The sequence below is a fragment of the Variovorax raffinosi genome (assembly GCF_051216615.1).
Classification (GTDB): Bacteria; Pseudomonadota; Gammaproteobacteria; order Burkholderiales; family Burkholderiaceae_C; genus Variovorax.
Genome location: NZ_JBPJZR010000005.1, coordinates 1 through 221,846, shown reverse-complemented (window position 1 = coordinate 221,846; position 221,846 = coordinate 1). Strand labels below are relative to the sequence as shown.

The window sequence follows — 221,846 nt, the reverse complement described above, 5'->3', positions numbered from 1 at the left end:
CGTGAGCCTGGCGATGCTGCTCGACGCGTGGCTGCTTTACCGCATGTTCGACACGCCGGCCTTTCCGGCGAAGAACCCGTGGCCGCTGGGCATTGCCGCGGCCGAAGCCATCAAGGCGGGCGACGGCGGTGGCAAGCAGGCCTGGCTGCTGCTGGGTGGGTTGGCGACGGGTGTGGCGGGCGCGGTGTTCAAGCTGCCGATGTCGGCCTTTGGCGTGGCGCTGATCGGCGGCCTCGGCGCGATGATCGCCTTCGGCATCGGGCTGCTGGTGCGTGGCTATTCGACGCCGCTGTTCGGCATGGACATCGGCACGCTGTACGTGCCGCACGGCATGATGATCGGCGCCGGCATCGTCGCGCTGGTGCAGGTGGCGCGCGTGGTGCTGAAGAAGCGCGACGGCGGTTCGCGCAATGCGGCAGCAGCCGACACGCAGGAGGCACGCGGCGCCACCGCGCTGGGACGCTCGCTGCGGCTGGGCAGCGTCGGTTACCTCGCGATCATGGTGCTGCTGGCCGTCGGCACCGGCGTGTACACCGGCATGTCGCCCACGATGCTCGTGTGCTTCGTCATCTACGGCACCTTCGCGGCCTTCGTGCATGAGCTGATCGTCGGCATCGCGGCCATGCACTCGGGCTGGTTCCCCGCATTCGCGGTGGCGCTGATCTCGCTGCTCATCGGCATCCTGATCGGCTTTCCGCCCGAGGCGCTGGTGGTGCTGGCCGGCTTCTCCGCCGCCACCGGCCCGGCCTTCGCCGACATGGGCTACGACCTGAAGGCCGGCCACATCCTGCGTGGCGAAACCTCGGGCACCGCCTTCGAGCTGGACGGCCGGCGCGAACAGATGATCGCGGGCATGGTGGGCTTTGCGGTGGCCATCGTCGTGGTCGCCTGCACCTACAAGATGTTCTTCGCCAACCACCAGACGGCGCCGATCAACGCGGCCTACGTGGCCGCCATCAAGGCCGGCATCTCGGGCGACACAGCGCGCAACCTGGCGCTGTGGGCGATTCCCGGCGCCATCCTGCAAGTGCTGGGCGGCTCGCGCCAGCAACTGGGCGTGCTGTTCGCCACCGGCCTGCTCATCGCGAGCCCGATGGCCGGCTGGATGGTCGCGGCCGGCATCGCATGCCGCCTTGTCGTGCATCGCGTGGTCGGTGTGTCCGCACGCGAAAAGCTCGAAGTGTTTGCAGGCGGCGTGATCGCGGGCGATGCGCTCTACAGCTTCTTCTCGGGCGCCGTGAAGAGCCTGCGCAAGTAGCGCTGTGCGCCTTTCCTTTTCTTCTTCCCTTCATCACACAGGAACAACGAATCCATGAAACGCAATCTGACAAGCGACGACGTTCGCGCGGCCATCTGGGGCGGCGCCATCCTCGGTGGGGGCGGCGGCGGGCTGATCGAAGCCGGCGAGCGCGCCGCGAAGCTCGCGCTGCAGGTCGGCACGCCGCAGCTGTGGAGCATCGACGAGTTCGACCCCACCGCGCTCACCGCCACGATGGCGCTGGTCGGCGCGCCGGCCGCGCCCGATCCGCATGTGCAGCCCGCGCACCTGCTGCGCACCATCGAGCTGCTGCGGCGCGAACTGCCGGCGGGCCAGAAGCTGGTCGGCCTGCATGCCAACGAGAACGGCGCCGAGACCACGGTCAACGGCTGGTTCCACGCGGCCATGACCGGCCTGCCCGTCATCGACCTGGCCTGCAACGGTCGCGCGCATCCGTCGAGCGTGATGGGCGCGCTGGGCCTGCACACCGAGCCGGACTACCTGTCGGTGCAGGCCTATTCGGGCGGCGAACCACACCGCTATGTCGAAGGCGTGGTGTCGGGCCGGCTCGAACAGACTTCCGCCGTGGTGCGCCGCGCCTCGGTGGAGGCGGGCGGTCTCGTGGCCGTGGCGCGCAATCCGGTGAGCGTGGGCTATGCCCGCCAGCACGGTGCGCCGGGCGCGATCAGCCATGCGATTGCGCTGGGCCAAACTTATCTCGATGGCGGTGTCGACGCCGTGGCCCGTTCGCTCGATGGCCGGATCGTGGCCGAGGGCACGGTGCGCACCTACCGCTGCGAACAGCAGGAAGGGCTGGATGTGGGCGTGGTCGAACTCGACGACGCGGCCGGCACCAGGCTGCGCTTCATCAACGAATACATGCTGCTGGAACAAGGCGGCAAGCGCATCGCCCGCTTCCCCGATCTGGTGATGACCTTCTCGGATGACGGCCAGCCGGTGGTGTCGGCGCACGTGCGTCAGGGCGCGAAGCTGCGCGTGATGGTCGCGCCGCGCGCACGCTTGCTGCTCTCGCGCACGATGTTCATGCCCGAGCTGTACCGGCCGCTGGAAAAGTCGCTGGGCGAGGCCTTCGCGCCTGAAGAAGAAGCGCTGGCCTGATCCGTTCAAACCCACACAGGGAGAAATCACCATGACATTGCGCGTGCGATGGATACGGACCGTCGGCAACGACACTTACAACGAACGCTTTGCCCGTGAGTTCGCCGAGGTGAAGAACCAAGGCACCGAAGTCGAAGTGGTGTCGCTGCGAAACCCCTCGGTGCAGCACCACGTCGAATACCAGAGCTACGAGGCGCTGCTGGGCGCCGACATCGTGCGTGTGGTGCGCGATGCCGCCGTGAAGCAGTTCGACGCCGTGGTGGTCGGCTGCTTCTACGACCCGGTGCTGGTCGAGGCGCGCGAGATCTCGGGCGAAACGGTGGTGGTCGCGCCATGCCAGGCGTCGTTCGAGATCGCATCGAACCTGGCGCAGAAGGTGTCGATCATCGTCGGGCGCCGCAAGTGGGTGCCGCGCATCGAGTCGCGCGTGCGCGAGTACGGCCACGGCCATCTGCTGGCCTCGTGCCGCGCGCTGCAACTGGGCGTGGAAGACTTCCAGCGCGACCGCAACGAGACCGTGCGCCGCATGGTCGAGCAGGGCCGCCGCGCCATCGACGAAGACGGCGCCGAGGCGCTGATCCTCGGTTGCACGCTGGAGTTCGGCTTCTACAAGCAACTGCAGGACGTGCTGGGCGTGCCCGTCATCGATTCGGCGCTGGCGGCCTTCAAGCGCGCCGAGGCGCTGGCCGATACCAAGCAGCGCTTCGGCTGGAAGCCCAGCCGCGTCGGCGGCTGCGAGCCGCCGCCTGAAGCCGAAGAGCTGCTGGCCTGGAATGTCTTCGACCCGGCGCAGGTGCCCATCGCATCGCCTTTCCACGCCTGAGCGACGCAAAGAAAAAACGCCCCGCTGCGATGACCGCAGCGGGGCGTTTTCAATGGCACAAAAACAGGCTTACTTCAGCGCAGTCGTCGCATTCGCCACCGCCAGCGCCGTCATGTTGACGATGCGCCGCACGGTCGACGTAGGCGTCAGCACGTGCGCCGAGCCCGCTGCACCCAGCAGGATCGGGCCGACCGTGATGCCGTTCGCGCCGGTCATCTTCAGCACGTTGTAGAGGATGTGCGCCGAATCGAGGTTCGGGCACACCAGCAGGTTGGCTTCGCCGGTGAGCGTGGTCTCGGGCAGGGCGGTGCGGCGCACTTCTTCGGACAGGGCCGAGTCGCCGTGCATTTCGCCATCGCACTCGATGTCCGGTGCCATCTGCGAGAACAGGTCGCGCGCCAGCCGCATCTTGCGCGCCGAAGCGCGGCTCGACGTGCCGTAGTTCGAGTGCGAGAGAAACGCCACCTTGGGCGGCAGGCCGAAGCGGCGCACTTCCTCGGCGGCCATCATCGCGATGCTGGCCAGCAACTCGGCGCTCGGGTCTTCGTTCACGTTGGTGTCGGTGATGAAGACCGTGCGCTTTTCGAGCGTGAGCGCATTCAGCGTCGCGAAGCCCGGCGCGCCGCGCTTCAGGCCGATCAGGTTGCGGATGTGCTCCAGGTGCACGTCGAAGCGCCCGACCAGGCCGCAGATCATCGCGTCGGCGTCGCCCAGGTGCAGCATCAGCGCGGCAATGGTGGTGTTGGAGCGGCGCACCATCGTCTTGGCGGCCTCGGGCGTGACGCCGCGGCGGCCCATGAGCTTGTGGAAGCTTTCCCAGTAGATGCGGAAACGCGGGTCGTCTTCAGGGTTGACGATCTCGAAGTCGGTGCCCACGCGGATGTGCAGGCCGGCCTTCTTGATGCGCGCCTCGATCACGGCGGGGCGACCGACCAGGATCGGCTGTGCCAGGCCTTCATCGACGGCCAGTTGCACGGCGCGCAGCACGCGCTCGTCTTCGCCTTCTGCGTACGCCACGCGCTTGGCCGTGGCCAGCTTGGCGGCGGTGAACACCGGGCGCATGAACATGCCGGTCTGGTAGACGAAGCGTGTCAGGTGCTGGCGGTAGGCCTCCATGTCCTCGATCGGGCGCGTGGCCACGCCGGAGGCGGCGGCAGCCTTGGCCACGGCCGGCGCGATGCGCAGGATCAGGCGCGAATCGAAGGGCTTGGGAATGATGTAGTCGGGGCCGAAGGCCAGCTCTTGCCCGGCGTATGCGGTGGCCACTTCTTCGCTGATGTCGGCCTTGGTGAGGTCGGCGATCTCGCGCACGCAGGCCAGCTTCATTTCTTCCGTGATCTTGGTGGCGCCGCAATCGAGCGCGCCGCGGAAGATGTACGGGAAGCACAGCACGTTGTTGACCTGGTTCGGGTAGTCCGAACGGCCGGTGGCGATGATGCAGTCGGGCCGCACGGCCTTGGCCAGCTCGGGCCGGATCTCGGGCTCGGGGTTGGCCAGCGCCAGGATGATCGGCTGCGTGCCCATGGTCTTGACCATCTCGGCCGACATCACGCCGGGGGCCGAGCAGCCCAGGAACACATCGGCGTCCTTCACCACGTCGGCCAGGGTGCGGGCGCCGGTGTCTTTCTGGGCGTAGCGCGTCTTGGATTCGTCGAAGCCACCGGCACGGCCGGCGTAGATCAGGCCCTTGGAGTCGCAGGCGTAGATGTTGGCGGGCTTGGCGCCCAGGCCCACCATCACGTCGAGGCAGGCAATGGCGGCGGCGCCGGCGCCCGACACCGCGATCTTCACGTCCTCGATCTTCTTGCCGACCAGCTCCAGGCCGTTGAGCAGCGCTGCGGCCGAGATGATGGCCGTGCCGTGCTGGTCGTCATGGAACACCGGGATGTTCATGCGCTCGCGCAGCTTCTTCTCGATGTAGAAGCACTCGGGCGCCTTGATGTCTTCCAGGTTGATGCCGCCCAGCGTGGGCTCCAGCGCCGCGATGATGTCGACCAGCTTGTCGGGGTCGTTCTCGGCCAGCTCGATGTCGAACACGTCGATGCCGGCGAATTTCTTGAACAGGCACCCCTTGCCTTCCATCACCGGCTTGGCGGCCAGCGGGCCGATGTTGCCCAGGCCCAGCACGGCGGTGCCATTGGTGATGACGCCCACGAGGTTGCCGCGCGCCGTGTATTCGTTGGCCAGCGACGGGTCGGCCTCGATGTCGAGACAGGGATAGGCCACGCCTGGCGAATAGGCCAGCGACAGGTCGCGCTGGTTCAGCAGGGGCTTGGTCGGGGTGACCGAAATCTTGCCCTTGACGGGCGACCGGTGGTACTCGCGCGCTGCTTCGCGAAGTGCTTCTTCTGCCGGGGAAAGGGGTGCAGCCATGAATGTCTCCTTGTTTCTGACGGGCAATGAGGCTACCGCAAAAGCGCGGCTTGTTCTGAGAGGGGGAATGCCGAAAAGGCCTGGATCGATAACGCCTGGATGTATATCTTCCGCCGGATCGGCCCGGCTGGCCGGTTCGCTAAACTGCGGCACTGTTACCCAAAGTTAATTGGGGCATCGTCAACCACGATACAAAACGACAACAGAGGGGCAGCGCATGACGACACCCGGACCTTTCACCGGCACCGACCCGGACGTCGTGGTCATCGGCGGCGGCCCTTCGGGCTCCACGGTGGCCGCACTGCTGGCCGACAAGGGCCATGACGTGGTGTTGATCGAGAAGGCGCAGCATCCGCGCTTTCATATCGGCGAATCGCTGTTGCCGATGAACATGCCGCTGTTCGACCGGCTGGGCGTGCGCACCGAGGTCGAGGCCATCGGCCTGCGCAAGCACGGCGCCGAGTTCGTCTCGCCCTGGCACGACCACAGCAGCCACTTCGACTTCGGCCAGGCGATGGACAAGAGTTTTCCCTATGCGGTGCATGTGCGCCGTTCGGAATTCGATGAACTGCTGTTTCGCCACGCCGGCAACCGGGGCGCGCGCACCTTCGAGGGCCAGCGCGTCACCGGCGTGGACATGGACGCCGGCAAGGGCACGCCTGACAACCGCCCGTTGTTGAAGGTCAAGGCCGACGACGGCACCGAGACCAGTTGGCGCCCGCGCTTCGTGATCGACGCGAGCGGGCGCGACACGCTGCTGTCGAACCAGTTCGACGCCAAGCAGCGCAACCGCAAGCATGCAAGCGCCGCGCTCTATGGCCACTTCGCCAACGCCGAGCGCCGGCCGGGTCGCTTCGAGGGCAACATTTCGCTGTTCTGGTTCGACCATGGCTGGTTCTGGTACATCCCGCTGAAAGACGGCACGGTCAGCGTGGGCGCGGTGGCATCGCCGGCCTACTTCAAGCGCCGCAAGGGTTCGCTCGAAGAGTTCCTGATGGAAACCATCGCACTCGCGCCCAAACTGGCCGCGCGCCTGAAGAACGCCACGCTGATGGAGGGCGCGACCTCCACTGGCAACTACGCCTACGACTCGAAGTTCTGCCGGGGCGACCGTTTCATGATGGTCGGCGACGCCTATGCGTTCGTCGATCCGATGTTCTCGTCGGGCGTGTACCTGGCAATGAACAGCGGCTTCGAGGCCGCCACCGCGGCCGACTTCTGGCTCAAGGGCGAGGCGAAGGAGGCCGAGAAGGCCTTCCGGCACTACGAGAAGGTCATGAAGCGCGGGCCGAAGATGTTCTCGTGGTTCATCTACCGCATCACCTCGCCGGCCATTCGCCGCCTGTTCATGGCGCCGCGCAACATCTGGCGGATGCAGGAGGCGTTGCTGTCCATCCTGGCCGGCGACCTGTTCCGCGACACGCCGATCGGGCCGCGTTTCTGGGGCTTCAAGGTGACGTACTACGTGTCGTGCATCGGCATCCTGCCGCAGGCTGTGAAGACCTGGGCATGGCGTCGACGCAACCTGAAGGAATCGCTGGAGACGGCGAAGAGCTGATCTCTTGTTGGGCACTGTTCGGATTTTTTGCGCTGCTATTCAGGGCGACGCTCACGCCGACACGGTGCTCTTTTTCGCGAATGTCCCCCGCTTCGCTCCTCCTTTATTTCGCGAAAAAGAGCCCCGTATCGACGCGAGCGTTGGACAGAGCAGTCGTTGATCGCGAGATCACTAGCAGCGTGTCCATGTGCGAATGGCACCAGGTGCTCCCCGCAGCGAAATAAAGGAGGAGGGGCGCGCAGCGCCCCGGGGGACATTCGCGGAGGGGAGCACCTGGTGTCATTCGCACCCGCCCTGAATGAACCCGCCCCCGCCCCCGGTAACTCAACGGAAGTTCAGTCCGGCGCAACAGTGTGCTGAGCCAGCGCTTCCAGCGACTTGACCAGCGCCGAGTGGTCCAACTGGCCATATCCCAGTGCCGCACAAGCATTCATGAGCTGCGCCGCATTGGCGGTCTGCGGCAACGACACGCCCAAAGAACGCGCACTCTGCAACGCCAGGTTCAGGTCCTTCTGGTGCAACGAGATGCGGAACCCCGGCGCAAAGGTGCGCTTGATCATCCGCTCGCCATGCACTTCCAGAATGCGCGAGCTGGCAAAGCCGCCCATCAGCGCCTGCCGCACCTTGGCGGGATCGGCTCCGGCCTTCGAGGCGAACACCAGCGCCTCGCCCACGGCTGCAATGTTCAGCGCCACGATGATCTGGTTGGCCACCTTGCACACCTGGCCGTCGCCCGCACCGCCCACCAGCGTCACGTTCTTGCCCATCTTGTCGAGCAGCGGCTTCACGCGGCCGAAGGTGCCTTCGTCACCGCCGCACATGATCGTCAGGCTCGCGGCCTTGGCGCCCACTTCGCCACCCGAGACCGGTGCGTCGATGTAACCCGCACCCAGCGCTGTGATGCGGCGCGCGAAGTCCTTGGTGGCAATCGGGTCGATGGAGCTGCAGTCGACCACGATCTTGCTGTGCGAGTCCTTCAGGCCCGCGGCCACGCCTTCTTTGCCCGGTTCGCCGAACAGCACCTTCTCCACGTCGGGCGTGTCCGGCACCATGATGAAGATGACGTCGGCCTTGCGCGCCACCTCCGCGCCCGAGGCGCAGATCGTGGCCTTCGAGACGAAGGGCTCCGGCGTGTTGCCGTGCGTGTTCACGAACAGCTCGAAGCCCGCATTGAGCAGGTGCTCCGCCATGGGCGCGCCCATGATGCCGAGGCCGATGAATCCGATTTTTTGTTGTGTTGCCATGTCTTCTTTTCCTGTGTTGTTCATTGCGGTTGCGTGAGGGCTTCGCGCCAGCCCAGGCCGTTGACCGTGTCGGTGCGGGGCTTGTATTCGCAGCCGATCCAGCCGTCGTAGCCCAGTGCGTCGATGTGCCTGAAGAGCCACGGGTAGTTGATTTCGCCAGTGCCCGGCTCGCCGCGTCCGGGGTTGTCGGCCAGCTGGATGTGGCCGATCTGCGCGAGGTGCTTCGTCAGCGTGTTGCCCAGTTCGCCTTCCATGCGCTGCGCGTGATAGATGTCGTACTGCACGCGCAGGTTCGACGAGCCCACGGCTTCGATCAGCGCCAGCGCCTTGTCGGTGCGTGTGAGGAAGAAGCCCGGAATGTCGAAGCTGTTGATCGGCTCGATCAGCAGGCGCAGGCCCGCGGCTTCCAGCTCGCGCGCTGCCAGGCGCAGGTTGTCGATTACCGTGCGGTTGACCACGTTGATGTCGGCGCCGGGCGGAATCTTGCCGATCAGGCAGTTGACCTGCGGGCAGCCGAGCGCGGTCGCGTAGTCGATGGCCATGGCAATGCCCTCGGCGAATTCGCCGGTGCGGTCCGGGTGGCAGGCGATGCCGCGCTCGCCCTTGTCCCAATCGCCGGCCGGCAGGTTGTGCAGCACCTGCTGCAGGCCGTTGTCGCGCAGCGCGGCGGCCAGCTCCTTCTTCTCGAAGGCGTAGGGGAAGAGGTACTCGACCCCCTTGAAGCCGGCCTTGGCGGCGGCCTCGAAGCGTTGCATGAAAGGCAGCTCGGTGAAGAGCATCGTGAGGTTGGCTGCGAACTTGGGCATGTGGCGGGTCTCCTTAATCCAGCATCGCCACGGCAAGGGCCGTGGGTGCATCGGCCGTGCTCTCGGCCAGCGGTTCGAATTCGTTGATGGCGTCGATCTCGGTGCCCATCGCGATGTTGGTCACGCGCTCCAGCATCACCTCGATGACCACGGGCACGCTGAACTCGGCCATCAGCGCTTCGGCGCGGGCGATGGCGGGCGCCATTTCTTCCTGCTTGCTCACGCGGATCGCCTTGCAGCCCAGGCCCTCGACCACCTTCATGTGGTCCACGCCGTAGCTGCTCTCGACACCGGCGTCGGGCGCGGCGTTGATGTTGTCGAACGCGAGCTGCACGCAGTAGTCCATCTCGAAGCCGCGCTGCGCCTGGCGGATCAGGCCGAGGTAGGAGTTGTTGACCACGATGTGGATGTACGGCAGCTTGAACTGCGCGCCCACGGCCAGCTCTTCGATCATGAACTGGAAGTCGTAGTCGCCGGAGAGCGCGACGATCTTGCGCGTCGGGTCGGCGGCGCGCACGCCCAGCGCGGCGGGAATGGTCCAGCCCAGCGGGCCGGCCTGGCCGCAGTTGATCCAGTGGCGCGGGTTGTACACGTGCAGGAACTGCGCCGCTGCAATCTGCGACAGGCCGATGGTGCTCACGTAGCAGGTGTCGCGGTCCAGGTTGTTGTTCATGCACTGGTACACGCGCTGCGGCTTCATCGGCACGTCGGCGAAGTTGGTCTTGCGCAGCATCGTCTTCTTGCGGTCGCGGCATTCACCGGCCCAGGTGCTGCGGCTCGGCAGCTTGCCCGCGGCCTTCATTTCCTCGGCCACCTGCACGAAGAGTTCGAGCGCGGCCTTGGCATCGGACACGATGCCGAAGTCGGGCGTGAACACGCGGCCGATCTGCGTGGGCTCGATGTCCACGTGCACGAAGGTGCGGCCCTTGGTGTAGACCTCGACCGAACCGGTGTGGCGATTGGCCCAGCGGTTGCCGATTCCGAGCACGAAGTCGCTCGCCAGCATGGTCGCGTTGCCATAGCGGTGGCTGGTCTGCAGGCCGCACATGCCGGCCATCAGCGGATGGTCGTCGGGAATCGCGCCCCAGGCCATCAGCGTGGGGATCACCGGCACGCCGGTGGCTTCGGCAAAGCGCACCAGCAGGTCGGCCGCATCGGCGTTGATGACACCGCCGCCGGCCACGATCAGCGGGCGTTCGGCGGCGTTCAGCATGCCGATGGCCTTTTCAATCTGGGCGCGGCTGGCGGCCGGCTTGTACGGCACGAGCGGCTGGTAGCTGTCGATGTCGAATTCGATCTGCGCCATCTGCACGTCGAAGGGCAGGTCGATCAGCACCGGGCCCGGGCGGCCCGAGCGCATCAGGTGAAAGGCCTGTTGAAAGACCTGTGGCACCTGGCCGGGCTCGCGCACCGTGACCGACCACTTGGTGACGGGCTTGGAGATCGATTCGATGTCCACTGCCTGGAAGTCTTCCTTGTACAGCCGGGCGCGCGGCGCCTGGCCGGTGATGCAAAGAATGGGAATGGAGTCGGCCCAGGCCGAATACAGGCCGGTGATCATGTCGGTGCCCGCCGGCCCCGAGGTGCCGATGCACACGCCGATGTTGCCGGCGATGGCGCGGGTGTAGCCCTCGGCCATGTGCGAGGCGCCCTCGACGTGGCGCGCGAGGATGTGCGAGATCGTGCCGCGCTGGCGCAGCGCCGAATACAGCGGGTTGATTGCCGCGCCGGGCACGCCGAAGGCTTGGGTCACGCCTTCCTTTTCCATCACCAGAACCGCAGCCTGGATCGCTGTCATCTTTGCCATTGAATGTCTCCTTGAGGTGGCCCGACTGTAGGAAGCGCGGCGCATTCGAAGAAGACGGCTGCAGGCCATAAAACCTATTCCGCCATGGAATAAGTGACTAACATTCGGCCATGGACCGTCTCTTGGCAATGGAAATGTTCGTGCGCGTGGTCGAGACCGGCAGCTTCTCGAAGGCGGCGCGTGAGTTCAACACCACGCAACCCACCGTGACCAAGCAGGTCGCGGCCACCGAGGCGCGGCTGAAAGTGCGGTTGCTCAACCGCAATACGCGCGGCGTGAGCCTCACGGAGCCGGGCGCGCTGTACTACGAGAAGTGCAAGACCATCGTGCGCGAGGCCGAAGAAGCCGACAGCATCGTGCAACTGCGGCAGAACCAGGCGCAGGGGTTGTTGCGCGTGGGCACTTCGGTGGCATTCGGTCGCCGCGTGGTGGTGCCGCTGGCGCTGGAGTACATGCGCCGGCATCCGCAGGTGCAGCTCGACCTGAGCTTCGAGGACCGTTATGTCGACCTCATCGCGCAGGGCATCGACGTGGCCATCCGCATGGGCAAGCTGGCCGATTCGTCACTGGGCGCGCGCTACCTCGGCGCGAACCCATGGGTCATGGTCGCGTCGCCGGGCTACCTGAAGAAGCACGGCACGCCCAAGCGCGCGCAAGACCTGAGCGCGCACGTGGCGCTGATCTACAGCAGCGTGGTGGGCGATGAGTTCTGGCGCATGCACACGCCCAAGGGCGAACCGGTGACGGTGCCGGTGTCGGGGCGCTTTCGCTCGAACAACCTGTCGGCTGTGCTGGCTGCCGCGCGTGACGGGCTGGGCATTGCGTTGATGCCGCGTTACGTGGCGAGCGAGTCATTGGCGGCGGGCAAGGTGGTTGCGGTGCTCGGTGACCATGCGCTGCCGGAGCAGGAGATTCATGCTGTCTTTCCTTCTCCCAAGTTGGTGCCGGGGAAGGTGTCGGGCTTCGTGGCGTTTCTGCAGGGGCAGTTCGATGAAGGCTGGTGGGCTGGCTGACGGCTGCGGGGTTCGGGTTCATTCGGGGCGAGTGCAAATGACACCAGGAGCTCCCCTCCGCGAATGTCCCCCGCTTCGCTCCTCCTTTATTTCGCTGCGGGGAGCACCTGGTGTCATTCGCACAGGGCACGCTGCTGGTGATCCCGCGATAAACGACCGCTCTGTCCAACGCTCGCGCCGATACGGGGCTCTTTTTCGCGAAATAAAGGAGGAGCGAAGCGGGGGACATTCGCGAAAAAGAGCACCGTGTCGGCGGGAGCGTCGCCCTGAACAGCAGCGCCCCTTTCAGGCCCGCACAAAGGCCCCATGCAGCCCCAACGGAATCGCATAAGGCAGCGTCGCCTGCGCCACCGGCCCAGCCCCAAGATGATCGGCAGCAAAGCAAGACAGCACCGTCTTCTGCCGCCCGAAGTCGAACACCGTGCCCAGCACCCAGCCCGGCTTCTTGCCATCCGGTACGAAGACGTGCTCTTCCACGATGGCCTGCGCGCCGTAGCTGAAGCGCTGGCTGCGGCCAGTCTCGACATCCGTTCGTGCGACCGCGCCGAAGCCCGGCAGGTCGGGCCGGATCTGCGTGGCGTGCACCACCTGGCGATGACGCAGGCCGACACGGCGCGGATCGATGCGCGGAAACTCGGCCTCCTGCGCCAGCGCCGCCTGCGTGGCCTTGCCGGTGCCGAGATTCAGGGTTGCCACGGTCAATTGCGGGTGGACGCTTCTCACGAGGCGCGCACGCATCACCTCGCGGTTGCTGGTGAACACCGAGTCGGCGTTGTCCGAGCGCACATAGTCGACGTGGATCAGCGTGCCGCGCGGCGTGTCTTCTTCCCAGGCATTGCCCACGTGGAAGAGAAAGCCGGCCGGCAGTTCGAGCATCTGCCGCCGCTCCCAGTCGTGCTTGTCGACGACCAGCGCGCGCATGCCCAGTTCGGGCCGCCACACATGGGCATCGAGAAAGCTCGCGCCGACTTCCTTGCGCTTGCTGTCGTACACCAGCGGCGGCATGAGAAAGACGAGGTGACGATCGGTCACCGCGAAGTCGTGGACCATCGGCATGTCGGCCACCGGCACCACGGCCGCGCGGCGCAGCGTGCCTTCTGGCGCGATCTCGTACAGCGCCAGCAGGCCCTGTCCGGAGCTGACGCCGAAGTTCCACACCGTGCCGTCCGGGTCCACCTTCGGATGCGCCGAGAACGGCATGCCCGCAAGATCGGCGCGCCAGGTCTTCACACCCAGCGTGTCGAGCGTGCGCGCATCGATGCGCGTGGCCGAGCCGCCTTCCCACAGCGCCAGCACCTCGCCCTGCATCGGCAGCACGCTGGTGTTGGCGACGTTGATGCTGTCGGCCGATGTCGGCGACTCACCGCCCGGCGGCACGGTGCCGAAGGCCTCGTACAGGCGGCGGCCGGCCTTTACCTCGGCCACGCGCTTGGGCGTGGCGACATAGCGGCCCTGGTGCCGCACATCGGCGCCGTCGATCACGAAGCGATGCACCATGCCGTCGCCGTCGAACCAGTGGTGATAGCGCTCACCGCCCATGTCGTGGCCGGCCGGGCCGACGCGAAAGAGCGTGCCGGCGACGGCGTCGGGAAAGCGTCCGCGCACCGTGGCGCGGGTCAGCGGCAGGTCGTTGGCGGGCGTGGCAAAGCCGCTCTTCCAGGGCGCGCTGGCGGCCTCGAACTGGGCTTGCCAGTTGTCACCGCCGGTGGTGCCAGCGGCGCGCGCCAGTGGCGCAAAAAGGGGCAGGGCGCCGGCCGATGCCAGCAGGCGCAGGAGTTCGCGTCGTTCCATGGTGGCCACCTCTCAGCGCAGGTGAATGACGGTCTGCAGATCGGCGTCGAGGCTGAACGCGGCGGCCTCGAAGTCGGGTGCGGCGAGCTTGCCCTTGGCATCGTTCGAGAAACCATAGCGTTCGATCGGCATGCCCATGAGGTTGGTGTCGAGCTTGCCGTTGCCGTTCTCGTCGGCGAACACCTTCAGCGCGTAGCGCCCCGGCGCCAGCCCCGTGAACACGAGCCGGGCCTTGCCGTCGCGCATGGGCGCGGTCTGCGATGCGACGGCCTTGCTGGCGGTATAGCTCACGGCGTCGTTGTAGAGCGCGACGTAGAGCGTGGCTTCGGCGGCGGGGCCATCGGCAACGCTCAGGCTCAGGTCGGCGGCAAGGGCGCTTGTGGGCGCGAGAACCGCGGCGGTGCACAGGGCGCGCACGGCCGGGCGGGACAGGAGAGCGGGAAGATGCATGGCAGGCCTCGTCTGGAGTTGGAGGCCCGACGATCTCGCAGGCGCCTTGCGGTGCCCAGCGCCATGCGACGGAATGCGCAAATGCGCGCGCGAAATGCACGCAAAGGGAGCGAGGCGATCAGGCCGGAGCGGGGCGGCCCATCGCCAGTCTGTTGCGTTTCAGGCCTTCTCCTGGCCCTTCTTCTTGGCTTCGGCGCTTTCGGTGCCTTGCGCGCCCGTCGCGTCTTCCGCCACCGGGTCATGCCCCGTGCCCACATGGCCCGAATCCGCGAACAGGCCCCACGCCGCCATGAACAGCGCCGCGATCACCGGCCCGATCACGAAGCCGTTGATGCCGAAGATCGCCATGCCGCCGATGGTCGACATCAGCACGATGTAGTCGGGCATCTGCGTGTCCTTGCCCACCAGCAGCGGGCGCAGGATGTTGTCGACCAGGCCGATCACGAACACGCCCACGAAGATCAGCACGCCGCCTTGCCAGAAGTGCCCCGTGGCCAGGAAGTAGATGGCCACCGGCCCCCAGATCAGCGCCGCGCCCACGGCCGGCAGCAGCGACAAAAAGGCCATCAGCACCGCCCACAGCAGCGCGCCCTGCACGCCCAGGAACCAGAAGGCCAGCCCGCCGATGGTGCCCTGCGCGATGGCCACGGCCACGTTGCCCTTCACGGTGGCGCGGATCACGGTGGTGAACTTGTTCAGCAGGTAGTGCGTGTGCGGCTTGGCCAGCGGCACGGCGTCGCGCATGGTCTTGGACAGCGTGGCGCCGTCGCGCACCAGGAAGTACAGCAGGTACAGCATCACGAAGAAGCTGACGACGAAGTCGAAGGTGTTCTGCCCGATGGCCAGCGCCTGGCTCGCGATGATCTGGCTCGCCTGCCCGGCGGCCGCCGAGATGCGTGCCTGCCAGGCCGCCATGTCGCCCAGGTTGAAGCGCTCGACAATGTTCAGCAGCCACTGCGGCGCCGCGTCGAGGATCTGCTGGAAGTAGGCCGCGAAGTTGATCTGGCCCGAGCGGATGCTCTGCGTGACCAGCGCCACCTCTTGCACCAGCGACACGCCCACCATGGCCAGCGGCAGGATCACGATGAACAGGCAGATGGTCAGCGTGGAGAGGGCGGCGATGTTGCTCCTGCCGGGCATCTTCTTCAGCAGCCACTTGAACAGCGGCGTGAACAGGATCGCCAGCGCCACGCCCCAGAGCACCGCGCCGAAGAACGGCAGCAGCACCCAGATGAAGGCGGCGGTCACGGCGGCGAGAAGGGCGAGAAACACGCCGCGCTGGAGTTGGGGTGAATTCATAAGTGTCTCGGACTGTAGCCGAGCCGCAACCCGTGGCCGTGTCAGCCGGAGCCCCCTTGTGCGGCGGAATCGGGTTGCCGGACGAATTCGCCCGAAACGGAGGCTGGGTCTTCGATGCCTGCTATGGAATCAGTAGCGGACGCCGGCACTAATGCACAGCTTCAACGCTTGCCGCGCGGCAGGGCGACGGGCGCCAGCGTGGCACGCAGCCGGCTCGGCGCGTCGGGCTCGGTGGTGGCATCGACCTCCAGCGCCCGTTCGACATTGCCGATGTGGTCGAGCATCAACTGGCGCGCCTTGTCCGTGTCGCCCGCTTCGAGCGCGGCGACGATGGCGCCATGCTCGGCGCACGACTGCCCGGCCTCGTGCTTCGACTGGTAGAGCGTGGCGGCCAGCGTGGTGCGGGCCGTGAGGTCGCGCAGCACGTCGACCAGCAACTGGTGCCCCATCTGCTCGGCTAGGCACACATGGAAGTCGGCCAGCAGAAAGGCGCGCGTGGCGGCGTCGGCACCTTCGATGGCGCGCCGCTCGTCGGCGATGTGGTCGCGCAGCTTGCGGATCACTTTGGCCAGCGGCCGGCCTTCGCTCGCGGCCAGGATGCCGGCCTCGACGATGCGGCGGGCCGAGAAGGCATCGCGCGCTTCTTCGGCCGAGGGCTCCACCACGTACCAGCCGCGGCGCGACTGCACTTCAACGAAACCGCGCGCCTGCAACTGCATGAGCGCCTCGCGCACCATCGTGCGGCTCACCGAGAAGTTCTCGGCCAGCGCCTGCTCGCCCAGCCGTTCGCCCGGCGCGAGCTTCTGCGCGAGGATGGCCTCGACCACGCGCTCGGCGATGGCGGTGGGGCTGACGTCGGTGGCCATTGATTTTTCAGTGCGCGGTGGATGCGGTGGCGGTGCCGGTGTTTACCACGGGCTCGGCCGTGCCCAGTGGTTCGTCGTCGGGTGCGTAGGTGCCGTCTAGCACCGCATGCGCGCGCTCGCGGTCGATGTCGCCCTCCCATGCGGCAATGGCGACGGTGGCCACGCAGTTGCCGATCAGGTTGCCCAGTGCGCGGGCGATGCCCATGAACCAGTCCACCGACAGCACCAGCACCAGCCCGATGGCGGGAATCGCCGGAATGGCGTGCAGCGTGGCCGCCAGCACCACGATGGCCGAGCCCGGCACGCCATGCGCGCCCTTGGAGGTGACCAGCGCAATCGCAAGAATGGTCAGCAGGTCCGCCATCGAGATCGGCGTGTTGGTGGCCTGCGCGATGAACACCGCGGCCAGCGTGATGTAGATCGAGAAGGCATCGAGGTTGAACGAATAGCCCGTCGGAATCACCAGGCCCACCGTCGAATCGCGAATGCCCATGCGGCGCAGCTTGGCCATGATCTGCGGCAGCACGCTGTCCGACGAGGTGGTGGCGAACACGATGGTGAGTTCTTCGCGCAGGTAACGCAGCAGCTTCCACAGGCTGAAGCCCGAGAAGCGCATCACCAGCCCCAGCACCACGAACACGAAGATCAGCACCGCGCCGTAGAAGAGCGCGACCAGCATGCCCAGTTGCTTGAGCGAGCCCACGCCGTACTGCCCGACCGTGAACGCAATGGCGCCCAGCACGCCCAGCGGCGCCAGCTTGATGAGGATGCCCATGATCTTGAACAGCACCAGCGAGAGCGCATCGACGACAACAGCGACCGGCTTGCCGCGCTCGCCCAGCAGCGTGAGCGCGCAGCCGAACAGCACCGCGAACAGCAGCACCTGCAGCACGTCGCCGGTGGCGAAGGCGTTGACCACCGTGGTCGGGATCAGCTTCATCAGAAACTCGACCGTGCCGCCGCTCGTGAGCTTGTCGGCGTTCGACGCATAGGCGCTCATCGCGGCCGGATCGAGCTTGGCGGGGTCGACATTCATGCCCGCGCCGGGCTGGAACACGAAGGCCAGCACCAGGCCCATTGCCAGCGCGATGGTGGTCAGCACCTCGAAGTAGATGAGCGCCTTCACGCCCACCCGGCCCACGCGCTTGAGGTCGCCCGCGCCGGCAATGCCATGCACCACCACGCAGAACACCAGCAGCGGAATGATCATCTTGATCAGCTTGATGAACCCGTCACCCAGCGGCTTGAGCTTGACGGCGTACTCGGGCGCGAACAGCCCCGCGAGCACGCCGAGCACCAGCGCGATGACCACCTGACCGAAAAGCGATTTGGCGAAGCGAGGCATGGGAGTCTCCTGTCTGTTGCCAGACTGTTTTGTCGAGTTTTTGCATGCAAGCAATGCCTTGTCTTGCATGCAAGAAATGTAGGCAAGAAGACTTCGGAGGGGGCAGAGGGTATTCCCGGGCGGGAAGGCGCAGCCAGGAAGCGCTGAGCACTGCCAAGCTAGGGAAAGCACTTAATTCAATCAGCACGAATCGGTTCGTCATAGACGAATATCGCGCGCATACTGCCGACGCGTTTGCAGAGTCTCTCGACGGATGAAAGCCACGCCTTGAATGCACGGTGGGTGCCTCTCCCGGCCAACCGCATCGGATCGATGCCGGTGCTGCACGAGGCATTCGCCGCTGAAGGACTCAGCCGAATTTCCAATCAAAACCAAACCGAGGCATTCCCATGATTCGTCCTTTCCTGATCGGCCTGGCCATGGCCGCAGCAACCGCTCAGTGCGCCATGGCACAAGAAGGCAAGCCCATTGAATGGGTGGTCGGCTATGCCGCAGGCGGCGGCTCCGATTCCGTGGCGCGCGCCACGGCCGAAACGATGTCCAGGGGCCTGGGCAGGCCGATCGTCATCGGCAACAAGCCCGGCGCCGCGACCAACATCGCCGCTGACTATGTGGCCCGCTCGAAGGACTACGGCAACGTCATGTTGACGGCCGACTTCGCCACGCTCGCAGCCAACCCGTTCCTGTTTTCCAAGCTCAGCTACAACGCCGAGAAGGATCTCGCGCCGGTCGGCATGCTGGCCCGCTTTCCGCTCGTTCTGGTCGTGGGGCCCCAGGTGCCGGCGCGCAACTTCAAGGAGTTCGTCGCCTGGGCCAAAGCCCAACCGGGCGGCGTGAACTATGCGTCCGCCGGGGCGGGAAGCCCCCACCATCTGGCGACCGAATTGCTGCGCGAAAGAACCGGTGTCGCCATGACGCACGTCGCATACCGGGGCGCTGCGCCGGCCATGCAGGACATCCTTGGCGGACAGGTGCCGTTCATGATGGTCGACACGGCCAGCGGCAACCAGTTCGTGCTGGCCGGCAAGGTCAAGGCCATCGGCGTTGCGAGCGCCAAGCGCATCGCCACGCTGCCCGATGTGCCCACCCTGGCCGAGCAAGGGCTGACGGACTTCGAGGCCTACGCGTGGCAAGGACTCGCGGTGCCCAGTGCGACACCCGCGGAAACGGTTGAAAAACTCAACAAGGCACTTGTAGACGCGCTCAACTCCACATCCGTCAAGGCACGTTTTCTGGCGCTCGGCGTCGAAGGAATGCCAGGCACACCGAGCGACATGGCCAGGTATGTGAAGGGCGAGCGGGAACGTTGGGGGCGCCTCATCAAGGCGAACGACATCAGGATCGACTGATCTCTGCGGCCTTGCGGCGTCTTGCGCAGGGTCCGTGGCGTTGCTGAATGAATGACGCCGAAGGAGTACGGAACCGCCGCCTGAGGTGTCATGCCACTGACGCCGTTCGTCGATCCAATGAATTGCGTCGCGCGTTTCACCTGAACCACGCGCCTTCGCAAGGGGACCGCCATGAACGAGGACGCGATCAGCGCTTTTCAGGACTGCGTGGAGCGCACCGCCCAGGCGCGTGAGCAAGTGCGCAAGCTGGTGGCCACGGGCCGCTGGCGCGAGGCCGAGCCGGACGTCGACAGGTCGCGCGCCTATGCCGCGCGGCATCGCACGCTCATGTCGCCCAGCGGCGCGGAATCCATCACCGGCAGCACCGAAGATTTCCAGCGGGTCAGCTTCCTGTCGCAGGGCGCGCTCAGTGCCAGGGCCGTCGGCTATGTCGAGGTCAACTACGGCACCAAGGCGGAGATCGGCACTGGCTTCATGGTCAGCCCGAATCTGTTGATCACCAATCGCCACGTCATCGAAGACGCGAACGCCGCGCGGGGCGCCCAGGTGACCTTCTTTCGCGAACTCGACGAGCGCGGCGTTCCGAAGCCGACCACCACCTTCCTGCTCGACCCCGACCGCTTTGCGCTGTTCTCGCCGGACGACCAGCTCGACTACGCCCTGGTCGCGCTGGGCCGCAGGCAATCGGGCCTGGCCGAGGCGGCCGACCTGGGTTTCTGCGCGCTGTCGGACCAGCCCGACAAGCACGTGCTCGGGATGAACACGAACATCGTCCAGCACCCCTCGGGCTGGCCGAAGATGATCACGGTGCGCAACAACATCCTGACCGCGCGCACCGACCGCACGCTGCTCTACGAGACCGACACCGAGCAGGGTTCGTCGGGCTCGCCGGTGTTCAACGACGACTGGCAACTGGTGGCCCTTCACCACTGGGGCGAGCCCTTCATCGACCGCGACACCTTCGGCGGCGAGGTGCCGAGAAACGTGAACGAAGGCGTGCGCATTAGCGCCATCTACCGCGACCTTGCGAGCCGCATGAGCGGCCTGCCTGCAGATTGGAAAACCCTGCTGCGCGAGGCGCTCGCCGTCGGCTCAAGCACGCCGCCCGCAGAAGGCGACCGCAGGCTTTCGCCGCCCCGGCCCTCGGCGCAGGAGGCCAAGGTCATCGACATCACGAACCCCACCACGGAGCACACCATGGCCACTTCGAGCGCGTCGCCTTCCCCACAATCGATCCGATTGACCGTGCCCGTCGAATTGACGATCAGCATCGGGCAGGCGGTGCAATCGCAGCTGCAGCCGGGTGTTGCCGTGGCATCGTCGTCTTCCACTCTGGCTTCATCGCCCGCCGCCTTGCAGCCGAAGTTGCTGACCCGTGGGGCAGAGGCGGTGCAGGTCGACCAGGACTACGGCAATCGCAACGGCTACGACTCGGGCTTCATTCCCGGCCTGGAGCTGCCATTGCCGCAACCCTCGCCCGCGCTGGCCAGGCAGATTGCTTCGCTGCGCGCCGACGAGCCGGGCGCGGCGGAAGGCGAGTTGAAGTACGAGCACTTCAGCCTGAAGGTGAACAAGTCGAAGCGGATCGCCGCGTTCACGGCGACGAACATCGACGGCGAGACCTACCTCGACGTCGACCGCAAGACCGGGCAGGCCAACGCATCGGAAGGCGAGGTCTGGTTCAAGGACCCGCGCATCAGCGCGAGCTTTCTGCTGGACCAGACTTTCTATTCGGCGTGGTCGACCTACTTCGATCGCGGCCACCTGACGCGCCGCACCGATCCGACCTGGGGCACGCCCGAGGAAGCCGCGCGGGCCAATGCCGACACCTTTCACTTCACCAATTGCTCGCCCCAGCATTTCAGGTTCAACCAGAGCGCCAAGTATTGGCAGGGGCTCGAGCGCTATGTGCTCGAAAACGGCACGCTCGCGGGAGATACCAAACGCAAGCTGGTCGTCTTCCAGGGGCCGATCTTCGACGACAAGATCGATCTCTGGGCCGACGACGTGCAGATCCCTTCGTCGTTCTTCAAGGTCGTGGTCTGGAAGGGGCAGGCCGGGCCCAAGGCCGTGGGGCTGGTGGTCGATCAGTCGAAGCTGCTGTCCGAGGCCCGGCACAGCCTGGGTGCGCCGCAGCCTCTGCCTTCGGTGGACGTGAACCACTGGCGCGTGCCGATCGCGAAGATCGAAGCCCAGGCCGGGCTCGACTTCGGTGACCTGGTCCGTGCGGCCGACACCATCGCCAATGCCGCGCAACCCAGGGTGGGCGAAGGGCTGGTGCTGATCACCAGCTTCGAAGGGATCCAGCTCTAGCTCCAGATCCGCGCAACGCGGCAACGAGGCCTACCGGCCGTCGCGCAATTCCAGGACGTACCCCTTGCGATGCACCGTGTGAATCAGCTTCAGGTCGAACGGATCGTCCAGCCGCTGTCGAAGCCTCAGGATGGCGACCGTGACCATGTTGTCGTGCTGACGACTGCCGCGTGACCCCCAGACGGCGTGGATGAGCCTTGTGCGTGACATCACATGGCCTCTGCTGGCCATCAGCACATCGAGAAGCTCGAACTGCGTGACGCTGAGGCGCAGCTCCGTGCCTTGACGAATCGCCTTGCCGCGCTTGCGGTCGATGGCCAGGTCCGCCAGCCGGAGCAGGGCGGCGTCAGCGCCGCCATGAGGGGATGCCAGCGCCCAGGCGCGCGCCAGCACATGGTCCATGGCGCAGGGCTGGGGAAGGTACTCGGTGGTGCCCGGTGCGAGTCCCTCGAAACCGTTTGCCGACAGGCCTCGTTCGGTCAACACCAGCAACGGGGTGCTGGTCATGCGCCGAACGGACGCTATCGCTGCCTGGGTTGCTGCCGGTGGCGCAAGGTCGAGCAGAACCAATGCATACGGCTTGCCGGCAGACAGCCGCGCATCGGCATCGTCTGGGTCGGCGACGTCGACCGCGAAACCGGATCGCCAGAGCGCGCTGCCGAGCGTGGCGCGCGTTCGGCTTTCAGCGCCGAGAAGCAGGATGTTCATGGGCAGGTGACCTTGCCGCTGTGTTGAGCGGTCGAGTCAGTCCACGCGCGCAATCAGGCCGTTGGACGCTTGTTCGCTGTCGGCCTTGGCGTTCCAGGCACCGGGGTGCGTCACCAGGCTGAATCTCGCGTCGAGCCTGTCGCTGAGCCGGGCATTCATGTACTGCGTCAGCGCTTCACGGTCTTCTTCGGCCGTGTCCGGGCACGACTGCGCCGACGGCCGGGCCCCCGATGGGGCAAGGGGCTGAACTCCCGCGCAGCCTGCCAGCGCGAGGGCTGCGGCGTGGATCATGTGGTGTATCGATGGGCGCATTCCTGTTTCCTTTGCGTGTCGATCAGTCGATCAGTCGGCCAGTCAGTCGAGCGGCACGACACGGTCGCCGTCGCCTGGGCTGCAGCCTTCGGGGATGGGTGTCCAGCCGCGGTGCACCACGACTTGCTTGCCGTCATGGCACAGCTCGATGCGCTCGCTTTCGGGCCACTGCTCGTGCACGAAGGTCTCGACGGTCGAAGGCAGGCTGACCCGCAGCTTCAGCGCGTAGCGGTCTTCCTCCGGGTGGTCATCGAGATGCAGGAGCGGGACGAAGTTCGACGCGAATATCAGCGCATGCGAACCGACGTCGACCGGCTCGGGCGCGTAGGGCGCCTGGCGCAGCCAGCTCTGGGCGCGTGCGCGCAGATCGTCCCCGTCGGCCAGGTTGCCCCATGCGACGGCGAGCAGTTCCACCACCCACTGGTTGCAGTTCTGGTAGCGCAGGCTGAACGGGTAAGCATTGGCGCTGTAGCTGGCGGCCAGCAAGTGCAGCGCGCGCGGTGTGTCGAGCGCCGCGCGCCGCAGCGTTCGGGCCGCGTCGGCGGGGAGCCGCACGATCGAGATGTAGCTCAGCGCCGGATCGTCGATGCCCATCACGAAGCCCGTCAGGCCCTGGTCGTAGATTCGCGGACGGCCTTCGTCGCAGGCGTAGTAGAGCTGGCGGGCGGACCAGGTGTCGTTCTCGTCCCGCCAGGCCACGGCGGCGTGGGAATAGCGAATGCGAAATCGCGAGAGATCGAGCCCGGAGCGGCTGATCAGCACGGCGCCGTCGCCGCTGGCGGACAGCTCGTCGCGCACGACGACCGCAAGGCGCAACAGGCGATCCTGCTGATCGGCAGTCAACGGCTTCGTGCGATCGCAAAATTGCGAAGAGGCCATCGGACCGGCTCCACCAGGCACTGCTTGCGCAACACCCGTGCTGAACACGAGCACTGCAGCAAGGCCCGGCGCGAGCCAGCGAGCGACGTTCAAAGACGCACGGGGCGGGCGGCCAGCTCCCCGTACCAGTCATCGGCGAGCACCAGATAGAACGCTTCGCGCGTATCGGCGCGCGCGAATGCGGTCCCGTAGGCGCGCTGCTGTGCATGCACGAGGTCGCCGGGGCCCAGGCGCTCTTTCGCGAACGTGGCTTGCGGCAGTTCAAGCACGATGCTTTGCTGCGCGTCGTCGCTTTGCATCGCGATGCGCGTGAAGCCGGTGCGGCCGGTGGCCTCGGCAACCTCGGTGATGCGGTAGTCGCCATCGGCCACCTTGTTGCCATCGGGCGAACTCTTGCTCGAACTGTGCATGGACGCGGACACGCTGCCGCTGGACGCTGAACCGGCACTGGAAGCCAACGAGGTGAAAAGCTCGGCATTCGCACTGAGGGACGTCGCAAGGACAACGCCCAGGCATGCAAAGCGGAAAAGGCGGGTGGAAGTCATCGGGTGCTCCTGGTGTTGGCGCTGTGTCATTGCAGGTACGCGACCAGTTGGTCGGCACCTTTCTCGATGCCCGCAACCGACGCACTTCGCGCGCCGATGCCGGCCTTGAGGTTCCATGCATTGGGGTATTGCTTGGCGACGTACGCGCCGAGCAGCTCGTTGGTCGAGGCGTCGTAGATCTCGACGGCGAAGCTGACGGAGCCCGTCATTGCGCCTTCCCGGCCACGGATTGCCTGCACGGCGTTGTACGGGCCGCCCATCAGGTCGAAGCGCGAGAAGGTGCTGAGCACGGCGGTGTTCGTCTTGGCCCCGGTGAGCGTGAGCCTGATCCGCACGGCGTTCGCGTTTGCGTTTGCGGCCGGGGCACCTCTGAAGCGCGCGCTCAGCTTCTCGGTGAACTGCGTCTGCATGTAGCGGGCCATGAACGCCTTGTCGTCTTCCGACACGTCTTCGAACTGGGCGTCGCTGCCCCGGTAGATGGCCACCGGGTCGAGAACGAAGCCCGAATATCTGCGCCAGTCGATGCGGGTCCTGTATTCGAAGGGAACGCGTCCGGAGTCATCGTTCTGACTGGGGCGCAACTGGCTCGACGACGTGATGCCGGCGTAGGGAATGGGCTGCGTGCTGCTGCACGCAGCCAGCGCCAGGCAAGCCACGAAGCTTGCGGCGGTTGATTTCCTGAGGAGAACGGGCATGGGTTCCTTGATCGGTGGTCTGCTGAAAAATTGATCACAACTGTACAGTTGGGTTCATTATTGATCCGTGCCTTTTGCGCTGTCAATAAAAATGTACAGTTGGGTATTCTTTTGAAGGAGACGTGATGAAAACAAGAACGGAGATGCGGCGCAACGCCATCCTTGAGGCCGCGCTGGCACTGTTCAGGGAGCAGGGGTACGAACGGGCTTCGATGAACGAACTCGCCAAGCGCCTGGGCGGATCGAAGGCCACGCTGTACGGGTACTTCCCGTCGAAGGAAGAGCTTTTCGTGGCGGTGGTGCAAAGCGTCGCCACATCGCACCTGGCGCAGACACCGACGCAGTTGCTCGAAGCAAGCGGCGACGTTTCGCTCGAATCGATGCTGGAGAGCTTCGGCAAGCGAATGCTCTCCGTGCTGAGCAACGACGCCGATGCGCTCGCGGTCTACCGGATGGTCATTGCCGAAGCCGGGCACTCCAACGTGGGGCAGTTGTTCTACGAATCAGGGCCGACCGAGTTCATCCAGACGCTGGCCGGGCTCATGGCATCGGCCATGGAATATGGGGAGTTGCGGCGCGCGGACCCCGTGGTCACTGCAATGCAGTTTTCTGCCTTGGTGACGGCAGAGACCCAGGTGCGGCTGTATCAATCCACACCCCCGCCGTTGTCGCAAGACCAGATCGAGGCGATGGTCCAGCGCGCCGTGCAGATGTTTCTTGCCGGTGCCGCGGCGCGGTAGTGCCAGTGCGGGTCGCCATCCGCGCTTTACTTGACCTCTGACAAGGCACGGTCGCATCCGGCCTTGAGCTGGACCAGCGCGGTCGACAAGCTCAGCGACGGATTCCGCGTGCGCAAGGCCTCGACCGCGCTTTGAACGTCGGTCTCGAAGCGCTTGATGAATTCAGGCGAGTCGTTCTCGGGCAGGCCCGCCATGTAGGCGCAGTGCTCGGGGTGGCGATAGAAGGCGCTCACGGCCGGTGGATCGGCCGGCGTCGCAGAAGCATCGGCGAGTGCCGCGAAGGGCAGGAGTGTGAAGGCCACGATGGCCAGCTTGAGGGTCATCCGACGATGCTAGGTCGGCAGCACTATTTAGACTATGGCATGCGCTAAATAGGCGGAAGCAGGAATCTAAATAATGGATCTCAAATTGCTGAGCATCTTCGACGAGGTCTACAAGACGCGCAGCGTCTCGCGGGCCGGCGAGCACCTTGGCATGCCGCAGTCGTCCATCAGCATTGCATTGGCGCGGCTGCGGCGGCACTTCGGCGACCCGCTCTTCGTTCGCACATCGGACGGCATGCAGCCGACGCCGCATGCCACCTCGCTGATTGACCCGATCCGGCAGGCGCTGGAGTTGCTGCGCACGGTGACGCGGCAACAGGCGGTCTTCGATCCCGCAAAAGTCGAGCGCACTTTTCGCGTGTGCATGACCGGCATCACCCACCTTGTGCTGCTGCCCGACCTCATGAACCGCCTGAGCGAGGTCGCGCCTTCGATCCGCGTCGAGATCACGCACATCTCGACCCGCACGCCCAAGATGCTCGAGTCTGGAGACGCAGACTTGGCCGTGGGCTTCATGCCCGAGCTGGAGGCCGGCTTCTATCAACAGAAGCTGTTCGACCAACGCTTCAAATGCGTGGTGCGCAACGACCACCCGCGCGTGCACGCACGGCTGACGCCGGGCATGTTCAAGCGCGAGCATCACGTGGTGGTGTCGGCGGCGGGTGCGGGGAACGAACTGGTCGAACGCGAACTCGACCGCCTCGGCGTGCAACGCAACATCAGCCTGCACCTGCCTGATTTTCTGGGCATCGGTGCGCCGGTGGCGCAGACGGACTTGATGATCACCGTGCCCGCGCGCGTGGCCGAAACGCTGGTGCGAATCGCCGACGTGAAGGTGTTCGATCCGCCTTTCAGGCTCCCGGGCTTTGCCATCAAGCAGCATTGGCACGAGCGGTATCAGCACGACCCTTCCAACAAGTGGCTGAGGTCGGTCATCTCCGACCTTTTCCTGGAGCACTAGCGCAAGCAGGCGAAGGACTCGTGCCGGTCACGAACGGGCCCTATGATTTCGGCCAACTCGTAATCCCCGGTTCAGCTTGAGAGGTTGTCGGCATGTCCCATGACCGACCTCTCCGCATGGCTGCAAGGCTTTCTTCTTGGACTGGGCATGTTCATCTGCCCCGGACCGAAGGACGTGCTGATCCTTCGTGAAGCACTCGCGGGGCGCTCGCCCCTCGTGCTGGTCGGCATCGGAGTGGCCAGCGACATCGTGTTGATCGCGCTCGGCATCCTGGGCCTGTCGGCGGCGCTACAGCAGGCGCCGGCCTTGCAACAGGGCGCGCAACTGCTGGGCATCGGCCTGCTGGTGCTGCACGGTGTGCTGGCCGCCCGGAATGCAGTGCGCGGGGCGCATCCCCGTGCCGAGCCATCCGCGCCGCCCGATGGCCGGGGCTTGCGGTCGCTGCTGTTCGTGTCGCTCTTCAACCCCGCCGCGTGGCTCGACACCGTGCTGGTCATCGGTGCCGTCGGCGTGACCCTGCCCGAAGGCTTTCGCATGAGCTACGCCACGGGCGCCGTGTGCGCGTCGCTGGTCTGGTTCTCTGCGTGGGTGATCGGTGCGCGGCGGGCGCGCCGCTGGATGGGCGCGGCGCACACCTGGCGCCTGCTCGATGCAGGCATTGCGCTGGCCATGCTGGCGATGGCCGGGTGGATGGCTGCGGGGATGCTCAGCGCCTGAGTCCCCGCGGCCGATCGGTCTTTTCTCGCGCTTACTTGTCGTTGTGCAGGTACGTCGCCTGCTTCGGCAGCAGCAGGCTCACCACGAAGGCCACCGCCATCATCGCCGTCACGTACCAGTAGAAGTACGACTCGTGGCCGATGGACTTGAGCCCCAGCGCCACGTACTCGGCGCTGCCGCCGAAGATCGCATTGCCCACCGCATACGACAGGCCCACGCCCAGCGCGCGCACTTCCGGCGGAAACATCTCGGCCTTCACGATGCCGCTGATCGAGGTGTAGAAGCTCACCACGGCCAACGCCAGGGTGATCAGCACGCCGGCCATCAGCGGGCTGGTCACGCTTTGCAGGGTGGTCAGCACAGGCACCGTCATCAGCACGCCCAGCGCGCCGAACAGCAGCATGTTGCTGCGCCGGCCGATGCGGTCCGACAGCGCGCCGAACAGCGGCTGCATGCACATGTAGATGAACAGGCAGGCTGTCATGACGTTGCTGGCCGTCTTGATCGACATGCCGGCCGAGTTCACCAGGTACTTCTGCATGTAGGTGGTGAAGGTGTAGAAGATCAGCGAGCCGCCGGCCGTGTAGCCCAGCACCACGAGGAAGGCGCGCTTGTGGTGCTTGAACAGTTCGGCCACGCTGCCCGCGCCCTTGGCGGCGCGGGTCTTGGTGCTGGCGGTCTCGGTCAGCGTGCGGCGCAGCAACAGCGCCACGATGGCGGCCACGGCACCCAGTACGAAGGGAATGCGCCAACCCCAGCTCTTGAGTTCTGCGTCGTCCAGGAACTGCTGCAGCACCACCACCACGACCACGGCCAGCAACTGGCCGCCGATCAGGGTCACGTACTGGAAGGACGAGAAGAAGCCGCGCTGTCCGCGCATGGCCACTTCGCTCATGTAGGTGGCGGTGGTGCCGTACTCGCCACCGACCGACAGGCCCTGCAGCAGGCGCGCGGCCAGCAGCAGCGCGGGTGCGGCGGCGCCGATCTGCGCGTAGGTCGGCAGGCAGGCGATGACCAGCGAGCCCACGCACATCATGACAACCGAGGTCACCATCGATGTCTTGCGGCCCTTGCGGTCGGCCAGCCGGCCGAACAGCCAGCCGCCGATCGGGCGCATCAGGAAGCCGGCGGCGAACACGCCGGCCGTGTTCAGCAACTGCGCCGTGGGGTCGGACTTGGGAAAGAACGCGGGCGCGAAGTAAACGGCGCAGAACGCGTAGACATAAAAGTCGAACCACTCCACCAGGTTGCCGGACGACGCGGCAAAGATCGCGAAGATGCGCTTGCGCTTTTCTTCGAAGGTGTAGGGCGTGGAATCGCTCGGGCTGGCAGCACCGGCGTTGGCAATGGCGGTCATGGGGGAAGGGTCCTTGTCTCTGGCCGCGACCCGCCGCGGGGCCGCCTGAAGCCGTGCCGGTGAGTCTGGCCCGCCGTGCCCGCGCCGTCGTCCGTAGCCTCCAGCCGCTCGCCTGCGTAGGTGTACGCAAGGGTAAATACCTAGACCTTTCTAGTGACAAACCCGCGAATCCGCTCGCCCGGTCAGCGCGTAATAGGCATGGGGAATCTTCAATCGGGGCATTTCCCGGCCTTCTCTCCCACTGGCGCAAGGAGAAACCATGGCGACCTACGAGCAAGTCATCCGCGAGACGGACCGCATCGAAGTGATCGATGCCTTCGACCACCGGAACACGGTGATCGAATGCCGTGCCTACTTCGAGCGCGTGAGCATCACCAAGCACTACCAGCCGGTCTGCAGGCAGGTCAGCTACAGGCTGGCCGACGGGCGGCCCGTGCGCCGCACGCACAAGGCCTACTTCGATACGGAGGACGGCAGGGACCGGTTCTTCGTGGCCTGATGACGGCCACAGCGCCGGTCAGAGCCCGTGCTCGCGCAGGAAGCGGTCGAGTTCGTGGCTGTTCGACAGGCTCAGCTTGGCGAACACATGGGCGCGGTGGGTTTCCACGGTGCGTAGCTCCAGCGGTGCGAGTTCGAGCGCGATGCGCTTGTTGGGCAAACCCTCGGCGACCAGCCGCGCCACCTGAATCTCGCGCGGCGTGAGCTTGGCCCACAGCGCCTGCGCGGCCTGGCGGGCCTGCCGGCGCACGGCGATCTCACCGGCCTGCTGCAGCGCACGGGCGATGCTGTCGAGCAGGCGCTCGTCGTTGCAGGGCTTTTCGAGCCAGCCGAAGGCGCCGTTCTGCACCGCCTCCACCGCCATCGGAATGTCGCCGTGGCCCGAGAGAAACAACACCACCAGCGGGCTGTCTTGCGCGCGCAGCGCATCGAACACCTGCAGCCCGCTCATGCCGCTCATGCGCAGGTCCAGCACGGCGCAGCCCGCGCGCTGCAGGTCGGCACCGGCCAGGAAATCTTCGCCCGAGGCAAAGGTCTGCACCGCGTAGCCGCGCGACAGCAGCAGCAGGCCGAGGGAGCGGCGCACGGCTTCGTCGTCGTCCACCACGCACAGGTTGTTGGCAAGCGCATTCACGATGAAATCTCCAGTTCCAGGGTGAAGACCGTACCGCCTTCGGCACGGTTGGCAAAAGACAGGCGGCCGCGATGGGCCTCCACGATGGTGCGGCAGATGTTCAGGCCCAGCCCCAGCCCGCCGGCCTTGGTGGTGAAGAAGGGCGCGAACACCTGCTCGGCCAGCGCGGCATCGATGCCCGGCCCGTGGTCGGCCACGCGGATGTGCATGCGGCCTTCGCGCACCTCGGCCTCGACTTCGACCACGCGCTGTTCCGCAGGCGTGGCCTGCATGGCCTGCAGGCTGTTCGACAGCAGGTTCAGCAGCACCTGTTCGAGCAGCACGCGGTCGCCGCGCACGGCGGGCAGCGCGGGCGGAATGCGCACCTCGGCGCGGGCCTGCCGCAGCCGCATCTCGCCCTGCAGCAACGCCAGCGCGTTCGTTACCAGCGCGGCCACCGCGCAGTCTTCGGCGCCCATGGTCCGCTGGCGCACGAAGCCGCGAATGCGCCGCACGATCTCGGCGCTGCGCTGGGCCTGCGCCACCGTTTCGTCCAGGCTGCTGACCAGCAGCGACTGGTTGCCCTGCTCCGCAAAAGCCTTGGCGGCGCTGGCGAAGTTGCTCAACGCCATCAGCGGCTGGTTCAGCTCGTGCGCCAGCGTGGACGCCATCTCGCCCAGGCTGGCCAGCCGCTGCGCGTGCTGCAGTTGCTCGTCGTTCTGGCGCTGGCGCAGCTCGGCGCGTTTTTGCTCGGTGATGTCGACCACCGAACTCATCCAGCCGCTGTGGCGCCCCTCGACATCGATCAGCCGCGCCGTGTAGACCATGGTGATGACCTCGTGCCCGTCGCGGTGCCGCACGCTCGACTCGAAACCCGAGAGCGCCGATTGCCCGCTCATCATGGTTTCGTACTCGCGCCAGTGCTGCGCGGTGTCTTCGGGGCGCCAGTAGGGGTAGGGCGGCAGCTTGCCGAGCAGCTCGTCGGCGCTGTAGCCGGTCATCTCGCAGAAGGCCGGGTTGACGTAGATGATGCGGCCTTCCAAGTCGCGTGCGCGCATGCCGACCAGCAGCGAGTCTTCCATCGCCTTGCGGAAGGCATGGGCCTCGTCCAGCGCGTGCGTGCGCTCGCGCACCCGCAGTTCGAGGTCGCGCCGCGCATCGCGCTGCTCGGCGAAGCGGCGTTCGCGCAGTTGCCAGTACAGGCCGCCCAGCAGCAGCACGCCGGCGCACAGCAGGCCCAGCATCCAGGTGCGCTCGCGCGCCTGAGTGACTTCGGAATGGTCGGCCATCACCGTCAGCGTCCAGCCCAGGTCGGGCAGCGGCTCGTCCACCGCGAGAAAGCGGCGCGGCTTGCCGCCGATGTCGGTGCGCACCAGGTAGCCCGGCTGCCCTTCGTCGCGCGCCACCTTCCATGGCAGCAGCGGGAAGCTGGTGCGCGGGCCGTACTGCTGGTGGCGCTGCACCCAGTTCAGGTCCGTCTCATCCAGCGAGCGGTTGGCCCGGTACAGCCACGCCGGCACCGAACTCAGGAACACGATGCCGCGCGCATCGGTCAGCAGGATCGGCTCGCGCGCGAAGCCCCAGGCTTCTTGCAACTGGCGCAGGCTGACCTTGACCGTCACCACGCCCAGCACCGGACCGCCCTCGGGCTGCACCGGCGCGGAGATGAACAGCCCCGGCTCGCCCGTGGTCTGGCCCACGCCGTAGAACAGCCCGCTGCGGCCCGCGCGGGCGTCGATGAAGTAGGGCCGGTTGGCGTAAGACTGCCCGACGAAACTGTGCGACGTCGCCCAGTTGCTCGCCGCCAGCGTGAGGCCTTGAAGGTCGCTCAGGTACAGGTCGTCGGAGCCGGCCAGGCGGTTCACTTCTTCGATGTATTTGTTGGCGCGCTGCCGCGTGGCCGGGTCTTGCGGATGGGCCAGCACGGCCAGCACGTCGGGGTGCATGCCCGCGGTGAACGGCAGGTAGCTGTACTTGCCGGCGGCATCGCGCAGGCCGAGCACGTGGACTTCCATCGCGCGGCGGATCGAGTCGGCCTGGAAGCTCGCTTCGCGGCTTGCGGTCCATTGGGCTGCGATGGCGATCAGGAGGAGAGCGGCCAGGACGGCTGCTGCCCAGGCGTACAGCGTGCGCTGGGCGGGGCGGGGTCTGGGAATCGTGGGTTCGGGGGTGAGGGGCGGCATGGGGGCGGGGCCGACCGGCGCGGCGGCTGGAATTCTGCCTTGATCGCGGTGGAGCCCTCGTGAGTAGCGGCTGCGGAGGGGCAAAGAGGGTGGATGCCGCGCGTGCTGTGCGGTGCCGACAAGGCAGGCGCCCGGCTGCTTCATCTTGACTGGCGACCCAACGCGAAGCCCGTCATCCATCGTGCGAATTCAATCGAAATCGGATGTCCACAAACGACCAGACACGAAGCGCCCCAGCAAACATGCTGCGCGCTCATCAACTCAATCTGTGGGCCAGAGAAATATGGATGTGCTTGCAAACAAGGTCGCGATCGTGACTGGCGCCAGCTCAGGAATCGGGCGTGCCACGGCGCGGCTGTTTGCGCGCGAGGGCGCGGCAGTGGTCGTCGCCGGTCGCCGCAGGGCTGAACTGGAAAGCCTCGTGGAAGAGATCACCGGCAAGGGCGGAAGGGCCGTTTGCGTCACGGGCGATGTCCGCGAAGAAGGCCATGCGCAGGCTCTCGTCCAGACGGCCATCGACCGTTTCGGCGGCCTGGACATCGCGTTCAACAACGCGGGGACACTCGGCGAAATGGGCCCTACATCGACCATATCGGCGGCGGGCTGGAGCGACACCATCGCCACCAATCTCACCAGCGCATTTTTTGGGGCGAAGCATCAGATACCGGCGATGCTGGCTCGTGGCGCCGGAAGCATCATCTTCACCTCGACCTTCGTCGGGTACACAGTCGGCTTTCCAGGTGTCGCGGCCTACGCCGCCAGCAAGGCGGGGCTGATCGGATTGACCCAATCGCTCGCTGCTGAATTGGGCCCGAGGGCAGTTCGGGTCAACGCGATCCTTCCTGGTGGCGTCGACACGCCGATGGGCCGGGAGATGGGCAACTCGCCTGAAGCGATGGCGCATGTGGCAGGGCTGCATGCGCTCAAGCGCATTGCTACGCCGGAAGAGTTGGCGCAGTCGGTTCTGTACATGGCGTCTGATGCTGCGTCGTTTATGACTGGGGCGGCGCTGCTTGTTGATGGGGGTGTGTCGATCAATCGCACTTGATGACGAGGTCGTCAATCCGTTGGACCACATTGACGGTCAAACATGAAGTCAGCCGCCCGTTGTGTGGAGCGCGCGTACGGGCTGTCAGGTGCGGAGACGCGACTCGTCGATGCGATATATGCGTGGGCAGGCGCTGTAGCACGGCCTTGAGGTGCGCATGCGGGTCGTGGCCGGTGCCGATGGAGAGGAGCGGGGCTTGCCGCAGACCGCCCAATGCAAATCGATCTGGATGGCTGCTTCAGACTGCGCTGAGTCATTCGTGTCCAGCGGCCCAAGCGACGGCTGCGATGCGATCATCACCGAACTTTCGGCGGGCAGCGGCTCGTGTGCCCCAGACCGGGTGCTTAAGATGGCCCGGTCGTGATTGACAGGAAGCGGGGCCAAGGGCGCTGCCGACCCGGCGCGGACTTCTAGACCAGCGGTTTCACAGCCCTAAAGCAACCGGTCAACACTGGAGTTGACCGACACACAGCGGCATTGTGCGGGAGGCATCAGCGCCTAGAAGTTCTTGCCAATCATCACCAGACAGGCTTCGCGAGAAGTGTTGATTGACGGATCGGAATGTCGACGTCCAACGCCCGCACGATCTTCTCGACCGCATTAGCGACATAGGCTTCAACCGTTGGAGCCACAACTATCTCGACGATATCAGCGTTGAAATTGAGCGGGGCGCGTTTTCCAGGACTTGGCGGAGGATATTCGCTCCAGTCGTCGCGATGCTCTTGAATCAGAAACCTCACTTCTTGCTCATGATGGAATGCCATCCGCTTAAAGAAATAAGGAAGGTAGCTGGCTTCGACGTTCACAGGTTTCACGCTGTAGTCAATGTAGTTGACGCGCCCCGCTGTCTTCACTTCCGTCTTGGACCAGGTCAAGAGCTTGTTGATGCTACCGAACGTTGACTTGACGGCGATCGAGCGTCCGTAGAGCTTCCACATCGCGTCCGACTCATGATCACTCTCGTGCCAGCACGAGATGTAGGTGTGCGACTGTAGGAATTCAGACGTATTGAAGTCGCGCAAGTACTGGCTGTCACCAAAACGGTCGCGGATCGCTTCCTTTGCCGCAACACCGTAATCACCCTCGTAGGGGTCTTCGAAGCTGGTCGCCGGGGCGAAAAATAGCTCGCGAGCAGAGATGAGTGCAAGGAATCGGTCTAGCGGGTAATACCTCCAGATGGTGGTCTCCGCGGATGGCTGCCTGAGCACTTCCATTCGGCGCGCTGCCATGTCTTTGAGATGCTCGATTGATAGCAACACTATGGTCTTCCTATGAGCAACGTGAGGGCAGCCGGCGGCCTGCGCCAAGAGCGCACAGCGCGCGAACGCCGCAAGGCGCCAGTGTTTACCGACATGTTGAGTCGCACGCTACGCTCCTGCAAGAGCAGGTTCTACCATGAAGCGCGTCCGCTGTCCCTCTAACAGGCGCTGAGCCTCTGCACGAAGATGATCAATCTGTTGGTCGAGGATTTTCATATACGCTTCGAACGTTGCTTGAAAGTTCGGATTGACGTCCAACTCCGGGCCTGGGTTCACTAGAAGATCAATTTCCCGAGCCACTCTCTGGGCGCTAAGGATCGCTTCGAAGGCGATATCGGCGCCAAGTGCCTCGAGCGGGTATTGTGTTATGGCGCGCGCAAGTTGCGCATAGCGCGTATGCGGCTCGGCCGGATGCCCCGCCGGCCAACGTTGGAGCTTTCTCTTCTCCAGTCGTGCTTCAACTGCGTAGTCTCGAAGGTGGACCAATAACCGAGCAAGGCCATCAAGGGCAAATGCTTCGCGCTCCAGGCGCTCCATACGTCCCCGCTTCACCTGCCACCAGACAAAATATGCACCCACTACGATCGCAATCGAGCTGACGACTGCCTGCGCCCATGCCGCAACGTCCGAGCTTGAAAGATTCGTCAGAAGGCATAGATTGTTCACGGCTCGTTCCTTTGTGGGGTCCAACGTTTGATGCGAGAGTCGGCGTCCGGCTTGTCGGGCGACGTCGAGGGAAGGGGTTAGACCGCAATGCACTCGGCGAGAAATAACTTCTTCATACGGCCAATATGCCCCTTCTTTCCCATCTCGAGATGCTTGTAGAACTTCCCGCTGCCGATAAGCCAAAGCACTTTGTCGACGTTGTACGAAGAAACCTTCTCGGCCTTGGCAACTTGTGAGATCACTTTCTGAATCTGATAAGGCGTAGCGTTGGGGAGGCACAGCCCGAGACCGGTAAGTATCTCTTTTACATGCACATCTGGTTTGCCGTAGTTCGTGTAGCCCAGCTCTTTTAAGAAATCGCAGGCGAGCGCATAGCCCACGCCTTCAATTTCGGCTGCAACGATCAATGGGAGTGCCGCCATAGTACGTTGATCTGAATACAGATGATTGGCCCAGGCTCGAAAGTCATCACCGCTCTTGAACTGCGAAAGAAAGGCGGCAGCTGAAAGCACCGTCTTGCAGTACTTCGGCCAAATGCTTTTGCTGGAGGTACGCATCTGTCCACGTGGTTGAAGTGTCTTCTGGATGTGAGAGAAAAGAGATGTCGGGTCGCCTGCGAATTTTCGGCTTACCCTTGAAGGACTGAACTCGAACAATGCCTTTCCGAGATTAGAGAACCCGCCAATCGAACCCCCAATAACGCCAGCCTTCATGTTCGCGTTCTGAGCGGAACTAAGGATTCGCATGAACAACTCGGACAGCGACAGAGACGCATCGATAACGCGTGCTTCACTGAGATAAGCGTTGAGGACTGCTTGGGGGTTAGGGTGTGGAATTCTTTCCAACAGAAAGTCGACAGCGGAGCGATAGAGCTTTTTCATGTTCGGTTTAGCTTACCCGCGATGAGACAGCCGCCGCCCTCAATGCAGCCCCATGGTCGAATGCAGCCGGCGGCCCAGCGTAACGGGCATCACCTTCCTGCAGCCCTCTGCTCTAGTGTCGTGGCGAAAAGCTCGCCTACCTTGCGGACGTCCTGTAGCGTTTTGTGAATGTTCGCTCATGGCTCGGTTTGAGCCGTAGGCCGTCGCATCGCGTATGACGGCTTCCGCGGCGAAGCAGACATGCGAGACAAAGGCCTGTGCGCCAGTAGCGCACTTCATTGCGCTGATAGGTGACAGCGCCGCCACGTCGCGCTCTTTACATGGCTGACAAGGGCTGCTTGTCTCGGACGCCGTGGCGAAGTCGCATTGACTTAACCCGAGGCCTGCGTCTTTGGCCTCATCGGCATCGCAGCACGCCACCCTCGGTAAACTCCCGCACCGCTGCCCCAACGGCAAACAACCCCCCGGATGCCCAGCACCCCCACCCTAGCCGCCTTCGACTTCGACGGCACCATCTCCACTTCCGACAGCTTGCGCGCGTTCGTGCATGGGCTGGTCGGCCAAGGGCGATTCACCACCGGCGCGCTGCGTTCCTCACCCTGGCTGGCAGGCGCATGGGCAGGTGTCTGCGACCGAGGCATCGCCAAGGCGCAGTTCCTCTCCGCCACCATCGGCGGCATGGCGCGGCGCGAACTGGAAGACGCCGCGCGGCATTTCGCGACGCATGAACTGCCGAAGATGATCCGCCCCGAGATGCTCGAAAGAGTCCGCGAGCACAAGCGCCGTGCACACAGGCTGGTGCTGGTCAGCGCGTCCCCATCGCTCTACCTGAACGTGTGGGCCGCGCAAGCAGGCTTCGACGCAGTGCTCGCAACCGAACTCGAATTCATCGACGACAGATTCACCGGCCGCCTGGCTTCCCCGAACTGCTGGGGCCCGCAGAAGGTCGCACGCCTGAAGCAATGGCTGGGCGATGGCGAACGCCCCGCCACGGTCTACGCCTACGGCGACAGCCGGGGCGACCGCGAGATGCTCGCGTGGGCCGACCGGCCGTGGCTGCGGGGCGACGACAACGCATTGCCGCCGCTCCCGCCCCACGGCGCGGACAACTGACTCACAAGACGGCGCTGACCTTGCCGCGCTGCGGCACTGCTGCCGCATCCAGCTTCTTCACCAGCGCCTGCCACCGCACCCGCGCCGACACCACGCTCTCTTCCTTCACATGCCCGAAGCCGCGGATCTGCTCTGGCAGCCGCGCGAGCGACAGCGCGGTGTCGAAGTCGATGGCATCGAAGCGCGCCAGCAGGTCTTCGACCATCGCGCGGTAGTCGTCGATCAACTGGCGTTCCATGCGCCGTTCAGCGGTGCGGCCGAAGGGGTCGAGCGCCGTGCCGCGCAGACCGCGGAATTTCGCGAGCAGGCCGAATGCGCCCAGCATCCACGGCCCGAAGCTGGTCTTTAGCGCATGGCCTTCGGCATCGCGGCGGCCCAGCACCGGCGGCGCAAGGTGAAAGCGCAGCGTGGGCTTGCCCTCGAACTGCTCATTCAACTTTTCCATGAAGCGCTTGTCGGTGTACAGGCGCGCGACCTCGTACTCGTCCTTGTAGGCCATGAGCTTGTAGAGGCCCGAGGCCACGGCCTTGGCCAGCACGTTGCTGCCGCGCTCGCGTTGCTCGACCACGCGCACGCGCTCGACCAGTTCCGAATAGCGCTGCGCATAGGCCGCGTTCTGGTACACGGTCAGCAGTTCGATGCGATGTGCCACCAGCGCCTCGAAGCTTTGCGGCCGCTGCAGCGCGACGACCTTCGACGGCGTGGCTTCGCGCGTCACGCCCGCGAGATCGAGCGCGGCCTTGCGCCCCCAGCGGAACGCCGCCTGGTTCGCCTTCACCGCCACGCCGTTGATCTCGATGGCCTTGTTCAAGGCATCGGCCGACAGCGGCACAAAGCCCTTCTGGAACGCAAAGCCCAGCAGGAACAGGTTGGCCGCAATCGCATCGCCCATGAGGCGCGTGGCCAGTTGCGTGGCATCGATGAAGTCGGCGCGGCCCTCGACCGACTCCTCGATCAGCGCGCGCACCTGCGTGGCCGGAAACTCCCAGTCGGGCTGTTGCGCGAAGTGCCCGGTCGGTTGCTCGAAGGTATTGACCAGCGCGTAGGTGCGACCCGGCCGCATGCGCGCGATGGCGTCGGGCGCGCCGGCCGTGAGCATGTCGCAGCCCAGGATCAAATCGGCCTCGCCGGTGGGAATGCGTTGCGCCTTCAGTTGTGCCGCGTCGCGCGCGATGCGCACGTGCGAGGTGACGGAGCCATTCTTCTGCGACATGCCCGTCATGTCGAGCACGCTGATGCCCTTGCCTTCGAGGTGCGCCGCCATGCCGATCAGCGCGCCGATGGTGATGACGCCCGTGCCACCGATGCCGGTGATGAGGATGTTGTGCATGCCATCGAGCGCGAGCGGTGCGGGCTCGGGCAGCGGTGGTTCTGCCGATGCTGCCTTCGCCACCACCGGCGCCTGCTTGCGCGGCTTCACGCCTTCCACGGTCACGAAGCTCGGGCAGAAGCCCTTGATGCATGACTCGTCGGCATTGCACGCGCTCTGGTCGACGCGGCGCTTAAGGCCCAGGTCGGTAGGCTGCGGCAGCAGGGCGGTGCAGTTCGATTGCTCGCCACAGTCGCCACAGCCTTCGCACACGGCCTCGTTGATGAACACGCGCCGGGCGGCCTGCGGAAACTCGCCCTTCTTGCGGCGGCGGCGCTTCTCGGCCGCGCACACCTGGTCGTAGATGAGCACCGACACGCCCTCGAACTCGCGCAGCTCTCGCTGCACCGCGTCCATGTCATCGCGGTGGTGCACGGTGAGCACGAAGCCTTCGCGGTCGGCCGGCAGCACGCTGCGGTCGGCCCAGCGCGTCGGGTCTTCGGCCACCAGTGCAAGGCGCTTCACGCCCTCGGCCGCCATCTGGTGCGCGATGCGCGGCACGTTGATCGGCCCGTCCACCGGCTGGCCACCGGTCATGGCCACCGCGTCGTTGTAGAGGATCTTGTAGGTGATGCTCACACCGGCCGCCACCGCCGCGCGGATCGCCATCGAGCCCGAGTGGTAGTAGGTGCCGTCGCCCAGGTTGGCAAACACGTGCTTGCGCTTGGAGAACCACGCCTGCCCCAGCCATGGCGCGCCTTCGCCGCCCATGTGCGTGGTGGTCTTGTTGTGCTCGGGGTAGATCGCGGTCGCCATCACGTGGCAGCCGATGCCCGCGAGCGCGAGGCTGCCTTCGGGCACCTTGGTCGAGGTGTTGTGCGGGCAGCCCGCGCAGTACCAGGCCGGTCGCGGCGGCGTGGCCACGGCCTTGCCGAGTACCACGTCTTTCGCGTCGAGAATCGCGAGCCGCATGCGGATGCGGTCGCTGGTGTGAAAGCGCGCCACGCGCCCGGCAATGACGCGCGCGATCTGCGCCACCGAAAAGTCGGCCGTGGCCGGCAGCAGCCAGTGGCCACGCGGATGCGCGCCCCATTCGCCCTGTTCGTCGAACTTGCCGATGACGCGCGGGCGCACGTTCTCGCGCCAGTTGTACAGGTGTTCCTTGAGCTGGTATTCGACGATCTGGCGCTTTTCTTCGACCACCAGAATTTCTTCGAGCCCGTCGGCAAACTCGCGGATCGAGTCGGGCTCCAGCGGCCACGGCATCGACACCTTGAACAGGCGGATGCCGATGCGCGCGGCCTCGTCGGCATCGATGCCCAGTTCTTCGAGCGCTTCGAGCACGTCGCGGTACGACTTGCCTGATGCAACGATGCCCAGCCGCGCATTCGGCGAATCGATGGTCACGCGGTTCAGGCGGTTCTCGCGCGCATAGGCGATGGCGGCGTAGATCTTGTAGTCCTGCATCAGCGCCTCTTGCTTGCGCGCCTGCACGCCGAGCGTGTCGGTCGACAGCCGCGCATGCACGCCGCCCGGCGGAAACACGAAGCCTTCGGGCAGCCGCGTGTGCACGTCGAGCGCGCCGGCCGCGATGGAGCCCGAAGACTCGACCGTGTCCGCCAGCGCCTTGAAGCCCACCGGCAGCCCCGCAAAGCGCGACATCGCAAAACCGTGCAGGCCCAGTTCGATGTATTCCTCCACGCTCTGCGGATAGAGCATCGGAATCATCGAGGCCGCGAACAGGTGATCGCTCTGGTTCGGCAGCGTGGAAGACGACGCGCCGTGGTCGTCGCCCGCCACCAGCAGGATGCCGCCATGGGGCGAGGTGCCCGCATGGCTCATGTGCTTGAACACGTCGCCGCAGCGGTCCACGCCGGGCGCCTTGCCGTACCACATGGCAAAGACGCCATCGACCGCGGCCTCGCCGGTCAGGTGCACCTGCTGCGTGCCCCAGACGGCGGTGGCGGCCAGCTCTTCGTTCACGCCCGGCAAGAACTTGACGGCGTTGGCTTCGAGCTGCGGCTGGGCTTTCCACAGCGCTTCGTCCAGGCCACCGAGCGGCGAGCCGCGGTAGCCCGAGACAAAACCCGCTGTGTTCAGGCCGGCCGACTGGTCGCGCCATTTCTGCACGAGCATGAGGCGCACCAGCGCCTGGATGCCGCTGAGGTAGATCCGGCCTTCGGTGGCCGTGTATTTGTCGTCCAGCGCAACGCTGGCCAGTTCGTGGGATGCCATGACTGAAAAAGACTCCGGATAGGACTCGTGGAATGCGCGCGTGGCCCCGGTAGAGGGCCGGCCCGCGAAATGCCTCGCCGGGGTAGACGGCGGGGCACCAACGATTCTTGCGCTTGGCCCGCGGAAAGTGCTTCTTCGTTGAGGCAGGGCGGAGCGATTTCCGGAAGATCTGTCTTTGGCGACGGCCTTTCACCGAAAGGAATTCGGAAGCCTTGCAAACCCCCGCAGGCCCGACAATGTCCGCCCGCGGGCCCGGTGCCCGTCCCCACAACGAGAACGCGATGAGACCCGACCTGGATTCGCTGGCGCTTTTCCTGCGCGCGATTGAGCACGGCAGCCTGTCGAAGGCCGCCGCCGAAAGCCACATGGTGCTGTCGGCCGCGAGCCGTCGCCTGGCGATCCTCGAAAGCCAGCTCGGCGTTGGCCTGCTCAACCGCAGCTCGCGGGGCGTGACGCCCACCGGCGCCGGCGAATCGCTCGCCATGCATGCGCGCCAGATATTGCGCGACGTCGACCGCATGCGCGCCGATCTGTCGGACTACGCGCAGGGCGCCACCGGCCGCGTGCGCCTTCATGCCAATGCATCGGCCATGGGTCAGTTTCTGCCCGACGACGTGGCGAGCTTTCGGCAGCGCTACCCAGAGATTCGCGTGAGCGTGGAAGAGCACCGCAGCGTCTACATCGTGCAGGCCATTCGCGACCGGCAGGCCGACGTCGGCGTGATCACCAGCGAGGCGGCCGACCCGGCGCTGCACTTCATTCCCTACCGCACCGACCGGCTCGTGGCCATCGCGCCCCAGAAGCATCCGTTGCGCGGGCGCGAGGTGTCGTTCGAGGAACTGCTCGACTTCGATTTCGTGGGGCTCGAAGACGACTCCGCCATCTCGCGCACGATGGAAGACGCGGCGATGAGCGCGCGCAAGGTGCTGCGTCTGCGGGTTCGGGTGAAGAGCTTCGAGGCCGTGTGCCGGATGATCGAAGCGGGCATGGGCGTGGGCATCTTGCCCGAGGGGGCGGCGGCGACTTACCGCAAGGAGATGAAGTTGCGCTTCATCAATCTCACCGATGCGTGGGCTTCACGTCGCATGTACCTGTGTACGCGACAGGAGGCGTTGAGTTTTCCGCAGCGTCGGTTGGTGGATCACCTGCTGGCGCGGGGAATGGCCTAGGTTTTTTTCGCGTTGCGATGAGCGCTGCTGTTCAGGGCGGCGCCCACGCCGACGGCGTGCTCCCCTCCGCGAATGTCCCCCGCTTCGCTCCTCCTTTATTTCGCTGCGGGGAGCACACCATCGACGTGAGCGTTCAGCGCAGTCAGTGAACTGGCACGGCACGACATGGCGCCCGTGAAGCCAGTGCGCGGCGCATTGCGGAAGCTGCATTTGTTGGCGCTCGTCGAGACTTCGTGCCGCGCGAAATCGCCACTGCGCCGCGCTCTTCTCTAAAGTGATTGCCCCTGTCACTCAAAACCCCACCAAGGGGACACGGAAGGCGCGACACACACAAAGCACTGAATGTTTGAAGGCTGCTTGCCTCGCGGCAGGTTGTCGGTGCGAAAGCAGCGATGCAAATGCGAGGTATCAAAAGGCGACGGCCGGGGCGTTATCAGCGCCCCGACCGTCTAACCAAGTTCGTGCACACACCTTGGAAGGAACGCACAAAAATGGCTACCAAGACTATAGCCCGGCCTCGCACGCCGGTAGCTTCCGAAGAAAACGCCCAAGACCCGGCGGATCTTCTCGAAAACACCCTCTCTCAACTCGAAGCTCTTCTGTGGGTCTGCCACGGGGAAGACATCGACTGGTGCAGCGGTGAAGGGCCTCGACAACTGGACAACCTGCTTTGGCTCGCGGCAGAACTCGCGCGCAAGGCCAGGGAGCTGTTTCAGATGAGCGAGAAGGCGCGACGCGCAGCGCCTGAGACCGGCGGTTAGTGGCTGGTCTGCGGGTCGCGTGCTTCGCGGCCCGCTCTGGTGAACGGGTTCTTTGGGGTGCGACGGCCGAAGCCTCTGTGATGGAGGGAGTTCGGTTCGATTGAGGTTGCCTGTGGGGTAGGCCTCGGTGGCAGCCATGCGCTCCATGCTGATCGTCGACAGACGATGCGAGCATCGGCTTTGCAGCGGAAACGGACTGTCGCTGCTCAGGGCTAGACTTGCGATTTCGGCCAGTAGCCGACCTTCGGCACCGGCTTGCAGTTGCGACAGAAATAAGAAGATTGGAACAGCATGACGGCTCGCAAAGACGAGGTGACGGTAAACCTACGCGACGTGAGCAGTTCGCTCGAGCTTCAAAATCGGCTCATGGCATCGCTCGACTTCCCAGGGTGGTACGGCCGCAACTGGAACGCCTTCTGGGACGCAATCACGGGTTTGGTGGAAATGCCGCACCAGCTGCGATTTGTCGGCTGGGCTGACTTCGAGAACCGCCAGCCACTTGATGCCAAACAGCTCCGCGAGTGCCTTGCCCAAATGCGAGCCGAACTGCCAACGCTTGCCGCCGCTGTGACCTATGACTAGGGGCAGAACTCGACCATAACCAGACGTTGCTCAGCACAATGCTTTCACTTCGTATCGATCAATTCGAGTTCGACGATCCCGGCAGCGAAGAGTCGCTCGAGATCGATGTATCAAGTCAGTCGAGATTTCCACATCCAGATGTGAAGGCGTTCGTCAGATCAACCGTCGACGTCTCGCATGCGTCGGCGCTTGATGAGCCGATGCCTTTTTATCGAGTGGCAGACAGGGCGTGTGTTAGCGACTACCTTAAGCGCTTTGCCAAGGTCGACGTACCGCCGCATTGCGACTGGCCCACTTACTTGCTATCGAAAGATTCGTGGGACGAGACGCATCTTGTCATTTGCGGGCCGACGACGTTTATTCGCTACCACTGGTCTTCAAGTGCGTAGCCGAGTGCAATCTATGCGGAGCATTTCTGAGCTCATTGAGTGCTATGAGCGGGGCATGTACACCTTCCCATCGTGGTCGAAGGCGCGTCCGGGGAGCCAGGTGTGCTGGCTCAGGAACTGCCCACGCGATTTCTAGACGGCGTTGCTGAGTCAGTTCTTGCACTTCCAGCGAATGCAACGGCTGATGACGCGTTTGTTTTCAAATCAAGTCGCTCTCATGCGGAGGCGTGGTTCAACGGGGCATTGAACTGGAAGCGCTATATCGGTTGCCATCGGTCAAACCACCCTGGCACCTCTCCCTGAAAGCACTGTTTTCGAGTCTCTCGAGCACCACTTGGTCCTCACTCAGCCGGCGCTGTTCGTCTACGGTCGGCCAACACCGGACGTTCGCATGTGGGGCAGAATCTGCGCAACATCCGTCAGTAAGCTCAGCTCTTGGTCTGATCAATTCGAGGGAGAGGCATGAATGTCGAACGAAAGAATCGCCGATAGGCTCCAGGCATTGGCAGCGGCCTTTGATTTGGGAGAGTTGTCTATCCAGTCCTTGGCTACGCAACTGGCTGGGCATGCTGCTGCGCTTGAAGCAATGGACTATCGAAAGATCAAAGAGGCTCAGCAGGTACAGGGCCAGTTGCTACTTGCCGTCGAAACGGGCCGAGAAGGAGAAATTGATCGGCAGACACTGTTGGCATGGCTACGCAACTGGATCTCGGCGATCCCGCACACAAATCCTTGATCTAGGAATCGCGTCGAATCTATTGATGACGGACAGCCCTCGGCCACGAGCCGACGTTTGAAACAATGGCTCCGCTCGGGTCGTCATGCGGCCGAAGAGTGGTACTGACTGACCAGCCGAATGAATTCCCGACACAAGCACTTTATTTCTCGAGTGGAGCTCCACTTGCTTGAAAGCCGTACCCTTGAGGAACTCACTCAAGCCGAGTTCTTGAGCCTGCTTCGAAGTTACAACGCAGTTGGAGCAAGCGAAGAGGCATTCACGACAGCGTTGGTAGCAACTCGAAAATTTCCGGACGATGCGCATCTGCTGCGTTGGCACCGTGACGCAGCGCTTGGGTGGCTGGCCGGACCGGGCAGCATAGCTGCCGAATTTCTGCGCTGTATCGATGAGAACGTTGGACCAATCAGTTTTTGGCGCTTGGCCCTGGCTGACCACTACGTTGGTACAGCCTGGGCAGATGACGAACAAATGTTGGGTTCACTTCCGCCGTGCCCAGAGTGGCTTTCACTCGCAGCAGAGCAGCTTGAATCAGCACAGGCTACGGCTTTTGACTTCGAGCAGTATTGGGGTCCTGGGGCAGACAACATCCAAGCGACATATGAGGCAGTTTTCGATGGCTTGCTACGGTACGAAGAGTTCACTCAGTTACGCCGGTTGCGGTAATAAATCATAGAAATCACCTGCCACAAGCTTGAGGCGCTGTTCATGGTCATGCGTGTGCCCACGCACCTCTTTGCGTCTGCTTCAGAGAATCCTGTATAGCCGCTTCGGGCCCGAAGCGGTCCTTTGATGCGAGAGGTCGACCGACTGCTTTGCAGCGATCGCGGTCTGTCGTCCGTCTGCAATTGAAGTCCGCTTCTTGCTAGCGAACTGCCCTTCAACGCGGCTGCTTCGACTACCAGCGGGAAGAAAAGCTAGCCACAAAAGCCGGGGCGATTCAGTTCGCCCTGTGCTGTTAGCCTTGCATGGTCGGCAGCGCCTCTGCCACGCCAACTCCGGCCATCGCGCCCAATTTTAGAAGTGAACTCACTATGACCAGCCCGCTGTACAACGCCTCCGCTCCCGTCATGCAGCAGATGCTGCGCGCCCTGTCCGACGTGCTCAAGAAGGCCGAAGACCACGCGACGCAAAAAAATATCGATCCAAATGCGCTGCTGCAGGCGCGGCTGTTCCCTGACATGTTTCCGCTGGTACGTCAGGTACAGATCGCCGCAGACTTCTCCAAGGGCATTGCCTCCCGCCTGGCTGGTGCCGAGGTGCCGTCCTGGCCCGACACTGAGGTCAGCTTCGCCGACCTGCAAGCGTTGATCGCCAAAGCTTTGGCCCATATCGGCTCCTTCAAGTCTGAGCAATTTGATTCAAGCGAGAGCCGCGAGATCGTATTGCGCCCCGGCACCCCCAAGGAAAAGAAGCTGACCGCAGGCGCATATCTTCTGCACTATGGACTGCCGCAGTTTTTCTTCCACGTGACCACCACCTATGCCATCTTGCGCCACAACGGTATTGAGATCGGTAAGCGCGACTACATGGGTGCCTACTGACCCAAGACAGACAGGAGTTCAGCCACTCTGGTCACTGCCGCTCGATAGCAACTAGAGCCTCCGTCGCTGCGCGATTTCAGCTAACTGTGGATGGAGGCTTTATCTACCCTGATTTGCCTGGCGCCTGGTCAAAGCTGACCAAATGTCTGCTGCGTTGGTCTGTGAATTACACAGTCGACCCGTTGCGAGCGTTCGACGTTGGTCTGCTGATGGCGGCTATGCAGCGGTAGCCGACATCCCTCGGCTTCGCGCGAGTGGGTACTATCGGCCACTACCAGCCAGTCACCAACTTCGGCTTGCGCGCAGGCCAGCGACTGCTCGGCCACCACTCAAACCCATGCAACGCAAAGACAGCATTCCACGAGAGGCATTGACCCAGGTATTGGGCGCGGTTTACCAAGGCTCACCCGTGGTGATGGAGGCCTATGCCGTGCCCGGCTGCGAACTGATGCAATTCGACGACCAGCCGGCGCTCGAGCAGTTCATCGCCGCCGAACTGGCAGCCGGCCGCCCCACAGCTAATCTGACGCTGCACTATCCCGAGACGGGCGGCCTTGCAGTGCAGGAACGCATCGATCTGAACAATCCCGCCGCCAATGGTGCTACTTGGCGCTACACCCTCGGTGGATGGGGCCTCATACAACTGCAACTCGAATTCCGCCAGCCCGGCTTGGTCGGCTGCCGCATCGCGGTTAACAGCGCTGAACGCGCGCGTGCCTGGGCCAAAACCTACCCCCGCTTGGGCGAACCCGACCTGTGGGATTGGCCGGCGATTGAGAAGCACGCACGACGGCTGATCCGAGTGCTGCGTAAGTACGCATGATTAGCTGGGGCGACGGGTGAAAGACAGCTTTGTGCCGCCGAGGTCGGCCTCCTGAGTTCACGGCCTTGGCCATGCAGCGGTCATTCATGCGCCAGTGTCATCTCGACCCAGTGACCGGTTTCAAGTACCGCTGACCTTGCTGGTCAGCCGGTACGTTCACGATGCCTGCACGTCTGCTGGCCTCGGCCAATTCGGCGCGAACTTGCTTGCGGCTTAAAGAACCCGCAGCACCTCAAACTGCTGTCGGATTGGAGCGACCTGTATCGACACCTCATCACCCTCGCATTTGCCCAGCATTGCCCTAGCCAAAGGCGCTTCGCTGCTGATGACCTGAACAAGCTGAGTGCCGCTGACCAACTTCATGCTGCCCCCATCCGGGCCGAGAAAGAGCTGTTGCTGCTTGTCGTCGGAATCGACCAGGCAGACCAGCGAGCCGAGCTGTATGCCTTTGATGGCGTCGTAGGGAAGCGGGCGGAATCGGCGCCAATTGGCCATCGCCTGGCGTATGGCTTCGGCGCGCCGAGCTTGGCCGGTGGCCAGGTAGGCGGCTTCGAGTCCCAATGTGTCGTATTTGTTTTCGGCGATGTTTTCTTCGTGAGTCGCCGTCTCATGGGCTGCCCGCACTGCCTGCTCGGCTTGCAGCAGGTCTTCGGCGAGCCGTTCCAGCACCTGCTGTTGCAGCAAGAATTTATCCATGACGAAAGGTCGGCATCTCGAACAAGCGGGGGGTAGGTTTTGATTATGAAGGGCGCCAGAACCCTTCGACGCTTCTGTTGGCTGCAGGTTAACTTCAGCCATGGGCCCTGTGCCGCCATAAACCCAGCCGCAGCGGATGTCTGCTTTGCAGCCTGAAGCGGGCATTGAATGCAGTCAGGCCAATGTCGACCGTCGCCCACGCCAGCCTTCGGAGTTCTGTTTGTCCAATGCCCGTCGCTCGCGAATCCGCCGCAGCGGTCGAACCGCCAACGCCACAGCCGCGCTCATCGTGCGAATGACGCCGGGTGCTCCCCGCAGCGAAATAAAGGAGGAGCGAAGCGGGGGACATTCGCGGAGGGGAGCACCCGGTGTCATTCGCATGCACCCCGAATGAACCCCGAATGAACCCACCCCCTAAAGAAAACTAGAAGCGTACTTAGCGCAGCGCTTCAACCAGATCGAGAACCATCCGGTCGCCACCGAACTTCTCGACCCCATGCGTCAGCAGCGCATCGACAGCCTGCGCAATGCCATGGCTCGACGACGACTGCTCCGCCATGTCGTTGTAGTACCCCAGGTCCTTCTTCGCATTCGCCATCGAGAACTTCAGCGAGTCGGTGCTGCCCGTCAGCAGCTTGGGCTTGACGCGTTCCAGCGCCACGCCATTGCCGCCGCCCTTGGCGAGCACATCGACAAACACATCGGGCTTCACGCCGGCGCGCTCTGCGCAGGCCGCAGCCTCGCACAGCAGCGCGACGGTGCCCAGCGACACGAAGTTGTGCAGCAGCTTCATCGCATGGCCCGCACCAATGCCGCCCACATGCGTGATGTTCTCGGCAAAGCAGCGCAGCAGCGGCAGGCACGAAGCCAGCACTTCGGCATCGCCACCCACCAGCAGGTTCAGCCGGCCTTCGGCGGCTTCCTTCGCGGTGCGCGTCATCGGCGCATCGAGAAACTTGCCGCCCTTGGCGCTCACAGCCTCGGCCACCTTGGCGGTGGAGGCCGGCACGGCCGTCGAGCAGTCGATCACTACCGTGCCGGGGCGCAGGGTGCTCAGCGCGCCCTTGTCGCCCAGCATCACGGCCTCGACCTGCGGCGTGCCGGTGACGCAAAGAATCAGCACATCGACCTGCGCGGCCAGCGTGGCGACATCGGCCACCGAGGTGGCGCCCGCCTTCAGCAGCGCGTCGAGCGGCTGGTTGCCCGCGTGTTCCAGCACCGTCAGCTGGTGGCCGTGCTTGACGATGTTGCTGGCGATGCCGTGGCCCATCAGGCCGACGCCGACGAGGCCGACTTTGCGTGGGGTTTGTTGTTCAGTAGTGGTCATGGGTTTGTCTTCATCCGTGTTTGATGGCGATGGTCTTGAGCGTGGTGAATCCGAGCAGGGCCTCGAAGCCCTTCTCGCGGCCGAAGCCGCTGGATTTCACGCCGCCGAAGGGCAGTTCTACACCACCCGCCGCGCCGTAATTGTTGATGAAGACCTGACCGCAGTGCAGCTTGTGGGCCATTCGCAGTTGCCGGCCGCCGTCGCGGGTCCACACGCCGGCGACCAGGCCGAAGTCCGTGCCGTTGGCCAGGCGCACCGCTTCGGCCTCGTCGGCGAAGGGCATCACGGCCAGCACGGGGCCGAAGACCTCGCGCTGCGCGAGGTCGCTGTCGTGCGGCACGTCGCGGAACAGCACGGCTTCCTGGTAGTAGCCGGTGGCCGATGCATTGGGCGACACCGTGCCGCGCGCCGCCACCTTCATGCCGCTCGCCTCGGCGGTCGCGACCATGTCGCGCACCTGGCGGAACTGCTTTTCGTTGATGAGCGGGCCCATGTCCAGGTCTTCCGCCGGCGTGCCCGCGCGCACGGCGGTGAAGCGCTTGGCGAGGCGTTGCACGACCTCTTCATAGATCGACTGCTCCACCAGCACGCGGCTGCCCGCCGAGCAGGTCTGGCCGGCGTTCTGGATGATGGCGTTCACCAGCACCGGCTCGGCCGCGTCCAGGTCGGCATCGGCAAACACGATCTGCGGCGACTTGCCGCCCAGCTCCAGCGTCACCGGGCAGTGGCGCTCGGCGGCGGCCAGGCCCACGCTGCGGCCGGTCATGGTCGAGCCGGTGAACGAGATGTGGTCGATGCCCTTGTGCGCGCACAGCGCGGCGCCGGCTTCCTTGCCGTAGCCGGTCACCACGTTGAGCGCGCCAGCGGGAAAGCCCACCTCGGTCGCGATCTCGGCCAGCCGCAGCAGCGAGAGGCTGGCGTCTTCCGCCGGCTTGACCACGCAGGCGTTGCCCGCTGCGAGCGATGCACCCACGCTGCGGCCCGCGATCTGCATCGGGTAGTTCCAGGGAATGATGTGGCCCGTCACGCCGTGCGGAATGCGCACGGTGAGCACGGTGTAGCCGCGCTCGTAGGGCAGGGTGTCGCCGTGCAGCTTGTCGCAGGCGCCGGCGTAGTACTCCATGTAGCGCGCGAGCGCGGTCGCGTCGTTGCGTGCCACGCGCAGCGCCTTGCCGGTGTCGCGGGCTTCGAGCTGCGCGAGTTCTTCGTGGTGCTGCATGACGGCGGCGCCGAGCTTGGCGAGCAGGCGTCCGCGTTCCAGTGCGGTCGTCGCGCCCCAGGGGCCGTCGAAGTTCTCGCCCATGGCTTTGCGCGCGGCGCGCACGGCCGTGTCCACGTCGCCAGCGGTGCCGCGCGCGATTTCGCCGAATTTCTGGCCGTCGCTCGGGTCGATCACGTCGATGGTGGCGTTGCCTTCGGACGCCACGCGGCGGCCGTCGATGTAGTGGGTGGCTGCGTTGTTGTTGCTCATTGAATCTGTCTCCTTGCGCGCGGCGCCGTGTGGATGCGCCGCGATGTCATTCGTCATTGGGGTTCGGGCCAGGGGCGCTGTGCGTCGCGGATCTGCTCGAAGGCGCGGCTGAACTGCAGCACGCCCAGGTCGTCGAAGCGGCGGCCCGCAATCTGCAGGCCGATGGGCAGGCCCTCGGCCGAGTAGCCGCAGTTGATCGACGCGGCCGGCTGCTCCGACATGTTGTAGGGCACGGTAAAGCCGATGTGCTCCAGCGGCAGCATCGGGTCGTTGGTGGGCGAGGCATGGTCCGCGGGCGCGGGCATGTTCGGCGACACCGGCGAGATCACGAAGTCGTAGCCCTTGGTGGCGGCAACCGTGGCTGCGCGCGTCGCGATGAACTGGCTGTAGGCGTCGAAGATGTGCGCGCCCGAAAAGCCCGCCGCGCTCTCGGCCCACTCGCGGATGTACGGCAGGATCTTCGCGCGCTTGTCGGCCGGCATGGCCTGGATGTCGATGCACGAGCGCATGCGCCAGAAGTGGTCCATGCCCTGCAGCATCTTCGGCGTCATGAAGGCCGAAATTTCTTCGATGTGCGCGCCGGCAGCCTCGATGCGCCTGGCGGCGCGGCGGATGGCCTCGGCAATCTGCGGATCGAGCGGCAGGCCGCAGCCCGCGTCCATGTGCAGCGCCACGCGCTTGCCCTTGAGGAACGACGGATCGACCTCGAAGGCGTTCCAGTCGATGGTGGGTGCGGGCAGTTCCGAGTAGTCGCGGTCGTCGGGTTGCGCGACCGACGCCATCATCAGCGCCGAGTCGGCCACGGTGCGCGTCATCGGGCCGGCGCAGCGGCCCATGTAGGGCGTGCTCAGCGGAATGCGGCCGAAGCTGGGCTTGAGCGTGTAGATGCCGCACCAGCTCGCCGGCAGGCGCAGCGAGCCGCCGATGTCGGTGCCCACGTGCAGCGGGCCGTAGCCTGCGGCAGCCGCCGCACCGGCACCCGCGCTGGAGCCGCCCGGCGTGCGTGACAAGTCCCACGGATTGCGCGAGAGTTCATGAAAACTCGACAGGCCCGACGACAGCATGCCCAGGTCGGGCATCGTGGTCTTGGCCACCAGCACTGTGTCGTCTTCCTTCAGGCGTGCGGCGGGTGGCGAGTCTTGCGCCATCGGTACGAGGTCGTAGGCGGCGGTGCCCAGCGGCATCGGGTCGCCTTCAGTCGCGAGGTTGTCCTTGATGGTCACGGGCACGCCGTCGAGCGTGCCGCGTGGCGTGCCGGCCAGCCAGCGCGCCTCGGAGGCGCGGGCCTGTTCGAGCGCGAGTTCGGGGCGGAAGAGCCATGTCGCATGCAGCTCGGGCTCGTACGCCGCGATGCGCTCATTGACCGAGCGCGTCACTTCCACCGGCGAGAGTTCTTTGCTGCGGTAGGCCGCGTGCAGCTCCTGCACGCCCAGTGCGTAAAGAGGTTTCGTCGTCATCGCATCAACCCCACGAGATCGCGGCCAGGTCGTTCACCACGATCGGCATGCTGGGCCACAGGCCCTTCACTTCCTTGCGCGCGATGGTCGGGAACACCGCCTGGTACAGGAAGCCGTTGACCGCATCGGTGGCCAGCTGGCGCTGCGCCTCGGCCAGCAGGTCGGCGCGGCGCTTCTTGTTCTCTTCGTTCTGGATGGTGACGAACAGGTCGCGAAACTTCTTCGAGTCGTAGCCCCAGTAGTAGTCGGGCTCGGTGTACTTCACCAGGTCGAAGGGCTCCACGTGCGCCACCATCGTCAGGTCGAAGTCGTGTGCGCCGCCGAAGGTGCCGCTGAGCCACTGGGCCCATTCGACGTTCTGAATCTTCACGTTGATGCCGATCTGCGCCAGTTGCGCCGCGATCATCTCGCCGCCCTGGCGTGCGTACGAAGGTGGGGGCAGTTGCAGGCGCAACTCGAGCGGCGTCTTCACGCCGGCCTCGGCCAGCAGCTTCTTCGCCTTCTCGATGTCGAAGGGGTTCATCGAAGTCGTGTCGATGAAGCCCGGCGCACCCATCGCATAGTGGCTGCCGATGGGCTTGCCGAAGCCGTCCGCCGCGCCCTGGATGATCGCGTTGCGGTCGATGGCCGCCAGGATCGCGCGGCGCACGCGCACGTCGTCCAGCGGTTTCTTGCGGTTGTTGATGGTCAGGATCACCTTGCCGCGCGTGCCCACCTCGATCACCTGAAAGCGCGGGTTGCCCTTGAACTGCGCCACCGAACGCGTGCCAGCGCGCGGGAAGATGTCGATGTCGTTCGCCATCAGCGCGGCGGTCTGCGCGGCGGTGTCCGACATGAAGCGGAAGATGAAGCGCTCGGTCTTCGCGAAGTTCGGGTCGCGATACGTCGGCGACTTCACCAGCGTGCACGAGGCGCCGCGCTGCCACGCACTGAGCTTGTACGGTCCGGTGCCCACGGGCGCGGTGACGTTGGTGTCGGCGCTCTTGGGCTCGACCAGGCAGGCGGTCGACTGGCCCAGCATGAACGGCAGGTCGGGGTTGGGCAGCGTGCTGTTGACGCCAACGGTGTGCTCGTCGAGCACCACGGTGCCGATCTCGCTGAAGAAGCGCTTGTCCTTGTTCGTGCTCTTGGCGCCGCCCGCGCGGTCGAACGAGAACTTCACGACGGCGGCGTTGAAGGGCTGCCCGTTCTCGAAGCGCACGCCACGGCGCAGCTTGAAGACGAAGGTCTTCATGTCCGGCGACGACGACCAGCTCTCGGCCAGCATCGGCGTGACCGAGCCGTCGGCGTTGACCTTGGTGAGCGTCTCGAAGATGTTGTATTGCGTGATCTCGGCAATGGCCGACGCGGCGCCCGTCGTCGGGTCCATGCCCGGCGGTTCGAGCGGCATGCCGATGGTCAGCGTGTTCTTGCCGGCCTGCGCGCGGGCCTGCGGCAGGAAGACGCCCGGGATGGCCGCGGCCATGGCGGAGGTCATGACGGTGCGTCGCTTCAACATTCGATAGCTCCTGGAAGTGAGAGAGAAAGAAAGACCGCCGCGCGCCTAGCGCGACGGCGTGTGCAGAACGGCCGACAGCAGGGTGCGCGTGTAGGGGTGCTGGGCGTGCGCGAACAGGTCGGCGGGCTTGCCGCGCTCCACGATGCGGCCCTTGAAGACCACGCAGACTTCGTCGCACAGGTGGTTGACCACCGCGAGGTCGTGGCTGATCAGCAGGTAGCTGATGCCGAACTGCTGCTGCAGGTCCTGCATCAGATTGAGCACCTGGGCCTGCACCGACACATCGAGCGCGCTCACGGGTTCGTCGGCCACGATGAGTTTGGGTCGAGTGATCAGTGCACGTGCGATCGCGATGCGCTGACGTTGGCCGCCCGAGAACTCGTGCGGGTACTTGTCCATGTCGGTGGTGCGAAGGCCGACGGCGGCGAGTGTTTCGGCGGCGCGTTCGCGTTGAACCGCGCGGCTGGTTTCGGCCAGCGCTTCGAGCGGCTCGGCGACGATGCGTGCGACGGTCTGGCGCGGATCGAGCGAGCCGTACGGGTCTTGAAACACCATCTGGAAGTCGCGCCGCGCAGTGCGCAGCTCGGCCTTCGACAACGCATGCAGGTTGCGGCCTTCGAGCGAGACAGTGCCCGAAGTGGGCGTGTCCAGCGCCATCACGAGGCGCGCGATGGTCGACTTGCCGGAGCCCGATTCGCCGACGATGCCGACACTCTTGCCGGCTTGTACATCGAAGCTCACGCCGTTGAGCGCCTTCACTGTCGGCGGCGGGCCGAAGAGTTTTTCGCGCGGCAGCGCGTAGTGGCGGTAGAGGTTGTTCACGGACAGCAGCGGCTGGCCGGGTGTGGCGCGCGTCGTCGGCTGGCTCATGCGGTGGCCGCCTTCGCATTCAGTGCCGCGATCTCCGCAAGCCGCAGGCAGCGCACCGCGTGACCATTCGGCAGCATCGTGGCGGGCGGTCGCGTGCTCTGGCACAGGTCGATGGTGTGGGCGCAGCGGCCCGCGAAGCCGCAACCACGGGGCAGGTCGACCAGTTCGGGCACGCTGCCGCGGATCGTCGGCAGCCGGCCGGCACGCAGCGCGCCGATGGCGGGCCGTGCCGCGAACAGGCCGCGCGTGTAGGGGTGGGCGCGACCGGCAAAGACCACGTCGGTCGGGCCGCTCTCGACCGCGCTGCCGCCGTACATCACGAGCATGCGATTGACGCTGTTGGCGATCACGCCGAGGTCGTGCGAGATCAGGATCATCGCCATGCCCATCTCCTTGACCAGCCCCTGGATCAGGTCGAGCACCTGCTTCTGGATGGTCACGTCGAGGGCAGTGGTCGGCTCGTCGGCAATCAGCAGGTCGGGACCGCAGGCGAGCGCCATCGCGATACCGATGCGCTGGCGCTGGCCGCCCGAGAACTGATGCGGGTACGCGTCCAGACGCGAAGCCGCATCGGGAATGCCCACGCGGTCGAGCAGGCCCAGGGCTTCCTTGCGGGCCTGCGCTTTCGTCAGGCCGCGATGCAACTGCAGCGGCTCGCCGACCTGGCGCGCGATGGTGTGCACCGGGTTCAGTGCCGTCATCGGCTCCTGGAAGATCATGCCGATGCGGTTGCCGCGAATCTGGCACATCTGCTTTTCAGGCAGGCCGACCAGTTCCTGGCCGTCGAGCTTGATGCTGCCGGTGACGTCCGCCGTCGAGGGCAGCAGGCCCATCAGCGACATCACGGTGATCGACTTGCCGCAGCCCGATTCGCCGACGATGCCCAGCGTTTCGCCGCGCTCCAGCGAAAACGAAATGCCGCGCACGGCAAGCGCGGGCCCGCGCTGCGTCTGCAGGCCGATCTGGAGGTTGTTGACTTCGAGGAGGGGCATAGGGCTTAGCGGGCGCGGGCGAGGCGGGGGTCGAGCAGGTCGCGCAAGCCATCGCCCAGCAGGTTCAGGCCCAGCACCGCCAACGCGATGGCCATGCCGGGGAAGACCGCCAGCAGCGGCTGCTGGAACATGAGGGTCTGTGCCTCGCTGAGCATGCGGCCCCACGAAGGTTGTGGTGGCTGCGTGCCCAGGCCGAGGTAGGAGAGGGCGGCTTCGGCCAGGATGGCAATGGCGAAGCGGATCGTGATCTGCACGATCAGCACCGCCGAGATGTTCGGCAGCACGTGCTGCATCGTGATCGAGAACGGTCCCTTGCCGCAGGCACGTGCGGCGGCCACGTACTCGCGCGACCAGATGGCATTCGCCGAAGCGCGCGTAATGCGCGCAAACGTCGGGATGTTGTAGATGCCGATCGCGACGATGGCATTCACGATGCCTGCGCCGAACACGGCCGTCATCATGATGGCCGAGAGGATCGCGGGAAAGGCCAGCGTGAAGTCCGAAAGCCGCATGACCGCTTCCTCGACCCAGCCGCGTCTGGCGGCGGCCAGCAAGCCGAGGGCGGTGCCGACGACAAGGCCGATGCCCACGGCGATCACGCCCACGAGGATGGAGGCGCGCGCGCCGACCAGCAGCAACGAAGCCACGTCGCGGCCGAATGCATCGGTGCCGAGCCAGTGCGAAGCCGAAGGCGCCTGCATCTTGTTCGCCATGTCCATCGCATAGGGCGACCACGGCGTCCAGACGAAGGACACGAGCGCCGCAAGCAGAAGAAGGGCGGCGAGCACGCCGCCGATGACGAAGCTGCGGTGCTGCGAGGCGCGGCGCCAGAAGCCCGGCACCTTGAGCGCGGCGGCGCTCGGAGCTGTGATGGTGCTCATATGTCGCTGGCCTTGATGCGCGGGTCAATGACGGCGTAGAGCACGTCGACTACGAAGTTCACGATGACCACGAGCGCCGCAAGCAGCATCACGCAGTTGCGCACCACGATCAGGTCGCGGTTGCTGATGGCTTGGAAGATGAGCCGGCCCAGGCCCGGCAGGTAGAACACGTTCTCCACCACGATGGTGCCGGCGAGCAGTTCGGAGAACTGCATGCCCATCACGGTGATGACGGGGATCATCGCGTTGCGCAGTACGTGCGTCCACAGCACCATGCGTTGCGACACGCCTTTGGCACGCGCGGTACGCACGAAGTCTTCGCGCATCACTTCGAGCACCGCTGAGCGCGTGATGCGCGCAAGGATCGCGGCCTGCACCACGGCCAGCGACAGGGCCGGCAGCAGCAGCGACTTGATGCCCGCGAAGAAGCCTTCGCCCCAGCCCTCGAAGCCGCCTGCGGAGAACCACTGCAGCTGCACCGAGAACACGAGGATCAGAAGAATCGCGAACCAGAAATTGGGAATGGCGATGCCCACCTGCGCCATGCTCATCAGGCCGACGTCGCCGAGTTTGTTATGACGTGCGGCGGCAGTCACACCCACCAACAGCGCAATCACGATGGTGATGGCCATTGCAAGCAGCGCAAGCGGCACGGTCAGTGCGAGTCGTTCGAGGATCAGGTCGAGCACGGGCGAGCTGTAGGCGTAGCTGTCGCCCAGGTTGCCGGTAAGCAGGCCGCCGATCCAGTGCCAGTAGCGTGTCCATGCCGGCAGGTCGAGACCGAGCTTCGTTGCCAGTGCCGCGACGGCTTCAGGCGACGCGTCCGGGCCCATGAGCATCTGTGCCGCATTGCCCGGGAGAATTTCCAGCACCAGGAACACGATGATCGACGCACCGATCAATGTGCCGATGAGTGTCAATGTGCGCTTGAGCAGGAACAGGCCCATGTCAGTGGCTCCGCCTCTTGTGTTGCTGGATGCACGGGAGCGGGTTCATTCGGGACGAGTGCGAATGACACCGGGTGCTCCCCTCCGCGAATGTCCCCCGCTTCGCTCCTCCTTTATTTCGCTGCGGGGAGCACCCGGTGCCATTCGCACTTGGGCACGCGGCTGGTGCGCAGCCGATCAACGACTGCTCCGCATAACGCTCACGCTGGCGGTGTGCTCTGCGCAGCGAAATAAAGGAGGAGGGGCGCGAAGCGCCCCGGGGGACATTCGCGGAGCAGAGCACGCCGTCGGCGTGGGCGCGCCCTGAACGACGCACTCCACGCCCCAACAGCACAACGCGAAGAACTGAAGGGCAAGGCGTCATGCCGAGATGCATTCAGCGATGGCACGCCCCACGTCCACGGTGGAAGCCGTACCGCCCATGTCGCGTGTGCGCGGACCTTCGCTCAGCACCGTCTCGATCGCCGAGATCACCGCCGCCGAGGCTTGCGCATACACCGGGTCGTTGTTGCCCAGATGGTCCAGCATCAAAGCGGCCGACCAGATCTGGCCGATCGGATTCGCGATGCCCTTGCCCGCGATGTCCGGCGCCGAGCCGTGCACCGGCTCGAACAGCGACGGAAACTTGCGCTCCGGGTTCAGATTGGCCGACGGCGCAATGCCGATGGTGCCCGTGCAGGCCGGGCCCAGGTCGGACAGGATGTCGCCGAACAGGTTGGAGGCCACCACCACGTCGAACCAGTCCGGGTGCTGCACGAAATGCGCGCACAGGATGTCGATGTGGTACTTGCTCGTCGCCACGTCGGGGTAGCGCGTGGCGATCTCGGCCAGGCGCTCGTCCCAGTAGGGCATGGTGATCGAGATGCCGTTCGACTTGGTGGCGGCCACCAGGTTCTTGCGCTTGCGGCGGCTGGCGAGCTGGAACGCGTAGTCGATGATGCGGTCCACGCCGGTGCGGGTGAACACCGCTTCCTGGATCGCCATCTCGCGCGGCGTGCCTTCGAACAGGCGCCCGCCCACCGAGGTGTATTCGCCTTCGGTGTTCTCGCGCACCACCAGGAAGTCGATGTCGCCGGGCTTGCGGTGCGCCAGCGGGCCGGGCACGCCGGGCATCAGGCGCACGGGGCGCAGGTTGACGTACTGGTCGAAGTCGCGGCGGATCTTGATCAGCAGGCCCCACACGGCGATGTGGTCGGGCACCTTGTCGGGTGCGCCCACCGCGCCGAAGTAGATGGCATCGTGGCCCTGGATCTTGTCGGCCCAGTCGGCCGGCATCATCAGGCCGGTGCGCACATAGTGGTCGGAACCCCAGTCGAAGTGGTCGTACGAGAAGTCGATGCCGAAGCGGCGACCGACCGCGTCGAGCACGCGAAGCCCTTCGGGCATGACCTCGACGCCGATGCCGTCTCCGGGAATGACGGCAATCCTGTGCTTTTTCTGCATTGACTCTACCTGTTCCAAAAATCGTTTCGATGGGGTGCCGGCGCTCGTGACGCAGGACCATCGAAAAATTCTAGGAGCGGGGGTGGGCTGCCGGCTCGGGGTTGGCACCCACTTGGCATTGACAAAATCAGAAGGCGGGAAAAGGCGGTTTCACCGAGGGATCGCCCGTTTTTCTGTCATAAAAGTGTCTTGGTCTTCTGAAATTGAGAAGGCAGCGGGCACTGGCCGGAGCCCGGCTGGAACCCGGCCAATGCCGCGCGCTGAACCCTTCATGAAGGTTTTCTGAATTTCACCGCAAGGCCTCCCAGATACTTGGCGCGCTCGCGACACCCTCGCCCGGGGCAGGTCGCCAGGAGATCCAAGAATGTTTTGCTTGCCGAGAACAACGCCGCATCGCGGCCGCTGCGCACGCGCGAAGAGCGGCACGCGGTGATGCAGGCGCTTGCCCGGCGATGGGAGCGGTGGGCCCAGCCTTCGCTGGTGCGGCGACTGCTGCTGGCCCAGATCGGCGTGGTGGCGTTGCTGTGGAGCCTGACGGTCGCGCTCTTCCTGTACGACTCCAATTCGGTGCCGGAGCTGGTGCGCTACGACAAGGTCTACGACCTCATCATCACGACCGCGCAGAACCTGGCGGCCTCGCCCGACCGGCAGCAGGAAACCCTGCGCGCCTTCGACCTGACATTGCTGGAAACCTCGGGCGACCTCAGCTCCACCGCGGACAAGGCGCCCATCATGCAGATATGGCAGGAGGGCGTGCTCATCTACAACTCCAACGCGGGCGTGCCGGTGATGATGAACTCGGCGCCCGGCCGGGTCGAGACGATCCGCGTCGGCGACCATGAATGGCGCGCGCGCACGATGACCTCGCCGCTTCTGGACACCCGCGTGATGCTGGCCGAGCCGAAGATCTGGCGCTTCAACTTCACCATCGAGAACCGCAGCTACTACCTGCTGCCGCTGGTGATCAGCCTGCCTTTTCTGATTTTTCCGGCATGGCTGTCGGTGATGCTCGCGCTGCGGCCCTGGCGGCGCGTCACGGAAGAAACCGCCGCGCGCGGCCCGGCCGACCTGACGCCGTTGTCCTTCGAGCCGAAGCACAAGGAACTGCGGCCGCTGGTGCGCAGCATCAACGACCTGTTGCGCAGCGTGCGCGACCGCGCTGCGCGCGAGCGCGGGCTGATCGCCGATGCGGCCAATGAACTGCGCACGCCGCTCGATGCGATGCGCGTGAACGTGGAAGCGCTGAAGGAGCAGACCGACGACGCGGGCCAGCGCGAACTGATGGGCAACCTGCTGCGAAGCAACGACCGCGCCTCGCGCCTCGTGGGCCAGTTGCAGGAGCTGATGCGCAGCGACGAGATTCCGCAGGACGCCTTGCCCACCGTGCTTGCGCTCGACGCGCTGGTGCAGGACAGGATCTCGCTGGTCGAAGGCCTGGCCGGTGCACGCGGCATCGTGCTGGACTTCATGTCCGAAGGGGCCGCGCCCGTGTTCGGCGAGCGCGAGAGCCTGATCTCGATGATCAGCAACATCGTGGAAAACGCCATCAAGTACAGCCCGGACGGCGGCAGGGTGACGGTGCGCATCGCCCGCGAAGGACCGATGGCGGTGCTGCGCGTGACGGACCAGGGCCCCGGCATTCCGCCCGCCTTGCGCGAGCGCGTGTTCGACCGCTTTTTCCGTAACCCCGACCAGACGCAATCGGGCAGCGGGCTGGGCCTGGCGATCGTCAGGTCGGTGCTGGGCAAGCACAACGGCCGCATCGCGCTGGACACCAACCCGCAAGGCAGCGGGTTGCATGTGACGGTGTGGCTGCCGCTCTCGCTGGCCTGACAACCGCTTCGCCCCCTCGTACCATGGGGGCCATGCGAAAACTTTCACTCCCCACCGGCGGCGAGATGCCGGTTCTCGGTCTCGGCACCTGGCGCATGGGCGAGGTGGCCGGTCGTCGCGCGGCCGAGGTGGCCGCCGTGCGCGAGGCCATCGGCATGGGCTACCGGCTCATCGACACGGCCGAGATGTATGGCGAGGGCGGCGCCGAGACGGTGCTCGGGCAGGCCATTGGCGAGGCGCTGCGCGCGGGCGATGTGCAGCGCGAAGAGCTCTTCATCGTCAGCAAGGTCTATCCGCACAACGCGAGCCGTCGCGGCACACGCGATGCCTGCGAACGCAGCCTGAAGCGGCTGGGCCTCGACGCCATCGACCTCTACCTGCTGCACTGGCGCGGCAACCATCCGCTGGCCGACACGGTCGAGGCGATGCAGGCGCTGGTTGCCGGCGGGCGCATCGGCCACTGGGGCGTGAGCAACTTCGACACCGACGACATGGAAGAACTGATGCAGGCCACAGGCGATGGCCCCGGCTGCGCCGCAAACCAGGTCTATCTGTCGTTGGGTGAGCGCGGCCCCGAGTTCAGCCTGCTGCCCTGGCAGCGCGAGCGCGGCATGCCGCTGATGGCCTACAGCCCGATCGACCAGGGCGCGCTGGCCGAAGACGATGCGCTGGGAGAACTGGCGGTGCGGCTCGGCGTGACCGCCGCACAACTCGCGCTGGCCGCGGTGCTGGCGCGGCCCGGTGTCATCGCGATTCCGAAGGCGGTGCGCAGTGCACACCTGAAAGAGAACCTGGCCGCTGCCGCATTGAAGCTCGATGCGGCCACGCTGGCTGAACTGGACCGCCTGCATCCGCCGCCGCGCCGCAAGACGCCGCTGGCAATGATCTGACGTGGCCCTGCGGCGCACGACATGAGCGACGACTCCCCGAGCCAGGACCCGGCGCTGCTGCGCCGCCTGCTGCGCGCCAAGGACCGGATGGACGCGGCTTCGTCCGAGGACTGGCCGGTTCATCGGCTGGCGGATGTGAGCGGTGTTTCCGAAGCCCACTTCGCCCGCTCGTTCAAGGAGGCCTTCGGCGTTCCGCCGCACCGGTATCTGCTGACGCTGCGCATCGAGCGCGCGACGGCGCTGCTGCGCGACACCGACCTGCCCATCACCGAGATCGCATTCCACACGGGCTGGGAAAGCCTGGGCACCTTCGGGCGCACCTTTCGCGACATCACCGGCGAGAGCCCGAGCGCGATGCGTGCGCGCGCACGGGCCGAGGCGGGCGAGCCCGGCCGCGTGCCCCTGTGCATCCTCGGCGCGGCGCAACGGCCCGACCTGATCACAGCAGTTTCGGAGAAGCGGCGCCGGGAGGCCGCCGATATAAACAGGCCACACAACAAGGAGTCTTCATGAGTCAAGGTGTTCAAGTGGTGGGCCTGTATGTTCGCGATCAGGACGAAGCGCTCGCGTTCTATGTCGACAAGCTCGGTTTTCATGTCCACACCGACGTGCGCAACGGAACGTACCGTTGGCTCACGGTCCAGCATCCGGAGCAGCCGCTGTTCCAGCTCGGGCTGTTCACGCCGGGGCCGCCGGTCCTGGATGCGGCGACAGCGCAGACGCTGAACGCGATCGTGGCCAAGGGCGCGATGCCACCGCTCGTGCTGAGCGTGACCGATTGCCGCGCGGCCCATGCGCAGATGACCGCCCGGGGCGTGGAGTTCACGCAGGAGCCGGTGGCCCGCTTCGGCACGGTGGATGCGGGTTTTCGGGACCCGTCGGGCAACGGGTGGAAGATGATCGAGGCGCGGCAATGAGCCCAGCGAACCCCAAGGTCGATCCCTATTTTTCGAAGCCCGGGCCCTGGCAGGCCGAACTCGAATTGCTGAGGGGCATCCTCCTTGGCTGCGACCTCACTGAGGAACTCAAGTGGGGCAAGCCCACCTATACCTTCGGCGGCAGCAACATCATCTTGATCATGCCGCTGAAGGAAAGCTGTGCGCTGCTTTTCCTGAAGGGCGCGTTGCTGGAGGACCCTCAAGGCCTGCTCGTGCAGCCCGGAGAAAACTCGCAATCGGCCCGCCAGATGCACTTCACGTCAGCGGCTGAAGTCACGAAGCTGAAGGCTGCGGTAAAGCGCTATGTGAAGCAGGCCATCGCCGTCGAAGAGGCCGGCCTGAAGGTGCAGTTCAAGAAAAGCACGGACCTGGTCTATCCCCCGGAATTCCAGAGCAGGCTCGACAAGAACTCCGCCTTGCGCGAGGCATTCCATGCCTTGACGCCGGGGCGCCAGCGGCAATATCACATCTATTTCACAGGGGCCAAAAAAGCGGAGACCCGGGAGGCCCGGGTCGAGAAAGCCCTGCCGCTGATACTCGACGGCATGGGCCTGAACGATCGTTGAGCAGGTCGGCACAGGCCAGGGCCGTGCCTTCCTCCTCTTCTTCTTTTTCTAGTGCGCGTCGGCGTGCTTGGCCGCAGCAATCACCGCCTGCTCATCGTGCTTCGCACCATTGAGGAACAGGTTCAGCAGCACCGCCGCAATCGACGCCAGCAGGATGCCCGATTCGATCAGCGAGTGAATGGCATGCGGCATCCACTGCTTGAAGTTGGGTGCGATCAGCGGAATCATGCCGATGCCGATGGACACGGCGACGATCATCGCGTTGTGGCGGTTGGTCTTGAAGTCCACGCCCGAAAGAATGCGGATGCCGGTGGCGGCCACCATGCCGAACATCACGAGGCCCGCGCCGCCCAGCACCACGGTGGGCAGCGACTCCACCAGCGCGGCCATCTTCGGCAGCAGGCCCAGCACGATCAGGATCACGCCGCCGGCCACGCACACATAGCGGCTCTTGATGCCGGTGACGGCGACAAGGCCCACGTTCTGCGAGAAGCTGGTGTACGGAAAGGTGTTGAAGATGCCGCCGATCAGCGTGCCCAGGCCGTCGGTGCGCAGGCCGCGGGCCAAGTCTTTCTGGTCGATCTTGCGGCCGGTCATTTCGCCGAGCGCGAGGAACATGCCGGTGGATTCGATCATCACCACGATCATGATGAGCGTCATCGTGAGGATCAGGATCGGGTCGAACTGCGGCATGCCGAAGTGAAAGGGCAGCACGATGTCGACCCAGGCGGCCTTGCCGACCTTCTCGTAGGTCATGAGCCCGGTGGCCGACGCCACCACCGCGCCGATCACGATGCCCAGCAGCACCGAGATGTTGGCGACGAAGCCCTTGGCGTACTTCACGATCAGGAGGATCGACACCAGCACCAGCGCGGCCACGCCGAAGCCCGAGAGGTCTGCGTACTTGGGGTTGGGCACCGTGGGCATGATCGCGAAGCCCTTGGGCACGGCGGGAATCGAACTGCCCGGCGAGGTGACCTCGGCCAGCCACTTCGCATACACCGGGTCGACCAGCGCGGGCGCCGTCGGGCCCACCGGGTTGCCGAAGATCCAGTTGATGCCCACGCGCATCAGGCTGATGCCGATGACCGCGATGATGGTGCCGGTGACCACGGGCGGAAAGAAGCGCAGCATGCGGCTCACGAGCGGCGCGATCAGTATCGACACCACGCCCGCGCCGATGATGGCGCCGAACAGCAATTGCGCGCCGTTCTGCCCCGGGTTGGCGTTGGCCATGGCGACCATGGGCGCGACCGAGGCGAAGGTCACGCCCATCATCACCGGCAGCTTGATGCCGAACCACTGCGTGGCGCCCAGCGCCTGGATCAGCGTGGCGATGCCGCAGCAGAACAGGTCGGCCGAGATCAGCAGCGCGACTTCATCGGGCGAGAGCTTGAGCGCGCGGCCGACGATCAGCGGCACCGCGACGGCGCCCGCGTACATCACCAGCACGTGCTGCAGGCCGAGGGCGGCGAGCTTGCCTGAGGGCAAACGCTCGTCCACGGGGTGAACTGTTGAGGAAAGGGTATCGCCCGTCATCGTTGTCTCCTGCTGCTGCGAGGGGAGAGGCGGCGCGACACGGTATTGCCATGACGCACACCTCATTGTGTACGCCAAACTGTATACAACTTATGCAACAATCCGGACTCGGAAAAACCCGAATCCGGCCGGGTGCTTTACGTGAGCGTTTAGGTACGCGGTTACGTGCGCGGCCGGGGCTCGCGCACCGTGAGGCCCGACGCGGTGTGCTTGGCCTCGTGCTTGGCAATGGCCGCCTCGCTGGCCACGTCTTCGGCGTGCCTGAACATGTCCGGCGGAATGCGCACCGCGCCAATGGAGAGCGTGGCGCAGGGCGTGAAGCGCAGCACGCCCTGCCGGTCTTCACCTTCGACGCCACCCGCCAGCCTGTCCGCCTCGTCGTAGAGGCCGGGGGCCTGCCGGTTGAAGTCGTCGATCAGCCGCGTGCAGCGCTGCCGCCAGTCGGGGCTTTGGTACAGCACCAGGAAGTCGTCGCCGCCGATGTGGCCGACGAAATCGCGGTGCGGGTTGGCGTGCTGCGTCGCCAGGCGCGCGAGCAGCAAAATCATTTCGTCGCCGCGCCAGTAGCCGTAGTGGTCGTTGAACACCTTGAAGTTGTTCAGGTCCGCATAGCAGGCGACAAAGTCGGCGCGGCCTTCGAGCAGGCGCGCGATGTGGATGTTGATGGGGATGTTGCCCGGCAAAAAGGTCAGCGGGTTGGCGTGCCGCGCGGCCTCGATGCGCGCCTCGGTCACGGCGCGCACCAACTGGTCGCCGGTGCCAAGGCCCGCATAGCGTTTTTTCTCCGTGACGATGAAGCCTTCGCTCAGGTAGCGCTGGTCTTCCGACATCAGGATGCCGAGCAGGCTCTCGACGTTTTCCTCGCGCTCCACGATGCGCGGCGAGAGGCTGCCGTACAGCAGGCAGGGGCGGCGCCCGTGCACCTCGCGAAAGTACATCCTCGCGTAGTCGTTCATGAACGACTGCCGGTTGATCAGCGCCACGGGACGCCCCTGCTCGACCACGGCAAGCGCATGCAGGTCGGGGTGCTTCTGGAAGATGGCCGAGACCTCGTCGATCGGCGTCTGCGGACTCAGCGCCGGCGCCTGGATGACCGACAGGCCGCGCAGCACGTTGGGCTGCGACGGCTGCGAGGCATGCGGCATCACCGCGATGCGGGCGTCGTGGATGGCGGCCGTCACGGGCTCGGGCAGCGAGGGCTGCAGCGCGGGCGCCGGCCGGCCGAACAGGTAGCCCTGGCCGTGGGCAATGCCGAGGTCGCGCAGCACGCGCAGGTCCTTGGCGTCTTCCACGCCTTCGGCCACCAGCTCGGTGCCCAGTGCGTTGCCCAGGCCGACGATGGCGCGCACCAGCGCCACGCTTTGCGGGCTGCTCGCGATGCCCTGGGTCAGCAGCTTGTCGATCTTCACGAAATCGGGTTGCAGGTCTTTCCAGCGCCGCAGGTTCGAATGGCCTTCACCGAAGTCGTCGAGCGCCAGGAGTGCGCCCAGCGCGTGCAGCGCCTTGACGGCGTGGCGCAGCGCCTCGGGGTTGACGGCCGCGCGTTGCTCGGTGAGTTCCACCGTCACGTCGCGGGCCGAGATGTCGCAGTGCGCGAGCATGCGTTCGAGCCAGCAGGCCGTGCCCACGCCGCCCATGGCCGCGACCAGCGCGTCGGCGCTCATGTTCACGAAAAGCCGCCCCGGCTTGGGGAACTGGCCCCAGTGCGTGAAGATGACTTCCACGCAATGCAGCTCGAACTCGGTCAGCCGCGATTCGCTGGCCGCTTGCGCGAGCAGCGCCAGGGGACAGTGGAGTGGGGTGCCGACGGGGCCGCGTATCAGGGCTTCATGGCCGAAGATCGTTCCCTGGCGCAGGTCCACGATGGGCTGGAAAACAGGGTAGACCGCGGGATGCGAGGCAGGGGTGTCGCTGGGCCGAATGTGCCGGGGCATGCTGTTGGGATGTTCGTCGGTGGCGCATCCGCAAGAAGAAAGTATGCGGTGCCTGTCCGGGCAGCAGCATGACGCGGTTCTGTGACAGTCGCACGGGCCCGCCGGCCGTGTCGGCGCAACGCCGTGGCGTCAGGCCAGCAACGCCTTGACCAGGTCGAGCTGGCGGTCGGGCTTGTCTGTGCCCAATTCGAGGCTGGCCTCGATGCGTTCGAGGTGGTCGATCATGCTGGTCACCGCGGCTTCCACGTCGCCCTTGCGGCACAGGCGAAGAAAGTCGGCGTGCTCGTCCGAAGAGCAGTGCGGATCGTTCGACGAGTGGTAGAGCATCGCAATCAGCGAGCTGCGCGCCACCAGCTCGCGCACCAGTTCGGCCAGCGTCTTGTTGCCGGTGGCCTCGGCCAGCGCCACGTGGAAGTCGCCCAGCAGTTTTTCGCGCACGGTGCCCGTGGTGGTGGTCTGGCGCAGCGCGGCGCGCTCGAACTTGATGTGCTGCTCCAGCACCTGGTAGTCGCGCGGCCGTGCATTGGCGATGAACAGGCGCACCACTTCGCTCTCGAGAATGCGGCGCACCGTGAACACTTCGCGCGCTTCTTCCACCGAGGGCTGGCAGACAAAGGCGCCCTTGTCGGGAATCATCTCGATGAGCTTGTCTTTCGACAGCATCAGCAGGGCCGCGCGCACCTTGGTGCGGCTCACCGAGTAGACGCGGCCCAGCGCCTCTTCACGCAGCCAGGTGCCGGGCGGCAGGCGCTTTTCGACGATCGCGGTGGCGATGTCGTTGGCGATGCTTTCGATGGAGCTGTTTTTGTCGGCTGCGGCCGCTGCAACGGCGCTACCGTTGTCGGCGAGAGCCGCGGTTGCAGGGGAGGCGGAAGATTTGGAGCTGGCGCGGGGCATGCGCAGATTGTGGCCCAGCGAGCGATGGAGGCTGTGGCGGTGCCTGTATCACCCGACGAGGGTGAAGCCTTCGAGCGCGCCCTTCATGGTCTTGGGCAGTGGCCGCGCAAGCTCGCCGCGCTTGCTGGTGCGCAGCTTCAGCGTGACCAGCGACTCGATGAGCTTGGTGCCTGCGGCCACGCCGTCGATCACTGGCACGCCGAGCAGTTCGCTGATGTGCTCGCACAGGTCGGTCATGCCGGCGCAGCCGAGTACGATGCAGTCGGAGCCGTCTTCTTCGAGCGCGCGCCGGCATTCATCGACGATGCGTTCGCGCGCACGCGAGCCCGGCTCTTCGAGTTCGAGCACCGGCAGTTCGCAAGCGCGCACGTTGGCGCAGAAGCGTTCCATGCCGTAGATCTCGGCCAGGTGCCAGGCCTGTCCCATGGTGCGGCCCAGCGTGGTCACCACGCTGAAGCGGCTGCCGATCATGCTGGCCAGGTGCATCGCTGCTTCGGCAATGCCCACGACCGGGCCGCGCGCGAGTTCGCGGGCGGCCTTCAGGCCCGGGTCGCCGAAGCAGGCGATCACGTAGCCGTCGATGCCCTCGCGCTCGCCCGCCGCGATCTCCTGCAGCAACCCCGGCACGGACAGCGCTTCGTCGTAGTGGCTCTCGATGGAGACCGGCCCCATGGCCGGGCTCACGGCGACGATCTCGGTGCCGGCGCTCGCCACCGCGTGGGCGCAGGCACCGATCTTCTCGGTCATGCTCCAGGTGGTGTTGGGGTTGATGATCTTGATGCGCACGGCGCTCTCCCTTTCTTTCTCTTTCAGTGTTTCAGGTCTTGTTGCTTCGGTTCAGCAGCACGTAGAGCACGAAGCCCAGGCCCATGCCGATGAACCATGCGTAGTTGGCGGCACCGCGCAGCGTCGGCACCATCACGCACAGGATCGGCACCAGCGCCGCCGGCACCAGTGCCATGATGGCCTTCGGGTTGTAGCCGCCGCTGTACCAGTACTTGCCCTTCGTGCTCATGGTGTAGAGCGCGTCCACGTCGATCTGCTGCTTGCGCACGATGTAGTAGTCGGCAATCAAGATGCCGAACAGCGGGCCGATGAACGAGCCCAGCACGTCGAGCGTGTAGTGAATGACCTCGGGGCTGTTGTAAAGGTTCCAGGGCGTGAGAAACACCGAGCCCACGGCCGCGATCATGCCGCCCGTGCGCCAGCTGATGTGCTGCGGCGCCACGTTCGAGAAGTCGAAGGCCGGCGACACGAAATTGGCCACGATGTTGATGCCGATGGTGGCAATCATGAAGGTCAGCGCGCCCAGCACCACGGCGGTGGTGCTGTCGATCTTGCCCACGGTGTGCACCGGGTCGGTGATGAGTTCGCCGAACACCGGCAGCGTGGCCGCCGTGGTGATGACGGTCAGCAGCGAGAAGAAGATGAAGTTGATCGGCAGGCCCCAGAAGTTGCCCTTCTTCACCGCATCGAAGCTCTTGCCGTAGCGCGAGAAGTCGCCGAAGTTGAGCATCGGGCCGCTGAAGTAGCTCACCACCAGCGCAATGGCCGAGAGCATCACGGGCAGCGCGTCCCAGCCCTGGAACTTGATGCCGCCCAGGTTCAGGTCGATCTTGCTCCAGCCCGCCTTCCACACCAGCCAGCCGCACAGCACGGCCATGACCACGTACACCGCCGGGCCGGCCCAGTCGATGAACTTGCGGATGGCTTCCATGCCGTGCCAGAACACGAAGGCCTGCAGCACCCACATGACCATGAACGCGACCCAGCCGAGCGTCGACAGGCCCGCGAAGCCGTGTTGCGACACCTCGGCATACGGCGCCAGGCCGGGGGCCATGTGCAGCGCCAGCACCATGAAGGCGGCCGACGCAAGGTAGGTCTGAACGCCGTACCAGGCCACCGCGATCAGTCCGCGGATGATGGCCGGGATGTTGGCGCCCAGCACGCCGAAAGGCGCGCGGCACACCACCGGGTAGGGCACGCCCGTCACCTGGCTGGGCTTGGCCACGAGGTTGCAGAAGAACTGCACGATGACGATGCCCACCAGCAGCGACACCAGCACCTGCCAGCTCGACAGGCCCAGCGCGAACAGGCTGCCGGCCGTGATGTAGCCGCCCACGCTGTGCACGTCGGACATCCAGAACGCAAAGATGTTGTATTGGCCCCAGGTCTGCTTTTTCAGCGGGGCAAGGTCTTCGTTGGTCAGGCGCGGGTCGTAGCCGGGCTTGATGAGGGCGTTCGATTCCGCGTGCGGCGCAATGCCGGCTTCGCTTGCCCCGGTGGGGGCCTGGCTGACGACTGTGCTCATGGTCTTTCCTCGTGCGAGTTGAGTTGGGTTTGGGGAGCCCGTTTTGACGCAAATTTCGCGCCGGCTTTTCGAGTGCGTTATTTGTATACAAAAACTGCACGCAATCAAGACCATTCGGGGAATCATATATCCGTAGATTCCCTGATGCACTGCTGATGCTCAATGGAGTGCGTCGCCGTGCCGGCGCCGCTGCAGCGGACGCTGGCGAGCGCGCTGAAGCACAACTGCGGAATGGCAATCTGCATGGATGCACCGCAACCGTGCGTGACCGTTGCTCTGTGCGGGAGCCGCGTCAGCCGTTGGCTTCGCGCTTCGGACGACGGACACCGGTGTGGTCTCGTGCCGTCCTGTCTACGCCGGGCGATCTTCCGGAGGTGGTCCTTCAGCGGGCGCTTCGAGTGAGCCAGCCCCCCGCAGCTTCCGTGAGCAGGGAGTGGCAGGTGCGCAAGCGCGCATTTTCGCGGGTCGCCTTGCTGTACGCGGCATAGAGCGGTACCGGGATCCTTGCGCGTGTGGGCTGGCTGATCACGCGGCCGGTCTGCAGGTGATCGAAGCACAGGCACTCGGGAATGACGGAAATGCCGACACCCTCCACAGTTGCATCGAGCGCCGCCTGGTAGTCGGGAACGATCGCCGAGGGTGCGGCCGGGGCTTCGCCAAACGCCGCGCGCCAGTAGCCCGCCAGCGCCGGCGCAGGGCCTTGCAAATCGATCAACGGTATGCCGCGAGGCGCCGCGGTTTTGGTGAGCCGATCGCGCCAGCGCGGTGCACAGACAAGCAGCAACGGACTCTCGTGCAGCAGGTCGTATTCGATCGCTCGGTGCGGAATTCGCGCGAGTGTCACTGCGAGATCGATGTCGTTGTCCACGAGCGCGGCGAGGAGCGTTGGAGGTGGCGCAGTGCGCAGATCGAGCCGGACACCGTAGTTCGGCAACGATGAAAGGGCCGAGAGCACGAGCCGGGAAAAACCGCTGCTCGTGCCGGCGCGAACCACCCCCGCAAGCGCTTCGCCTTTGCCTTCAGACAAGCCGACGATCTGCTCGAGCGCATCCAGGTGAGAGGCAATCCTTCGCTCCAGTTCATTGCCGGCCGGTGTAGACAAGAGACCACGCGGCAAACGCTCGAACAGGCGATAACCGAGACGACCTTCGAGCACCTTGATGTGCCGGGACACCGCAGGTTGCGTCAGATGAAGTTTTTCAGCGGCGCGCGAGATCGAGCTGTGCCGGTAGACGCTCAGGAAGGTCCGGAGGTAGAGCAGGTGAGACATAAAAATATTGATACCCGTGGCGAATATTCATGATTTGTTTTTAGTCTAGGTCGGACGCAAAGTGGCGGCAACACAGCTTCAGAAAGCCCACCATGCCTACGCAATCGTCCAGCCTTCCCATCTATCCAGACCTGGAGGGGAAGATCGCGCTTGTGACGGGTGGCTCCCGTGGAATTGGGGCCGCAACCTGCCTGGCGCTTGCAAGGAGCGGCGTGAAGGTGGCCGTCAATGGCCGTGACGAAGCGGCGATGGCTACCACCGTTGCGGCGGTGCACGCCACGGGGGGCGAAGCGATGGCTGCCCCCGCCGATTGCGCGAAAGCTTCAGCGGTCGAAGCCATGCGCGATCATGTCCTTGCACGACTGGGTGTCCCGGACTTCATCGTGTCCTTCGCCGGAGGTGGAACGGGAAGACCGGTCCCCTTTGTTCAGATCAGCGAATCCGATTGGCGATCAAGCATCGACAACAACCTGACGTCGACCTTCCTGACCCTCAGAGCATTTCTTCCGGCCATGCTCGATCGTGGAGCGGGAAGCATCGTCACGATGGCTTCCGCCGGTGGACGAGTCGCCTCCGGTGCGCCCGCGGCCTATGGCGCCGCCAAGGCGGGCGTGATCATGCTGACTCGCCATCTGGCGCAGGAATTGGGACCGGGCGGCATCCGCGTCAACTGCGTTTCGCCCTCCGCCGTGTTGACCGAGCGCACCCGCACATCGATGCCCGAGGAGCAGCAACAGCGGATGCGCGCCGCCTTTCCGCTGGGCCGCCTCGGGCATCCCGATGACGTGGCCGCCGCCACGCTGTTCCTGCTGTCGTCTGCCTCGGCGTGGATCACCGGCGTGACACTCGATGTCGCCGGCGGGCGTGTCATGTCGTGAGGTGCGGCGCAAGGGGAGAGGGAATCCCCGACGGATCGACAAGCTACAGCGCGGCAACCTTCACGAAAACCGGGTTCGAGTAGAACCACAGGTCGGCGTAGTTGCGGGCATTGATGGCGTTGAAACCCTTGACCGGTTCGGCGCCCACCGTCAGCTCGGTATCGGGCAGCGGCTCGCCGTTCGATGTCTCGTTCGGCACGTCCGTCCCCAGGTTGGTGCCTCGCAGGCGGAAGTACTGGTTGCGGCCGGCCTTCACGGTGTAGCTGACCGCGAAGTAGCCGTCGGCGTCGAGCTTCCAGTCGGCGCGCGTGAAGCGCTTGAGCACGCGGGTCGACGGGTTGGTGGCGCGCCAGTAGCCCGGCGTGCCCGGGGTTTCGGGGCCGGTCACGTCACCGGCGATCAGGTCGACGTGGTCGACCACCGGCTTCACGTTGGCGTAGATGCCGCTGCCGAGCTGGTACTCGAAGTTGTTGCGCTCGGGGCTCTTGAAGCGAATGGTGATCTTCAGGTCGTCGCCCGCGTTCGCCGCCACTTCCGAGCCCATCTCGCCGGTGGCTTTCGCGCTCTGCACCTTGAAGTCGAGCGCGTCGATCAGGTCGCCGTTGACCGCGAAGAGCTTGCCCGCGCGAAAGGCCGCGAGCAGCGACTTCGGGTCCTTGATGTCGCCCCACAGGTGGTTCTTGGCGTACTCGCCGGGCGCATAGCCGCTGGCGTAGAGGCCCTTGGCGGTCGTGAAGTGGTAGTCCGAATCCGCCACGTTCCAGATGCGGCGGCCTTCGGACAGCAACGCGTCCCAGGTGCCGCCGAGATTGGCCACGAGGTAGTCGACGCCGCCATAGGTGCGCGAGGGCAGGTTGGCGGGGACGTATGCGCTGACGTAGCCGCCCCGGTTGCCTTCCATCTGGTTGCCGACCATGCCTTCGAGTGAGAACACGATGTTGGGCGCGGCGTCGTTCATCTCGCGCAATTGGGCGATCGTGTACTTGCCCGGGTTGCGCGACGGATGGTTGATCTGCAGGTAGCTCGTGTCGGGATAGTTCTTCTTGAGCCAGGCGATGGCCTTGAGCACGTCTTCGTGGGTGGCGTTGGCCCGCGCATCCTTTGCGTTCCATGCCGCCACGTCGCCGGCCGGGAACATCACCGGGTCGCGGGTGGTGAAGAGGTATTCGAACTGGCTCACGGCCTTGAGCGCGGCGTCGGACATCGGGTTGTCGGTCAGGATACCGACGTTGCCGTGGTCATGCGTGGGCATGTCCCACTCGAAGGACGAGAAGATCGTCTTGTCCGCGTACTTGCCGCTGGCTTGCAGCGCCTTGATGCGCGGCACTTCGTACAGCGCCATGCCCGTTGAAAAAGCGATCACCGACGGAAGCGGCTTGCCGTCGCTGTCGAACCGCGGGAACGAGATCGCCGCGGGGAGCGTGTTGCCGTCGTTGTCGTAGGAGGACTCGCGCAGATGGTTCGAGAGGGTGGCCCAGTCGAGCCCGAAGCGGTCGAAGGCCAGCGCCAGCACCTGGTCCAGCGTGGAGACCTGCTGCGTGTCGTTCGACTGGATGGTGTGGATGTGCAGGTCGCCCACCGTCCAGCGGCCGGGCTTGGCGGCCGGCTCCGGGTCCGCGGGCACGGCAGGCGGCACGGCGGCCACGGGGGCGGCGGGAAAACCGAAGAACGGCATGCCGCCGCCGGACCCGCCGCCGCAACTGGCGAGCAGGACGGTGGCAAGTGCGAGGGAGGCGGCGAGGGGCGTGAAAACGGAAGTAAGCGGAAAAGCGGATTTCATGAGAGCAGACGCGACAACGGCCAGCAGGTTGCTGGCCGTCACGCTCGGGTTGTCGAGGCAGGAAGGAGAAAGAAGCCGCCGAGTCTGGATTCGGGCTGTGACGCAGCGATGAAATGGCTGAAGACTTTCTGAACCCCTGCGCGCCCCGCTGGCGCTACCCTTTGTTCATGTCGTGCACAGGGCGAAAACCCGGGCGCGGCGCACCCGATGCGAGTACGCTGAACTCATACGCTTGGTAACGTGTTCACAAGGGCAAAATACAGCCATTGCGGCGGGCCCGGCCCGGCTGCTCTTCATCAACGAACCTGTGGTCCGATCTATGAAAAAACTGGTTCTCCTGGCCTTCCTGGGCTTGAACGCCGTGACCGTTTTCGCCCAGCGTGACATGGACGTCTACGAAAGCGATCGCAGGTACTGCGCCAGCGGCCGTTCGGGCGTCGACTTCAACAGCTGCATGTGGCGGCTTCAGAACGATCGCAGCGGCCGCCACGAGCGGCGCGAATACGACCGCCGCTATGGCTGGGGCGAAGCACCGCAGCGCTATGTGCCCGTGCCGGTTCCGGTGCCCGCACCCCAGTGGCAGCCCGATCCCTACGGGCCGCGCTGGGAAGCGCCGCAGCAGCGCGAAGGGCCACGGCTGAGCGACATGCAGAAGCTCGCGCTGCAGAACTGCAATGTGCTGCATCCGCGCGACCAGCCCGGTTGCCGGGCCGCGGTCTGGTCGACCGTGGGGCGCTGAGACCCCGCGACAACGTGAAGTGACCCGGCCGCACTGGCCGGGTCGGCCGATCAGGCCAGCAGATCGCTCAGCGTGCGCGCAATGACCTTCGTTGCGCGGCGCAGGTCTTCCAGCACCACGCGCTCGTCGCTGCGCTTGGCGTGCGATTCGAGCACGGTGCGTGGGCCGGCACCGTAGATCACGCCGGGAATGCCGGCTTCGCCGTACAGGCGCACGTCGGTGTACAGCGGCGTGCCCATGGCCTTGACCGGCTCGCCGAACAGTTCGCCGCCGTGCTTCTGGATCGCATCGACCAGCGGCTTGTTGCCCGCCAGCGGCTTCATCGAATTGGCCAGCAGCAGGCGCTTGATGTCGACCGTGATGCCCGCGCTCTCGGCGGCGGCATCGGCAATCACCTTGCGGATCGTGGCTTCGACTTCGACCGGGTTCTCTTCGGGGATCATGCGGCGGTCGAGCTTGAACACCACCTTGCCGGGCACCACGTTGGTGTTGGTGCCGCCTTCGACGCGGCCGACGTTGAGGTAGGGGTGCGTGATGCCCTCGACCTTCGACGTCACCTGCTGGTAGAGCGTGTTCTGCGCGTAGAGCGCGTTCAGGATCTTCACCGCGCCCTGCAGCGCATCGATGCCTGAGGTCGGGATGGCCGCATGGGCCATCTTGCCGTGCACCGTCACTTCCATCTGCAGGCAGCCGTTGTGCGCGGTGACCACTTCATAGCTGAAGCCGGCCGCGATCATCAGGTCGGGCTTGGTCAGGCCGTTCTTGAGCAGCCAGCCCGGGCCGAGGATGCCGCCGAATTCTTCGTCGTAGGTGAAGTGCAGCTCGACGCTGCCCTTGGTCGGCTTGGCCACCGCTTCGAGCGCGCGCAGCGCGAAGGTGAAGCTGGCGAAGTCGCTCTTGCTGACCGCGGCGGCGCGGCCGTAGAGGCTGCCGTCGGCGATCTCGCCGCCGTAGGGGTCGTGCGTCCAGCCTTCGCCCGGGGGCACCACGTCGCCGTGGGCGTTGAGCGCAACAGTCAGGCCGTCCTTGCCGTACTTGCGGCGCACGATCAGGTTGGTGATCGATTCGAGGCCGTAGTCCTTCACGTCCTGCGCGGGCACGGCGTGCTTTTCGGCGTCGAGGCCGAAGTCCTTCAGCAGCTCGGCCGTGCGTTCGGCGTGCGGCGCGTTGTTGCCGGGCGGCGTGTCGGTGGGCACCTGCACCAGTTGCTGCAGGAATTGCACTTCCTCGTCGAAGTGGGCGTCGATCCAGGCGTCGAGCTTCGTGTAGTCGGTCATGGTTGTTCTTCTGTGAATCAGTGGGCTTGTTCGGCGGCGAGGTTGTCCAGCAGCAATTGGAAGGCTTGCACTGCAAGCTGGATGTCGTCGTTGGTGCTCGATTCGAGCGGGTTGTGGCTGATGCCCGAGTTGATGCCTCGCACGAAGAGCATGGCCTGCGGCATCACCTCGTGCAGCTTCATCGCATCGTGGCCGGCGCCGCTGGGCATGCGGAACAGCGGGATGCCCAGTGCGTCGACGGCCTTTTCCCAACGCTGCTGCCAGTCGGGTGCGCTCGGCGCGGCCGAGGCGCGCATGCTTTCCTCGATCTCGTAGCGCACGCCGCGGCGTGCGCAGATGGCCTTGAGTTCGGCGAGCACGTCGTCGGTCAGTGCATCGCGCTGCGCGTTGTTGGGCGCGCGCATGTCGAGGCTGAACTTGCAGCGCCCCGGTACGACGTTGATGGAGCCGCTGGGCACTTCGAGCATGCCGACGGTGCCGACGGAATCACCGTCTTTCGCGGCGCGCTGCTCGGTGTAGAGGATCAACTCGGCCACCGCGGCGGCGGCGTCACGGCGGCGGTCCATCGGCGTGGTGCCCGCATGGCTGGCCGTGCCGATCACTTCGCCCACGAAGCGCACGCCACCGTTGATGGCGGTGACGATGCCCAACGGCAGGTCGAGTTCGGTGAGCACCGGGCCCTGTTCGATGTGCACCTCGACAAAGCCCAGGTAGCGGGCCGGGTCGCGCTGGATCTTCGGAATGTCTTCCTGCTTCAGGCCCGCGTGCTGCATGGCCTCGCGCATGGTGATGCCGTCGGCATCCTTCTGGTCGAGCCAGCGCTGGTCGAAGTGGCCGATGAGCGCGCCCGAACCGAGGAAGGTCGCCTTGTAGCGCTGGCCTTCTTCTTCCGCGAAGCCGACGACCTCGAAGGCGAAGGGCAGGCGGCGGCCCTGGCGCTTGAGTTCGCGCACGCAGGCCATCGGCACGAAGATGCCCAGGCGCCCGTCGTACTTGCCGCCGTTGCGCACGGTGTCGTAATGCGAGCCGGTGAGCAGCGTGCGTGCGCCCGGCTGCGTGGCCTCGTAGCGGCCGACCACGTTGCCGACCGCGTCGATGTGCACCGAGTCGAAACCCACGTCGCGCATCAGCGCGCTGATCTGCGCGGCGCAGGCGCGGTGCGCGTCGGTCAGGTAGGTGACGGTGAGCTGGCCCTTCTCGGCATAGCCGGGGTCGGTGTGCACCGAGAGCTGCTCCTGCCAGTCCCACACGTCGTTGCCGAGCGTGATGTCGGCGGCGAACTTGTCGTTCAGGCGGATCTCGGCGATGCGATGGATGTTGCGCAGCGCCTCGCCCAGCTCGAAGGCCGGGTGGTTGTACAGCCGGCGCTCGAAGGTGTCGATGATTTCGCGCTTCGAAAGCCCCGTGCCGCGCGGCCCGCGCACCGCCAGGATGAACGGAAAGCCGAACTTCGCGTTGTAGTCGGCGTTGAGCTTCTGGATCTTTGCGAACTCTTCGGGCGTGCAGTCGGTCAGGCCGGCCTTGCTCTGCTCGTTGGTCGACTCGGCCGTCAGCGTCTTGCTGACCATGGCCTTGCCCGCCAATTCCGGGTGGGCGCGGATCAGGCCGATCTGCTCGTCGGCGGTCGATGCGGCCAGTGCCTGCACCAGCGCGTGCTTGAGATGCGCGAGCGAGCGGAAGGGGCGTTGCACCAGCGCGCGCTGCGCGATCCAGGGCGAGTGTTCGTAGATGCCGTCGAGCAGTGCGACGGCCGTGGCCGGCGCGGCGGCGTTGAGTTGGGCGAGGGTGAGGGTGAGGCTCATGGTCAGTTTCCGGTGACGGCCGATGCGAAGGGGTGCGCCTGCTTCCAGTGCCGCGCGATGTCGATGCGCCGGCAGACCCACACGCGGTCGTGCTGCGCGATGTGATCGAGGAAGCGCTGCAGCGCCGTGATGCGGCCGGGCCGCCCGAGCAGCCGGCAGTGCATGCCGATGCTCATCATCTTGGGGCTGTTGTCGCCGTTGGCGTCGCCTTCGGCATAAAGCGCATCGAAGGTGTCCTTCATGTACTGGAAGAACGGGTCGGCGTGCGAGTAGCCCTGCGGCAGCGCGAAGCGCATGTCGTTGCAGTCGAGCGTGTAGGGCACGATGAGCTGCGGCACCACGCTGCCGTCGGTCTTTTGCACCTTCATCCAGAAGGGCAGGTCGTCGCCGTAGTAGTCGCTGTCGTATTCGAAGCCGCCGTAGTCGGCCACGAGGCGGCGCGTGCGCGGGCTGTCGCGGCCGGTGTACCAGCCGAGGGCGCGCTCGCCGGTGAGCTTCTCGATGGCTTCCATGCCCAGGCGCAGGTGCTCGCGCTCGGTGGCTTCATCGAGGTTCTGGTAGTGGATCCAGCGCCAGCCGTGGCAGGCGATCTCGTGGCCCAGTTCCTTGAAGGCGGCGGTCAGCTCGGGGTAGCGCTGCAGCGCCATGCCCACGCCGAACACGGTGAGCGGCAGGCCGCGCTTTTCGAACTCGCGCAGGATGCGCCACACGCCGGCGCGCGAGCCGTACTCGTAGATGCCTTCCATGCTGATGTGCCGGTCGGGGTAGCTGGCCGGGTTGAACATCTCGGACAGGAACTGCTCGGAGCCCGCGTCGCCGTGCAGCGTGGCGTTTTCGCCGCCTTCTTCATAGTTGAGGACGAACTGCACGGCGATGCGTGCGCCGCCGGGCCATTGCGCATGCGGTGGGTTGCGGCCGTAGCCGACGAGGTCGCGCGGGTAGGGCAGGGTGGTGTCGTAGACGGTCATGGGTGTTCAGGCCAGGGCGAGCGAGATGTCGTTGGTGGGAACCTTGCGGTCGAAGGTGAGGTTGGCTTCGACGTGCTCCAGGTGTTCGGTCATGAGGCGCACGGCGCGCTCTTCGTCGCGAGCGGCCAGCGCCTTCACGATGTCGGCGTGCTCGTCGTTGGAGTGCTCGGCCGCGCTGGTGCTCTGGTACATCAGCGTGATGAGGGCGCAGCGCGAGATCAGCTCGCCAAGAATCTGCGCCAGCACCTGGTTGCCCATGAGTTCGGCCATGCGCACATGGAAGTCGCCGAGCAGCTCGGTGCGGCCCGAGATGTCTTCGCCCGACACGGCGGACTTTTCAAGCGCGACGTGCTCCTTCAGCGCCTTGATCTTGGCCGGCGTGACGGTGCGCACGAACTCGCGCGTCATCTCGGCTTCGAGCATGCGGCGCACCGCGAACACCTGCTTGGCCTCGTCGACGGCCGGCGCGGCCACGAAGGCGCCGCGCGCGGGTTCGAGCCGGATCAGCTTGTTCTGCGAGAGCTGGAACAGCGCCTGGCGCACGAGGGTGCGCGACACGCCGAAGTGGTCGGCCAGCTTCTGCTCGGCGAGTTTGGTGCCGGGTTGAAGCCGGTGCTCGACGATCGCTTTCGTGAGCGCGTCGACGATCGAACGGGTGGTGGAGGACTCCATGTTTTTCATGATAGACCCAAAGCCGTGAACTGTATACACTTTTGTCCACCGGAATATCCCGCACCCGTCGATCCGACTTTCGAACTTTCAAGGAGCGCCCCATGGGCTTGAGCACTCACGTACTGGACACGATGCATGGCGGCCCCGCCGCCGGCATGGAGGTGGCGCTGTTCACCACCGACGGCGACGCCGCAACGCTGGTCAAGCGCTTCACGCTGAATTCGGACGGCCGCAGCGACGGGCCGCTTTATGACAACAACTCGTTGAAGGCCGGCACCTACCGGCTGGTGTTCGACGTGGCGAGCTACTTCAAGGCGCGCGGCGTGAAACTGCCCGAGCCAAACTTCCTGAACAAGGTCTCGCTGGACTTCGGCGTGGCCCACACCGACCAGCACTACCACGTGCCCCTGCTCGTGAGCCCGTGGAGCTACTCCACCTACCGCGGGTCTTGATGTCGTCAGTCCCCTTGCTGCTGGCCTTCCGTCAGGGTGTCCAACTGGAAGCGCCCGCTCTCGTCCCACAGCCAGGTGTCGGTCCACGTGACGGCGCCCAGGCGGGTGGCGCGGGGGAAGGGCGAAGCCTGCAGCACCGCACGCTCGATTTCGGCGATGACTTCGGGCGCGTGCTTCGGCGCGCGCAGCCAGTTCATCGACAGCACCTTGCCGCCCGCGTCCAGGTTGACCTGCAGCGTGCCGACCGCGTAGAGCACGGGCGGCAGTTGCCCCTTGTAGATGCGCGAGCGGTTGATGTCGTAGATGTGGCGTGCCGCGTCGCGGCGGTAGTCGCGCGCGTTGGCCGCGCTCGATGCGCGCGGCGCGGGGCCGGAGCCCACGGCGCCCGAGGACCCGCTCAACTGGCCGGGAACCGCCCCGGGGCTGCCGCAGCCGGCGAGCCAGAGTGCGGAAAGAACGGATGCCACCAGGGCAAGGCGGCGCGGCGTAAGCTGACGATTCATCGCCGGGTTTATACCGTGAGTCTTCACCGGTCCGGCAACCGGAGGTATCGGCAATGAGCGGTGCGGTCGACCAGTTGCTGGCGCGTCTTCGTCATGAAGACGGGGTGCTGGTGCGCGTGGAGTCCACGCAGGGCTCGGCGCCGCGCGAGGCCGGCACCTGGATGGCGGTGTGGGCCGACGGGCTCACCGCCACCATCGGCGGCGGCCAGCTCGAGTTCCAGGCCACGCAGGAAGCGCGCGAACTGCTCGACGGAAAACGCGCCATCGACGGCATCCGGCGCTATCCGCTGGGCCCGAGCCTGGGGCAGTGCTGCGGCGGCGTGATGTTCCTGTCGTACCAGCGCATCACGGCGGCCGATGCCTCCGCGTTGCAGCGCGAACTGGTGGCGCAACTCGAGCCCGTCGCGTTGTTCGGCGGCGGCCATGTGGGCGCCGCGCTCGCGCGCCTGCTGGCCGGGCTGCCGTTTGCGGTTCGCTGGATTGACAGCCGCGACGGCGTCTTTCCTGACGAGTTGCCCGCGCAGATCGACACCGAACATTCCGAGCCCGTGCAGGACGCGGTGGCCGCGCTCGCGCCGGGCAGCCGCGTGCTCATCATGAGCTTCAGCCATGCCGAAGACTTCGACGTCGTCATCGCCTGCCTCAAGCGCCTGCGCGAGCGCAACGACCTGCCCTACATCGGGCTGATCGGCAGCAAGACGAAGTGGGCCACCTTCAGCCACCGGCTCGAAGCGCGCGGCTTCTCGGCCGAAGAACTGGCCCGCATCACCTGTCCGATCGGCGTGCCCGGCATCACCGGCAAGGAGCCCGAGGTGATCGCTGTCGCGGTGGCGGCACAGTTGTTGCAATCGCTGGGCTGAACAGGGTTTTCCCGGCGGCGGTGCCCCAAAAAAGCGTCCCGCCCCTTGCCAAAACTGTATACACTTTCGGTCGACAACAAGCCGCAGCGGAGCGAGGCCCATTCCATGGAGCCTGCGTTCGCGGCACTTTCTCTGCTTACAGCGCCCGCGGTGGTGAGCAGGCTGAAACCCCTTTGCTACGCCCCCACGCGTGCACAGGGTTGAGAGAGAGCACATGGAAAGCTATTACCTCGACTGGGCCAACCTGCTGCTGCGCTGGGTCCACGTCATCACCGCCATCGCCTGGATCGGCGCCTCCTTCTACTTCGTGATGCTGGACAACAGCCTGGAGAAGCCGCACGACCAGGAATCGCTCGACAAGGGCGTGGGCGGCGAGCAGTGGGCCGTGCACGGCGGCGGCTTCTACAACATGCAGAAGTACGCGCTGGCGCCCAAGAAGCTGCCGGACCACCTGCACTGGTCGTACTGGGAAAGCTATTCGACCTGGATCACCGGGTTCACGCTCTTCACCATGTCGTACCTGTGGAACGCGAGCACCTACCTCATCGACAAGTCGAAGATGGACTGGCAGCCCGGCGCAGCCATCGCCGTGGCGCTGGCGTTCTTCGTCGTGTTCTGGATGGTCTACGACGGCATCTGCCAGGTCTTCGGTCGTCGCAAGAACGGCGACACCATCGTCGGCGTGCTGATCGCGATCTTCATCGCCTTCGCGACATGGCTGGCCTGCCAGTGGTTCGCGGGCCGCGCGGCCTTCCTGCTGGTGGGCGCCATGATGGCCACCACCATGAGCGGCAACGTGTTCTTCTGGATCATCCCGGGGCAGCGCAAGAACGTGGCGGCACTGCGCGAAGGCAAGCCGGTGGACCCGGTGCACGGCCAGCGCGGCAAACAGCGCAGCGTGCACAACACCTACTTCACGCTGCCCGTTCTGTTCGCGATGCTGAGCAACCACTACAGCTTTACGTACACGCACCAGTACAACTGGATCGTGCTGCTGCTGATCATGCTCGGCGGTGCGGCCATTCGCCAGTTCTTCGTGGTGCGCCATCGCTTCAAGCTGGGCAATGCGGGCAACCCGCTGCCGTATGCGCTGGTCGGCATCGTGGTGCTGGGTCTGACCATCGTGTGGATGAAGCCCGCGCCGGTGGCGGCGCCGGTCGTTGCGGCCGCTGCTGCGCCTGCCGTGCCGTTCTCGGACGTGCAGAAGGTGCTGGAGCAACGCTGCTTCATGTGCCACGGCCCGGCCGTGCAGATGAAGAACGTGCGGGTCGATTCGCCCGAGCAGGTGGCCGCGCATGCACAGGCGATCTACCAACAGGTCGTGGTGACCAAGATCATGCCGATGAACAACGCGACCGGCATCACCGACGAAGAACGCGCATTGATCAGCCGCTGGTTCCAGGCCGGCGCAAAGACCAACTGACCACAGCAAACTGACCGGCGAAGGGCGGGTCATGGTCCGCAGCACAATCGCCGGATTGGAGACAACGCAGCAATGACCGCATCGAACCCGTCCTTCGGCCCCGCCCCCGATCCGCGCGAAGCCCCGCGCGCTTTTCTCGAACATCTCTACCGCGTGGCGGTGGACCGCGCATTGCCGCTGTCCACGCTGGGTGCGCATCTGCCAAAGCCGCCCAAGGGGCGCACACTGGTGCTCGGTGCCGGCAAGGCCGGCGGCTCGATGGTGCAGGCGCTCGAAGCCCTGTGGCCGGCCGACGCGCCGCTGTCGGGCCTTGTCGTCACGCGCTACGACCACATTCCGCCGCGCCCCGAAGGCCTGCCACAGCGCATCGAGATCGTCGAGGCCGCGCACCCGGTGCCTGACGCGGCTGGCCAGCAGGCGGCCGAACGCATCCTCGCGTTGACGCAGGGCCTCACCGCCGACGACCTCGTGCTGTGCCTGATCTCCGGCGGCGGCTCCTCGCTGCTGGTGCTGCCGGCCGAAGGCCTGACGCTGGCGGACAAGCAGCGCATCAACAAGGAACTGCTCGAAAGCGGTGCCGGCATCGGCGAGATGAACTGCGTGCGCAAGCACCTCTCGCGCATCAAGGGTGGCCGGCTCGCTGCAGCCTGTGCGCCGGCGCGCGTGGTGACGCTCACCATCAGCGACGTGCCGGGCGATGACGCAGCCGTCATCGCGAGCGGCCCCACGGTGCCCGACGTCACCACCTGCGCCGATGCGCTCGCCATCCTCGACCGCTACGGCATCGAAGTGCCCGCACCCGTGCGCGCGCAACTCGCCAGCGGCGCACTCGAAACGCCCAAGCCGGACGATGCCGTGTTCGCCGGCCACGAGGTTCACATGATCGCCACGCCGCAGCAGTCGCTCGAAGCCGCTGCCAAGGCCGCGCGCGAGGCGGGCATTGCCGTGCACATCCTCAGCGACGAAATGGAAGGCGAGTCGCGCGAAGTGGGCAAGGTGCACGCAGCCCTTGCGCGCGCCGTGGCGCACCGCGGCGAACCCTTCGCCCGGCCTTGCGTCATCCTGTCGGGCGGCGAAACCACCGTCACCATCCGACCCCGCCAGCCGGGCCAGGCCAAGGGGCGGGGCGGGCGGGCCGGCGAGTTCTGCATGGGGCTGGCCGGTGCGTTGATGGGTCAGCCGCAGGTCTGGGCGCTGGCCGCCGATACCGACGGCATCGACGGCGTGGAAGACAACGCCGGCGCCTTCGTCACCCCCGACACGCTGGCGCGCGCGGCGGCTGCGGGCAAGAAGCTGTCCGATCACCTCGACCGCAACGATGCCTACGGTTACTTCGACGCCATCGGTGACCTGTTCGTGACCGGTCCCACCAACACCAACGTCAACGACTTCCGCGCGCTGCTGGTGCTGTGAAGCGGCGAGGGAGAGGGCGGGGGCGGGTTTCCCAGTCTCGGCGAGGATTGTGAACTCGGGTTAATCTACGCGTCCGGCAGCCTGCTGCCGCCGTTGTTGCAAGCGCACCCCCGTGGTGCCGCGTCGCGCATCCAGATTTCCCCCTTTTCATCATCCAGTCCTCGAAGGAAAAGTTCGCCATGACCGCCACCTACACCGACACACGCCTGCTGATCGACAACGAATGGGTCGACGCCACCGGCGGCAAGACGCTGGACGTCGTGAACCCCGCCACCGGCAAAGCCATCGGCAAGGTGGCGCATGCCAGCATCGCCGACCTGGACCGCGCCCTGGCCGCCGCCCAACGCGGCTTCGACAAGTGGCGCAACACCCCCGCCAACGAGCGCGCCGCCATCATGCGCCGCGCCGCCGGCCTGATCCGCGAACGCGCCGGCGACATCGCCAAGCTGCTGACGCAAGAGCAAGGCAAGCCGCTGGCCGAAGCCAAGGGCGAAACCCTGGCTGCCGCCGACATCATCGAATGGTTCGCCGACGAAGGCCGCCGCGTGTATGGCCGCATCGTGCCCTCGCGCAACCTAGCCGCGCAGCAGCTCGTGCTGAAGGAGCCGCTGGGCCCCGTCGCCGCGTTCACGCCGTGGAACTTCCCGATCAACCAGATCGTGCGCAAGCTCGGCGCCGCGCTGGCCACCGGCTGCTCGTTCCTGGTGAAGGCCCCTGAAGAAACCCCGGCATCGCCCGCCGCGCTGCTGCAAGCTTTTGTTGACGCCGGCATTCCGCCCGGCACCGTGGGCCTGGTGTTCGGCAACCCTGCTGAAATCTCGAACTACCTGATCTCGCACCCGATCATCCGCAAGGTCACCTTCACCGGCTCCACCCCGGTCGGCAAGCAACTGGCCGCGCTGGCCGGCTCGCACATGAAGCGCGTCACGATGGAACTGGGCGGCCACGCCCCGGTGATCGTGGCCGAAGACGCCGACGTCGCGCTGGCCGTCAAGGCCGCCGGTGCCGCCAAGTTCCGCAATGCCGGCCAGGTCTGCATTTCGCCCACCCGCTTCCTGGTGCACAACAGCCTGCGCGAAGAGTTCGCCCGCACGCTGGTCAAGTACACCGAAGGCCTGAAGCTCGGCGACGGTCTGGCTGAAGGCACGACCATCGGCCCGCTGGCCAACGCACGCCGCCTCACGGCCATGGCCCACGTGCTGGAAGACGCCCGCAAGAAGGGCGCGACCGTTGCCACCGGTGGCGACCGCGTCGGTGACACCGGCAACTTCTTCGCTCCCACCGTGCTGACCGACGTGCCGCTGGACGCCGACGTGTTCAACAACGAACCCTTCGGCCCCATCGCCGCCATCCGTGGTTTCGACACGCTCGAAGAAGCGATTGCCGAAGCCAACCGCCTGCCGTTCGGCCTGGCCGGTTACGCCTTCACCAAGTCGATCAAGAGCGCGCACCTGCTGAGCCAGAAGCTCGAACTCGGCATGCTGTGGATCAACCAGCCCGCCACCCCGTCGCCGGAAATGCCTTTCGGCGGCGTGAAGGATTCGGGCTACGGTTCGGAAGGCGGCCCCGAGGCGCTCGAGGCTTACCTGAACACCAAGGCTGTGTCGATCCTCGGCGTTTAATTAATCTTCGGCGGAGGCGTTCCAGAAGGCCTGCTGCACGCCTTCGAGCGCTTCGAGTTCCGCAATCACCCGGTCGAGTTCCAGCGGCTCGACCGCGGTGGCGTACAGCGTCGCTTCGATCTCCGTGTCGGCCGGCCCGAAGGCGTGCTGGTCGACATCGCGCACCGGGTAGTTCGCGGCTTCCAGCAGCAGCAGCAACTGGTCCATCACATCGGGCCGTGCCGCGCGCGAGCAGATCACGCGCACGATGTAGGTCGCCTCGCTCGACTCCTCGCTGATCGGACGGCGGTTGATGCGATTGACCACCGGCCGCAGCAGCGTGTTGCTGGCCAGCACGAACAGCGCCGCGACCATCGCCTCGCCGATCAGGCCCGCGCCCGCGCATGCGCCGACCGCGCCCGAACCCCACAGCGTGGCCGCCGTGTTCAGGCCCGTGATGTTGGCGCCTTCCTTCATGATCGCGCCCGCGCCCAGGAAGCCGATGCCCGACACGACATAGGCCGTGACGTGCACGGCGCCTTCATGCCCGTTGAGGCGACTGGCCATGTTGACGAACACCGCGGCGCCGACCGCCACGAGCGTGTTGGTGCGCAGCCCCGCTGTGCGCTGGCGGATCTGGCGCTCCAGCCCGATCAGCGAGCCGAGCGCAAAGGCGACCGTCACGCTGATGAGCGTGTCGAGCAGCGAGACCAGATTGAAACTGTTGATGGCTTGCATTGTTGTTCTCCTCGATGCGATACAGGGTAGCCGGGCCGCGTGACAACACGGCGCCGGCCCCGCGCGTCATTCACTGCCATCCATAGCGCCGCGCGTACCAGCCCTTGACCGTCTGCGTCAGCACAGCGTAGCCCACCAGCATGGCCACCAGCCACGGGAAGTACATCAGCGGCAGCGCCTGCAGCTTGAAGTAGTGCGCCAGCGGGCCCATCGGCAGCCAGATGCCCACCGCGGCAATCGCGGCGCCCATGGCCAGCAGCGGCCACGCGGCGCGGCTTTGCAGGAAGGGGATCTTGCGCGTGCGGATCAGGTGCACGATCAGCGTCTGCGACAGCAGGCCCTCGATGAACCAGCCCGACTGGAACAGCGTCTGGTGGTCCACCGTGTTGGCGGCGAACACGAACCACATCACGGTGAAGGTCAGCAGGTCGAACACCGAACTCAGCGGACCGAAGAACACCATGAAGCGGCCCAGGTCGGCGGGGTTCCAGCGCTGCGGGCTCTTGAGGAATTCCTCGTCGACGTTGTCGAACGGAATCGCGATCTGCGACACGTCGTACAGCAGGTTCTGCACCAGCAGGTGCAGCGGCAGCATCGGCAGGAACGGAAGAAACGCGCTCGCCACCAGCACCGAGAACACATTGCCGAAGTTCGAGCTGGCCGTGAGCTTGATGTACTTGAGCATGTTGGCGAAGGTGCGGCGGCCCTCGATCACGCCTTGCTCCAGCACCATCAGGCTTTTTTCGAGAAGGATGATGTCGGCCGATTCCTTGGCCACGTCCACCGCGCTGTCCACAGAGATACCGATGTCGGCCGCGCGCAGCGCCGGCGCGTCGTTGATGCCGTCGCCCATGAAGCCGACCACGTGGCCGTTGGCATGCAGTGCATGCACGATGCGCTCCTTGTGCGCGGGCGTGAGCTTGGCGAACACCTGGTGCTGTTCGACCCGCACCCGCAGCTCGGCGTCGTCCATCTCTTCGATCTCGCGGCCAAGCACCATGCGGCCGGCCTCCAGCCCCACGTCGGCGCAGACCTTGCGCGTGACCAGTTCGTTGTCGCCGGTCAGCACCTTCACGGCCACGCCATGTTCGGCCAGGGCGCGCAGCGCGGGCGCGGTCGATTCCTTCGGTGGATCGAGAAAAGCCACGTAGCCCAGCAGAGTGAGCCCCGATTCGTCGGCCACGCCATAGGCCGGCTTCTGTGCGTCGAGCGCCAGCGCGCGGCTCGCCACGGCCACCACGCGCAGGCCCTGGGCATTGAGCTCCGACGCCACGCGGTGGATGCGCGCGAGCACGTCCGCGTCGAGCGCCAGCACTTCGGCACCGCGCTCGACCGAGGTGCACACCGACAGGATCTCTTCCAGCGCGCCCTTGCAGATCAGCAGGTGCTGGCTGCCGCCGTTGGCCACCACCACCGACATGCGGCGGCGCGAGAAGTCGAAGGGCACTTCGTCGATCTTGCGGTAGGCGGTCTGCAACCGTGTTTCGAGCTGCATCTCGGCATGGCTCAGCACGGCCTTGTCGAGCAGGTTCTTCAGGCCCGTCTGATGAAAGCTGTTGAGGTAGGCCAGCTGCAGCACGTGGTCCGAGGCCTCGCCCCAGGCGTTGGTGTGGCGTTCGAGCACGATGCGGTCCTGCGTGAGCGTGCCGGTCTTGTCGGTGCACAGCACGTCCATGGCGCCGAAGTTGTGGATGGCTTCGAGCCGCTTCACGATCACCTTCTGGCGCGACATCACGACCGCGCCCTTGGCCAGCGTGGCGGTCACGATCATCGGCAGCATCTCGGGCGTGAGGCCCACCGCGATCGACAGCGCGAACAGCGCCGCCTCCCACCAGTCGCCCTTGGCCACGCCGTTGATCACCAGCACCAGCGGCGCCATCACCAGCATGAAGCGGATCAGCACCCAGCTCACGCGGTTGATGCCGGCCTGGAACGCGCTGGTGCCGCGGTCGGTGGCCGTCACGCGCTGCGCGAGGGCGCCGAAGAAGGTGCGGTCGCCCGTGTGCACGATGAGCGCGGTGGCGGTGCCGCTGATCACGTTGGTGCCCATGAAGAGCAGGTTCTCGCGTTCGAGCACGCCGGCCGCATGCCCGTTGCGGTCGACAACGAACTTCTCGACCGGCATGGCTTCGCCCGTCAACGCGGACTGGCTGATGAACAGATCCTTGGCGGTGATCAGGCGGCAGTCGGCGGGGATCATGTCGCCGGCCGACAGCGCGATCACTTCGCCCGGCACCAGGTCGCGCATCGGCACCTCGACGCGCACCGTGCCGGCATGCGTGGTGTCGAAGCCCTCGTCGCCGGCCGCTCCCGCCTTGTAGCCTGGCGCGGGCCGCAGCACGGTGGAGGTGTTGCTCACCATCGCCTTGAGCCGCTCGGCGGCCTTGTTGGAGCGCGACTCCTGCAGGAAGCGCAGCACCGTCGACAGCACCACCATGCTGCCGATCACGAGCGTGGCCTTCATGTCCTCGGTGGCGTACGAGATGAGGGCGAGCACCGTCAACAGCAGGTTGAACGGATTGCGATAGCACTGCCACAGGTGCTGCCACCACGGCAGCGGCTGCTCGTGCCGTACCTCGTTGCTGCCCAGGCGCTTGCGCAGCACCTGCGCGTGGCCTTCGCTCAGGCCGCGCGGCGAGCTGTCGAGCTTGACGAGCATCTCGCCAGCGTCGGTGCGCGATGCCGTGGCCAGGGCCTTCGCGATGTCGGGCGGCATGCTGATGGAGCCGGTGCCGACGGGCTTGGAGCCCAGCAGCGTCTGCCAGCGCTCGAAGTGATGCAGCATGTGGCGGCTGCGCAGGAAGCTCTCGAAAAAGGACTTCAGGACGTTTTTCATTTTTCTCTCCTTCACGGCGGCGCAGGCCGCGAAGGAAAGAAGCCCACGCGTCAATCAGGCGTGGAAGTCTCTCCGCAGCACGGCGCGCTGCACTCTTGCAATCAATCGGAACGGCTGGGGCGCGCGAAGGCGCCAATGAGAGGCGGGGTCCATGAGTGCCTCCTTTCCTGTGTGCGGTGTCGGTGCCTGCGGCGCGCTTCAGCGTTGCGCTGCGCGCGCGGGCAGGTCGAGCAGCGTCAGGAAGCTGCGGATGCGGCGTGTGGTCCAGAGCGCGGCGGCCTGGTCCAGCGTGCCGTCGATTTCGGGCGTGGCTGTGCGGGCAGGCGCGTGCGCCGACGGGCGCACCTGCGGCTGCTGCAACGGCTGCGGCTGACGAAGTTGAAACTGACGCATGGCAAGGCTCCTTCGCAGTGAAGGGCCTCGTGCATGGGCGCACGCAAGCTGACTGAAAAAGTCAGTGACGAGAACGACGGGGATCGGGAGGGGAGAACCGCTTGCCTGAAGGCAAGAGGGTCACGCTGCGTGCACGGCGGCCACAGCGCGGGGAGCCTGCGCTAAAGGGCCTGGAGTGTCACGCCTGCCGAGGCACGCGTCTTGTCACTGATCCAACTGGCACTGTCCACGCACGGGGCTCCGAAATAAAGATTCCGAATTGTTGCACCGCGGCATATGGAGCGTCAACCCTTGGGATGAAGTTCTGTGATGCAAAAAAGGTCTTGTCGCCTCTGTGTTGCGATTCGATGGTGGCCGTGGCGCATCAGGGCGACTGAGGCTTGCGCAAACGCTGGACTGCTTCTGCTTCCTTGGCTGCTTCCTGGCGCCTGAACTCCGCGCCCGAAAGGAACTCGAGCCCGCAAACCGCCACTTTCGTTGAGCAGATCAACTTGATGTCTGCCTCTGCTTTTGCCCACCGGGCGTAGCTGCCGAACGGGTAGCGGCCCGAATCGCTCGGTCCGCCGAATCGACGTTCGACTGATGACCTGACCACTGACTCGTCGCCGATCGGCATCCCGCGGACCTTCACGTTCTCCAGGATCCCTGCCGAGGTGATCGTGAGCTTGGCTTCGCCGCGCCCGACCCAGTCGGGCGACTTGTCCTCTGGCAGCAAGGCACGTCCGGTTTGTTTCTTGTCCTTGCCGATAGAGGGACGATCGAGCCAGCACACCGTGTTGGCCGCCTTGAGGTTCGGTGCACATGCCTTGACTGCATATGGCATCTTGGCCCCAAGCGGAAGGCCGAAGATCTGGAACTGCTCCTGTGCCGCCGCTGTACTGGCTAGGCCTGCGAGTGCCAGAAGCGCGATGTGTCCTGCGATCTTCATCTTTGAAATCACTCTTTGCTTGCTGTGGATACGTGGGCGATTATGTGGTTCGGTAGGCACTCGGCATGAGAATGCCGGCCATGAAGAAACATGCGGTCTTGTTCATCTGCACCGGCAATATTTGCCGCTCCCCCACGGCCCATGTGCTGCTCATGCACAAGGCCCGAGCGGCGGGTCTCGAGGTCGAAGTCGACAGCGCCGCCATCTCCGACGAGGAGCGCGGCAACCCGCCCGACCCACGCTCGGTGGCCGAGGCCAGGCGCCGCGGCATCGTGATGCATGCGCACCGCGCGCGACAGGTGCGAAAGGCTGACTTCGAGCGCTTCGATCTGATCGTCGGCATGACCGCCCAGCATTGCGCCGCCTTGCGCAGGCTCGCACCTGCGGGAACGGAGGGAAAGGTCCATCTGTTCACCGAGTTCGCGGAAGGCGTCGAAGGCGATGTGCCCGACCCCTGGTATGGCGGCCAGAAGGACTTCATCGAAGTCTTCGACCTGATCGACCATGGCGTCGATGGCCTGCTCGCGAAACTGCAGGCCGAGGCGCGCTGAAGGCCTACTCGCAAAGCGCCCGAATCGAAGCCGGAATCGCCACCGCCCGAATCCCCCCGCCTTCGCGCTTCGCCCCGAAGATCCGCACCTCTTCGCATTCGAGGATCAGGTCTTCCCCGCGCGTCACGCGGTAGGTCTGCACGAAGCTCTTGTCGCGCCATTCGGTGATGCGCACTGCAATCCGCAGCGTGTCGCCGTAGCTGGCGGCCTTCACGAAGCGGGTGTGGGTGTCGACCAGCGGCGTGCCGATCACGCCGAGCGTCTCGGTCGTTTCTTCCCAGCGCGGCACGCCGCACTCGGCAAAGAAGTGCCGCGAGGCCGCGTCGATCCAGCGGAAGAAATTGGGAAACCAGACGATGCCGGCGGGGTCGCAATCGCCGAACTCGACGCGCGCGGTGTAGACGACTTCCTTGATGTTGCTGCTGCTGTTGCTCATCAGCCCATTCTCGTCGGCAGCCACAGCGCAATGATCGGGAACGCGATCAGGATGACCAGCCGCACGATGTCCGTCACGATGAACGGCAGCACGCCCTTGAAGATGGTGGTGAAGCTCACGTCCTTCACCACGCTCTTGATGACGAAGACATTCATGCCCACCGGTGGATGGATCAGCCCCAGTTCCACCGTCATCACGATGATCACACCGAACCAGATGGGGTCGAAGCCCAGGTGCACGATCACCGGATAGATGATGGGCACGGTCAGGATGATCATGGCCATCGCATCCATCAGGCAGCCGAGCACCAGGTACATCAGCATGATGAGCGCGAGCACGCCATAGCGGCCGATGCCCAGGCCGGTGAGGAACTCGGTCAGCTTCTGCGGGCTCTGCGTGATGGTGAGGAAATAGCCGAACAGCAGTGCACCGATCAGCACGGTGAACACCGCCGCCGCGGTGCGCGTGGCCGACAGCAGCGCCTCGCGGATCTTCGGGCCGTCGAGCTTGCGCCGCACCAGCCCGAGGATGAAGGCGCCGCTCGCGCCCACGCCGCCCGCCTCGGTCGGTGTGAAGAAGCCGCCGTAGAGGCCGCCGATCACGAAGATGAAAAGCACCAGCGGCGCCCACACGTTCTTCAGGTCCTTGAAGCGCTCCGACCACGGCTTGACCTCGCCGCCGGGCAGCCAGTCGGGCCGCAGCTTCACGATGATCGCGATGGTCATCACGTACATCGCCATCGCCAAAATGCCGGGCACGATGCCGGCCATGAAGAGCTTGCCGATGTCCTGCTGCGTGAGGATGGCGTAGACCGCGAGCACGGTCGACGGCGGCAATATCGCGCCGAGCGTGCCGCCCGCCGCGATCACGCCGGTCGAGAACGACTGCGGGTAGTTGAAGCGCCGCATCTCCGGGTACGCCACCGCCGAGAAGGTGGCGGCCGTGGCCACCGACGATCCGCAGATCGCCGCGAAGCCGCCGCAAGCCACCACGGTGGCCACGCCGAGCCCGCCGCGCAAGTGGCCGATCATCGAGTTGGCCGCCTTGAAAAGCTCGCGGCTCACGCCCGACACCGACACCAGCGCACCCATCAGCATGAACATCGGGATCACGCCGAAGGTGTAGTCGGTCACGGTGCGCATCGATGTCTGGCCGACCAGCTTCAGCGCGGGCCCGGGGCCCACGAGGTAGCTGTAGCCGGTCACGCCCACGAGTCCCATCGCCATGCCGACCGGCACGCGCAACAACATCAACACGAACAGGGCGACGAAGCCCAGGACTGCAACTGCATCGGGGCTCATTCGTCCGCCTTCTGTTCAGGGTGAGCTTCTTCGAGCTGCTCGGGATGGAAGATGAGCCGGTAGGTGCGAATGGCGATCAGCAGCACGGCGCACACGTCGCCGGCCCAGGCCACGGCGTAGAACGGCCAGGTCGGAATGTTCAGGTCGTAGGTCTGCACGTTGTCGACGTAGGTGCCGCGCACCTTGTCGAACAGCATCGCGGTCTGCACCGCGACCACGACCAGCAGCACCAGCGTGGCGAACACGTCGATGACGCGCTTCATGCGCGGGCCCGCGGCCGTCCACACGAGGTCGACCGTGATGTGGCCGCCGCGGTAGCTGGTGGCCGCGATGCCCCAGAAGATCAGGATGCCCAGCAGCATGCGACCGAAGTCGTAGGCGTCGGGAATCGAGGTGTCGAAGAACTTGCGCAGCACGACGGCCACGAAGATGTTGAGCGCGACGATGCCCACGAAGATGGCGGCGAGCCATTCGATCGTGTTGATCGCGCGGTCCATGTAGCTGGCGGACCGTGTAGCCATGTGTCTTCCTTTTCAGGCCGATGCCCCGAAGGGGGCGATCGATCAAAGTGCCGACTTGTACTTCGCGAGGCTGCCCTTGAGCGCGTCCATCACGGCCTTCGGGTCTTCGCCGACCTTCTTCACGCTCTCGGCCCATTGCGCCTCTGACGGCGCTGCCGCCTTGCGCCATGCATCGAGCTGCTCCGGCGTGAGCTTGTAGATCTCGTGGCCCTGCAGCGCGGCCATCTTGGCGTGGCCCGCGAATTCGAAGTCGGCCCATGGCCCGGCCACCTTCTGTGCCCACTCGCTGGTGCAGTGGTCGTCGATCACTTTTTTCTGCGCGGTGGACATGGCGTCGTACTTGCCCTTGTTCATCACCCACACGAAGGGCGTGACGTACAGCGGCACGTCCATGTGGTACTTGACCACCTTGTCGATGCCGAACAGGCCGATCGAACCCCAGGGGAAGGTGATCGCGTCGGCCACGCCGCGCTCCAGCATGTCGCGCGATTCGGGCGCCGAGGCCTGCACGTTGGTGCCGCCCAGTGAGGTGATGAGCTGGCCCACCGTGCTGGTGGCCGGCCGCACCTTCAGGCCCTTGACGTCGGTGGGCACCACGATCTTCTTGCGCGAGTGGAAGGTGCCGGGGTCGTGCACGAACGCGAAGCAGTACTTCACGTCCTTCATTTCCTTGGCAGCATAGTTGCGATACCAGGCGTCGATGGCGGCCGAGCCTTCCTTGCCGTTGGCGAAGAGGAAGGGCAGCGAAGCGCCGGCCATGATGGGGAAGCGGCCCGGCTGGTAGCCCGGGTTCACGTACGAGAAGTCGGCGATGCCGTCGCGGGCCATGTCGTAGTGGTCGAAGGCCTTGCCGAGCTGTTCCGACGGAAAAAGGATCGCGGTGATGGTGCCGTTCGATGCCTTCTTGATGTCGTCCGCCCAGGCCTGCAGGGCAGGGTTGAGCGGATGCTGCGCCGGCACCCAGCTCGACAGCTTGAGTTGCACGGGCTTGTCCTGTGCCTGCACGGCGGGCGTGCCCGCGACGAGCGCGGCGCAGGCCGCGAGCAGCGCGAGGGGCGAGGCGCGCAAGGCACGCGATGGGCGCGTGCCACGGGGGCGGGGTTGGTGAGTGCTTGGCATGTGTCTCTTTCTTCGTGATGTTGTTGTGAGTCGTTGCGGTCGGTCAGCCTAGGCAGTCGCGCGGGCCGGGTAAATGGAGGCTTTCCCGTGCGGGGTTTCCTTGATTCGTTGTGCGGCGCCGTCCTGTTCGGCGAGTGCGCGCGGCGCGGGCCGGTCGACATGGCGCGGCCCGAGTTCATGCACGCGCGTGGCACCCAGCAAGGTCATCGTGCGTTCGGTTTCCTCGGCCAGAAGCTGCAATACCGACAGCGCGCCTTGCTCGCCATCGCAGGCCAGGCCATACACCGGCGCACGGCCGACAAGGGTTGCGTGCGCACCGAGCGCCAGTGCCTTCACGATGTCGCTGCCGCGCCGGATGCCCCCATCCATGAGGACGGGGATGCGTCCCCCGACGGCATCCACAATGGCCGGCAGTGCCGCGATGCTGGCCGGCGCCGCATCGAGCTGGCGTCCGCCGTGGTTCGAGACCACGATGCCGTCGGCGCCGTGGCGCACCGCACGGCGTGCGTCTTCCGCACCCAGCAGGCCCTTGATGAGCAACGGCCCGTCCCAGAGCTTGCGCAGCCAGGTCAGGCTCTCCCAGGTGAGCGTGCGGTCCATCGCGCGCGAGAGCAATGCGGCCTGGGTCTGCGCGGACACCGGCGCGCCGTCGTCGTCGGGCAGCAGGTTCGCAAACTGGGGCATGCCGCCGCGCGCCAGCCGCAGCAGCCATGCGGGATGCCGCGCCATGTCGAACAGCGTGCCGGGCCGAAGCTGCATCGGCACGCGAAAGCCGTGGCGCAGATCGCGCTCGCGCAGCCCGCTGACCGGCACATCGACCGTGAGCACCAGCGCCTCGAAGCGGGCGGCGCGCGCGCGGCGCACGATGCGTTCGGCAATCGCGCGTTCGCCCATCACGTAGAGCTGCATCCACAGCGTGGCGTCGGGCGCGGCGGCGCGCACGTCCTCGATGCGCGTGTTCGATGCGGTCGAGAGAATGAAGGGAACGCGCGCGGCCTGCGCGGCACTGGCCAGCAGGGCATCGGCACCTGGCCGTACGAGGCCGGCCAGTCCGATCGGCGCCACGGCGAAAGGCGCGCGCCAGCGGCGGCCGAAGAGTTCGATGCCGATGTCCATGGCGCTGGTGTCGCGCAGGCATTCCGGAATCAGCGGCAGGCTTTCCAGCGCGTCGCGGTTGCGCTGCAGGCATCGTTCGTCCTCCGCGCCGCCATCGACGTAGTCGAACACAAGGCGCGGCAGCACCCGGCGCGCGCGGCGCCGGTAGTCGTCCACATTGAGAAGGGCCATCGGTGCTTCCGTGCCGGGCGGCAATCGATCGATCAATCAGTCCGCGACGATCTTGCGTTCGCGGATGAGCGCGCCGAAGCGCTGCGAATCGGCGGCCGCGCGTTGCTGGAAGGCGGCCGGCGAGCCGGGCTGCGCCTCGCCGCCGAGCGACGCGATGCGCTCCTGCACCGCAGGCAGCGCGAGCGTGCGGTTGATCTGCGCATTGAGCTGCGCCACCACATCCGCCGGCGTGCCCGCCGGCGCATAGAAGCCGAACACGGTGTCCGCGTCGAAGCCGCGCAGGCCCGCTTCGTCGAGCGTCGGCACATCGGGGAAAAGCGGTGAGCGGCGCGGGCTGCCCACGGCCAGCAGCCGCAGCTTGCCTGCGCGCACCTGCGTCAGGGCGATGCCGGGGTCGAAGGCGTAGTCGATCTGGCCCGCGAGCAGGTCTTGCAAGGCGGGCGCCGCGCCGCGGTAGGGCACATGCAATGCAAAAAGATTGGCCTGGCTCTTGAACATTTCACCCGCGAGGTGTGGCGAACTGCCGTTGCCCGGCGAGCCGTACGACAGCTTGCCCGGGTTGGTCTTCACATAGGAGATGAACTCCTTCACGTTCGCCGGCGGCAGCGAGGGCTTGGTGACCAGGAACACCAGCACGCGCGCGGCGGCGGCCACCGGCACGAGGTCTTTGGCCGGGTCGAAGCTCATGCGCGAATACAGATGCGGGTTCACCGACACCATGCCGCCCGAACTCATGAGCAGGGTGTAGCCATCGGCCGGCGCACGCGCCACGGCTTCGCCACCGATGTTGCCGTTGGCACCGGCGCGGTTCTCGATCACCACGGGTTGCTTCAACGATTCCTGCAGCGGCTGCGAGATGGCCCGCGCGATCTGGTCGGCCGCGCCGCCGGCCGGGAAATTGACGATCACCCGGATCGGCTTGGCCGGCCAGGTGTTGGCGTGCGCGGGGCTCAGCAGGGCGACGGCGGCCATCAACAGCAGGCATCGTTGCCAGGGAAAAGCGGGGCGGAGCATTTTTGTTTCCTCAAGTCGTTGTCTCACTTTGGTGGGCAAGGCCGCACGCCCGGCTGCAGCAGGCCCTGGGTCATGTTTTTTGGGGGAGTGCCGCAGTTTGGTCGCCGCGCCGCCATACTTCAATAAGATAAAAAGGCTATCCAATATGAACTCAGTGCATATCGACACGGTGGACCTGAACCTGCTTCGGCTCTTCGACGCGGTCTACCGGACCCGCAACGTGAGCCGCGCGGCCGAGGCCCTGGGCCTGACGCAGCCGGCAGCCAGCCATGGCCTGACGCGGCTGCGGCTGTTGCTGGGCGACGCGCTCTTCACGCGTTCGCCCGGCGGCGTGGCGCCCACGCCGCGGGCGGAGCGGCTGGCGGTGTCGGTGCAGTCGGCGCTGACGTTGCTGCAGCAGGCGCTGGCCGAGCCCGAGCGCTTCGACCCTGCTGCCTCGCGCAAGCTGTTCCGCATCCACATGAGCGACATCGGCGAAGGCCGCTTTTTGCCGGCGCTGATGGCGCGGCTGCGCGAGCTGTCGCCGGGCGTGCGGGTCGAGACCATGCCGCTGGCCGTCGGCGACATTGCGAACGGGCTGGACAGCGGCCGGGTCGACTTCGCCTTCGGCTTCCTGCCCAAGGTGAAGGACACCCAGCGCGCCCAGTTGCTCAAAGACCGCTACATCGTGCTGCTGCGCAAAGACCACCCTTTCGTGAAGCGCCGCCGCAGCGGGCAGGCGCTGCTCGACGCCTTGCAGGAGCTGGACTACGTGGCCGTGCGCACGCATGCCGAGACCCTGCGCATCCTGCAGTTGCTGAACCTCGAAGACCGCCTGCGCCTGACGACCGAGCACTTCATGGTGCTGCCGGCCATCGTGCGCGCCACCGACCTGGCGGTGGTGATGCCGCGCAACATCGCGCGCGGCTTTGCCGAGGAGGGCCACTACGCCATCGTCGAGCCGCCGTTTCCGCTGCGCGACTTCACCGTGTCGCTGCACTGGAGCAAACGCTTCGAGGCCGATCCGGGCAACCGCTGGCTGCGGCAGGTGATCGTGGCGTTGTTCTCCGAAAAGGGCTGACCCACGTTTTTTGACACGCGGGATTCATGTGGCGGTCAGTCTCGGCATGCAACCATCGGCCGACATGAAGAAACGCATCCCCTCCTTTTTGCGTCACGTCGGCCCCGGCGTGGTGACCGGCGCGGCCGACGACGACCCGTCGGGCATTGCCACCTACACCCAGGCCGGCGCCCAGTTCGGCACCGGCCTGCTCTGGACCGTGTTCCTGTCGCTGCCCTTCATGGTGGCGATCCAGCTGGTGTCGGCGCGCATCGGGCGCGTCACGGGCAAGGGCGTGGCGGCCAACCTGCGCGAGCACATGCCGCGCGGCTTTCTCGTCGCGCTGGTGGCGCTGCTGGTGGTGGCCAACACCATCAACATCGCGGCCGACATCGCCGCCATGGGCGAGGCGCTGCAGCTCGTGGTGGGCGGCGGGGCGCACTTCCATTCGCTGATCTTCGGGGTGGTCACGGTGCTGCTGCAGGTGTTCGTGCCGTACCGCAAGCTGGCCCACATCCTCAAGTGGCTCACGCTCACGCTGTTTGCCTACGTGGCGGCGGTGTTCGTGGTGCAGGTCGAATGGAGCCGGGTGCTGCACGACCTGGTCGTGCCCAAGCTGCAATGGAGCAGCGACTACTGGATGATGCTGGTGGCGCTGCTGGGCACCACGATTTCTCCCTACCTGTTCTTCTGGCAGGCCTCGCAGGAAGTCGAGGAACTGCGGCTCAAGGGCGGCCGGCGCGGCACCGACAAGCAGGTGCGGCACGACCTGCGGCGGGTGCGGCTGGACACCTGGGTGGGCATGACCTTCTCGAACCTGATCGCGTTCTTCGTGATGGTGGTGGGCGCGTCGGTGCTGTTCACGGCGGGCGTGCACGACGTGACCTCGGCGGCGCAGGCGGCCGAGGCGCTGCGTCCGCTGGCGGGCGACTTCGCTTTCTGGCTGTTTGCCGGCGGGATCATCGCGACGGGCTTGCTGGCGGTCCCCGTGCTGGCTTCTTCCGCCGCCTACGCCGTGGCCGAGGCCTTCGGATGGGAAGAAGGCCTGGAGCGGCACTGGCGCGAGGCCAAGGAGTTCTACGGAATCATCGCCGTCGCCACGCTGGTCGGCACCGCGCTGGACTTCACGCCCATCGATCCCATGAAGGCGCTGTACTGGAGCGCCGTCATCAACGGGGTGGTCGCGGTGCCGATCATGGCGGCCATGATGATCCTGGTGACGCGCGAGAAGGTCATGGGCGTGTTCACCTCCGGCCGGCGCACCCGCTGGCTCGGCTGGGGCGGTACGGCGCTCATGGGTTTTGCCGCCCTGATGATGGGCTGGGACCTTGTGCGCTGAAGGCCCGGGCCGCACCGGGCGATTCATAGAATCGAAGCGATGCCGCACGACGCCCCCGCTCCCTTCGACCTGACCACCGCCGGCGCCGAACTGGCCCGGTTGCGCGAGCGGAACGATCTGGCGGGCGCATGGCGGCTCAGCCGGGCCTGGCACGATGCGCAGCCCTATGACTTCGAGGCCGCCTGGAACGCGCTGCACGACAGCACCCACCTGTGCGACTGGACGCGCCACGAATTCCTGCAGACGGTGGTGGCCGAGAGCCTGGCGCACCAGCCCGAAGCCAGGCTGGTCGGCGAACTGGCCCTGGCCACCCCGCGCATCACCCCGGCACTGCAGCTCGAAAGCGCGCAGCGCCACGCGCGCTGGCTCATGAGCCAGCACCCGGTGGCGCCGCCGCTGGTGCCGCCGGGGCATCGCTACCCGGACCACCGGCGCCTGCGCATCGGCTACATCGGCCGCGATTTCTGCTTCCAGGCCACCAGCTACCTGATGGCGGGCGTGCTGGAGCAGCATGACCGCGAGCGCTTCGAACTGGTCTGCTTCGACTTCTCGCCCGACGATGCCGACCTGCCCGGCATGGCCGACGAGGTCCGTGCGGAACGCCGGTCCTTTCGCATGCGGCTGGAGCGCTGCTTCGACCGCATCGTGAGCCTGCACGGGCTGGATGCGGCCGAATCGGCGCGGCGCATCCGCGAAGCGGAGATCGACATCGCGGTCTACACCAGCCGGCCCGTCGACGACGCCTTCGCCATGCTGGCCTTGCGGCCCGCGCCGGTCCAGGTGGCCTACCTCTACTACCCCGGAACCACCGGCGCGCCGTTCATCGACTGCCTGGTGGCCGACCCCGTGGTCGTTCCGCCCGGGTCGGAGCGCTTCTACAGCGAACGCATCCTGCGCATGCCGCACGCCTACCAGCCGCACGACCACCGCCGCGTCGAGCCGTCCGCCCTGACGCGGGCCGATTTCAACGTGCCGCCCGATGCGCTGGTGCTGGCCAATTTCAACCAGTCCTACAAGATCACGCCGGAGGTCTTTGCGCTGTGGTGCAGCCTGCTGCGCGAGCGCCCCGACGCCGTGCTGTGGCTGCTGGGGGAGTCGCCCGAGGTGCAGGAAAACCTGCGCGCCCAGGCGGTGCTGCAGGGCGTGGCCGCAAATCGCATCGGCTTCGGCAAAAGCATCGCCATGCGGGCCCATCTCGGGCGCCTGCGCCACTGCGTCGACCTCGTGCTCGACACCTTCCCCTATGGCGGCCACACGCTGACCAGCGACGCGCTCTGGGCCGGCACGCCGGTGCTCACGCGCATGGGCGACACCTTCGCCTCGCGCGTGGCGGGCAGCCTGCTGCAGGCCGTGGGCCTGCCCGAGCTGGTCACGCACAGCGCCGCCGACTACCTGGCCCGCGCGCGGGCCCTGTGCGCCGACGCCCCGCGGCGGCAGGCCCTGCGCGATCATCTGGCCCGGGCGCGCGGCGCCAGCCCCCTGTTCGACACGGCGCGCTATGCGCGCGACCTGGAAGCGGCCTACCTTCGCATCGCCCCCACCTGAACGGGCCGCCGCCCCCTCTGGCCCGGGAATTGCACGGCTCGCGCAAGGGTTTCCCCGTACGTGCCATACCAGCCCCTACATACGCAATATGGCCCCGTCGGTATGCGCAGGCCGCCGCAAGCCGCTAACGTCCATGACTGGCCCACAAAGGGCCACCCCACGAGCCTGAAAAGCATGAGCACCGAGAGCAGCAGTAGCAACAGCAAGATCCAACCCGTCCGCTTTTTCCATCGCGGAAAGATCGTCGACGTCAGTGGCGTCCATCCGACGCGCTCGGTCCTCGACTGGCTGCGCGAGGACGCGCACTGCACCGGCACCAAGGAAGGCTGCAACGAAGGCGACTGCGGCGCCTGCACCGTCGTCATCGGCGAGCTGGCCACCGATGCCAACGCGCCGGGCGCCATCGGCGGCCTGAACCTGCAGACGGTCAATGCCTGCATCCAGTTCTTGCCGACGCTGCACGGCAAGGCGCTGTTCACGGTCGAAGACCTCAAGACCCAGTGCGCCAAGGCCGACAAGAAACCGCACGCCGTGCACACGCTGCACCCGGTCCAGCAGGCGATGGTCGACTGCCACGGTTCCCAGTGCGGCTTCTGCACGCCGGGCTTCGTGATGTCGCTGTGGTCCAGCTACGAACATCACCAGGCCGAGGGCACCCAGCCCACGCGCCAGCAACTGGCCGACGAACTGTCGGGCAACCTGTGCCGCTGCACCGGCTACCGGCCGATCCTCGATGCCGGCCAGCGCATGTTCGACCTGCCTTCGGTGCGCCTCGACACGCAGCCCGTGGTGGCGGCGCTCACCGCGCTGCAGAACGACGGTCTGGACTACGCCGCGCCGCTGGGCGCCCGCATGGACCACTTCCACGCCCCCAAGACCCTCACCCAGCTCGCCGCGCTGCGCGAACAGAAGCCGCGCGCCCAGTTGCTGGCCGGCTCGACCGACGTCGGCCTCTGGGTCAACAAGCAGTTCCGCGACCTGGGCGACATCATCTATGTGGGCGACGTGGCCGAAATGAAGACCATCGAGATCCGCCCTGACGCCGAAGGCGGCGAGCTTTACATCGGCGCCGGCGCCTCGCTCGAATCCGCCTTTGCCGCGCTCGTGGCGCGCGTGCCCAACCTGTCCGACGTGTGGCTGCGTTTTGCCTCGCCGCCGATCCGGCATGCCGGCACCATGGGCGGCAACGTGGCCAACGGTTCGCCCATCGGCGATTCGCCGCCGGTGCTGATGTCGCTCGACGCCCAGATCGAACTGCGCCGCGGTGACGCCGTGCGCCGCATGCCGCTGCCCGACTTCTACATCGACTACATGAAGAACCAGCTGCAGCCGGGTGAGTTCGTGCAGGGGCTGGCGATTCCGCTGGCCGCCATGCGCCGCCAGGTTCGCGCCTACAAGATCAGCAAGCGCTTCGACTGCGACATCTCGGCGCTGTGCGCGGGCTTTGCCATCGAGCTGGAAGAAGGCAGCGACACCGTCAAGGCCGTGCGCCTGGCCTTCGGCGGCATGGCCGCCACCGTCAAGCGTGCCGCGAATGCCGAAGCGGCATTGGTCGGCAAGCCGTGGAACCAGGCCAGCGTGAGCACCGCCAAGCTGGCGCTTGCACAGGACTTCAAGCCGCTGTCGGACATGCGTGCCTCGGCCGACTATCGGCTGCAGGTGGCGCAGAACCTGATCCAGCGCCTCTGGCTCGAAACCCGCACCGAAGATGCCTTGTCCATCGAGGAAACCAGCGTCTGGAGCGTGATGCCCCATGCGCCCAAGACAGCGGCCGAAGGAGTCTGACCATGAACAAACCCATCGACGCCCGCCTGCTGCAGCCCGCCGAGGCTTTTGCCGACTACCTGACCAACGCCAAAGCCCGCATCGACGTCGGCGCCGAAGCACTCGCGCACGACCTCGGCGCGCGCGTCGGCATCAGCCGGCCGCACGAGTCGGCGCACCTGCACGTGGCCGGCGAGGCCACCTACATCGACGACATTCCCGAACTCACCGGCACGCTGCACTGCGCGCTGGGGCTGTCGCCGGTTGCCAACGGCCGCGTCACGGCGCTGTCGCTCGACGTCATCCGCGCCATGCCCGGCGTGGTCGCCGTGCTGACGGCCGACGACATTCCCGGTGTCAACGACTGCGGCTCGATCATTCACGACGACCCGATCCTGTTGCCCGTGAACGGTGGCGGCGAGATCCGCTACCTCGGCCAGCCGGTGTTCGCGGTGATCGGCGAAACGCGCGAAGCCGCGCGCCGCGCCGCCGCCAAGGCCAAGGACGCGATGACCGTCGAGGCGCAGCCGCCCGTGATCACGCCGCAGGACGCCCATGCGCGCGGCCAGTACGTGGTGCCGCCGATGCACATCGTGCGCAGCGGTGGCGCCGCCAACCAGGGCGACGAAGCCGTCGTGCGCGCCGCCATCGCCAAGGCGCCGCACCGTCACAAGGCCACGCTGGACGTGGGCGGCCAGGAGCAGTTCTACCTGGAAGGCCAGATCAGCTACGCCATTCCGAAGGAAGGCGGCGCGCTGCACATCCATTGCTCGACGCAGCACCCGAGCGAAATGCAGCACCTGGTGGCGCATGCGCTGCACCTGCAGTCGAACGAAGTGCATGTGGAATGCCGGCGCATGGGCGGCGGCTTCGGCGGCAAGGAATCGCAATCGGCGATCTTTGCCTGCGTGGCGGCCATCGCTGCGCGGCAACTGCAGCGCCCGGTCAAGCTGCGGCTGGACCGCGACGACGACTTCATGATCACCGGCCGCCGCCACTGCTTCTGGTACGAATACGACGTCGGCTACGACGACGAAGGCCGCATCCTCGGCGCCGAGATCACGATGGTCTCGCGTGCCGGCCACTCGGCCGACCTGTCGGGCCCGGTGATGACGCGCGCGCTGTGCCACTTCGACAACGCCTACTGGCTGCCGAACGTGTCGATGCACGGTTTCTCGGGCAAGACGAACACGCAGAGCAACACCGCCTTTCGCGGCTTCGGCGGCCCGCAGGGCGCGATCGCCATCGAGAACATCATGGATTCGGTGGCGCGTGAGCTGAAGCGCGATCCGCTCGACGTGCGGCGCGTCAACTTCTACGGCAAGGCGGAGAACAACGTCACGCCTTACCGCCAGACCGTGACCGACAACATCGTCCACGAACTGGTGGCCGAGCTGGAGGCCAGCAGTGACTACCGCGCGCGGCGCGAAGAGATCGCGGCCTTCAACAAGAAGAGCGTCGTGCTCAAGCGCGGCCTGGCGCTGGCACCGCTGAAGTTCGGCATCTCGTTCAACGTGAAGCACTTCAACCAGGCCGGCGCGCTGGTGCATGTGTACACCGACGGCTCGATCCTCGTGAACCACGGTGGAACCGAGATGGGGCAGGGCCTGAACACCAAGGTGGCGCAGGTGGTGGCGCACGAGTTGGGCGTGAGCTTCGAGCGCGTGCGCGTGACCGCGACCGACACGACCAAGGTGGCGAACACCTCGGCCACCGCCGCATCGACCGGCGCCGACCTGAACGGCAAGGCCGCGCAGGACGCGGCCCGCCAGATCCGCGAGCGGCTGGCCGATTGCGCGGCAGAGCGCCACGGCGGCAAGGCCGGCGCGGTGCGCTTTGCGAACGACAAGGTCGAGGTCAACGGCAAGTCGCTGGCCTTCAGCACCGTGGTGGGCGAGGCGTACCTCGACCGCAAGCAGCTGTGGTCCGACGGCTTCTATGCCACGCCGGGCCTGAGCTGGGACAAGGACAAGATGCAGGGCCGCCCGTTCTACTACTTCGCCTACGGCGCGGCGGTGAGCGAGGTGATCGTCGACACGCTCACCGGCGAATGGAAGCTGCTGCGCGCCGACATCCTGCACGACGCGGGCAAGTCGCTGAACCCGGCGGTGGACATCGGCCAGGTCGAAGGCGCCTTCATCCAGGGCATGGGCTGGCTCACCACCGAAGAGCTGGTGTGGCATCCGCAAAGCGGCAAGCTCACCACGCATGCGCCCAGCACCTACAAGATTCCGACCGCCAACGACTGCCCGCCGGTCTTCAACGTGCGCCTGTTCGAAGGCCAGAACTTCGAGGACTCGATTCACCGCAGCAAGGCGGTGGGCGAGCCGCCGCTCTTGCTGCCGTTCTCGGTGTTCTTCGCGATCCGCGATGCGGTGTCGGCGGCCGGCGGCCACAGGGTCGATCCGCCGCTGAAGGCGCCGGCCACGAGCGAGTCGATTCTTCGTGCCGTGACCGCTGTCCAGGCAGCGCCATCCGCATCGGTCGAATGAAAACGGGCCGTGCTCGCACGGTCCGAGCTTTCCTACTTCATCCAAATGCCGCGCTGTATAACTGTTCGCACAGACAAGAAAGGTGTGAACAGCCATGAGAGACCAGGCGCTTTTCGACAAGATCGACTTACACCTCATCCGGGTGCTTCACACCGTGCTGACCGACCGCAGCGTCTCGCGCGCCGCCATTCGCCTGGGCATGTACCAGCCGGCCGTTTCGGCCGCGCTGAAGCGCCTGCGCGAGTTGTCGGGCGATCCGCTGCTGGTGCGCTCGGGCTCGGGCATGGTGCCGACCGACGCGGGGCTGCGCATGATCGAGCCGGCCGCAAGCATTTTGCGCGCGGCAGAGATGCTGTTCTCGGATGCGCGCGGCTTCGAGCCGCAGTCGGCGGCCACCACCTTTCGCATTGCAGCCAGCGACTACATGGACCCGCTGTTCCTGCCGATGCTGGTGGCGCAGGTCAAGCGCGATGCGCCGCTGTGCCAGATCGAGATCCATGCGCTGTCGCCCGACTCCGACTACCACGGCCACCTGGCGCTGGGGCAGGTCGACCTGGTGATCGGCAACTGGCTCAAGCCGCCGGAAGACCTGCACATGGCGCGCCTGTTCGGCGACGAGGTGGTGTCGCTGGTCAATCAGGACCATCCGGCGGTGCGCCGCGGCTGGGACCTGGAGACCTGGCTGGCGGCCGAGCACATCGCGCCCACGCCCATGCACCCGGGCGGGCGCGGCATCATCGACCAGATGCTCGACGAGCTGGGGCGGCAGCGCAACATCACCGCGCGCTGCGCGCACTTCAGCCTCATTCCCGACATGGTGGCGTCGAGCCTGCTGGTGCTGACCACCGGCCGCCAGTACTGCGAGCGCTTCGCGGCGCGGCTGCCGGTGAAGATCCTCGACTGCCCGGTGGCGCTGCCGCGCCTCATGTACTACCAGCTCTGGCACGAGCGCACCCATTCGTCGAGTTCCGCGCGCTGGCTGCGCGAATGCATCAAGGACGTGGCGGCGTCGCTGCGGCCACCGCATTCCGCCGTCGCGCGGCCGCCCGCCACCCCTGAGGCACCCGATCCCTGAGAGCTTCCCGTTCGCGCCGGCGTCGTGAGCGGGGCACTGATGAAAACCGCCACAACAACAGCTGGAGACAAGCTAAATGAGTACGTTTGAACAGGCGCCGAAAGACGCCGAGCCCCGCGCGCCGGGGCATGTCGAGTCCGCGCGTCCGCGTGCGGCTGTGGGCAGCGCAAGCGGCTCGGGTCTGCTTGAACGCATGTTCAAGCTCAGTGCGCACAACACCACCGTGCGCACGGAAGTCATCGCGGGGCTCACCACCTTCCTGACGATGGCCTACATCATCTTCGTGAACCCCTCGATCCTCGGCGACGCGGGCATGCCGAAGGGCGCGGTCTTCGTGGCCACCTGCCTGATCGCGGCGCTGGGCACGCTCATCATGGGCCTGTATGCCAACTACCCGATCGCGATGGCGCCGGGCATGGGCCTGAACGCCTACTTCGCCTACGTGGTGGTGCTGGGCATGGGCTACACGTGGCAGGTCGCGCTGGGCGCGGTGTTCATCTCGGGGTGCCTCTTCTTGATCGTGACGGTCACCGGGTTGCGGGAGCTTTTCATCGCGGGCATACCGCAGTCCTTGCGAACGGCGATCACGGTGGGCATCGGCATGTTCCTGGCGCTGGTCGCGCTCAAGGGCGCGGGCGTGGTCGCGGCATCGCCGGCCACCTTCGTCACGCTGGGCGACCTGCACTCGCCGCCGGTGGTGCTGGCCACGCTGGGCTTTCTGATCATCGTGACGCTGGACAGGCTCAAGGTGCGCGGTGCGATATTGATCGGCATCATCACGGTGACCGTGCTGTCGTTCTTCTTCGGCGGCAACAAGTTCCATGGCGTGTTCGATGCACCGCCGTCCATCGCACCGACCTTCATGCAGCTCGACATTCTGGGCGCGCTCAAGGGCGGCATCCTGAACGTGGTGCTGGTGTTCTTCCTGGTCGAGATGTTCGACGCCACCGGCACGCTGATGGGCGTGGCCAAGCGCGCCGGCCTGCTGGTGCCCGGCAAGATGGAGCGCATGAACAAGGCGCTGCTGGCCGACAGCGGCGCGATCTTCGCGGGCTCGCTGCTCGGCACCTCGAGCACCACGGCCTACGTGGAAAGCGCGGCGGGCGTGCAGGCGGGCGGCCGCACCGGCCTTACGGCCGTGGTGGTGGCGGTGCTGTTCCTGGCCTGCCTGATGATCTCGCCGCTGGCGGGCTCGGTGCCGGCCTATGCCACCGCGCCGGCGCTGCTCTTCGTGGGCTGCCTGATGCTGCGCGACCTGGTCGAACTCGACTGGGAAGACACCACCGAGGTGATCCCGGCGGCAGTGACCGCGCTGGCGATGCCTTTCACCTACTCGATCGCCAACGGCCTGGCGTTCGGCTTCATCACCTACGCCGTGCTGAAGCTGTGCACCGGCCGGGCACGGGAAGTGCATGCGATGGTCTGGGTCATCGCCGCCGTGTTCCTGTTCAAGTTCGCCTACGTCGGCGGTCATTGATGCTGTGAACTGAGCAAAGCGCCGTCGGGCGCCGATGGTCGCGGGAGCACGCTATTAAACTTATAGCTGCTTCCGCTTTGTTGCTGTTGAACGAGACAAACCCACGAAACCCGGCATGACAACCCCCAGACTCCAGCTCGCGCACATCACCAAGCGGTATCCCGCGGTGGTGGCCAACAGCGACATCTCCCTGGCCGTGCAGCCCGGCGAAATCCACGCCGTGCTCGGCGAGAACGGCGCCGGCAAGTCGACCCTGATGAAGATCATCTACGGGTCGGTCAAGCCCGACGAAGGCACCGTGACCTTCGACGGCCAGGCCGTCAACCTGCGCAACCCGCAGCAGGCCCGGGCGCTGGGCATCAGCATGGTGTTCCAGCACTTCAGCCTGTTCGACACGCTCACGGTGGCCGAGAACGTGTGGCTGGGGCTCGACAAGTCGCTGCAACTGGCCGAGGTGGCGCGCAGCATCACGGCCAAGGCGAGCGAATACGGACTGGACATCGACCCCTCGCGGCCGGTGCACACGCTGTCGGTGGGCGAGATGCAGCGCGTCGAAATCATCCGCGCGCTGCTGACCAACCCCAAACTGCTGATCCTCGACGAGCCGACCTCGGTGCTCACGCCGCAGGCGGTCATCAAGCTCTTCACGGTGCTCAACAAGCTGGCGTCGGAGGGCTGCAGCATCCTGTACATCAGCCACAAGCTGCACGAGATCCGCGAGCTGTGCACCGCCTGCACCGTGCTGCGCGGCGGCAAGGTCACGGGCGTGTGCAATCCGCAGAACGAGAGCAACGAATCGCTCTCGCGGCTGATGATCGGCAGCGAGCCGCCGCCGCTGCAGCACCGGCCGGTGCATGCGGGCGCGGTGGCGCTGCGCGTGAAGGGCCTGTCGCTGGCGCGGGAAGACCAGTTCGGTGTCGACCTCGACGGCATTTCGCTTGAAGTGCGCGCGGGCGAGGTGGTCGGCATCGCGGGTGTTTCGGGCAACGGCCAGAAGGAATTGCTCTACGCGCTGTCGGGTGAAGACGTGCGTGCCGAGCCTGCGATGGTGCAGGTGTTCGACAAGCCGGCCGGCCGGCTGCGCCCGCGCGCACGGCGCGCGCTGGGCCTGCACTTCGTGCCCGAAGAACGGCTGGGTCGCGGCGCCGTGCCCACGCTGGGCCTGGCGCACAACCTGCTGCTCACGCGCGGCAACGCGGTGGGCAAGGGCGGCTGGATCAACACCGCCGCGCTCGACCGCCATGCGCGTTCCATCATCGAGCGCTTCAACGTCAAGGCCGGTGGCCCGCACGCGGCGGCGCGCTCGCTGTCAGGCGGCAACCTGCAGAAATTCATCGTCGGCCGAGAGATCGACGCCAACCCCAAGCTCTTCATCGTCTCGCAGCCGACCTGGGGCGTGGACGTGGGCGCGGCCGCGCTGATCCGCGGCGAAATTCTTGCGCTGCGCGATGCCGGCTGCGCCGTGCTGGTGGTCAGCGAGGAGCTGGACGAGCTGTTCGACATCAGCGACCGGCTGCACGTGATCGCCAAGGGTCGGCTCTCGCCCTCGATCGACCGCGCGGTGGCCACGCTGCCGCAGATCGGCGAATGGATGAGCGGCCTGTGGCAGGCGCAGGCGCAGGCGAAGGAGGCGGCCCATGCTTAAGCTCGAACCCCGCCCGGAGCTGTCGCGCTTCTGGACCTATGCCTCGCCGATCCTGGCGCTGCTGATCACCGTGCTGATCGGCGTTGCGTTGTTCGCCGCGCTCGGCAAGGACCCGGTCAAGGGCCTGCTGGTGTTTTTTTACGAGCCCATCAAGAGCGGCTATGCGATTGGCGAATTGATGGTCAAGGCCACGCCGCTGCTCATCATCGCGCTGGGGCTGGCCGTGTGCTTTCGCTCCAACGTCTGGAACATCGGCGCCGAAGGGCAGTTCGTGTTCGGTGCCATCGCGGCGGGTGGCGTCGCGCTGCTGGCCGACAAGAACACCGGTCAGTGGATCGTCGCGGCCATCCTGGTCGCAGGCATCGTCGGCGGCATGGTGTGGGCGGGCATCGTCGCGTTCCTGCGCGACAAGTTCAACGCCAACGAGATTCTCGTGAGCCTGATGCTGGTCTATGTCGCCACGCTGCTGCTGGGCTACATGGTTTTCGGCCCCTGGAAAGACCCGCACGGCTACAACTTTCCGCAGACCAAGACCTTCGAGGCGGTCACGCAGATTCCCCGGCTCTTCAAGGGCTCGCGCGTGAGCATCGGGCTGGTCATCGCGCTGTTGGGCGCGGGGGCGCTCTGGGTGTTTTTGTTCCGCACGCGGGCCGGTTTTGCGCAGCAGGTGGGCGGGCTTGCGCCTGCGGCCGCGCGTTATGCGGGCTTTTCGGCGCGGCGCGCTGTGTGGATCGCACTGCTGACCTCGGGCGGCGCGGCCGGCCTGGCCGGTGCACTCGAAGTGGCCGGGCCGCTCGGGCAGCTCACGCCTTATGTGCCGGCGGGCTACGGCTTCGCGGCCATCATCGTGGCCTTCGTCGGTCGGCTGCATCCGGTGGGCATGGTGTTCTCGGCCATCCTCATGAGCATGTTCTATATCGGCGGCGAGCTGGCGCAGTCGCGGCTCGGGCTGCCGAAGTCGCTGACCGGCGTGTTCCAGGGGCTGCTGCTGTTCACGCTGCTGGCGTGCGACACGCTCATCGCCTACCGCATCCGGCGCAAGGCCGCGGCCAAGGCAGCCGCCTCCACGATGACCACGAGTTCGCTGCAAGCCAGCACGCCCATCACCGCGCCCGTTGCGCGCCCGACCGAGGGAGCCCTCTGACATGGACAGCTACGCACTCCTGCTCGGCTCCACCCTGAGCGCGGGCACCGTGCTCGCGATCGCGGCGCTGGGCCTGCTCATCAACGAGAAGGCCGGCATCGTCAACCTCGGCGCCGAGGGCATGATGCTGTGCGCCGCCATCGCGGGCTTCGCCACGGTGGTCATCACGCGCAACCCCTGGCTCGGCTTTCTGGCAGGCATGGCGGCGGGCGCCTTGCTCGCGGCTTTCTTCGGCGTGCTGGTGATCTGGCTCAACACCAACCAGTACGCCACCGGGCTCGCGCTGAGCCTGTTCGGCGTGGGCTTCTCGGCCTTTGCCGGCATCAACTTCGTGCAGGCCAAGCTGCCGGAAAGCGTGTCGTACGCGATCCCCGTGCTGGGCGACATCCCGCTCGTGGGCCCGGCCCTGTTCCGCCATCACCCGATGGTGTATTTCGCGGTGGTGCTGACCTTCGGGCTGATCTGGTTCCTGTACCGCACGCGCGCCGGGCTGGTGCTGCGCTCGGTGGGCGAATCGCCCGAGTCGGCGCATGCGCTGGGCTACCCAGTGCGGCGCATCCGCTTCATGGCGGTGATTGCGGGCGGCGCGCTGTGCGGCCTGGCGGGCGCCTACCTTTCGACGGTGTACACGCCGCTGTGGGTCGAGGGCATGGTCGCGGGCCGCGGCTGGATCGCGCTGGCGCTCACCACCTTCGCCACCTGGCGGCCCATTCGCGTGCTGCTGGGCGCCTACCTGTTCGGCGGCGTCTCGATGCTGGGCTTTCACCTGCAAAGCAGCGGTGTCGACGTGCCGCCCCAGTTCCTGAGCATGCTGCAGTACATCGCGCCCATCGTGGTGCTGGCGCTGATCTCGCGCAACCCGGCTTTCATTCGCATCAACATGCCGGCTTCCATAGGAAAACCGTTCTACCCCGGCTCATAATCCCGTTCTCGTTTTTTTGCCAACCTGTCCTTTTTGAGGATTTCCGACAATGAATGATCTGAACAAACGCTCCCTGCTCAAGCTCGCCGCCTTCACCGCGGTGGCTTCGGCGGCCCTCATGGGCTGCGGCAAGAAAGAAGAAGCGGCAGCACCGGCCGCACCTGCGGCCCCCGCGCCCGTGGCAGCCGCACCGGCTCCCGCCACCACCGCGCCGCTGAACATCGCATTCGCCTATGTCGGCCCGGTGGGCGACGGCGGCTGGTCCTTCGCGCACGACAACGCCCGCAAGGCGCTCGAGAAGGAATTCGGCGACAAGATCAAGACCACCTTCGTCGAGAGCGTGCCCGAGGGCGCCGACGCCGAGCGCGTGTTCCGCGACTTCGTGAGCCAGGGCAACAAGCTGGTGTTCGGCACCACCTTCGGCTACATGGAGCCCATGCTCAAGGTCGCCGCCGACGCCAAGGACGTGAAGTTCGAGCACGCCACCGGCTACAAGACCTCCGAGAACATGCGCACCTACGACAGCCGCACGTACGAAGGCGCATACATGGCCGGCGTGATCGCCGGCTCGATGACCAAGAGCAACACGCTCGGCGTGGTCGGCTCGGTGCCGATCCCCGAAGTGCTGCGCAACATCAACAGCTTCACGCTGGGCGCGCAGTCGGTCAACCCGAAGATCACGACCAAGGTCGTGTGGGTGAACGAATGGTTCAGCCCGCCCAAGGAAACCGAAGCCGCCACCGCCCTCATCAACGGCGGTGCCGACGTGCTGTTCCAGAACACCGACTCGCCGGCCGTGCTGAAGACGGCGCAAGAGAAGGGCAAGCGCGCCTTCGGCTGGGATTCGGACATGACCGCCTACGGCCCCAAGGCCCACCTGGCATCGGCCGTCATCAACTGGACCCCGTACTACATCAAGGCCACCCAGGAAGCCCTGGACGGCAAGTGGACCACCGGCCAGAGCTGGTGGGGCGTGAAGGAAGGCGCCATCGACCTCGTGTCGATCGCCGAAGACGTACCGGCCGAAGCCAAGGCCAAGGTCGAGGAAGTGAAGAAGGGCCTGAAGGACGGCAGCTTCGTGATCTGGAAGGGCCCGATCCTGGGCCAGGACGGCAAGGAAGTGGTCGCCAAGGACGCCGTGGCCGACGACAAGTTTCTGTCGGGCGTGAACTTCTACGTCAAGGGCGTGGAAGGCAAGGTGCCGGGCGGCGACAAGAAGTAAAGCAGCCACAGGCTGATTAATTCACGGGCCACCCCTGCAAAGGGGTGGCCCGTTTTAAATTGTGCAGAGCCTTGTGGGTCTACGATGAATTCGCATTGCCGATGAGCATCCTCGTCGGCGATGCGAAATCATCAATAAGACTTTCAGGGAGAGATCAACATGGCTACAACGTCTCAAGCCGGGCCTGCGCCCGCATCCACGGCAAGCGTAAATTCACGGAACGAATTGAGCGGACGGAAATGGGTTTCGAAGTTTCCGACCGGGACCTCTACCAACGACCTGACGCCGGTGTTCAGGCGAAACACCAACGACTTCATTGCCGCGATTGAAAGCGCCGGAGGTTCGGTGAGGATCTCCGCGACCTTTCGCCCCAAGGAGAGGGCCTACCTGATGCACTATGCCGCCGCCATCGCCAATGGCTCCACTGCCGCGGAGCGTGTTCCCGCAATGCCCGGCGTCGACATCGAGTGGGACCACGGCTCGGCCGAGAAGTCCCGAGCCGCGGCGCGTGAAATGGCTTCGGCCTACGACATCGTGTATCCACCCGCATTGGCATCCCGCCATACGGAGCGAAGCGCAATCGACATGACGATTTCAGGCGTGAAGAACAAGAAGATCAAGAATGCCTCGGGTGTCGAGGTGCTGATCAAGAAGGACAGCGATCTTCATGCCGTTGGCGCGACATATGGCGTCAAGAAGCTTGTCAGCGATCCACCGCACTGGTCAGACAATGGCTTTTGAAAAATACCTCTTGCCGGTGGCGTTCTTCGTCTCGTCGCTCGTCGCATCGGCCGCGCAGCCGTCTGCCGGATTGATCGAAGTTCGACCGGACGGCAGGCGAACCGTGTTCACGACCGAACGGCTGAGCCGCAGCGATCGCATCGTTGCGCAACACGCCGAGGCACAGGGCGGCGCGAAGTGTTGCATCTCCCTGCGAATCACCGGAACGCAAAGGCGGCGGACAGACGTTTCGGACGAGCTGAAGGGGCTACAGGTGAGGGCGTATGCCCTGCCGCCGTTGAAGGCTGCGGATGCGGTGCCCTTCGTGGGCGGGGCGCTGGTGTTCAAGGCCGGTGAGCGCGATTCGGTTGCGGCTGAACGCGCGCTGCTGGGTGGTGCGGCGGACAAGGCGATCCCGCAGGTCTGCACCAGCAGCGAAGGCGCGCATCTTCTGCAACTGGGCAGCGGTGGCGAACCGCAGGCGCATCTCTACATGCACTTCAGCTACGACGTCGAGCCGACCTGCGACGAGGCCTTGCTCGCAAGGCTCAGCGAGGCCGGAACCCCGAAGTGACCGCAAGTCTTCAGGCGCGCCGTCGCTGATCGCAGCCGCCGCTACGGCTGCGCCGCCTGAAGAAGCTGCGCCCCCATCTTCTGATGGATCAGGTTCACCGCCTTCAGGGGGCGCAGCATCACCTTGAACTCGACGATCCTTCCGGCTTCGTTCCACTTGATCATGTCGACGCCGTTGATGACGATGCCGTCCAGTTCAAGCTCGAACTCCAGCACCGCATCGTTTGCGCCCTTGAGTTCGCGCACATAGCGAAAGCTCTCGTTGAAGAACACCTGGAAGGCCGCCGACAGGTACTTCTTGGTGATGCTCTTGCCGACCTGGGGCTTGTGCACCACCGGCGAGTGGAAGACGGCTTCTTCGTCGAGCAGGGCGTCCAGCCCCGCCAGATCGCGTTCCTTGACGAGCCGGTGCCAGGTGGCAAGGGTGTCGATCGGCATGCGTTGTCTCCTGTTGCTGTGGAATGGAAGGAAAACCCAGTCTATCGAACGTATATGTTTGCCGTGATCGCCTGCGCGACGGCTGCGCTTATGCTTTGCGGGATCACAACGCCGAGTTCCCCACCATGACCGACTTTCGCCCCGCCTTCGACAAGAGCTTCGACCGGATCCCCGCCGACCGCCTGCCCGAGCTGCTGCGCGCCATGCCCAAGGCCGAGCTGCACATGCACATCGAAGGCTCGCTCGAACCCGAGCTGATCTTCGCGCTCGCACAGCGCAACGGCGTGGCCATTCCATACGCCAGCGTCGAAGACCTGCGCCGCGCCTACGCCTTCACCAACCTGCAGAGCTTTCTGGACATCTACTACGCCGGCGCCAGCGTGCTGCTGAAGGAGCAGGACTTCTACGACATGGCCTGGGCCTACCTGGAGCGCGCCGCGGCCGACAACGTGGTGCACACCGAGATGTTCTTCGACCCGCAGACGCACACCGCGCGCGGCGTGTCGATGGAGACGGTGGTCAACGGCCTGCACCGTGCGTGCGTCGATGCGCAGCCGAAGCTGGGCGTGAGCGCCACGCTCATCCTGTGCTTCCTGCGCCACCTGAGCGAGGAAGAGGCTTTCGAGACGCTGGAGCAGGCGCTGCCGTTTCGCGACAAGTTCATCGGTGTCGGCCTGGATTCGAGCGAACTGGGCCATCCGCCCGAAAAATTCGCTCGCGTGTTCGCGCGTTGCCGCGAGCTGGGTTTTCACCTCGTCGCGCATGCAGGCGAAGAGGGGCCGCCGGCCTATGTGTGGAGCGCGCTCGACGTGCTGAAGGTCGAGCGTGTCGACCACGGCGTGCAAAGCGCCAAAGACCCGGCGCTGATGAAGCGGCTCGCGCAAGACCGCATTCCGCTCACCGTGTGCCCGCTGTCGAACCTCAAGCTCTGCGTGTTCCCCGACCTGTCGAAGCACAACCTCGGCGCGCTGCTCGACGCCGGCCTGGTCGCCACCGTCAACTCGGACGACCCGGCCTACTTCGGCGGCTACATGAACCAGAACTTCACGCAGACCTTCGCGGCCACCGGGCTCAATGTGCAGCAGGCCTGGCAGCTTGCGGCGAACAGCTTCGAGGGCAGCTTCATCGACGCGGCCGCCAAGCGCGCTTACGTCGACCGGCTCAACGCCGTCTTCGCGACGTTCTGATCGGCAGAGGCTGCGGTATCGGGCCGAGGCACCAGCAGCGGCATCGCCACCAACGCACAGGCGCTGGCCGCGAGCCACACCAGCGGCCAGCCCTGCAGCGCCAGCAGGTGCGGAATGGAGAAGGGCGTGACAAAGCACACCAGGAACACGCTGGTGTTCGCCATGCCCAGCGCCGTGCCGGCACGGGCCGCACCGGCCAGCGTGGCGAGTTCGGTGTAGGCCACGCCGTGCCATGCCGACACGCAGACACCGCTCACACCCAGCAGCACGACCAGCGCGATGCGCAGCGTCCATGAGTCGGCGACATGCGTGCCGGCGGCCATCACCAGCACCGCCAGTGCAGCGAACAGCAGCACGCTGAGTGCGCTGCAGGCGCGCAGGTAGGCCGGCCGGTTGCGGCGGCGGTCGGTCCAGCGGCCGCTCCACACGCGCATCACCATCGCGCCGACCTGCGTAAAGACCATGGTGGCGGTGATCGTCGCGAAGCCCGCATGGCCGAAGTCGTGCAGGAACACGGTGCCGAAGGACAGCACCGCGAACTGCGGCGCGCAAAGAATGCCGATGCCCAGCACGATGCGCCACACGCGGGCGTCGCGCAGCGGGCCGCTCTTCGGCACGGCGCGCACTTCGGTCGTGGCCTTGGTACGGGGCGCAATGGGCGGCTCGTGCACCCACGCCCAGCTCATGGCCGCGCTCAATGCACACAGCAAGGCCAGCAGGCCGTAGAGCGCGGCAAAGCCGAAGTGCAGCGTGACGAAGGGCAGCACCAGCGCGCCGATGCCGCCGCCCAGCGGCACGGCCGTTTGCCGGATGCTCATGGCAAGGCCGCGCTCGCCGGCGTCGAACCACGTCATCACCGCGCGGCCGCTGGCGCCGTTGACGCTGCCGCCCAGCAGGCCGACCAGCAGCAGGCCGGCGGCCAGCCAGCCGAGACCGGGGATGTGCTGCGCGTTCGGCGCCGCCCACAGCGCCATCGCCACGAGCGCGACGGCGGTGCTGCCCAGGCCGGTCAGCAGCACGGGCCGGTCGCCCCAGCGGTCGGTCAGCAGGCCCCAGGGCAGCTCGCTCACCGCGATGCCCAGGCCCATGAGGCCGAGCACCAGCCCGAGCGTGGCGTTGTCGAGCTGGTAGCCGGTGCGCATCAGCACGGCGGTCATCGGAATGCCGCTGAAGGCCACGGAAAACGCCGCGTTGGCGGCCACGCCCGCTGCCAGAACCTTCCAGCGGTGGCGGGGCGCGAACGAAGGGGAGTGCGATGAATGGGTCATGTTGCGGTGCAGTGTCCGCCGTTGCAAAGGTTTTGAAAATCAGAAAATAATGAGCGAACCGTACTGAAAAACAGGATGGTTGAAAAAGGAAGAAACCATGTCCCAGGTGATGTTCGATCTCGATGTGTTGCGCAGTTTTTCCACTGGCATCGCGCTCGGCAGCTATGCCCGCGCGGCCGACCGGCTGGGCCGCTCGACCTCCGCCGTGAGCGCGCAACTCAAGAAGCTGGAGGCGCAGGCCGGCACGGTGCTGTTTCGCAAGGCGGGCCGCGGGCTGGAGCTGACCGACGCCGGCGAAACACTGCTGACCTACGCCCACCGCATGCTCGAGCTCAACGACGAGGCCAGCGCCGCCATGCGCGGCGTCGACCTGCAGGGCGCGGTGCGGCTGGGCCTGCAGGAAGACTTCGGCGAGACGCTGCTGCCCGCCGTGCTGGGCCGCTTCGCGCGGGCGCATCCCAAGGTGCGCATCGAGGCCTGCGTGGCACGCAGCGCCGACCTGCGCGAGCGGCTCGAACTCGGCCAGCTCGACCTGGCGCTGGCATGGGACGCGGGCGACCAGCCCCTGTCGCCCCATGCCGAGCGCGTGGCGCGGCTGCCGCTGTTGTGGATCGGCCCCAAGGCGCCCGACAGGGTCGATGCCCCCTGGTGGACCGAGCGCGAGCGCCGTGGTCCGGGCGCGCGCAAGAGCCGCGAGCCGTTGCCGCTGGTCATGCTCGACGCGCCGTGCCCGCTGCGCGAGATCGTCATCGCCGCGCTCGACCGCGCGGGCGTGCCGTGGCGCCGCTCGTTCGCCAGCGCCAGCCTGTCGGCGCTGTGGGCCGCCACCTCGGCCGGGCTGGGCCTGACGGTGCGCACGCCGTTCGGGCTGCCCGCGCATGTGCGCACCCTCGACCGCGCGATGCTGTCGCTGCCGGCGTTGCCGCAGATATCGCTGGTGCTCTATCGCGCGCAGGCCCGCGCCGAGGCCCCGGCGAGCCGGCTGGCCACCCTGCTGCTGGAGGCGGTGCGCCAGCATGTGCAGACCGATGCATTGGTGGCCGCACACTGAAGGAATGCTGAAGGCGGGGCGCACAAGCCCTTGCCTGGCCGCAATGGCAATGCGTGAGAATCCGCCGCTGGAGACAAAAACAAAAGTGATACGGCATGACCACGCAACAGAATTTTCTGCACCTGTGGGATGACAGGTTTCTCTACATCACGCCGGCGATCCAGTCGGGGCTGACGGCGCGTTCGTCGGCCACGCTGCTGGCGTCGGTCAGCGGCCATCCCTTCGTGCTCGAAGCAGTCGATGGCACGCGTGTGCGCTGCACCGCCGCGCTGGTGGCGCCGCATGTGTCGCGCCGGCTCGATGTCGACGGCTGTGGGCTGCTGTCGCTCAATCTCGATCCGGCATCGAGCGCCTACCGCATGCTCGCCCGACACATGGGCGGCCACGGCATCCAGCCCATCGATGCGCGCCGCTTCGGCCGGCTGCGCGACGACTTCGACCCGGCGCAGCGCGGCCTGCTGTCAGACCGCAGGCTGCAGATGCTGAGTGCGAAGCTGGTCGAAGCCATCACCGAACACCCGGAGCTTGAAGCGCCGATCGACAAGCGCATCGGGCGCGTGCTGGAGGCCATCCGCGCGCATGCGGGGCAGATCCAGTTGCGTGAACTCTCGACCGTGGCCTGCCTGTCGCCCGACCGGCTGACGCACCTGTTCGCGGAGCAGGTGGGCGTGTCGGTCAAGCGCTATGCGCTGTGGACCAAGGTGCGCCGCACGGTGCAGCAGTTCACCGGGCATCGCCCGCTGACCGATGTGGCATTGGTCAGCGGCTTTACCGATGCGGCGCACATGAGCCGCACCTTCCAGCGCTACTTCGGCCTGGCGCCGTCCTTTCTTGCGAACCAGGTGTGCGTGAGCGCGGACGCGCAGGCTTCGCATGCATGGGGGCGTGATGGAACTCCGGCCTAGCTAGGGCCAACCCTAGGCATCACAGCGGCTGCGTTCAAGAGGCTGTGGCAGCCCCTTCCTAAGCTCCAGAGTGCTCCATCAAGAGAGCACCAACTGGAGACAACATGAAACAACCCCACCGTCGCGGCGCCATGCCGCTGTCCCTGCTCGCGCTCGCCGCGGCTGCCACCTTGACCGCATGCGGTGGTGGCGGAGGCAGCGGCTTCTCGTTCCTGCCGCTGCCGCCAAGCCCTGGCAATCCGCCGGCAGAGAGCACCTACAAGGCCGAGATCCGCCGCACCGCGATGGGCGTGCCGCACATCAAGGCCGACAACTGGGCCGGCGCGGGTTACGGCTACGGCTATGCGCAGGCACAAGACAACCTCTGCACGATGGCGGACTCGTTCCTCACCTATCGCGGCGAGCGCTCGCAGTACCTCGGTGGCGACGCACTGCTGGTGGCCGGCAGCACCATCGGCCGGCCGAAGAACATCGACTCCGACTTCTTCCACCGGCATGTGATCTCGGCCGATGTGCTGAAAAAGATGATCGACGCGCAGCCCGACGATTTGAAGAAGCTGGTCGAGGGTTTTGCGGCGGGCTACAACCGCTACGTGCGCGATGCCAAGGCCAGCGGCAGCGCGCATGCGGCCTGCCGCACCGAGGCGTGGGTTCAGCCGATCACGACCGACGACATCTATCGCCGCATGTACGCGGCCAACCTTGCGGGCGGCTACAGCAACTTCCTGGCGCACATCGCCAATGCAATGGCGCCTTCACCGGCGGCAGCGGCGAAGGTCGCGGCACACAGCCGCAACCACGGCCACAACAACAAGAAGCACGCATTGCAGCTTGCCCTGCGCGACATTCCCGAACCCGAGATGCAGGTTGGCGGCAAGGAGGGTGTGGGCAGCAACATGATCGGCTTCGGCACGGCCGCCACCGGCGACGCCAGCCCGCTGCTGTTCGGCAACCCGCACTGGTACTGGCGCGGGCCCGACCGCTTCTACCAGGCGCAGCTCACGATTCCGGGCCAGCTCAACATCAGCGGCACGTCGTTCCTGGGCATTCCGGTGATGCTCATCGGCTTCAACGACAACATCGCGTGGAGCCACACCGTGTCGACCGCCAGGCGCTTCGGGTTCTATGAGCTGACGCTCGCGGCGGGCGACCCGACCAGCTACATGCGCGACGGCAACGCCGTGAAGATGCAGGCGAATGAAATCACCGTCAAGGTGAAGCAGGCCGACGGCAGCACGACGGCGGTGACGCGCACGCTCTACAAGTCGGAGCACGGGCCGATGCTCAACCTCACGTACCTCAGCGACAAGCTGCCGCAGTGGAACCAGACCACCGCCTACGCCATCCGCGACATCAACGGCGAGAACTACCGCACCTTCCGCAACTGGCTGCGCTGGAACCAGGCGAAGTCGCTCGACGAGTTCACCGCCATCCAGCGCCAGGAAGCGGCCATTCCGTGGGTCAACACCGTGGCCGTGGGCCGTGGCAGTGCCAAGGCCTGGTATGCCGACATCGGCGCCGTGCCCAACGTGTCGGCGGACCAGATGGCGAAGTGTTCGAGCACGAGCACGGCTGGCCAGATCCTCAGGGGTGCGCTTGCGCGCGTGCCGGTCTTCGACGGCTCGCGCAGCGCCTGCGACTGGCAGACCGATGCCGATTCCGCACAGAAGGGCGCCATCGGCCCTTCGCGCATGCCCAGCCTGATGCGCGACGACTACGTCGCCAACATGAACGACAGCTACTGGCTCGCCAATCCGAACGCACCGATGACGGGCTATCCCGACATCATGGGTCCGGCAGGCACCGAGGCCGTGAGCTTCCGTACCCGCATGGGCAATGTGCTGGCGCAGGGGCGTATCGACGGTACGGACGGCTATGGCGCCAAGGGCGCCACGGTCGATACCGTGAAGCGCATGGTGCTCAACAGCCGCGTGCTGACGGCCGAGTTGTTCAAGACCCAGGCGCTGGACATCGTATGCGCGCTGCCCGCGACGTTCCTGGTCGGTGGTGATCTTCAGACCAAGGAAACGTTCACGCCGGCACGCAATGTCGACACTACGGCGGCGTGCAATGCGCTGCGCAACTGGGACGGCACCGGCGTCAGCGCCGCGCGCGGTGCTCACCTGTGGGACGAATTCTGGGGCCGTGCGCCACTGGCCTCGGGCGCGATCTACAACGTGCCGTTCGATTCGAGCGCACCGATTCGCACACCGAGAGACCTCAAGACCGACCCGACCACCGTCGAGAACCTGCGCCAGGCCTTCGGCGCCGCGGTGCTGCGCGTGGAAGCCAGCGGCTACGCACCCGACGCACAGCGCGGCGACTACCTGTTCGCCACGCGCGGCGACAAGAAGATCCCGCTGTACGGCGGCTGTGGTGGTCCGGGCTACTTCACCATCTCGTGCTCAGAGAACCGCCTCGACAAGGGCGGCTACAACATGGACGGCAACCCCAACGGCAACAGCTACATGCAGATCGTGCGCTTCCCCGAAGGCGGCGTGGAGGCCCACACCTTCCTGACCTTCTCGCTGTCCGACGACCCCGCATCGGCGCACAACGGCGACTACACGCGTGCCTACAGCGCCGGGCAGTGGCTGAAGGTGCCGTTCTCGGAGTCGGAGATCAAGGGCGACGCTGCCTACAGCAGCGCGGTCATCAGCGAGTAAGAGCGCCGCATCGGTGCAACGCGAAGCGGCGGTGGCTTGCTCAAGAAGGCTGCCGCCGCTTCGCGAGCCAGTTCCATCCGGCGCCCGCGGCCATCAGCACGCAGGTGCCGAGGAACACGGCGCGCATGCCGATGTGCCCGCCCACGAAGCCGCCCAGCAGCGGCCCCGTGACCTGGCCCGTGTATTGCGCCGAGGTCGAATAGCCCAGCATGTTGCCCGCCACGCGTTCGGGCACGTTATGGCGGATCACGCTCGCGATGCAAGGCAGCAGCCCGCCGAGCGACAGCCCCATCAGGAAGCGCAGCACCACCAACTGCCAGCCCGAGGTGACGAAGGCCTGCGGAACCAGCAGCACCGCCGACACCGCAAGGCAACCCACGATCACGTTCCAGTGCCCCACACGGTCGGCCAGCTTGCCCAGCCGCGAAGCCGACAGGATGCTGCCCAGCGCCGCGGCGGACATCACGAGGCCGGCCATCATCGTCACGCGACTCGGGTCTTCGACCAGCGTGGCCACGTAGACCGTGATGATCGGCTCGATCGACATGTTGGCGAGCATCAGCAGCATGCCGGTGAAGAGCATCGCCACCAGCGGGCGCTTGTCGGGAATGGCGGCCCAGCCGCTACCGGCCTCGTCGCGCTGCTTCGCGGTCGAAGGCGATCTCTTTTCTTCACGGATCAGGAAGGCGGTGGCGAGAAAGGCCACGAAGATCATCGCGCCCGCCGCGAAGAAGGTCGCGCGAATGCCGATGAGCGGCGGCAGCACGCCGCCGACCAGCGGGCCCACGAGGTTGCCCGCCATGATGGCCGAGGACATCGTGCCCAGCGCCCAGCCGGTGCGCGCCTTCGGCGTCTGCGTGGCGACCAGCACCATCGAGCCCGAGGCATAACCGCCCAGCAGGCCCGCGAGCAGCCGCAGGCCGACGAGCTGCCAGACATTGCCCGCCATGCCGATCAGCGCCATCGCCACCGCCATGCCCAGGCTGGCGCGAATCAGCATCGGCTTGCGCCCGTAGCGGTCGGCCAGCCGGCCCCACAGCGGTGCCACCAGCGCGGCGGTGAAGAAGGTCGCGCCGTAGGCCACGCCGGACCATTGCACGATGGCCGCATGGTCCTTCACGCCCAGTTGCTCGACGTAGAGCGGCAGGAAGGGCAGCAGCAGCGTCATCGCCACGATGGTGGTGAAGGAGCCGAACATGCAGACGGCGAGGTTGCGCTGCCAGTGTTCGTTGGCACTGCTGGTGGGGTCGGGCGCGGATGCGCTGCGCGGGGCGTTGGTTGTCGAGTTCGTCATGGGGCGAACTCATTGTGTGGCGATGCGGCCGATCCGGCGCCTGCCGATTGGCGGCGCCACCCATCGCGAGCGGCGCATGGGGCTTGAAGGGAGGCCGGCGAGCGGCCCCGCTCCGTTCGCTTATTTCTTCGTCTGCGTGCGGACGAACTCGAACACCGAGGTCTTGTCGCTGGCCGTCACTTCGAGGCGGATCACGTCATTGGGCGACACAGAAGGGTCGCAGCAGTTCTTCAGCACCAGGTCGCCCGTCACCATCTGCAACGGCTCCACCGTGTTCAGTTGAAGGATCGAGTTGGCCGATTGCTCCTGGTTCTCGGCGTTGTATTCGATCTGGCGAATGCCCAGCACAGTGGCGCCGCCCACGGCCGCGCCGGCCAGCATGCCGGCGACCGGGTCGTAGACCTGCACGGTGTTCGAGCCGGCAAAGCTGGTCAGGCCGCGGCGGCCGGCCACGTAGCCGGAGTAGTTCGAGCGGTAGGTCTGGCGTGAGGCGCCGTAGGCTGCGGCACCGGCCGCCAGCCCGCCGATGATGGCCAGCGCGACCTGCTTGGCCTGCTTCTCCGACTGGATCTCGGCGATGCGCTCGGTGTAGGTGTAGATCTGCACCGGCGTGCCGCGAAAGTAGGCCTTGACGTTGTCGGTGCTGAAGTTCACCGGCGCGCCGGTGTTGTTGGCATAGCCGAGGGTGAAGGTCGGTTGCGTCGGGCCCTGTGTCTTGAATCGCGAATACACGAACAGCTCGCGTGCCTCGTCCTTCTCGGACAGCGTGCCGACGCCGTCTGTGTACTTCAGCGACTGCGGCGCGTCCTTGCTGACGCGGGGGGTGTACGCGATGGTCGTGGAGCAACCGCTGACCAGGACGGCGAGTGCGACGAGGCAACAGGTCTTGCGCGCGAGTGCGCCTTGTCGGCCAAGAGAATCTCCAAAATTGCGCTGCAATGCGCCGCTGACAGCAATCACCGGTACTCCGTTCGTTGTGCGTGGAAGGGGCGGCCTGGCGGTCGAGCTGACCGGGGCCTGACTGCACAATCGTAACTTCGTGTATCTAAATGTCACCGAAAAGTTTCAATGGGCGATGACCCTTATTTCGTGAATTTGTTCACGGTTTCGGGGGTGTTGAAGGCGTTGTCGGGCCGATCGAGGTCGCAATCGAGCTGGGTGCCCGTGATGTCGTGCGCGTGGGGTGGGCTGTTTGACCCAACCCGGGATGTCCCATAGGCTTCTGTCCTGAATATCAAAATCCCTCCTTTCAGGACATCAAGATGAAGCGCATCGCCGTCGTCGTCTTTCCAGGTTTCCAGATCCTCGACCTGGCCGCCCTTGCCACCTTCGAGCTGGCAAACCAGCACATGGGCCAGCCGATCTATCGCGTGGAGCTGCTTTCCGAGACCGGCGGGCTCACGCCCAGTTCGTCGGGCATCAGCGTTGAAACCAAGAGGTTCACTGCCTCGAAGTTCGATACCTTGGTGATGACCGGCGCGCTGACCATCGAGCCCACGTCGGCCACCCTGTGCAAGATGCTGCGCGCGGGCGAGCGCAGTTCGCGCCGGCTGGCAAGCATCTGCACCGGCGCCTTCGGGCTGGCCGACGCGGGCCTGCTCGACGGGCGGCGCGTCACCACGCACTGGGCCTTTGCGCAGGAGCTGCAAAAGCGCCATCCGCTCGCCAAGGTTCAGCCGGATCGCATCTTCATCAACGACGGCACGCTCTGGACCTCGGCGGGCATGACGGCGGGCATCGACCTCATGCTGGCGCTGGTGGAGCAGGACCTGGGCGTCGAAGTCGCGCGCATGGCGGCGAAGAAGCTCGTCGTGTACCACCGCAGGGCGGGCGGGCAATCGCAGTATTCGGCGCTGCTGGAGCTGGCGCCCAAGTCGGATCGCATCCAGCAGGCGCTGGCGCATGCGCGGGCCAACCTGCGCGATCCGCTGTCGGTGGAAGACCTGGCCGAAGTGGCGCACCTGAGCCCGCGCCAGTTCAGCCGCGCCTTCAAGTCCGAGACCGGCCAGTCGCCTGCGCATGCCGTCGAGACCCTGCGCGTGGAAGCGGCGCGCTTGCTGATCGATGCTGGCGGGCTCGCGCTCAACGTGGTTGCCAACGAGACGGGCTTCGGCGATCCCGAGCGCATGCGGCGTGCCTTCCTGCGCACGCTGGGCCAGCCGCCGCAGGCCGTGCGCCGCGTGGCGAAGCAGGCGGCCGAAGTGGCATAAAAGGAGGCTTATATGGCATTTACGCCATAGCCTCGAAAGAAGAAACTTCCCTCACGCCCACAACAACGTGGCGACAAAAGGAAAGCTTCATCATGACTGCGACACCACAGGGCACCGCCCTCATCACCGGCGCTTCTTCGGGCATCGGCGCCGTGTATGCCGACCGGCTGGCCCGCCGTGGCTTCGACCTCGTGCTGGTTGCGCGCAACCAGGCCCGCCTGCAGGCGCTGGCCGACCGGCTGGCGGCGCAGACGGGACGCAAGGTCGAGACGATCGCCGCCGACCTGACGAACAGGAAGGACATTGCGCGCGTCGAAGCCGCCATCCGCACCAACCGCGACCTGACGCTCCTGGTGAACAACGCTGGCGTGGGCGCCACCGCGCCGCTGCTGGCTTCGGACATCGAGAAGATGGAAGAGATGCTCGCGATCAACGTGAACGCGCTCACGCGGCTGACCTATGCGGCCGCGCCGGGCTTCGTGGCCCGTGGCGGGGGAACCATCGTGAACATCTCGTCCATCGTGGCGGTCTCGCCCGAAACGCTCAATGGCGTGTACGGCGGCAGCAAGGCCTTCGTGCTGGCCTTGAGCCAGTCGCTGCAGCATGAGTTGGGCGACAAGGGCGTGCGCGTGCAGGCGGTGTTGCCGGGCGCCACGGCCACCGAGTTCTGGGACATTGCCGGCCTGCCGGTGCAGCACCTGCCGACGGAGATCGTCATGAGCGCCGAGGACATGGTCGACGCGGCCCTGGCCGGGCTCGACCTGGGCGAGCAGGTCACCATTCCCGCGTTGCCGAGCCAGGCCGAGTGGGACGCCTTCGAGGCGGCGCGCCGTGCCATGTCGGTGCGGCTTTCCAGCTCGGCGCCCGCGTCTCGCTACGGCGTGGCAAGTGCGCGCGCGGAAGCGGCCCTGCAGGCCTGAGAAAGCCCCGCACTAAAATCCGCACCCGCAGCCGGGCGTCCCGGCCGGCTGCGGGTTTTTGCTTTTCCGGGGCCATGTAGAGGACCACCATGTACAAAAACCTCGCGGGCCGCGCCGTTCTGGCGCTGGCAGCCGCTTGCTTTTTATCTCCCGTTTTTTCTCAACCGCAGGCGCCCAAGGAGCCTTTGAAGATCGGCTTTGTCTACGTCACGCCGGTCACTGATGCCGGCTGGGTGCGCCAGCATGAAGAGGGCCGCAAGGCCGTCGATGCGGCGCTGGGCGCCCGGGTGAAGACCACCTTCGTCGAGAACGTGGCCGAAGGTGCCGACGCCGAGCGCGTGATCCGCGATCTGGCGCAGCAGGGCAACCAACTGATCTTCACGCCGAGCTTCGGCTACATGGAGCCGACGCTGAAGGTGGCGAGAGACTTCCCCGACGTGAAGTTCGAGTCGATCACCGGCTACAAGACCACGCCCAATGTCGCGACCGCGAATGCGCGCTACTACGAGGGCCGCTATCTCGCGGGCATCGCCGCGGGCCGCATGACGAAGACGAACGTGGCAGGCTACGTCGCCGGCTTCCCGATTCCGGAAGTGCTGCAGGGCATCAACGCCTTCGCGCTCGGCATGCGCTCGGTGAACCCGAACGCCAAGGTGATCGTGGTGTGGCTCAACGAGTGGTTCGATCCGCCGAAGGAACGCGATGCGGCCATGACGCTGTTCAACCAGAACGCCGATGTGGTGGCCTTCCACACGGGCTCGACCGCCGTGATGTCGGCGGCGCAGGAGCGCGGCAAGATGGCCATTGCGTACCACTCCGACATGCGCAAGATCGCGCCCGACGCGCAGATCGTCGCGGTCACGCACCAGTGGGGCGGCTACTACACGCAGCGCGCGCGGGCGGTGCTCGATGGGAGCTGGAAGAGCGGCAACCTCTGGGGCGGCGTGAAGGAAGGAATGATCCGCGTCGGCGACTTCGGCACCAAGGTGCCCAAGGCCGTGCAGCAGGAGGTGCTGGCGCGCCAGCAGGACATCGCGGCCGGCAAGCTGCAGCCGTTTCGCGCAATGGCGGGCGATGTGCGCGACAACGAAGGCCACGTCGTCATCGCGAAGGGCGCGCAACTGAGTGACGACCAGATACTGAAGATGAACTGGCTGGCCGAAGGCGTGCAAGGGCGCGTGACGCGCTAACCCAACCGCTCGACCACGAAGTCGACGAAGGTGCGCAGCTTGGCGCTGGGCCGCGCCTCGGGCAATCGCATGATGTGCACCTTGCGCGTCGGCAGTTCCCATTCGGGCAGCAACTGAACCACCTGGCCCGAGGCCAGCGCGGGCCCGAGCAGCGCATCGGCCTGCACGATCACGCCCACGCCGGCCATTGCGGCTGCCAGCAGCGCTTGCCCGTTGTTGGTGGTGAGCGGGCCGCGCACCGGCACATGCACCGTCTGGCCGTCGCGCGTGAAGCGCCATGAATGGTTCGGGCCCCAGGTGGCAAAGCCCAGCAGCGGAAAAGCTTCGAGCTCCGATGGATGTTTCGGCTGGCCGTGGCGCTTGACCCAGGCCGGGCTCGCGACCGCGAACATGCGCGCCAGCGCGAGCGGACGCGCGATGAGCCGTTCATCGACCGCCGCACCCGAGCGGATGCTGCAGTCGAAACCCTCTTCGGCGAGGTCGACCACGCGGTCGTTGAGCACCAGGTCCACCTTCACCTGCGGATAGGCGGCGATGTAGTCGCCGATCACCGGCGTGAGCCGGTGCGCGCCATAGGCCACCGGCGCGGTGACGCGCAGCACGCCCTGCGGCATGGCGCGCAGCGACTCGGCCACGCCGTCGGCCGTGTGCACGCTGGCCAGCACGTCGCGGCAGCGCTCCAGGTAGGCCGCGCCAATCTCGGTCAGCGCATGGCGGCGGGTCGTGCGTTCGAGCAGCCGAGCGCCGAGCTGCTCTTCGAGCGCGCGGATGTGCTTGCCGACCATCACCGCCGACAGGTCGAGCGCCTCGGCGGCGGCGGCAAAGCTGCCCGCGTCGACCGTGGCAACGAAGACTTCCATGGCACGGAGCTTGTCCATATTGATAACTATTAGTTCTGAATGACCGAACCGGATGCCAATTTATCAAATGAACGGTTCGCAAAACAATGACCGCTTCTTTGATTCACTTTGGCGAGGTTCTCCATGAAGGTTCTTGTTGTGGGCGCGACGGGCGCTGTAGGCAGCGCGGTGGCACAGGTGCTGGCCGCGCGCGGGCACGAGGTGGTGCGTGCGGGCCGCACGCGCGGCGATCGGCAGGTGGACATCACGAGCGACGTCAGCGTCGAGGCGCTGTGTGCGGCGGTGGGGCGTGTCGATGCCATCGTCTCGACGGCGGGCGGCCTGTTCTTCGGGCCCGTGGCCGAGATGACGCCGGCGAACTTCAATGTCGGCCTGCAGGACAAGCTGCTGGGCCAGGTGCGGCTCGCGCTGCTCGGCCAGCATGTGCTGCGCGATGGTGGCTCGATCACGCTGACCACGGGCGTCGCGGCCGACGACCCGGTTCGCGGGGGGAGCAATGCTGCTGCGGTGAATGCGGGGGTCGAGGGTTTCGTGCGGGGCGCAGCGATCGAGTTGCCGCGCGGCCTGCGCATCAATGCGGTGAGCCCGACGCTGCTGACCGAATCGGCGGCGGCGTATGGCGCGCTCTTTCCGGGCGTTGAGGCCGTGCCGGCCGCGCGCGTGGCGCTGGCCTATGTGCGCAGCATCGAAGGTCCGCTGACCGGGCGCGTGTTTCGCGTGTGGCAATGAGCGGGCGCACACGGTCGGCTGGTGCGCTGCTTGCGCTTGCCACGGCTGCGGCCGTTGCGGCACCGCCTGTCGTGCAGGTGCTGCCCGAAGACTGGTATCCGGAAAGCATGGCCATCGGGCCGGACGGCGCGTTCTATGTCGGCAGTTGGCGGCAGGGCGCGGTCGCACGACTGAAGCCGGGCGTGGCGTCAAAGGCCGAGGTGCTGGTCAAGCCCGGTGCCAATGGCCTGGCGAACGGGCAGGGCGTGCTGGTGGATGCGAAACATCGGTCGCTGTGGGTCTGCTCTGGCAACAGCGGCTTCACCACCGTGGCGCAGACGCCGAGCGCGCTCAAGCGCTACGACCTGACCACCGGCGCGCCGCGCGCGAGCTATGCGATGCCCGACGCTGGCTACTGCAACGACCTCGCGCAGGACGCACGCGGCAATCTCTACGTGACGGACTCCTACCACCCGCGCGTGCTGAAGCTCGCGCCCGGCGCCACGGCGCTGACGGTCTGGAAGGAAGACCCGGCGCTGGCCGGGGAGGGGCCTTACAAGGGCCTGAACGGCATTGCCATCGATGGCGGCCGCAGCGTCTATGTGAGCCTCGTGGCGGCGGCTTCCTATCTGCTGCGCATCGATCTCGGTGCCGATGGCCATGCCGGCGAAGTCACGCGCATCGAGGCACCGCGCACGATGAAGAACGTCGACGCGATCCGCGCCTGGAAGCCCGGGCGCCTCGTGCTGTTCGAGAGCAATGCCTTCGGCGACGGGCCCTATGGCGGGCAGATCACCGCGGCACGCATCGACGGCACGAAGCTGGGCCTGCAGACCGTGGTGGCAGGGCTGAACGATCCGTCGTCCGGCGCGGTGCTGGGGGACACGGTTTATTTCATCGAATCGAAGTACGGGCTGCTGACGAAGCACAAGGACAGCGATCCGCCCATTCCGTCCGGCGTGCCCTTCGACATCCAGTCGCGCGCGTTGCCGCGGTGAGTGCGTTCGGCATATAGCACTCATATGCGCATGGAAATTGCGGCGGCGCGGGGCTGGATTACCCTCCGCAGCCACGATGAAAAAAGCCTACCGCGCCTCCCTCCTGCGATTCGACGCCGCAGGCCTGCCCGTTTTCGATGAAGACGGCCTGCTGGTCATTGCCCCCGATAGCACCGGCCGCCAGCGCGTGCTCGATGCCGGCAGCCATGCCGCCGTGGCACCGCGCCACCCCGATGCCGAAGTGACCCACCTGCCCGGACGCATCCTCGCGCCGGGCTTCGTGGACATGCACATCCACTATCCGCAGACCGACATCATCGGCGCGCCCTCGCCGGGGCTGCTGCCCTGGCTCGAGAACTACACCTTCCCGGCCGAAAGCAAGTTCGTCGACCCGGCACATTCGCGCGAAGTGGCGGACGTGTTCTTCGACGAGTTGCTGCGCAACGGCGTGACCACATCGCTGACCTTCGCGACCTCGCACGTGGCCTCGGTCGATGCCTTCTTCGAGAGCGCGCAGCGCCGCCAGCTGCGCATGATGACCGGCAAGGTGCTGCAGGACCGCAACTCGCCCGACGGCGTGCGCGACCAGACCGAGCAGAGCCTGATCGACACCGAGGCGCTGATCCGCAAGTGGCACAACGTCGATCGCCTGGGCTACGCCATCACGCCGCGCTTTGCGCCCACCAGCACCGACGCGCAGATGCGTGGCGCGGGCGAGCTGGCGGCGAAGTACGGCGACACCTGGATCCAGTCGCACGTGGCCGAGAACCGCGACGAAGTGAAGTGGGCGCGCGAGCTGTACCCCAAGTCGCGTTCCTACCTGGACGTGTACGCGGGCTTCGGCCTGATGCGCGAGCGTGCCGTGTACGCGCACTGCATCTACATCGACGACGAAGACCGCCGCCTGATGCGCGAGACGAAAACCGCATCGGCCGTCAGCCCCACGAGCAACCTGTTCCTGGGCAGCGGCTTCTTCGATTTCGGCGCGGCCGATCGCATCGAGTCGCCCTATGGCCTGGCGAGCGACGTGGGCGGCGGCACCAGCTTCAGCCCCTTCCACACCATGCTGGCGGCCTACTACGTGGGCCGCGAAGGCCAGACCAAGACCGGCCTGAGCATCGCGCCTTCGCGGCTGTGGTGGCACCACACCGGCGGCGCGGCGCGTTCGCTGGGGCTCGACGGCGTGGTGGGCAATCTGCAGCCCGGCTGCGAGGCCGACTTCCTGGTGCTGAACCCTTCGGCCACACCGCTGCTGGCGCGCAAGACATCGCTGGCGAACAACCTCGAGGAAATGCTGTTCGCGATGATCGTGCTGGGCGACGACCGGCTGGTCGAGCGCACGGTGATTTCGCAGGCTGCCTGACGGGCCGCGTTTGCAGGGCCTACGAGGCCCGGCAGGTCTCGATCAACGACGCACGGTCCGCGCCGGGCCGCAAGGCGGCGATGCGTGCCGCTGCGCTTTGGCATGCAGCCTGTGTCTGGCTTCGCGGGCGCGTGTCGTCGCTGCGGGTGAACTCTCCGAGGTAGATGTTCGCCACTTCGCGCGAGGGCTCCTGCGGCCAGGATGCGATGGCTTGAAAGAGCGCCGCCTCGCCTTCCTTCCAGACGCGCCCCTGGCTCGACGGGCGGATCGCGCTCACGAGGTTGTGGGCGTAGGCGCCACCTTTGGAACACCACGCGAAACGGCCGTTCACCTGCCGGGAGATGGCCTCGACGATGTCCATGCGGCGCTGGTAGAGCGCGTATTCGAAAAGGCGCTGCAGTGCTCCTTCTCCAGCCCGCAGCAGTGGTGCGCGATGGCTGGCCAGCACCCTCAGCATGTCGGTGGGAACGGGGCCTTGTGGTTCGGCGATGGCTCCCGATTCGCGAAGTGCGATGGTTGTGGATCTGTCTTCCGCCTTCATGAGCCATGGGGCGTCGTTGTCGCGCCCTGCGAGGTCGGCAAAACAAGTACCGGAGGCAGAGTCGATGGAGACGCCGCGCCATGACTTGGACTTCTGCGCCTCTTGCTGCGCGAGGTCCAGATAGCGGTCGAGGACCCGCCACGCATTGGCCTTGAACGCGTCGTCCAGCAGCCGCGAGGTGTCGAGCGCGCCCATGCCGCAGGTGTCGTCGTCCACGCGCATTTGGAAATCGGGCGGCACCGTCTTGGCGAACGCCACGCAAGCCTTGCCCGCGGCTTCGAGGGCGGCGGGGTCGTCCGTGTCGATGGCTTTCCTGATGTCGGCGAGGCGGCTCTCGTAGGAAGCCTTCCAGGGCGTGAACACGGCGGCTTCTTGTGCGTCGGCACGGGCCGCATCGCGTTGACGGGACCACTCCGACACCACGCCGATGCCCATGAACAGGCCCACCGCACCGAAATACACGATGGAAATCGTCTGGGTCCGCCAGGCCATCGCCGCCGCCAGCAGCAGGGCAAGGCCGAAGCCGCTCGCGACGAAGCCAGCACCGGTCCAGAACGAGGAGCCGGACGAGCCGCCACCGTGGCCGCCGCAACATCCTCCCGCGAGCGCGCCGCCGATCGCGCCGGCCAGCGCGACGCCCATCGTGACCAGCCCGATCAGGAACAGCGCCAGGCCGAGCAGCGCCTGCGTCTTGCGCGACATGCGGCCGGCTGGCGAACCGGGGAGCGCCTGGCTTTCTGGATTCATGGTCTGTGGCCAGCGCTGCCGCGGGCCCGTCTTGTTGTTGTCCGCGGCAGGATAGCCTCAAGCCGCGCGCGGCGACCGGCATGCCACAATTCGCGCCATTCCCCCCGCAGCAGCAGTGACCGCATATGAGCATCAAGAGCGACAAATGGATCCGGCGCATGGCCGAGCAGAACGGCATGATCGAGCCCTTCGAGCCCGGCCAGGTGCGCGAGAGCGACGGCCACAAGATCATCAGCTATGGCACCTCGAGCTACGGCTACGACATCCGGTGCGCGCCTGAATTCAAGGTCTTCACCAACATCCACAGCACCGTGGTCGACCCGAAGAATTTCGACGAGAAGAGCTTCGTCGACATGCACGGCGACTACTGCATCATTCCGCCGAACAGCTTCGCGCTGGCGCGCACCGTCGAGTACTTCCGCATCCCGCGCAACGTGCTCACCATCTGCCTTGGCAAGAGCACCTACGCGCGCTGCGGGATCATCGTCAACGTGACCCCCTTCGAGCCCGAATGGGAAGGCTACGTGACGCTCGAATTCAGCAACACCACGCCCCTGCCCGCCAAGATCTACGCGGGCGAAGGCTGCGCGCAGGTGCTGTTCTTCGAGAGCGACGAAGTCTGCGAAACCAGCTACAAGGACCGTGGCGGCAAGTACCAGGGCCAGCGCGGCGTGACATTGCCCAAAACCTGACGGTCCCGCGGGCCGCGCGCTGACGGCCGGTTACCCTGCCGGGCGCCGGCCCAAGTACCATCCTGCGTCACTGGCAACTACTCCTGCAAAAAGCCGGTAAGGAGATCGCGATGAGATGGGAAGGCAACGAACAATCGGACAACGTCGAAGACCGCCGTGACGAGGGTGGCGGCGGTGGTGGTGGCGGAGGCGGCTTTATCGGCGGCCGCGGCATCGGCATCGGCACCATCGCGGTCGCGTTGATCGCGGGCTGGGTCTTCGGCATCAACCCGCTCACCGTGCTGAGCCTGCTCAGCGGTGGCGGCGGGCCCGCCCAGGTGCAGCAGCAACCCCAGCAAGGGCCGGCGCCCAAGCCTCCCTCCGGCGACCGCGAAGCGGCCTTCGTCTCCACCGTGCTCAAGAACACCGAAGTGGTCTGGACGGACATCTTCAGGCAGAACGGCGGCACCTACCGCGCGCCCAAGCTGGTGCTGTTCCGCGGTGTCACGCCCACGGCCTGCGGCACGGGGCAATCGGCCATGGGCCCGTTCTACTGCCCGGGCGACCAGAAGGTCTACATCGACCTCGGTTTCTACGACACGCTCAAGAACCAGCTCGGCGCGCCGGGCGAGTTCGCGCAGGCCTATGTGATTGCGCACGAGGTCGGCCATCACGTGCAGGACGAACTCGGCATCACCGCCAAGGTCGACGGCATGCGCAACCGCCTGAGCCAGACGCAGAACAACGCGATGAGCGTGCGTGTCGAGCTGCAGGCCGACTGCTTTGCGGGCGTGTGGGCCCACCATTCGCAGGAGTCGAAGAAGTGGCTCGACCCGGGCGACATCGAGGCCGCCATGAACGCCGCGCAGAAGATCGGCGACGACGCACTGCAGCGTTCCGCAGGCCGTGCGGTGGTCCCCGACAGCTTCACCCACGGCTCCAGTGCACAGCGCCAGAAGTGGTTCGGCGCGGGCTACCAAAGCGGCGACATGAAGTCCTGCGACACCTTCAACGCACGCAGCCTCTGAGCTTCGAGGGCTTGAGAGGCCCGTTTTCATTGGGCAGATTGCTATTGAATAAATAGCAATTCCGCCGTCACGGGCGTTGTCACGCCGCCGTCACTGCTGTTTTTTGCGGCAGTGCGACAATAGCGGGCTCAATGACAAGTTCCTTCTCCAATCTTTCGCTGGCAGAACCGCTGGCGCGCGCCGTGGCCGAAATGGGCTACGAGACCATGACACCGATCCAGGAGCAGGCCATTCCGGTCGTGCTTTCGGGCCAGGATGTGATGGGCGCCGCCCAGACAGGCACCGGCAAGACGGCGGCGTTTTCGCTCCCGTTGCTGCAGCGCATGCTCAAGCACGAAAACGCCTCCACCTCGCCCGCGCGGCATCCGGTGCGTGCGCTCGTGCTGTTGCCCACGCGCGAGTTGGCCGACCAGGTCGCGCAACAGGTCAAGCTGTACGCCAAGTACACCAACCTGCGCAGCACGGTCGTGTTCGGCGGCATCGACATGAAGCCGCAGACGCTGGAATTGAAGAAGGGCGTCGAAGTCCTCGTGGCCACGCCGGGCCGGCTGCTCGATCACATCGAAGCCAAGAACGCGGTGCTCAACCAGGTCGAATACGTGGTGCTCGACGAAGCCGACCGCATGCTCGACATCGGCTTCCTGCCCGACCTGCAGCGCATCCTGAGCTACCTGCCCAAGCAGCGCACCACGCTGCTGTTCTCGGCCACGTTCTCGCCTGAAATCAAGCGGCTCGCCAGCAGCTACCTGCAGAACCCCGTCACCATCGAAGTGGCGCGGCCGAACGAAACGGCCTCGACCGTCGAGCAGCATTTCTACAGCGTGAGCGACGACGACAAGCGCCGTGCGCTCAAGCAGATCGTCAAGCAGCGCGGCATCACGCAAGCCTTCGTGTTCGTCAACAGCAAGCTCGGCTGCGCGCGCCTTGCACGTTCGCTCGAACGTGACGGTCTTCGCACCACCGCACTGCACGGCGACAAGAGCCAGGACGAACGCCTGAAGGCGCTCGCCTCGTTCAAGGCCGGCGAAGTCGACCTGCTGGTGTGCACCGACGTCGCGGCCCGCGGCCTTGACATCAAGGACGTGCCGGCGGTCTTCAACTTCGACATTCCGTTCAACGCCGAAGACTACGTGCACCGCATCGGCCGCACCGGCCGTGCAGGCGCTTCCGGTCTGGCCGTGAGCTTTGCCAGCGGCGGCAACGATGCGCGCCTTGTGGCCGACATCGAGAAGCTGATCAAGAAGAAGATCGAACTCGAACCCGTCGAGTTCGAGGAAGACCGTCCGCGTGGCCGCATCAACGACGGACGCCGTCATTGGCGCGAAGAAGGCGAAGCCGGCGACTCGCGCGACGTGCTCGACCAACCGCGTGAACGCAGCAGCAGCCTGAGCGGCAGCGACGCGCGCCGTGGCAGCAGTGGTGGCGGACGCCCGCACCGCCCGTCGGCACCGCGCGACCCGTTCTTCGACAAGCCTTATGAAGCGGGCGAGCCCGACGCCACGCCAGCTTGGGAAGCCGCCGCCAAGGCAGCGCCCGCACGTGGCATTTCGAGCAACATCAAGAGCAAGCGCAAGGTCGCGGCGCTCTTCAAGAGCGCAGAGCCGAGCTAACTGACTCGACCGGATGAGATGTCGCGCGAAGCCGCGGCATCCCTTCCAGAAACACCGAGGAACCGGCTTTACCGGGCCTCAGGTGTTGCCCCCCGTAAATGGCATAGCGACACGAAGCGCGCGTAGCCTGGGGCGAATTCGATCACCTCCAACCACGGTGCCAGCCGTATTGCGGGTGATGCCAGCCCCAGCCATAGCGCGGGTGATAGGCCCACACGAAGCCGATGCCGGGCGACACATAGGTCGGCGAGACGTATGCCACACCAGGAGGCGCCGCATATACGGGTTGTGCGGGTGCGACCACGCAGCCGGTGAGTGCAGCCGCCAGCGCGGCGGCAGAAACGGCGAGAACAGGAAATCTCATCATGGCAATGCTCCTGGGACAGGTTGTTATCGATGTCCTCAAGCAACGCCCCGTTCCATCGGTGGATGACGCCCTTTACCCGCGCGAAACAGTGTCACCTGCCGGTTGCAGGCAGTCTTTCAAACTGCTTTCGCGCCGACGTCAAATCACGTTGAAGTGATGCGTTCCGTCGCGTCCCAACTGCGCGACAAGGCCGTACTCCCAATCCAGATAAGCCTGCATCGCCTCGGCCGGTGCATCGGTGCCTTCGTAGGGGCGGCGGTAGCGATCGGTGCGCGGTGTGGCCAGCCGTGTTTCGCCTGATTCGATTTCAAGGCCCGCGGCAAACCACGCCGCGTTGCCGCCCGCCAGCACCAGCACTTCGACGTCGCGCTTGCCGCGCGCATCGAGCAGCGTGCGCAGGTCCGCTGCGGCGTAGCGCGCGAGCAGGCTGCTGCCGCAGGTCAGCACATAGCGCTGTGCCGATGGAATGACGGCATCCAGCGCCTGGGTGAGTTGCGCGCGGATCACGTACCAGGCGCCGGGGATGTGGCGCTTCACGTAGTTGGCGCTGGTGGTCACGTCGATCACGGCCGTGCCCGGTTGCTTGAGCAAGGTCGCGAGTTCAGCCGGTGCGATCTCTCCCACGACGGCGGCAACAGGCGGATAGGTGGATGCCGGCACGCCCGTCTCGGTCAACGCCGAAGCCGCAGGAACCGCATCCGGCACATAGACCTCCCACCCCATCTGCGCGAGCCACGAAGCGCTCATCGACGCCCGCACGCCATCGTCGTCGGCCAGCACGATGCGCGCGCCGCGCACCGGCACCTGATGGTCGGTTTCCTGCACAAGCTGCCCACCGGGCGCGCTCGCAAAGCCCGGCAGATGGCCGCCTGCGTATTCCTCGGGCGTGCGCACGTCGAAGCGATGCACCGTGCGGCCGGGCGCTTCGAGCGTCTGCAACGCATCGAGTGCAATGCGCCGTACACCCGCACGATCGGCCACGCGCCGTGCATCGGCCTGCGCCTGTGCGCGGTGCGCATCGGACACCACCGCCGGCGCCTGCCGGTCGGCCCCGTGGTCGAGCACCTGCCCCGCCAGCTTCCAGCCGATGGTGCCGTTGCGCAGCGCAGCCACCGGGTTCGGAATGCCCGCGTTCACCAACGACTGCGTGCCGATGATGCTGCGCGTGCGACCCGCGCAATTGACGATCACCTGCGTGGCCGGGTCGGGCGCCAGTTCGCGCACGCGCAGCACCAGTTCCGCGCCGGGCACGCTGGTGGCCGAGGGAATGCTCATCGTCTGGTATTCGTCGAAGCGGCGCGCATCGAGCACCACCACATTGGCCTTGCCGTCGACCAGCGCCTTCACTTCGGGCGCGGAGAGCGAGGGCGTGTGCCGCTCGTGCTCGACCAGTTCGCCGAAGGACTTGCTCGGCACGTTCACGTCGCGGAACAGCTCGCCGCCCGCAGCGCGCCAGCCTTCGAGGCCGCCTTCGAGCAGGTGCACGTTGGTGTAGCCGAGTGATGCCAGCGTGTTCGCCGCCAGCGGCGCAAGGTCGATGCCGTCATGCGCGCCATACAGAACGATCAGCGTGTCCCGCCGCGGAATGCGTCGCCAGGCCTCAATCTCGATGCGCGACAGCGCCAGGTTCGCGGCCCACAGCGGATGTTCCTGCGCGAACGGATCTTCTTCGCGCACGTCGAGCAGGGCGATTTCTTCGCGGGCAACGAGGCGCTCGCGCACGGCGGCGAAAGAGAGAAGGGGAAAGGTGGCAGTCGTCATGCAGGCGTTGTTGTCGATCTGAGTTCGGCGGAGCGGTCCCACAGGTTGGGGAGCAGCGTGTTGGAGTATCCGGAGACAAAGGGCTTGCGGCCGCCCTCGGCCGGGTAAGTATGCCGTCGCACGGCCCCGATGTTGGCGCCGTAGACGTGAATGCTGATCGACACGCGATCGGCGTGCGCGTTGTGCACGCGGTGCAGGTCACCGACGGTGGGCGACACGGCTTCGACGTCGCCCGTGTCCAGCCGCACCGCTTCGCCATGCGGCTGTGCCAGGCCATCGGCGCCGAAGGCAAAGCCCTGGCTGTATTCCGCGCCGCGCAGCATGCCGATCAGCCCCCACACCGTGTGGTCGTGCACCGGCGTGGCCTGCCCCGGCCCCCAGACGAAGCTGACGACCGAAAAACGCTCGGTGCTGTCCGCATGCAGCAAAAACTGCTGGTAGCGCGCCGGGTCGGGCTGGGCAAAGGCATCGGGCAGCCAGTCGTCGCGCGCCACCAGCGTGCGCAGCAGCGCGCTTCCCTCGGCGAGGATGCGCGGCTCGTCGGGCGCGCTGTCGAGCAGCCGGCCGAAGGCGCCGACGAATTCGCGCAGCGGCGCGATCGAAGACGGCGCGATCAAAGACGGCGCGGTCACGCCGCGCGTTTCCAGAGCTGCGTGTCGGTGATCGCGCGCACGTCCACCCGCACCGGCAGGATGCCGTCGCGTGCCGAGCGGTCGGCCACGGCCTGCAGCGCGACGATGTCGGCCTCGCTCACCGGCCGGCCCGCGACCGAGGCGCGCGCGGTGATGATGCGCGACGACTCGATCGGCAGCCGCGTGAGCTGGCTGTAGGCCTGCGCATAGGCTTCGGGGTTGGCCAGCGCCCAATCGCCCGCGCGGCCCAGCCGGTCGAGAAACTGCACGATGGCCGCGCGCTTGGCCGGGTCGGCCAGCGAATGCTCGCTGGCCGTGATGAAGCCCAGCGCGGTGTTGATGCCGCGCCCGTCGCGCAGGATGCGACCGCCTTGCTGCAGCGCGATCGTGTAGTACGGATCGAAGATGGCCCAGGCGTCGATCTGCTTCGATGCAAAGGCCGCCGCCGCGTCGGTCGGCAGCACGAACTTCACCGTCACTTCGTCGCGGCGCACGCCGGCTTCTTCGAGGGCGCCGTAGAGCTGGTACTGCGAGATGCTGCCGCGCGCCGACGAGACGATCACCGTCTTGCCGCGCAGCTCGGCCACGCTGCGCAGCGGCGAGTCGGACTGCACCACGATGCCCAGCGAATCGGCCTTGCCGACGCGCGTGGCCACGATCTTCAGCGGCGTCTTGCCGACGGCCGCGGCCAGCACCGGCAGGTCGCCGGCCATTGCGGTGTCGACGGCCGCGCTGCGCTGTGCCTCGAACAGCGGTGCCGCGCCCTGGAAGTTGGCCCAGCGGTAGGCGAAGGGTGCGCCTTCGAGCGTCTTCGAGGCCTCGAACAGCGAGCGCAGGCCGCCGGCCTGGTCGCCGAGGATCAGCGTGGTCTGAGGCTGCGCGAAGGCGCGCAACGAACCGGTGGCGGCCAGCGACAGCGCGGCGCCTTGCTTCAGCCAGTTGCGGCGAGAGGCATTGGAAAACAGCAGATCGGTCATGCGGCAGCTCCTGCTTCCAGCAGTGCACGCTTGCCCGCCGCGATCAGGATCGCATCGTTCTGCGGCGTGTGGATGCGGCTGCACAGCACGTCGCGGTAGTGGCGCTCCAGCGGGTTCTGCCGCGTCAGGCCGTGGTTGCCGCTCAGTTGCAGCGCGAGTTCGACCACGCGGATGGCGTTGCCCGTCACGGTGTACTTCAGCAGGCCGCTGTCGGCGGCCGGCTGCGCGTGGCCGTGATCGACGGCGCTGGCCGCATCGTCGAGCAGCACGCGGTTGGTGCGCAGCAGTGCCTCGATTTCGCCCACGTGCTCTTGCACCCGCGGCAGGCTCGCGAGCGGCGCGCCCAGGCTGCCGGGCGCGCGGCTGTTCAGGAAACCCACCAGCCAGTCGCGTGCGGCATGGGCCACCGCGTCGTAGAGGCTGCCGAGCAGCACCACCATCCAGGCCTGCTGCGTGGCATGTGCATCGATGTCGGTCTGGCTGCCGGCGTCGGGTGCCCAGTCGGCCGGCGCGCGCAGGTCGACGGCATGGTCGAGGTCGATGGCGACGTTCTCGAACACCACTTCATGGCTGCCCGAGGCGCGCAGGCCCAGGTGGTCCCAGCTCGCGATCACGCGCACGCCGGGCGCATGGCGCGGCACCAGGAACACGCCGATGCGTGGCGAGGCCTCGTCGGTGCGGGCCCACACGGCGAGCCAGGTCAGGCCTTCGATGCCGGTGGTGTAGAGCTTGTGGCCGTCGATCTTCCAGCCGTTGCCGTCGCGCCGGGCGACCGTGCCGGGCAGGCCGCCTCGGGCGGGTGATCCGAGCGCGGGCTCCACGCGCAGCGAATTGATGAGCGCGCCGCGCTCCACCGCGTCGTGCGTGACCCGCTCGCGCAGGTTCGACGGCCAGCGGCTGTCGTTGCGCGTCAGTCCGTGGTGCTGCAGGTAGGTCATGGTGAGGATCAACGCCGTGGCCGGCTCGCCGCGCGCCACGGCGGCAATCACCTGCCGGGCTGTGGCGAGCGTGGCACCGCCGCCGCCATGCGCGGCTGGCGCCACCAGGCCGATCAGCCCGTGCGCCTGCAGTGTCGCGAAGTTGTCGTGGGGAAAGGCACCGCTGCGGTCGTGGTCGGCCGCGGTGGCGGCGAACTGGGCCGACAGCTGCGCCAGCACTGAATCGTCGACGGTGGCAGGCGGTTGTTGTTCTTCGGGCGTGGCCGGCGCGCGGCGCAAGGGGAGTGCACTCATGGTTCTCGCACGGTAACGGTCTGCCAGAGCCCGGAGAACGATATATCCCGCATATCCAAATTCGGTTTTCTGCGTTCGCTTTCGGCGCCCCTCTCGTTACGGTCTGGTGACTGCCGAAGCAGGAAGAAGAAAGAACTCACCGCATGAAACAGGATTTCCCTCTGGACCGACGCAGCCTGCTGCAAGCCGCCGCCGCATGGGGCGCCGCGGCGACGGCAGGGTGGGCCGGTGCGGCTGCGCCATCGCGCGACCTGTCGGGCGTGACGCTGCGCGTGGGCACTTACAAGGGGCTCTGGCGGCCACTGCTGCAGGCATCGGGGCAGGCGAACACACCCTACAAGATCGACTGGCGCGAACTCAACAACGGCGTGCTGCACATCGAGGCCATCAACGGTGACGCGCTCGACCTGGGCTCGGGCAGCGAGATTCCGCCCGTGTTCGCGGCGCGCCAGAAATCCAGCGTGCGGCTCGTGGCCGTCACGCATGAAGACCTGAACAACCAGGCCACGCTGGCACGCAAGGATTCGCCGATCCGTAGCATCGCCGACTTCAAGGGCAAGCGCGTGGGCTATGTGCGCGCCACCACTTCGCACTACTACCTGGCCAAGCAACTGGCCGAGGCCGGGCTTTCGTTCAACGACATCCAGGCCGTGAGCCTGACACCTTCGGACGGCCTCTCGGCCTTTGCGCGCGGCGATCTCGATGCCTGGGCCATCTACGGCTACAACGGGCAGATCGCGCGCACCCAGTACGGCGCGCGGGTCATCAAGACGGGCGTGGGTTATCTGTCGGGCAACTTCCCGATCTACGCCAACCCGCGCGCGCTCGACGACGCGCTGCGCCGCGCGGCACTCGCCGACCTGCTGCAGCGCCTGCAGCGTTCGTTTGCCTGGATCAACGGCAACTTCCTGGCCTATGCGCGTGCGCAGTCGGCCGAAACGCGCGTGCCCGTCGGCGACATCGTCGAGCTGTTCAACGGCCGCAGCGGCGACTACAGCCTGGGCCCCGTGAGCGACGCCGTGGTGCGCAGCCACCAGGACGTGGCCGACACCTTCCTGAAGATCGGCGTGCTCGACGGCCCCGCCGACGTGAAGCCCCTGTGGGACCGCAGCTTCGAAAGCGTGCTGCGCCTGCCCGCCGCCTGATTCCCTCTCCACACACACCACCCCGAAAAAACGAGGACACCATGAGCCAGAACGACGTTGAATTCATCGGCATGATCCAGGGCCAGAAGGTCTCGGAAATTCATGCCGCCAAGGGCCCGGCCATCGACCGCGACTACGTGCGTGCCTTCGCGCAGGCGCACGAGAACGCCGGCTTCGACCGCGTGCTGGTGCCGCACCATTCGACCGGTCCCGACGCGACGCTCACCGTGGCTTACGCGGCCTCGGTCACCGAGCGCATTCATTTCATGCTGGCGCACCGCCCGGGTTTCGTGTCGCCCACGCTGGCGGCGCGGCAGTTCGCCTCGCTCGACCAGTTCAGCGGCGGCCGGCTCGGCGTGCACTACATCTCGGGCGGCTCCGACGAAGAGCAGCGGCGCGACGGCGACTGGCTCGACCACGACCAGCGCTATGCCCGCACCGATGAATACCTCGATGTGCTGCACAAGGTGTGGGCGGCCGAGAAGCCCTTCGACCACGAAGGCGCGCACTACCACTACCAGAACGCCTTTTCCGAAGTGAAGCCGCTGCAGACGCGCAACGGCAAGCCGCATGTGCCGGTGTACTTCGGCGGCGCGTCCGAAGCCGCCATTCCGGTCGCGGGCAAGTACGCCGACGTGTACGCGCTGTGGGGCGAGTCGCTCGACCAGGCGCGCGAGCTGACCACGCGGGTGCGTGCCGAGGCGGCCAAGCATGGGCGCAGCGTGCGCTTCTCGGTGTCGTTCCGCCCGATCCTGGCCGAGACCGAAGAGGCTGCGTGGGCGCGCGCCGAAAACATCCTGGCCGAGACGAAACGCCTGCGCGTGGTGCAGGGCTACAACCGCGGTGGGCCGCAGCAGAGCGAAGGTGCCAAGCGCCTGCTCGCCGCTGCCGACAAGGGGCCGCGTGTGGACAAGCGGCTGTGGACTGCTGTGGCGCAGGAAATCGGTGGTCGCTCGAACAGCACTGCGCTGGTCGGTACGCCGGAGCAGGTGGCTGATGCGCTGCTGGACTACTACGACCTTGGTGTGACCACCTTCCTGATTCGTGGTTTCGATCCGCTGGAAGACGCAACCGACTACGGCCGCGAGCTGATTCCGCGCACGCGCGAACTCGTCGCGCAGCGCGCGGCCTTCGTTCGCAAGGCCGCCTGACCCCGTCTTTCTCCCTCCCCTTCCGGGGGAGGGCAGGGGTGGGGGCAAGCGGCATTCAACGCCGCGCAGCCTTGAAGGCCGCGCGTGCCCCCATCCCAACCTTCCCCCGGAAGGGGAAGGAGCAAAACCAAAAAAACCGAACACGAGGAATCCCCATGAGCGCCGTTCTTTCCATCGACCGCAATGCGGCCCTGCCGCTGAAGCTCAACCCGAACCCGCAGCAGAAGTACTGGTTCGACCCTATCCCCCCGCGCACCAGCGTGCAGGCCGAGCGCCGCCACCGGCAAGAGCGCCTGGCCGGCGCCTTCCGCCTGTTCGCGCGCTTCGGCTTCGCACAAGGCCTGGCCGGCCACATCACCGCGCGCGACCCCGAGCTGACCGATCACTTCTGGGTCAACCCGCTGGGCATCCACTTCTCGCGCATCAAGGTGTCCGACCTGCTGCTGGTCAATTCGAAGGGCGAGACCGTCATCGGCGACAGGCCGCTCAACAAGGCCGCCTTCGCCATCCACGCCGCGATCCACGAGCACAACCCGAAGATCATTGCCGCCGCCCACACGCACTCGACCTATGGCAAGGCCTGGTCCACGCTAGGCCGCAAGCTCGACACGATCACGCAGGACAGTTGCGTGTTCCACGACGACGTGGCGCTGTTCGACGACTTCACCGGCATGGTGGTCGACAGCAGCGAGGGCGACCGCATCGCGCAAGCATTGGGCGACAAGAAGGGCGCAATCCTCAAGAACCACGGCATCCTGACGGCGGGCCCGACGGTGGAGGCTGCCGCGTGGTGGTACATCGCGCTCGACAACGCCTGCCACACGCAACTGCTGGCCGAGGCCGCCGGCAAGCCGCAGCCCATCGACGAAGCCACCGCACGCCACACGCACAGCCAGATCGGCGGCCCGGAGGGGGCCATCCATTCCTTCGACAGCCTGCACGAAGGCCTGGTCGAAGCCGAGCCCGAACTGCTGCTCTGAGCCCTGCCGCTCTGAACCCCAAGAAAAAACTTCCGGAGTTGTCGATGAACGCATCCCTTTCCCGCCGCAGCGTGCTGCGCGCAGGCGGCGCCGCCGCCGTGGTCGCCTCGGGCGGCCTGATTGCCTCGCAGGCTTTCTCGCAGCAGTCCCGCAAGCTCACCTTTGCCTGGAACGCGGCGGCCTTCTGCCTTTCGCCCGTGGTGGTGGCGCAGGAGCGCGGTTATTTCGAGCGCAACGGCCTGCAGGTGGACCTGATCAACTACACCGGCTCGACCGACCAGTTGCTGGAGTCGCTGGCCACGGCCAAGGCCGATGCGGCGGTGGGCATGATCCACCGCTGGCTCAAGCCGCTGGAAGCGGGCTTCGACGTGAAGATCGTCGGCAGCTCGCACGGCGGCTGCGTGCGGCTGGTGGGCGCCAAGAGCGCGGGTGTGACCGACATCGCCAGCCTCAAGGGCAAGATCATCGGCGTGTCGGACATCGCGAGCCCGGGCAAGAATTTCTTCTCGATCCTGCTGGCGAAGAACGGCATTGATGCCGACCGCGACGTGACGTGGCGCCAGTACCCGGCCGACCTGCTCGACATCGCGGTGAAGAAGGGCGAGATCCACGCCATTGCCGACGGTGACCCCAATGTCTATCTGATCGAGAAGCGCAACAAGGGCGTGTTCGTCGAAGTCGCGAGCAACCTCTCGGGCGAGTACAAGGACAAGGTCTGCTGCATCGTCGGCGCGCGCGGCGAACTCGTGCGCAAGGACAAGGCCACCGTGGCCGCGCTCGTGCGCTCCATCGCGCAGGCTTCGGACTACGTGGCCGAGAACCCGAACGAATCGGCCAAGCTCTTCGCCAAGTATTCGCCCAACGTGCCGGTGGAAGACCTGCGCGCGCTGCTGGGCACGCTCACGCACAACCACCATCCGCTGGGCAAGAACCTGCGCAACGAGGTGGAGTTCTATGCGCGCGATTTCCGCAGCGTCGGCGTGTTGAAGAAGACCACCGATCCGGTGCGCTTCGCCGAGCACGTCTCCTACGACCCGCTGGCATGAGCGTTCAATCTTTCTCCCTCTCCCCTTGGGGAGAGGGGCGGGGTGAGGGCGAGGGCCGTTGCACGCGCTGTGCCTGCGCCATCGCCGTCGGCCCTCACCCCGAGGGGAGAGGGAGCAATACCCCGAGAACAGAGGCTACCCAATGAGCACCCCCGATCCGGCCCTGGGCTTCGACTCCCTCCCCTTCCGGGGGAGGGCAGGGGTGGGGGCCGCGGCGCCCGCACGCGCACAGTCCTCCGCTTCGACGCCGCACCGCACCTCCACGACCGTGCCCGCATGGCGCAGCGGCTTCGCCGCCACCGTCGCATGGTTCGTACTGGGCCTGCTCACGGTCTACTGGCCCAACAAGGCCGTCGGCTTCAGCGACTGGGCCTACACCGAAGAGTTCGGCATCGCCGCCATCGTCGTCGGCGCCTTGCTGTTGGCTGTGGCATTGCTCGGTTCACGCGCCGGCCGCATCGGGCGCGTGCTGCGGCCCGCCGGACCGTGGCTCGTCGCACTGCCGCTGCTGTTCGCCCTCTGGGAGATCGCGACAGCCAAGCTCGCCCTGCTGCCCACGCCTTTCTTCGCGCCGCCGCAGAGCCTTGTCGAAACCTACATCGACGACTGGCGCCGCCTCGGCGAAAGCCTGCTGCATTCGACCCGGCTGCTAGCCCATGGCTTCGTGCTGGGCGCGCTCGCGGGCTTCCTCACGGGCGTGACCATCGGCTGGTCGCGCATCGCGGGCTACTGGGTGCATCCGGTGCTGCGCTTCGTCGGGCCGGTGCCGGCTTCGGCGCTGCTGCCGCTGGCGTTCTTCTTCTTTCCGTCGAGTTACGCGGCGGCTGTGTTCCTGATCGCGCTGGCCACGGGCTTCCCGGTGGCGGTGCTCACCTGGTCGGGCGTGGCCGGCGTCAACCGCAACTACTACGACGTGGCACGCACCATGGGCGCGAGCGAGCGTTTCCTGGTGCTGCGCGTGGCGATTCCCGCCGCGCTGCCGCAGGTGTTCGTGGGCCTGTTCATGGGGCTGGGCGCGGCCTTCTCGGTGCTGGTCACGGCCGAGATGATGGGCGTGAAAGCCGGGCTGGGCTTCTACCTGTCGTGGGCGCAGGGCTGGGCCTCGTACTCGAACATGTACGCCGCGCTGATCGTCATGGCCGTGCTGTGCTCGGGCCTGATCACGCTGCTCTTCAAGGTGCGCGACCGCGTGCTGTCATGGCAGAAGGGGACCGTGAAATGGTAGATGCCGTCACCACCGCCGAGCCGGGCGTTCGCAAGGCCGGCGCGCACATCGACATTCGCGGCGTGAGCCACTGGTTCGATGTGCCGGCAGGGCCGCTGCAGGTGCTCGACGACATCGACCTCACCGTGAAGCCCGGCGAGTTCGTCGCGCTGCTGGGCCCGAGCGGCTGCGGCAAATCGACCTTGCTGCGGCTGGTGGCCGGTCTCGAACCCGCCACGGCGGGCCGCATCACGCAGGACGACGCGCCGATCACGCGGCCTGACCCCTCGCGCATCGTCGTCTTCCAGGACCCGACGCTCTACCCCTGGCGCAGCGTGTGGGACAACGTGGCGCTGGGCCTGCAGGCGCGCGGTGTGCTCAAGGCGCAGCGCGGGCGTGTGGACGAAGCGCTCAAGCTCGTGGGCCTCACCGACTTTGCGAAAGCCTTTCCGCACCAGCTCTCGGGCGGCATGGCGCAGCGCGTGGCGCTGGCACGTGCGCTGGTCAACGACCCGCAACTGCTGGTGCTCGACGAACCGCTCGGCAAGCTCGACTCGCTCACGCGCATCGCGATGCAGAGCGAGCTGGTCAACCTGTGGCAGCGCGCGGGCTTCTCGGCGCTGCTGGTCACGCACGACGTGGAAGAGGCGCTGTTCCTGGCCAACCGCGTGATCGTGCTGAGCGACCGGCCGGCGCGCATCGCGGCCGAAATCGTGGTCGATCTGCCGTATCCGCGCCATCGTGGCCATGCGCGATTGGCCGAGTTGCGCCACGAAGCGCTGCGCCACCTGGGGCTCGACGCCACCTGGTGAGATGAACAGCACGCCCGAGGCCGATTGGCTCAACCTGCTGATCGGCCTGCTGCAGGGCGCGCAACTGCAGTTGCTGCGCGTGCTCGATGCGCTGGGGCTCGCGACGCAGGTGCATGGCCAGCCCGCATGGCCGTGGGCGCATCGGCTGTCGGGCGAGAACCTGCTGATCGACCTGGGGCAGGCACGCAGCCTTGCGTGGACGCTGGTGTTCGTCGCCGTGGCGTTGCTGGCGCTGCTGCTGGCAGTGTTCTGGCGTCGCCCGCGCTTCTACTTTCTCGCGCTGGTGCCGATGCTGCTGATCGCGGCGCCCTGGCCCGAGGCGCGCGTGGTGCTGGTGCCCGCGACGCCCACGAGCTTTCAGCAATCGCCCACGGGCTTCACTGCAGCATCCATCGCGCAGGGGCGGGCGCTCTACGACCAGCATTGCGTCGCCTGCCACGGCGTGGACGGCAAGGGCGAAGGCCCGCTCGCAGCTTCGCTGGCCGTGTGGCCGCCCAATCTCAGCGGCCCGCTGCTGTGGCGTCGCGCCGATGGCGATCTGCTCTGGCGCATTCTTCACGGCACGCGCGACGCGCAGCAAGGCCAATCCACGATGCCCAGCTTCGGCGGCAAGCTGGACGAGGCCGACGCCTGGGCCCTGATCGATTTCGTGAAGGCGCAGGGCGCGGGCCAGAGCCTGCGTGCGCTGGGCAACTGGCCGCAGCCCATCGGCCTGCCCGACATGGCGGTGCGATGTGGCATCAAGCCACCGCGCCAGCTTGCGAGCTGGCGCGGGCAACGGCTGCGCGTCGTGGCAGGCAATGTTGCGCCGTCTGAAGACCCGAGGCTGGTCACCGTGGTGCTGAAGCCGCCGTCATCGCACGCATCGGCTTCTGCCGATTGCGTGGCCGATTCGCCCGCCGCATGGGAGGCGCTGGCGCTGATCGCCGGCACCGACCAGCTCGACGGCACCCAGCTCATCGCCGACCGCGACGGCTGGCTGCGCGCGCGTGGTGAGCCCGGCAAGGCGGGCTGGTCCGACGACGACCTGCTGTGCCGCAGCGAACGCCTGCCTGTGGCCACGAAGACCGCGATCAACGCTGGCGACGGATTGGGCGCGCTGATCACCCGCATGGACGCGGAGCCCGTGCGCTTCGTCAAGGGCGGCTTCATCCACTGAATTTCTTTTTTTCATCGAACGACACCGGAGAACCCATGAACAAACACCTCGACAGATCGCGCAGACAGCTCATCACCCACGGCCTTGCCGCAGCCACGGTAGTGGCGTTGCCCGCTTTCTCCTTGCAGGCCCGCGCACAGGGACGACCCGTGCTCAAGGCCGGCGACCAGAAAGGCGGCCTGCGCGCACTGCTCGAAGCGGCCGGCGGACTCGAAGGCCTGGGCTACGACATCCAGTGGTCCGAGTTCCCGGCCGCCGCGCCATTGGCCGAGGCGCTGAATGCGGCGGCGGTCGATTCCGGCCCCATCGGCGACGCGCCGCTGATCTTCGCGCTCGCGGCGGGCACGCGGGTCAAGGCGATCGGTGCGAACCGGTCCGACTCCTACGGCACGGCAGTGCTGGTGCGCCCCGACTCACCACTCAAGAACGCGGCCGACCTCAAGGGCAAGAGCGTGGCGACCAACCGCGGCTCCATCGGCCACTACGTCACGCTCAAGGCCATCACCGCAGCGGGGCTCAAGCCCGAGGAGGTGAACATCCGTTTTCTTGCGCCGGCCGATGCCAAGCTAGCTCTGACGCAGGGCTCCGTCGATGCGTGGGCCACCTGGGAGCCCTACACCGCGCTGGCCGAGGTCAGCCACCATGCGCGCGTGCTGGTCAGCGGGCGCGGGCTGCTGCCGGGGCTGAGCTACCTCGCGGCGACCGATGCGGCCATTGCCGCCAAGCGGCCGGTGCTGCAGGACTTCTTGCAGCGCGTGGTGAAGGCGCAGCTCTGGTCGTACCGCAACGTCGATGCCTACTCGGCCGCACTCGCACGCATCATCGGCATTCCGCCCGAAGCGGCCAAGCTGCAGTTCGAGCGCCGCCAGCAGAAGTGGGTGGCCATCGACGCGCAAGTCATCGCCGACCAGCAGGGCACGGCGGACTTCTACCGGCAGGTCGGGCTCATCAAGCAGCCGCTCGATGTGAAGGGAACCTTCGACACCGGCTTCGGCGTCGCTGGCTGATTTGCCATTGGTGGAGTGGGGTGGGTGAGGCCGTGAGTCTGTTCAGGTCACCGTGAGCACAGGGGCGGTCGCCGCAGGGTCGCTGATGCTGGGCTGCCCGGTCTCGACATGTCCCGCAATGCGGCGTTGATAGTTGGCGGTATCGCTCACGCCGACCACCAGGTCGTACCAGCCGCCGCAGCATGAAAGATCCCACCGGTCGTCCTGGCTCGCCCCGGCCTGCAGGGTGTAGGTGCGGGTACCGAGCCCGTAGGCCTGGTCGGTCACCGTAAGCGTGACGGCCGTCGACCGGTTGTTCTTCAGCGTCAGGTAGACGTTGCCGTTGGACACGTCATAGCAGGTGACAACCTCCGGCCCGGCCGTGCCGTCGGTGGTCGCGGCACCTGCAAAGCGCCGGTAGAAACCGTTCGGCCCATGAACGCTCAACTGGTAGGGCGTTTGCGCATTGAGCGGCCATGCGTCCGTCAACTGCTTGCCGGCTTCGACGCTGTAGCTGCGCGGCGCGACCGAGGCATCGCTCGAATACACCCAGAAGTGCGCGCCCTGCGTGCCGGTGTTGGCAAAGGTAATGGAGTAGCTCGCCCCCTTCGGGTCCTGCTGGCCATTGACGTGCAATTCATAAGGCAGCGCCCGCGCCGGGCGCGTGCCTGTCTCCTGCGCCAGCAGTGTTTGCGCCGTGCCCGCCGCGGGTGCGGCTTGCGCGGTGGTTCGTGCGCACTGCGCATCGGCCGACGCGATATATCCCGAGGTGTCCGGCAGCGTGGGTACTGCGGCGTCGGACGCCGCGAAGTTGAACGCCGACGTCAGGTCGCCCGAGATGGCGCGGCGCCACGGCGAGAGGTTGGGTTCCTTCACGCCGAACCGCTGTTCGATGAAGCGGATCACCGACGTGTGATCGAAGACCTGCGAACACACGAAGCCGCCCTTGCTCCACGGCGACACCACCGTCATCGGCACCCGAGGGCCGAAGCCGTAGGGCAGGTTGTCCGCGGTGTAGGTCGAGGTCTGGAACTGATTCACCAGGTCGTGACGCTCCAGGTCGATGTTCATCGTGCTCATGCCGGTGCCGGCCACGGTCGGCGCCTGCGGCGGCATGATGTGATCGAAGAAGCCGTCGTTCTCGTCATACGTGATGAACAAGACCGTCTTGCTCCACACCGCCGGATTCGATGTCAGCGCATCCAGGATGCTCGCGATGTATTCGGCACCGTACAGCGGCGTGTACTTGGGATGCTCCGAATAAGCCGCCGGCGGCAGCAGCCACGAAACCTGCGGCAGTTGATTGGCCTGCACGTCGAGCTTGAGTTGCTGGACGGTCCGGGTCGACATGCCCCGCTGCTGCAGGGAAGAGCCCGCCGGTGCATTCACGAAGTTGGCAAAGCAGGCCAGCATGTTGGTGCCGTAGTTGCCAGTGAAGGCGTCGAAGTCCGTGCCCTGCTGGTAGATCTGCCACGAAATCCCGGCGGCTTCGAGCCGCTCCGGGTAGGTCGTCCAGGTGAAGGGCGCCATCTTCTGGGTATCGAACTGGTTGTCGATGTAGTCGATGTTGTCCATCAGCGGTCCGCCGCCGGTGCCCTTGGGATCGACCATGCCCGTCATCAGGTACATGCGATTCGGATGGGTGTTGCCCGGGATCGAGCAGAAGTAGTTGTCGCAGATGGTGAAGGCGTCGGCGAGCGCGTAGTGAAAGGGGATGTCTTCGCGGACGTGATAGCCCATCGTCATGTTGGTCTTCTGCACCGCCCACTGGTCCGCGCGCCCGCCGTGCAGGGCCGACTGCGTCGTGCTCCAGGTGTGCGGCAGGCCGCCGATGCATTGCGCGTTGACGCCGGCCTGGGTGGTGTCGTAGCGAAACGGCAGCACGGTCTTGGTCGGGTCTTCCTTGCGCGGCTGGAACCACACCGGCAGGCCATTGGGCAGGGCCAGCGGGAAGCGGTCGTTGTAGCCGCGCACGCCCTTCAGGTGCCCCAGGTAGTGGTCGAAGGAGCGGTTCTCCTGCATGAAGACCACGATGTGCTCGACGTCCTGGATCGTGCCGGTCACCGAGTTGGGCTCGACGGCCAGTGCCTTGCGAATGGAATCCGGAAACACGGTCATGGCCGCGGCGGCGCCGGCCATGCTGGCGGACACCTTCAGGAACTTGCGACGGTTGTTCATCATGATGGGGCGGTACTCAGGACGACGAGGCCGTCGGCGGGCAACTCATCTTGACGGCCGTGGTGGCGCCACATGCGTTGGCGGGGTTGGTGGGATGCGGGTCCGCCGGGGGCGGGGTGGGATCGGGAGCGACCGTCACGGGGCCCGGGTTGAAGCCGTTGCCTGCGGAGCCTCCGCACGAAGCGAGCAATGCGCTGATCGACAACGCAAAGCAAGCAGACCAAACCTTCATCTTCATGAATATCCTTTTGCCCGTGGGGGTCTCTGCACGGGGAGGACGTTAGTGTTCGGGCGTGACTGACGCGTGTCGGAAGGGTTACGGTTTTGCGTCGCGGCAGCTTTTTCGGTCGGGTCGAGGGGGGCTGCTGCGACAGTTGCAGCCGGTGCTTGCCCGGGTTCTTCCTTCTCTGAACGAACGAAAAAATTCCTGTGTCATGAGGCGGCCGCGCGCGCCAACTGCGACAGCCGCTTGACCAGCGGCTCGAACAGTTCGGCCGGCGTGTTGCCGTAGCCCAGCACCAGCCCGTTGTCCAACGGCGTGGGCCGCATCGCGAAGCCCGACAGTGCCGACGGCGCGATGTGATGGCGCAGCGCATCGGCCGCGATGCGGCGGTCATCGAAGCGCTCCGGCAGCCGCACGGTCAGGTGCAGGCCGCAGTGGCCGCCATCGATTTCGTGCGGCACCTTGAAGTGCTTGCCCAACGCGAGCCGCAGGGCCTGCTGCCGGTCGCGGTACAGCCGCCGCATGCGGCCCAGGTGCCGGCTGAACTGGCCGCTCTCGATGAAGTCGGCCATGGCCAGTTGCTCGTGCCGGTGGCCGCCGCGCAGCATTTCTTCGAGTGGTGCGCGCACGGCGGCCACGAGCTGTTCGGGCAGCACCAGGAAGCCCAGGCGCAGCGACGGGAACATCGTCTTGCTGAAGGTGCCGACGTAGAGCACCGGCGCCTGCGCCACCAGCCCTTGCATTGCGCCGATGGGCTCGCCGTTGTGGCGGAACTCGCTGTCGTAGTCGTCCTCGATGATCCAGGCGCCGTGATGGCGCGCCTGCGCGATCAGCGCCAGCCGGCGCGCGATGCTCAGCACCGTGCCGGCCGGGTACTGGTGCGAGGGCGTGGTGTAGATCAGCCGGGGCGGGTGCTTCTGCCAGTCGCGTTCGCTCACGCACAGGCCTTCGGCATCGAGCCGCAGCGGCACGATGCGCATGTCGCCCGCATGCATGGCCGCCTTCACGCCGCGATAGCCCGGGTCTTCGACCCAGCCGATCTCGCCGGGGTTCGACAGCAGTCGCACGCATATCGTGATGGCCTCCTGCGCACCTTCGGCAATGACGACCTGGTGCGGCTCGCAGCGCACACCGCGCGCGATGGCCAGGTGTCGTGCAATCGCCGCGCGCAATTGCGGCTCGCCCAGCGGATCGCCATAGCCGAGCGTGGCGGGGCTGGCGTTGCGCATCGCGCGGTCGAGCGAGCGCCGCCACGCGGCCATGGGAAAGTGCGACAGCGCGGGCACGCCGGGCCGCAAGGCCGCGTCCATCGCGGCACGCGGCGCGCTGGCCCGGATATGAACTAGGCGCTGCGCGGTGGACGGCGCGGCCGCTGGCTTGCCAGCGCGCGTGGGGCGTGCGGGCAGCGCAGGCGACGACAGCTCGGTCACGCGCGTGCCCTGCCGGTCGGGCTGCACATAGCCTTCGGCGGCCAGGTGCTCGTAGGTTGCGGTGACGGTGTTGCGCGAGATGGCCAGCGCCTCGGCCAGCGCACGCGAGCCCGGCAACCGGCTGCCTGGCGCCAGGCTGCCGTCGAGGATGGCGCGCTTGAGGCGGTCGTGCAACTGGCGCTGCATCGAGCCCGCGTCGCGGTCTTTCACAAGGGCGGCTTCGAGCAGCGTGGCGGTAGCGGTGTCCGGCGAATCGGTCATGAAAGGGCGCAAGTGCGTGGCACCATGAAAAGTATCGACCGTGGCGCTTCCAATGGCGCCACGTTGGCCGTACTTTATAGGTCTCCGGCGATGCCGTTCCTTTTGTTCCGAAAGTCCCCTTCATGCCAGTCCGCCACAACGAACACGGCCAGTCCCTCGGCCCCCTCATGCCCGAGTGGAGCGCCCGCCCGCAGCCACCGCGCGAGCCCATCGAAGGCCGCTATTGCACGCTCGAACCGGTGAACGCCGCGAAGCACGCCGACGACCTGTACGCCGCCTACGCGCAGGCCCCCGACGGGCGCGACTGGACCTACCTGGGCGTCGAGTGGCCCGCCGACCTGAACGCCGCGCGCGCCCACACCGAGCGCCTTTCGCAGACCACGGACCCGGTGCACTTCGCCGTCATCGACAGGCAGAGCGGCCGTGCGGTCGGCACCTTGTCGCTGATGCGCATCGACGCCGCAAACGGCGTGATCGAAGTCGGCCACGTCAATTTCTCGCCCTTGCTCAAGCACACGCCGATGTCCACCGAAGCGCAGTACCTGCTGATGAAGCTGGCCTTCGACACGCTGGGCTACCGGCGCTACGAATGGAAGTGCGACAGCTTCAACGAGCCGTCGAAGCGCGCGGCGGCCCGACTGGGCTTTCAGGCCGAGGGCGTGTTCCGGCAGTACAGCATCTACAAGGGCCGCAGCCGCGACGCGGCGTGGTTCTCGATCATCGACAGTGAATGGCCGGCACTGCGCACGGCGTTCGAGCGGTGGTTGTCGCCCGCGAACTTCGATGCGCAGGGGCAGCAACGCATGGCGCTGGACAAGTTCCGGCTGCCTTCTGCTGCTAGCTGAATGAGGTGAGGGTTTGTGGTTTGGGCGCCGCTGCTGTTCAGGGCGACGCTCACGCCGACACGGTGCTCTTTTTCGCAAATGTCCCCCGCTTCGCTCCTCCTTTATTTCGCGAAAAAGAGCCCCGTATCGACGTGAGCGCTCAGAGCACTTGTTGATCGGCCGCAAACGCAGAGCGCGTCCAAGTGCGAATGGCACCAGGTGCTCCCCGCAGCGAAATAAAGGAGGAGCGAAGCGGGGGACATTCGCGGAGGGGAGCTCCTGGTGTCATTCGCACTCGCCCCGAACGACAGCGCCTGCACTGAACAGAAGCGAGCCTCAGCCCCCCGGCTTCTGCGCCTGCTCGCACTTCACCTGAATCAACTCGCGCTCGTCCAGCGTCGCGCCGATGCGCACCGCACTGAGGCAACCGCCCCAGACGCAGCCGGTATCGGTCGACAACAGGTCAGGCCGCGAGAGCCAGCCCAGCGTCGACCAGTGGCCGAAAGCAACGGTGGCACTGGCCGTCTTGCGCCCGGGCACGTCGAACCAGGGCATGAAGCCCTCGGGCGCAGTCGCCGCGCTGTCCTTGGCCTCGAACTCCATCACGCCATCGGCCGTGCAAAAACGCAGACGCGTCAGCGCGTTCACGATGGCGCGCAGCCGCGCGTTGCCGGTCAGCGTATCGCGCCATTCGTCGGGCTCGTTGCCATACATCGTGAGCAGGAAGCTGCCCAGCGCCGGGCCGCGCAACACCGATTCGACCTCGGCCGCCAGCGCCAGCGTGTCGCCTACCGTCCACTGCGGCAACACCCCCGCATGAACCATCAGCAGGTCGCCCGCCTTCTCGCCCTGGCCGATCTGCATGTGCAAAGCCATGTGCTGATGGCGTACCCATTCGAGCATCGCCTCGCTGTCGGGCGCGGCCAGCAGGTCGGCCAGCGTGTCCTTGCGGCCGGCCTTGCGCGCGCCATGCGCCACCCCCAGCAGATGCAGGTCGTGATTGCCCAGCAGGCTCAGCGCCGAAGCCCCGTAACCCTGCACGCGCCGCAGCACCGAGGCCGAATCGGGCCCCCGGTTCACCAGGTCGCCCAGCAGCACGATGGTGTCGCGGCTGGGCGAGAAAGCGATCTCGTCCAGCAGCCGCTGCAGGGCAGGGTCGCAGCCCTGGACGTCGCCGATCAAGAAAAGTGCCATGCGCTCCGGAGACCTTGGGTGAACCCGGCGAACAGCGGATTGCGCTCTGTGTCGCGCTCAGCTTCCAGCACCGTTAGCTCTCGGTTGATCTGGTCGAAGTCCGCGCCTGTTACGCGGCAGAGGGCCAGTGTGTGCGTGCGGCCAGGAATGTATTTCCCTGCCTTCCATTCGCTGATGCGTGGGCTCGGGATGCCTGCGGCTGCGAGCTGGTCTCGTTGCTCTTTGGTCAGGCCGGTCAAAAGCTCGATGAAAGTCATTGCATCTCCTTACGGAATACCGTAAATTACGGGAAACTGTATTTCCGGTTCGCCGTAAGTTCAATTTTGCCACTAGGAGCCGCCATGCCTGTAACTCAGCTTTCTTTCGCTGCCTTCGCGCAGTCGTCCGTCTGTCCTCCCCCACCTGCTTCGGCTAACGGCTCGGTGCCGAGTCTGGCGGCTCCCGCTGAGCCCGGGGTGGGGGTGGACACCCCGCTGCGTGTTCTGGTGGCGTGCGAGTACAGCGGTCGAGTGAGTGCGGCGTTTCGTGCTGCTGGGCATCACGCGTGGTCGTGCGATCTGCTGCCGACAGAGGGTGACCCTGCTTGGCATATCCAGGGCGATGTGCGGCATGTGCTGGATTTCGGTTTCGATCTGATGGTCGCGCACCCTACGTGCACCAGGCTCGCGAACAGTGGCGTTCGCTGGCTACATGAGCCGCCTGCGGGCAAGACGAAGGCTCAGATGTGGGCTGAGCTTGAGGAGGCCGCCGCGTTCTACCGCGAGTTGCGTGATGCGCCCATTCCCCTCAAGGCGATAGAGAACCCGGTCATGCATCGTTACGCCCGGGAGTTGATCAAACCCGGTCCTCGGCAGGTGGTGCAGCCGTATTGGTTTGGTGATCCCGAGTTCAAGGCAACCGGCTTGGAGCTGATTGGTCTGCCTCCGCTCAAGCCCACCAGGATGCTCACGCCGCCGAAGTCGCGCACTCGTGAGCATGCGGAGTGGTCGGTGGTGCATCGCGAGTCACCCGGGCCAGATCGTTGGCGGCGTCGCAGTACCACCAGGCAGGGTATTGCGGAAGCGATGGCTGCTCAGTGGGGTGCGCTGTGAGCAGCGCTCAACGTTGGTCCCTCATTCGTCGCCGGGAGTTCTGGCTTCAAGCCCGTCTCTTTTGACCCGCTAGCTCGTAGCCCTGCGGGTCAGGGCTTCCAGCTGGCACGTCGCCAGAACCTCAAGCCTGAAATAGCGGCAAGAAAGAAACCATGAACCACACATCGCTTATCCAAATCATCAAGGTCGGCCCGGTGCAGGACAAGACCTTCGAAGGCCGCGCCTATCAGGTGCAAGAGGCCGAGTGCATCCTGCTGAATGAAGACGGCACGCCCGAAGCGGTCGGCGTGCTTCGCCTGGACGACAAGATGCGCGGCCAGAACGCCCCCATCGTGGGCACCTACAGCGCGAAGTTCTCACTCAAGCCGTCGCCCAAGGATCGAAAGATTGGCGCGGTGCTGACCGGCCTCACGGCCATCGTCAAGCAGGCTCAACCGCAACCGCCCAAGCCGTAATGCAAGCCCTCGGCGGCTTCATCGCTGGCCTGCTCGTCTGTGCCCTGATCTGGGTGCAGGGCGAGTTGGCTGAGCGGGCCTATCGGATCGAGCGTGCTCGTCGTCGCGATCACAGCCGTGTGCCGTCGATGCATGGCTGATCCGACCGTCATTCAATGCGCCGGGCAGTGCACCGTCACTGTGGTGCACCAGCTTCATATCCCCGTGCTCGATCTGACCATCGAGCAGGGACAACTCATAGGGGGCGCCATCGTCCTCGTATGGGCGATCGCCTATTGCTTCCGGCAGGTGGGTCGTCAACTTTCAGCCGGAGCAAACCATCAAGAAAGTGAGTGAGTCATGAACAAGCATCTGCAAGCGATCAATCTGAGCAAGCGCGCCAAGCGTGTTCTCGTCCTGGCCGCAGCGGTCGGTGTCGCCTCGGCCAACGCTGCGGGCGAAGGCATGGACGTGTCCGCTGTCGTCGCAGCGATTGCAGCCGTCTCGTCCTCGGTCATCCTGATCGGCAATGCGGACCTGATCGTGCGCGTGGGCGTCAAGGCCTTCTCGTACGTGCGCAGCGCCCTCGGCCGCTGATCGGGTGGTGCAGTCCGGGGGACGCCCCGGCTGCCCTTTTCAAAGCATCCAGTCGGGTGTTTCGCAAAGGGCCTGTCATTCATGGGTATCTACATCGTCATTGCTTTGTTGGGTGCCGCATGGCTTATCTTCAGCGCTTGATCGTTCTGCTTTTGCTGGCCTTTGCGGGTTCGGCAGTTGCCGCGATTCCCCAGCAGGCGGGTTGGCTGACCGGGGGGTCTCCGCCGTTCCCGACCTATCCGAATGGGACACCGGGGGCGTCAAGGTGGGATGCGGACCGCACGGCTGGTTGCGTGGCGCAAAAGACGGCCTACATCGCGCAGTACAGCATTACGGGGGTATCCAGTCACAGCGTGCCGGGGGATCCTTCGGACAATGGATGCTCGTTCTACACGACGATGCGCAGTGGCATTCGTGTCAGTTTTTCATCGGTCGCGCTGAAGCAATGTCCCGCGAACAGCGCGGCCTCTGGTGGCGCGTGCCAGTGCGCAACTGGGTACGCGGAGTTGGGCGGCAACTCGTGTGTTGTTGACAACGGGTGCATGACGCTGCTTGGCATGACGCCTCCGAACGACGGCGCTTGCATTGGCGGGGTGTGCCAGTACTCATACAAGGTCAACGCGGGCGAGCAGGCAACGGCTCAGCCGTATGGGCGGTTTTGCAGCAAGAGCTGCACCGTGAAGGGCAATCTCGATTGGTGCGGGCAGTACTCGAGCGGAGTGATGATCTCGGGTCGGGGGATATGCCAGCTCTCTGGTAGCTTCTACACCGGCGATAAGTGCAACGGTTCCGGTGAGGTCAATGGGCCGTCATCGCAAGGTACGGACGGCGGTGCTAATCCTGATCCTACGAAGGTGAAAGACGAGGCCAACGCTGTGCCGTCGCAGTTGCCTCCTGGCAAGTGCCCTGTCCAAGTGAACGGCGTCGATGTGGTGGTGTCTTGTGGTTCGTCTGCTGAAAACACTAAGAAGCAAGAGGACGGCAGCACGAAGAATCCCGATGGTTCGGTCACCAACAACACCACCAACAACACCACGACGACTACGACGATCTGCAATGGCAATTCATGCCAGAAGATCACCACGGTGACCAGTGGTGGGTCTGGTCCAAACGGGACGGGTTCAGGTTCCAAGACGGAGACCAAGACGGAGAGTGGCACGAAGAGCGAGATGTGCGCGGGAAGCACTGCGGCAGCTTGCAAGGGCGACGATAAGAAGGCCACAGGGTTCGGTGGTTCCTGCGTGGGTGGCTACAAGGCTGTCAGCGAGGACGCGGTGGTCAACGCTATGGCTGAGGAAACCTTCCGCCAGAACTGCAAGGTCAACCCCGACGATGGCGAGACCACCCTAGCGAAGGTCGAGCGTGTCAAGACTGGCAACCAGACCGGGGACAACCCAAACAACGGGTCAGTGTCCATTAGCTCGGGAAGCATCGACACCTCTGATGCGCTGGGCGCAGGTGGGTCGTGTATCTCGGATAAATCCATCACCGTGTTTGGCGGGCAGTCGGTCGTGTTGCCGCTTTCGAAGGCGTGCGACGGTTTCCCGCTGCTCGGCACGCTCCTGGTCGGCCTGAGTTTTCTAGTGGCCGGCGTCATCATCTTGAGAGGTTGAAATGCCAGCAATTCTTCTTGCGCTGGGCACGCTGCTGCTGCAACTGGTGGGCTCGATGGCTGGTCGGGTGCTGGTGGCCCTTGGTATCGGCGCTGTCACTTACACCGGCATCAACACAACGGTCGGCTGGGTCAAGGCGCAGGCCGTGTCCGCGCTGCTAGGCCTAGGCCCTGAGGTTGTCGGCATTCTCGGCATGCTCAAGGTCGGTGTGTGCATCAACATCGTCTTCTCCGCGATGCTGGCCCGCGCCGTCATCAACGGCATTCAGGGCGATACGTTCAAACGCTGGGTGCACAAGTAATGCTGTACCTCCGCACTGGGGCCAATGGCTCTTTCAAGACCGCGCTCACTCTCTGGGATGTCCGGCAGATGCAGCTCAAAGAGGGCCGCGAGGTTCTCTTCGTCAAAGACCGGTTTGTAGCGCTGCCGATCCTCGCTGAGGAATTCGGCTGGAAGCCTATCGAGTTCAAGGAATGGCTCGACTACAAGGACTGCATCATCTTGGCCGACGAGGTGCACCGAGATCTGCCTAAGGTCTCCGAGTCCACCAAGCGCCCGCAACACATCGAGATGCTGGCCGAGCATCGCTCGTTCGGTCACGACTTCTTCTTGCTCGACCAGCATCCGCTCAACATCGACCCCTTCGTGCGTCGATTGATCGGCCCGCCCGGTTATCACCAGCACTTTGTGCGGCTGCTGGGTGCCGCAAATGCGGTCAGCGTGCTGCAGTTCGATGCGGTCAACCCAACATGCGAGCGGCCGACTGCGGTCAAGAGCGCGCAGACCTCGACACGCAACCCTCAGAAAGAGGTTTACTCCTGGTACGAGAGCGCATCGCTGCACACCGGCAAGGTGCGTATTCCGAAGCAGATCTGGACCTTGCTGATGTGCGTCATTGCGCTTGTCGCGGTGGTGTACTTCCTCGTCACCAAGTTCATGCCCGGCAGCACTGGTCCCGCCAAGCCTGCAGCGTCATCGTCTCAGGCATCTGGCCCAGTCGTCGACGTCGCCGTGGGGAATGAGCGCAAGGCTATAACCCCTGCGGAGTACATCGCTTCGTATCAGCCGCGGCTACCTGGGCTGATGCACACCGCCCCGGCCTACGACAAGCTGACCGAGCCCAAGCGTGTGCCGGTCGCTGCCGCATGTGTGGAGATCAAGACAGATCGTCTCGGCCAGCCGTTCGGGTGCAAGTGCTATACGCAGGATGCGACCCCTTACCCTGTCGAGATTGGTATGTGCCGCCAGCTCGTGGCACACGGCATGTTCCTCGCGTTTCGGGCTGAGGGTGAGCAACCTCAGGACTTGTCGCAAAAGGCTGCTGTAGGCCCGCAAACCGCCCTTCCTGCCCCCGGTCCTGCGCCCGGCCTGTCCATCATCGACGGTGCAGCTAAGTCCTCTGGTGGTGCTGCTCCAGGCGCGGCTTCCTCGCAGCCCGATGCTGGATCGCCTCCGCGCGTTCAGCCGGGGTCCAAGTGGTCCTTTCAGACCGCTGGCCAGTGAAGCGCTCCCTTGTTGCTGAGCGGATGTTCCATGGCGTGCAGCCATGGCCGGTGCATCGCGCTCGGGCCGCAGGCACGTCGCAGGTTGTGGCGGTGGTTTTTCCTGTGCCGTTTCGCAGCGCTGAGGCCGCAGGGCTGAGGTACGAAGCCCAAGGCCGCGCGCAGCGCGGCCTTAATTTATTACTAAGACACTTCTCTACGAATGCCTACGCTGCGTTCGCTGAGACCCCCGGTCCGTTGGACCAAAAGAAAGACCCCGCGCAGCCTGCCAGCCGCCGGGGTCGTGATCACTGCCTTGTCAAAGGGAAACAGCGATGGAACGCATTGTGGATGGAATCGCCTACGAAGGCAAAACCCTGCCTGACTGCTTCGATGTGCGGGTGTGGGAATGCAACGGTCACCGCGAGATTTCTGCGCGGCCTGTGGTCGAGTGGACAGAGGTTGGCCCCGCTCCCGACTGGTCACACCTCGCTGACGATGCGAAGCGCGCCGAGTGGGATGCTGCCGACGAAGCCGAGCGGAAAGAAAAGAACGCTCTTCGCGCTGCCAGACGCGCAAAGACCATGTGTCGGCGCTTCATCAAAGCCAATGGCTTCAGCGAGCTGGCAACGTTGACCTACCGCGAGAACCAAACGGACGAACGCAAGGCCAAGGAAGACGCTAGGCGCTGGTTTCGGCGTATGGGTGACCTGATCCCCGGTTTTGGCTATTGCGCGGGTTACGAGCCTCAGCAACGCGGTGCGTGGCACGTTCACGCAGCGATTCACGAACTGCCTAAGCACGTCGACGTGAAAAAGCGCATGCCCAACGGCGATTGGAAGACGTTCAAGGTCAAGGGCTGGCAGGTCGGCACGATGGTGTGGCGGGCCATCGTCGGCAATGACAACGGCATGTGCTTCATCGGGGGCAAGGGTCCAGGTGCAAAGAAGGCGCGCAACAGCTTGGCCAAGATGGCGGCATACGTCGCGAAGTACATCACCAAGCATTACGAAATGGTCCCCGAGGGCAAGCAACGCTACAGCCATTCACAAGGGGTTGCGGTGCCTGATCCAGTGGTCGAGCGGCTGGTGCGCATGTCGCTGCGCAATCTGATCGCGATGTGCTTCTGGTGCGAGGACGGTGAACGTGTTGTTGATCACCGGATCGGGCGGTTCAAGGACAGCTATTACCTCTGCACTGAGGCTGAGCCACCGGGGGCGGTTTGTTGAGCGCGTTGCTATTGAAGATGGCAGTTGTTCGCGCTGAGCTGCGATCGGATGGCGATGGTCCGTTTCTGGTCTTGGTTGACGGTGTCCACGGATTGCCAGTAGCCCTTGCTGTAGCGGCCCTCGATCTCGTTGAGTTCATTGATCAAGCTGCCACATTGTTGGTCACGTCCTGCTGCGGCTGTTGTCGACGCTGCGGCGCCGGTGTGGCGGTTCATGTTCCGTTGGGCCTGCTCTACCTGTTGGTCGAACGGCACGTCCGCAACGGTCTCGATTCGATCGATGAAGGCGTTTCGGCTACTGCATGTTCCGTTGGTCCAAAACGTTGAGCCGTTATATGCCTTGCAGAGGTAGATGGTTGCTGCGTTGCATTGGGCGGTAGCCAGTAGAGCGATCGCAAGTAGGGTCTTCATCTTGTTGCGGGATGTAAGGAGCACCGAAACGATAGCACGTGCAAGGGCGAAGGTTGTTCTCGGAGGCGGTTTGGGTGGCGCATGTCGGCCTGTCGATTTGCTTGGCCCAGCGGCCAAATACATACATCTTTTGGCGGATTGTTTGAGGGGATTTCGATGCTTGTAGGTTATGCGCGGGTGTCCACCAGTGAGCAGGAAACGCATCTGCAGATCGATGCCTTGAAGCGCTATGGCGTGCATCGAATACATCGCGAAAAGGGTTCTGGGGTAGGCCCTCGGCCTGAGCTTCAGAGCCTGTTGGCGTCGCTGGTTGAGGGCGACACACTGGTGGTGTGGAAGCTGGATCGCATTGCACGGTCGATGACCGAAGTGATGCGAGTGATGGACTTGCTAAAGCAACGTGGTTGCAGTTTCAAGTCGCTGACTGAGCCCATTGATACGTCGCATTCGTTTGGCGAGTTGACGCTTCAGATGATCGCGGCTTTTGCGCAATTCGAGCGGAGTCTCATTCGGGAGCGTGCCATTGCTGGGCAGGTATCAGCTTGGCGGCGTGGTGTGCGATGGGGAGGTCAGCCGCGTGTGGTGACTGATGAGGATGCGCGAGAGTTAGTGCGGCTGAAAGAGACGGGCTATTTCACTATTGCGATGCTTGCCGATGCGTTCAATTGCTCAGAGTCCACCGTGTGGCGGACGTACTGGCTCGCTAAGAAGCCTTCAGCCGGGAAGCTCCGTAAGCGTGGTGCGCCCGTTTTATCGCAGTACCTGTGATGTGTCGCACCTTTGAAGTAAAGTGCCATTCCCTCATTCTCTCCCCCCGTTCATGGATGTTTTCCTGCTGGCCTTGCTGACCACGCTCAATGCGGCGTTCGCAATGTCCGAAATGGCCCTTTCCACCAGCCGGCGCGCGCGCCTCGCGGCCCTGGCCGAAACGGGAGACACCGGCGCCGAAGCCGCGCTCAAGTTGATGGAGTCGCCCACGCAATTCCTCTCGACGGTGCAGATCGGCATCACCTCCATCGGCATGCTCAGCGGCATCGTCGGCGAGGCCGCCTTCGCCGCGCCGCTCGCGGTGTGGATGGAAAGCGTCGGCATGGGCGCGGGCACCGCAAGCATCGTGTCCACCGCGGTGGTGGTGACCTGCATCACCTTCTTCACGATCATCTTCGGCGAGCTGGTGCCCAAGCGCATCGGCCAGCTCTACCCCGAGCCGGTGGCGCGTTTTGTCTCGCGCCCGATGCGCGGGCTGGCCAAGGCGGCCAAGCCCTTCGTGTGGCTGCTGGCCGGCGCCACCGCCACCATGCTGCGGCTGCTGCGCATCGACGCCAACGCGGCCCGCTCGGTGACCGAGGAAGAAATCTCGGCCAGCCTCGAAGAAGGCGTGGACGCCGGCGTCATCGAACACCACGAGCACCAGATGGTGCGCAATGTGTTTCACCTTGATGACAGGCGCCTGTCGTCGCTGATGGTCCCGCGCGCCGACATCGAATGGCTCGACGCCTCCAACTCGGTGTCGCAGGCGCTGCAGAAGGTGGCGGATGCGGCGGCGCTCAATCTCGTGCATTCGTGGTACCCCGTGTGCCGCAACTCGCTGGACGACGTGGTCGGCGTGATCAGCGTGGCGCACCTGTTGCGCCTGGGCGCCGCATACCCCGGCGTGCTGGGCCAGGAAGCCACGCCGGCCGTGTTCGTGCCCGAGACGCTCACCGGCCTGGAGTTGCTGGAGCAGTTCCGCGCACGCGCCGGCCGGCTGGTCTTCGTGGTCGACGAATACGGCGTGGTGCAGGGCCTCATGACCCCGCGCGACCTGCTCGAAGCCATCACCGGCGAGCTGCAGCCCGGCATGCAGACCGACGCATGGGCGCGCCAGCGGACCGACGGCGTGTGGGAGCTGGATGGCCTGATGCCGGTGTCCGAGCTGCGCGCGCGGCTCGGCATCCGCGAGCTGCCCGATGAAGAACGCGGGCGCTACAACACGGTGGCGGGCCTGCTGATGTCGGTGTCCGGCCATCTGCCCGAGGTGGGCGAGCACATCGACTGCGCGGGCTGGTGCTTCGAGATCGTCGCGCTGGAAGGCCGCCGCATCGACCGCGTGCTGGCCTCGCCTGACCCCGCCGCGCGCGAGGAAGATTAAGGACGGGCATGCTGTCGCTGCTTGCCCTGAGCTGCCCGCAGTGTTCCGCACCGCTGCCGCGTGCCGCACGCTGGCGCACCGTCAACTGCAGCTACTGCGGCGCAACCATCACGCGTGGCGAGGAAACGGTCGAACGCGAGAGCTTTCGCGCCGCGTTGCGCAGGGCCAATGCCGAGGTGGCGGGCGGCCGCATCCTGAAGTGGCGTGAATCGCGCTACCGCGTGCTGGCACCGCTGGCCACGGGCGAGCACAGCGAAGTGCTGCTTGCCGAGCGGCTGGGCGCGCTGCCCGAGCGCGTCACGTTCAAGCTGGCGCGCGACTCGGCCGTCAACGACGTGCTGGCGCGCGAAGGCGCCGTGCTGCAGGCCTTGCAGTCGCTGTCGGTGGCGGGCGCCGCCTACTTCACGCGCCGGCTGCCGCAGCCGCTGGGCGTGGGTGTGGCCGAGGGCCTGGGCGATGGTGCACGGCAGGCGCTGGTGCTGCGCCACCCGACCGGTTTCTGGGGCAGTCTGCAGGACGTGGTGCAAGCCAACCCGCAGGGCATCGACCCGCGCCATGCCGTGTGGATCTGGCGCCGCATGCTCGAAGTGCTGGCCTTCGTGCATGGCGCCGGCTGGACGCACCGCGACCTGTCGCCCGCGCATGCGCTCGTGCATCCGCGTGACCATGGCGTGCTGATCATCGGCTGGTCGCGTGCGCAGCACGCCACTGCGTCGGCGCATGCCGCAGCCGTGTCACGCGACCTGATGCAAGCCGCCTGGACCGTGCGCGCGCTGCTGCACGGCGGCGGCGCGGCCGGCGAGCCGGGGCTGGGCGCGCACACGCCCGCGCCGCTGGCCACCTTGCTGCGCCAGTGCAGCGAAGACGCCGCCACCTGCACGCGCCTCGGTGCGCAGGGCATCGAGCAATCGCTTTCCGCCGCGTCGCGCGAAGCCTTCGGTGCGCCGCAGTTCGTTCATTTCGATCCCGCGCCGCGCGCCGGCGGCTGAAGAATCAACCCTCAAGGAGCAACCCCATGGGCTACGGAAACTACTCGCATGCCGCCCACACGGCGCTGATTGCCGACCGCGCCGCCAAGCCGGGCGCCGAGGTCTTCATGCAGCGCGCCACGCATGCGCTGATGAACCCCAAGGGGCTCAAGGTGCGCGAGTCGCGCGACAACGCCGACCACCCCAATTCGCTGGGCATCGTGTTCGCGCTCGACGTCACCGGCTCAATGGGCGACATCCCGCAGACCCTGGCGCGCCGCGAGCTGCCCACCTTCATGAAGCTGCTGACCGACTGCGGCGTGGCAGACCCGCAGCTGATGTTCATGGCCATCGGCGACGCCACCTCCGACCACGCGCCGCTGCAGGTCGGGCAGTTCGAATCGACCGCCAACCTCATGGACCAGTGGCTCACCTGGAGCTACCTCGAAGGCGGCGGTGGCGGCACCGGCGAAGAAAGCTACGAGCTTGCCTTCTACGTGATGGCACAGCACACGGATATGGACTGCTGGGTCAAGCGAAAGAAGCGCGGCTACCTGTTCGTGACCGGCGACGAGCTGCCGTACCCGGCCGTCTCGCGCCACCAGATCGAAGGCCTGATCGGCGAGAAGCTCGACGAGGACATTCCCATCGAGGAAGTCATCGCCGCCGCGGCTGAAACCACCAATCTGTTCTTCCTGATCCCCGACGCGCAACGCCGCCGCCGCTGCGAGCCGCGCTGGCGCGAGCTGCTGGGCGATCACGTCATCTGCATGGATTCGCCCGACGACGCCTGCGCGGTGGCCGCCGGCATCGTCGCGCTGACCGAGAAGGCCGTGCCCAACCTCGACGGCCTGGCCAAGGTGATGAGCGCCACCGGCATGGCGAAGGAGCGCGTGGGCGGCGTGCTGCATGCGCTCGACGGCTATGCCGCGCTGCTCGACCCCACGGCACCGCGCCGCGCGCCACCGGCCGTGGCCACCGCTGCGGCATCGGGCGCGCGCTCTTCGTGGTGGAAGCGGCTGTTCGGCTGATCGACGCCGTGTGACGACGCGCTACGTCTCGCTGCTCGGGCTCGGCTTCGGGGACTGCGGCAAGGGCCTGTACACCGACCATCTGTGCGACGCATGGCGGGCCCACACGGTGGTGCGCTTCAACGGCGGCGCGCAGGCCGGCCACAACGTGGTGCTGGCCGATGGCCGCCATCACACCTTTTCCCAATTCGGCGCCGGCAGTTTTCATGCGGGCGTGGCGACGGTGCTCGCGAGTCCGGTGGTGGTGCATCCGACCGCGTTGCGCATCGAAGAAGAAGCATTGCAGCGCGTGGGCGTGCACGAGGCCTTCTCGCGCCTGCTGGTCGATGCGCGTTGCCGGGTGACGACGCCGTTTCATCAGGCGGCCGGCCGCCTGCGTGAATGGGCGCGAGGTGCGCAGGCGCATGGCAGTTGTGGTGTGGGCGTGGGCGAGACGGTGCGTCAGGCACTCGCGGCGCCGGATGCGGCATTGCACTACGGTGATCTGATGAATCGCGCACGTGCGCTTGAAAAGCTGGAGGCTTCGCGCCTCTCGCTTCGCCACGAGTTTGCTCACATCGATGCGCTGCCATCACATGCAGATGCAGCGCAGGAACTGGCGATGCTCGGCGACGACTCGCTCGCCGCACGCTGGCTCGACGCCGTCGCGCCATGTCTTCGGCAATCGCCACCCGCAAGCGCAGACGCCATCGGCCAGCAGCTCGCGCGTTCCGGCACCGTGCTGTTCGAGGGCGCACAAGGCGTGCTGCTCGACGAATGGCGCGGCTTTCATCCGCACACCACCTGGAGCACCATCTCCACCGCAGCCGTGGAAGCCGTGCTGCGCGACGTGGGCATCGATGCCCCCGTGCAGCATCTCGGCGTGCTACGCAGCTACCTCACACGCCACGGCTCGGGCCCGCTGCCCACGCACGACCGCGCACTCGATGCGCGACTGGCCGAGCCGCACAACGTCGACGAAGGCTGGCAGGGCGTGTTCCGTCGCGGCCATCCCGATGCGGTGCTGCTGCGCCATGCCCTCGATGCCGTCGGACCGCTCGACGGATTGGTGGCGTGCCATCTCGACGCGATCGACGGCGCGGGCTTGCGCTGGTGCGGCAGCCATCGCTCACCGGATGGCTCGATCCTCACCGCGTTGCCGCGCAGCGATGTCGCGCACGACCTCGACCATCAACACGCGCTGACGCGGCTGCTGCAAAGCGCCCAGCCCATCTACGAACCCGGCACCATCGCCAACCCGCAGGCGTGGATCGAGCGAGTCGAAGCCCTGAGCGGGCAGCCCGTGCGCTACGGCGCCTTCGGCCCGACACGCGACACGGTGCGCGCGATGCGTCCTGTACCCAATTCTTGAGAGACCTCGTGCCCGCGACCTACAACCTTCCCCTGATCCTCGCGGCCTTCCTCAGCGCCGTGGCCGCGCTGCTGCACATCTGCATCATCTTCGGCGGCCCCGCCTGGTATCGCTTCTTCGGTGCCGGAGAGCGAATGGCCTCGGGCGCGGCGGCCGGCCACTTGTATCCGCCCATCGTCACCTTGCTGATTGCCTGCGTGCTGGGCGTCTGGGCCGCGTATGCGCTGTCGGGCGCCGGCGTGCTGCGGCCGTTGCCGTTGCTGGCTTTCGTGTTGCCGGCAATCACGGCCGTCTACCTGGTGCGCGGGCTTGTACCGCTGGCCCTGTTCGTCTTCGACCGCCGCCATCGCACGGCCTTCTGGCTCTGGAGCTCGGTGATTTGCCTGGGCTTTGGCATCGTTCATCTGCTGGGGTTGGTCCAGGTCTGGGAAAGGCTCTGAATGCGCGCACCTTCCAAAACCTCGCTCTTCGCCGCCGCCAGGATCTGGGACGCCGCTTCGGTAGCGGCCGCGTTGGCCCAGGCGCCCGAATTGGTCACGGCCACCGACCCGCAAAACCGCACCGCGCTGCACCTGGCCTGCACCATCAAGCCCGGCAGCAGTCCGCAGCTCATGGAGCCCAATGGCCTGAAGACCGTGGCGGCATTGCTCAAGGCCGGCGCCAACCTCGAAGGCGTGGTGCCCATGGACGAGGACGAAGGCGACTTCCGCGCAACACCGCTCTGGCACGCCGTCGCGCGCGGCGAGAACATGCCGCTGGTCGCGGCACTGCTCGAGCGCGGCGCCAACGCCAGCTATTCGCTGTGGGCAGCAGTCTGGCGCGACGACGACGAGATGTGCGGCGCGCTTCTCAAGGCCCGGCCGCAACTGGACTTGCGCGCTCATGGCGAAACACCCATCTTCTACGCCGCGAGGCTCCAGCGCCTCAAGACACTGAGCCTGCTGATCGATGCGGGAGCCGATCCCTCCATTGCGGATTTCAGCGACCGCGATGCGCTGGACATCGCACGCGCCCGGCGGCTGCCCAAGGAATTCATCGACCGCCTCGAAGCCTTGAAGCAACGCAAGCGCATTCCATAGTCACGAAGAGCGGCAGCTCATGACATGACCCGCAGGCGCCATCGCAGAACGGCTCAGGCAACACCTTCCCTCGACAACCGCGACACACCCTCCACCGACGTTTCAAGCACGCGCAACTGAAAGGTGATGTCCCTCAGTTCCTGGGCCAGCGTGACGAAACCGGTCGCCCGAGACGCCCCCTTCACCACGACTTGCGCAGGTGTGAGCCGAACGTTCGGCTTGATGGTGTGAAGCAGGGCGACCACGGCGGCCGAGGCTTCATCGGCCGCGCAGCGAAGCGCGGCGAGCGCTTCCTGAAGCTGCACATCGCGTGCCTTCATGGCTTCCTCGACGGAGATTCCCCGGCGCTGAATCACGCACGGCTCCATGGCCGAGACCCGTTCGATGGCAGCGCGCGCGAGCAACAAACTGGATGAATTCTTCATTCGACCTTCACCGTGTTTCAACAAGACGGGATTGTTTGAAAGCAGGCGTCGAAGCTCCTTTGCAAGCGGGGACAAGATCTTTGCCAAAGGTGACGGAGTGTTAAAGTCTTCACACAATCAGAAACAATAATTTCGAGACCCGCCGGTCCCAGGCCGAGCCCGTTCTTTCCCCTTCGTTGTTGGCATGTCGTCCTTGCAGACTCCCGGTTCGAGCGCGCATCTTCTGCTCATCGACGACAACATCGACGAACTCCGGTTGCTGGTGAGCGCGTTGCGCGATGCGGGCCATCGCCTGAGCATCGCCTTCGATCCGGTACAGGGCCTGCGGCGCGCCGCCGCGCTGCAGCCCGACCTGATCCTGCTGGACGTGCAGATGAACAGCATGGACGGCTACGCGCTCTGCCGGCTGCTCAAGGCCGACGCCGCCACCGCCGACATCCCCGTGATCTTCGTGACCGCCGCCGCCTCGCTCGACGAGCGCCTGACCGGCCTGCGCGGTGGTGCGGTGGACTACGTCACCAAGCCTTTCGATCCGCCTGAGGTGCTGGCGCGCGTGGCGATCCATCTGGCGTTGGCCTCGGGTCGCGAAGCCAGTCAAACGCCATCAGCCGACACACCCACAGAGAGCGCGGCCGATCCCGTGCAACGGGCCGACCAGGTGCTCGTGCAGGCAGCCATCGACCTGCTGATGTCGGACCTGACAGACCCGGCGAGTCTGGCGACGATCGCTGCCCGCCTGGGCACGCACGAGAAGCGCCTGTCCCGGGTTTTTCGTGAGCAGCGGGGCGAGACGGTGTTCGGCTTCCTGCGCGAAGCGCGTCTTGCGAAGGCCCGTCGCCTGCTCGCGCAGACGCTGCTGGGCATGGAAGACATCGCGGCGGAGACCGGCTTTTCCAACGGAGCGAACCTCGCCACGGCTTTCCGCCAGCGCTTCGGCGCAACGCCGAGCGCGTTCCGGCGCTCGGGTGCCGCCGCTGCCGATCCGTTGAGCGAAGCACGACAACAACCATGAGGTGCTGGATGCGCGCGTTGTTCGTGCCGCTGCTGGCACTGTGCCTGTGGCTCCCGGCCCAGGCATCGACATTGCACCTGACAGGCGACGAGCGCTGGCCGCTGTCGCTGGACCGCAAGGTCGAGGTGCTGAAAGACGCCACGGGCGCGCTCACGCGAGACGACGTGCTCGCCATCCCCGCCGACGCGCCCGAGGGCTTTCACCCCGGCACGCCCACCGGCATGCGCCCCGGATTCACCGACGCCGCATTCTGGTTGCGCCTGGAACTGGTCAACGACGGCAGCGCGCCCCAATCGTTGCAGCTGATGCTCAACAGCACCTGGCTGCAGCACGCCGACTTCCATCTGAGAAAGGGCGACGCACAAGACGCGCGCTGGACCGTTCGCAAGCGGGGCGTGGCACAACCCCATGCGCCGGGGCGCCAGCCTTTCGTGGCGATCGACCTGCAACCGGGCGAACGCGCGCTGGTGCTGGTGCGCGCGCAGACCGCGTCCAACCTGCGCTTTGCGCCGGCGCTGTACTCCACCGAGAAGCTGCTCGCGTCCGAGCAGTGGCATGCGCTGTTCGACGGCCTGCTCATCGGCGGGCTGCTCGTGCTGGGCGTCTATTCGCTGGCGACATGGACGCTGTCGCGCGCGCCGGCCATGGGCTGGCAGGGCGCGGGGTTCATCCTCGTGGCGTTGTACGAGGCTTCGTACCGCGGCTATGCGGGGATCTTTCTCTGGCCCGATTCGCCGCTGTGGAGCTACCGCGCGGCCGGCACGCTCGGCCCCGTGTGCGCGGTCATGCTGGTGCTTCAGTTGCATGCGATCACGCGGCACTCGGGCATCCGGCCTCCGGGGCTGAAGGTGCTTGCGGTCCTCACCGCGCTGCAACTCGTCATCGTGGCCGGCTGCCTGATCGGGCCCTACGGATTCTTCGCGCAGGCCGCACTGGTGACCGTGCTGGCGCTGGTGGTCGCGTTGAACGTCAGCGGCTTCGTCTACATGCGCCGTGGCGGCGCGCGCGGCAAGCTCGTGTTCGGCATCACGCTGGTCATTGCGGCCGGCATCGGCCTGCGGCTGGCGGAAATCGCATTCCAGGAACGCTTTGCCACCAGCCTCGACCCGTATGCGCTCGGCTTTCCGGGCATGCTGCTGGGGCTCATCACGCTGTCGTGGTGGGGACACCGGCTCGCGCGCCAGCATGACGAGGCGCGCGACACGCTCCTGCGCTGGCAGGCCGAGTCGCAGAGAAAGCTGCAGGATGAAGTCCAGCGCAAGACCCGCGCGCTCAACTCGGCGCTGCTGCAATCCGAAGCGCAGATGCACGACCAGACCCGGCTGATGGCCATCGTCAGCCACGACCTGCGCGCACCGCTCGCCACCATCCTGGGCCATGTGCGGCTGCTGCGCGAAGAACCGAACGCGGGTTCGCCGACGCTGTTGCAGGCCATCGAGCGCAATGCGGGCTACCAGTTGTCGCTCATCGACGACCTGCTCGACTACGCCAAGGGCGAACTCCAGCCGATCGTGCCGGCGCCGCAACCTGTCGACCTGCCTGCGCTGATCGACGACATCGCCCAGTACGCCGCTACGCTGGCGCAGCGCCAGAACAACCGCTTCACGCTGCGCTGCCACGACACGTTGCCGCCGGCGGTGCGGCTGGACAGCAAGCGCTTCCAGCAACTGGTGCTGAACCTGTTGTCGAACGCGGCCAAGTTCACGCGTGACGGGCGCATCGAACTGGTCGTTGCGGCGAAGGCGTGCGAGAAGGGCTGGTCGCTGGAGATCGAGGTTGCCGACACGGGCATCGGCATCGACGAAGCCGACCAGGCGCGCATCTTCGAGATGTTCCAGCGCGCCGACGTGCAGTTCGACGGGCACGGGCTGGGCCTGTTCATTGCACGGCGCATCGTCGAGAGCATGGGCGGCAAGCTCGAACTGCACAGCCGGGCGCATCGCGGCACGCAACTGAAGTTCGCGCTGCAGGTCGAGGCGGCATCGATCGACGAGGTCGTGCCTCGGGTGCGTGCCATTGCGTCCACTGCATCCACATCCGCGCAAGCCGTGGCGCCCGTGCCTGAAGGGCAAGGCCTGGAACCGCTTGCCGCGGCAATACGCGATGAGCTGGCGGAACTCGCGCGCGACGGTCGATGGTCCGACCTGCACGAACGCATCGAGCGGCTGGCCGCCGACCAGAAGCACGCGTCGCTGGCCGCGCTGTTGCGCGATGCGCTTGAACGCCTCGACTTCGAGCAGGTTGGCCGGATCGCGCAATCGGCGCGTTAGAGCGCCTTCAAAAAACACTGCAGTCGGCTTCTGCTGAAACCCCTGACGGCCCGGGCCGGCAGAGAAATTGTCGCGCTCGGATCGATGTCTTCGACATGCACCGAATGAATATTCGATAGTGCCCTCATCTTATTGATTTATGGGGCACGCACTCCGAAGATCGGTGCTCACTCGTTCAGGTTCGCCACCGCCGTGCGGTCTGCGTTCCAATCAAAAACCGTTCATGACCATCTCTTTCGCCACAACCCCCCTCGCTGCCGATGCAGCTTCCGCCACCGCCGACCGCGTCACCGTTCGCCAGGCCGTGCTCGACCTGCTGCGTGCTTTCGGCATGACCACCCTGTTCGGCAACCCCGGCTCGACCGAGCTGGGCCTGTTCCGCGATTTCCCGGCCGACTTCGACTACGTGCTGGGCTTGCAGGAATCGGTGGTGGTGGGCATGGCCGACGGTTATGCGCAGGCCACGCACAAGGCCAGCTTCGTGAACCTGCACTCGGCCGCTGGCGTGGGCCACGCGATGGGCAACATCTTCACCGCGCACAAGAACCAGACGCCGATGGTCATCACCGCAGGCCAGCAGGCGCGCTCCATCCTGCCGTTCGACCCGTTCCTGTTTTCCGCGCAGGCCGCCGAGCTGCCCAAGCCCTACGTGAAGTGGAGCGTGGAGCCGGCCCGCGCCGAAGACGTGCCGCTGGCACTGGCGCGCGCCTACTACATCGCCATGCAGGAGCCGCGCGGCCCGGTCCTTGTGTCGATCCCGGCCGACGACTGGGACCGCCTGACCGAGCCCGTGCTGCCGCGCGTGGTCAGCACCGAATTCCGCCCCGAGCCAGTGGTGCTGGGACAGATCGGCGATGCGCTGGACGCGAGCCGCCGCCCGGCCTTCGTGGTCGGCACGGGCGTAGACCGCAGCCAGGCGTGGGACGACATGGTGGCGCTGGCCGAGCGGCACAACGCCAGCGTCTGGGTGGCGCCGATGTCGGGGCGCTGCGGCTTCCCCGAAGACCACCGGCTCTTCGCCGGCTTCCTGCCGGCGGCGCGCGAGGCCATCGTGCAACTGCTCGGCGGCCACGACTACATCTTCGCGGTGGGCGCACCGGCCTTCATCTATCACGTGGAGGGCCACGGCCCGCACGTGCCGGCCGGTGCCGAGCTGGGCCAACTGGTCGACGACCCGACCATCGCCGCGTGGACGCCGGTGGGCACCACCGCCGTGGGCAACGTGCGCCTGGGCTTGCAGGACCTGCTGGGCCGGCCCGTGGCTGCGCAAGTGGCGGCTCGGGGTTTGCCTGCACCGCGTGCGACGCGGCCCGTGGCGACGGCACCCGAGGGCGACGAGCTGATGTCGGTCGCCTATGTGCTGCAGACCCTGGCCGAGCTGCGTGACCGCGCGAGCATCGTGGTCGAAGAGGCACCTACGGCGCGCTCGGTGATGCACCGCTACCTGCCGATGCTGCAAAGTGGCGGCTTCTACACCATGAGCAGCGGTGGACTGGGCCACAGCATGCCCGCGGCGGTGGGCGTGGCGCTGGCACAGGCCAAGGCGCGCAGCGGTCGCAAGGTGATCGGCGTGATGGGCGACGGCTCCAGCATGTATTCGATCCAGGCGCTGTGGAGCGCCGCGCAACTGAACCTGCCGATCACCTTCGTGGTGCTGAAGAACCGCCGCTACGCCGCGCTGCAGGACTTCGCGCCGGTGTTCGGCTTCGCACCCGGCGAGACCCTGCAGGGCACCGATCTTCCGGGGCTGGACTTCACTGCGCTGGCGCGCGGCCAGGGCTGCGAGGCGGTCTCGGTGCGCGATGCCGGCGCGCTTGCCGGCGTGCTGCGTGCGGCGCTGGCGGCTGAGCGGCCGATGCTGGTCGAGGTGGAGGTGGCGTGAGCGTCATCCGGTTTGCTGATCGACGCGACGCACGATGACGAATCTTTCTCCCACCCCAGGCCGCATCGGCATCCTCGGTGCCGGCGCCATGGGCACGCTGTTCGGTGCGCGACTGGCCAGTGCCGGCGTGCCCGTGTCGCTGGTCGACGTGAACGAGACTTTGCTCGCAACGCTGCGGCGCGAAGGCGCACGCTGCATGACCGACGAAGGCCTGCTGCAGGCCCCCGTCGAGGCGTTGCGCGCCGACCAGTTGCAAACCGGCCCTGACCGTTGGCTGGTGTTCACCAAGTCGGCGCACACCGCAGCGGCCCTGCAGAGCATCGCTCACCTGATCGGGCCCGCCACGCACTTCCTGAGCCTGCAGAACGGCATCGGCCATGCCGAGGTGCTGCAACGCTTTGCACCTGCCAGCCGCGTCGCGGTCGGCGTGACCACCTGGCCCGCGCGGCTGCTCGGGCCGGGCGAGGTGAGTTCGCTGGGGCAGGGCGGCATCCGCTTCATGGCCTGCGATGGCCGCGCAAACCCGGTCTTCGAGCAACTGGCGCAAGACCTGAACGCGGCGGGGCTGAACAGCCGGATCGACCCCGACGTGCAGGCCGCCATCTGGGAAAAGCTGGCCTTCAATGCCGCGTTCAACGGCATCTGCGCCCTCAGCGGCCAGACGGTGGACGGCCTGGCCAATTCAATGGGCGAGCCCTTGCTGGAGGCGGCGCTCGAAGAGGCCTTGGCCGTCGCCCATGCAGATGGCGTGAACGCCAGCGGCGAGCGGGTGCGTGCGGCAGTGCGCGACGCGCTCGACCACCATCAGGGCCACCAACCCTCGATGCTGCAAGACCTGCTGGCCGGCCGTGCCACCGAGGTCGAGGCCATCCACGGCGCGGTGCTTCGAGCGGCCGAAAGCCATGGCCTGCCCACACCGGTGATCCGCACCCTGTACCAACTCATTCACCTGCGCGAGCGCGCCGCACACCAGCCAGCCTGATTCCCGTTTTTTCATAAGCAGAAGACTTCAAGGAGACAAGAAACATGCGCAGACAACTGCTGAAAGCCGGCCTCGTGCTCGGCGCCCAACTCGCCCTGGGCGCCGGCCCGGCACTGGCCCAGGGATCGGACCGGCCGATCGAATGGGTGGTCGGCTTTGCCGCCGGTGGCGGCTCCGACGCCGTGGCGCGCGGGGTCGCCGAGACCTGGAGCAAGTCCATCGGGCGTACCGTCATCGTCACCAACAAGCCCGGCGCCGGCACCAACATTGCCGCCGAGTACGTGGCACGTTCGCGCGACCTGGGCAACGTCGTCTTTACCGGCGACTTCGCCACGCTCGCCGCCAACCCCACGCTGTTCAGCAAGCTCGGCTACAACGCAGAGAAAGACTTCCTGCCCGTCGGCCTGCTCGCGCGCTTTCCGCTGTTCCTGGTGGTCAACAACCAGCTCCCGGTGCAGAACTTCAAGGAGTTTCTTGCGTGGGGCAAGGCCAATCCCGGGCAGCTCAACTACGGCAGCCCCGGCCTCGGCTCGCCGCACCACTTGGCCACCGAACTGCTGGCCCAGCGCGTGGGCCTGAAGATGTCGCACGTGCCCTACCGTGGCGGTGCGCCCGCCATCCTTGACGTGATCGGCGGGCAGGTGCCGTTCATGCTCATCGACAGCGCCACCGTGGTCCAGCACATGGCTGCGGGCAAGGTCCGCGCGATCGGCGTGGCCAGCGCCCAGCGGCTGAAGAACTATCCCCAGATACCGACCCTGGCCGAGCAGGGCGTGAGCGATTTCGAGGCCCATGCCTGGCAGGGCCTGGTGGCGCCGGTGGGCACCTCGCCCGACATCATCCAGGCCTGGAGCCAGGCGCTGCAGGCGGCGCTGAAGTCGCCAGCGGTGCTGGCCCGCTTCGACGCCCTCGCGCTGGAGGCGCTGCCGGGCACGCCCGCACAGATGCAGGCCTATTGGCGCAGCGAACGCAGCAAGTGGGGGCAGGTGATCCAGACGGTCGGCATCAAGCTCGACTGAACGGAACACGCCGGGCATCGGGCCCGCCCCGCTCAGCGGGGTGAGCTGAGCCGTCGCAGGCGCACGGTCAGTTCCTTGACCAACTGCATCTCTCCGCGCCGCTGCGCCACTTCGAGCGCCTTCGCAAATGCCGCTTCGGCCTTCGCGTTGTCGCCAAGGGCCAGCGCGATCAAACCGTGCAGGCGGCCGGCGGCGGTGAACTCCGGATCGAAGGCCAACGCCTTCTCGACATGCATCAGCGCGGTCTGCGTTTCTTCTCGCCGGTGGTAGGCCAGCGCAAGGCTCATGCGCAACAGCGCACCGTCGCGGCCCGAGGCCAGCATGCGTTCGAGCGCCTCGGGCGAGAGGCCGGGCACTGAAGAAGAATTCGTGGGTGTGTTCATGGCATGCGGTCTTCGGAGCTTTGTGTTTATTGTCAAAGAATAATCTTTGATATTCAACGTGACAGGCTGCCCGATGAATCTCCCTGCCTCCGTCTGGCGCGATTCCTCCCGTCCTACAGGCGCAAAGTCCTGTGGGCCCGAGCATCGCGGCATGAGCAAACTGATCCTTGCGTGCCTGAGCGCGGCTGCGTTGTGCGCCGCCACGGCAGCCATCGCCGAACCTGTAAAGGTGCCGATCGACAGCGACGAGAAGGGCTCCGTCTACGTCGCCCCCAACGTGACCTCCACCGAAGACTCGGCCTACACCAAGGGCGGGACGGTCGGTGTGCAACGGCCCGACGGCAGTGGCGCCTACGTGGGCACGGACACATCCACGCCGCGCCCCACGTATTCGTTGGGCGCAAGCACGGGCGGCAACGTGTCGCTCACGGGTGGTGTGTCGTCGGACGGCAAGACCAACAACGGCGTGAAGGCCGGCGTGACCATCAAGTACTGACGACGGCCTGCGCGGCAACGCCTGCGCTCTCGTTTACTTGTTTTCGGGGATGGCCCCGCTGAAAACAAAAAGACACACTCCGCCGCGTTTGTGTTTGTTTGCTTTCAGAGGTGAGGATGTCCCAATCAACCCAGGTCGGTGCCCACAACGGTGCCACGCGTGAACCCCACCGAGTGAAGAACGGGTTGCCGCGTCTGCGCGTATTCCGCTGGCTGCCGGCGGTTGCCTTGCTGGCGATGGGGTGGGCTCACGCGGCCGACTACGTGGCTGGTGGCACAGGCAATGGCGGCGGCGGGCAGTCCGGCGGGACCGGAGGCGCCGGCGGCGCAGGGGCCTCGGTTTCTGGCGATGGCGCCACCTCGATCGGTGCGGGCGGCGACGGTGGCCTTGGCACTTCCACTGGAACGGGCGGCACGGGCGGTGGGGGCGCCGGCGCCACCGCGAACGGCGCGACGGCCATCGGCGGCGGCGGGAGTGGCGGGCGTGGCGACGCAGGGGGAACGGGCGGTGCGGGAGGAAGCGGTGCTCAGGCCTCGGCGGATGGCGCGATCGCGCTTGGCGCAGGCAGCGCGGGCACCGCCGGTTGTTGCAGCAACACTGCGCCGGCGGGCGGCAGCGGCGCGCAGGCTTCGGGAATTTCAGCGGTCGCCATCGGAAGCGCCTCGGGCAGCAGCCAGGGCGCCGTGGCCTCGGGCGACGGCAGCACCGCCATCGGCGGGGCGAACGGCGGACGTTCGGGCGCGGCCGCGTTGGCCACGGGTGGCGTGGCGATCGGGTCGGGCAGCCAGGTGGCGAGTGGCGCGACCGGCGGCGTGGCCATCGGCTCCAACTCGGTCGCCACCGCAGCCAATACGGTGTCTTTCGGAAGCGCGGGCCAGACGCGCGGCCTGGTCAACGTCAGCGCCGGTGCGGTGACCGCCACCAGCACCGATGCCGTCAACGGCAGCCAACTGTTCACCGTGCAGGGCACCGCCAATTCGGCGCTCGGCCTGGCGCAGAACTCCGCGCAGTACGGCGCGGGCGGCACCACGCTGCAGCTCAATGCCAACGGCGGCGCCGGCACCACCATCAGCAACGTCAGCGCCGGCCAGGCCACCACCGATGCCGCCAACGTCGGCCAGGTGCAGCAGGCCCAGCAGACGGCCATCACCACGGCCAACAACTTCACGATCCAGCAAGTCACCGCCTTGCAAGGGTTGATGAACCAGGCCCTGAGCAGCGGCGTGTGCGCGGTGAACGCGAATGGCTCCGTGGCCTGCGGCCCCGGCGCCGGTGCCAGCGGCGCGGGCAGCACGGCAATGGGCAACAAGGCCGCGGCCACCGGCAACAACACCGTGGCGCTGGGTGCCAACGCGCAGGCCACGGGCAACAACGCGGTGGCGTTGGGGCAGGGCTCGGTGGCCGACCGCGACAACACCGTGTCGGTGGGCAATGCAGCCACCGGTCAGTTGCGCGGTATCACGAATGTCGCCCCGGGCGTGCTGGGCACCGACGCCGTCAACGTCAACCAGTTGCAGCAGGCGGTGAGCAACGCGACCAGCCAGGCGAACGCCTTCGCCGCGCAAGGCGTGGCAGCAGCACTGGCCATGCCGAGCATGCCGACATTGCCGGCGGGCAAGAAGTGGATGGGTGCAGCGGTCGGCAACTACGCGGGTGCATCGGCCATCGGCTTTGCCTTCGGTTATCAGGTCAACGAAGGCCTGAACCTGGGCGTGGGTGTTTCCACCGCAACCAGCAGCGGCGGCAACGGCAACCGCGTGGCGGCCAGGGTGCAGGCGGGCTACGCGTGGTGAGCCCGGCGCACTGACATTCGGCAGTCGTTGTCAGTTGCGCGGCTTGAAGTGCGTGTGCGCACCGGTCGTGCCGTGCGCATGCCGCCCGCTGACAGCGTCCAGCGGCACCATGTGCACATTGCCGTGGCGCACGCCGCGCAGTGCCACCAGTTGCTCGGCGCAGGCCTGCACGGCGGCAGTCGGGCCGCGCATCACCACGGTTTCCAGGCAATGGTCGTGGTCCAGGTGCGTGTGCACGCAGGTGATCACCAGCTCGTGGTGATCGTGCTGCAGGTCCAGCACGCGGGAGGTCACCGTTCGGTCGTGGTGGTCGTACACATAGCTCGCGTTCGCCACGCACCATGAGGCCTTGCCCTTGCGGGGGGCCGTGTCCAGCGTGGCACTGCCCAGCGCCGATCGCAGCAGGTCGCGCACCGCTTCCGAGCGGTTGACATAACCCTTGTCGGTGATCAGTTGGTCGAACTCCAGCGCGAGTTCGTCGTCCAGCGAGATGGTGAAGCGTTGCATGGTCGGGCGCGCCCTGGCGTGGCGTCAGACGGTGGTGGCGTAGATGATGAAACCCGAATGCTCGGCAACCTTGTCGTAGAGCGTCCGGCCTGCTGTGTTGGTCACGTGGGTCTGCCAGTACACGCGATGCCCGCCGACGCGCTGCACATGCTGGTACACACCCTCGATGAGTTTGCGGCCCACGCCCTGACCACGTTCTGACTGCAGCGTGAACAGGTCCTGCAGGTAGCAGGTGGGCTCGATGCGCGTGGTGCTGCGGTGAAAGAGGTAGTGCGTCAGTCCCACCAGTTGGCCGTCGCGCTCGGCAACCAGCGCGTGCACCGGCTCGTAGGCGTCGAAGAAGCGTTGCCAGGTGGCCTGGGTGATCGCGTCGGGGAGCGCGGTCGGGCCCTCCCGTTCATAGAAGGCGTTGTAGCCGTCCCAGAGCGGCTTCCATGCCGCGTAGTCCTGCGGCGTCGGAGGGCGAATCAGGAGAGGGGAAGTCATGCGTCTGCAGCTTGCACGTGTTGAAAAACGGCGATTGCAACATGACTTGGCTCAGCCCGTGAAGAAAACTTTCAGGGCTTCTTCAGGCAACTGGTGCCGCAACCCGATGGCGACCACGCCCGCGCGCGCATCGCCGGCAGGCGCTGTCGCCTTGCGCAGCGAGCCGTGGCGGCCGGCGAACTGGATTTCGGACCACTCGTCGCCCTGGGCGCCGTGGCCGGTACGCAGCAGGCCTTTGAGCCGCAGCACGCCCGGCGGCACGTCGCGCAGCCAGGCACGCAGGGTGGCGGCGGGAATGACCGCTTCGGGCTGCACGCTCCATGTCTGGAACAGGGCGCCGTGGTCCGGGGAATGGCTGTGGTCGTGGTCGCCGTGCGGATGGTCATGGTCGTGGTCATGACCGCAGACATGACACGATGTGTTACGCGCAGTTTCTTGCAATGGCAGGCCAGTCAGCAGCGCCAGCGGCACCGTCGACTGCGCTGTCTGGATGCACGGCGTGCCGGGCGCGGTGGCCTCGACCCAGGCGCGGGCTTCGGCCAGCGCCTCGCCGGAGGCCAGGTCGATCTTGTTGACGACCACGAGGTCGGCCGATTTCACTTGCCGCGCGAGCGTGTCCGAAAGCAGCGGGTCGCGCGACTGTCGTGCCACCGCACTCGCATCGACCAGCACGATCACGCCTTCCAGGCTCAGTTCGGGCGCCGCCATGCCGATCTGCGCGATGCGCCATGGGTCAGAGACGCCACTGGCTTCGATGACCACCGCGTCGAAGGGCGTGGCCGACTCGATCACCTGCACCAGCGCACGCCCCAGGTCGTCGCCGATTTGGCAACACACGCAGCCGTTGGTCAGCGCCACCGTATCGCCATGCGTGGCGGCGATCAGGTCGGCGTCGATGTTGAGTGCGCCGAAGTCGTTGACCAGCACGGCCATGCGCAGGCCCTTCGCGTCGCGCAGCCAGCGGTTGAGCAACGTGGTCTTTCCGGCGCCCAGAAAGCCACCGATGACGGTGAGTGGCAGTCGCTTCTTCATCTGCATCGGGTTGGGGTCAGTTCTTTGTCACGTTGCATGGTTCTTGTTCGTTGTGCGTTTGTCCGGGGCTTGTGCGAATGACACCAGGAGCTCCCCTCCGCGAATGTCCCCCGCTTCGCTCCTCCTTTATTTCGCTGCGGGGAGCACCTGGTGTCATTCGCACAGGGCACGCTGCTGGTGATCCTGAGATCAACGACCGCTCTGTCCAACGCTCACGTCGATACGGTGCTCTTTTTCGCGAAATAAAGGAGGAGCGAAGCGGGGGACATTCGCGAAAAAGAGCACCGTGTCGGCGTGAGCGTCGCCCTGAACAACAGCGGCCCCAAAAAAACAGAGCCTCAAAGCGGACGTTGCGCCTCGAACACGCGCCCAGACAGCACCGTACCCCACACACGCGCATCCTTCAGCAACACAGGGTCCATCTCCAACGGATCGTCTTCCAGCACACAGAAGTCCGCACGCTTGCCGCATTCGATGCTGCCGATCTCCCCGTCGAGCTTCAACGTCCACGCCGCACCGAGCGTGATCGCGCGCAACGCCTGAGCCACTGTGATGCGCTCCGCCTCGCCCAGCACCCGGCCCTTGGGCGTGATGCGGTTGACCGCGCACCACGCGGTGAACAGCGGACCCAACGGCGTGACCGGTGCATCCGAATGAATGGCCAGCGGCACACCCGCCGCGAGCGCGCTGCCGCAGGCATCGAGCCGGTTGGCGCGGTCGGGGCCCATGGTCATCTCGTAGTGCTGGTCACCCCAGTACCAGATGTGGTTGGCGAACAGGTTGGCGCACAGGCCCAGCGACGCCATGCGGCGGAACAGCGGCGCATCGATCATCTGGCCGTGCTGCAGCGTGTGGCGATGGTCGGGGCGCGGCGCACTCGTCAGCACGCGCTCGATGGCGTTGATGGCCACCTCGCTGGCCTCGTCGCCGTTGGTGTGCGTGTGGATCGTGAGGCCCGCGCGGTGGTAGGTCTCGAAGTCGGCTTCGTACTGCGCGGGGGCCGTCACCCAGATGCCGTTGGGCGCACCGTTGAAGTGGCCCGGCCAACGCAGTCGCGCCGAGAAGCCCTGAATCGATCCGTCGAGCATCATCTTCACGAGGCCGTAGCGCAGGCGGTCGGTGTTGCGCGGCAGCAGGTTCTTCACATGCTCTGCACCGAGCGCCGCGCCATGCGTGCCATGAAAAGCCTGGAAGGCCGGCAGGATGCGCACCGCAAAGCCGTCGTCCTCCGTCACCTTCTCCAGCACGCCGCAGTCTTCTTCTGTCAGCTTGTTCACGAGGTCGGTCGCGGTGGTCACGCCCTGCAGGCAGGCCAGGCGGCCGAAGGAGCGGATGCCCGCCTCGGTCATCGGTGCGAGCAGGCCGGCATTGCCGATCTTGCGCAGCACCAGGAACATCGCGGCCGGCTCCTGCAGCTCGCCGGTGGGCTCGCCTTCTGCTTGGCCGCTCGCGAACTTGACCACGCCCTCGACCTCGTTGTCGCGCGTGATCTCGGCAATGCGCAACATTGCGCTGTTGACGTTCATCAGGTGACCGTTGGCATGGCCGATGACGATGGGGCGCGTGGCGCTCGCGCGGTCCACGTGCTGCACCGTCATGCGCTCGCCGCCGAAGTAGATCGGATCGAACCCCCAGGCCACCAGCGGCTCGGTGTCGGGCACGCCGTCGGCCGTCATCTTCGCGGCGACTTCGGAAAGGCGCGCCACCACTTCATCCATCGAGCGCAGGCCGCTCCACACCTTGCCTTCGGGGTCGCGGCGGTCGAACCAGCCCAGGTACGTCCAGTCCCACATGCTGCCTTCCTTCAGGTGGCAGTGGCCTTCGACGAGGCCAGGCATCAGCACCTTGCCGGCAAAGCGTTCGTCGAGCGCGAAGTCGCCCCAGGCCTGCATGTCGGCGAGCGAGCCCACGGACAGCACGCGGCCGTCGCGCACCGCCACATGGGTGGCGTGCGGCTGCATCGGGTTCATGGTGATGATCTTGCGGGCGGGGTAGACGGTGGTTTTGCTGATGCTCATGGCGATGTGGGAATCGAAAGAGGAGGGCGCGGCAGGCCGTCGACAACATCGACGCGCCTGCAGCGTACCCAATGATCGGGCGCGACTTCGCGCAGCGGTGGAAGTTCGGCCGCGCAGGCTGGCTCGGCAACCGGGCAGCGCCCTGCAAAGCGGCAGCCCTTGGGCGGATTGATGGGGCTCGGCGGGTCACCGCTCAGCTTGATGCGGTTCGCCGCGCGCTTGCGCCCGCCGCTCACGGTGGGCACCGCCGACATCAACGCCACGCTGTATGGGTGCAGCGGCCGCGCGAAAAAGCTGCGCCGTGGCGCGCGCTCGACGATCTGGCCGAGGTACATCACGGCGATGTCGTCGCAGATGTGTTCCACCACCGCCATGTCGTGCGAGATGAAAAGATAGGTCAGGCCCAGCTCGCGCTGCAGCCGGGCCAGCAGGTTGAGGATCTGCGCGCGAATGGCGATGTCGAGCGCGGACACCGGCTCGTCGCACACCACCAGCTCGGGGTTGGTGGCCAGCGCCCGCGCGATGTTGATGCGCTGGCGTTGCCCGCCCGAGAACTGATGCGGAAACAGGTGCTGCTGCTCGGGCCGCAAACCCACCGCCTCGAACAGCTCGGCCACGCGGCGCGTGCGTTCGTCGGACGTGCCCACGTTCATCAGGTCCAACGGCGCGCGCACGGCGGCGCCCGCGCGCTCGCGCGGATTCAGCGAAGAGAACGGGTCCTGAAAAATGATCTGCATGCGCGTGCGCGCCTGCCGCAGCTTTTCACCCTGCAGCGCGGCGAGGTCGGTGTCGCCCAGCCGCATGCTGCCCGAGGTGATGGGCGACAGCCGCATCACCGCGAGCGCGGTCGTGGTCTTGCCCGAGCCCGATTCGCCCACCACCGCGAGCGTGCTGCCGCGGCGGATCTCGAAGGAGACACCGTCCACCGCCTTCACCACCTCGGGCGTGCGGCCCCAGCCGGCCTTGCCGCGCGGAAAATGCACCTTCAGGTCGTCGACCGCGAGCAGCGTGTCGGTCTTGCCGATGAATGTCATGCGGCTTCCTTTTCGTGCAGGTTGCGCTGCGCCAGTGCTTCGGCGTGCAGCCAGCAGGCTGCGCCATGCGGCACGCCCCGGGCCACGTTCCCGTGCACCGCGAACATCGGCGGCACTTCGACGGCGCAGCGTGCCATCGCCTGCGGGCAGCGTTCGCGAAAGGCGCAGCCCGTGCCCAGCTCCCAGATCGACGGCACCACGCCCGCGATCTCGGCCAGCTCATCGCGCGTGCCGTCCTCGAAGGCTGCGCTGCTGCCCAGCTCGGGCAGGCAGTCGATCAGCCCGCGCGTGTAGGGGTGGCCAGGTTCGGACAGCACCTGCTCGGTGGTGCCTTGCTCGATCACGCGGCCGGCGTACATCACCATCACGCGGTCGGCCATTTCGGCGACGGCGCCCATGTCATGGGTGATGAGCAGGATGGCCGTGCCCTTCTCGCGCTGCAGGTCGCGCAGCAGGTCGAAGATTTGCGCCTGCACTGTCACGTCGAGCGCGGTGGTGGGCTCGTCGGCAATCAGGATGTCGGGCCGGCAGGCCAGTGCCATCGCGATCATCACGCGCTGGCGCATGCCGCCCGAGAGCTGGTGCGGGTACTCGTCCACGCGCCGCTCGGGTGCCGGAATGCCCACCTGCTGCAGCATCTCGATGGCGCGCTGGCGTGCCGCGTGCGCGTTCATGCCGGCATGCAACTGCAGCGATTCACCGATCTGGTCGCCCACGGTGAACACCGGGTTCAGCGAGGTCATCGGCTCCTGGAAGATCATCGAGATGCGGTTGCCGCGCACCTCGCGCATGCGGGCGTCGCTGGCCTGCACCAGGTCTTCGCCCTGGAACAGCACGCGGCCGCTGCGGATGCGCCCCGGCGGCGAGGGAATGAGCCGCAGCAGTGCCAGCGCCGTCATGCTCTTGCCGCAGCCCGACTCGCCGACAACGCACAGCGTTTCGCCGGCGCGAATCTCGAAGTCGACACCGTTGAGCACCAGCGCCTGCCCGCGCCGGGTCTTGAACTCGACGTGCAGGTCCTGCACGCGCAGGAGCGGGTCGTTGCTTGTTGCCATCAGCGTTCCCTCAGCTTGGGGTTGAGGGCATCGTTCAGTCCGTCGCCGATCAGGCTCACGGCCAGCACGGTCACGAAGATCGCCGCACCCGGAAAGGCCACGGCCCACCAGCACGACAGCACGTACTGCCGGCTGGAGCCGATCATCAGCCCCCAGCTCATCTGGTTCGGATCGCCCAGGCCCAGGAACGAAAGCCCCGCCTCGAAAAGAATCGCCGCGCCCACTGCCAGCGTGGCCGACACCACCAGCGGCGGCAGCGCATTGGGCAGGATCACTTTCCAGATGATGCGGGCGTCGCGCGCGCCGATGGCCCGCTCGGCGCGCACGAACTCCAGCCCCCGGAACTTCATGAACTCGGCCCGCGTGAGGCGCGCGGTGCCGGTCCAGCTCACGATGCCGATGGCCAGCGTCACCGTCACCAGCGTGGGCGAGAACAGCGTGACCACCACCATCGCGAACAGCAGCGCGGGCAGCACCTGGAAGAACTCGGTGAGCTTCATCAGCGCGGCATCGATCTTGCCGCCGTAGTAGCCCGAGAAGGCGCCGAGCGTGATGCCGATCGCCACCGACAGCAGCGCGGCGACCGCGCCCACCAGCAGCGTGGCGCGCCCGCCGTAGATCAGCGCAGTGAGCACGTCGCGGCCCAGGTAGTCGGTGCCGAGCCAGGCCTCTTCGCTGAAGGGCGGTGTGAGCGGCGCGGCCTTGATCTCGAACGGGTCGGCCGGCAGCACCCACGGCCCGGCGATGGCCACCAGCAGGATCAGCAGTAGCATCGCCATGCCGACGATGGCCGAGGGGTTGCGCAGGAACATGCGCAGCGCTTCCATGCCGGGGTGCTCCACGCGCACGGCGGGCCGGGCCGCCGTTGCGGCTGCGGCGTTGGTTCTGGAAGATGCGGCAGGGACGGAGGGCATCGCGACGACCTTGTTCATGAAGCCTTGATCCGTGGATCGATGAAGCGGTAGCAAAGATCGGTGAGCTGGTTCATCACCACCACCACGATGGAAGAGAACAGCAGCACGCCCAGGATGGTCGGGTAGTCGCGCCGCAGCACCGACTCGAAGGCCAGCCGGCCCAGGCCCGGCCAGTTGAAGACCGTCTCGACCAGGATGGCGCCCGCCAGCACGTTGCCGAACTGCAGCCCCAGCACCGTGACCACCGGCAGCAGCGCATTGCGCAGCGCATGCTTGTAGAGCACCACGCGGTCGGCCAGGCCCTTGGCGCGCGCGGTGCGGATGAAGTCCGAGCCCAGTACATCGAGCATCGACGAGCGCGCGAGCCGGCTGTACTGCGCCAGGTACACCAGGCTCAGCGTGAGCGTGGGCAGCACCAGGTGGTAGGCCACGTCGACCATGTCCGCCAGGCCACCGGTGCCGCTCGAATCGATGGCGCGCATGCCCGCCACCGGCAGGATGGGGAACACCGAGGCCAGCAAGATCACCAGCATGATGCCCAGCCAGAACACCGGCGCGGCAAAACCCACCAGCGACAGCACGTTGATGAACTGCGACAGCCAGCCGTTCGGCTTGCGCGACGACAGCACGCCCAGGGCCGTGCCCACCACGAAGGCCAGCAGCACCGCGCTGAGCACCAGCAGCAGCGTGGCCGGCACGCGCTCGGCAATCAGGTGCGTCACCGGCAGGTTGAAGAAGTACGAATAGCCCAGGTCGCCACTCGCCACCTTGCCCAGGTACACGAGCAGCTGCACCGGCAGCGGCTTGTCGAGCCCGTACTGCGTGCGCAGTTGCGCCATCAGCTCGGGCGACATGCCGCCGCTGGCGCCGGCAATGGTTTCCACCGGATCACCCGGCGCGGCGTGCACCAGCACGAAGTTCAGGACCACCACCGCGAGCACCAGGCCGATGGCCTGGAGCAGTCGCGAGGCGGCGTAGCGCAGCATGCCCATGATGTTGTTGCCGCGCGCTTCTTACTTGAAGTAGACCTCGTCCATCGGCGACATCGGCCCCCAGATGGTGGTGGGCACGTTCGCCAGCTTCTTGCTGCTGACCGTGTGATACGGCACCTGGTTGATGAACTCGATGGGCAGCTCGTCGGTCACGATCTTCTGGAAGGTCGCGTAGTAGGCCTTGCGCTGCGTTGCATCGATCAGGCCGCCGGCGGTGTTGAGCAGCTCGTCCACCTTCGGGTTGGCATACGACTGCGTGTTGGTCCACACGATCGGCTTGATGTTGGTCGACAGGTAGGTGCGGTGCACGCCGATGACCGGATCGCCCCAGTTGAACACCGTGTCCATCGACAGGTCGAAGTCGTGCGAGGCCAGCCGCTTGGCCCAGGCCGGGAAGTCGGCCGAGGCGCGCACCTCGACCGTGATGCCCACCTTCTTGAGCTGGCCACGGATGTACTCGGCCACGTTCTTCTGCTGGTCGTCGGCGCCGGGCAGGTAGTCGATGGTGAGCTTGAAGCGCTCGCCGCCGGCACCGGCCTTGTAGCCCGCGGCGTCGAGCATTTCGCCGGCCTTCTTCAGGTCGAGCGGGTAGCGCACGAGGTCCGTCACCGCAAAGGGGCTGCTGGCCACCAGCGGGCCGTCGGACACGGTGGCAAAGCCGCCCATCAGCGCCTTGGTGATGAAGTTCTTGTCGATGGCGGTGGCGATGGCCTTGCGCACCTGCACGTCGGACAGCGGCTTCTTCGCGGTGTTGAAGGCCAGCCAGTTGAGCGCGCCGATGCCTTCGTAGCCTTTGGGCGTGAGCGACACCTTGGGGTCGTTCGCCAGCCGCTTCAAGTCGGTGGGCAGCGTGGCGAAGGGCACCATCTGGATGTCGCCGCGCTCCAGCCCGAGGATCAGGCTCGCCGAGTCGGGCGTGATGTTGACGATGATCTTGTCCAGGTACGGCTTGTTCGGCAGGAAGAATTTGTCGAAGCGCTCCAGCACCACGCGCTGCGCCGGCTTGAAGTCGGTCACGCGGAACGGGCCCGAGCCGATCACGTCGGTGCTGTTGCGCGGATGGTTCTTCAGGTCCTGCCCGTCGCCGTAGATGTGCTTGGGAAGAATCGGGCACAGCGCCGGCGACATCGCCAGCACGATGGCCGGGTGCGGCACGCTCATGCGGATGATGGCCGTGGTTGCATCGGGCGTTTCCACCTTCTCGACCGGGCCGAGCATGGTGGTGAACGGATGGTTGGCCTTGATCGCCATGATCGAGAACGCCACGTCGGCCGAGGTGACCGGCTTGCCGTCATGGAACAACGCGTCCTTGCGCAGCTTGAGCGTGAGCGACTTGCCGTCGTCCGCCAGCTTCCACGATTCCGCCAGGTAGGGCTGCGGGTTCCACTTGTCGTCGAAGCGCAGCGGGCTCGCGAAGATCTGCGTCGAGGGCATTGCCGTGGCAATGCCCGATTGCACCGCGCCGTTCAGGTGCCGTGGCGTCTGCGTGCTGCCGATCACCAGCGTGCCGCCGCGCTTGGGTTCATCGGCTGCGAAGACCGGTAAGGGCAGCAGGGTGTTCGCGCCAAGAAAGGCGGCCGAGAGCAGGGTGGTGCGACGCGTGAAGCGGGGAAGGGGCATGACAAGACCTCTGGGAGTTCGACACAGGCAATCCATATCGGCTCGCGAGAGCCTTGGTGTCGAAGATAGGCGCTGGCTGCACGCCAGCGAAGAGCCAACGGTGGGCGATCCGCAGGGCCAGAGGGCACGGGTTTGCCCCGTTGTGCAATGGGGCGATGCGCCACTTCGGTGAACGCGCACCGCCGGTGCGCGGCCCTGTGTGTGCCCTGGCTATTTCTCGTCGCGCAGCCAGTACCACTTGTAGAGCATGCGCTGGCCCATGCGGCGAAAGGGCGCGAAGGCCTGCGACTCGACCATGCCCATCACGTTGGGGAAGGGCAGCGGCGAGTGATAGATCGGCAGCTCGAACACATCCTTGCCCGTGTCCTTGCCCGCCACGCGCTCGGCCAGCCGCTTGCCGGCCCAGGTCGAGAACGACACGCCGTTGCCGCCGTAGCCCACCGCGTACCAGATCTTCTTGCTCGCGTCGGGTTGGGTGATGCGCGGCATCATGTCGTGGCTCATGTCGACCCAGCCCCACCACGAGTAGTCGATGCGAATGCCCGCCAGCGGCGGGAACTTGCGCGCGATGGCATCGGTGAGCAGCTTCAGGTGCACCGGGCCTTCGGCGTCCGCGCCGCTCACCGCGCTGCGGCTGCCGATCTGCAGCCGGTTGCCCTTGAGCAGCCGGTAGTAAAAGCGCAGCGTGCGCGTGTCGGTCATGAAGGTGAGCGACTTGAAGTTGGTGGCCTTCAGCTCCGCATCGGTCAGCGGGCGCGTGACCACCGAGTTCGACAGGATCGGCATGATCCGGTTCTTCAGCAGCGGGTTGAGCGCTTGCCCCGTGTAGCCGCCGGTGCACACCGCCACGCGGCGCGCGCGCACCACGCCGGCGGGCGTCTGCAAGTGGTGCACGCCATCGATGGTGTGCCAGCCTTGCACCGGGCTCGATGTGTGGACCGTCACGCCCAGCGCGCGCGCCCGGCGCATCAGGCCGAAGGTGAACTTCAGCGGATGGATGCCCACGCCTTCGGGCTCGAACATCGCGCCCACGGTCTCGCGTTCGTCGCAGTAGTCGTGCCGCACTTCTTCGGCGCTCATCATGCGGGTGGCGTAGCCGAACTTCTCGCGCATCAGCCGGGCCTCGGTGTCCAGGCCCGCGAGCTTTTCTGAACGGTGCGCAAGATGCAGGTGGCCGCCGTCGCAGGCGTCGCAGTCGATCTGCGTGGTCAGGTGGCGGAAGTTCTCGAAGCCGCTGCGGATTTCGGCGTCGAGCTTCTTCGCGGTGTCCATGCCCCAGCGTTCGATCCACTGCGAGCGCTTGAGTCGCCCGCTCGCGTTCTGGCCCTGGCCGCCGCTGCGGCTGGAGCAGCCCCAGGCGGCCTGGTTGGCTTCGAGCACCGTGGCGCGAATGCCGTGCTCCTGCGCCAGGTACAGCGCGGTCGACATGCCGGTCGCACCCGAGCCGATGATGGCCACGTCGACATCGATGTCATGCACCAGCGGGCCGTCGTCCTCGGGCGGCGTGCCGGCGCTCGCCACCCACCAGGTGGGCGCGTAGGCGCGGCCGGCGCCGGGGTCGGGCGCGTGCAGCGGGTCGTATTGCGGGTCGTAGGGCCGAAAGGGCGTCTGCTGTGGCTGCTGCTGCTCGAACGATGCGCTGTCGATGGCGACGCTGGCAGTGGCGCTTGCGAATTGCACGGTGCCTGTCATGGTCATGAAGGGCTCCAGGAAGAGGGGAAGAAGGGCCGGCTTACTTCGCGGCGGGCAGGTTCGGGCGCGCCTTGCGGAACACGTTCTTCAGGTGGATCTTTCCGCCCCTGAAGGTGAAGACGTCGATGCCGTCGGTCTCGATGCGGCTGCCGTCGCCAGCGGTGCCGGTGAAGGTCCATTGCGAGGTGCCGAAGTCGCCCTGCACGAAATGCTGGCCGTTGACCCACTGCGCATCGGGCACCGCGGCCCATGCAGCGGCGAAGGCCTTGCGCACCGCCTCGGTGCCCACATGGCGGGTGCCGCAGGCGTCGGGGCCGGCGGCGGTCTGGAAGATGCAGTCGGGCGTCATGAAGCTCATCAGCGCGTCGATGTCGTGGCGGTTCCAGGCGTCGCTGAAGGCGGCAAGGGTGGCGGTGGTCACGGGAGAAGAAGAGGGCTGCTGTGCGGTCACGCGGGAACTCCGGAAATGAATGGGCCAAGGGTAGGCAGCCGGTTGCCGGCGCGATAGGGCCAGTTGCGGGGATTCGACCGAGCCAGAGCACGGGGCACCACGAATTCGGCTGCCTGTCCTAAACTGCGGCGCACCATGCCCCCCAACCCGCGAGCCACTCAATGGGCGCAGCTCTTCGCGCTGCCCGATCAACCGGCATTGCCGTTGCAAGCCCGCCTGCGCACCGCCGTGGTCCAGGCGATCCTGGAAGAACACCTGAGCCCCGGCGCACCGCTGCCGTCGTCGCGCGAACTGGCCACGCTGCTTGGCATGAGCCGCAACACTGTCACCTCGGCGTACTTGCAACTCATCGACGAAGGCTTTCTGGAAGCCCGTCCGCGCAGCGGCGTGTTCGTGGCGCGCAATGCGCGGCCGCAGTCGGCCGCGCATGCCGAGCCGCTGGTGGGGCGCAGCGGGCAGGCCAGCCAGCCACCCGACTGGTCGGGCCGCGTGCTGCGCTCGCTGGTCGACAAGCCCACCCTGTCCAAGCCCGACCGGTGGCGTGACTACCCGTACCCTTTTGTCTACGGCAACTACGACCCGCAGCTTTTTCCGACCGAAGATTTCCGCGAGTGCTGCGCCCGCAGCCTCGCGCGTTCGCAACTGCCGCACTGGACGCCCGACTTCGAGACCGACGACGTGCCCGACCTGATCGAGCAGATCCGCACGCGGCTGCTGCCCAAGCGCGGCGTGTTCGCGCTGAAGGAAGAGATCCTCGTCACCATGGGCGCGCAGCACGCCTACTACCTGCTGGCCGAGGCGCTGTTCGACGAGCAGACGCGCGTTGGTTTGGAAGAGCCGGGGCATCCGCATGCGCGCAACAGCTTTTCGTTGCGGCAGCCGAAGTGGGTCGAGGTCGATGTGGACGAAGACGGGCTGGTGGTCGATGCGCTGCCCGCTGCGGACTACCTGTTCGTGACGCCTTCACACCAAAGTCCTACGACCGCGACCTTGAGCCTGGAGCGGCGGCAGTGGCTGCTGCGCAAGGCAGAGTTGCAGGACTTCGTGATCATCGAGGACGACTACGAGGCCGAGAACCTGTACGAAGGCACGCCGATGCCCGCGCTCAAGAGCCTGGACAAGACGGGGCGGGTGATCTACGTGGGCTCCGTGTCGAAGAGCCTGTCGCCTGCGCTGCGGCTCGGCTTCATCGTGGCGCCGCGTGCGCTCATCAAGGAGCTGCGCGTGATCCGGCATGCGATGGTGCGGCACCCGAGTGCGTTCCTTCAGCATGCGTATGCGCTGTTTCTTTCTCTGGGGCACCACGAGTCGCATGCGCGGCGGGTGAACCACGCAATGCAGGAGCGGTTGGCCTTGGCAGCACAGGCGCTGCGCGACCATCTGCCTGATTTTGAGTTTCGGCTGCCCTCGGGTGGCGCATCGATCTGGGTGCAGGCGCCGACGTGGGTGGACGCGACCGAACTGGCTTTGATGGCGCGCAACCACGGCGTGCTGATCGAAGCCGGCGACGTGTTCTTTGCGAAGCCGCCGTACCCGTGCCCCTTCTTCCGGTTGAGGTTGTCGTCTATCGCCGCTTCGCAGATCCCGGCAGGGATTCGGGCTTTGGGACTGGCAGTGGAAGAACTGGCTCTGGCACGCGGAGAGAAGCGGGCCGCCGGGTTGCGGACGCACTGAGCTTTTTAAGAAGGCACGCCCCGTCCGAGTGCCCCATGCACCAAGACAAGGGTATTCACCGACAAGCTGGCTCCACACCCACAAGAGCACTGGCACTTCCTGGCTGGACCCGATAGGCGCAAAGTCGCCCCGATTCACCCACTGGAGAAAATCGATGACCATGTCCCGCCGTCTCCCCCTCCAACTCGCGGTACTGGCCGCCGCGCTCACCACGTTCTGCGGCAGCGCCTTCGCGCAGCAAACCAAGGAACTCACTTTCGCCCACCAGGACATGCTGGTGCCGCTGCGCCTGGTGATGGAATCCGGCGAGGTCGAGAAGGCCACGGGCTACAAGATCAACTGGCGCATGTTCTCGGGTGGCGGCGACGTCATCCGCGCAATGGCGTCGGGCGACGTGCAGATGGGCGAAACCGGCTCCAGCCCGCTCACGGCGGCAGCCAGCCAGGGGCAGGACATCAAGCTCTTCTGGATCTCGGCCGACATCGCGAATGCGGAAGCACTCATCGCGCGCAACGGCTCCAACATCAACAGCATGAAGGACCTGGCCGGCAAGAAGGTGGCCACGCCTTTTGTGTCGACCGCGCACTACCAGCTCATGGCCGGCATGAAGATGGACGGCGTCGATCCCAAGAGCGTGAACGTGATGAACATGCGCCCGCCCGAGATCGCGGCCGCATGGGAACGCGGCGACATCGACGCCACCTTCATCTGGGACCCGGTGCTCTCGAAGATCAAGTCCAACGGCAAGACCATTGCCACCTCGGGCAGCATCGGCAAGCGCGGCGCGCCGACCTTCGAGGGCATCGTGGTCAACGCCAAGTGGGCGGCGGCCAACGAGCCTTTCATGATCGCGTTCGTGAAGGCGCTCAACCGCGCGAACGAGGAATACAAAGCCACCGGCAAGAGCTGGACGCCCGATTCACCGCAGACCAAGGCAATGGCCAAGTGGACCAAGGCGGACCCGAAGGACGTGGGTGCGGCAATGGCGCTGTACACCTTCCCGACGATGGCTGAGCAGGTCTCGCCTACGTGGCTGGGTGGTGGTGCGGCCAAGGCGATGGCGGGGACTGCGGCTTTCCTGAAAGAGCAGGGGAGGGTGCAGGAAGTTAAGCCGGACTACGGCGCTTTCGTGACCACTGTTTATGTCGACAAGGCGATGGGTAAGTAGGCCCTGAGGCTGGCGCTTTTGTAGGGGGCATTCAGGGCGACGCTCCCGCCGACACGGTGCTCTTTTCGCGAATGTCCCCCGCTTCGCTCCTCCTTTATTTCGCGAAAAAGAGCCCCGTATCGGCGCGAACGTTGGACAGAGCAGTCGTTGATCGGCTGCACACCAGCAGCGTGCCCCAGTGCGAATGACACCAGGTGCTCCCCGCAGCGAAATAAAGGAGGAGCGAAGCGGGGGACATTCGCGGAGGGGAGCACCTGGTGTCATTCGCACCCGCCCTGAATGAACCCGCCCCGAACGAACAGCAGCGTCAAGAACAGCAAGCCCCCGAACACGCAACGTGCAATGGAGAACTGAAATGCCCACGCTCGATATTCGCGACCTCACGGTCAACTACGCCGTCAAGGGCGGCACGCTGCAGGCGCTGGCCCCCGTCAACCTCACGATGCGCGACGGCGACTTCGTCGTTGCACTCGGCGCTTCGGGCTGCGGCAAGACTACTTTGCTCAACAGCATCGCCGGCTTTCTTCCGCCCTCGACCGGAGAAATCTTGCTCGACGGCAAACCCGTGATCGGCCCCGGCGCCGATCGTGGCGTGGTGTTCCAGAAGCATGCGCTCATGCCCTGGCTCAACGTGCGCGACAACGTGGCACTCGGCCTGCGACTGGCCGGCACAGGCAAGGCCGAGCGTGACCGCATCGCCGAAGAAAAACTCGCACTCGTCGGCCTCCAGCAATACGCCGACCGCGCCGTGTACGAACTGTCGGGCGGCATGCAGCAACGCGTGGGCATTGCACGCGCACTCGCCAGCGACCCGGCTGTTCTTCTCATGGACGAACCCATGGGCGCACTCGACGCATTCACGCGCGAACAGGTGCAGGAGATTTTGCTCAAGGCCTGGTCCAAGTCGAACAAGATGGTGTTCTTCATCACCCACTCGGTCGAAGAAGCGCTGTTCCTCGCCACACGGTTGATCGTGATGAGCCCGAGCCCGGGGCGCATCTCGCACGTCTACGACACCGTGCCCTTCTCGCGCCAGTTTCTTGCGCACGGCGATTCACGCAAGGTGAAGTCCGAGCCCGAATTCATCCGCATGCGCGAAGAAGTGCTGTCGATCATTCATCATCGCGAGGTTGCACATGCCTGAGGTCACCATTGCATCGCCTGTCGCAGTTGCCGTCATGACGCAACCACCGCCGTCCAAGCCCGCCGCGCCGCCCGCCCCCGCGGCCGGCACCAAGCTCAAGACCAGCGCCTTCAAGGTGCCGGGCGAGGGCTCGAGCGTGACCATCAGCGTGGTCACCGTGGCAACGCTCATCGCGCTGTGGTTCCTTGTCACCAACATGGGCTGGGTCAAGCCGCTGTTCCTGCCGACGCCGCAGGCGGTGTTTCAGCAGTTCTACGAATACCTCACCGGCCAGGCCAACGACAAGCCGCTGTGGCAGCACTTCCTGGCCAGCATGTTCCGCGTGTTCTCGGCCTTCTTCCTGGCCTGCGCCACCGCCATTCCGGTGGGCATCGCGATGGGCATGAGCCGCTTCTGGCGCGGCATCTTCGATCCGCCGCTGGAGTTCTACCGGCCGCTGCCGCCGCTGGCGTACCTGCCGCTCATCATCATCTGGTTCGGCATCGACGAACTGCCCAAGGTGCTGCTGATCTTCCTGAGCTGCTTCGCGCCGCTGGCACTGGCCGCGCGCTCAGGCATGCGCAGCGCGTCGCAGGAGCAGATCAACGCGGCGTACTCGATGGGCGCCAGCTACATGCAGGTGATCCGCCACGTCATATTGCCGTCGGCGTTGCCCGACATCCTGGTGGGCATGCGCATCGCCATCGGCTTCGGCTGGACTACGCTGGTGGCCGCCGAGATGGTGGCTGCCAACATGGGGCTGGGTCAGATGGTGCTGAACGCGTCGAATTTCTTGCGCACCGACATCGTGATCATGGGGATCATCGTCATTGGCGTGGTGGCTTATCTGTTCGACTTGCTGATGCGGTGGCTCGAGCGACGCCTTGTACCCTGGAAAGGGCGCATGTAGGCGGCTGCGATGCTGTTGATGTCGTTGCTGCTGCCGCTGGATGCGGGGAAACCGGCGACAGCGCCGGCAGTGGCGGCAGCACCGGGTTCTCGCCGTTAGGGCCCATCGACTGCTCCAGGAAGTCGAGCATCGCGCGCATGGCCGCGCTGTTGTGGCGGCGCTGCGAGTAGGCCGCGTACAGCCAGTGGTCGTGGTCGCGCGGCATGTACTCGCGCAGCACCGGCACCAGCGCACCGCGCTCCAGGTGCACCTGCGCCAGCGGCTCCGGCACATACACCGCGCCCACGCTGCGCAGCGCCAGCTCGATGAGCGCCACCGCGTCGTTGGCTTCCATGCGGCTGTGCACCGGCACCTCGTGCGGCTTGCCGTCGATCTCGAAGGGCAGGTGCGAGGTGGGCGCCGCCGAATAGCTCAGCACGTCGTGCCGGGCCATGTCGTCGGGCACCTGCGGAATGCCGCGCTGGGCCCAGTAGGCCGGCGTGGCGCAGACCACCATGTCGAACTTCACCAGCCGGCGCACGATCAGGTTCATGTCGTCGATGCGCCCGCCCGTCAGGTGGATGTCGATGCCTTCGCCGATCAGGTCGACCTCGCCGTTGGTGAAGACCAGGCTCACGTACACGTCGGGGTAGCGCTTGATGAACTCGGCGATCACGTCCGACATCCAGCCCGCGATCAGGCCGTTGGGCGCGCTCATGCGCAGGCGCCCGCGCGGGTGGGCGCCGTGGCCCTGCAGGTCGTTGAGCGTGTTCTCGGCCATCGTCACCAGCTCGGTGCTGCGGTCCAACAGCACCTGGCCGGCGTCGGTCAGGCTCAGGGAGCGGGTGGAGCGGTTCAGCAGGCGCACGCCGCTGCGGGTTTCCAGCTCGGCCACATAGCGGCTGACCGTGGCTTTCGACATGCCCAGCGAGATCGCTGCGCGGGAGAAGCTGCGCCGGAACGCGACTTCGCGGAATGTTTTGATGAGATCGAGGCCGTCCATGGTGCAGGCATTGTTCCAGCATCGGGGTTGGGGCTGCGGTTCGTAGGGGAATCCCCGCTTCCATTCCTCGAGCGGTGGGGATATTTGCGTGGCTATGCTGCGCCCGTCACGCCCGAAAAAGGCGTGACCGGGATTGGTCTCCCGAAGCATCTCTGCGACGAAAGCCGCAGTCACTCCCGCAGGGTCTGCGGCTTCGTCGTTCGTGCCTCCAGTTTTGGCGGCTCGACGGGCGGGCGCAAGCCCGGCCGGTTCTCGCAAGAGGTGCCCGGTAGACCAACCCGTCGAGCTGCCGCCTCCGATTGGTCTCGGGAGCGGCGGTTTCAGCAAACCGCACCTCTTGGAGGCCATTCATGGCTCACGCTCCCTCGTTCCTTCCCGAACCTCCTGAAGATGACAGCGCCGAATCGCTTGCGCTGCAGGCATGCGATGACATCGACGGCCTGCACGTGGTGCAGCGTGCGTATGCGTGCATTGAAAAACTCATCGTGCCGCAAGGTGTGGACGATGCAGAAGAGGTCTATCCGACGCGCACCGAACTCGGTGCGCTGATTCGGGTGGTCAATGAAGAGCTGCAGCGGTGTATCGCAGCGGCCGATGCCACGGTTCAGGCGTTGCGTATTGCGGTGGGCGAGGGCGGGGCGTAATGAGAAGCCCGCTGTGAGCCACGGTCGTCGGCTCTGAGGCCTTTTTCGATGGGGCTGCGATGAACCAGACCGGTCACCGCCAAGGTCCACTACCATCCGCAACACGCCGCTCAAACCGCGACTGCCTCGCCCAAGGCCACAGGGCTGCAACCTCCAAACCCAAACGGAGACCCGCATGCGAACGCTGAAAATCATGGCGCACATCTCGCTGGACGGCGTGATCCAGACCACTGGTGAAGACGATTTCCCCTATGCGGACTGGACGATGCCCTACCGGACTCCCGCCGGGCGCGATGAACTGCTCGCCGCGCAGGGCGGGCACGTCGATCTGCTGCTCGGCCGCCGTACCTACGACATGTGGTCGGGCTTCTGGCCGAAGGCTCCGAGCAGCCCGATGGCGGACAGCTTGAATGCGGCGAAAAAATTCGTCGTGACCCACCGACCGGAAAGTCTTGAATGGGGTCCGTTCGAGGGCCTGGGGCCGGACGTCGTCGAGGGCGTTCGCCGCATCAAGTCGCAGGCGGGGCCGAACCTGATCGTCTGGGGCAGTGCCACGCTGACATCGACGCTGCTCGAACATGGGCTTGCGGATGAAGTCCTGCTGGTCGTCTATCCGGTCCTGCTGGGCGCCGGAAAGCGCTTCTTTGCGGAGGGGACGCCGCCACGGGCCTTTGAACTCATCAGCGCGAAAGCAATGCCGTCCGGCATCATCTTCAGCGCGTACAAGGTCGCCGGGCCCTTGAAGGGCGGGTAGGCGAACGGTGCGACGGCGCGAGCGAACAAGCGCTTCTTGAAGAATGTGCCGAGCCTTACCGGACCGCTCATCGATAAATACCCACCAGCTCGAAGCGCTTCATCGTGCTCGTCAACGTGAGCGTATCGGTGGCCGAAGTGCACGCCACGGCAGCTACCTGGGTCCCCTGGTTCTTGGTGACATCAATATGCGTTGACCCCGCCAGCGGTTCGTAGATGGCGTACTCGTACCCGGCATTCGAGAAACTCAACACGACGCCCTTCGCCAGCAGAGAAAGACGAAAGTTTCCCTTTGGATGCTCCTGGCGTTCGGGGAACACAAACTCCGTCTTCGAGGCCGTGCCAGCGCGGTACTGCATGTAGCCCGCGTTGGCGCCAAGGTCCTTGGACGAGCACAGCGAATATGTTTTCTTCTTGGCTGCACAAGACCACTCGGTGACTTCATTCGGCGCGCACAGGCTTTGTTGTGCCATGGCGCTCAGATGGAAGAAGGAGATTGCGGCCAACAGGCAGGTAGTCGATAAATTTCGCATGGCTTCAGTTTGATAAGTGCTTGCTGCTCGACCGTTCTTCGCGTCAGTCGATCGGTTTGGTTGGGCTGTCGCGAAACTGATCGAGTTCCGACGTCTCGATGGAACTGTGAAAGGTCCAATCGGCAATCGGCTCCAGCACGCCATCAGTCAAACGATGAACCCATTCGATAGCGGGACGCCATTCGAATTTCTGGCTTCCGATGTAGGCGCCATCGAAATGAACGACGGCCTTCTCCCAGTAGAGACGTCGCAACAGGGCTTCGAACTTGTCGAGCCAATCGCGCAGCTCCCAGTCAACCTCCTTGAGGGACGCGGCGAAGTGAATCGGGCGAGTCCTGAAGTTGATCATCGGGGCATCCCACGGCGGGCACGCGAACATGTGCCTGCTCACGGGAGGCCACTTGTCTTCCAAGGGCAAGGACTGAAGCACGTCGTCGTTGTGCTTCTCGATGGATCGCGTGTTGTCCAGCAGGAGTTGTCGGCGCACCGCGGAACCGTCGGTCCTGGCCCCCGGCCAGGCCTCCTCGATGTAGCCGTACAGAAAACTTCGCATCCCCATCAGTCACCTGTTGCGGTTTGGATGGAAAACGGCCGCGATGTCATTGGCGAGCCGAGCTTCGCAAGCTCTCGCTTGTACGACGGTGCACGGATGGCGAGCAGTGCTACTTCTTCGCAAGAAATGCTGCAACCAAGGCGTTCGCGTGCCCGTGGCCGATCTGGTGCTGGGTCTTGAGCTGGTTGACAAGCTCCATGTGCTTCAGAGGACCTGCTTCCTGAAGAACTTCCATCCAATGCGCGATCGGCTTGGCGTACGTCTTTTCGATGGAGGGAAAGTAGGAGGCGGGTCCTTTTACCTTGGCTGTCTCGGTCATGCAGGTCTTCTTCGTAGGTTGAGAGAGTGCTGTTTGTACGAGGCCCGAAGGCCATCTCCTGATGCGGCATTCGAGGCGACATGCGGCCCGAGCCGATTGCTGGCTCATCGTCGCGAACTGTCATCCTCTGGACGAATGTAGCCGGTCGCGCGACCGTTTGGTTGCTGCCCCTCGATCGGAGTGCCAACCTGCTTGGTGGGAGTAAATCGGGGGACGTCATATCCAGAATATCCCGCTTCGCCCAGCGTACTACTCACGTTCTGCGGGAGACATTCCGATAGGCTCGGCGACAAGGTTTATCCATCCCATGCACATAGAAGAACGCATCCACATCGCAGTCCCGCCCATGGTCATCGACAACATCTGGAGTGAGGTCGACCGATGGCATCTTTGGGACCCGGACACCAAGCAAGCCCGACTCGATGGGCCATTCGCAGTCGGAACAAGGGGCCGGATTTCTCCCAGCAAAGGCATGGGCGTGCCGATGGCTGTCACAGAGCGGACCGAGGGCCGATCGTTCACCGTAGAAGGTCACATCCCTCTGTTTCGCATGCACTTCGAGCACACGGTGTCTCCGGTGGCCGGCGGGTCGGAGGTGGCTCACCGCGTGTGGTTCACAGGTGCCCTTGCGTTTCTGTTCGGACCGGGCGTTGCCAAGCAGGTTCGCGAGGGGCTTCCTCGAACCATGCTGTCGCTCAAGGCATATGCAGAGCAACGTCACAAGCCTTTGGGCAGCGACGCCTGACTCTCCGCTCGATCTGGCTTGCAACTTCAGGCTCTGATTTCATTCCGAGCCTTCTGTGCCCATTCGCCACTCATGGCTCAGCCCCGAACGTTGAGCGACCGATCTTGAAGGCCGGCATTGCTCTCCTCTGGCCGGATGCTGTTGTCAGGCAGACCTACGTCGCACTTCGCTAAATCGCATCCGCCGAAGGTTGCCCTGCGACTCCAGTTGGCCAGACTCGACGAACAGTCCAACCCGCTTCGCGAAGAAGGCGTCGGGAACTCCGTCCAGGTGGTCTGGCATCGATAGCATCGTCATCCCAACTACGCGCGCGACCTTCCTCCAATCGTTGGAGACTTGTGAAAGAAGCGCTGCATCGATGAACGCCAGTTCAGCTTGAGGCAGCCTTGCAACCCACGCGCTCTCTGTGGGCGAAAGCTCGGTGTCGTAGGTGTCGTCGTCGTTCATCGTGCTGAGTCCTTGGTAGGCAGAGTCGGGTCGGATGTCCACCCACTATGCATCGCAGTTCGCCGCCGCTCCGACAGCGTTACCGTCGGAACCAGATCTTGAGCGTCACATACACCGCATAGCTCAGGCCAAGCACCATCCACGCGAGGTAGAACATGTTGGCCCAGTAGTCGCCCGCATGTGCCGCCAGGGTGTAGACGTGCGTCTTGCAACCCCTGCCGATGCATGACACCTCACCCCGAACCAGCGCGCGCAACAACGCGAACAAGAGGTAGCAGGCCACGGCAGAAATCACGAGCAATCCCAACGGTCCCACAAGTCCTTCGGTGCGTTGGTCGTTCTCATCGCGATACCCCTTCCGGAGCAGGTTCTGCCCGAATTTGTACCAGGCATATCCGAGCAAGAGCATCAGCAGGTAGTAGAGCGCGGTGAGCATGTCCTCGAGTCGTTTTCTTGTGAGCGGGAAGAATGAATCGTCAGGATGGTAGCTGGGCAAACGAGCGCGCATCGGCCAGCGGGAGTTTCGTCGTATGTGCCGACCTGCTGTCAGGAGCCTGCTGGCGAAACAACCGCTGTCGAGTACGAGCCGGGATCGCTTCGGGCCCGAAGGCGACTTTCGACGCGCTCGGAAGCAGCTGTTCGCCGCAAGTCAAGCCAACGACAAAGAACGATAGAGGTGAACGATTGCTCCGTATGCAAGCACCAGAATCGAAATCATCGAGAGGACCACCCCCGTCAAGTTGGCGGCATAAGTGATTGCTGCACCAAACCCGGCTCCTCGCTCTGTTCCTCGATGCCCCTTTAAGGCTCCAAAAGTCAGAGCGAAGGTGAACGACCAGACGGAAACGCAGAGCATTGCCGAGGCCAGAACCGTCAGGTTCAAAGGCAACTCAACATACAAAAGATTGGGGGCAATGGCAAGAAGCATGACACCCCCGCCAACCAAACTTGAATGCGCAACCCGCCAAGCTCGAATACGTTCTTCGTCTTGGTTCTTGTTGATCGCGCTGCCCAAAGGGGCGCCGCATAGGAACCCCACCAAAAGGACCAGAAAGCCGCTGCTTGAAAGCAGGCTGGCAGAAACACTTGTCATGTTTTAGATTTCCCTCAGGCAATAGCTACTGCTTGTTGAATGTTGTCAGGACGATGAGCGAACAACTCCTGGCCGCTTTTGAGCTTGGTGCTCAATCGGCCGCCTGCTCGGCGTCGGCTCGCCGAATCCATGGCGCGCCGGGGCTCTCACGCCAGGCCGACCAACCCCAAGGCAGGTCCGCCAGTTCGAGCAAGCTTGCGTCGAGCGCTACGAGGTTCTTGAGCAGAACCAGCATCGCCTCATCCATGTTGAACGCGTCGCCTGTGAGCATCTGCCAGGACTCACTTTCAGCGTCGCGCGATACCAAGAGGATGGGCTTGGCCCTCTCCATGATTGACTTGAGGGTGAAACACGCAACGTTTGGTGCGTCCTCGAAGGGCCATGAATCATCGGGATTGGACATGTTTGCTTTTCGGTGGGATGGCTGCGTGCTGCCCTCTGGCTCTATCGCACAAGAACACGCTCAGCAACAAACGAAAGTGCTCCGCGAAAGACCCAGTGCCATTCGTCGGAGACGGGCTTGCTCAGTGGTTGCCAGAAAAATCTGAAGTCATGGCCGCCGTCGTCTGCTGCATGGTGCATCCAACGTTCAGGCGGCGGGTGCGAGACGTGGCAAACATGAAACGACCAGACTTGGTCTTGATAGCCGGGCACCCAAATGCCAAGGTCCGCGCTCACAGAACTCGCCTTCAGTCCAGATTCCTCCTGCAACTCTCTCACCGCAGCGGCCGCCGGCGATTCATCCGGATCTATCGAACCCTTCACGAGCTGGAATCCTGCCAGCGGATGCTCGAAAGCAAGCACCTCGATGTCGTCGGTGCGCCTCAACACAACGGGGCATGCCTTGGTTGGAACCATGGGTCTCTCTTTCAAGCGATCGGCCGGGCTTGCAAGGTTTCTCGGCACAGCGGACATAAAGTCCGTCTTGCGGGTTTTCTTCGTCTAACTGTGGGTTGCCAGCGAGGGTCTGGTTGTGGCCGAACTGTGCCGGCAGGCCATAGTGCGAGGGAGCTCGAAGACACGTGCTCCTTACCCGACGATCCGCGCCAGCATTCGCGCAACGGCGACTGCGTTGGTCTCGCACTCCGCTGCGTACACCTTCGCGACCTGCCGCACATATTGCCAGCATTCCGCTTCCGAGATCACGACGATCGCCGATTCATCGACCAGGCCGAACTTCACCCCTTCAAAGTGAAAGTAGGGGTCTGGATCATCAGGGTCAGGAAACCAGCAGCCTTCCTCGTTGTAGACATAGCTGATCCGCTGAGTGAGCGCATCGAGGACGCGCATCAGTGCACCTTGCTGATGAACATACTCGAAGAAGCACTTGATCAAGTCGGGTGGATGGTTTGGAGAGTTCGAATCGAACATTGCTTGATCAACCAATTGAAGGCGCTGGGCAAATGACCGCTTGTGGTCGCAAGACCTCACAGCGTCTTCGTCAAAAAGATGCGGCTTGTTCCGGCCGGCGCGCATGGAATCTCGCCGAACACCTTCCACCCGTGGCGCTTGTAGAACTCCGGCGCCTGAAAGCTGATGGTGTACAGAACCGCTGAAACGCACCCGCGTCTTTGACCCTCGGCTTCGAATTTCCGCAGAATCTCCGAACCCAGACCACGACCTCTGAGTGTCGTAGGAAGGTAGAAGAGGTCAAGAAAAAGCAGCCCCAGCGACGATCGTCCGACGGCACCGCCGATGGGTTTTCGTGTCTGTGCGTCGGACAGGACGACGGCAAGCGGCTTCCTGTCGCCATACCCCACCGCGACATCGTTGAAACCGTTGAGCCCTTGTTCGAGCAAGGCTTCGAATGCTGGATCAACGTCGTCGCAGACGTGTATATCTGTCGTGTGCATGGACCATTCCGCGTCGTATGGGGCGGCGGTGATTGAAGCACGGTTTCAAGCCGGCTTGGCGAAGTGAATGGCCAGCGGCTTCAGCAGACGGGCATCCCTCGTCCACCAGCGTCAGCGTGAGTTCGACCTGATGCCGAGCTCTCAACTCTTGTTCGCTGCATCCGATCCAGCCTGCGAGCCGAACGGCCGCTGATTGCTGACCTTGGTTGAAGCCCTGTTGGCCGCGCTTGGCCACAGCGGTCTCGTGGACCTCATCGACCCGGACCTTGATGGACCATATTCCGTATATATAATGCATATACGTTTCATATAGGAATCGCAAATGGGCATCGTAAAAATCTCCGACCTCATGCACGAAAACCTGCGAGTGGCGGGCAACGCCCTCAGCAGGTCCATCAACGCGCAGGCAGAGCACTGGATGCGGGTCGGCATGCTGACCGAGATGCACCCGGAGCTGGACTACCGCGAAGTCTGCCAACTGCTGATACAGGCCGAACTCTCGGGCGGGCTGGACATCGCCGCGGCTGCGACAGCCCAGTCTTCCGGCAAGCCGCGCGCATCAACAACCGGAAAACGCTGATGGCCCGAGACATTCGCATCAAGTCCGCCGAGGACATCGAAATGGCGCGACGGGCCGGCGGTCTTGCCGCAGAGGTCCTGAGCATGATCGAGCCCTACGTCGTGCCAGGGGTGAGCACGGAAACGCTCGACCAGATCTGCCACGAGCACATCGTGAAAGTGCAGGGCGCCATTCCCGCCAACGTGGGGTATCTCGGATATCCCAAGACCATCCTCACTTCCGTCAACCAGGTGGTCTGTCATGGCATTCCCTCGCCCGACAAGATCCTGAAGAAGGGCGACATCGTCAACATCGATGTCGCCGTCATCAAGGACGGCTGGTTCGGTGACACCAGCCGCATGTACTTCGTCGGTGCCCCCAGCGTGTTGGCGCGGCGGCTGGTGGAGACGACGTACGAAGCCATGCTGGCCGGCATCCACCAGGTCAGGCCTGGCGCGACGCTGGGCGATATCGGCCATGCCATCCAGTCGGTTGCCCAGCGGGAGCATTTCAGCGTGGTGCGCGAGTACTGCGGGCACGGCATCGGTCAGGTCTATCACGAAGAGCTCCAGGTGCTGCACTACGGGCGGCGTGGAGAAGGGCTCAAGCTGGAGGTGGGGATGGTCTTCACCATCGAGCCGATGCTCAACGCCGGCCAGCGCGATACCCGGCAATTGCCCGACGGGTGGACGGTCGTGACGAAGGACCGGTCTCTGTCCGCCCAGTGGGAGCACATGGTGGCGGTCACGCCCGATGGCTATGACGTGCTGACGGCCTGGCCCGGAGGCACGGGCGCCTACGCACCAGTCTGACGCGCGGCTGTCTCCCGCGGAACAGCTCCGGCTAGGGTTGTCACTCTCTGGGCGCGGAGCGGTTTATCGACTATGTTTTGTGGGCTTCGCGCTTGCGCGTTGTCCCTTTCGGTCCGACCCAGACTTTCATAACATCGTTGGAGACCTTCTCATGCAATTCCGTTTCAAGCTGCTGGCCCTGACCAGCGCGCTCGCCCTGTCGGCCGCCGCCTTTGCGGCCGATCCGATCAAGATCGGCGTGGACGGGCCCTACACCGGCGGCTCGTCCTCGATGGGCGTGAGCATGCGCGACGGGGTGCGGCTGGCCACGGAAGAAATCAACAAGGCCGGCGGCGTGCTGGGCCGCCAGATCCAGCTGGTCGAGCGCGACGACGAAGCCAAGAACGAACGCGGCGTGCAGATCGCCCAGGAGTTCGTCAACAAGGAAAAGGTCGTGGCCGCAGTGGGCTACATCAACACCGGCGTGGCGCTGGCCTCGCAGCGCTTCTTCCAGGAGGCAAAGATCCCGGTGCTCAACAACGTGGCCACCGGCTCGGTCATCACGCACCAGTTCGACAAGGACCCCGAGAATTACGTCTTTCGCAACGCCGCGCATGACAGCATCCAGGCGCCGATGATCGTGGAAGAGGCCATCGTGCGCCGCGGCTACAAGAAGGTCGCGATCCTGGCCGATTCCACCAACTACGGCCAGCTCGGCCGCGAGGATCTGGAGCGCGCGCTCAAGAACAAGGGCATCACGGCCGTGGCGGTCGAGAAGTTCAACATCAAGGACGTCGACATGACGGCCCAGTTGCTCAAGTCGAAGGAAGCCGGCGCGGAGGCGGTGCTCACCTACGGCATCGGCCCCGAGCTGGCCCAGATCGCCAACGGCATGACCAAGCTGGGCTGGAAGGTGCCGATCGTCGGCAGCTGGACGCTGGCCATGGCCAACTTCATCGACAACGCCGGCCCCGGCGGCGACGGCGCGCGCATGCCGCAGACCTTCATCCAGGAGCCGACCACGCCCAAGCGCAAGGCATTCATCGACGCCTTCGTCGCCAAGTTCAAGCCCAAGAACAACCGCATGGATTCGCCGGTGTCGGCAGCGCAGGGTTACGACTCCATCTACCTGCTGGCCGCCGCGATCAAGCAGGCCGGCAGCACCGACGGCCCGAAGATCAAGGCCGCGCTCGAAGACCTGCAGGCGCCGGTCGAAGGCGTGGTGACGACCTACAACAAGCCCTTCACCAAGACCGACCACGACGCCATCACCGCCAACATTCCGGTGTTCGGCGAGGTCAAGGGCGGCCGCGTGGTCTTCGCCAGCGCCGACGACCAGAAGAGCGCCGGCACCGTGCGCATGAAGGACCTGGCCGCCAACGACGCCCTGCTGAAGAAGCAATAAAAACCGGCCCGAGCGCCGGCGCCGCCCCGGGGCTTTGGTTCCCGCGGCGGCGCGTTTTCTGGTTCAACGCTTGCTTGCTTCGAGGCGCCATGCAAATCCTCACCCAACTGATCTTCAGCGGCATTGCGCTGGGCATGATCTATGCCGTCATCGCGTTCGGCTACCAGCTCACCTTTGCCACGTCTGACACGCTGAACTTCGGCCAGGGCAACGCGCTCATGCTCGGCGCCATGGTCGGCCTGACGCTGGTGAACACGGGGCTGAACTACTGGCTGATGATTCCGCTGGTGTGCGTGTTCGGTGCCTTCCAGGGTGTGGTGGTCGAGCGCATCGCCGTGCGGCCGGCGATCAAGATCAAGTCGGAGTTCGGCTGGATCATGTCCACCATTGCGCTGGGCATCATCTTCACCAACGTGGCCGAGAACGTGTGGGGACGCGACGATCTGAAGTTTCCGTCGCCGCTGCCCGAATCGCCGCTGCACTTCCTGGGCGCCAACGTGCTGCCGATGGAAATCCTGGTGGTCGTCGGCGCGCTGCTCATGATGCTGGCGGTCGAGCTGTTCAACCGCCGCTCGATCTACGGCAAGGCGGTGGTCGCGACCTTCAATGACCGCGACGCGGCCAAGCTCATGGGCATCAACACCGGCCTGGTCATTACCTTCTCGTATGCGCTGTCGTCCATGACGGCGGCCTTTGCGGGCGTGCTGATTGCGCCGCTCACCCTGACCGGCGCCTCGATGGGCGCGGTGCTCGGGCTGAAGGCCTTCGCGGTCGCCATCATCGGCGGGCTCACCAGCGGCATGGGCATCGTGGTGGGCGGGATCATCCTGGGCATTGCCGAGACCACCACCGGCTTCTACCTGAGCACCGGCTACAAGGACGTGCCCGGCCTGGTGCTGCTGCTGATCGTGCTCGCCATTCGCCCCTCGGGCCTGTTCGGCAAGGCCGCCATCAAGAAGGTGTGAACGCGTGGCCATGAATCCCGAAGAAAAAATGAAGACCAGCCATCTGCTTCTGGGCATCGCCGGCGTGGTGGCGCTGCTGCTGTTCCCCATCGGCATCGACAACCCGTACTACATCCACCTGCTCGAGACCATCATGATCTACGCGATCCTGCTGTTCGGGCTCGACATCGTGGTCGGCTACACCGGCCAGGTGTCGCTGGGCCACGCGGGCCTGTTCGGCCTGGGTGCCTATGCGGCGGGCGTGCTGGTGTTCAAGCTGTCGGCGCCGTTCTGGATCACGGTGCCTTTCGCCATCGTGTTCACGGCCGGCTTCGGCGCGCTGCTGGCCTTGCCGGCGCTGCGCGTGTCAGGGCCCTACCTGGCCATGGTCACGCTGGCCTTCGGCACCATCATCCAGATTCTCATCAACGAGATGAGCTTCCTGACCGACGGCCCGATGGGCATCAAGCTGGAGAAGCCAGCGCTGTTCGGCCACAAGCTCGACGACCGCGAGTACTACTGGGTGGTGGCGGTGCTGATGGTGCTGGCGCTGGTGGTGGTGCACCGCATCCTGCGCTCGCACCTCGGGCGCGCCTTCGAGGCGCTGCGCGGCAGCCCGGTGGCCTCCGACTGCATGGGCGTGTCGGTGTACCGCTACAAGGTCTACGCCTTCGTCATCAGCGCCGGCTTTGCCGGGCTCGCGGGCAGCCTCTATGCGTACTCCGAGCAGTACATCTCGCCCAACTCGTACAACTTCGAGCTCACCGTGCTGTTCCTGCTGGCGGTGATCATGGGCGGGCGCAAGAGCCGCATCGGCGCCATGCTGGGCGCGACCATCATCGTGCTGCTGCCCAAGCTGCTGGACGACGTGGTGCTGTTCCGCTATGTCTCGGTGGGGCTGGCCGTGCTGGTGCTGGTGGCCGCAGTGGTGGCCATCAGGCGGCAGCGCGCCACGCCGGCGCAGATGGCCATTCCCGTGGTCGGCAGCATCGCACTGGCGGGCCTGGCCTTCTGGCTCGATGCCATGACCGACTGGCGGCTGTCGATCTTCGGCGTGATCATGCTGTTCGTCATCTACTACCTGCAGGACGGCATCGTCGGCTTCGTGCGCAAGGCGCTCAACCTGCGCCGGCCCGTGGCATCGGTGGCGGTGGCGGATGTCGACGCGGCACCGGCCGATGCCGTCTCCACCGCGGCCCATCCCGGCGGCACGGAGGACGTGATCGAGGCCACCGGCGTGCTGATGCAGTTCGGCGGCCTGAAGGCGCTCAACAACGTCGACCTGCGCATCAGGCGCGGCACCATCCACGGCCTGATCGGACCCAACGGCTCTGGCAAGAGCACGATGATGAACGTGCTGACCGGCATCTACGTGCCGACGGCCGGCGCCATCTCCTTCGGCGGCCGTTCGCTGGTCGGGCGCACCTCGGCCGACATTGCGCTGTCGGGCATCGCGCGCACCTTCCAGAACGTGCAGCTCTTCGGCGAAATGACCGTGCTGCAGAACGTTCAGGTCGGCCTGCATCACAGCTTTGCGAGCAACTTGCTCGACGTGGCGGTGAGCACGCCGCGCTACAGGCGCGAGAGCGCGGCGGCAGTGCAGCGTGCGCTGGGCCTGCTGAGGTTTGTCGGCCTCGAAGACTTCGCCACCGAGGAGGCGCGCAACCTTCCCTATGGCAAGCAGCGCCTGCTGGAGATCGCGCGTGCGCTGGCGCTCGACCCGCAGTTGCTGCTGCTCGACGAGCCGGCTGCCGGGCTGACCGCGCCCGACATCAAGGAACTGCTCGGCATCATCCGCAAGATCCGCGAGCACGGCGTGACCGTGATCCTGATCGAGCACCACATGGACGTGGTGATGAGCATGTGCGACACCGTCTCGGTGCTCGACTTCGGCCAGAAGATCGCCGAGGGCGAACCGGCCAGGGTGCAGGCCGACGAGAAGGTGATCGAGGCCTACCTGGGCGGCAGCACCACATGACGCGCGCTGGCAACGCAAGACCGGGAACCCCTTCATGCTGACCATCCAGAATCTTTTTGCGGGCTACGGCAAGGTGCAGGTGTTGCACGGCATCTCGATCGAGGTGCCCAGAGGCAAGGTCGTGACGCTGATCGGCTCCAACGGCGCCGGCAAGACCACCACCATGCGGGCCGTCTCCGGAATGATTGCGCCCACGGCGGGCGAGATCACGCTCAACGGCAAGCGCATCGACGGCCTGGAGTCGTACCACATCGCCAAGCAGGGCCTGGCGCATTCGCCCGAAGGCCGGCGCGTGTTCGCGACCATGACCGTCACCGACAACCTCACGCTGGGCGCCTTCCCGCGCCTGACCGGCAGCCGCCCGCGCGGCGACGTGGCGGGCGACCTGGAACGCGCGCTCGAACTCTTTCCGCGCCTGAAGGAGCGCCGCACGCAACTGGCCGGCACGCTGTCGGGCGGCGAGCAGCAGATGCTGGCCATGGCGCGCGCCGTGATGCTCAACCCCGAAGTGGTGCTGCTCGATGAACCCTCGATGGGCCTGGCGCCGATCCTGGTGGCCGAGGTGTTCCGCATCATCGAGCGGCTCAAGAGCGAGGGCGTGACGATGCTGCTGGTGGAGCAGTTCGCCGCCGCCGCACTCGGCGTGGCCGACTACGGCTATGTGCTGGAGAACGGGCGCATCTCGCTGCATGGGCCGGCGGAGAAGCTGCGCAGTGATCCGGCGGTGAAGGCGGCCTACCTGGGCGGCGGGCACTGAGGCGCCCTGCGCGTTGAAGGGGGAGGTCGCGCATCCACAGCGCGACGCATCATCACTTGGCTATGGGGATCGACTTGGCTGCAATGCGGTCGGGCAACACGCGAGTGATCATTTCCGTGTCGCAATACTCTTCGTATCGGATGATCTTTCCGTCCTCGAAGTGGATCACGAAGACATAGTCGTTCTCGTAGCGTTGACCGTCGCGGGTCAGGTTCTTGCCCCTGGCTTGCAGAACGATGACATCACCGCCATCGATCACGCGGGTCGGGATGGTGGCTCGTTGCGCAAGCGCGCGATTGAGCGGGCGGAACACCTCGTCGATGATGGTCTGCTTGCCAGCGAACTCGCCGCTCCAGGAGCCTTCGCCGATGGTTCGCCAGACGACGTCATCGTGGCACGCCTCCCAGAAAGGCGCGCCATTGCCTTTGGCGACTTCGTCGAAGATGTCGGAGACGAGTTGGGCGTTGGGGGAGAGTTGACGCATGAGAAGGCTCCTGTTCTTTGTTGGTTTTGGAAGTCGCGCGCGGCCGCAGGCGCGGCAACGAGGAACGACTTGAGAAATCTCAATGGAGTTCGCCCTCCATCGTCGCCTGCAAGACGCGGTTGCGCGCCACGATGTAGTTGCCCAGTGCTTCCAGGGCGCGCGAGCTGATGAGTCATCCTGAAATGTTCCTCACCTGCGTCTTGGCATGGTAGTGGAGCTGAAGGGAAAAAACTCAGCCCAGACGCTGTCCAGCCGCGCAGGCTTCGATGAGTTTGGTCAGGCGGGCACTTCGGGTCTCGGGCTTCTTGGCGCTGCAGACCCAATGCAAGAGACGCTTCTTGTAGCTGGGCGGCGTCAGTTCGAAAAAGGCCCAGGCCGTTTTGTCGCCCTCGAATGCACGCACCTCGTGCGTGAGGAGCTTGGCGGTTTCATCCTGTTCGTGCGAGTAGACGGCCGACCGCGACGCCGTCCGCTTGGCAAATGCACTGAGCCCCGCCGGTGTCATGCGGCCTTCGAGCCGCAGTTGCTCGACCTTCGCGATGTTGATGGCGCTCCAGATGGACGTCGGCTTGCGCGGCGTGAAGCGGATGGAGTACGTGGCCTCGTCGATGCGCTTGCGCACGCCGTCTATCCAACCAAAGCAAAGCGCCTCGTCGACAGACTCCGACCATGACATGCAGGGCTCCCCTGTGCCGACCTTGTGATAGCCCACAAGAAGTTCCTCGGCACTGCCGGCATGGGTTTCGAGCCACTGCCGGAAGGCTTTCGGCGTCTTGAAAAATGTCGGGAGCATCATGAACAGTGCTATTGCGGCCGAGAGCTGCGCCATCCATCAGGACGGGTCTTCGGGAAAGCGGTGATACATGAAGAACTGGTCATCCTGTTTCCAGCCCTGCTCCTCGTAGAGCCGTTGGGCCGGATGGTTGCCACGCGCGACATTCAGCGTCACGCGGGCGGACCCGAACGACCAGGCGTACGACTCGATGGCCGCGAGCAGCATGGACGCGACGCCCTTGCGGCGCCCCGACGCATGGACGAAGAGGTCATTCACGACAAAGACTCTTGAGAGAGAAACGGATGAGAAGCTTGGATAGAGCTGGGCAAATCCCACTGCCGCATCGCCGTCGTGGCAGATGAAAAGAACCGACTCTCCGTGGTTGAACCTCTCGCGCAAGAACGAACGTGCGGCGACCAGCTCGCTTGCCTGTCCCTGGAACTGGCGGTACTGGTCAAAGAGCGTGGCGAGCTCTTCCAGATCGGCCAGGACAGCTTGACGAACGGAAGGTGGGTTCATGTCGTGTGCAGGATCGAGTGCAAAAAAATCCATTCCATCTCAAAGTTTCCTTGACGCACCCTATGCGCTTTTCATGCTCAGCGTGACGCGAAAGAGCGCGCCATCCCGAAACTGGTAGTGCCGGGTGCTGGCTCCGAAATCGCCCTTGACCCACCATTTTTCACCGGGGCTTTGACTGAACGGAATCGTCGCCTGCTCGAAGCTCTGCCTCGCCGCGTCGAAGGTTTCGAAAAGAGGCACGTCGACCTCATCGCGCGCGACAGGCGCAAAGCCCTCGCTGGCTGCAACGTAGACAAACACGACGTCGAGCCTCTGGTCCTTGTCGAACCGGAACTGAAAACCGCGCGAAGGGGCCGCGGCCCAGTAAACATCCTCGATGTTCTCGTGCGTGCGGTCGAAGTCGTAGATGACTTGCATGTCGAACGACTCAAGCACGTCGATGACTTCATCGTCTTTCAGGTGCAGACCCAGCAGTGCCTCGAAATGCATCGCAGCTCCCTTGTCAAACGAGCGTGGAAATTTACACGCCGGTATTCAAATGCCCTACGGAGTCTTCTTGGGTTGCGGTTGCCGGGCGTTGGCGCCAACCTGAGACTGAGCCGCGGAACAGGCGCTGTCATTCTCGTGCTCTTCTCTCCACGGGTGAATGCACCAACCGTTGGGCCGCCATGCTTCGAAGGCAACGGGACGGTCCTTGTTGGCCTTGGTGATGCGTGCAGGGTCCGGCTTGAAAACGCCGCCCGTCGGTCCATCATTCGGTCGCCAGTTTTGTGCGATTTGGCTGTGGAACAACCAGTCGCGACGATCCTTGTCGTAGCGGAAGGTGACGTAGTCCGTCCAGTGTTGAAGCAGGCCGCAAGCAACGCCGTGCTGCACGGTGAAATAGCGACCCTTGATCGCAAGCCCGTCATCGGCGCTGTCGGTGAACGGATCGCACTGGCCGCCATCGTTGGCGCGCAGGATCACCGCGTCATTTCTTGCCGCCAGCCTGAACGTTCCGGCGGGGTCTTGGGTAAAGATCAGCAAGGGGCGTGGAGATGGCTGCCCCATCGTGTCGACAGCGCGATGGATGACCACCAGGTAGTCCAGGCGGTTGGTGCCGGAGAGATGGCCCGCCAGATGGTCCAACTCTTCATACCCGGCCGGTATGAGTTCGACGATGCTTGCCGGCAGGTCGGGATTGTCTGGAGATCGAGACGGAGCCGAGGGCGTTTCAGCTGCATGCAGCGCTCCGCAAGCAAGGAGCAGTAGCCAGATGAGGCGCTTCATTTCCGCAGCCTTATCTCTGTTTTTTCGCTCGCGACGCGGGCACTGACGCCGACGCCGCTGCGGTTGCAGCGTCGGGTTGGCGAGCAGCCGTGTGTTCGACAGATGCGCTCATCGACGGATGCGCTTCCCCCACGGACTCGCAGACCGAGAGCAACCGGCATGGGGCGTCGCCGACGGCCAGGTAGGCGTGCCCCATGTCGCTGTCGAAGTAGACCGAGTCGCCGGGATTGAGCAGCACCGGCGCATAGAGCTCGGTGTGGAACTCGATCTGTCCTTCGAGCGCATAGCTGAACTCTTCGCCCGGGTGGTGGATGAAGCCGCCGAACTCCGCGAAGAAATCGTCAAGGCTGCGTGCGCGCACTTCCGTGACCATCGGCGTCAACCGCTTGTTCAACAGTTCGGTGGCGAGGTAGGTCTGGCCATAGCTGCGATTGCCGATCGCCATGCCTTCGCCACGGCGCTGCACGATGCGCCGCCCCGTGGTGCGCCCCTGCGGCAGCGGCGTGCCGCGTGCGCCGGCCATGCCGCCGATGCTGCCCAACGGTTCGAGCACCTGCGCCATGTCGACGCCCAACCCGCGACTGATCAGGTGCAGTTTTTCGTACGACAGGGACGCGTGGCCTTTTTCCAATTTGGACAAAGTTGAAACACCCAGGCCCGTGCGCGCGCTGACTTCGCCCAGCGTGAGGCCCAGGCGTTTTCGCAAGGCGCGAATGGTTTCTCCAGGGGCTGTGCGAGCGAGAGAAGGGGGCGGCAGGGCTTCGATCATGGATGGGTGTGAGGAGGCGTTGGGGTCGGTACGGATTGCGATTATCCGATCTATGTGGGCAGTAAAACTTGTCGTATTCACTAGTTTTATACATATAAGAAAAGAAATTGCGAATTTAGAAAATAGTTTGTAGGATGCCGACCGGATCGACCACCGCCCCGCCATTTCGTTGGAGTGCCTCACACCATGAATCGCCTCGACAGTCCCGGCTCTTGCCGGACCTCCCGCCCGTTGTCGCCGTGCGCCGCACCGCTCGCATTGCTGGTGGCCTCGGCCGTCGGCCTGGCGAGCCAGGTGGTGCAGGCACAGCCGGCGCCCGTGCCGCCAAGCACCGACGCATCGAGCGAAGCAGGCGCTGCATCGCCCAAGGCGCTGGACAGCGTCACCGTCACGGCCACGCGCCGTCGCGAACCGGTGCGCGAAGTGCCGATGCAGGTCAACGTGCTGCAGGGCGAGGCGCTGGAGCGTGCCGGTGCCAAGACCCTGTCCGACTACGTTGCCGACCAGCCAGGTGTCAACCTGATGAGCACGGGAACTGTCGGCGGCGCACTCAGCATCCGCGGCCTCACGACTGGCCAGCAGACCATCTCGACCGTCGGCGTCTACATCGACGACGTGGCGACGGGCTCCAGCGCACCCTATGCGCTGGGCTCGTCCACGCCACTGGACATGGGGCTGCTGGACCTGAACCACATCGAGATCCTGCGCGGACCGCAGGGCACGCTGTACGGCGCGGGCGCGATGGGCGGCGTGCTCAAGTACGTGACCAACCAGCCCGACACGAGCGAGTTCGCGGGCTCGGTAACGCTCGGCACTTCGTCGACGAAGGGCGGCGGCCCCGGCTACACGGCCAGCACCGTGCTCAACGTGCCGATCAAGGAAGACGTGGCGGCCATCCGCATTGCCGCCTTCCACGACCATTTCGGCGGCGACTACAACGCGGTCGGCCCCGCGGCGGGCTGGAACATCAACAGCGGCAACACGGACGGCGCACGGGTGTCCCTGCTGCTGACGCCGACGAGGGAGCTGAAGGTTCGCCTGACCGCGACGACGCAGGATGTGCGCCGCAACGGCTCGGGCGTCGAGGACCTGGACCCGGTCACCGGCCGGCCGATCGAAGGCAGCCGGACCCGGCGCCTTTATCTCAACGAGCCCTTTCGCAACCGCACCACGCTGTACGGGCTGGACGTGGAGTACGACTTCGGCTGGGCGCGCCTGAACTCGATCACCTCCGTGCAGGACGTGAAGATCAGCACCGTCAACGACGTCAGTCCCAATTTCGTGCCGACGCTGGCTCTTGCGGGTCTGCCGGCACAGTCGGCGAGGCTGTCGGACGTCGTTCCGCAGCATCGCGTGAGCCAGGAGTTCAGGCTGACCTCGCGTCCCGATTCCAGCATCGAGTGGCTGGCCGGTCTTTACCTGAACCGCGAACGCGGCAACCAGATCGGGGCCGCCGATGCGACGCTGGGTTACGGGCTGGGCAACCTGAACCTGCTCACCTCGACGGAGCCCAGCACCTACCGCGAAGTGGCTGCCTACGGCGACGTCACCTGGCACCCGACGCCCGCGCTGTCGCTGACCGGCGGCGTACGCGTGGCGCGCAACCACCAGAGCTACACCAGCACCACGTCGGGGCTGCTGGCGGGGCCGACCTCCACGTCCGGCGGCTCGTCGGCGGAAAGCGCCAACACCTACCTGCTTGCGGCCAAGTACGCCCTCACGCCGACGAGCAACGTGTACGTTCGCGCTGCCAGTGGCTATCGGCCCGGTGGCCCGAACGGGCTGCTGCCCGGTGCCGAGACGGCGCTCATCCAGCCGACGTTCAAGTCCGATTCGCTGTGGAGCTACGAGCTGGGCTACAAGGCCGACCTGCTGGCGCGCACGCTGTCGCTGGAGGCGGCCCTCTACGACATCGAATGGTGCAACATCCAGCAGTTCGTCAAGAGCGGTGCCTTCAACTACTACACCAATGCGGGCAACGCACGCATCCGCGGCGGCGAACTGACGCTCAACTGGATGCCGAGCACCGAGTGGCGAGTGAACGCCTCCGCCTCCGCCATCGACGCCCATCTCACCACCAGTGCCGCAGGGCTGGGCGCCAACGCCGGTGCACGGCTGCCCATGACCGCACGCTTCTCGGCCACGGTCGGCGCCACGCGCCAGTTCGTCGTTGCAGGGCGCCAGGCCTACCTGGGCGTGAGCGCGCGCCATGTCGGCGAGCGCGACGCCGGCTATGCCGGCAGCACCATTCTTCCGAGCTTCAAGATGCCGGCCTATACGGTGGTCGATCTGCAGGCGGGCATCGCGTTTCCGCACTTCAGCCTGGCGGCCTATGTGCGAAACCTGGGCAACTCGCGCGGGCTGACGAACGTTGCCACCATCAACCCCGGCCTGCTGCAGGCCGCGTTGACCCCGGCGCGCACGGTCGGCATGAACCTCACCGTGCCGTTCTGAAGATGTCGAATCCGGTATCGATCGTCGGGGAGCCGACGGTGCAAGCCGCGTCCGTCGCACCGCTCGCCGCGCGCGAGCGGGCATCGGCGAACGCCTGGTATGGCCTGGCGGTGCTGATCGTCGCGGCGCTGCTCGGCGCTATCGACCTGATGATCTTCAACCTCCTGGCCGAGCCCGTGCGCATCACGCTGGGGCTGTCCGACACGCAACTGGGCTTGCTTCGCGGTGTCGGATTGACGTTGTTCACGACCCTTGCGACCTTGCCGCTGGCCTGGCTGAGCGACCGCTACGACCGCCGCTATGTGCTCGCCGCCTGCGTCGTGTTGTGGAGTGCCGCCACCGCCATGCGCGGCCTGGCGCCGAACTACACCTTGCTGTTCATCGCGTCGATCGGCCTGGGCGTGGGCGAGGCCGGTGTGAACCCGATTGTCAACAGCCTGATTCCCGAGTTGTTTCCGCGCGCGCAGCGTGTGATGGCCAATGCCGTGTATGCGCTGTCGCTCCTGTTCGGCAGCGCGCTCGGTTCGATCCTGGGCGGAGTCATCGTGACGGTGGTCGACGGCGCGCGGCACCTGCTGCCCGTGTCGATGCAAGGGATGGAAACCTGGCGCGTGGTGTTCTGTGTCATGGCCACCGGCGCGTTGCCGGTCGTGCTGCTGTTGCTCACGGCGCGCTGGCCCCGGCGTGCCCGGGACCCCCGGCCGGCCGCGCAAGAGGCGCACGCCATCGGCTATGGCGACTACCTGCGCACGAACTGGCGCACCCTGGGCGGCATCGTCGTCGGCCTCGGCCTTGCGTCGATCGGATTGATCGCGCTCGACACCTGGATTCCCATCATCATGGTGCGCCAGTTTGGGGTCGCGCCGGCCGACATGGGGCGGGGCATCGGCCTTGCCGCGCTCGCGGGAATACTCGGCGGCGCGGTGCTGGGCGTCGGCTCCATGCGCTTCGCGCAGCGTGTCGTCGGCCCCGCCGCGGCGCTGCGCATGATCGCGCTGGGCCTGGTCACGGCGGCGTCGCTGTCGGTGCTGTTGCTGTTCGTGCGTTCGCCGATGGACGTGTACGTGCTGCAGGCACTGGTGCTGGTGCCGCTGATCGGTGGCTCGATCCTGTCGCCCAACGTGCTGCAGGACATCAGCCCGCCGCACCTGCGCGCCCGCGTGCTGGCTGCGCTGGCGCTCGCGATGCTGCCCTTCGCCGTGCTGAGTCCGCTGGCCATCGGCATGTTGTCCGATGCCGTCAAGGAAAGCTCGCCCAACGGGCTGGCGCTGGCCGTCGTTGCCGTCACGCTGGTCACCAGCGGCGTGGGCGCCTTGATGCTGCGCGCGACCGAGGCTTCTTTCGTGCGCCTGGTGCGAACGCTGCAGCCCGCGGCCTGACACCTCTTCATGTCGACCCGACCTTTCTTCTCCATGCACGAACCCATTCCGACTTCCGGCCTTGCCGTCATCGATGCCATCGATGCGCTGCTGCAGCCCTTCAACCGCAGCGATGCACCCGGCCTCGTCATCGGCATCGCGCAGAACGGCCGGTCGCTGTACCGCCGCGGCATCGGCATGGCCAGCCTCGAACAGGGCGTGGCCAACACGCCGCGCACCCGCATGCGCATCGCATCGACCAGCAAGCATTTCACGGCACTTGCAGTTCTGCTGCTCGCCGAAGACGGCCGGCTCGACATCGACGATGCGGTGCAAAAGCACCTGCCAGAGTTGCCGCAGCTGGGTGCGAACGGCCCCACGCTTCGCCAGTTGATGAACCACACGGGCGGCTGGCGCGGCCATGACGAACTGTGGTGCATCGTGAACGGCCTGGCGTTCCAGCCACGGGGGCTCGGTCTGCCCGCGATGGTCCGCCAGGGCGAGTTGAACTTCGAGCCCGGCACGCGCATGGTCTACAGCAACGGCGCCTACTTCATGCTGGCGAAGATCATCGAGCGCGTGAGTGGGCAGGGCTTCGACGCGTTCATGAAGGCGCGCATCTTCGAGCCGATGGGCATGGCCGATACCGAGTCGGTGGCCAGCGACCTCGACGTGCGCGCCGGCCTCGCGGGTCTCTACGTGCCCGCATCGGGCGGGCAATGGCAGCGGGGCATCTACCCCTGCGAACTCGAAGGCGGCGGCTCGCTGGTCTCGACGCTGGACGACATGCTGCGCTGGCTCGCGCACCTGCGCAGCAGCGACAAGACCGTGGGCAGCGCCAGCAGTTGGGCGCAGATGCTCGCGCCGACCACGCTGTCTTCCGGTGCCGTGGTGCCCTACGGCCTCGGGCTGTTCCGGCACGCCTATCGCGGCGTCGAAGTGATCCATCACGCGGGCGGCGTGATCGGCGGCACCTCGCAGATGCTCACCGTGCCGGCCCATGGCCTGGACATCATGGTCATGGCGAACGGCGCAGCAATTTCGCCGCCGGCCCTCGCATACCAGTTGATCGACCTGCTGCTGGCCGACGCGTTGTCCGAGCCGCCCGAAGAGCGTACTTCGGCCAGTGCCTTCCCCGCGCTGGTCGGCCAGCGCTACCACGCGCCAGCGACCGGCAGCGTGATCGGCTTTGCCGATGTCGCGGGCAAGCTGGGCCTGTCGTGGCAGGGCTTCACCGCATTGCCGCTGCGCCAGCGCAAAGAGGACCTGTGGCTGGCCGCGCAAGACCTGGCCATCAACGCCCTCGAACTCGATGTGTCCGGCGGCGATGCCACGCGCGCGCCCGACACCCTCGTGCTGCGCGAGGGCGGGCACCTGCAGCGCTTCGAGCGCCTGCCTGAAACAGCCCCCGACATCGCATGGCTGGCACCGCAGCTGTGCGGCGACTACCGCAGTGCCGATCTGGACGCCAGCGCGCAGATCGAACGCACGAACGACGCACTGCAGATGACCGTCCAAGGCCGCCATGGCCGCCAGGTCGGCCGCCTGCAAGCCCTGTCGCACGAGGTGATGACCTTCACTCCGTGCGATCCGCTGCTGGCAGCCCTCGGCGGCAGCAGCGTTCTCAACATCGAGCGCAGTGCGGGCCGTGTCGTCGGCCTGCGGCTGGACAGCCTGCGCACCCGACACATCCACTTTGCCCGCCAAGAGACCCACGCATGAAGTTCTTCAACGCCTCCCTTGCCACTGAAACCAACACCTTCGTCTCGGCCCCCACCGGATGGGGCAGCTTTCGCGAATACGGCATCTTCCATGGCGACGCCAGCACGCGCGATCCGCTCGGCTACGGCATGTTTCCGGCCGAGCTGCGCCGGTTGCTCGCAGCCGAAGGCCACGAGATGGTCGAGAGTTTGCTGGCCTTTGCGCAGCCGCTCGGGCGTACTGTGCGCGAGGTCTACGAAAGCCTGCGCGACGAGATCCTTTCCGACCTGACCGAGGCCGGTCCGGTGGACGGCGTCATCCTCGTCCTGCATGGCGCGATGGTGGCTGACGGCTATGACGATTGCGAAGGCGACCTGATCTCGCGCGTGCGCGCCATCGTCGGGCCCAAGGTGCCGATCGGCGTCGAGCTTGATCTACATTGCCACTTCACGCAGCAGATGCTGGACGGCGCCGACGTGATCGTCGGCTACAAGGAATATCCGCACACCGATGCGGTGCTGCGCCTGCGCGAGCTGGCCCGCATCGTGATCGACACCGCACAGGGCCGCGTGAAGCCGACGACGGCCGTGCACGACTGCCGCATGGTCGGCCTTTGGCACACCACGCGTGAGCCGATGGCCGGCTTCGTGCGCCGCATGCAGGCCTGCGAGCAACGGCCGGGCGTGCTCTCGGTTTCGCTCGGTCACGGCTTCCCATGGGCCGACGTGCCGGAGGCCGGCGCCAAGCTGTGGGTGGTGACCGACAACGATCCCGCGCTGGCCGCGGAAGTGGCCGAAGAACTGGGCCGCGCGTTCTGGAACCTGCGCCACCTGATCGGCGCGCCCGTGCTGTCGCTCGACGAGGCATTGAGCGAAGCGCTGCATACCGAGGGCGGCCCCGTGGTGCTGGCCGACATCGCCGACAACGCGGGCGGCGGTGCAACCAGCGACAGCACCTTCATCCTGCGCGCGCTGGTCGAGCGCCACATCGCCGACGCCGCCATCGGCGCCTTCTGGGACCTGGGCGCGGTGCAACTGTGCCGCGACGCGGGCGTCGGCGCCACATTCGACCTTCGACTGGGCGGCAAGTGCGGCCCGGCTTCGGGCGACCCCATCGATCTGCGCGTGACGGTCAAGGCCGTGCACGACGACTACACGCAAGGCGGCCTCACCGCCGGGATGCGAACGGCGCTCGGGCCCAGCGTGTGGGTGCAGGCTGAGCACGGCCTGGACATCGTGCTCATCAGCAAGCGCAACCAGGTGTTCTCGCCCGACCTGTTCACGGGCCTGGGCATCGACCTGGCGGCCAAGAAGCTGATCGTCGTCAAGTCGGCGCAGCACTTCCATGCCCAGTTCGCGCCCCTCGCGAAGGCGGTGTTGTATGTCTCGACGCCGGGCGCCATGAGCAACGACTTCGCCACGCTGCCGTACCGCGTGCGCGACCTCGACTACTGGCCGCGCGTGGAGGCGCCGCAACGCGGCGAGCATTCGGCAAAACACCCGTTCGCCATGCCGGCACCCGGCGAGCTGCACACGATCGATGGGCTCAGCATGCACCTGCAACGCAGCGGCCCCGCGCCGACCGATGCCCTGCAGCCCACGCTTGTGATCGAAGCCGGTGGCGGTTGCGCCTCGCCGATCTACGCGCGCATGCAGCAGGTGCTGTCGGCGAAGTACCCGGTGGTCAGCTACGACCGCCCCGGCATGGGCTGGAGCGACATCGACTGCGCGCCCTTCGACGCCCAACGCAATGCACACCGCCTGCATGCGCTTCTGGATGCAGCCGGCGTGAGCGGTCCGATCGTGCTGATCGGCCATTCACTCGGCGGCCTGCTGATGCGCGTCTACACCGGCCTGTACCCCGCGCAGGTGGTCGGACTGGTGATGCTCGATGCGAGCCATCCAGATCAGTTCGAGGAAATCGGCGAGATGCCGATGGCGCAAGTCGCCATGGAGCGCGACAAGCGGGTGAAATTCCAGGAGGGCGGTCCGCCGCCGCCGGAGCTGGCGATGGCCGGCGTCATCTTTGCCGACATGCCCCATGTCGTGCAGCAACTGACCGCGACCTTCACGCCTGAATCGATCGACACGATGGCGCGGGAGATCGAGGGCCTTCCCCATGTCGCCCGACAGGCCGCAGCCGTTGTCGACCTGGGCGCCCGTCCGCTTGCCGTGCTGTGGGCGCCGGTGCAACTGCCGGCCGGCTCCGACAGCGCGACCGCCATCCAGAAGCGCTGGCCGAGCTTTCAGCAGGCGCATGCGGCGCTGTCTTCGCGTGGCCGCTCGCATGAAGTGGCGGGTGCCGATCACATGAGCCTCGTGCTGCTGCCGCCTTTCGTGAACCGCGTGGCCGAAGAGGTCGACCGGATGATGGCCCAGCTCGGAAGCGAGCGATGAAGCAGTCCGCGCAGATGACGCTCGCGGAACTCGCCACGCCCGCACTGTTGCTCGACAGCGCGGTGCTCGAACGCAATTGCGAGGCGATGGCGCGGCGCGCGGCGAAGCACGGCGTGGCGCTGCGCCCGCATCTGAAGACGTCCAAGTCGGCGGAAGTGGCTCGCCTGGCCACGCGCGGGCAGGGCGGCGGCATCACGGTGTCGACCGTGGCCGAGGCCGACTATTTCGCGTCTCACGGCTTCTTGGACCTGAGCTATGCGGTGGGCATCTGCGCGAGCAAGATCGATGCGCTCGAGCGCATCCAGCGAACGCATGGCGCGCGCGTGACGTTGCTGGCGGACAGGGTCGAGACGGTCCGCGCCGCGGCGGCTCGCGCGCGTGCGCTGGATGCCTCGTTCCGGATGCTGGTCGAGGTGGACACCGGCGGCGGCCGTGGCGGCATTGCGCCGGACGATGCCGAATTGCTGGCGGTCGCACGCGAAGTGCAGCGCAGCGAGGTGTTCTCTTTCGCGGGCGTGTTGACCCATGCCGGCCACAGTTATCACGCCGAGGGGCTGGACTTGATCCGCGCCATTGCCGAAGCTGAGCGCGCCGGTGCGGTGCGAGCCGCCGAGTGCCTGCGCGCGGCCGGCTTCACGGTGGACGTCGTCAGCGTGGGCGCCACGCCGACGGCGGTGTGCGCCGAACGGCTGGACGGCGTGACCGAGATGCGCCCCGGCGTCTACACCTTCTTCGATCTCGACCAGGCCGCGCGCGGCATCTGCGGGTTCGAGGACATCGCGCTGTCGGTGCTGGCCACTGTCATCGGCCACAACCCACGTTCAGGTCGCGTGCTGATCGATGCCGGCGCGCTCGCGCTGTCGAAGGACAGTTCGGGCGCCGAGTTCCGCAACGACCTCGGCTACGGACTCGTCTGCGATGAGGACGGCGGTGCGCCACTGACCGGATTGCGTGTGGCCGAGCTTCATCAGGAGCACGGCCTGATCGCCAGCAATGGCGAGGCGCGAGCGATGTTCGATGCGCTACCCGTCGGCAGTCGCGTGCGCATCCTGCCGCATCACGCCTGCATGACCGCAGCCCCTTATGACCGCTACCACGTCGTGCGCGGCGCCGGCTCCGGTGTGCATGCCGTGTGGGGCAAGACCCGTGGCTGGCATACGGGCGAGCCGGTGGATGCGCAGCTCGCGTGACCTCAGCGCGCCTGTTCTGTTTTTTTGTTGGAGACACTCATGATGAAATCGCTTCTCGCCAGGCTGTTCGCCTCCGTTGTTCCGTTGGTTCTGGCCTTCTGCCTGGCGGGCGCTTCGCACGCCGCTGATGCCCCGTCCGGTGCTGCGCCGACGACGCAAGACACGGGCACTGCCGCATCCGTTGCCGCGCCTGTCGCCGTACCTGCGCCGGTTTTGCCGGCCGCGACAACCAAGGTCGACAACCCCTACGGCATCGGCGCCCTGTGGGCGCAGAGTGACCTGGTCGCCAAGGCCGTGCTGGCCATCCTGGCGATCATGTCGATGGGCAGCTGGTAC

The 221,846-nt window shown here is 65.9% G+C and carries 212 protein-coding genes and 2 pseudogenes (1 of these 214 running past the window's edge); 113 read left to right on the top strand and 101 right to left on the bottom strand.

Features of this window, described 5'->3' with window-relative positions; translation table 11 throughout:
• The 3 genes in view from ACSFB7_RS17480 to ACSFB7_RS17470 are tightly spaced (at most 54 nt apart) and all read left to right on the top strand, a layout consistent with a single transcriptional unit that may run on beyond the window.
• On the top strand, positions 1 to 1,258 hold the 3' portion of the coding sequence (locus tag ACSFB7_RS17480; RefSeq protein ID WP_435472289.1) for an OPT/YSL family transporter. 404 nt of this gene lie to the left of the window's left edge; the window shows 1,258 of its 1,662 coding nt (coding positions 405–1,662); its start codon lies off the left edge, out of view; its stop codon occupies positions 1,256 to 1,258.
• A 54-nt stretch (positions 1,259 to 1,312) separates the two neighbouring features.
• Positions 1,313 to 2,377, top strand: coding sequence for an S-methyl thiohydantoin desulfurase domain-containing protein (locus tag ACSFB7_RS17475; RefSeq protein WP_435472287.1), 1,065 nt, complete (start codon positions 1,313 to 1,315; stop codon positions 2,375 to 2,377).
• 31 nt (positions 2,378 to 2,408) lie between these two features.
• Positions 2,409 to 3,200 carry an aspartate/glutamate racemase family protein gene (locus ACSFB7_RS17470; RefSeq protein ID WP_435472285.1) on the top strand — a complete coding sequence of 264 codons (792 nt, stop codon included), beginning with the start codon at positions 2,409 to 2,411 and terminating at the stop codon, positions 3,198 to 3,200.
• Positions 3,201 to 3,269: 69 nt separating this feature from the next.
• Here ACSFB7_RS17470 and ACSFB7_RS17465 read toward each other — a convergent pair whose 3' ends face one another.
• Positions 3,270 to 5,573 (bottom strand): NADP-dependent malic enzyme, encoded by a 2,304-nt coding sequence (locus ACSFB7_RS17465; RefSeq protein WP_435472283.1) that lies wholly within the window; start codon positions 5,571 to 5,573, stop codon positions 3,270 to 3,272.
• Positions 5,574 to 5,790: 217 nt separating this feature from the next.
• Here ACSFB7_RS17465 and ACSFB7_RS17460 point away from each other — a divergent pair, with 217 nt between their 5' ends.
• Positions 5,791 to 7,131: an NAD(P)/FAD-dependent oxidoreductase gene (locus ACSFB7_RS17460; protein WP_435472281.1), complete on the top strand. Its 1,341-nt coding sequence runs from the start codon at positions 5,791 to 5,793 to the stop codon at positions 7,129 to 7,131.
• A 335-nt stretch (positions 7,132 to 7,466) separates the two neighbouring features.
• Here the strand turns inward: ACSFB7_RS17460 and ACSFB7_RS17455 are convergent, their stop codons facing one another.
• From ACSFB7_RS17455 to gcl, 3 genes are read right to left on the bottom strand one after another with little or no spacing between them, the layout of a single operon-like run.
• Positions 7,467 to 8,375, bottom strand: coding sequence for a 2-hydroxy-3-oxopropionate reductase (locus ACSFB7_RS17455; protein WP_435472279.1), 909 nt, complete (start codon positions 8,373 to 8,375; stop codon positions 7,467 to 7,469).
• Positions 8,376 to 8,395: 20 nt separating this feature from the next.
• The gene (gene hyi / locus ACSFB7_RS17450) at positions 8,396 to 9,181 is read right to left on the bottom strand and encodes a hydroxypyruvate isomerase (RefSeq protein ID WP_435472277.1); all 786 of its coding nucleotides are present in this window, start codon (positions 9,179 to 9,181) and stop codon (positions 8,396 to 8,398) included.
• A gap of 13 nt (positions 9,182 to 9,194) precedes the next feature.
• A complete protein-coding gene (gene gcl / locus ACSFB7_RS17445) occupies positions 9,195 to 10,988 on the bottom strand; it encodes a glyoxylate carboligase (RefSeq protein ID WP_435472275.1) in 1,794 nt (597 codons plus the stop codon).
• A 110-nt stretch (positions 10,989 to 11,098) separates the two neighbouring features.
• On the opposite strand from gcl, the gene ACSFB7_RS17440 reads away from it, so the two are divergent.
• Positions 11,099 to 12,001: a LysR family transcriptional regulator gene (locus ACSFB7_RS17440; RefSeq protein ID WP_435472273.1), complete on the top strand. Its 903-nt coding sequence runs from the start codon at positions 11,099 to 11,101 to the stop codon at positions 11,999 to 12,001.
• A 285-nt stretch (positions 12,002 to 12,286) separates the two neighbouring features.
• Here ACSFB7_RS17440 and ACSFB7_RS17435 read toward each other — a convergent pair whose 3' ends face one another.
• From ACSFB7_RS17435 to ACSFB7_RS17415, 5 genes are all read right to left on the bottom strand, one after another.
• The gene (locus ACSFB7_RS17435; protein ID WP_435472271.1) at positions 12,287 to 13,792 is read right to left on the bottom strand and encodes a carotenoid oxygenase family protein; all 1,506 of its coding nucleotides are present in this window, start codon (positions 13,790 to 13,792) and stop codon (positions 12,287 to 12,289) included.
• 12 nt (positions 13,793 to 13,804) lie between these two features.
• A complete protein-coding gene (locus ACSFB7_RS17430) occupies positions 13,805 to 14,242 on the bottom strand; it encodes a DUF2141 domain-containing protein (protein ID WP_435472269.1) in 438 nt (145 codons plus the stop codon).
• A gap of 159 nt (positions 14,243 to 14,401) precedes the next feature.
• Positions 14,402 to 15,541 (bottom strand): AI-2E family transporter, encoded by a 1,140-nt coding sequence (locus tag ACSFB7_RS17425; RefSeq protein WP_435472267.1) that lies wholly within the window; start codon positions 15,539 to 15,541, stop codon positions 14,402 to 14,404.
• Positions 15,542 to 15,702: 161 nt separating this feature from the next.
• The gene (locus ACSFB7_RS17420; protein WP_435472265.1) at positions 15,703 to 16,407 is read right to left on the bottom strand and encodes a GntR family transcriptional regulator; all 705 of its coding nucleotides are present in this window, start codon (positions 16,405 to 16,407) and stop codon (positions 15,703 to 15,705) included.
• Between the two features lie 7 nt (positions 16,408 to 16,414).
• The gene (locus ACSFB7_RS17415; RefSeq protein ID WP_435472263.1) at positions 16,415 to 17,752 is read right to left on the bottom strand and encodes a C4-dicarboxylate transporter DctA; all 1,338 of its coding nucleotides are present in this window, start codon (positions 17,750 to 17,752) and stop codon (positions 16,415 to 16,417) included.
• A 234-nt stretch (positions 17,753 to 17,986) separates the two neighbouring features.
• Here ACSFB7_RS17415 and ACSFB7_RS17410 point away from each other — a divergent pair, with 234 nt between their 5' ends.
• The 3 genes from ACSFB7_RS17410 (at position 17,987) to ACSFB7_RS17400 (ending at position 21,414) form a co-directional block, all read left to right on the top strand.
• Positions 17,987 to 18,145 (top strand): DUF2783 domain-containing protein, encoded by a 159-nt coding sequence (locus ACSFB7_RS17410; protein WP_435472261.1) that lies wholly within the window; start codon positions 17,987 to 17,989, stop codon positions 18,143 to 18,145.
• Positions 18,142 to 19,101 (top strand): Bug family tripartite tricarboxylate transporter substrate binding protein, encoded by a 960-nt coding sequence (locus ACSFB7_RS17405; RefSeq protein WP_435472259.1) that lies wholly within the window; start codon positions 18,142 to 18,144, stop codon positions 19,099 to 19,101. Before ACSFB7_RS17410 ends, ACSFB7_RS17405 begins: the two co-directional genes overlap by 4 nt.
• A gap of 171 nt (positions 19,102 to 19,272) precedes the next feature.
• Positions 19,273 to 21,414 (top strand): DNA/RNA non-specific endonuclease, encoded by a 2,142-nt coding sequence (locus ACSFB7_RS17400; protein ID WP_435472257.1) that lies wholly within the window; start codon positions 19,273 to 19,275, stop codon positions 21,412 to 21,414.
• Positions 21,415 to 21,444: 30 nt separating this feature from the next.
• On the opposite strand, the gene ACSFB7_RS17395 is transcribed toward ACSFB7_RS17400, so the two are convergent.
• The 5 genes from ACSFB7_RS17395 to ACSFB7_RS17375 are packed head-to-tail and all read right to left on the bottom strand — an operon-like array spanning position 21,445 to position 24,553.
• Positions 21,445 to 22,122: a winged helix-turn-helix domain-containing protein gene (locus ACSFB7_RS17395; protein WP_435472255.1), complete on the bottom strand. Its 678-nt coding sequence runs from the start codon at positions 22,120 to 22,122 to the stop codon at positions 21,445 to 21,447.
• A 36-nt stretch (positions 22,123 to 22,158) separates the two neighbouring features.
• Positions 22,159 to 22,434, bottom strand: coding sequence for a DUF3313 domain-containing protein (locus ACSFB7_RS17390; RefSeq protein ID WP_435472253.1), 276 nt, complete (start codon positions 22,432 to 22,434; stop codon positions 22,159 to 22,161).
• Between the two features lie 42 nt (positions 22,435 to 22,476).
• The gene (locus tag ACSFB7_RS17385) at positions 22,477 to 23,406 is read right to left on the bottom strand and encodes a DUF2145 domain-containing protein (RefSeq protein WP_435472251.1); all 930 of its coding nucleotides are present in this window, start codon (positions 23,404 to 23,406) and stop codon (positions 22,477 to 22,479) included.
• Complete coding sequence (locus ACSFB7_RS17380; protein ID WP_435472249.1) at positions 23,403 to 23,858, bottom strand: hypothetical protein; 456 nt, start codon at positions 23,856 to 23,858, stop codon at positions 23,403 to 23,405. The genes ACSFB7_RS17385 and ACSFB7_RS17380 overlap by 4 nt, the downstream gene beginning before the upstream one ends.
• Positions 23,859 to 23,884: 26 nt before the next feature.
• Positions 23,885 to 24,553 (bottom strand): DUF3313 domain-containing protein, encoded by a 669-nt coding sequence (locus tag ACSFB7_RS17375; RefSeq protein WP_435472247.1) that lies wholly within the window; start codon positions 24,551 to 24,553, stop codon positions 23,885 to 23,887.
• 125 nt (positions 24,554 to 24,678) lie between these two features.
• Between ACSFB7_RS17375 and ACSFB7_RS17370 the strand changes: the two genes are divergently transcribed.
• Positions 24,679 to 25,293, top strand: a complete 615-nt coding sequence (locus ACSFB7_RS17370) for a TetR/AcrR family transcriptional regulator (protein WP_435472245.1) — start codon at positions 24,679 to 24,681, stop codon at positions 25,291 to 25,293.
• Between the two features lie 26 nt (positions 25,294 to 25,319).
• Here the strand turns inward: ACSFB7_RS17370 and ACSFB7_RS17365 are convergent, their stop codons facing one another.
• A complete protein-coding gene (locus tag ACSFB7_RS17365) occupies positions 25,320 to 25,616 on the bottom strand; it encodes a hypothetical protein (protein ID WP_435472243.1) in 297 nt (98 codons plus the stop codon).
• A 73-nt stretch (positions 25,617 to 25,689) separates the two neighbouring features.
• Here ACSFB7_RS17365 and ACSFB7_RS17360 point away from each other — a divergent pair, with 73 nt between their 5' ends.
• Together ACSFB7_RS17360 and ACSFB7_RS17355 are read left to right on the top strand one after the other, a co-directional pair.
• On the top strand, positions 25,690 to 26,577 hold the full coding sequence (locus ACSFB7_RS17360; RefSeq protein WP_435472241.1) for a LysR family transcriptional regulator: 888 nt from the start codon (positions 25,690 to 25,692) through the stop codon (positions 26,575 to 26,577).
• A 99-nt stretch (positions 26,578 to 26,676) separates the two neighbouring features.
• The gene (locus tag ACSFB7_RS17355) at positions 26,677 to 27,294 is read left to right on the top strand and encodes a LysE/ArgO family amino acid transporter (RefSeq protein ID WP_435472239.1); all 618 of its coding nucleotides are present in this window, start codon (positions 26,677 to 26,679) and stop codon (positions 27,292 to 27,294) included.
• Positions 27,295 to 27,325: 31 nt separating this feature from the next.
• Here the strand turns inward: ACSFB7_RS17355 and ACSFB7_RS17350 are convergent, their stop codons facing one another.
• Positions 27,326 to 28,651, bottom strand: coding sequence for an MFS family transporter (locus ACSFB7_RS17350; protein WP_435472237.1), 1,326 nt, complete (start codon positions 28,649 to 28,651; stop codon positions 27,326 to 27,328).
• 259 nt (positions 28,652 to 28,910) lie between these two features.
• Here ACSFB7_RS17350 and ACSFB7_RS17345 point away from each other — a divergent pair, with 259 nt between their 5' ends.
• Entirely contained in the window at positions 28,911 to 29,150 is a 240-nt protein-coding gene (locus ACSFB7_RS17345; RefSeq protein WP_435472236.1) for a hypothetical protein, read from the top strand.
• 18 nt (positions 29,151 to 29,168) lie between these two features.
• On the opposite strand, the gene ACSFB7_RS17340 is transcribed toward ACSFB7_RS17345, so the two are convergent.
• Entirely contained in the window at positions 29,169 to 29,783 is a 615-nt protein-coding gene (locus ACSFB7_RS17340; RefSeq protein ID WP_435472234.1) for a response regulator transcription factor, read from the bottom strand.
• Positions 29,780 to 31,945, bottom strand: a complete 2,166-nt coding sequence (locus ACSFB7_RS17335) for a sensor histidine kinase (RefSeq protein ID WP_435472232.1) — start codon at positions 31,943 to 31,945, stop codon at positions 29,780 to 29,782. Before ACSFB7_RS17335 ends, ACSFB7_RS17340 begins: the two co-directional genes overlap by 4 nt.
• A 283-nt stretch (positions 31,946 to 32,228) precedes the next feature.
• On the opposite strand from ACSFB7_RS17335, the gene ACSFB7_RS17330 reads away from it, so the two are divergent.
• Positions 32,229 to 32,993 (top strand): SDR family oxidoreductase, encoded by a 765-nt coding sequence (locus ACSFB7_RS17330; RefSeq protein ID WP_435472230.1) that lies wholly within the window; start codon positions 32,229 to 32,231, stop codon positions 32,991 to 32,993.
• A 518-nt stretch (positions 32,994 to 33,511) separates the two neighbouring features.
• Here ACSFB7_RS17330 and ACSFB7_RS17325 read toward each other — a convergent pair.
• The 3 genes from ACSFB7_RS17325 to ACSFB7_RS17315 all read right to left on the bottom strand — a co-directional run bounded on the left by ACSFB7_RS17325 (position 33,512) and on the right by ACSFB7_RS17315 (position 35,799).
• Positions 33,512 to 34,222, bottom strand: a complete 711-nt coding sequence (locus tag ACSFB7_RS17325; protein ID WP_435472228.1) for a hypothetical protein — start codon at positions 34,220 to 34,222, stop codon at positions 33,512 to 33,514.
• A gap of 138 nt (positions 34,223 to 34,360) precedes the next feature.
• Positions 34,361 to 34,918 carry a hypothetical protein gene (locus ACSFB7_RS17320; protein ID WP_435472226.1) on the bottom strand — a complete coding sequence of 186 codons (558 nt, stop codon included), beginning with the start codon at positions 34,916 to 34,918 and terminating at the stop codon, positions 34,361 to 34,363.
• Positions 34,919 to 34,995: 77 nt separating this feature from the next.
• Positions 34,996 to 35,799, bottom strand: coding sequence for a hypothetical protein (locus tag ACSFB7_RS17315; RefSeq protein WP_435472224.1), 804 nt, complete (start codon positions 35,797 to 35,799; stop codon positions 34,996 to 34,998).
• Between the two features lie 468 nt (positions 35,800 to 36,267).
• Here ACSFB7_RS17315 and ACSFB7_RS17310 point away from each other — a divergent pair, with 468 nt between their 5' ends.
• Positions 36,268 to 36,912: an HAD family hydrolase gene (locus ACSFB7_RS17310; RefSeq protein ID WP_435472222.1), complete on the top strand. Its 645-nt coding sequence runs from the start codon at positions 36,268 to 36,270 to the stop codon at positions 36,910 to 36,912.
• A gap of 1 nt (position 36,913) precedes the next feature.
• Here ACSFB7_RS17310 and ACSFB7_RS17305 read toward each other — a convergent pair whose 3' ends face one another.
• On the bottom strand, positions 36,914 to 40,456 hold the full coding sequence (locus ACSFB7_RS17305; RefSeq protein WP_435472220.1) for an indolepyruvate ferredoxin oxidoreductase family protein: 3,543 nt from the start codon (positions 40,454 to 40,456) through the stop codon (positions 36,914 to 36,916).
• Positions 40,457 to 40,737: 281 nt separating this feature from the next.
• On the opposite strand from ACSFB7_RS17305, the gene ACSFB7_RS17300 reads away from it, so the two are divergent.
• From ACSFB7_RS17300 to ACSFB7_RS17265, 8 genes are all read left to right on the top strand, one after another.
• Positions 40,738 to 41,625, top strand: coding sequence for a LysR family transcriptional regulator (locus ACSFB7_RS17300; RefSeq protein WP_435472218.1), 888 nt, complete (start codon positions 40,738 to 40,740; stop codon positions 41,623 to 41,625).
• Between the two features lie 491 nt (positions 41,626 to 42,116).
• Positions 42,117 to 42,386, top strand: coding sequence for a hypothetical protein (locus ACSFB7_RS17295; RefSeq protein WP_435472216.1), 270 nt, complete (start codon positions 42,117 to 42,119; stop codon positions 42,384 to 42,386).
• A gap of 291 nt (positions 42,387 to 42,677) precedes the next feature.
• Complete coding sequence (locus ACSFB7_RS17290; RefSeq protein ID WP_435472214.1) at positions 42,678 to 42,968, top strand: barstar family protein; 291 nt, start codon at positions 42,678 to 42,680, stop codon at positions 42,966 to 42,968.
• A 26-nt stretch (positions 42,969 to 42,994) separates the two neighbouring features.
• Positions 42,995 to 43,357: a hypothetical protein gene (locus tag ACSFB7_RS17285; RefSeq protein WP_435472212.1), complete on the top strand. Its 363-nt coding sequence runs from the start codon at positions 42,995 to 42,997 to the stop codon at positions 43,355 to 43,357.
• Positions 43,358 to 43,823: 466 nt separating this feature from the next.
• The gene (locus ACSFB7_RS17280; RefSeq protein ID WP_435472210.1) at positions 43,824 to 44,093 is read left to right on the top strand and encodes a hypothetical protein; all 270 of its coding nucleotides are present in this window, start codon (positions 43,824 to 43,826) and stop codon (positions 44,091 to 44,093) included.
• Between the two features lie 120 nt (positions 44,094 to 44,213).
• Entirely contained in the window at positions 44,214 to 44,759 is a 546-nt protein-coding gene (locus ACSFB7_RS17275) for a hypothetical protein (protein ID WP_435472208.1), read from the top strand.
• Between the two features lie 368 nt (positions 44,760 to 45,127).
• Positions 45,128 to 45,637, top strand: coding sequence for a DUF1993 domain-containing protein (locus ACSFB7_RS17270; protein WP_435472206.1), 510 nt, complete (start codon positions 45,128 to 45,130; stop codon positions 45,635 to 45,637).
• Positions 45,638 to 45,974: 337 nt separating this feature from the next.
• Positions 45,975 to 46,460 (top strand): hypothetical protein, encoded by a 486-nt coding sequence (locus ACSFB7_RS17265; protein ID WP_435472204.1) that lies wholly within the window; start codon positions 45,975 to 45,977, stop codon positions 46,458 to 46,460.
• 213 nt (positions 46,461 to 46,673) lie between these two features.
• Here the strand turns inward: ACSFB7_RS17265 and ACSFB7_RS17260 are convergent, their stop codons facing one another.
• From ACSFB7_RS17260 to ACSFB7_RS17215, 10 genes are all read right to left on the bottom strand, one after another.
• The gene (locus ACSFB7_RS17260; protein WP_435472693.1) at positions 46,674 to 47,156 is read right to left on the bottom strand and encodes a GreA/GreB family elongation factor; all 483 of its coding nucleotides are present in this window, start codon (positions 47,154 to 47,156) and stop codon (positions 46,674 to 46,676) included.
• Between the two features lie 436 nt (positions 47,157 to 47,592).
• Positions 47,593 to 48,483, bottom strand: a complete 891-nt coding sequence (locus ACSFB7_RS17255) for an NAD(P)-dependent oxidoreductase (protein ID WP_435472203.1) — start codon at positions 48,481 to 48,483, stop codon at positions 47,593 to 47,595.
• Between the two features lie 10 nt (positions 48,484 to 48,493).
• A complete protein-coding gene (locus ACSFB7_RS17250) occupies positions 48,494 to 49,954 on the bottom strand; it encodes an aldehyde dehydrogenase family protein (protein WP_435472201.1) in 1,461 nt (486 codons plus the stop codon).
• Between the two features lie 53 nt (positions 49,955 to 50,007).
• The gene (locus ACSFB7_RS17245; protein WP_435472199.1) at positions 50,008 to 51,411 is read right to left on the bottom strand and encodes an amidase; all 1,404 of its coding nucleotides are present in this window, start codon (positions 51,409 to 51,411) and stop codon (positions 50,008 to 50,010) included.
• A gap of 4 nt (positions 51,412 to 51,415) precedes the next feature.
• Positions 51,416 to 52,909: an ABC transporter substrate-binding protein gene (locus ACSFB7_RS17240; RefSeq protein ID WP_435472197.1), complete on the bottom strand. Its 1,494-nt coding sequence runs from the start codon at positions 52,907 to 52,909 to the stop codon at positions 51,416 to 51,418.
• Positions 52,910 to 52,954: 45 nt separating this feature from the next.
• Complete coding sequence (locus tag ACSFB7_RS17235; protein WP_435472195.1) at positions 52,955 to 53,779, bottom strand: ATP-binding cassette domain-containing protein; 825 nt, start codon at positions 53,777 to 53,779, stop codon at positions 52,955 to 52,957.
• On the bottom strand, positions 53,776 to 54,771 hold the full coding sequence (locus tag ACSFB7_RS17230) for an ABC transporter ATP-binding protein (protein WP_435472193.1): 996 nt from the start codon (positions 54,769 to 54,771) through the stop codon (positions 53,776 to 53,778). The genes ACSFB7_RS17235 and ACSFB7_RS17230 overlap by 4 nt, the downstream gene beginning before the upstream one ends.
• Before the next feature lie 5 nt (positions 54,772 to 54,776).
• Positions 54,777 to 55,652, bottom strand: coding sequence for an ABC transporter permease (locus ACSFB7_RS17225; RefSeq protein WP_435472191.1), 876 nt, complete (start codon positions 55,650 to 55,652; stop codon positions 54,777 to 54,779).
• Positions 55,649 to 56,599, bottom strand: coding sequence for an ABC transporter permease (locus tag ACSFB7_RS17220; protein WP_435472189.1), 951 nt, complete (start codon positions 56,597 to 56,599; stop codon positions 55,649 to 55,651). Before ACSFB7_RS17220 ends, ACSFB7_RS17225 begins: the two co-directional genes overlap by 4 nt.
• A 360-nt stretch (positions 56,600 to 56,959) precedes the next feature.
• Positions 56,960 to 58,042 (bottom strand): tartrate dehydrogenase, encoded by a 1,083-nt coding sequence (locus ACSFB7_RS17215; protein ID WP_093238531.1) that lies wholly within the window; start codon positions 58,040 to 58,042, stop codon positions 56,960 to 56,962.
• 369 nt (positions 58,043 to 58,411) lie between these two features.
• Here ACSFB7_RS17215 and ACSFB7_RS17210 point away from each other — a divergent pair, with 369 nt between their 5' ends.
• From ACSFB7_RS17210 to ACSFB7_RS17190, 5 genes are read left to right on the top strand one after another with little or no spacing between them, the layout of a single operon-like run.
• The gene (locus ACSFB7_RS17210) at positions 58,412 to 59,875 is read left to right on the top strand and encodes a sensor histidine kinase (protein ID WP_435472187.1); all 1,464 of its coding nucleotides are present in this window, start codon (positions 58,412 to 58,414) and stop codon (positions 59,873 to 59,875) included.
• Between the two features lie 32 nt (positions 59,876 to 59,907).
• On the top strand, positions 59,908 to 60,765 hold the full coding sequence (locus tag ACSFB7_RS17205; RefSeq protein ID WP_435472185.1) for an aldo/keto reductase: 858 nt from the start codon (positions 59,908 to 59,910) through the stop codon (positions 60,763 to 60,765).
• Between the two features lie 21 nt (positions 60,766 to 60,786).
• Entirely contained in the window at positions 60,787 to 61,278 is a 492-nt protein-coding gene (locus ACSFB7_RS17200) for a helix-turn-helix transcriptional regulator (protein WP_435472183.1), read from the top strand.
• The gene (locus ACSFB7_RS17195; RefSeq protein ID WP_435472181.1) at positions 61,275 to 61,682 is read left to right on the top strand and encodes a VOC family protein; all 408 of its coding nucleotides are present in this window, start codon (positions 61,275 to 61,277) and stop codon (positions 61,680 to 61,682) included. The genes ACSFB7_RS17200 and ACSFB7_RS17195 overlap by 4 nt, the downstream gene beginning before the upstream one ends.
• On the top strand, positions 61,679 to 62,269 hold the full coding sequence (locus tag ACSFB7_RS17190; protein WP_435472179.1) for a YdeI/OmpD-associated family protein: 591 nt from the start codon (positions 61,679 to 61,681) through the stop codon (positions 62,267 to 62,269). Before ACSFB7_RS17195 ends, ACSFB7_RS17190 begins: the two co-directional genes overlap by 4 nt.
• Before the next feature lie 48 nt (positions 62,270 to 62,317).
• Here the strand turns inward: ACSFB7_RS17190 and ACSFB7_RS17185 are convergent, their stop codons facing one another.
• The 6 genes from ACSFB7_RS17185 to ACSFB7_RS17160 form a co-directional block, all read right to left on the bottom strand.
• Entirely contained in the window at positions 62,318 to 63,808 is a 1,491-nt protein-coding gene (locus tag ACSFB7_RS17185; RefSeq protein ID WP_435472177.1) for a nucleobase:cation symporter-2 family protein, read from the bottom strand.
• Between the two features lie 161 nt (positions 63,809 to 63,969).
• Positions 63,970 to 65,742 carry an EAL domain-containing protein gene (locus ACSFB7_RS17180; protein WP_435472176.1) on the bottom strand — a complete coding sequence of 591 codons (1,773 nt, stop codon included), beginning with the start codon at positions 65,740 to 65,742 and terminating at the stop codon, positions 63,970 to 63,972.
• A gap of 129 nt (positions 65,743 to 65,871) precedes the next feature.
• Positions 65,872 to 66,639, bottom strand: a complete 768-nt coding sequence (locus ACSFB7_RS17175; RefSeq protein WP_435472174.1) for a GntR family transcriptional regulator — start codon at positions 66,637 to 66,639, stop codon at positions 65,872 to 65,874.
• A gap of 48 nt (positions 66,640 to 66,687) precedes the next feature.
• Positions 66,688 to 67,425 carry an aspartate/glutamate racemase family protein gene (locus ACSFB7_RS17170; protein WP_435472172.1) on the bottom strand — a complete coding sequence of 246 codons (738 nt, stop codon included), beginning with the start codon at positions 67,423 to 67,425 and terminating at the stop codon, positions 66,688 to 66,690.
• Positions 67,426 to 67,456: 31 nt separating this feature from the next.
• The gene (locus ACSFB7_RS17165; RefSeq protein ID WP_435472170.1) at positions 67,457 to 68,950 is read right to left on the bottom strand and encodes an NCS1 family nucleobase:cation symporter-1; all 1,494 of its coding nucleotides are present in this window, start codon (positions 68,948 to 68,950) and stop codon (positions 67,457 to 67,459) included.
• A 382-nt stretch (positions 68,951 to 69,332) separates the two neighbouring features.
• A complete protein-coding gene (locus tag ACSFB7_RS17160) occupies positions 69,333 to 70,220 on the bottom strand; it encodes a LysR family transcriptional regulator (protein WP_435472168.1) in 888 nt (295 codons plus the stop codon).
• A gap of 92 nt (positions 70,221 to 70,312) precedes the next feature.
• Here ACSFB7_RS17160 and ACSFB7_RS17155 point away from each other — a divergent pair, with 92 nt between their 5' ends.
• The gene (locus tag ACSFB7_RS17155; RefSeq protein WP_435472166.1) at positions 70,313 to 71,098 is read left to right on the top strand and encodes an SDR family NAD(P)-dependent oxidoreductase; all 786 of its coding nucleotides are present in this window, start codon (positions 70,313 to 70,315) and stop codon (positions 71,096 to 71,098) included.
• Between the two features lie 43 nt (positions 71,099 to 71,141).
• On the opposite strand, the gene ACSFB7_RS17150 is transcribed toward ACSFB7_RS17155, so the two are convergent.
• Positions 71,142 to 72,878 (bottom strand): CehA/McbA family metallohydrolase domain-containing protein, encoded by a 1,737-nt coding sequence (locus ACSFB7_RS17150; RefSeq protein ID WP_435472164.1) that lies wholly within the window; start codon positions 72,876 to 72,878, stop codon positions 71,142 to 71,144.
• Positions 72,879 to 73,197: 319 nt separating this feature from the next.
• On the opposite strand from ACSFB7_RS17150, the gene ACSFB7_RS17145 reads away from it, so the two are divergent.
• Entirely contained in the window at positions 73,198 to 73,617 is a 420-nt protein-coding gene (locus tag ACSFB7_RS17145) for a hypothetical protein (protein WP_435472162.1), read from the top strand.
• A gap of 50 nt (positions 73,618 to 73,667) precedes the next feature.
• On the opposite strand, the gene ACSFB7_RS17140 is transcribed toward ACSFB7_RS17145, so the two are convergent.
• Genes ACSFB7_RS17140 through ACSFB7_RS17125 form a run of 4 tightly spaced genes read right to left on the bottom strand, consistent with a single transcriptional unit; the run spans position 73,668 to position 78,345 of the window.
• Entirely contained in the window at positions 73,668 to 74,894 is a 1,227-nt protein-coding gene (locus tag ACSFB7_RS17140; RefSeq protein WP_435472160.1) for a M20 family metallopeptidase, read from the bottom strand.
• Positions 74,895 to 74,911: 17 nt separating this feature from the next.
• Positions 74,912 to 76,696, bottom strand: a complete 1,785-nt coding sequence (gene uraD, locus ACSFB7_RS17135) for a 2-oxo-4-hydroxy-4-carboxy-5-ureidoimidazoline decarboxylase (protein WP_435472159.1) — start codon at positions 76,694 to 76,696, stop codon at positions 74,912 to 74,914.
• Between the two features lie 2 nt (positions 76,697 to 76,698).
• Entirely contained in the window at positions 76,699 to 77,664 is a 966-nt protein-coding gene (gene puuE, locus ACSFB7_RS17130; protein WP_435472157.1) for an allantoinase PuuE, read from the bottom strand.
• 6 nt (positions 77,665 to 77,670) lie between these two features.
• Complete coding sequence (locus ACSFB7_RS17125; protein WP_093238558.1) at positions 77,671 to 78,345, bottom strand: GntR family transcriptional regulator; 675 nt, start codon at positions 78,343 to 78,345, stop codon at positions 77,671 to 77,673.
• Between the two features lie 92 nt (positions 78,346 to 78,437).
• Here ACSFB7_RS17125 and uraH point away from each other — a divergent pair, with 92 nt between their 5' ends.
• A complete protein-coding gene (gene uraH / locus ACSFB7_RS17120; protein ID WP_435472155.1) occupies positions 78,438 to 78,788 on the top strand; it encodes a hydroxyisourate hydrolase in 351 nt (116 codons plus the stop codon).
• A gap of 5 nt (positions 78,789 to 78,793) precedes the next feature.
• Here the strand turns inward: uraH and ACSFB7_RS17115 are convergent, their stop codons facing one another.
• Complete coding sequence (locus ACSFB7_RS17115; RefSeq protein WP_435472153.1) at positions 78,794 to 79,291, bottom strand: hypothetical protein; 498 nt, start codon at positions 79,289 to 79,291, stop codon at positions 78,794 to 78,796.
• 53 nt (positions 79,292 to 79,344) lie between these two features.
• Between ACSFB7_RS17115 and xdhC the strand changes: the two genes are divergently transcribed.
• The 4 genes from xdhC (at position 79,345) to ACSFB7_RS17095 (ending at position 84,609) form a co-directional block, all read left to right on the top strand.
• Positions 79,345 to 80,151: a xanthine dehydrogenase accessory protein XdhC gene (gene xdhC, locus ACSFB7_RS17110; RefSeq protein ID WP_435472151.1), complete on the top strand. Its 807-nt coding sequence runs from the start codon at positions 79,345 to 79,347 to the stop codon at positions 80,149 to 80,151.
• Between the two features lie 214 nt (positions 80,152 to 80,365).
• Positions 80,366 to 81,574: a urate hydroxylase PuuD gene (locus tag ACSFB7_RS17105; protein ID WP_435472149.1), complete on the top strand. Its 1,209-nt coding sequence runs from the start codon at positions 80,366 to 80,368 to the stop codon at positions 81,572 to 81,574.
• 72 nt (positions 81,575 to 81,646) lie between these two features.
• Positions 81,647 to 82,987, top strand: coding sequence for a glycerate kinase type-2 family protein (locus tag ACSFB7_RS17100; protein WP_435472147.1), 1,341 nt, complete (start codon positions 81,647 to 81,649; stop codon positions 82,985 to 82,987).
• 179 nt (positions 82,988 to 83,166) lie between these two features.
• Entirely contained in the window at positions 83,167 to 84,609 is a 1,443-nt protein-coding gene (locus ACSFB7_RS17095) for an NAD-dependent succinate-semialdehyde dehydrogenase (protein ID WP_435472145.1), read from the top strand.
• On the opposite strand, the gene ACSFB7_RS17090 is transcribed toward ACSFB7_RS17095, so the two are convergent.
• From ACSFB7_RS17090 to ACSFB7_RS17075, 4 genes are all read right to left on the bottom strand, one after another.
• Positions 84,610 to 85,326 (bottom strand): MgtC/SapB family protein, encoded by a 717-nt coding sequence (locus ACSFB7_RS17090; RefSeq protein WP_435472143.1) that lies wholly within the window; start codon positions 85,324 to 85,326, stop codon positions 84,610 to 84,612.
• Positions 85,327 to 85,396: 70 nt separating this feature from the next.
• Positions 85,397 to 88,162 (bottom strand): magnesium-translocating P-type ATPase, encoded by a 2,766-nt coding sequence (gene mgtA, locus ACSFB7_RS17085; RefSeq protein ID WP_435472141.1) that lies wholly within the window; start codon positions 88,160 to 88,162, stop codon positions 85,397 to 85,399.
• Positions 88,163 to 88,360: 198 nt separating this feature from the next.
• Positions 88,361 to 88,555: a hypothetical protein gene (locus ACSFB7_RS17080; protein ID WP_435472139.1), complete on the bottom strand. Its 195-nt coding sequence runs from the start codon at positions 88,553 to 88,555 to the stop codon at positions 88,361 to 88,363.
• A 364-nt stretch (positions 88,556 to 88,919) separates the two neighbouring features.
• Positions 88,920 to 89,483, bottom strand: a complete 564-nt coding sequence (locus ACSFB7_RS17075; protein ID WP_435472137.1) for a hypothetical protein — start codon at positions 89,481 to 89,483, stop codon at positions 88,920 to 88,922.
• Between the two features lie 80 nt (positions 89,484 to 89,563).
• Between ACSFB7_RS17075 and ACSFB7_RS17070 the strand changes: the two genes are divergently transcribed.
• Positions 89,564 to 90,034 carry a low molecular weight protein-tyrosine-phosphatase gene (locus ACSFB7_RS17070; protein ID WP_435472135.1) on the top strand — a complete coding sequence of 157 codons (471 nt, stop codon included), beginning with the start codon at positions 89,564 to 89,566 and terminating at the stop codon, positions 90,032 to 90,034.
• Positions 90,035 to 90,038: 4 nt separating this feature from the next.
• On the opposite strand, the gene ACSFB7_RS17065 is transcribed toward ACSFB7_RS17070, so the two are convergent.
• From ACSFB7_RS17065 to ACSFB7_RS17040, 6 genes are read right to left on the bottom strand one after another with little or no spacing between them, the layout of a single operon-like run.
• Positions 90,039 to 90,470 (bottom strand): acyl-CoA thioesterase, encoded by a 432-nt coding sequence (locus ACSFB7_RS17065; protein ID WP_435472133.1) that lies wholly within the window; start codon positions 90,468 to 90,470, stop codon positions 90,039 to 90,041.
• Positions 90,470 to 91,771, bottom strand: coding sequence for a TRAP transporter large permease (locus ACSFB7_RS17060; protein ID WP_435472131.1), 1,302 nt, complete (start codon positions 91,769 to 91,771; stop codon positions 90,470 to 90,472). The genes ACSFB7_RS17065 and ACSFB7_RS17060 overlap by 1 nt, the downstream gene beginning before the upstream one ends.
• Positions 91,768 to 92,292, bottom strand: a complete 525-nt coding sequence (locus ACSFB7_RS17055) for a TRAP transporter small permease (RefSeq protein ID WP_435472129.1) — start codon at positions 92,290 to 92,292, stop codon at positions 91,768 to 91,770. Before ACSFB7_RS17055 ends, ACSFB7_RS17060 begins: the two co-directional genes overlap by 4 nt.
• Before the next feature lie 42 nt (positions 92,293 to 92,334).
• Positions 92,335 to 93,411, bottom strand: a complete 1,077-nt coding sequence (locus ACSFB7_RS17050; protein WP_435472127.1) for a TRAP transporter substrate-binding protein — start codon at positions 93,409 to 93,411, stop codon at positions 92,335 to 92,337.
• A 48-nt stretch (positions 93,412 to 93,459) separates the two neighbouring features.
• Positions 93,460 to 94,698, bottom strand: coding sequence for an alpha-hydroxy acid oxidase (locus ACSFB7_RS17045; RefSeq protein WP_435472125.1), 1,239 nt, complete (start codon positions 94,696 to 94,698; stop codon positions 93,460 to 93,462).
• A gap of 36 nt (positions 94,699 to 94,734) precedes the next feature.
• The gene (locus ACSFB7_RS17040) at positions 94,735 to 95,712 is read right to left on the bottom strand and encodes a Bug family tripartite tricarboxylate transporter substrate binding protein (RefSeq protein ID WP_435472123.1); all 978 of its coding nucleotides are present in this window, start codon (positions 95,710 to 95,712) and stop codon (positions 94,735 to 94,737) included.
• Positions 95,713 to 95,857: 145 nt separating this feature from the next.
• Here ACSFB7_RS17040 and ACSFB7_RS17035 point away from each other — a divergent pair, with 145 nt between their 5' ends.
• The 13 genes from ACSFB7_RS17035 (at position 95,858) to ACSFB7_RS16975 (ending at position 112,670) form a co-directional block, all read left to right on the top strand.
• Complete coding sequence (locus ACSFB7_RS17035; protein WP_435472121.1) at positions 95,858 to 96,772, top strand: LysR family transcriptional regulator; 915 nt, start codon at positions 95,858 to 95,860, stop codon at positions 96,770 to 96,772.
• A 64-nt stretch (positions 96,773 to 96,836) separates the two neighbouring features.
• Positions 96,837 to 98,090 carry an Nramp family divalent metal transporter gene (locus ACSFB7_RS17030; protein WP_435472119.1) on the top strand — a complete coding sequence of 418 codons (1,254 nt, stop codon included), beginning with the start codon at positions 96,837 to 96,839 and terminating at the stop codon, positions 98,088 to 98,090.
• Positions 98,091 to 98,129: 39 nt separating this feature from the next.
• A complete protein-coding gene (locus ACSFB7_RS17025; RefSeq protein WP_435472117.1) occupies positions 98,130 to 99,635 on the top strand; it encodes an O-linked N-acetylglucosamine transferase, SPINDLY family protein in 1,506 nt (501 codons plus the stop codon).
• Positions 99,636 to 99,809: 174 nt separating this feature from the next.
• Positions 99,810 to 101,420 (top strand): xanthine dehydrogenase small subunit, encoded by a 1,611-nt coding sequence (gene xdhA, locus ACSFB7_RS17020; protein WP_435472115.1) that lies wholly within the window; start codon positions 99,810 to 99,812, stop codon positions 101,418 to 101,420.
• A gap of 2 nt (positions 101,421 to 101,422) precedes the next feature.
• Positions 101,423 to 103,891 (top strand): xanthine dehydrogenase molybdopterin binding subunit, encoded by a 2,469-nt coding sequence (xdhB, locus tag ACSFB7_RS17015; protein ID WP_435472113.1) that lies wholly within the window; start codon positions 101,423 to 101,425, stop codon positions 103,889 to 103,891.
• Positions 103,892 to 103,985: 94 nt separating this feature from the next.
• A complete protein-coding gene (locus ACSFB7_RS17010) occupies positions 103,986 to 104,966 on the top strand; it encodes a LysR family transcriptional regulator (protein ID WP_435472111.1) in 981 nt (326 codons plus the stop codon).
• Between the two features lie 76 nt (positions 104,967 to 105,042).
• Entirely contained in the window at positions 105,043 to 106,443 is a 1,401-nt protein-coding gene (locus ACSFB7_RS17005) for an NCS2 family permease (protein WP_435472109.1), read from the top strand.
• A gap of 115 nt (positions 106,444 to 106,558) precedes the next feature.
• Complete coding sequence (locus ACSFB7_RS17000; protein WP_435472107.1) at positions 106,559 to 108,088, top strand: ABC transporter ATP-binding protein; 1,530 nt, start codon at positions 106,559 to 106,561, stop codon at positions 108,086 to 108,088.
• The gene (locus tag ACSFB7_RS16995) at positions 108,081 to 109,232 is read left to right on the top strand and encodes an ABC transporter permease (RefSeq protein ID WP_435472105.1); all 1,152 of its coding nucleotides are present in this window, start codon (positions 108,081 to 108,083) and stop codon (positions 109,230 to 109,232) included. Before ACSFB7_RS17000 ends, ACSFB7_RS16995 begins: the two co-directional genes overlap by 8 nt.
• 1 nt (position 109,233) lies before the next feature.
• On the top strand, positions 109,234 to 110,154 hold the full coding sequence (locus ACSFB7_RS16990) for an ABC transporter permease (RefSeq protein WP_435472103.1): 921 nt from the start codon (positions 109,234 to 109,236) through the stop codon (positions 110,152 to 110,154).
• 49 nt (positions 110,155 to 110,203) lie between these two features.
• Positions 110,204 to 111,376 (top strand): BMP family ABC transporter substrate-binding protein, encoded by a 1,173-nt coding sequence (locus ACSFB7_RS16985; RefSeq protein WP_435472101.1) that lies wholly within the window; start codon positions 110,204 to 110,206, stop codon positions 111,374 to 111,376.
• A gap of 159 nt (positions 111,377 to 111,535) precedes the next feature.
• The gene (locus tag ACSFB7_RS16980; RefSeq protein ID WP_435472099.1) at positions 111,536 to 112,117 is read left to right on the top strand and encodes a hypothetical protein; all 582 of its coding nucleotides are present in this window, start codon (positions 111,536 to 111,538) and stop codon (positions 112,115 to 112,117) included.
• Positions 112,107 to 112,670: a hypothetical protein gene (locus tag ACSFB7_RS16975; protein WP_435472097.1), complete on the top strand. Its 564-nt coding sequence runs from the start codon at positions 112,107 to 112,109 to the stop codon at positions 112,668 to 112,670. The genes ACSFB7_RS16980 and ACSFB7_RS16975 overlap by 11 nt, the downstream gene beginning before the upstream one ends.
• Positions 112,671 to 112,711: 41 nt before the next feature.
• On the opposite strand, the gene ACSFB7_RS16970 is transcribed toward ACSFB7_RS16975, so the two are convergent.
• Entirely contained in the window at positions 112,712 to 113,107 is a 396-nt protein-coding gene (locus ACSFB7_RS16970; RefSeq protein WP_435472095.1) for a nuclear transport factor 2 family protein, read from the bottom strand.
• A gap of 125 nt (positions 113,108 to 113,232) precedes the next feature.
• On the opposite strand from ACSFB7_RS16970, the gene ACSFB7_RS16965 reads away from it, so the two are divergent.
• Positions 113,233 to 114,294: an adenosine deaminase gene (locus ACSFB7_RS16965; RefSeq protein WP_435472093.1), complete on the top strand. Its 1,062-nt coding sequence runs from the start codon at positions 113,233 to 113,235 to the stop codon at positions 114,292 to 114,294.
• On the opposite strand, the gene ACSFB7_RS16960 is transcribed toward ACSFB7_RS16965, so the two are convergent.
• Positions 114,255 to 115,562, bottom strand: a complete 1,308-nt coding sequence (locus tag ACSFB7_RS16960; protein ID WP_435472091.1) for an MFS transporter — start codon at positions 115,560 to 115,562, stop codon at positions 114,255 to 114,257. The genes ACSFB7_RS16965 and ACSFB7_RS16960 overlap by 40 nt on opposite strands.
• 97 nt (positions 115,563 to 115,659) lie before the next feature.
• On the opposite strand from ACSFB7_RS16960, the gene ACSFB7_RS16955 reads away from it, so the two are divergent.
• The 3 genes from ACSFB7_RS16955 to ACSFB7_RS16945 all read left to right on the top strand — a co-directional run bounded on the left by ACSFB7_RS16955 (position 115,660) and on the right by ACSFB7_RS16945 (position 120,184).
• Positions 115,660 to 116,613 carry a LysR substrate-binding domain-containing protein gene (locus ACSFB7_RS16955; RefSeq protein WP_435472089.1) on the top strand — a complete coding sequence of 318 codons (954 nt, stop codon included), beginning with the start codon at positions 115,660 to 115,662 and terminating at the stop codon, positions 116,611 to 116,613.
• Positions 116,614 to 116,708: 95 nt separating this feature from the next.
• Entirely contained in the window at positions 116,709 to 117,518 is an 810-nt protein-coding gene (locus tag ACSFB7_RS16950) for a helix-turn-helix domain-containing protein (protein WP_435472087.1), read from the top strand.
• Between the two features lie 104 nt (positions 117,519 to 117,622).
• Complete coding sequence (locus ACSFB7_RS16945) at positions 117,623 to 120,184, top strand: penicillin acylase family protein (protein WP_435472085.1); 2,562 nt, start codon at positions 117,623 to 117,625, stop codon at positions 120,182 to 120,184.
• A gap of 40 nt (positions 120,185 to 120,224) precedes the next feature.
• On the opposite strand, the gene ACSFB7_RS16940 is transcribed toward ACSFB7_RS16945, so the two are convergent.
• Together ACSFB7_RS16940 and ACSFB7_RS16935 are read right to left on the bottom strand one after the other, a co-directional pair.
• Complete coding sequence (locus ACSFB7_RS16940; RefSeq protein ID WP_475545396.1) at positions 120,225 to 121,478, bottom strand: MFS transporter; 1,254 nt, start codon at positions 121,476 to 121,478, stop codon at positions 120,225 to 120,227.
• A gap of 120 nt (positions 121,479 to 121,598) precedes the next feature.
• Positions 121,599 to 122,438 (bottom strand): hypothetical protein, encoded by an 840-nt coding sequence (locus ACSFB7_RS16935; RefSeq protein WP_435472083.1) that lies wholly within the window; start codon positions 122,436 to 122,438, stop codon positions 121,599 to 121,601.
• 302 nt (positions 122,439 to 122,740) lie between these two features.
• Between ACSFB7_RS16935 and ACSFB7_RS16930 the strand changes: the two genes are divergently transcribed.
• The 3 genes from ACSFB7_RS16930 to ACSFB7_RS16920 all read left to right on the top strand — a co-directional run bounded on the left by ACSFB7_RS16930 (position 122,741) and on the right by ACSFB7_RS16920 (position 125,798).
• Positions 122,741 to 123,688, top strand: coding sequence for a GlxA family transcriptional regulator (locus ACSFB7_RS16930; RefSeq protein WP_435472081.1), 948 nt, complete (start codon positions 122,741 to 122,743; stop codon positions 123,686 to 123,688).
• A 92-nt stretch (positions 123,689 to 123,780) separates the two neighbouring features.
• Complete coding sequence (locus tag ACSFB7_RS16925; RefSeq protein ID WP_435472079.1) at positions 123,781 to 124,608, top strand: SDR family NAD(P)-dependent oxidoreductase; 828 nt, start codon at positions 123,781 to 123,783, stop codon at positions 124,606 to 124,608.
• An 89-nt stretch (positions 124,609 to 124,697) separates the two neighbouring features.
• A complete protein-coding gene (locus tag ACSFB7_RS16920; protein WP_435472077.1) occupies positions 124,698 to 125,798 on the top strand; it encodes a BMP family ABC transporter substrate-binding protein in 1,101 nt (366 codons plus the stop codon).
• On the opposite strand, the gene ACSFB7_RS16915 is transcribed toward ACSFB7_RS16920, so the two are convergent.
• Positions 125,795 to 126,676, bottom strand: coding sequence for a LysR family transcriptional regulator (locus tag ACSFB7_RS16915; protein WP_435472075.1), 882 nt, complete (start codon positions 126,674 to 126,676; stop codon positions 125,795 to 125,797). The genes ACSFB7_RS16920 and ACSFB7_RS16915 overlap by 4 nt on opposite strands.
• A 105-nt stretch (positions 126,677 to 126,781) precedes the next feature.
• Here ACSFB7_RS16915 and ACSFB7_RS16910 point away from each other — a divergent pair, with 105 nt between their 5' ends.
• The 3 genes from ACSFB7_RS16910 (at position 126,782) to guaD (ending at position 129,727) form a co-directional block, all read left to right on the top strand.
• Positions 126,782 to 127,387, top strand: a complete 606-nt coding sequence (locus ACSFB7_RS16910) for a short chain dehydrogenase (RefSeq protein WP_435472073.1) — start codon at positions 126,782 to 126,784, stop codon at positions 127,385 to 127,387.
• Positions 127,384 to 128,364, top strand: a complete 981-nt coding sequence (locus ACSFB7_RS16905) for a hypothetical protein (RefSeq protein WP_435472071.1) — start codon at positions 127,384 to 127,386, stop codon at positions 128,362 to 128,364. Before ACSFB7_RS16910 ends, ACSFB7_RS16905 begins: the two co-directional genes overlap by 4 nt.
• 76 nt (positions 128,365 to 128,440) lie before the next feature.
• On the top strand, positions 128,441 to 129,727 hold the full coding sequence (gene guaD, locus ACSFB7_RS16900; RefSeq protein ID WP_435472069.1) for a guanine deaminase: 1,287 nt from the start codon (positions 128,441 to 128,443) through the stop codon (positions 129,725 to 129,727).
• Between the two features lie 19 nt (positions 129,728 to 129,746).
• Here guaD and ACSFB7_RS16895 read toward each other — a convergent pair whose 3' ends face one another.
• Positions 129,747 to 131,015 carry a hypothetical protein gene (locus ACSFB7_RS16895; RefSeq protein WP_435472067.1) on the bottom strand — a complete coding sequence of 423 codons (1,269 nt, stop codon included), beginning with the start codon at positions 131,013 to 131,015 and terminating at the stop codon, positions 129,747 to 129,749.
• A 125-nt stretch (positions 131,016 to 131,140) separates the two neighbouring features.
• On the opposite strand from ACSFB7_RS16895, the gene dcd reads away from it, so the two are divergent.
• The 3 genes from dcd to ACSFB7_RS16880 all read left to right on the top strand — a co-directional run bounded on the left by dcd (position 131,141) and on the right by ACSFB7_RS16880 (position 134,324).
• The gene (gene dcd / locus ACSFB7_RS16890) at positions 131,141 to 131,707 is read left to right on the top strand and encodes a dCTP deaminase (protein ID WP_093058509.1); all 567 of its coding nucleotides are present in this window, start codon (positions 131,141 to 131,143) and stop codon (positions 131,705 to 131,707) included.
• Between the two features lie 110 nt (positions 131,708 to 131,817).
• Positions 131,818 to 132,714 (top strand): KPN_02809 family neutral zinc metallopeptidase, encoded by an 897-nt coding sequence (gene ypfJ, locus ACSFB7_RS16885; protein ID WP_435472065.1) that lies wholly within the window; start codon positions 131,818 to 131,820, stop codon positions 132,712 to 132,714.
• 131 nt (positions 132,715 to 132,845) lie between these two features.
• Positions 132,846 to 134,324 (top strand): DEAD/DEAH box helicase, encoded by a 1,479-nt coding sequence (locus ACSFB7_RS16880; protein ID WP_435472063.1) that lies wholly within the window; start codon positions 132,846 to 132,848, stop codon positions 134,322 to 134,324.
• A 142-nt stretch (positions 134,325 to 134,466) separates the two neighbouring features.
• On the opposite strand, the gene ACSFB7_RS16875 is transcribed toward ACSFB7_RS16880, so the two are convergent.
• The 5 genes from ACSFB7_RS16875 to ACSFB7_RS16855 all read right to left on the bottom strand — a co-directional run bounded on the left by ACSFB7_RS16875 (position 134,467) and on the right by ACSFB7_RS16855 (position 139,293).
• Positions 134,467 to 134,688: a hypothetical protein gene (locus ACSFB7_RS16875; protein ID WP_435472689.1), complete on the bottom strand. Its 222-nt coding sequence runs from the start codon at positions 134,686 to 134,688 to the stop codon at positions 134,467 to 134,469.
• Positions 134,689 to 134,829: 141 nt separating this feature from the next.
• Positions 134,830 to 136,452: a rhodanese-related sulfurtransferase gene (locus tag ACSFB7_RS16870; protein ID WP_435472061.1), complete on the bottom strand. Its 1,623-nt coding sequence runs from the start codon at positions 136,450 to 136,452 to the stop codon at positions 134,830 to 134,832.
• Complete coding sequence (locus ACSFB7_RS16865; RefSeq protein WP_435472059.1) at positions 136,449 to 137,084, bottom strand: cysteine dioxygenase family protein; 636 nt, start codon at positions 137,082 to 137,084, stop codon at positions 136,449 to 136,451. Before ACSFB7_RS16865 ends, ACSFB7_RS16870 begins: the two co-directional genes overlap by 4 nt.
• The gene (locus ACSFB7_RS16860; RefSeq protein ID WP_435472057.1) at positions 137,081 to 138,061 is read right to left on the bottom strand and encodes an ABC transporter substrate-binding protein; all 981 of its coding nucleotides are present in this window, start codon (positions 138,059 to 138,061) and stop codon (positions 137,081 to 137,083) included. Before ACSFB7_RS16860 ends, ACSFB7_RS16865 begins: the two co-directional genes overlap by 4 nt.
• On the bottom strand, positions 138,058 to 139,293 hold the full coding sequence (locus ACSFB7_RS16855; protein WP_435472055.1) for an acyl-CoA dehydrogenase family protein: 1,236 nt from the start codon (positions 139,291 to 139,293) through the stop codon (positions 138,058 to 138,060). Before ACSFB7_RS16855 ends, ACSFB7_RS16860 begins: the two co-directional genes overlap by 4 nt.
• Positions 139,294 to 139,436: 143 nt before the next feature.
• On the opposite strand from ACSFB7_RS16855, the gene ACSFB7_RS16850 reads away from it, so the two are divergent.
• The 8 genes from ACSFB7_RS16850 to ACSFB7_RS16815 all read left to right on the top strand — a co-directional run bounded on the left by ACSFB7_RS16850 (position 139,437) and on the right by ACSFB7_RS16815 (position 147,797).
• Positions 139,437 to 140,438 carry an ABC transporter substrate-binding protein gene (locus tag ACSFB7_RS16850; protein WP_435472053.1) on the top strand — a complete coding sequence of 334 codons (1,002 nt, stop codon included), beginning with the start codon at positions 139,437 to 139,439 and terminating at the stop codon, positions 140,436 to 140,438.
• A gap of 41 nt (positions 140,439 to 140,479) precedes the next feature.
• Positions 140,480 to 141,589, top strand: coding sequence for an LLM class flavin-dependent oxidoreductase (locus ACSFB7_RS16845; RefSeq protein WP_435472051.1), 1,110 nt, complete (start codon positions 140,480 to 140,482; stop codon positions 141,587 to 141,589).
• Between the two features lie 155 nt (positions 141,590 to 141,744).
• The gene (locus tag ACSFB7_RS16840; protein WP_435472049.1) at positions 141,745 to 142,569 is read left to right on the top strand and encodes a class II aldolase/adducin family protein; all 825 of its coding nucleotides are present in this window, start codon (positions 141,745 to 141,747) and stop codon (positions 142,567 to 142,569) included.
• 44 nt (positions 142,570 to 142,613) lie between these two features.
• Positions 142,614 to 143,615, top strand: coding sequence for an ABC transporter substrate-binding protein (locus tag ACSFB7_RS16835; protein ID WP_435472047.1), 1,002 nt, complete (start codon positions 142,614 to 142,616; stop codon positions 143,613 to 143,615).
• Between the two features lie 142 nt (positions 143,616 to 143,757).
• Positions 143,758 to 144,840 (top strand): ABC transporter permease, encoded by a 1,083-nt coding sequence (locus ACSFB7_RS16830; RefSeq protein ID WP_435472045.1) that lies wholly within the window; start codon positions 143,758 to 143,760, stop codon positions 144,838 to 144,840.
• Positions 144,834 to 145,631 (top strand): ABC transporter ATP-binding protein, encoded by a 798-nt coding sequence (locus ACSFB7_RS16825; RefSeq protein ID WP_435472043.1) that lies wholly within the window; start codon positions 144,834 to 144,836, stop codon positions 145,629 to 145,631. Before ACSFB7_RS16830 ends, ACSFB7_RS16825 begins: the two co-directional genes overlap by 7 nt.
• Position 145,632: 1 nt before the next feature.
• The gene (locus ACSFB7_RS16820) at positions 145,633 to 146,790 is read left to right on the top strand and encodes a c-type cytochrome (RefSeq protein ID WP_435472041.1); all 1,158 of its coding nucleotides are present in this window, start codon (positions 145,633 to 145,635) and stop codon (positions 146,788 to 146,790) included.
• 35 nt (positions 146,791 to 146,825) lie between these two features.
• Complete coding sequence (locus tag ACSFB7_RS16815; protein ID WP_435472040.1) at positions 146,826 to 147,797, top strand: ABC transporter substrate-binding protein; 972 nt, start codon at positions 146,826 to 146,828, stop codon at positions 147,795 to 147,797.
• A gap of 42 nt (positions 147,798 to 147,839) precedes the next feature.
• Here ACSFB7_RS16815 and ACSFB7_RS16810 read toward each other — a convergent pair whose 3' ends face one another.
• From ACSFB7_RS16810 to pdxR (ACSFB7_RS16800), 3 genes are all read right to left on the bottom strand, one after another.
• Complete coding sequence (locus ACSFB7_RS16810; protein WP_435472038.1) at positions 147,840 to 149,957, bottom strand: phosphocholine-specific phospholipase C; 2,118 nt, start codon at positions 149,955 to 149,957, stop codon at positions 147,840 to 147,842.
• 13 nt (positions 149,958 to 149,970) lie between these two features.
• Positions 149,971 to 150,192, bottom strand: a complete 222-nt coding sequence (locus ACSFB7_RS16805; RefSeq protein WP_435472036.1) for a hypothetical protein — start codon at positions 150,190 to 150,192, stop codon at positions 149,971 to 149,973.
• Between the two features lie 194 nt (positions 150,193 to 150,386).
• Positions 150,387 to 151,868, bottom strand: coding sequence for a MocR-like pyridoxine biosynthesis transcription factor PdxR (gene pdxR / locus ACSFB7_RS16800; protein ID WP_435472034.1), 1,482 nt, complete (start codon positions 151,866 to 151,868; stop codon positions 150,387 to 150,389).
• 122 nt (positions 151,869 to 151,990) lie between these two features.
• Here pdxR (ACSFB7_RS16800) and ACSFB7_RS16795 point away from each other — a divergent pair, with 122 nt between their 5' ends.
• Positions 151,991 to 152,713, top strand: a complete 723-nt coding sequence (locus tag ACSFB7_RS16795; protein WP_435472032.1) for a GNAT family N-acetyltransferase — start codon at positions 151,991 to 151,993, stop codon at positions 152,711 to 152,713.
• Between the two features lie 315 nt (positions 152,714 to 153,028).
• Here the strand turns inward: ACSFB7_RS16795 and ACSFB7_RS16790 are convergent, their stop codons facing one another.
• The gene (locus tag ACSFB7_RS16790) at positions 153,029 to 153,886 is read right to left on the bottom strand and encodes a symmetrical bis(5'-nucleosyl)-tetraphosphatase (RefSeq protein WP_435472030.1); all 858 of its coding nucleotides are present in this window, start codon (positions 153,884 to 153,886) and stop codon (positions 153,029 to 153,031) included.
• A complete protein-coding gene (locus ACSFB7_RS16785; protein ID WP_435472028.1) occupies positions 153,871 to 154,143 on the bottom strand; it encodes a helix-turn-helix domain-containing protein in 273 nt (90 codons plus the stop codon). Before ACSFB7_RS16785 ends, ACSFB7_RS16790 begins: the two co-directional genes overlap by 16 nt.
• Before the next feature lie 84 nt (positions 154,144 to 154,227).
• Between ACSFB7_RS16785 and ACSFB7_RS16780 the strand changes: the two genes are divergently transcribed.
• The 9 genes from ACSFB7_RS16780 to ACSFB7_RS16740 all read left to right on the top strand — a co-directional run bounded on the left by ACSFB7_RS16780 (position 154,228) and on the right by ACSFB7_RS16740 (position 160,331).
• Positions 154,228 to 154,977: a hypothetical protein gene (locus ACSFB7_RS16780; RefSeq protein WP_435472026.1), complete on the top strand. Its 750-nt coding sequence runs from the start codon at positions 154,228 to 154,230 to the stop codon at positions 154,975 to 154,977.
• 152 nt (positions 154,978 to 155,129) lie between these two features.
• A complete protein-coding gene (locus ACSFB7_RS16775) occupies positions 155,130 to 155,432 on the top strand; it encodes a hypothetical protein (protein WP_435472024.1) in 303 nt (100 codons plus the stop codon).
• Positions 155,432 to 155,572 (top strand): hypothetical protein, encoded by a 141-nt coding sequence (locus ACSFB7_RS16770; RefSeq protein WP_435472022.1) that lies wholly within the window; start codon positions 155,432 to 155,434, stop codon positions 155,570 to 155,572. The genes ACSFB7_RS16775 and ACSFB7_RS16770 overlap by 1 nt, the downstream gene beginning before the upstream one ends.
• Positions 155,565 to 155,768, top strand: a complete 204-nt coding sequence (locus tag ACSFB7_RS16765; RefSeq protein ID WP_435472021.1) for a hypothetical protein — start codon at positions 155,565 to 155,567, stop codon at positions 155,766 to 155,768. Before ACSFB7_RS16770 ends, ACSFB7_RS16765 begins: the two co-directional genes overlap by 8 nt.
• 3 nt (positions 155,769 to 155,771) lie before the next feature.
• Positions 155,772 to 156,008, top strand: a complete 237-nt coding sequence (locus ACSFB7_RS16760; protein WP_435472019.1) for a major capsid protein — start codon at positions 155,772 to 155,774, stop codon at positions 156,006 to 156,008.
• Positions 156,009 to 156,127: 119 nt separating this feature from the next.
• Positions 156,128 to 157,621: a virulence factor TspB C-terminal domain-related protein gene (locus ACSFB7_RS16755; RefSeq protein WP_435472017.1), complete on the top strand. Its 1,494-nt coding sequence runs from the start codon at positions 156,128 to 156,130 to the stop codon at positions 157,619 to 157,621.
• A 1-nt stretch (position 157,622) separates the two neighbouring features.
• Positions 157,623 to 157,922, top strand: coding sequence for a DUF2523 domain-containing protein (locus ACSFB7_RS16750; protein WP_435472015.1), 300 nt, complete (start codon positions 157,623 to 157,625; stop codon positions 157,920 to 157,922).
• Entirely contained in the window at positions 157,922 to 159,124 is a 1,203-nt protein-coding gene (locus tag ACSFB7_RS16745; RefSeq protein WP_435472013.1) for a zonular occludens toxin domain-containing protein, read from the top strand. Before ACSFB7_RS16750 ends, ACSFB7_RS16745 begins: the two co-directional genes overlap by 1 nt.
• 313 nt (positions 159,125 to 159,437) lie before the next feature.
• Entirely contained in the window at positions 159,438 to 160,331 is an 894-nt protein-coding gene (locus tag ACSFB7_RS16740) for a rolling circle replication-associated protein (RefSeq protein ID WP_435472011.1), read from the top strand.
• Positions 160,332 to 160,339: 8 nt separating this feature from the next.
• Here ACSFB7_RS16740 and ACSFB7_RS16735 read toward each other — a convergent pair whose 3' ends face one another.
• Entirely contained in the window at positions 160,340 to 160,741 is a 402-nt protein-coding gene (locus ACSFB7_RS16735; RefSeq protein ID WP_435472009.1) for a hypothetical protein, read from the bottom strand.
• Positions 160,742 to 160,897: 156 nt separating this feature from the next.
• Here ACSFB7_RS16735 and ACSFB7_RS16730 point away from each other — a divergent pair, with 156 nt between their 5' ends.
• From ACSFB7_RS16730 to ACSFB7_RS16700, 7 genes are read left to right on the top strand one after another with little or no spacing between them, the layout of a single operon-like run.
• Positions 160,898 to 161,509 carry a recombinase family protein gene (locus ACSFB7_RS16730; protein WP_435472007.1) on the top strand — a complete coding sequence of 204 codons (612 nt, stop codon included), beginning with the start codon at positions 160,898 to 160,900 and terminating at the stop codon, positions 161,507 to 161,509.
• A gap of 52 nt (positions 161,510 to 161,561) precedes the next feature.
• Positions 161,562 to 162,872: a hemolysin family protein gene (locus ACSFB7_RS16725; protein WP_435472005.1), complete on the top strand. Its 1,311-nt coding sequence runs from the start codon at positions 161,562 to 161,564 to the stop codon at positions 162,870 to 162,872.
• 8 nt (positions 162,873 to 162,880) lie between these two features.
• Positions 162,881 to 163,861 carry a lipopolysaccharide kinase InaA family protein gene (locus ACSFB7_RS16720; protein WP_435472003.1) on the top strand — a complete coding sequence of 327 codons (981 nt, stop codon included), beginning with the start codon at positions 162,881 to 162,883 and terminating at the stop codon, positions 163,859 to 163,861.
• 26 nt (positions 163,862 to 163,887) lie between these two features.
• Positions 163,888 to 164,871 carry a VWA domain-containing protein gene (locus ACSFB7_RS16715; RefSeq protein WP_435472001.1) on the top strand — a complete coding sequence of 328 codons (984 nt, stop codon included), beginning with the start codon at positions 163,888 to 163,890 and terminating at the stop codon, positions 164,869 to 164,871.
• Positions 164,872 to 164,881: 10 nt separating this feature from the next.
• Positions 164,882 to 166,222 carry an adenylosuccinate synthetase gene (locus ACSFB7_RS16710; RefSeq protein WP_435471999.1) on the top strand — a complete coding sequence of 447 codons (1,341 nt, stop codon included), beginning with the start codon at positions 164,882 to 164,884 and terminating at the stop codon, positions 166,220 to 166,222.
• An 8-nt stretch (positions 166,223 to 166,230) separates the two neighbouring features.
• Positions 166,231 to 166,662 carry a hypothetical protein gene (locus ACSFB7_RS16705; protein ID WP_435471997.1) on the top strand — a complete coding sequence of 144 codons (432 nt, stop codon included), beginning with the start codon at positions 166,231 to 166,233 and terminating at the stop codon, positions 166,660 to 166,662.
• Positions 166,663 to 167,301 (top strand): ankyrin repeat domain-containing protein, encoded by a 639-nt coding sequence (locus tag ACSFB7_RS16700; RefSeq protein WP_435471995.1) that lies wholly within the window; start codon positions 166,663 to 166,665, stop codon positions 167,299 to 167,301.
• A gap of 53 nt (positions 167,302 to 167,354) precedes the next feature.
• Here the strand turns inward: ACSFB7_RS16700 and ACSFB7_RS16695 are convergent, their stop codons facing one another.
• The gene (locus tag ACSFB7_RS16695) at positions 167,355 to 167,726 is read right to left on the bottom strand and encodes a hypothetical protein (RefSeq protein ID WP_435471993.1); all 372 of its coding nucleotides are present in this window, start codon (positions 167,724 to 167,726) and stop codon (positions 167,355 to 167,357) included.
• A 184-nt stretch (positions 167,727 to 167,910) separates the two neighbouring features.
• Here ACSFB7_RS16695 and ACSFB7_RS16690 point away from each other — a divergent pair, with 184 nt between their 5' ends.
• The 5 genes from ACSFB7_RS16690 (at position 167,911) to ACSFB7_RS16670 (ending at position 174,891) form a co-directional block, all read left to right on the top strand.
• Complete coding sequence (locus ACSFB7_RS16690) at positions 167,911 to 168,738, top strand: response regulator (protein WP_435471991.1); 828 nt, start codon at positions 167,911 to 167,913, stop codon at positions 168,736 to 168,738.
• An 8-nt stretch (positions 168,739 to 168,746) separates the two neighbouring features.
• The gene (locus tag ACSFB7_RS16685) at positions 168,747 to 171,008 is read left to right on the top strand and encodes a sensor histidine kinase (protein WP_435471989.1); all 2,262 of its coding nucleotides are present in this window, start codon (positions 168,747 to 168,749) and stop codon (positions 171,006 to 171,008) included.
• A gap of 223 nt (positions 171,009 to 171,231) precedes the next feature.
• The gene (mdlC, locus tag ACSFB7_RS16680; protein WP_435471987.1) at positions 171,232 to 172,890 is read left to right on the top strand and encodes a benzoylformate decarboxylase; all 1,659 of its coding nucleotides are present in this window, start codon (positions 171,232 to 171,234) and stop codon (positions 172,888 to 172,890) included.
• A gap of 34 nt (positions 172,891 to 172,924) precedes the next feature.
• Entirely contained in the window at positions 172,925 to 173,872 is a 948-nt protein-coding gene (locus ACSFB7_RS16675) for a ketopantoate reductase family protein (protein WP_435471985.1), read from the top strand.
• 44 nt (positions 173,873 to 173,916) lie between these two features.
• Entirely contained in the window at positions 173,917 to 174,891 is a 975-nt protein-coding gene (locus ACSFB7_RS16670) for a Bug family tripartite tricarboxylate transporter substrate binding protein (protein ID WP_435471983.1), read from the top strand.
• Positions 174,892 to 174,923: 32 nt separating this feature from the next.
• Here ACSFB7_RS16670 and ACSFB7_RS16665 read toward each other — a convergent pair whose 3' ends face one another.
• The gene (locus ACSFB7_RS16665) at positions 174,924 to 175,274 is read right to left on the bottom strand and encodes a tetratricopeptide repeat protein (protein ID WP_435471981.1); all 351 of its coding nucleotides are present in this window, start codon (positions 175,272 to 175,274) and stop codon (positions 174,924 to 174,926) included.
• 151 nt (positions 175,275 to 175,425) lie between these two features.
• Here ACSFB7_RS16665 and ACSFB7_RS16660 point away from each other — a divergent pair, with 151 nt between their 5' ends.
• Entirely contained in the window at positions 175,426 to 175,770 is a 345-nt protein-coding gene (locus ACSFB7_RS16660) for a hypothetical protein (protein ID WP_435471980.1), read from the top strand.
• A 116-nt stretch (positions 175,771 to 175,886) separates the two neighbouring features.
• Entirely contained in the window at positions 175,887 to 177,563 is a 1,677-nt protein-coding gene (locus ACSFB7_RS16655) for a YadA family autotransporter adhesin (protein WP_435471978.1), read from the top strand.
• Positions 177,564 to 177,593: 30 nt separating this feature from the next.
• On the opposite strand, the gene nikR is transcribed toward ACSFB7_RS16655, so the two are convergent.
• The 11 genes from nikR to ACSFB7_RS16600 all read right to left on the bottom strand — a co-directional run bounded on the left by nikR (position 177,594) and on the right by ACSFB7_RS16600 (position 189,364).
• Positions 177,594 to 178,070 (bottom strand): nickel-responsive transcriptional regulator NikR, encoded by a 477-nt coding sequence (nikR, locus tag ACSFB7_RS16650; protein ID WP_435471976.1) that lies wholly within the window; start codon positions 178,068 to 178,070, stop codon positions 177,594 to 177,596.
• Positions 178,071 to 178,094: 24 nt separating this feature from the next.
• Complete coding sequence (locus ACSFB7_RS16645; RefSeq protein ID WP_435471974.1) at positions 178,095 to 178,556, bottom strand: GNAT family N-acetyltransferase; 462 nt, start codon at positions 178,554 to 178,556, stop codon at positions 178,095 to 178,097.
• A gap of 51 nt (positions 178,557 to 178,607) precedes the next feature.
• Positions 178,608 to 179,588, bottom strand: coding sequence for a CobW family GTP-binding protein (locus ACSFB7_RS16640; RefSeq protein WP_435472687.1), 981 nt, complete (start codon positions 179,586 to 179,588; stop codon positions 178,608 to 178,610).
• A gap of 338 nt (positions 179,589 to 179,926) precedes the next feature.
• Positions 179,927 to 181,606, bottom strand: a complete 1,680-nt coding sequence (locus ACSFB7_RS16635) for an amidohydrolase (protein ID WP_435471972.1) — start codon at positions 181,604 to 181,606, stop codon at positions 179,927 to 179,929.
• The gene (locus ACSFB7_RS16630) at positions 181,603 to 182,640 is read right to left on the bottom strand and encodes an ABC transporter ATP-binding protein (RefSeq protein ID WP_435471970.1); all 1,038 of its coding nucleotides are present in this window, start codon (positions 182,638 to 182,640) and stop codon (positions 181,603 to 181,605) included. Before ACSFB7_RS16630 ends, ACSFB7_RS16635 begins: the two co-directional genes overlap by 4 nt.
• Positions 182,637 to 183,695 carry an ABC transporter ATP-binding protein gene (locus ACSFB7_RS16625; RefSeq protein ID WP_435471968.1) on the bottom strand — a complete coding sequence of 353 codons (1,059 nt, stop codon included), beginning with the start codon at positions 183,693 to 183,695 and terminating at the stop codon, positions 182,637 to 182,639. Before ACSFB7_RS16625 ends, ACSFB7_RS16630 begins: the two co-directional genes overlap by 4 nt.
• On the bottom strand, positions 183,695 to 184,627 hold the full coding sequence (locus ACSFB7_RS16620) for an ABC transporter permease (protein ID WP_435471966.1): 933 nt from the start codon (positions 184,625 to 184,627) through the stop codon (positions 183,695 to 183,697). The genes ACSFB7_RS16625 and ACSFB7_RS16620 overlap by 1 nt, the downstream gene beginning before the upstream one ends.
• Positions 184,624 to 185,601: an ABC transporter permease gene (locus tag ACSFB7_RS16615; protein ID WP_435471964.1), complete on the bottom strand. Its 978-nt coding sequence runs from the start codon at positions 185,599 to 185,601 to the stop codon at positions 184,624 to 184,626. The genes ACSFB7_RS16620 and ACSFB7_RS16615 overlap by 4 nt, the downstream gene beginning before the upstream one ends.
• Before the next feature lie 21 nt (positions 185,602 to 185,622).
• Complete coding sequence (locus ACSFB7_RS16610) at positions 185,623 to 187,221, bottom strand: ABC transporter substrate-binding protein (RefSeq protein WP_435471962.1); 1,599 nt, start codon at positions 187,219 to 187,221, stop codon at positions 185,623 to 185,625.
• Positions 187,222 to 187,431: 210 nt separating this feature from the next.
• Positions 187,432 to 188,919, bottom strand: coding sequence for an NAD(P)/FAD-dependent oxidoreductase (locus ACSFB7_RS16605; protein WP_435471960.1), 1,488 nt, complete (start codon positions 188,917 to 188,919; stop codon positions 187,432 to 187,434).
• Between the two features lie 34 nt (positions 188,920 to 188,953).
• Positions 188,954 to 189,364 carry a nuclear transport factor 2 family protein gene (locus ACSFB7_RS16600; RefSeq protein WP_435471958.1) on the bottom strand — a complete coding sequence of 137 codons (411 nt, stop codon included), beginning with the start codon at positions 189,362 to 189,364 and terminating at the stop codon, positions 188,954 to 188,956.
• A 135-nt stretch (positions 189,365 to 189,499) separates the two neighbouring features.
• Here ACSFB7_RS16600 and pdxR (ACSFB7_RS16595) point away from each other — a divergent pair, with 135 nt between their 5' ends.
• The 4 genes from pdxR (ACSFB7_RS16595) to ACSFB7_RS16580 all read left to right on the top strand — a co-directional run bounded on the left by pdxR (ACSFB7_RS16595) (position 189,500) and on the right by ACSFB7_RS16580 (position 194,239).
• Entirely contained in the window at positions 189,500 to 191,038 is a 1,539-nt protein-coding gene (gene pdxR, locus ACSFB7_RS16595; RefSeq protein WP_435471956.1) for a MocR-like pyridoxine biosynthesis transcription factor PdxR, read from the top strand.
• A 154-nt stretch (positions 191,039 to 191,192) separates the two neighbouring features.
• Positions 191,193 to 192,206, top strand: coding sequence for a taurine ABC transporter substrate-binding protein (gene tauA / locus ACSFB7_RS16590; RefSeq protein WP_435471954.1), 1,014 nt, complete (start codon positions 191,193 to 191,195; stop codon positions 192,204 to 192,206).
• Between the two features lie 355 nt (positions 192,207 to 192,561).
• Positions 192,562 to 193,350, top strand: a complete 789-nt coding sequence (locus ACSFB7_RS16585) for a taurine ABC transporter ATP-binding protein (protein WP_435471952.1) — start codon at positions 192,562 to 192,564, stop codon at positions 193,348 to 193,350.
• Positions 193,343 to 194,239 carry an ABC transporter permease subunit gene (locus tag ACSFB7_RS16580; protein WP_435471950.1) on the top strand — a complete coding sequence of 299 codons (897 nt, stop codon included), beginning with the start codon at positions 193,343 to 193,345 and terminating at the stop codon, positions 194,237 to 194,239. The genes ACSFB7_RS16585 and ACSFB7_RS16580 overlap by 8 nt, the downstream gene beginning before the upstream one ends.
• On the opposite strand, the gene ACSFB7_RS16575 is transcribed toward ACSFB7_RS16580, so the two are convergent.
• Positions 194,157 to 195,221 (bottom strand): LysR family transcriptional regulator, encoded by a 1,065-nt coding sequence (locus ACSFB7_RS16575; protein ID WP_435471948.1) that lies wholly within the window; start codon positions 195,219 to 195,221, stop codon positions 194,157 to 194,159. The two genes, ACSFB7_RS16580 and ACSFB7_RS16575, sit on opposite strands and share 83 nt — an antisense overlap.
• A gap of 350 nt (positions 195,222 to 195,571) precedes the next feature.
• On the opposite strand from ACSFB7_RS16575, the gene ACSFB7_RS16570 reads away from it, so the two are divergent.
• Positions 195,572 to 195,865 (top strand): hypothetical protein, encoded by a 294-nt coding sequence (locus ACSFB7_RS16570; RefSeq protein WP_435471946.1) that lies wholly within the window; start codon positions 195,572 to 195,574, stop codon positions 195,863 to 195,865.
• 175 nt (positions 195,866 to 196,040) lie between these two features.
• A complete protein-coding gene (locus ACSFB7_RS16565) occupies positions 196,041 to 196,619 on the top strand; it encodes a dihydrofolate reductase family protein (RefSeq protein WP_435471944.1) in 579 nt (192 codons plus the stop codon).
• Positions 196,620 to 196,686: 67 nt separating this feature from the next.
• Here the strand turns inward: ACSFB7_RS16565 and ACSFB7_RS16560 are convergent, their stop codons facing one another.
• From ACSFB7_RS16560 to ACSFB7_RS16550, 3 genes are all read right to left on the bottom strand, one after another.
• A complete protein-coding gene (locus ACSFB7_RS16560; protein ID WP_435471942.1) occupies positions 196,687 to 197,151 on the bottom strand; it encodes a hypothetical protein in 465 nt (154 codons plus the stop codon).
• A gap of 43 nt (positions 197,152 to 197,194) precedes the next feature.
• Complete coding sequence (locus ACSFB7_RS16555) at positions 197,195 to 197,710, bottom strand: hypothetical protein (RefSeq protein ID WP_435471940.1); 516 nt, start codon at positions 197,708 to 197,710, stop codon at positions 197,195 to 197,197.
• A gap of 103 nt (positions 197,711 to 197,813) precedes the next feature.
• On the bottom strand, positions 197,814 to 198,023 hold the full coding sequence (locus ACSFB7_RS16550) for a DUF4287 domain-containing protein (protein ID WP_435471938.1): 210 nt from the start codon (positions 198,021 to 198,023) through the stop codon (positions 197,814 to 197,816).
• A gap of 307 nt (positions 198,024 to 198,330) precedes the next feature.
• Between ACSFB7_RS16550 and ACSFB7_RS16545 the strand changes: the two genes are divergently transcribed.
• The gene (locus ACSFB7_RS16545; RefSeq protein WP_435471936.1) at positions 198,331 to 198,768 is read left to right on the top strand and encodes an SRPBCC family protein; all 438 of its coding nucleotides are present in this window, start codon (positions 198,331 to 198,333) and stop codon (positions 198,766 to 198,768) included.
• Between the two features lie 144 nt (positions 198,769 to 198,912).
• On the opposite strand, the gene ACSFB7_RS16540 is transcribed toward ACSFB7_RS16545, so the two are convergent.
• From ACSFB7_RS16540 to ACSFB7_RS16510, 7 genes are all read right to left on the bottom strand, one after another.
• Positions 198,913 to 199,215 carry a DUF3658 domain-containing protein gene (locus tag ACSFB7_RS16540; RefSeq protein WP_435471934.1) on the bottom strand — a complete coding sequence of 101 codons (303 nt, stop codon included), beginning with the start codon at positions 199,213 to 199,215 and terminating at the stop codon, positions 198,913 to 198,915.
• A gap of 79 nt (positions 199,216 to 199,294) precedes the next feature.
• Positions 199,295 to 199,651: a hypothetical protein gene (locus ACSFB7_RS16535; protein WP_435471932.1), complete on the bottom strand. Its 357-nt coding sequence runs from the start codon at positions 199,649 to 199,651 to the stop codon at positions 199,295 to 199,297.
• Between the two features lie 213 nt (positions 199,652 to 199,864).
• Complete coding sequence (locus ACSFB7_RS16530) at positions 199,865 to 200,308, bottom strand: styrene oxide isomerase (protein ID WP_435471931.1); 444 nt, start codon at positions 200,306 to 200,308, stop codon at positions 199,865 to 199,867.
• 91 nt (positions 200,309 to 200,399) lie between these two features.
• Positions 200,400 to 200,711 (bottom strand): hypothetical protein, encoded by a 312-nt coding sequence (locus ACSFB7_RS16525; RefSeq protein ID WP_435471929.1) that lies wholly within the window; start codon positions 200,709 to 200,711, stop codon positions 200,400 to 200,402.
• A 41-nt stretch (positions 200,712 to 200,752) separates the two neighbouring features.
• Positions 200,753 to 201,166: an NUDIX hydrolase gene (locus tag ACSFB7_RS16520; RefSeq protein ID WP_435471927.1), complete on the bottom strand. Its 414-nt coding sequence runs from the start codon at positions 201,164 to 201,166 to the stop codon at positions 200,753 to 200,755.
• Between the two features lie 171 nt (positions 201,167 to 201,337).
• Positions 201,338 to 201,679, bottom strand: coding sequence for a ribonuclease toxin immunity protein CdiI (gene cdiI / locus ACSFB7_RS16515; RefSeq protein ID WP_435471925.1), 342 nt, complete (start codon positions 201,677 to 201,679; stop codon positions 201,338 to 201,340).
• A 56-nt stretch (positions 201,680 to 201,735) separates the two neighbouring features.
• The gene (locus ACSFB7_RS16510) at positions 201,736 to 202,161 is read right to left on the bottom strand and encodes a GNAT family N-acetyltransferase (protein ID WP_435471923.1); all 426 of its coding nucleotides are present in this window, start codon (positions 202,159 to 202,161) and stop codon (positions 201,736 to 201,738) included.
• A 322-nt stretch (positions 202,162 to 202,483) separates the two neighbouring features.
• Between ACSFB7_RS16510 and ACSFB7_RS16505 the strand changes: the two genes are divergently transcribed.
• The 6 genes from ACSFB7_RS16505 (at position 202,484) to ACSFB7_RS16480 (ending at position 208,595) form a co-directional block, all read left to right on the top strand.
• Complete coding sequence (locus ACSFB7_RS16505) at positions 202,484 to 202,741, top strand: ParD-like family protein (RefSeq protein ID WP_435471921.1); 258 nt, start codon at positions 202,484 to 202,486, stop codon at positions 202,739 to 202,741.
• On the top strand, positions 202,741 to 203,532 hold the full coding sequence (map, locus tag ACSFB7_RS16500; protein ID WP_435471919.1) for a type I methionyl aminopeptidase: 792 nt from the start codon (positions 202,741 to 202,743) through the stop codon (positions 203,530 to 203,532). Before ACSFB7_RS16505 ends, map begins: the two co-directional genes overlap by 1 nt.
• A gap of 151 nt (positions 203,533 to 203,683) precedes the next feature.
• Positions 203,684 to 204,916, top strand: coding sequence for an ABC transporter substrate-binding protein (locus ACSFB7_RS16495; protein ID WP_435471917.1), 1,233 nt, complete (start codon positions 203,684 to 203,686; stop codon positions 204,914 to 204,916).
• Positions 204,917 to 205,005: 89 nt separating this feature from the next.
• Complete coding sequence (locus ACSFB7_RS16490) at positions 205,006 to 205,881, top strand: branched-chain amino acid ABC transporter permease (RefSeq protein ID WP_435471915.1); 876 nt, start codon at positions 205,006 to 205,008, stop codon at positions 205,879 to 205,881.
• Between the two features lie 28 nt (positions 205,882 to 205,909).
• The gene (locus ACSFB7_RS16485; RefSeq protein ID WP_435471913.1) at positions 205,910 to 207,838 is read left to right on the top strand and encodes a branched-chain amino acid ABC transporter ATP-binding protein/permease; all 1,929 of its coding nucleotides are present in this window, start codon (positions 205,910 to 205,912) and stop codon (positions 207,836 to 207,838) included.
• A gap of 34 nt (positions 207,839 to 207,872) precedes the next feature.
• Positions 207,873 to 208,595 carry an ABC transporter ATP-binding protein gene (locus ACSFB7_RS16480; RefSeq protein WP_187111399.1) on the top strand — a complete coding sequence of 241 codons (723 nt, stop codon included), beginning with the start codon at positions 207,873 to 207,875 and terminating at the stop codon, positions 208,593 to 208,595.
• A 52-nt stretch (positions 208,596 to 208,647) separates the two neighbouring features.
• On the opposite strand, the gene ACSFB7_RS16475 is transcribed toward ACSFB7_RS16480, so the two are convergent.
• The 6 genes from ACSFB7_RS16475 to ACSFB7_RS16450 all read right to left on the bottom strand — a co-directional run bounded on the left by ACSFB7_RS16475 (position 208,648) and on the right by ACSFB7_RS16450 (position 212,411).
• Positions 208,648 to 209,079, bottom strand: coding sequence for a nuclear transport factor 2 family protein (locus ACSFB7_RS16475; RefSeq protein WP_435471911.1), 432 nt, complete (start codon positions 209,077 to 209,079; stop codon positions 208,648 to 208,650).
• Between the two features lie 232 nt (positions 209,080 to 209,311).
• Positions 209,312 to 209,908 (bottom strand): YdeI/OmpD-associated family protein, encoded by a 597-nt coding sequence (locus tag ACSFB7_RS16470; RefSeq protein WP_435471909.1) that lies wholly within the window; start codon positions 209,906 to 209,908, stop codon positions 209,312 to 209,314.
• 3 nt (positions 209,909 to 209,911) lie between these two features.
• Positions 209,912 to 210,406: a GNAT family N-acetyltransferase gene (locus ACSFB7_RS16465; protein ID WP_435471907.1), complete on the bottom strand. Its 495-nt coding sequence runs from the start codon at positions 210,404 to 210,406 to the stop codon at positions 209,912 to 209,914.
• 27 nt (positions 210,407 to 210,433) lie between these two features.
• Complete coding sequence (locus tag ACSFB7_RS16460; protein ID WP_435471905.1) at positions 210,434 to 210,862, bottom strand: hypothetical protein; 429 nt, start codon at positions 210,860 to 210,862, stop codon at positions 210,434 to 210,436.
• Between the two features lie 54 nt (positions 210,863 to 210,916).
• Positions 210,917 to 211,642: a hypothetical protein gene (locus ACSFB7_RS16455; protein WP_435471903.1), complete on the bottom strand. Its 726-nt coding sequence runs from the start codon at positions 211,640 to 211,642 to the stop codon at positions 210,917 to 210,919.
• A 10-nt stretch (positions 211,643 to 211,652) separates the two neighbouring features.
• Positions 211,653 to 212,411: a helix-turn-helix domain-containing protein gene (locus tag ACSFB7_RS16450; protein ID WP_435471901.1), complete on the bottom strand. Its 759-nt coding sequence runs from the start codon at positions 212,409 to 212,411 to the stop codon at positions 211,653 to 211,655.
• A 186-nt stretch (positions 212,412 to 212,597) separates the two neighbouring features.
• Here ACSFB7_RS16450 and ACSFB7_RS16445 point away from each other — a divergent pair, with 186 nt between their 5' ends.
• The 7 genes and pseudogenes from ACSFB7_RS16445 to ACSFB7_RS16415 all read left to right on the top strand — a co-directional run.
• Entirely contained in the window at positions 212,598 to 214,865 is a 2,268-nt protein-coding gene (locus ACSFB7_RS16445; protein WP_435471899.1) for a TonB-dependent receptor, read from the top strand.
• Positions 214,866 to 214,867: 2 nt separating this feature from the next.
• Entirely contained in the window at positions 214,868 to 216,244 is a 1,377-nt protein-coding gene (locus ACSFB7_RS16440) for an MFS transporter (RefSeq protein WP_435471897.1), read from the top strand.
• A 33-nt stretch (positions 216,245 to 216,277) separates the two neighbouring features.
• The gene (locus tag ACSFB7_RS16435) at positions 216,278 to 217,945 is read left to right on the top strand and encodes a serine hydrolase domain-containing protein (protein WP_435471895.1); all 1,668 of its coding nucleotides are present in this window, start codon (positions 216,278 to 216,280) and stop codon (positions 217,943 to 217,945) included.
• A pseudogene (locus ACSFB7_RS16430) lies at positions 217,942 to 219,381 on the top strand (M81 family metallopeptidase); the annotation flags it as partial. The gene ACSFB7_RS16435 and the pseudogene ACSFB7_RS16430, both read left to right, overlap by 4 nt.
• A gap of 51 nt (positions 219,382 to 219,432) precedes the next feature.
• Positions 219,433 to 220,320, top strand: a complete 888-nt coding sequence (locus ACSFB7_RS16425; protein ID WP_435472685.1) for an alpha/beta hydrolase — start codon at positions 219,433 to 219,435, stop codon at positions 220,318 to 220,320.
• Positions 220,317 to 221,510 (top strand): alanine racemase, encoded by a 1,194-nt coding sequence (locus ACSFB7_RS16420; protein ID WP_435471893.1) that lies wholly within the window; start codon positions 220,317 to 220,319, stop codon positions 221,508 to 221,510. Before ACSFB7_RS16425 ends, ACSFB7_RS16420 begins: the two co-directional genes overlap by 4 nt.
• Positions 221,511 to 221,552: 42 nt before the next feature.
• A pseudogene (locus ACSFB7_RS16415) lies at positions 221,553 to 221,846 on the top strand (MotA/TolQ/ExbB proton channel family protein); the annotation flags it as partial.

Coding starts and splice junctions, on each gene's coding strand:
- ACSFB7_RS16475 (WP_435471911.1), bottom strand. CDS start 209,079: ATGCGTCAACTCTCCCCCAACGCCCAACTCGTCTCCGACATCTTCGAC.
- ACSFB7_RS16670 (WP_435471983.1), top strand. CDS start 173,917: ATGCGCAGACAACTGCTGAAAGCCGGCCTCGTGCTCGGCGCCCAACTC.
- ACSFB7_RS17090 (WP_435472143.1), bottom strand. CDS start 85,326: ATGCAAGCCATCAACAGTTTCAATCTGGTCTCGCTGCTCGACACGCTC.
- ACSFB7_RS17305 (WP_435472220.1), bottom strand. CDS start 40,456: ATGGCATCCCACGAACTGGCCAGCGTTGCGCTGGACGACAAATACACG.
- ACSFB7_RS17205 (WP_435472185.1), top strand. CDS start 59,908: ATGCGAAAACTTTCACTCCCCACCGGCGGCGAGATGCCGGTTCTCGGT.
- ACSFB7_RS17040 (WP_435472123.1), bottom strand. CDS start 95,712: ATGCTCCGCCCCGCTTTTCCCTGGCAACGATGCCTGCTGTTGATGGCC.
- ACSFB7_RS16760 (WP_435472019.1), top strand. CDS start 155,772: ATGAACAAGCATCTGCAAGCGATCAATCTGAGCAAGCGCGCCAAGCGT.
- ACSFB7_RS17045 (WP_435472125.1), bottom strand. CDS start 94,698: ATGGCCCTTCTCAATGTGGACGACTACCGGCGCCGCGCGCGCCGGGTG.
- ACSFB7_RS16450 (WP_435471901.1), bottom strand. CDS start 212,411: ATGATCGAAGCCCTGCCGCCCCCTTCTCTCGCTCGCACAGCCCCTGGA.
- ACSFB7_RS16955 (WP_435472089.1), top strand. CDS start 115,660: ATGTCCCAGGTGATGTTCGATCTCGATGTGTTGCGCAGTTTTTCCACT.
- ACSFB7_RS17075 (WP_435472137.1), bottom strand. CDS start 89,483: ATGAAGATCGCAGGACACATCGCGCTTCTGGCACTCGCAGGCCTAGCC.
- ACSFB7_RS16960 (WP_435472091.1), bottom strand. CDS start 115,562: ATGACCCATTCATCGCACTCCCCTTCGTTCGCGCCCCGCCACCGCTGG.
- cdiI (WP_435471925.1), bottom strand. CDS start 201,679: ATGTTCGATTCGAACTCTCCAAACCATCCACCCGACTTGATCAAGTGC.
- ACSFB7_RS17230 (WP_435472193.1), bottom strand. CDS start 54,771: ATGCCCCTCCTCGAAGTCAACAACCTCCAGATCGGCCTGCAGACGCAG.
- ACSFB7_RS16540 (WP_435471934.1), bottom strand. CDS start 199,215: ATGAACGACGACGACACCTACGACACCGAGCTTTCGCCCACAGAGAGC.
- uraD (WP_435472159.1), bottom strand. CDS start 76,696: ATGAGCCTCACCCTCACCCTCGCCCAACTCAACGCCGCCGCGCCGGCC.
- ACSFB7_RS17160 (WP_435472168.1), bottom strand. CDS start 70,220: ATGTCTCACCTGCTCTACCTCCGGACCTTCCTGAGCGTCTACCGGCAC.
- pdxR (WP_435472034.1), bottom strand. CDS start 151,868: ATGACCGATTCGCCGGACACCGCTACCGCCACGCTGCTCGAAGCCGCC.
- ACSFB7_RS16435 (WP_435471895.1), top strand. CDS start 216,278: ATGCACGAACCCATTCCGACTTCCGGCCTTGCCGTCATCGATGCCATC.
- ACSFB7_RS17060 (WP_435472131.1), bottom strand. CDS start 91,771: ATGAGCCCCGATGCAGTTGCAGTCCTGGGCTTCGTCGCCCTGTTCGTG.
- ACSFB7_RS17280 (WP_435472210.1), top strand. CDS start 43,824: ATGTCGAACGAAAGAATCGCCGATAGGCTCCAGGCATTGGCAGCGGCC.
- ACSFB7_RS17325 (WP_435472228.1), bottom strand. CDS start 34,222: ATGGCAGCGCGCCGAATGGAAGTGCTCAGGCAGCCATCCGCGGAGACC.
- ACSFB7_RS16640 (WP_435472687.1), bottom strand. CDS start 179,588: ATGAAGAAGCGACTGCCACTCACCGTCATCGGTGGCTTTCTGGGCGCC.
- ACSFB7_RS17145 (WP_435472162.1), top strand. CDS start 73,198: ATGAAAAAACTGGTTCTCCTGGCCTTCCTGGGCTTGAACGCCGTGACC.
- ACSFB7_RS17180 (WP_435472176.1), bottom strand. CDS start 65,742: ATGCCCCGGCACATTCGGCCCAGCGACACCCCTGCCTCGCATCCCGCG.
- dcd (WP_093058509.1), top strand. CDS start 131,141: ATGAGCATCAAGAGCGACAAATGGATCCGGCGCATGGCCGAGCAGAAC.
- ACSFB7_RS16470 (WP_435471909.1), bottom strand. CDS start 209,908: ATGGCGCAGCTCTCGGCCGCAATAGCACTGTTCATGATGCTCCCGACA.
- ACSFB7_RS17030 (WP_435472119.1), top strand. CDS start 96,837: ATGAAGAAACGCATCCCCTCCTTTTTGCGTCACGTCGGCCCCGGCGTG.
- ACSFB7_RS16575 (WP_435471948.1), bottom strand. CDS start 195,221: ATGGACGGCCTCGATCTCATCAAAACATTCCGCGAAGTCGCGTTCCGG.
- ACSFB7_RS17025 (WP_435472117.1), top strand. CDS start 98,130: ATGCCGCACGACGCCCCCGCTCCCTTCGACCTGACCACCGCCGGCGCC.
- ACSFB7_RS16725 (WP_435472005.1), top strand. CDS start 161,562: ATGGATGTTTTCCTGCTGGCCTTGCTGACCACGCTCAATGCGGCGTTC.
- ACSFB7_RS17155 (WP_435472166.1), top strand. CDS start 70,313: ATGCCTACGCAATCGTCCAGCCTTCCCATCTATCCAGACCTGGAGGGG.
- ACSFB7_RS17165 (WP_435472170.1), bottom strand. CDS start 68,950: ATGAGCACAGTCGTCAGCCAGGCCCCCACCGGGGCAAGCGAAGCCGGC.
- ACSFB7_RS17095 (WP_435472145.1), top strand. CDS start 83,167: ATGACCGCCACCTACACCGACACACGCCTGCTGATCGACAACGAATGG.
- ACSFB7_RS16985 (WP_435472101.1), top strand. CDS start 110,204: ATGAATGATCTGAACAAACGCTCCCTGCTCAAGCTCGCCGCCTTCACC.
- ACSFB7_RS16780 (WP_435472026.1), top strand. CDS start 154,228: ATGCCTGTAACTCAGCTTTCTTTCGCTGCCTTCGCGCAGTCGTCCGTC.
- ypfJ (WP_435472065.1), top strand. CDS start 131,818: ATGAGATGGGAAGGCAACGAACAATCGGACAACGTCGAAGACCGCCGT.
- ACSFB7_RS16420 (WP_435471893.1), top strand. CDS start 220,317: ATGAAGCAGTCCGCGCAGATGACGCTCGCGGAACTCGCCACGCCCGCA.
- ACSFB7_RS16565 (WP_435471944.1), top strand. CDS start 196,041: ATGCGAACGCTGAAAATCATGGCGCACATCTCGCTGGACGGCGTGATC.
- ACSFB7_RS17270 (WP_435472206.1), top strand. CDS start 45,128: ATGACCAGCCCGCTGTACAACGCCTCCGCTCCCGTCATGCAGCAGATG.
- ACSFB7_RS16610 (WP_435471962.1), bottom strand. CDS start 187,221: ATGCCCCTTCCCCGCTTCACGCGTCGCACCACCCTGCTCTCGGCCGCC.
- ACSFB7_RS17315 (WP_435472224.1), bottom strand. CDS start 35,799: ATGAAAAAGCTCTATCGCTCCGCTGTCGACTTTCTGTTGGAAAGAATT.
- gcl (WP_435472275.1), bottom strand. CDS start 10,988: ATGGCAAAGATGACAGCGATCCAGGCTGCGGTTCTGGTGATGGAAAAG.
- ACSFB7_RS16785 (WP_435472028.1), bottom strand. CDS start 154,143: ATGACTTTCATCGAGCTTTTGACCGGCCTGACCAAAGAGCAACGAGAC.
- ACSFB7_RS16970 (WP_435472095.1), bottom strand. CDS start 113,107: ATGCCGATCGACACCCTTGCCACCTGGCACCGGCTCGTCAAGGAACGC.
- ACSFB7_RS16585 (WP_435471952.1), top strand. CDS start 192,562: ATGCCCACGCTCGATATTCGCGACCTCACGGTCAACTACGCCGTCAAG.
- ACSFB7_RS17000 (WP_435472107.1), top strand. CDS start 106,559: ATGACAACCCCCAGACTCCAGCTCGCGCACATCACCAAGCGGTATCCC.
- ACSFB7_RS16560 (WP_435471942.1), bottom strand. CDS start 197,151: ATGCGAAATTTATCGACTACCTGCCTGTTGGCCGCAATCTCCTTCTTC.
- ACSFB7_RS16555 (WP_435471940.1), bottom strand. CDS start 197,710: ATGGGGATGCGAAGTTTTCTGTACGGCTACATCGAGGAGGCCTGGCCG.
- xdhC (WP_435472151.1), top strand. CDS start 79,345: ATGAGCGGTGCGGTCGACCAGTTGCTGGCGCGTCTTCGTCATGAAGAC.
- ACSFB7_RS16630 (WP_435471970.1), bottom strand. CDS start 182,640: ATGACATTCATCGGCAAGACCGACACGCTGCTCGCGGTCGACGACCTG.
- ACSFB7_RS17125 (WP_093238558.1), bottom strand. CDS start 78,345: ATGAAAAACATGGAGTCCTCCACCACCCGTTCGATCGTCGACGCGCTC.
- ACSFB7_RS17475 (WP_435472287.1), top strand. CDS start 1,313: ATGAAACGCAATCTGACAAGCGACGACGTTCGCGCGGCCATCTGGGGC.
- ACSFB7_RS16455 (WP_435471903.1), bottom strand. CDS start 211,642: ATGAAGCGCCTCATCTGGCTACTGCTCCTTGCTTGCGGAGCGCTGCAT.
- ACSFB7_RS17065 (WP_435472133.1), bottom strand. CDS start 90,470: ATGAGCAACAGCAGCAGCAACATCAAGGAAGTCGTCTACACCGCGCGC.
- ACSFB7_RS16925 (WP_435472079.1), top strand. CDS start 123,781: ATGACTGCGACACCACAGGGCACCGCCCTCATCACCGGCGCTTCTTCG.
- ACSFB7_RS17240 (WP_435472197.1), bottom strand. CDS start 52,909: ATGTTGAAGCGACGCACCGTCATGACCTCCGCCATGGCCGCGGCCATC.
- ACSFB7_RS17100 (WP_435472147.1), top strand. CDS start 81,647: ATGACCGCATCGAACCCGTCCTTCGGCCCCGCCCCCGATCCGCGCGAA.
- ACSFB7_RS17350 (WP_435472237.1), bottom strand. CDS start 28,651: ATGACCGCCATTGCCAACGCCGGTGCTGCCAGCCCGAGCGATTCCACG.
- puuE (WP_435472157.1), bottom strand. CDS start 77,664: ATGACCGTCTACGACACCACCCTGCCCTACCCGCGCGACCTCGTCGGC.
- ACSFB7_RS17430 (WP_435472269.1), bottom strand. CDS start 14,242: ATGCATCTTCCCGCTCTCCTGTCCCGCCCGGCCGTGCGCGCCCTGTGC.
- ACSFB7_RS16625 (WP_435471968.1), bottom strand. CDS start 183,695: ATGGCAACAAGCAACGACCCGCTCCTGCGCGTGCAGGACCTGCACGTC.
- ACSFB7_RS16695 (WP_435471993.1), bottom strand. CDS start 167,726: ATGAAGAATTCATCCAGTTTGTTGCTCGCGCGCGCTGCCATCGAACGG.
- ACSFB7_RS16645 (WP_435471974.1), bottom strand. CDS start 178,556: ATGACTTCCCCTCTCCTGATTCGCCCTCCGACGCCGCAGGACTACGCG.
- ACSFB7_RS17400 (WP_435472257.1), top strand. CDS start 19,273: ATGAACGAGGACGCGATCAGCGCTTTTCAGGACTGCGTGGAGCGCACC.
- ACSFB7_RS16545 (WP_435471936.1), top strand. CDS start 198,331: ATGCACATAGAAGAACGCATCCACATCGCAGTCCCGCCCATGGTCATC.
- ACSFB7_RS17290 (WP_435472214.1), top strand. CDS start 42,678: ATGACGGCTCGCAAAGACGAGGTGACGGTAAACCTACGCGACGTGAGC.
- ACSFB7_RS16605 (WP_435471960.1), bottom strand. CDS start 188,919: ATGACCATGACAGGCACCGTGCAATTCGCAAGCGCCACTGCCAGCGTC.
- ACSFB7_RS16895 (WP_435472067.1), bottom strand. CDS start 131,015: ATGAATCCAGAAAGCCAGGCGCTCCCCGGTTCGCCAGCCGGCCGCATG.
- ACSFB7_RS16830 (WP_435472045.1), top strand. CDS start 143,758: ATGAGCACCCCCGATCCGGCCCTGGGCTTCGACTCCCTCCCCTTCCGG.
- ACSFB7_RS16720 (WP_435472003.1), top strand. CDS start 162,881: ATGCTGTCGCTGCTTGCCCTGAGCTGCCCGCAGTGTTCCGCACCGCTG.
- ACSFB7_RS17370 (WP_435472245.1), top strand. CDS start 24,679: ATGAAAACAAGAACGGAGATGCGGCGCAACGCCATCCTTGAGGCCGCG.
- ACSFB7_RS16510 (WP_435471923.1), bottom strand. CDS start 202,161: ATGCACACGACAGATATACACGTCTGCGACGACGTTGATCCAGCATTC.
- ACSFB7_RS17175 (WP_435472174.1), bottom strand. CDS start 66,639: ATGCCCCGCGCCAGCTCCAAATCTTCCGCCTCCCCTGCAACCGCGGCT.
- ACSFB7_RS16930 (WP_435472081.1), top strand. CDS start 122,741: ATGAAGCGCATCGCCGTCGTCGTCTTTCCAGGTTTCCAGATCCTCGAC.
- ACSFB7_RS16765 (WP_435472021.1), top strand. CDS start 155,565: ATGGCTGATCCGACCGTCATTCAATGCGCCGGGCAGTGCACCGTCACT.
- ACSFB7_RS17375 (WP_435472247.1), bottom strand. CDS start 24,553: ATGCCCGTTCTCCTCAGGAAATCAACCGCCGCAAGCTTCGTGGCTTGC.
- ACSFB7_RS16535 (WP_435471932.1), bottom strand. CDS start 199,651: ATGCTCACCGCGCTCTACTACCTGCTGATGCTCTTGCTCGGATATGCC.
- ACSFB7_RS16675 (WP_435471985.1), top strand. CDS start 172,925: ATGACGAATCTTTCTCCCACCCCAGGCCGCATCGGCATCCTCGGTGCC.
- mdlC (WP_435471987.1), top strand. CDS start 171,232: ATGACCATCTCTTTCGCCACAACCCCCCTCGCTGCCGATGCAGCTTCC.
- ACSFB7_RS16740 (WP_435472011.1), top strand. CDS start 159,438: ATGGAACGCATTGTGGATGGAATCGCCTACGAAGGCAAAACCCTGCCT.
- ACSFB7_RS16860 (WP_435472057.1), bottom strand. CDS start 138,061: ATGACCGATCTGCTGTTTTCCAATGCCTCTCGCCGCAACTGGCTGAAG.
- ACSFB7_RS17055 (WP_435472129.1), bottom strand. CDS start 92,292: ATGGCTACACGGTCCGCCAGCTACATGGACCGCGCGATCAACACGATC.
- ACSFB7_RS17275 (WP_435472208.1), top strand. CDS start 44,214: ATGAATTCCCGACACAAGCACTTTATTTCTCGAGTGGAGCTCCACTTG.
- ACSFB7_RS16700 (WP_435471995.1), top strand. CDS start 166,663: ATGCGCGCACCTTCCAAAACCTCGCTCTTCGCCGCCGCCAGGATCTGG.
- ACSFB7_RS16805 (WP_435472036.1), bottom strand. CDS start 150,192: ATGAAGATGAAGGTTTGGTCTGCTTGCTTTGCGTTGTCGATCAGCGCA.
- ACSFB7_RS16905 (WP_435472071.1), top strand. CDS start 127,384: ATGAGCGGGCGCACACGGTCGGCTGGTGCGCTGCTTGCGCTTGCCACG.
- ACSFB7_RS17395 (WP_435472255.1), bottom strand. CDS start 22,122: ATGAACATCCTGCTTCTCGGCGCTGAAAGCCGAACGCGCGCCACGCTC.
- ACSFB7_RS17220 (WP_435472189.1), bottom strand. CDS start 56,599: ATGGGCCTGTTCCTGCTCAAGCGCACATTGACACTCATCGGCACATTG.
- ACSFB7_RS17225 (WP_435472191.1), bottom strand. CDS start 55,652: ATGAGCACCATCACAGCTCCGAGCGCCGCCGCGCTCAAGGTGCCGGGC.
- ACSFB7_RS16735 (WP_435472009.1), bottom strand. CDS start 160,741: ATGAAGACCCTACTTGCGATCGCTCTACTGGCTACCGCCCAATGCAAC.
- ACSFB7_RS16845 (WP_435472051.1), top strand. CDS start 140,480: ATGAGCCAGAACGACGTTGAATTCATCGGCATGATCCAGGGCCAGAAG.
- ACSFB7_RS17345 (WP_435472236.1), top strand. CDS start 28,911: ATGGCGACCTACGAGCAAGTCATCCGCGAGACGGACCGCATCGAAGTG.
- ACSFB7_RS17235 (WP_435472195.1), bottom strand. CDS start 53,779: ATGAGCCAGCCGACGACGCGCGCCACACCCGGCCAGCCGCTGCTGTCC.
- ACSFB7_RS16615 (WP_435471964.1), bottom strand. CDS start 185,601: ATGGGCATGCTGCGCTACGCCGCCTCGCGACTGCTCCAGGCCATCGGC.
- ACSFB7_RS16755 (WP_435472017.1), top strand. CDS start 156,128: ATGGCTTATCTTCAGCGCTTGATCGTTCTGCTTTTGCTGGCCTTTGCG.
- ACSFB7_RS17010 (WP_435472111.1), top strand. CDS start 103,986: ATGAGAGACCAGGCGCTTTTCGACAAGATCGACTTACACCTCATCCGG.
- ACSFB7_RS16505 (WP_435471921.1), top strand. CDS start 202,484: ATGGGCATCGTAAAAATCTCCGACCTCATGCACGAAAACCTGCGAGTG.
- ACSFB7_RS16660 (WP_435471980.1), top strand. CDS start 175,426: ATGAGCAAACTGATCCTTGCGTGCCTGAGCGCGGCTGCGTTGTGCGCC.
- ACSFB7_RS17265 (WP_435472204.1), top strand. CDS start 45,975: ATGCAACGCAAAGACAGCATTCCACGAGAGGCATTGACCCAGGTATTG.
- ACSFB7_RS17105 (WP_435472149.1), top strand. CDS start 80,366: ATGGAAAGCTATTACCTCGACTGGGCCAACCTGCTGCTGCGCTGGGTC.
- ACSFB7_RS17420 (WP_435472265.1), bottom strand. CDS start 16,407: ATGGCCACCGACGTCAGCCCCACCGCCATCGCCGAGCGCGTGGTCGAG.
- ACSFB7_RS16465 (WP_435471907.1), bottom strand. CDS start 210,406: ATGGATTTTTTTGCACTCGATCCTGCACACGACATGAACCCACCTTCC.
- ACSFB7_RS16810 (WP_435472038.1), bottom strand. CDS start 149,957: ATGATGAACAACCGTCGCAAGTTCCTGAAGGTGTCCGCCAGCATGGCC.
- ACSFB7_RS16570 (WP_435471946.1), top strand. CDS start 195,572: ATGGCTCACGCTCCCTCGTTCCTTCCCGAACCTCCTGAAGATGACAGC.
- ACSFB7_RS17140 (WP_435472160.1), bottom strand. CDS start 74,894: ATGACCGACTACACGAAGCTCGACGCCTGGATCGACGCCCACTTCGAC.
- ACSFB7_RS17150 (WP_435472164.1), bottom strand. CDS start 72,878: ATGAAATCCGCTTTTCCGCTTACTTCCGTTTTCACGCCCCTCGCCGCC.
- ACSFB7_RS16440 (WP_435471897.1), top strand. CDS start 214,868: ATGTCGAATCCGGTATCGATCGTCGGGGAGCCGACGGTGCAAGCCGCG.
- ACSFB7_RS17405 (WP_435472259.1), top strand. CDS start 18,142: ATGATTCGTCCTTTCCTGATCGGCCTGGCCATGGCCGCAGCAACCGCT.
- ACSFB7_RS17190 (WP_435472179.1), top strand. CDS start 61,679: ATGAGCCCAGCGAACCCCAAGGTCGATCCCTATTTTTCGAAGCCCGGG.
- ACSFB7_RS17115 (WP_435472153.1), bottom strand. CDS start 79,291: ATGAATCGTCAGCTTACGCCGCGCCGCCTTGCCCTGGTGGCATCCGTT.
- ACSFB7_RS16775 (WP_435472024.1), top strand. CDS start 155,130: ATGAACCACACATCGCTTATCCAAATCATCAAGGTCGGCCCGGTGCAG.
- ACSFB7_RS16965 (WP_435472093.1), top strand. CDS start 113,233: ATGACCGACTTTCGCCCCGCCTTCGACAAGAGCTTCGACCGGATCCCC.
- ACSFB7_RS16940 (WP_475545396.1), bottom strand. CDS start 121,478: ATGACGAACTCGACAACCAACGCCCCGCGCAGCGCATCCGCGCCCGAC.
- ACSFB7_RS17310 (WP_435472222.1), top strand. CDS start 36,268: ATGCCCAGCACCCCCACCCTAGCCGCCTTCGACTTCGACGGCACCATC.
- ACSFB7_RS17425 (WP_435472267.1), bottom strand. CDS start 15,541: ATGAATTCACCCCAACTCCAGCGCGGCGTGTTTCTCGCCCTTCTCGCC.
- ACSFB7_RS16915 (WP_435472075.1), bottom strand. CDS start 126,676: ATGGACAAGCTCCGTGCCATGGAAGTCTTCGTTGCCACGGTCGACGCG.
- ACSFB7_RS16690 (WP_435471991.1), top strand. CDS start 167,911: ATGTCGTCCTTGCAGACTCCCGGTTCGAGCGCGCATCTTCTGCTCATC.
- ACSFB7_RS16850 (WP_435472053.1), top strand. CDS start 139,437: ATGAAACAGGATTTCCCTCTGGACCGACGCAGCCTGCTGCAAGCCGCC.
- ACSFB7_RS17215 (WP_093238531.1), bottom strand. CDS start 58,042: ATGCAGAAAAAGCACAGGATTGCCGTCATTCCCGGAGACGGCATCGGC.
- ACSFB7_RS16795 (WP_435472032.1), top strand. CDS start 151,991: ATGCCAGTCCGCCACAACGAACACGGCCAGTCCCTCGGCCCCCTCATG.
- ACSFB7_RS17365 (WP_435472243.1), bottom strand. CDS start 25,616: ATGACCCTCAAGCTGGCCATCGTGGCCTTCACACTCCTGCCCTTCGCG.
- ACSFB7_RS16870 (WP_435472061.1), bottom strand. CDS start 136,452: ATGACGACTGCCACCTTTCCCCTTCTCTCTTTCGCCGCCGTGCGCGAG.
- ACSFB7_RS16445 (WP_435471899.1), top strand. CDS start 212,598: ATGAATCGCCTCGACAGTCCCGGCTCTTGCCGGACCTCCCGCCCGTTG.
- ACSFB7_RS17070 (WP_435472135.1), top strand. CDS start 89,564: ATGAAGAAACATGCGGTCTTGTTCATCTGCACCGGCAATATTTGCCGC.
- ACSFB7_RS17295 (WP_435472216.1), top strand. CDS start 42,117: ATGGCTACCAAGACTATAGCCCGGCCTCGCACGCCGGTAGCTTCCGAA.
- ACSFB7_RS17080 (WP_435472139.1), bottom strand. CDS start 88,555: ATGCGTCAGTTTCAACTTCGTCAGCCGCAGCCGTTGCAGCAGCCGCAG.
- ACSFB7_RS16520 (WP_435471927.1), bottom strand. CDS start 201,166: ATGGTTCCAACCAAGGCATGCCCCGTTGTGTTGAGGCGCACCGACGAC.
- ACSFB7_RS17335 (WP_435472232.1), bottom strand. CDS start 31,945: ATGCCGCCCCTCACCCCCGAACCCACGATTCCCAGACCCCGCCCCGCC.
- ACSFB7_RS17200 (WP_435472183.1), top strand. CDS start 60,787: ATGAGCGACGACTCCCCGAGCCAGGACCCGGCGCTGCTGCGCCGCCTG.
- ACSFB7_RS17005 (WP_435472109.1), top strand. CDS start 105,043: ATGAGTACGTTTGAACAGGCGCCGAAAGACGCCGAGCCCCGCGCGCCG.
- ACSFB7_RS17250 (WP_435472201.1), bottom strand. CDS start 49,954: ATGAGCAACAACAACGCAGCCACCCACTACATCGACGGCCGCCGCGTG.
- ACSFB7_RS17195 (WP_435472181.1), top strand. CDS start 61,275: ATGAGTCAAGGTGTTCAAGTGGTGGGCCTGTATGTTCGCGATCAGGAC.
- ACSFB7_RS17360 (WP_435472241.1), top strand. CDS start 25,690: ATGGATCTCAAATTGCTGAGCATCTTCGACGAGGTCTACAAGACGCGC.
- ACSFB7_RS16580 (WP_435471950.1), top strand. CDS start 193,343: ATGCCTGAGGTCACCATTGCATCGCCTGTCGCAGTTGCCGTCATGACG.
- ACSFB7_RS17260 (WP_435472693.1), bottom strand. CDS start 47,156: ATGGATAAATTCTTGCTGCAACAGCAGGTGCTGGAACGGCTCGCCGAA.
- tauA (WP_435471954.1), top strand. CDS start 191,193: ATGACCATGTCCCGCCGTCTCCCCCTCCAACTCGCGGTACTGGCCGCC.
- guaD (WP_435472069.1), top strand. CDS start 128,441: ATGAAAAAAGCCTACCGCGCCTCCCTCCTGCGATTCGACGCCGCAGGC.
- xdhB (WP_435472113.1), top strand. CDS start 101,423: ATGAACAAACCCATCGACGCCCGCCTGCTGCAGCCCGCCGAGGCTTTT.
- ACSFB7_RS16750 (WP_435472015.1), top strand. CDS start 157,623: ATGCCAGCAATTCTTCTTGCGCTGGGCACGCTGCTGCTGCAACTGGTG.
- ACSFB7_RS16790 (WP_435472030.1), bottom strand. CDS start 153,886: ATGGCACTTTTCTTGATCGGCGACGTCCAGGGCTGCGACCCTGCCCTG.
- ACSFB7_RS16525 (WP_435471929.1), bottom strand. CDS start 200,711: ATGTCCAATCCCGATGATTCATGGCCCTTCGAGGACGCACCAAACGTT.
- ACSFB7_RS16635 (WP_435471972.1), bottom strand. CDS start 181,606: ATGAGCATCAGCAAAACCACCGTCTACCCCGCCCGCAAGATCATCACC.
- ACSFB7_RS16770 (WP_435472022.1), top strand. CDS start 155,432: ATGCAAGCCCTCGGCGGCTTCATCGCTGGCCTGCTCGTCTGTGCCCTG.
- hyi (WP_435472277.1), bottom strand. CDS start 9,181: ATGCCCAAGTTCGCAGCCAACCTCACGATGCTCTTCACCGAGCTGCCT.
- ACSFB7_RS16820 (WP_435472041.1), top strand. CDS start 145,633: ATGAACAGCACGCCCGAGGCCGATTGGCTCAACCTGCTGATCGGCCTG.
- ACSFB7_RS16425 (WP_435472685.1), top strand. CDS start 219,433: ATGCCGGCACCCGGCGAGCTGCACACGATCGATGGGCTCAGCATGCAC.
- ACSFB7_RS17455 (WP_435472279.1), bottom strand. CDS start 8,375: ATGGCAACACAACAAAAAATCGGATTCATCGGCCTCGGCATCATGGGC.
- ACSFB7_RS16855 (WP_435472055.1), bottom strand. CDS start 139,293: ATGAGTGCACTCCCCTTGCGCCGCGCGCCGGCCACGCCCGAAGAACAA.
- ACSFB7_RS16685 (WP_435471989.1), top strand. CDS start 168,747: ATGCGCGCGTTGTTCGTGCCGCTGCTGGCACTGTGCCTGTGGCTCCCG.
- ACSFB7_RS17435 (WP_435472271.1), bottom strand. CDS start 13,792: ATGGAACGACGCGAACTCCTGCGCCTGCTGGCATCGGCCGGCGCCCTG.
- ACSFB7_RS17460 (WP_435472281.1), top strand. CDS start 5,791: ATGACGACACCCGGACCTTTCACCGGCACCGACCCGGACGTCGTGGTC.
- ACSFB7_RS17470 (WP_435472285.1), top strand. CDS start 2,409: ATGACATTGCGCGTGCGATGGATACGGACCGTCGGCAACGACACTTAC.
- ACSFB7_RS17380 (WP_435472249.1), bottom strand. CDS start 23,858: ATGACTTCCACCCGCCTTTTCCGCTTTGCATGCCTGGGCGTTGTCCTT.
- ACSFB7_RS16990 (WP_435472103.1), top strand. CDS start 109,234: ATGGACAGCTACGCACTCCTGCTCGGCTCCACCCTGAGCGCGGGCACC.
- ACSFB7_RS16980 (WP_435472099.1), top strand. CDS start 111,536: ATGGCTACAACGTCTCAAGCCGGGCCTGCGCCCGCATCCACGGCAAGC.
- ACSFB7_RS16485 (WP_435471913.1), top strand. CDS start 205,910: ATGAAGACCAGCCATCTGCTTCTGGGCATCGCCGGCGTGGTGGCGCTG.
- ACSFB7_RS16620 (WP_435471966.1), bottom strand. CDS start 184,627: ATGAACAAGGTCGTCGCGATGCCCTCCGTCCCTGCCGCATCTTCCAGA.
- ACSFB7_RS16910 (WP_435472073.1), top strand. CDS start 126,782: ATGAAGGTTCTTGTTGTGGGCGCGACGGGCGCTGTAGGCAGCGCGGTG.
- map (WP_435471919.1), top strand. CDS start 202,741: ATGGCCCGAGACATTCGCATCAAGTCCGCCGAGGACATCGAAATGGCG.
- ACSFB7_RS16950 (WP_435472087.1), top strand. CDS start 116,709: ATGACCACGCAACAGAATTTTCTGCACCTGTGGGATGACAGGTTTCTC.
- ACSFB7_RS16480 (WP_187111399.1), top strand. CDS start 207,873: ATGCTGACCATCCAGAATCTTTTTGCGGGCTACGGCAAGGTGCAGGTG.
- ACSFB7_RS16495 (WP_435471917.1), top strand. CDS start 203,684: ATGCAATTCCGTTTCAAGCTGCTGGCCCTGACCAGCGCGCTCGCCCTG.
- ACSFB7_RS17415 (WP_435472263.1), bottom strand. CDS start 17,752: ATGCCTCGCTTCGCCAAATCGCTTTTCGGTCAGGTGGTCATCGCGCTG.
- xdhA (WP_435472115.1), top strand. CDS start 99,810: ATGAGCACCGAGAGCAGCAGTAGCAACAGCAAGATCCAACCCGTCCGC.
- ACSFB7_RS16730 (WP_435472007.1), top strand. CDS start 160,898: ATGCTTGTAGGTTATGCGCGGGTGTCCACCAGTGAGCAGGAAACGCAT.
- mgtA (WP_435472141.1), bottom strand. CDS start 88,162: ATGAAAAACGTCCTGAAGTCCTTTTTCGAGAGCTTCCTGCGCAGCCGC.
- ACSFB7_RS16815 (WP_435472040.1), top strand. CDS start 146,826: ATGAACAAACACCTCGACAGATCGCGCAGACAGCTCATCACCCACGGC.
- ACSFB7_RS16745 (WP_435472013.1), top strand. CDS start 157,922: ATGCTGTACCTCCGCACTGGGGCCAATGGCTCTTTCAAGACCGCGCTC.
- ACSFB7_RS17300 (WP_435472218.1), top strand. CDS start 40,738: ATGAGACCCGACCTGGATTCGCTGGCGCTTTTCCTGCGCGCGATTGAG.
- ACSFB7_RS16840 (WP_435472049.1), top strand. CDS start 141,745: ATGAGCGCCGTTCTTTCCATCGACCGCAATGCGGCCCTGCCGCTGAAG.
- ACSFB7_RS16460 (WP_435471905.1), bottom strand. CDS start 210,862: ATGCATTTCGAGGCACTGCTGGGTCTGCACCTGAAAGACGATGAAGTC.
- ACSFB7_RS17390 (WP_435472253.1), bottom strand. CDS start 22,434: ATGCGCCCATCGATACACCACATGATCCACGCCGCAGCCCTCGCGCTG.
- ACSFB7_RS17465 (WP_435472283.1), bottom strand. CDS start 5,573: ATGGCTGCACCCCTTTCCCCGGCAGAAGAAGCACTTCGCGAAGCAGCG.
- ACSFB7_RS16880 (WP_435472063.1), top strand. CDS start 132,846: ATGACAAGTTCCTTCTCCAATCTTTCGCTGGCAGAACCGCTGGCGCGC.
- ACSFB7_RS17255 (WP_435472203.1), bottom strand. CDS start 48,483: ATGACCACTACTGAACAACAAACCCCACGCAAAGTCGGCCTCGTCGGC.
- pdxR (WP_435471956.1), top strand. CDS start 189,500: ATGCCCCCCAACCCGCGAGCCACTCAATGGGCGCAGCTCTTCGCGCTG.
- ACSFB7_RS16715 (WP_435472001.1), top strand. CDS start 163,888: ATGGGCTACGGAAACTACTCGCATGCCGCCCACACGGCGCTGATTGCC.
- uraH (WP_435472155.1), top strand. CDS start 78,438: ATGGGCTTGAGCACTCACGTACTGGACACGATGCATGGCGGCCCCGCC.
- ACSFB7_RS17050 (WP_435472127.1), bottom strand. CDS start 93,411: ATGCCAAGCACTCACCAACCCCGCCCCCGTGGCACGCGCCCATCGCGT.
- ACSFB7_RS16920 (WP_435472077.1), top strand. CDS start 124,698: ATGTACAAAAACCTCGCGGGCCGCGCCGTTCTGGCGCTGGCAGCCGCT.
- ACSFB7_RS17185 (WP_435472177.1), bottom strand. CDS start 63,808: ATGACGGGCGATACCCTTTCCTCAACAGTTCACCCCGTGGACGAGCGT.
- ACSFB7_RS16530 (WP_435471931.1), bottom strand. CDS start 200,308: ATGACAAGTGTTTCTGCCAGCCTGCTTTCAAGCAGCGGCTTTCTGGTC.
- ACSFB7_RS16655 (WP_435471978.1), top strand. CDS start 175,887: ATGTCCCAATCAACCCAGGTCGGTGCCCACAACGGTGCCACGCGTGAA.
- ACSFB7_RS17355 (WP_435472239.1), top strand. CDS start 26,677: ATGACCGACCTCTCCGCATGGCTGCAAGGCTTTCTTCTTGGACTGGGC.
- ACSFB7_RS17440 (WP_435472273.1), top strand. CDS start 11,099: ATGGACCGTCTCTTGGCAATGGAAATGTTCGTGCGCGTGGTCGAGACC.
- nikR (WP_435471976.1), bottom strand. CDS start 178,070: ATGCAACGCTTCACCATCTCGCTGGACGACGAACTCGCGCTGGAGTTC.
- ACSFB7_RS16550 (WP_435471938.1), bottom strand. CDS start 198,023: ATGACCGAGACAGCCAAGGTAAAAGGACCCGCCTCCTACTTTCCCTCC.
- ACSFB7_RS16665 (WP_435471981.1), bottom strand. CDS start 175,274: ATGAACACACCCACGAATTCTTCTTCAGTGCCCGGCCTCTCGCCCGAG.
- ACSFB7_RS17330 (WP_435472230.1), top strand. CDS start 32,229: ATGGATGTGCTTGCAAACAAGGTCGCGATCGTGACTGGCGCCAGCTCA.
- ACSFB7_RS16875 (WP_435472689.1), bottom strand. CDS start 134,688: ATGAGATTTCCTGTTCTCGCCGTTTCTGCCGCCGCGCTGGCGGCTGCA.
- ACSFB7_RS16825 (WP_435472043.1), top strand. CDS start 144,834: ATGGTAGATGCCGTCACCACCGCCGAGCCGGGCGTTCGCAAGGCCGGC.
- ACSFB7_RS16995 (WP_435472105.1), top strand. CDS start 108,081: ATGCTTAAGCTCGAACCCCGCCCGGAGCTGTCGCGCTTCTGGACCTAT.
- ACSFB7_RS16835 (WP_435472047.1), top strand. CDS start 142,614: ATGAACGCATCCCTTTCCCGCCGCAGCGTGCTGCGCGCAGGCGGCGCC.
- ACSFB7_RS17035 (WP_435472121.1), top strand. CDS start 95,858: ATGAACTCAGTGCATATCGACACGGTGGACCTGAACCTGCTTCGGCTC.
- ACSFB7_RS16975 (WP_435472097.1), top strand. CDS start 112,107: ATGGCTTTTGAAAAATACCTCTTGCCGGTGGCGTTCTTCGTCTCGTCG.
- ACSFB7_RS16490 (WP_435471915.1), top strand. CDS start 205,006: ATGCAAATCCTCACCCAACTGATCTTCAGCGGCATTGCGCTGGGCATG.
- ACSFB7_RS16945 (WP_435472085.1), top strand. CDS start 117,623: ATGAAACAACCCCACCGTCGCGGCGCCATGCCGCTGTCCCTGCTCGCG.
- ACSFB7_RS17245 (WP_435472199.1), bottom strand. CDS start 51,411: ATGACGACGAAACCTCTTTACGCACTGGGCGTGCAGGAGCTGCACGCG.